208 protein-coding genes and 2 tRNA genes (2 of these 210 cut by a window edge) are annotated in these 230,686 nt (G+C 47.6%); 152 read left to right on the forward strand and 58 right to left on the reverse strand.

Annotated elements, in window-relative coordinates; all coding sequences use genetic code 11:
• The 11 genes from D0B88_RS11935 to D0B88_RS11985 form a co-directional block, all read left to right on the forward strand.
• On the forward strand, positions 1-2,075 hold the 3' portion of the coding sequence (locus tag D0B88_RS11935) for a 2-oxoglutarate dehydrogenase E1 component (protein WP_151057404.1). It extends 757 nt beyond the left edge of the window; the window shows 2,075 of its 2,832 coding nt (coding positions 758-2,832); the start codon falls outside the window, past its left edge; its stop codon occupies positions 2,073-2,075.
• 61 nt (positions 2,076-2,136) lie between these two features.
• A complete protein-coding gene (gene odhB, locus D0B88_RS11940; protein WP_151057406.1) occupies positions 2,137-3,327 on the forward strand; it encodes a 2-oxoglutarate dehydrogenase complex dihydrolipoyllysine-residue succinyltransferase in 1,191 nt (396 codons plus the stop codon).
• A gap of 104 nt (positions 3,328-3,431) precedes the next feature.
• Positions 3,432-4,871 carry a dihydrolipoyl dehydrogenase gene (lpdA, locus tag D0B88_RS11945; protein ID WP_151057408.1) on the forward strand — a complete coding sequence of 480 codons (1,440 nt, stop codon included), beginning with the start codon at positions 3,432-3,434 and terminating at the stop codon, positions 4,869-4,871.
• Between the two features lie 122 nt (positions 4,872-4,993).
• A complete protein-coding gene (gene sucC, locus D0B88_RS11950; RefSeq protein ID WP_151057411.1) occupies positions 4,994-6,160 on the forward strand; it encodes an ADP-forming succinate--CoA ligase subunit beta in 1,167 nt (388 codons plus the stop codon).
• 12 nt (positions 6,161-6,172) lie between these two features.
• Positions 6,173-7,045 carry a succinate--CoA ligase subunit alpha gene (gene sucD / locus D0B88_RS11955; RefSeq protein WP_133682474.1) on the forward strand — a complete coding sequence of 291 codons (873 nt, stop codon included), beginning with the start codon at positions 6,173-6,175 and terminating at the stop codon, positions 7,043-7,045.
• Positions 7,046-7,191: 146 nt separating this feature from the next.
• Complete coding sequence (locus tag D0B88_RS11960; protein ID WP_151057413.1) at positions 7,192-8,745, forward strand: FAD-binding domain-containing protein; 1,554 nt, start codon at positions 7,192-7,194, stop codon at positions 8,743-8,745.
• A gap of 163 nt (positions 8,746-8,908) precedes the next feature.
• Positions 8,909-10,555, forward strand: coding sequence for a pectate lyase (locus D0B88_RS11965; RefSeq protein WP_007640594.1), 1,647 nt, complete (start codon positions 8,909-8,911; stop codon positions 10,553-10,555).
• A gap of 181 nt (positions 10,556-10,736) precedes the next feature.
• Positions 10,737-12,656 (forward strand): biosynthetic arginine decarboxylase, encoded by a 1,920-nt coding sequence (gene speA, locus D0B88_RS11970; RefSeq protein WP_151057421.1) that lies wholly within the window; start codon positions 10,737-10,739, stop codon positions 12,654-12,656.
• A 69-nt stretch (positions 12,657-12,725) separates the two neighbouring features.
• Positions 12,726-13,925 (forward strand): saccharopine dehydrogenase family protein, encoded by a 1,200-nt coding sequence (locus D0B88_RS11975; protein WP_151057423.1) that lies wholly within the window; start codon positions 12,726-12,728, stop codon positions 13,923-13,925.
• Positions 13,926-13,928: 3 nt separating this feature from the next.
• A complete protein-coding gene (nspC, locus tag D0B88_RS11980; RefSeq protein WP_151057425.1) occupies positions 13,929-15,116 on the forward strand; it encodes a carboxynorspermidine decarboxylase in 1,188 nt (395 codons plus the stop codon).
• A gap of 26 nt (positions 15,117-15,142) precedes the next feature.
• A complete protein-coding gene (locus tag D0B88_RS11985; RefSeq protein WP_151057427.1) occupies positions 15,143-15,661 on the forward strand; it encodes an RNA methyltransferase in 519 nt (172 codons plus the stop codon).
• On the opposite strand, the gene D0B88_RS11990 is transcribed toward D0B88_RS11985, so the two are convergent.
• The 6 genes from D0B88_RS11990 to D0B88_RS12015 all read right to left on the reverse strand — a co-directional run bounded on the left by D0B88_RS11990 (position 15,651) and on the right by D0B88_RS12015 (position 19,114).
• Complete coding sequence (locus D0B88_RS11990) at positions 15,651-16,067, reverse strand: hypothetical protein (protein WP_151057429.1); 417 nt, start codon at positions 16,065-16,067, stop codon at positions 15,651-15,653. The genes D0B88_RS11985 and D0B88_RS11990 overlap by 11 nt on opposite strands.
• Before the next feature lie 34 nt (positions 16,068-16,101).
• The gene (locus tag D0B88_RS11995) at positions 16,102-16,863 is read right to left on the reverse strand and encodes a TSUP family transporter (protein ID WP_007640605.1); all 762 of its coding nucleotides are present in this window, start codon (positions 16,861-16,863) and stop codon (positions 16,102-16,104) included.
• Positions 16,864-16,904: 41 nt separating this feature from the next.
• On the reverse strand, positions 16,905-17,156 hold the full coding sequence (locus D0B88_RS19010) for a zf-HC2 domain-containing protein (RefSeq protein WP_191966426.1): 252 nt from the start codon (positions 17,154-17,156) through the stop codon (positions 16,905-16,907).
• Complete coding sequence (locus tag D0B88_RS12005) at positions 17,150-17,758, reverse strand: RNA polymerase sigma factor (protein WP_151057431.1); 609 nt, start codon at positions 17,756-17,758, stop codon at positions 17,150-17,152. The genes D0B88_RS19010 and D0B88_RS12005 overlap by 7 nt, the downstream gene beginning before the upstream one ends.
• Positions 17,759-17,845: 87 nt before the next feature.
• Entirely contained in the window at positions 17,846-18,496 is a 651-nt protein-coding gene (locus D0B88_RS12010; RefSeq protein ID WP_151057433.1) for a DoxX family protein, read from the reverse strand.
• 69 nt (positions 18,497-18,565) lie between these two features.
• Complete coding sequence (locus tag D0B88_RS12015; protein WP_151057435.1) at positions 18,566-19,114, reverse strand: hypothetical protein; 549 nt, start codon at positions 19,112-19,114, stop codon at positions 18,566-18,568.
• A gap of 321 nt (positions 19,115-19,435) precedes the next feature.
• Between D0B88_RS12015 and D0B88_RS12020 the strand changes: the two genes are divergently transcribed.
• From D0B88_RS12020 to D0B88_RS12030, 3 genes are all read left to right on the forward strand, one after another.
• Positions 19,436-19,633, forward strand: a complete 198-nt coding sequence (locus D0B88_RS12020; protein ID WP_007640614.1) for a DUF2788 domain-containing protein — start codon at positions 19,436-19,438, stop codon at positions 19,631-19,633.
• Positions 19,634-19,695: 62 nt separating this feature from the next.
• The gene (locus D0B88_RS12025) at positions 19,696-21,885 is read left to right on the forward strand and encodes a response regulator (protein WP_007640615.1); all 2,190 of its coding nucleotides are present in this window, start codon (positions 19,696-19,698) and stop codon (positions 21,883-21,885) included.
• A gap of 150 nt (positions 21,886-22,035) precedes the next feature.
• Entirely contained in the window at positions 22,036-25,551 is a 3,516-nt protein-coding gene (locus D0B88_RS12030) for a ThuA domain-containing protein (RefSeq protein WP_151057437.1), read from the forward strand.
• 173 nt (positions 25,552-25,724) lie between these two features.
• On the opposite strand, the gene D0B88_RS12035 is transcribed toward D0B88_RS12030, so the two are convergent.
• Entirely contained in the window at positions 25,725-27,101 is a 1,377-nt protein-coding gene (locus D0B88_RS12035; protein ID WP_225318349.1) for an aspartate ammonia-lyase, read from the reverse strand.
• Positions 27,102-27,194: 93 nt separating this feature from the next.
• Here D0B88_RS12035 and uvrB point away from each other — a divergent pair, with 93 nt between their 5' ends.
• From uvrB to D0B88_RS12050, 3 genes are all read left to right on the forward strand, one after another.
• Positions 27,195-29,207 carry an excinuclease ABC subunit UvrB gene (uvrB, locus tag D0B88_RS12040; RefSeq protein ID WP_151057441.1) on the forward strand — a complete coding sequence of 671 codons (2,013 nt, stop codon included), beginning with the start codon at positions 27,195-27,197 and terminating at the stop codon, positions 29,205-29,207.
• An 82-nt stretch (positions 29,208-29,289) separates the two neighbouring features.
• The gene (locus D0B88_RS12045) at positions 29,290-29,730 is read left to right on the forward strand and encodes a hypothetical protein (protein WP_151057443.1); all 441 of its coding nucleotides are present in this window, start codon (positions 29,290-29,292) and stop codon (positions 29,728-29,730) included.
• Positions 29,727-30,416, forward strand: coding sequence for an HTTM domain-containing protein (locus D0B88_RS12050; RefSeq protein ID WP_151057445.1), 690 nt, complete (start codon positions 29,727-29,729; stop codon positions 30,414-30,416). Before D0B88_RS12045 ends, D0B88_RS12050 begins: the two co-directional genes overlap by 4 nt.
• Before the next feature lie 51 nt (positions 30,417-30,467).
• On the opposite strand, the gene D0B88_RS12055 is transcribed toward D0B88_RS12050, so the two are convergent.
• Positions 30,468-31,553, reverse strand: a complete 1,086-nt coding sequence (locus tag D0B88_RS12055) for a Gfo/Idh/MocA family protein (protein WP_151057447.1) — start codon at positions 31,551-31,553, stop codon at positions 30,468-30,470.
• Between the two features lie 249 nt (positions 31,554-31,802).
• Between D0B88_RS12055 and D0B88_RS12060 the strand changes: the two genes are divergently transcribed.
• Positions 31,803-33,251 (forward strand): RsmB/NOP family class I SAM-dependent RNA methyltransferase, encoded by a 1,449-nt coding sequence (locus tag D0B88_RS12060; protein WP_151057449.1) that lies wholly within the window; start codon positions 31,803-31,805, stop codon positions 33,249-33,251.
• Between the two features lie 152 nt (positions 33,252-33,403).
• On the opposite strand, the gene D0B88_RS12065 is transcribed toward D0B88_RS12060, so the two are convergent.
• The 5 genes from D0B88_RS12065 to D0B88_RS12085 form a co-directional block, all read right to left on the reverse strand.
• Positions 33,404-35,725 carry a bifunctional serine/threonine-protein kinase/formylglycine-generating enzyme family protein gene (locus tag D0B88_RS12065; RefSeq protein WP_151057451.1) on the reverse strand — a complete coding sequence of 774 codons (2,322 nt, stop codon included), beginning with the start codon at positions 35,723-35,725 and terminating at the stop codon, positions 33,404-33,406.
• 68 nt (positions 35,726-35,793) lie between these two features.
• Positions 35,794-36,660, reverse strand: a complete 867-nt coding sequence (locus tag D0B88_RS12070; protein WP_151057453.1) for a PP2C family serine/threonine-protein phosphatase — start codon at positions 36,658-36,660, stop codon at positions 35,794-35,796.
• A gap of 141 nt (positions 36,661-36,801) precedes the next feature.
• Positions 36,802-39,720, reverse strand: a complete 2,919-nt coding sequence (locus D0B88_RS12075) for an insulinase family protein (RefSeq protein ID WP_151057455.1) — start codon at positions 39,718-39,720, stop codon at positions 36,802-36,804.
• A 136-nt stretch (positions 39,721-39,856) separates the two neighbouring features.
• Positions 39,857-40,483 carry a tRNA-uridine aminocarboxypropyltransferase gene (locus tag D0B88_RS12080; RefSeq protein ID WP_151057457.1) on the reverse strand — a complete coding sequence of 209 codons (627 nt, stop codon included), beginning with the start codon at positions 40,481-40,483 and terminating at the stop codon, positions 39,857-39,859.
• Positions 40,480-40,875: a GIY-YIG nuclease family protein gene (locus D0B88_RS12085; RefSeq protein ID WP_225318350.1), complete on the reverse strand. Its 396-nt coding sequence runs from the start codon at positions 40,873-40,875 to the stop codon at positions 40,480-40,482. Before D0B88_RS12085 ends, D0B88_RS12080 begins: the two co-directional genes overlap by 4 nt.
• On the opposite strand from D0B88_RS12085, the gene D0B88_RS12090 reads away from it, so the two are divergent.
• On the forward strand, positions 40,869-41,681 hold the full coding sequence (locus D0B88_RS12090) for a methyltransferase domain-containing protein (RefSeq protein WP_151057459.1): 813 nt from the start codon (positions 40,869-40,871) through the stop codon (positions 41,679-41,681). The two genes, D0B88_RS12085 and D0B88_RS12090, sit on opposite strands and share 7 nt — an antisense overlap.
• 29 nt (positions 41,682-41,710) lie before the next feature.
• Here D0B88_RS12090 and D0B88_RS12095 read toward each other — a convergent pair whose 3' ends face one another.
• Complete coding sequence (locus D0B88_RS12095) at positions 41,711-42,214, reverse strand: molecular chaperone DnaJ (protein ID WP_151057461.1); 504 nt, start codon at positions 42,212-42,214, stop codon at positions 41,711-41,713.
• Positions 42,215-42,401: 187 nt separating this feature from the next.
• Between D0B88_RS12095 and D0B88_RS12100 the strand changes: the two genes are divergently transcribed.
• From D0B88_RS12100 to D0B88_RS12140, 9 genes are all read left to right on the forward strand, one after another.
• Entirely contained in the window at positions 42,402-44,165 is a 1,764-nt protein-coding gene (locus D0B88_RS12100) for a hypothetical protein (protein ID WP_151057463.1), read from the forward strand.
• Between the two features lie 9 nt (positions 44,166-44,174).
• Positions 44,175-44,723, forward strand: coding sequence for a hypothetical protein (locus tag D0B88_RS12105; RefSeq protein WP_151057465.1), 549 nt, complete (start codon positions 44,175-44,177; stop codon positions 44,721-44,723).
• Between the two features lie 75 nt (positions 44,724-44,798).
• Positions 44,799-45,842, forward strand: coding sequence for an agmatine deiminase family protein (locus D0B88_RS12110; protein ID WP_151057467.1), 1,044 nt, complete (start codon positions 44,799-44,801; stop codon positions 45,840-45,842).
• On the forward strand, positions 45,842-46,741 hold the full coding sequence (locus D0B88_RS12115; protein WP_151057469.1) for a carbon-nitrogen hydrolase: 900 nt from the start codon (positions 45,842-45,844) through the stop codon (positions 46,739-46,741). The genes D0B88_RS12110 and D0B88_RS12115 overlap by 1 nt, the downstream gene beginning before the upstream one ends.
• 100 nt (positions 46,742-46,841) lie before the next feature.
• Positions 46,842-47,531, forward strand: coding sequence for a GGDEF domain-containing protein (locus tag D0B88_RS12120; RefSeq protein ID WP_040391618.1), 690 nt, complete (start codon positions 46,842-46,844; stop codon positions 47,529-47,531).
• Between the two features lie 107 nt (positions 47,532-47,638).
• A complete protein-coding gene (gene bcp, locus D0B88_RS12125) occupies positions 47,639-48,112 on the forward strand; it encodes a thioredoxin-dependent thiol peroxidase (RefSeq protein ID WP_151057471.1) in 474 nt (157 codons plus the stop codon).
• 216 nt (positions 48,113-48,328) lie between these two features.
• Positions 48,329-48,772: an AraC family transcriptional regulator gene (locus D0B88_RS12130; protein WP_040391620.1), complete on the forward strand. Its 444-nt coding sequence runs from the start codon at positions 48,329-48,331 to the stop codon at positions 48,770-48,772.
• Between the two features lie 102 nt (positions 48,773-48,874).
• The gene (yajC, locus tag D0B88_RS12135) at positions 48,875-49,219 is read left to right on the forward strand and encodes a preprotein translocase subunit YajC (protein WP_040391622.1); all 345 of its coding nucleotides are present in this window, start codon (positions 48,875-48,877) and stop codon (positions 49,217-49,219) included.
• Positions 49,220-49,284: 65 nt separating this feature from the next.
• Positions 49,285-50,634, forward strand: coding sequence for a sodium:alanine symporter family protein (locus tag D0B88_RS12140; RefSeq protein WP_151057473.1), 1,350 nt, complete (start codon positions 49,285-49,287; stop codon positions 50,632-50,634).
• A 7-nt stretch (positions 50,635-50,641) separates the two neighbouring features.
• On the opposite strand, the gene D0B88_RS12145 is transcribed toward D0B88_RS12140, so the two are convergent.
• The 7 genes from D0B88_RS12145 to rne form a co-directional block, all read right to left on the reverse strand.
• Positions 50,642-50,974, reverse strand: a complete 333-nt coding sequence (locus D0B88_RS12145) for a TusE/DsrC/DsvC family sulfur relay protein (RefSeq protein WP_007640647.1) — start codon at positions 50,972-50,974, stop codon at positions 50,642-50,644.
• Between the two features lie 3 nt (positions 50,975-50,977).
• On the reverse strand, positions 50,978-51,286 hold the full coding sequence (tusB, locus tag D0B88_RS12150) for a sulfurtransferase complex subunit TusB (protein WP_151057475.1): 309 nt from the start codon (positions 51,284-51,286) through the stop codon (positions 50,978-50,980).
• 1 nt (position 51,287) lies between these two features.
• On the reverse strand, positions 51,288-51,650 hold the full coding sequence (gene tusC, locus D0B88_RS12155; RefSeq protein ID WP_040391625.1) for a sulfurtransferase complex subunit TusC: 363 nt from the start codon (positions 51,648-51,650) through the stop codon (positions 51,288-51,290).
• A gap of 7 nt (positions 51,651-51,657) precedes the next feature.
• Positions 51,658-52,041 (reverse strand): sulfurtransferase complex subunit TusD, encoded by a 384-nt coding sequence (tusD, locus tag D0B88_RS12160; RefSeq protein WP_040391627.1) that lies wholly within the window; start codon positions 52,039-52,041, stop codon positions 51,658-51,660.
• Positions 52,042-52,106: 65 nt separating this feature from the next.
• Complete coding sequence (locus D0B88_RS12165; protein ID WP_151057477.1) at positions 52,107-52,790, reverse strand: Bax inhibitor-1/YccA family protein; 684 nt, start codon at positions 52,788-52,790, stop codon at positions 52,107-52,109.
• Positions 52,791-53,002: 212 nt separating this feature from the next.
• Positions 53,003-53,092 (reverse strand) — tRNA-Ser (locus D0B88_RS12170).
• A gap of 155 nt (positions 53,093-53,247) precedes the next feature.
• Positions 53,248-56,067: a ribonuclease E gene (rne, locus tag D0B88_RS12175; protein WP_151057479.1), complete on the reverse strand. Its 2,820-nt coding sequence runs from the start codon at positions 56,065-56,067 to the stop codon at positions 53,248-53,250.
• Between the two features lie 836 nt (positions 56,068-56,903).
• Here rne and rluC point away from each other — a divergent pair.
• On the forward strand, positions 56,904-57,905 hold the full coding sequence (rluC, locus tag D0B88_RS12180) for a 23S rRNA pseudouridine(955/2504/2580) synthase RluC (protein WP_370452437.1): 1,002 nt from the start codon (positions 56,904-56,906) through the stop codon (positions 57,903-57,905).
• 21 nt (positions 57,906-57,926) lie between these two features.
• Positions 57,927-58,574, forward strand: a complete 648-nt coding sequence (locus D0B88_RS12185) for an HAD-IA family hydrolase (RefSeq protein ID WP_151057481.1) — start codon at positions 57,927-57,929, stop codon at positions 58,572-58,574.
• On the opposite strand, the gene D0B88_RS12190 is transcribed toward D0B88_RS12185, so the two are convergent.
• Positions 58,541-59,158, reverse strand: a complete 618-nt coding sequence (locus tag D0B88_RS12190) for a nucleoside triphosphate pyrophosphatase (protein ID WP_151057484.1) — start codon at positions 59,156-59,158, stop codon at positions 58,541-58,543. The two genes, D0B88_RS12185 and D0B88_RS12190, sit on opposite strands and share 34 nt — an antisense overlap.
• A 130-nt stretch (positions 59,159-59,288) precedes the next feature.
• On the opposite strand from D0B88_RS12190, the gene D0B88_RS12195 reads away from it, so the two are divergent.
• The 13 genes from D0B88_RS12195 to D0B88_RS12255 all read left to right on the forward strand — a co-directional run bounded on the left by D0B88_RS12195 (position 59,289) and on the right by D0B88_RS12255 (position 70,658).
• Positions 59,289-59,822 (forward strand): YceD family protein, encoded by a 534-nt coding sequence (locus tag D0B88_RS12195; RefSeq protein WP_040391628.1) that lies wholly within the window; start codon positions 59,289-59,291, stop codon positions 59,820-59,822.
• A 40-nt stretch (positions 59,823-59,862) separates the two neighbouring features.
• Positions 59,863-60,045: a 50S ribosomal protein L32 gene (rpmF, locus tag D0B88_RS12200; RefSeq protein ID WP_040391629.1), complete on the forward strand. Its 183-nt coding sequence runs from the start codon at positions 59,863-59,865 to the stop codon at positions 60,043-60,045.
• A 24-nt stretch (positions 60,046-60,069) separates the two neighbouring features.
• On the forward strand, positions 60,070-61,074 hold the full coding sequence (plsX, locus tag D0B88_RS12205) for a phosphate acyltransferase PlsX (protein WP_151057485.1): 1,005 nt from the start codon (positions 60,070-60,072) through the stop codon (positions 61,072-61,074).
• 32 nt (positions 61,075-61,106) lie between these two features.
• On the forward strand, positions 61,107-62,048 hold the full coding sequence (fabD, locus tag D0B88_RS12210; RefSeq protein ID WP_151057487.1) for an ACP S-malonyltransferase: 942 nt from the start codon (positions 61,107-61,109) through the stop codon (positions 62,046-62,048).
• 45 nt (positions 62,049-62,093) lie between these two features.
• Positions 62,094-62,837, forward strand: coding sequence for a 3-oxoacyl-ACP reductase FabG (gene fabG / locus D0B88_RS12215; RefSeq protein WP_040391896.1), 744 nt, complete (start codon positions 62,094-62,096; stop codon positions 62,835-62,837).
• Between the two features lie 191 nt (positions 62,838-63,028).
• On the forward strand, positions 63,029-63,265 hold the full coding sequence (gene acpP, locus D0B88_RS12220; protein WP_007640684.1) for an acyl carrier protein: 237 nt from the start codon (positions 63,029-63,031) through the stop codon (positions 63,263-63,265).
• 212 nt (positions 63,266-63,477) lie between these two features.
• Complete coding sequence (gene fabF / locus D0B88_RS12225) at positions 63,478-64,719, forward strand: beta-ketoacyl-ACP synthase II (protein WP_007640686.1); 1,242 nt, start codon at positions 63,478-63,480, stop codon at positions 64,717-64,719.
• Positions 64,720-64,803: 84 nt separating this feature from the next.
• Positions 64,804-65,679, forward strand: a complete 876-nt coding sequence (gene pabC, locus D0B88_RS12230; RefSeq protein WP_151057489.1) for an aminodeoxychorismate lyase — start codon at positions 64,804-64,806, stop codon at positions 65,677-65,679.
• Positions 65,669-66,748 (forward strand): endolytic transglycosylase MltG, encoded by a 1,080-nt coding sequence (gene mltG, locus D0B88_RS12235; RefSeq protein ID WP_151057491.1) that lies wholly within the window; start codon positions 65,669-65,671, stop codon positions 66,746-66,748. The genes pabC and mltG overlap by 11 nt, the downstream gene beginning before the upstream one ends.
• Positions 66,749-66,913: 165 nt before the next feature.
• Positions 66,914-68,635, forward strand: a complete 1,722-nt coding sequence (locus D0B88_RS12240; RefSeq protein ID WP_151057493.1) for a glutamine--tRNA ligase/YqeY domain fusion protein — start codon at positions 66,914-66,916, stop codon at positions 68,633-68,635.
• 1 nt (position 68,636) lies between these two features.
• Positions 68,637-70,037 (forward strand): cysteine--tRNA ligase, encoded by a 1,401-nt coding sequence (cysS, locus tag D0B88_RS12245; RefSeq protein ID WP_151057495.1) that lies wholly within the window; start codon positions 68,637-68,639, stop codon positions 70,035-70,037.
• A 28-nt stretch (positions 70,038-70,065) separates the two neighbouring features.
• Entirely contained in the window at positions 70,066-70,266 is a 201-nt protein-coding gene (locus tag D0B88_RS12250) for a hypothetical protein (RefSeq protein ID WP_151057497.1), read from the forward strand.
• A 71-nt stretch (positions 70,267-70,337) separates the two neighbouring features.
• Positions 70,338-70,658, forward strand: coding sequence for a hypothetical protein (locus D0B88_RS12255; protein WP_151057500.1), 321 nt, complete (start codon positions 70,338-70,340; stop codon positions 70,656-70,658).
• Here D0B88_RS12255 and D0B88_RS12260 read toward each other — a convergent pair.
• Positions 70,639-71,439, reverse strand: coding sequence for an inner membrane protein YpjD (locus D0B88_RS12260; protein WP_151057502.1), 801 nt, complete (start codon positions 71,437-71,439; stop codon positions 70,639-70,641). The genes D0B88_RS12255 and D0B88_RS12260 overlap by 20 nt on opposite strands.
• 256 nt (positions 71,440-71,695) lie before the next feature.
• Here D0B88_RS12260 and ffh point away from each other — a divergent pair, with 256 nt between their 5' ends.
• Positions 71,696-73,084, forward strand: coding sequence for a signal recognition particle protein (ffh, locus tag D0B88_RS12265; protein WP_007640704.1), 1,389 nt, complete (start codon positions 71,696-71,698; stop codon positions 73,082-73,084).
• A 68-nt stretch (positions 73,085-73,152) separates the two neighbouring features.
• Here the strand turns inward: ffh and D0B88_RS12270 are convergent, their stop codons facing one another.
• The 3 genes from D0B88_RS12270 to D0B88_RS12280 are packed head-to-tail and all read right to left on the reverse strand — an operon-like array spanning position 73,153 to position 74,258.
• The gene (locus D0B88_RS12270) at positions 73,153-73,578 is read right to left on the reverse strand and encodes a secondary thiamine-phosphate synthase enzyme YjbQ (RefSeq protein WP_151057504.1); all 426 of its coding nucleotides are present in this window, start codon (positions 73,576-73,578) and stop codon (positions 73,153-73,155) included.
• Positions 73,579-73,600: 22 nt separating this feature from the next.
• A complete protein-coding gene (locus D0B88_RS12275; protein ID WP_081489661.1) occupies positions 73,601-73,897 on the reverse strand; it encodes a hypothetical protein in 297 nt (98 codons plus the stop codon).
• 16 nt (positions 73,898-73,913) lie between these two features.
• Positions 73,914-74,258 (reverse strand): HopJ type III effector protein, encoded by a 345-nt coding sequence (locus tag D0B88_RS12280; RefSeq protein ID WP_007640829.1) that lies wholly within the window; start codon positions 74,256-74,258, stop codon positions 73,914-73,916.
• Between the two features lie 151 nt (positions 74,259-74,409).
• Here D0B88_RS12280 and D0B88_RS12285 point away from each other — a divergent pair, with 151 nt between their 5' ends.
• From D0B88_RS12285 to D0B88_RS12315, 7 genes are all read left to right on the forward strand, one after another.
• A complete protein-coding gene (locus D0B88_RS12285; protein ID WP_151057506.1) occupies positions 74,410-76,107 on the forward strand; it encodes an NAD-dependent malic enzyme in 1,698 nt (565 codons plus the stop codon).
• A gap of 400 nt (positions 76,108-76,507) precedes the next feature.
• Positions 76,508-76,870 carry an MmcQ/YjbR family DNA-binding protein gene (locus tag D0B88_RS12290; protein WP_007640832.1) on the forward strand — a complete coding sequence of 121 codons (363 nt, stop codon included), beginning with the start codon at positions 76,508-76,510 and terminating at the stop codon, positions 76,868-76,870.
• A 95-nt stretch (positions 76,871-76,965) separates the two neighbouring features.
• Positions 76,966-77,490, forward strand: a complete 525-nt coding sequence (locus D0B88_RS19280) for a helix-turn-helix domain-containing protein (RefSeq protein ID WP_225318352.1) — start codon at positions 76,966-76,968, stop codon at positions 77,488-77,490.
• A gap of 114 nt (positions 77,491-77,604) precedes the next feature.
• A complete protein-coding gene (gene fadB, locus D0B88_RS12300) occupies positions 77,605-79,755 on the forward strand; it encodes a fatty acid oxidation complex subunit alpha FadB (RefSeq protein ID WP_191966582.1) in 2,151 nt (716 codons plus the stop codon).
• A gap of 12 nt (positions 79,756-79,767) precedes the next feature.
• Complete coding sequence (gene fadA, locus D0B88_RS12305) at positions 79,768-80,946, forward strand: acetyl-CoA C-acyltransferase FadA (protein ID WP_007640835.1); 1,179 nt, start codon at positions 79,768-79,770, stop codon at positions 80,944-80,946.
• 180 nt (positions 80,947-81,126) lie between these two features.
• Positions 81,127-82,545, forward strand: a complete 1,419-nt coding sequence (locus D0B88_RS12310) for a hypothetical protein (RefSeq protein ID WP_151057510.1) — start codon at positions 81,127-81,129, stop codon at positions 82,543-82,545.
• A gap of 102 nt (positions 82,546-82,647) precedes the next feature.
• Positions 82,648-82,914, forward strand: a complete 267-nt coding sequence (locus D0B88_RS12315) for a hypothetical protein (protein WP_007640837.1) — start codon at positions 82,648-82,650, stop codon at positions 82,912-82,914.
• Between the two features lie 47 nt (positions 82,915-82,961).
• Here D0B88_RS12315 and D0B88_RS12320 read toward each other — a convergent pair whose 3' ends face one another.
• The 4 genes from D0B88_RS12320 to D0B88_RS12335 form a co-directional block, all read right to left on the reverse strand.
• On the reverse strand, positions 82,962-83,369 hold the full coding sequence (locus D0B88_RS12320; protein ID WP_007640838.1) for a cell division inhibitor SulA: 408 nt from the start codon (positions 83,367-83,369) through the stop codon (positions 82,962-82,964).
• Positions 83,362-83,964: a transcriptional repressor LexA gene (gene lexA / locus D0B88_RS12325; protein WP_007640839.1), complete on the reverse strand. Its 603-nt coding sequence runs from the start codon at positions 83,962-83,964 to the stop codon at positions 83,362-83,364. Before lexA ends, D0B88_RS12320 begins: the two co-directional genes overlap by 8 nt.
• A gap of 85 nt (positions 83,965-84,049) precedes the next feature.
• Positions 84,050-84,406, reverse strand: a complete 357-nt coding sequence (locus tag D0B88_RS12330; protein ID WP_007640840.1) for a DUF2845 domain-containing protein — start codon at positions 84,404-84,406, stop codon at positions 84,050-84,052.
• Between the two features lie 59 nt (positions 84,407-84,465).
• A complete protein-coding gene (locus tag D0B88_RS12335) occupies positions 84,466-85,296 on the reverse strand; it encodes an SDR family oxidoreductase (RefSeq protein WP_151057512.1) in 831 nt (276 codons plus the stop codon).
• Between the two features lie 142 nt (positions 85,297-85,438).
• Here D0B88_RS12335 and fliS (D0B88_RS12340) point away from each other — a divergent pair, with 142 nt between their 5' ends.
• From fliS (D0B88_RS12340) to D0B88_RS12360, 5 genes are all read left to right on the forward strand, one after another.
• Positions 85,439-85,825 (forward strand): flagellar export chaperone FliS, encoded by a 387-nt coding sequence (gene fliS, locus D0B88_RS12340; RefSeq protein ID WP_040391661.1) that lies wholly within the window; start codon positions 85,439-85,441, stop codon positions 85,823-85,825.
• A 10-nt stretch (positions 85,826-85,835) separates the two neighbouring features.
• Positions 85,836-86,114, forward strand: coding sequence for a hypothetical protein (locus D0B88_RS12345; RefSeq protein ID WP_225318353.1), 279 nt, complete (start codon positions 85,836-85,838; stop codon positions 86,112-86,114).
• 143 nt (positions 86,115-86,257) lie between these two features.
• On the forward strand, positions 86,258-86,662 hold the full coding sequence (gene fliS, locus D0B88_RS12350; RefSeq protein WP_151057514.1) for a flagellar export chaperone FliS: 405 nt from the start codon (positions 86,258-86,260) through the stop codon (positions 86,660-86,662).
• 268 nt (positions 86,663-86,930) lie between these two features.
• Positions 86,931-88,388: a sigma-54 dependent transcriptional regulator gene (locus D0B88_RS12355; RefSeq protein WP_151057516.1), complete on the forward strand. Its 1,458-nt coding sequence runs from the start codon at positions 86,931-86,933 to the stop codon at positions 88,386-88,388.
• Between the two features lie 112 nt (positions 88,389-88,500).
• Positions 88,501-89,586 carry a DUF2235 domain-containing protein gene (locus D0B88_RS12360; RefSeq protein WP_151057518.1) on the forward strand — a complete coding sequence of 362 codons (1,086 nt, stop codon included), beginning with the start codon at positions 88,501-88,503 and terminating at the stop codon, positions 89,584-89,586.
• Between the two features lie 106 nt (positions 89,587-89,692).
• Here the strand turns inward: D0B88_RS12360 and rhlE are convergent, their stop codons facing one another.
• Entirely contained in the window at positions 89,693-91,078 is a 1,386-nt protein-coding gene (gene rhlE / locus D0B88_RS12365; RefSeq protein WP_040391665.1) for an ATP-dependent RNA helicase RhlE, read from the reverse strand.
• 239 nt (positions 91,079-91,317) lie between these two features.
• Positions 91,318-92,217, reverse strand: coding sequence for a peptidoglycan DD-metalloendopeptidase family protein (locus D0B88_RS12370; RefSeq protein ID WP_151057520.1), 900 nt, complete (start codon positions 92,215-92,217; stop codon positions 91,318-91,320).
• Between the two features lie 336 nt (positions 92,218-92,553).
• Between D0B88_RS12370 and D0B88_RS12375 the strand changes: the two genes are divergently transcribed.
• Positions 92,554-93,879 carry a PAS domain-containing sensor histidine kinase gene (locus tag D0B88_RS12375; protein WP_151057522.1) on the forward strand — a complete coding sequence of 442 codons (1,326 nt, stop codon included), beginning with the start codon at positions 92,554-92,556 and terminating at the stop codon, positions 93,877-93,879.
• Between the two features lie 2 nt (positions 93,880-93,881).
• Positions 93,882-95,441 carry a sigma-54 dependent transcriptional regulator gene (locus tag D0B88_RS12380; RefSeq protein WP_151057524.1) on the forward strand — a complete coding sequence of 520 codons (1,560 nt, stop codon included), beginning with the start codon at positions 93,882-93,884 and terminating at the stop codon, positions 95,439-95,441.
• Positions 95,442-95,529: 88 nt separating this feature from the next.
• Here the strand turns inward: D0B88_RS12380 and D0B88_RS12385 are convergent, their stop codons facing one another.
• A complete protein-coding gene (locus D0B88_RS12385; protein ID WP_151057526.1) occupies positions 95,530-95,730 on the reverse strand; it encodes a PA3496 family putative envelope integrity protein in 201 nt (66 codons plus the stop codon).
• 250 nt (positions 95,731-95,980) lie between these two features.
• Here D0B88_RS12385 and fliE point away from each other — a divergent pair, with 250 nt between their 5' ends.
• The 32 genes from fliE (at position 95,981) to D0B88_RS12545 (ending at position 127,912) form a co-directional block, all read left to right on the forward strand.
• The gene (gene fliE / locus D0B88_RS12390) at positions 95,981-96,355 is read left to right on the forward strand and encodes a flagellar hook-basal body complex protein FliE (protein WP_007640861.1); all 375 of its coding nucleotides are present in this window, start codon (positions 95,981-95,983) and stop codon (positions 96,353-96,355) included.
• An 83-nt stretch (positions 96,356-96,438) separates the two neighbouring features.
• Entirely contained in the window at positions 96,439-98,142 is a 1,704-nt protein-coding gene (gene fliF, locus D0B88_RS12395; protein ID WP_007640863.1) for a flagellar basal-body MS-ring/collar protein FliF, read from the forward strand.
• Positions 98,143-98,179: 37 nt separating this feature from the next.
• Positions 98,180-99,166 (forward strand): flagellar motor switch protein FliG, encoded by a 987-nt coding sequence (gene fliG / locus D0B88_RS12400; RefSeq protein WP_369728428.1) that lies wholly within the window; start codon positions 98,180-98,182, stop codon positions 99,164-99,166.
• Positions 99,167-99,247: 81 nt separating this feature from the next.
• Positions 99,248-100,123, forward strand: coding sequence for a flagellar assembly protein FliH (locus D0B88_RS12405; RefSeq protein ID WP_151057528.1), 876 nt, complete (start codon positions 99,248-99,250; stop codon positions 100,121-100,123).
• A gap of 5 nt (positions 100,124-100,128) precedes the next feature.
• Positions 100,129-101,514 (forward strand): flagellar protein export ATPase FliI, encoded by a 1,386-nt coding sequence (fliI, locus tag D0B88_RS12410; protein ID WP_007640869.1) that lies wholly within the window; start codon positions 100,129-100,131, stop codon positions 101,512-101,514.
• Positions 101,515-101,552: 38 nt separating this feature from the next.
• The gene (gene fliJ, locus D0B88_RS12415; protein WP_151057530.1) at positions 101,553-102,005 is read left to right on the forward strand and encodes a flagellar export protein FliJ; all 453 of its coding nucleotides are present in this window, start codon (positions 101,553-101,555) and stop codon (positions 102,003-102,005) included.
• Between the two features lie 189 nt (positions 102,006-102,194).
• Positions 102,195-102,500, forward strand: a complete 306-nt coding sequence (locus tag D0B88_RS12420; protein ID WP_007640872.1) for an STAS domain-containing protein — start codon at positions 102,195-102,197, stop codon at positions 102,498-102,500.
• 53 nt (positions 102,501-102,553) lie between these two features.
• A complete protein-coding gene (locus D0B88_RS12425) occupies positions 102,554-104,263 on the forward strand; it encodes a fused response regulator/phosphatase (protein ID WP_007640874.1) in 1,710 nt (569 codons plus the stop codon).
• A 24-nt stretch (positions 104,264-104,287) separates the two neighbouring features.
• The gene (locus D0B88_RS12430) at positions 104,288-104,620 is read left to right on the forward strand and encodes an Hpt domain-containing protein (protein WP_151057533.1); all 333 of its coding nucleotides are present in this window, start codon (positions 104,288-104,290) and stop codon (positions 104,618-104,620) included.
• Positions 104,621-104,715: 95 nt separating this feature from the next.
• Positions 104,716-106,167, forward strand: coding sequence for a flagellar hook-length control protein FliK (locus D0B88_RS12435; protein ID WP_151057535.1), 1,452 nt, complete (start codon positions 104,716-104,718; stop codon positions 106,165-106,167).
• Positions 106,168-106,402: 235 nt separating this feature from the next.
• Complete coding sequence (locus tag D0B88_RS12440) at positions 106,403-106,960, forward strand: flagellar basal body-associated FliL family protein (RefSeq protein ID WP_151057537.1); 558 nt, start codon at positions 106,403-106,405, stop codon at positions 106,958-106,960.
• A 10-nt stretch (positions 106,961-106,970) separates the two neighbouring features.
• Positions 106,971-108,026 (forward strand): flagellar motor switch protein FliM, encoded by a 1,056-nt coding sequence (fliM, locus tag D0B88_RS12445; protein WP_007640893.1) that lies wholly within the window; start codon positions 106,971-106,973, stop codon positions 108,024-108,026.
• Complete coding sequence (fliN, locus tag D0B88_RS12450; RefSeq protein ID WP_007640894.1) at positions 108,016-108,420, forward strand: flagellar motor switch protein FliN; 405 nt, start codon at positions 108,016-108,018, stop codon at positions 108,418-108,420. The genes fliM and fliN overlap by 11 nt, the downstream gene beginning before the upstream one ends.
• A gap of 8 nt (positions 108,421-108,428) precedes the next feature.
• Complete coding sequence (gene fliO / locus D0B88_RS12455; RefSeq protein ID WP_151057539.1) at positions 108,429-109,028, forward strand: flagellar biosynthetic protein FliO; 600 nt, start codon at positions 108,429-108,431, stop codon at positions 109,026-109,028.
• Between the two features lie 4 nt (positions 109,029-109,032).
• Positions 109,033-109,893, forward strand: a complete 861-nt coding sequence (fliP, locus tag D0B88_RS12460) for a flagellar type III secretion system pore protein FliP (protein ID WP_151057541.1) — start codon at positions 109,033-109,035, stop codon at positions 109,891-109,893.
• 10 nt (positions 109,894-109,903) lie between these two features.
• Positions 109,904-110,176, forward strand: a complete 273-nt coding sequence (fliQ, locus tag D0B88_RS12465; RefSeq protein WP_040391667.1) for a flagellar biosynthesis protein FliQ — start codon at positions 109,904-109,906, stop codon at positions 110,174-110,176.
• 32 nt (positions 110,177-110,208) lie between these two features.
• A complete protein-coding gene (fliR, locus tag D0B88_RS12470; RefSeq protein WP_007640904.1) occupies positions 110,209-110,994 on the forward strand; it encodes a flagellar biosynthetic protein FliR in 786 nt (261 codons plus the stop codon).
• 33 nt (positions 110,995-111,027) lie between these two features.
• Complete coding sequence (flhB, locus tag D0B88_RS12475) at positions 111,028-112,182, forward strand: flagellar biosynthesis protein FlhB (RefSeq protein ID WP_007640905.1); 1,155 nt, start codon at positions 111,028-111,030, stop codon at positions 112,180-112,182.
• A 124-nt stretch (positions 112,183-112,306) separates the two neighbouring features.
• The gene (flhA, locus tag D0B88_RS12480; protein ID WP_151057543.1) at positions 112,307-114,529 is read left to right on the forward strand and encodes a flagellar biosynthesis protein FlhA; all 2,223 of its coding nucleotides are present in this window, start codon (positions 112,307-112,309) and stop codon (positions 114,527-114,529) included.
• 56 nt (positions 114,530-114,585) lie between these two features.
• On the forward strand, positions 114,586-116,151 hold the full coding sequence (flhF, locus tag D0B88_RS12485; RefSeq protein WP_225318354.1) for a flagellar biosynthesis protein FlhF: 1,566 nt from the start codon (positions 114,586-114,588) through the stop codon (positions 116,149-116,151).
• A 173-nt stretch (positions 116,152-116,324) separates the two neighbouring features.
• Entirely contained in the window at positions 116,325-117,149 is an 825-nt protein-coding gene (locus tag D0B88_RS12490) for a MinD/ParA family protein (RefSeq protein ID WP_151057547.1), read from the forward strand.
• 124 nt (positions 117,150-117,273) lie between these two features.
• Positions 117,274-118,017 carry an RNA polymerase sigma factor FliA gene (locus D0B88_RS12495; RefSeq protein ID WP_007640910.1) on the forward strand — a complete coding sequence of 248 codons (744 nt, stop codon included), beginning with the start codon at positions 117,274-117,276 and terminating at the stop codon, positions 118,015-118,017.
• A 197-nt stretch (positions 118,018-118,214) separates the two neighbouring features.
• Positions 118,215-118,598 (forward strand): chemotaxis response regulator CheY, encoded by a 384-nt coding sequence (cheY, locus tag D0B88_RS12500; protein ID WP_040391671.1) that lies wholly within the window; start codon positions 118,215-118,217, stop codon positions 118,596-118,598.
• Positions 118,599-118,632: 34 nt separating this feature from the next.
• Entirely contained in the window at positions 118,633-119,436 is an 804-nt protein-coding gene (locus tag D0B88_RS12505; protein WP_151057549.1) for a protein phosphatase CheZ, read from the forward strand.
• A 26-nt stretch (positions 119,437-119,462) separates the two neighbouring features.
• Positions 119,463-121,745 carry a chemotaxis protein CheA gene (locus D0B88_RS12510; protein ID WP_151057551.1) on the forward strand — a complete coding sequence of 761 codons (2,283 nt, stop codon included), beginning with the start codon at positions 119,463-119,465 and terminating at the stop codon, positions 121,743-121,745.
• An 84-nt stretch (positions 121,746-121,829) separates the two neighbouring features.
• Positions 121,830-122,975, forward strand: coding sequence for a chemotaxis response regulator protein-glutamate methylesterase (locus tag D0B88_RS12515; RefSeq protein WP_151057553.1), 1,146 nt, complete (start codon positions 121,830-121,832; stop codon positions 122,973-122,975).
• Positions 122,975-123,724 carry a flagellar motor protein gene (locus D0B88_RS12520; protein ID WP_007640924.1) on the forward strand — a complete coding sequence of 250 codons (750 nt, stop codon included), beginning with the start codon at positions 122,975-122,977 and terminating at the stop codon, positions 123,722-123,724. Before D0B88_RS12515 ends, D0B88_RS12520 begins: the two co-directional genes overlap by 1 nt.
• A gap of 11 nt (positions 123,725-123,735) precedes the next feature.
• Entirely contained in the window at positions 123,736-124,617 is an 882-nt protein-coding gene (gene motD, locus D0B88_RS12525; protein WP_151057555.1) for a flagellar motor protein MotD, read from the forward strand.
• A gap of 315 nt (positions 124,618-124,932) precedes the next feature.
• The gene (locus D0B88_RS12530) at positions 124,933-125,769 is read left to right on the forward strand and encodes a ParA family protein (protein WP_151057557.1); all 837 of its coding nucleotides are present in this window, start codon (positions 124,933-124,935) and stop codon (positions 125,767-125,769) included.
• Positions 125,766-126,839 (forward strand): chemotaxis protein CheW, encoded by a 1,074-nt coding sequence (locus tag D0B88_RS12535; RefSeq protein WP_151057559.1) that lies wholly within the window; start codon positions 125,766-125,768, stop codon positions 126,837-126,839. The genes D0B88_RS12530 and D0B88_RS12535 overlap by 4 nt, the downstream gene beginning before the upstream one ends.
• A gap of 148 nt (positions 126,840-126,987) precedes the next feature.
• Complete coding sequence (locus D0B88_RS12540) at positions 126,988-127,473, forward strand: chemotaxis protein CheW (protein WP_007640933.1); 486 nt, start codon at positions 126,988-126,990, stop codon at positions 127,471-127,473.
• Between the two features lie 55 nt (positions 127,474-127,528).
• Positions 127,529-127,912 (forward strand): DUF2802 domain-containing protein, encoded by a 384-nt coding sequence (locus D0B88_RS12545; RefSeq protein WP_007640934.1) that lies wholly within the window; start codon positions 127,529-127,531, stop codon positions 127,910-127,912.
• 87 nt (positions 127,913-127,999) lie between these two features.
• On the opposite strand, the gene D0B88_RS12550 is transcribed toward D0B88_RS12545, so the two are convergent.
• From D0B88_RS12550 to D0B88_RS12565, 4 genes are all read right to left on the reverse strand, one after another.
• Positions 128,000-128,752 carry a YciK family oxidoreductase gene (locus D0B88_RS12550; RefSeq protein WP_151057561.1) on the reverse strand — a complete coding sequence of 251 codons (753 nt, stop codon included), beginning with the start codon at positions 128,750-128,752 and terminating at the stop codon, positions 128,000-128,002.
• Between the two features lie 48 nt (positions 128,753-128,800).
• Positions 128,801-129,469, reverse strand: coding sequence for an HAD family hydrolase (locus tag D0B88_RS12555; protein ID WP_007640940.1), 669 nt, complete (start codon positions 129,467-129,469; stop codon positions 128,801-128,803).
• On the reverse strand, positions 129,469-130,173 hold the full coding sequence (gene ubiG, locus D0B88_RS12560; RefSeq protein WP_151057563.1) for a bifunctional 2-polyprenyl-6-hydroxyphenol methylase/3-demethylubiquinol 3-O-methyltransferase UbiG: 705 nt from the start codon (positions 130,171-130,173) through the stop codon (positions 129,469-129,471). The genes D0B88_RS12555 and ubiG overlap by 1 nt, the downstream gene beginning before the upstream one ends.
• Positions 130,174-130,236: 63 nt before the next feature.
• A complete protein-coding gene (locus D0B88_RS12565) occupies positions 130,237-131,574 on the reverse strand; it encodes a TRZ/ATZ family hydrolase (protein WP_151057565.1) in 1,338 nt (445 codons plus the stop codon).
• 357 nt (positions 131,575-131,931) lie between these two features.
• Here D0B88_RS12565 and gyrA point away from each other — a divergent pair, with 357 nt between their 5' ends.
• The 12 genes from gyrA to ihfB all read left to right on the forward strand — a co-directional run bounded on the left by gyrA (position 131,932) and on the right by ihfB (position 146,078).
• Entirely contained in the window at positions 131,932-134,586 is a 2,655-nt protein-coding gene (gene gyrA / locus D0B88_RS12570; protein WP_151057567.1) for a DNA gyrase subunit A, read from the forward strand.
• A gap of 15 nt (positions 134,587-134,601) precedes the next feature.
• Positions 134,602-135,711 carry a prephenate dehydratase gene (gene pheA / locus D0B88_RS12575; RefSeq protein ID WP_151057569.1) on the forward strand — a complete coding sequence of 370 codons (1,110 nt, stop codon included), beginning with the start codon at positions 134,602-134,604 and terminating at the stop codon, positions 135,709-135,711.
• Between the two features lie 6 nt (positions 135,712-135,717).
• Entirely contained in the window at positions 135,718-136,632 is a 915-nt protein-coding gene (locus D0B88_RS12580) for a prephenate dehydrogenase/arogenate dehydrogenase family protein (RefSeq protein WP_151057571.1), read from the forward strand.
• Positions 136,633-136,770: 138 nt separating this feature from the next.
• A complete protein-coding gene (gene cysD / locus D0B88_RS12585) occupies positions 136,771-137,679 on the forward strand; it encodes a sulfate adenylyltransferase subunit CysD (protein ID WP_007640954.1) in 909 nt (302 codons plus the stop codon).
• Between the two features lie 70 nt (positions 137,680-137,749).
• The gene (cysN, locus tag D0B88_RS12590; protein ID WP_007640956.1) at positions 137,750-139,171 is read left to right on the forward strand and encodes a sulfate adenylyltransferase subunit CysN; all 1,422 of its coding nucleotides are present in this window, start codon (positions 137,750-137,752) and stop codon (positions 139,169-139,171) included.
• A gap of 208 nt (positions 139,172-139,379) precedes the next feature.
• A complete protein-coding gene (locus tag D0B88_RS19230) occupies positions 139,380-139,694 on the forward strand; it encodes a helix-hairpin-helix domain-containing protein (protein WP_151057573.1) in 315 nt (104 codons plus the stop codon).
• Positions 139,695-139,805: 111 nt separating this feature from the next.
• A complete protein-coding gene (gene pyrF / locus D0B88_RS12600; protein ID WP_151057574.1) occupies positions 139,806-140,513 on the forward strand; it encodes an orotidine-5'-phosphate decarboxylase in 708 nt (235 codons plus the stop codon).
• Between the two features lie 30 nt (positions 140,514-140,543).
• Positions 140,544-141,221 (forward strand): (d)CMP kinase, encoded by a 678-nt coding sequence (cmk, locus tag D0B88_RS12605; protein WP_191966427.1) that lies wholly within the window; start codon positions 140,544-140,546, stop codon positions 141,219-141,221.
• Between the two features lie 139 nt (positions 141,222-141,360).
• Positions 141,361-142,713 (forward strand): phosphomannomutase CpsG, encoded by a 1,353-nt coding sequence (locus tag D0B88_RS12610; protein ID WP_151057576.1) that lies wholly within the window; start codon positions 141,361-141,363, stop codon positions 142,711-142,713.
• Between the two features lie 25 nt (positions 142,714-142,738).
• Positions 142,739-143,632, forward strand: coding sequence for a UTP--glucose-1-phosphate uridylyltransferase GalU (galU, locus tag D0B88_RS12615; RefSeq protein ID WP_007640965.1), 894 nt, complete (start codon positions 142,739-142,741; stop codon positions 143,630-143,632).
• 351 nt (positions 143,633-143,983) lie between these two features.
• Positions 143,984-145,663: a 30S ribosomal protein S1 gene (rpsA, locus tag D0B88_RS12620; protein WP_151059428.1), complete on the forward strand. Its 1,680-nt coding sequence runs from the start codon at positions 143,984-143,986 to the stop codon at positions 145,661-145,663.
• A 124-nt stretch (positions 145,664-145,787) separates the two neighbouring features.
• Positions 145,788-146,078: an integration host factor subunit beta gene (gene ihfB / locus D0B88_RS12625; protein ID WP_007640967.1), complete on the forward strand. Its 291-nt coding sequence runs from the start codon at positions 145,788-145,790 to the stop codon at positions 146,076-146,078.
• Positions 146,079-146,267: 189 nt separating this feature from the next.
• On the opposite strand, the gene D0B88_RS12630 is transcribed toward ihfB, so the two are convergent.
• Positions 146,268-147,266: a glycosyltransferase family 4 protein gene (locus D0B88_RS12630; protein ID WP_151057578.1), complete on the reverse strand. Its 999-nt coding sequence runs from the start codon at positions 147,264-147,266 to the stop codon at positions 146,268-146,270.
• Positions 147,267-147,668: 402 nt separating this feature from the next.
• Between D0B88_RS12630 and D0B88_RS12635 the strand changes: the two genes are divergently transcribed.
• The gene (locus tag D0B88_RS12635) at positions 147,669-148,982 is read left to right on the forward strand and encodes an ammonium transporter (protein WP_151057580.1); all 1,314 of its coding nucleotides are present in this window, start codon (positions 147,669-147,671) and stop codon (positions 148,980-148,982) included.
• A gap of 55 nt (positions 148,983-149,037) precedes the next feature.
• On the opposite strand, the gene rlmB is transcribed toward D0B88_RS12635, so the two are convergent.
• The 6 genes from rlmB to D0B88_RS12665 all read right to left on the reverse strand — a co-directional run bounded on the left by rlmB (position 149,038) and on the right by D0B88_RS12665 (position 153,105).
• Complete coding sequence (gene rlmB, locus D0B88_RS12640) at positions 149,038-149,811, reverse strand: 23S rRNA (guanosine(2251)-2'-O)-methyltransferase RlmB (RefSeq protein WP_151057582.1); 774 nt, start codon at positions 149,809-149,811, stop codon at positions 149,038-149,040.
• A gap of 17 nt (positions 149,812-149,828) precedes the next feature.
• A complete protein-coding gene (locus D0B88_RS12645) occupies positions 149,829-150,602 on the reverse strand; it encodes a pyridoxine 5'-phosphate synthase (RefSeq protein WP_007640989.1) in 774 nt (257 codons plus the stop codon).
• Entirely contained in the window at positions 150,595-151,239 is a 645-nt protein-coding gene (locus D0B88_RS12650) for a peptidylprolyl isomerase (RefSeq protein WP_040391681.1), read from the reverse strand. Before D0B88_RS12650 ends, D0B88_RS12645 begins: the two co-directional genes overlap by 8 nt.
• A 13-nt stretch (positions 151,240-151,252) precedes the next feature.
• Positions 151,253-151,912, reverse strand: coding sequence for a TIGR04211 family SH3 domain-containing protein (locus tag D0B88_RS12655; RefSeq protein WP_225318355.1), 660 nt, complete (start codon positions 151,910-151,912; stop codon positions 151,253-151,255).
• Between the two features lie 27 nt (positions 151,913-151,939).
• Complete coding sequence (locus D0B88_RS12660; RefSeq protein ID WP_007640994.1) at positions 151,940-152,239, reverse strand: YciI family protein; 300 nt, start codon at positions 152,237-152,239, stop codon at positions 151,940-151,942.
• A gap of 95 nt (positions 152,240-152,334) precedes the next feature.
• On the reverse strand, positions 152,335-153,105 hold the full coding sequence (locus tag D0B88_RS12665) for a VC0807 family protein (protein ID WP_007640995.1): 771 nt from the start codon (positions 153,103-153,105) through the stop codon (positions 152,335-152,337).
• Positions 153,106-153,143: 38 nt separating this feature from the next.
• Here D0B88_RS12665 and D0B88_RS12670 point away from each other — a divergent pair, with 38 nt between their 5' ends.
• From D0B88_RS12670 to rluB, 5 genes are all read left to right on the forward strand, one after another.
• Entirely contained in the window at positions 153,144-153,989 is an 846-nt protein-coding gene (locus D0B88_RS12670; RefSeq protein ID WP_151057584.1) for a PHP domain-containing protein, read from the forward strand.
• A 71-nt stretch (positions 153,990-154,060) separates the two neighbouring features.
• On the forward strand, positions 154,061-154,687 hold the full coding sequence (locus D0B88_RS12675; RefSeq protein WP_040391684.1) for an L-threonylcarbamoyladenylate synthase: 627 nt from the start codon (positions 154,061-154,063) through the stop codon (positions 154,685-154,687).
• Positions 154,688-154,817: 130 nt separating this feature from the next.
• Positions 154,818-155,750, forward strand: a complete 933-nt coding sequence (locus D0B88_RS12680; RefSeq protein ID WP_007641008.1) for a ScpA family protein — start codon at positions 154,818-154,820, stop codon at positions 155,748-155,750.
• Positions 155,747-156,646, forward strand: coding sequence for an SMC-Scp complex subunit ScpB (gene scpB / locus D0B88_RS12685; RefSeq protein ID WP_151057586.1), 900 nt, complete (start codon positions 155,747-155,749; stop codon positions 156,644-156,646). Before D0B88_RS12680 ends, scpB begins: the two co-directional genes overlap by 4 nt.
• Before the next feature lie 306 nt (positions 156,647-156,952).
• Positions 156,953-157,813, forward strand: coding sequence for a 23S rRNA pseudouridine(2605) synthase RluB (rluB, locus tag D0B88_RS12690; protein ID WP_050977026.1), 861 nt, complete (start codon positions 156,953-156,955; stop codon positions 157,811-157,813).
• A gap of 75 nt (positions 157,814-157,888) precedes the next feature.
• Here the strand turns inward: rluB and D0B88_RS12695 are convergent, their stop codons facing one another.
• The 3 genes from D0B88_RS12695 to D0B88_RS12705 form a co-directional block, all read right to left on the reverse strand.
• Positions 157,889-158,821 (reverse strand): GGDEF domain-containing protein, encoded by a 933-nt coding sequence (locus tag D0B88_RS12695; protein WP_225318356.1) that lies wholly within the window; start codon positions 158,819-158,821, stop codon positions 157,889-157,891.
• A 286-nt stretch (positions 158,822-159,107) separates the two neighbouring features.
• Positions 159,108-160,505, reverse strand: a complete 1,398-nt coding sequence (locus D0B88_RS12700) for an ATP-binding protein (RefSeq protein ID WP_007641016.1) — start codon at positions 160,503-160,505, stop codon at positions 159,108-159,110.
• A complete protein-coding gene (locus tag D0B88_RS12705) occupies positions 160,505-161,212 on the reverse strand; it encodes a response regulator transcription factor (protein WP_007641018.1) in 708 nt (235 codons plus the stop codon). The genes D0B88_RS12700 and D0B88_RS12705 overlap by 1 nt, the downstream gene beginning before the upstream one ends.
• 188 nt (positions 161,213-161,400) lie before the next feature.
• On the opposite strand from D0B88_RS12705, the gene D0B88_RS12710 reads away from it, so the two are divergent.
• The 6 genes from D0B88_RS12710 (at position 161,401) to traF (ending at position 168,091) form a co-directional block, all read left to right on the forward strand.
• Positions 161,401-161,904 (forward strand): Spy/CpxP family protein refolding chaperone, encoded by a 504-nt coding sequence (locus D0B88_RS12710; RefSeq protein ID WP_151057590.1) that lies wholly within the window; start codon positions 161,401-161,403, stop codon positions 161,902-161,904.
• Between the two features lie 188 nt (positions 161,905-162,092).
• Positions 162,093-162,635: a flavodoxin gene (locus D0B88_RS12715; RefSeq protein WP_151059431.1), complete on the forward strand. Its 543-nt coding sequence runs from the start codon at positions 162,093-162,095 to the stop codon at positions 162,633-162,635.
• Between the two features lie 144 nt (positions 162,636-162,779).
• Positions 162,780-163,535 (forward strand): phytanoyl-CoA dioxygenase family protein, encoded by a 756-nt coding sequence (locus D0B88_RS12720; protein WP_151059432.1) that lies wholly within the window; start codon positions 162,780-162,782, stop codon positions 163,533-163,535.
• Between the two features lie 251 nt (positions 163,536-163,786).
• Complete coding sequence (locus D0B88_RS12725) at positions 163,787-165,934, forward strand: protein-disulfide reductase DsbD (RefSeq protein ID WP_151057592.1); 2,148 nt, start codon at positions 163,787-163,789, stop codon at positions 165,932-165,934.
• Between the two features lie 90 nt (positions 165,935-166,024).
• A complete protein-coding gene (locus D0B88_RS12730; protein WP_191966428.1) occupies positions 166,025-166,663 on the forward strand; it encodes a redoxin domain-containing protein in 639 nt (212 codons plus the stop codon).
• 276 nt (positions 166,664-166,939) lie between these two features.
• Positions 166,940-168,091: a conjugal transfer protein TraF gene (traF, locus tag D0B88_RS12735; protein ID WP_191966429.1), complete on the forward strand. Its 1,152-nt coding sequence runs from the start codon at positions 166,940-166,942 to the stop codon at positions 168,089-168,091.
• A gap of 52 nt (positions 168,092-168,143) precedes the next feature.
• On the opposite strand, the gene cmoB is transcribed toward traF, so the two are convergent.
• Both cmoB and cmoA read right to left on the reverse strand, forming a co-directional pair.
• Positions 168,144-169,112: a tRNA 5-methoxyuridine(34)/uridine 5-oxyacetic acid(34) synthase CmoB gene (gene cmoB, locus D0B88_RS12740; protein ID WP_191966584.1), complete on the reverse strand. Its 969-nt coding sequence runs from the start codon at positions 169,110-169,112 to the stop codon at positions 168,144-168,146.
• Between the two features lie 23 nt (positions 169,113-169,135).
• Entirely contained in the window at positions 169,136-169,891 is a 756-nt protein-coding gene (gene cmoA, locus D0B88_RS12745) for a carboxy-S-adenosyl-L-methionine synthase CmoA (RefSeq protein WP_151057597.1), read from the reverse strand.
• A 161-nt stretch (positions 169,892-170,052) separates the two neighbouring features.
• Between cmoA and D0B88_RS12750 the strand changes: the two genes are divergently transcribed.
• The 6 genes from D0B88_RS12750 to D0B88_RS12775 all read left to right on the forward strand — a co-directional run bounded on the left by D0B88_RS12750 (position 170,053) and on the right by D0B88_RS12775 (position 176,989).
• Positions 170,053-171,834 (forward strand): bifunctional diguanylate cyclase/phosphodiesterase, encoded by a 1,782-nt coding sequence (locus tag D0B88_RS12750; RefSeq protein WP_151057599.1) that lies wholly within the window; start codon positions 170,053-170,055, stop codon positions 171,832-171,834.
• Between the two features lie 86 nt (positions 171,835-171,920).
• On the forward strand, positions 171,921-173,567 hold the full coding sequence (locus D0B88_RS12755) for a tetratricopeptide repeat-containing response regulator (RefSeq protein WP_225318357.1): 1,647 nt from the start codon (positions 171,921-171,923) through the stop codon (positions 173,565-173,567).
• A gap of 2 nt (positions 173,568-173,569) precedes the next feature.
• Positions 173,570-174,292, forward strand: a complete 723-nt coding sequence (locus D0B88_RS12760) for a sensor histidine kinase KdpD (protein WP_225318358.1) — start codon at positions 173,570-173,572, stop codon at positions 174,290-174,292.
• A 106-nt stretch (positions 174,293-174,398) separates the two neighbouring features.
• Entirely contained in the window at positions 174,399-175,292 is an 894-nt protein-coding gene (locus D0B88_RS12765) for an FHA domain-containing protein (RefSeq protein WP_151057601.1), read from the forward strand.
• 71 nt (positions 175,293-175,363) lie between these two features.
• A complete protein-coding gene (locus tag D0B88_RS12770) occupies positions 175,364-176,680 on the forward strand; it encodes a DUF5610 domain-containing protein (RefSeq protein ID WP_151057603.1) in 1,317 nt (438 codons plus the stop codon).
• 60 nt (positions 176,681-176,740) lie between these two features.
• Positions 176,741-176,989 (forward strand): glutaredoxin family protein, encoded by a 249-nt coding sequence (locus D0B88_RS12775; RefSeq protein ID WP_151057605.1) that lies wholly within the window; start codon positions 176,741-176,743, stop codon positions 176,987-176,989.
• A 68-nt stretch (positions 176,990-177,057) separates the two neighbouring features.
• On the opposite strand, the gene D0B88_RS12780 is transcribed toward D0B88_RS12775, so the two are convergent.
• Positions 177,058-178,290 carry an EAL and HDOD domain-containing protein gene (locus tag D0B88_RS12780; RefSeq protein ID WP_151057607.1) on the reverse strand — a complete coding sequence of 411 codons (1,233 nt, stop codon included), beginning with the start codon at positions 178,288-178,290 and terminating at the stop codon, positions 177,058-177,060.
• A gap of 256 nt (positions 178,291-178,546) precedes the next feature.
• Between D0B88_RS12780 and D0B88_RS12785 the strand changes: the two genes are divergently transcribed.
• Positions 178,547-179,494, forward strand: a complete 948-nt coding sequence (locus D0B88_RS12785) for a chemotaxis protein CheV (RefSeq protein WP_007641051.1) — start codon at positions 178,547-178,549, stop codon at positions 179,492-179,494.
• 99 nt (positions 179,495-179,593) lie between these two features.
• Here the strand turns inward: D0B88_RS12785 and D0B88_RS12790 are convergent, their stop codons facing one another.
• The gene (locus tag D0B88_RS12790; protein WP_225318359.1) at positions 179,594-181,588 is read right to left on the reverse strand and encodes a transglycosylase SLT domain-containing protein; all 1,995 of its coding nucleotides are present in this window, start codon (positions 181,586-181,588) and stop codon (positions 179,594-179,596) included.
• Between the two features lie 176 nt (positions 181,589-181,764).
• Between D0B88_RS12790 and D0B88_RS12795 the strand changes: the two genes are divergently transcribed.
• Positions 181,765-183,687, forward strand: a complete 1,923-nt coding sequence (locus tag D0B88_RS12795) for an ATP-binding cassette domain-containing protein (RefSeq protein ID WP_151057609.1) — start codon at positions 181,765-181,767, stop codon at positions 183,685-183,687.
• 44 nt (positions 183,688-183,731) lie between these two features.
• Here the strand turns inward: D0B88_RS12795 and D0B88_RS12800 are convergent, their stop codons facing one another.
• Positions 183,732-184,190: a universal stress protein gene (locus D0B88_RS12800; RefSeq protein ID WP_151057611.1), complete on the reverse strand. Its 459-nt coding sequence runs from the start codon at positions 184,188-184,190 to the stop codon at positions 183,732-183,734.
• Positions 184,191-184,277: 87 nt separating this feature from the next.
• Between D0B88_RS12800 and D0B88_RS12805 the strand changes: the two genes are divergently transcribed.
• Complete coding sequence (locus D0B88_RS12805) at positions 184,278-184,781, forward strand: hypothetical protein (RefSeq protein WP_151057613.1); 504 nt, start codon at positions 184,278-184,280, stop codon at positions 184,779-184,781.
• On the opposite strand, the gene D0B88_RS12810 is transcribed toward D0B88_RS12805, so the two are convergent.
• Positions 184,771-185,481 carry a hypothetical protein gene (locus D0B88_RS12810; RefSeq protein WP_225318360.1) on the reverse strand — a complete coding sequence of 237 codons (711 nt, stop codon included), beginning with the start codon at positions 185,479-185,481 and terminating at the stop codon, positions 184,771-184,773. The two genes, D0B88_RS12805 and D0B88_RS12810, sit on opposite strands and share 11 nt — an antisense overlap.
• A 323-nt stretch (positions 185,482-185,804) precedes the next feature.
• On the opposite strand from D0B88_RS12810, the gene topA reads away from it, so the two are divergent.
• From topA to D0B88_RS12860, 10 genes are all read left to right on the forward strand, one after another.
• Positions 185,805-188,426: a type I DNA topoisomerase gene (topA, locus tag D0B88_RS12815; RefSeq protein ID WP_151057617.1), complete on the forward strand. Its 2,622-nt coding sequence runs from the start codon at positions 185,805-185,807 to the stop codon at positions 188,424-188,426.
• Positions 188,427-188,485: 59 nt separating this feature from the next.
• Positions 188,486-189,019, forward strand: coding sequence for a DUF6586 family protein (locus D0B88_RS12820; RefSeq protein WP_151057618.1), 534 nt, complete (start codon positions 188,486-188,488; stop codon positions 189,017-189,019).
• Positions 189,020-189,172: 153 nt separating this feature from the next.
• Positions 189,173-189,257, forward strand: a tRNA-Leu gene (locus tag D0B88_RS12825).
• Between the two features lie 67 nt (positions 189,258-189,324).
• On the forward strand, positions 189,325-190,638 hold the full coding sequence (tig, locus tag D0B88_RS12830; protein ID WP_151057620.1) for a trigger factor: 1,314 nt from the start codon (positions 189,325-189,327) through the stop codon (positions 190,636-190,638).
• 175 nt (positions 190,639-190,813) lie between these two features.
• The gene (clpP, locus tag D0B88_RS12835; protein ID WP_040391691.1) at positions 190,814-191,455 is read left to right on the forward strand and encodes an ATP-dependent Clp endopeptidase proteolytic subunit ClpP; all 642 of its coding nucleotides are present in this window, start codon (positions 190,814-190,816) and stop codon (positions 191,453-191,455) included.
• A 95-nt stretch (positions 191,456-191,550) separates the two neighbouring features.
• Positions 191,551-192,852 (forward strand): ATP-dependent Clp protease ATP-binding subunit ClpX, encoded by a 1,302-nt coding sequence (gene clpX / locus D0B88_RS12840; RefSeq protein ID WP_007641068.1) that lies wholly within the window; start codon positions 191,551-191,553, stop codon positions 192,850-192,852.
• 155 nt (positions 192,853-193,007) lie between these two features.
• Positions 193,008-195,428 carry an endopeptidase La gene (gene lon, locus D0B88_RS12845; protein WP_007641069.1) on the forward strand — a complete coding sequence of 807 codons (2,421 nt, stop codon included), beginning with the start codon at positions 193,008-193,010 and terminating at the stop codon, positions 195,426-195,428.
• A gap of 207 nt (positions 195,429-195,635) precedes the next feature.
• Positions 195,636-195,908 carry an HU family DNA-binding protein gene (locus D0B88_RS12850; RefSeq protein ID WP_040391956.1) on the forward strand — a complete coding sequence of 91 codons (273 nt, stop codon included), beginning with the start codon at positions 195,636-195,638 and terminating at the stop codon, positions 195,906-195,908.
• A 190-nt stretch (positions 195,909-196,098) separates the two neighbouring features.
• Positions 196,099-197,970, forward strand: a complete 1,872-nt coding sequence (locus D0B88_RS12855) for a SurA N-terminal domain-containing protein (protein ID WP_151057622.1) — start codon at positions 196,099-196,101, stop codon at positions 197,968-197,970.
• A gap of 317 nt (positions 197,971-198,287) precedes the next feature.
• On the forward strand, positions 198,288-199,295 hold the full coding sequence (locus tag D0B88_RS12860; RefSeq protein ID WP_151057624.1) for a glycosyl hydrolase 53 family protein: 1,008 nt from the start codon (positions 198,288-198,290) through the stop codon (positions 199,293-199,295).
• Positions 199,296-199,362: 67 nt separating this feature from the next.
• Here the strand turns inward: D0B88_RS12860 and D0B88_RS12865 are convergent, their stop codons facing one another.
• The 5 genes from D0B88_RS12865 to flgA all read right to left on the reverse strand — a co-directional run bounded on the left by D0B88_RS12865 (position 199,363) and on the right by flgA (position 204,989).
• Positions 199,363-201,711, reverse strand: coding sequence for a glycoside hydrolase family 2 TIM barrel-domain containing protein (locus D0B88_RS12865; protein ID WP_151057626.1), 2,349 nt, complete (start codon positions 201,709-201,711; stop codon positions 199,363-199,365).
• 55 nt (positions 201,712-201,766) lie between these two features.
• Positions 201,767-202,882: an arabinogalactan endo-1,4-beta-galactosidase gene (locus D0B88_RS12870; RefSeq protein WP_151057628.1), complete on the reverse strand. Its 1,116-nt coding sequence runs from the start codon at positions 202,880-202,882 to the stop codon at positions 201,767-201,769.
• Between the two features lie 241 nt (positions 202,883-203,123).
• Positions 203,124-203,600: a flagella synthesis protein FlgN gene (locus D0B88_RS12875; RefSeq protein WP_191966430.1), complete on the reverse strand. Its 477-nt coding sequence runs from the start codon at positions 203,598-203,600 to the stop codon at positions 203,124-203,126.
• A 95-nt stretch (positions 203,601-203,695) separates the two neighbouring features.
• Positions 203,696-204,016, reverse strand: a complete 321-nt coding sequence (gene flgM, locus D0B88_RS12880; RefSeq protein WP_151057630.1) for a flagellar biosynthesis anti-sigma factor FlgM — start codon at positions 204,014-204,016, stop codon at positions 203,696-203,698.
• A 178-nt stretch (positions 204,017-204,194) separates the two neighbouring features.
• The gene (gene flgA, locus D0B88_RS12885) at positions 204,195-204,989 is read right to left on the reverse strand and encodes a flagellar basal body P-ring formation chaperone FlgA (protein ID WP_151057632.1); all 795 of its coding nucleotides are present in this window, start codon (positions 204,987-204,989) and stop codon (positions 204,195-204,197) included.
• A gap of 180 nt (positions 204,990-205,169) precedes the next feature.
• Here flgA and D0B88_RS12890 point away from each other — a divergent pair, with 180 nt between their 5' ends.
• The 19 genes from D0B88_RS12890 to fliD all read left to right on the forward strand — a co-directional run.
• Positions 205,170-206,126 (forward strand): chemotaxis protein CheV, encoded by a 957-nt coding sequence (locus tag D0B88_RS12890; RefSeq protein ID WP_007641086.1) that lies wholly within the window; start codon positions 205,170-205,172, stop codon positions 206,124-206,126.
• Positions 206,127-206,178: 52 nt separating this feature from the next.
• Positions 206,179-207,054 carry a protein-glutamate O-methyltransferase CheR gene (locus D0B88_RS12895; RefSeq protein WP_007641088.1) on the forward strand — a complete coding sequence of 292 codons (876 nt, stop codon included), beginning with the start codon at positions 206,179-206,181 and terminating at the stop codon, positions 207,052-207,054.
• A 289-nt stretch (positions 207,055-207,343) separates the two neighbouring features.
• Positions 207,344-207,745 carry a flagellar basal body rod protein FlgB gene (gene flgB, locus D0B88_RS12900; RefSeq protein WP_007641097.1) on the forward strand — a complete coding sequence of 134 codons (402 nt, stop codon included), beginning with the start codon at positions 207,344-207,346 and terminating at the stop codon, positions 207,743-207,745.
• A 91-nt stretch (positions 207,746-207,836) separates the two neighbouring features.
• Positions 207,837-208,286 carry a flagellar basal body rod protein FlgC gene (flgC, locus tag D0B88_RS12905; protein ID WP_007641098.1) on the forward strand — a complete coding sequence of 150 codons (450 nt, stop codon included), beginning with the start codon at positions 207,837-207,839 and terminating at the stop codon, positions 208,284-208,286.
• Positions 208,287-208,297: 11 nt separating this feature from the next.
• A complete protein-coding gene (locus tag D0B88_RS12910) occupies positions 208,298-208,999 on the forward strand; it encodes a flagellar hook assembly protein FlgD (protein ID WP_151057634.1) in 702 nt (233 codons plus the stop codon).
• A 68-nt stretch (positions 209,000-209,067) separates the two neighbouring features.
• On the forward strand, positions 209,068-211,470 hold the full coding sequence (locus D0B88_RS12915) for a flagellar hook-basal body complex protein (protein WP_151057637.1): 2,403 nt from the start codon (positions 209,068-209,070) through the stop codon (positions 211,468-211,470).
• Positions 211,471-211,709: 239 nt separating this feature from the next.
• Positions 211,710-212,453, forward strand: coding sequence for a flagellar basal-body rod protein FlgF (flgF, locus tag D0B88_RS12920; RefSeq protein ID WP_007641103.1), 744 nt, complete (start codon positions 211,710-211,712; stop codon positions 212,451-212,453).
• Positions 212,454-212,521: 68 nt separating this feature from the next.
• Entirely contained in the window at positions 212,522-213,307 is a 786-nt protein-coding gene (gene flgG / locus D0B88_RS12925; RefSeq protein WP_007641104.1) for a flagellar basal-body rod protein FlgG, read from the forward strand.
• 13 nt (positions 213,308-213,320) lie between these two features.
• Positions 213,321-214,025 carry a flagellar basal body L-ring protein FlgH gene (gene flgH, locus D0B88_RS12930; RefSeq protein ID WP_151057639.1) on the forward strand — a complete coding sequence of 235 codons (705 nt, stop codon included), beginning with the start codon at positions 213,321-213,323 and terminating at the stop codon, positions 214,023-214,025.
• 123 nt (positions 214,026-214,148) lie between these two features.
• Entirely contained in the window at positions 214,149-215,219 is a 1,071-nt protein-coding gene (locus D0B88_RS12935; protein WP_050977029.1) for a flagellar basal body P-ring protein FlgI, read from the forward strand.
• Positions 215,220-216,440, forward strand: coding sequence for a flagellar assembly peptidoglycan hydrolase FlgJ (gene flgJ / locus D0B88_RS12940; protein ID WP_151057641.1), 1,221 nt, complete (start codon positions 215,220-215,222; stop codon positions 216,438-216,440).
• Positions 216,441-216,444: 4 nt separating this feature from the next.
• Positions 216,445-219,210 carry a flagellar hook-associated protein FlgK gene (gene flgK / locus D0B88_RS12945; protein ID WP_151057642.1) on the forward strand — a complete coding sequence of 922 codons (2,766 nt, stop codon included), beginning with the start codon at positions 216,445-216,447 and terminating at the stop codon, positions 219,208-219,210.
• Positions 219,211-219,313: 103 nt separating this feature from the next.
• Positions 219,314-220,891 (forward strand): flagellar hook-associated protein FlgL, encoded by a 1,578-nt coding sequence (gene flgL / locus D0B88_RS12950; RefSeq protein ID WP_151057644.1) that lies wholly within the window; start codon positions 219,314-219,316, stop codon positions 220,889-220,891.
• A 285-nt stretch (positions 220,892-221,176) separates the two neighbouring features.
• Positions 221,177-221,503 (forward strand): flagellar protein FliT, encoded by a 327-nt coding sequence (locus tag D0B88_RS12955; RefSeq protein WP_007641111.1) that lies wholly within the window; start codon positions 221,177-221,179, stop codon positions 221,501-221,503.
• Between the two features lie 216 nt (positions 221,504-221,719).
• On the forward strand, positions 221,720-223,483 hold the full coding sequence (locus tag D0B88_RS12960) for a flagellin (protein WP_151057646.1): 1,764 nt from the start codon (positions 221,720-221,722) through the stop codon (positions 223,481-223,483).
• A 65-nt stretch (positions 223,484-223,548) separates the two neighbouring features.
• On the forward strand, positions 223,549-223,941 hold the full coding sequence (locus D0B88_RS12965) for a flagellar protein FlaG (RefSeq protein WP_007641115.1): 393 nt from the start codon (positions 223,549-223,551) through the stop codon (positions 223,939-223,941).
• A 431-nt stretch (positions 223,942-224,372) separates the two neighbouring features.
• Positions 224,373-226,139: a flagellin gene (locus tag D0B88_RS12970; RefSeq protein ID WP_007641128.1), complete on the forward strand. Its 1,767-nt coding sequence runs from the start codon at positions 224,373-224,375 to the stop codon at positions 226,137-226,139.
• A 150-nt stretch (positions 226,140-226,289) separates the two neighbouring features.
• Complete coding sequence (locus D0B88_RS12975) at positions 226,290-228,941, forward strand: CHASE domain-containing protein (protein ID WP_151057648.1); 2,652 nt, start codon at positions 226,290-226,292, stop codon at positions 228,939-228,941.
• 150 nt (positions 228,942-229,091) lie between these two features.
• Positions 229,092-230,686: the 5' portion of a flagellar filament capping protein FliD gene (gene fliD, locus D0B88_RS12980; RefSeq protein WP_151057650.1), read on the forward strand. The gene runs 463 nt beyond the window's last position; only the first 1,595 of its 2,058 coding nucleotides appear in the window; its start codon is at positions 229,092-229,094; its stop codon lies beyond the right edge, outside the window.

Below are 230,686 nucleotides of genomic sequence, written 5' to 3' on the forward strand. Positions count from 1 at the left end.
CTGGTACCTACGGTGCGAAAGAAATCGTACTGGGTATGGCCCACCGTGGTCGTTTAAATACACTGGTCAATGTATTTGGCAAAAGCCCCGCAGAATTATTTGCCGAATTTGATGGTAAGCGTTCTCTGAAAACTTCCGGCGACGTTAAATATCACTCAGGTTTTTCATCCAATGTGATGACTCCTGGTGGTGAATTACACATGGCGATGGCGTTCAACCCATCGCACCTGGAAATTGTATCGCCTGTAGTTGAAGGCTCGGTACGTGCACGTCAGGATCGTCGTAGCGATAAAACTGGCGCAAAAGTGGTGCCTATTGTTGTGCATGGTGATGCCGCATTTGCTGGGCAGGGTGTAGTTATGGAGACATTCCAAATGTCCCAGACTCGCGCTTACGGCACTGGCGGTACACTGCATATCGTTATTAACAATCAGGTGGGTTTTACCACTAACAAACGTGAAGATGCGCGCTCAACCGAGTATTGCACTGACGTTGCCAAAATGATCGAGTGCCCGATTTTCCATGTGAATGGTGATGATCCTGAGGCGGTACTGTTTGTGGCGCAATTGGCCATGGATTACCGTTACGAATTTAAAAAGGATATAGTCATCGATTTGGTTTGCTATCGCCGTCGCGGTCACAACGAAACCGATGAGCCATCCGCAACCCAGCCGTTGATGTATCAAATCATCCGCAGTTTGAAAACGACTCGCACTTTATATGCCGATCAGTTGGTTGCACAAAATATATTGACGCAAACCGCTGCCGATGAGATGACAACCAATTATCGCGCAGCACTGGATCGCGGCGAACACGTGGCCAGTGGTTTGGTAAGCGAGCCGGATAGTAGTTTGTTTGTGGACTGGTCGCCCTATATTGGTCACGACTGGGAAACACCAGCCAATACAGGCTGTGACTTAAAAACTTTGCAGGCTGCCGCTAATAAAATGTGCGAAATTCCTGACGGAATTGTGCTGCAAAAGCAAGTCGAAAAAATTTACGAAGACCGCCGCAAAATGGCTGCTGGTGCCTTGGCGCTTAACTGGGGCATGGCTGAAACTCTAGCTTATGCAACTTTAGTGGAGCAAGGTTATCAGGTACGTATGACTGGCCAAGATGTTGGTCGCGGTACTTTCTCCCATCGCCACGCGGTAATCCACAGCCAAAAAGATGGTTCTGCTTACGTTCCATTGGCAAATATGGCGCCTAACCAACCATCTTTTGAACTGTTTGATTCTTATTTGTCGGAAGAGGCAGTGCTTGCGTTTGAATACGGCTATTCAACTACCTCGCCAACCGGCTTGGTGATTTGGGAAGCACAATTTGGCGACTTCGCTAACGGCGCACAAGTAGTAATTGACCAGTTTATTACCAGTGGTGAACACAAATGGGGTCGTTTGTGCGGCCTGACTATGTTGCTGCCACACGGTTATGAAGGTCAGGGCCCGGAGCACTCATCGGCGCGTCTTGAACGTTTTATGCAACTTTGTGCTGAGCACAATATTCAGGTGTGCGTACCTACCACGCCAGCGCAGGTATTCCACATGCTGCGTCGTCAGGCGATTCGCCCAATGCGTCGCCCGTTAGTAGTGATGAGCCCTAAATCGCTGTTGCGCCACAAACTGGCCACTTCAACGCTTGAAGAACTGGCAAATGGCAGCTTCCAAAACGTGATTACTGATAGCAGTGTTGATCCGACTAAAGTAGAGCGTGTTATTTTGTGTAGTGGCAAGGTGTATTACACCCTGCTGGAAGAGCGTACTGCACGTAAACAGGAAAATGTTGCGCTGATCCGCTTGGAGCAGTTGTACCCTTTCCCTGAGGAAGAATTGAAAGCGGCAATGGCGCCATTTAAAGCGATTAAAGATATCTTCTGGTGCCAGGAAGAGCCCATGAATCAGGGTGCTTGGTATAGCAGTCAACATCATATGCGCCACGTAGTACATGAGTTGTTTGGCAAGGCGATGTATCTGGATTATGTAGGCCGTGATCCTTCGGCTGCACCTGCAGGCGGTTATATGTCTGTGCATATTGAAGAAGAAAAACGTTTTGTGAATAAAGCGCTCACTGTGTGAGTGCTTTTACTAACTGATTAATTGATCAAATAATCCTAGCGCTACAGAGAGATGGAATAGCATGAGTATCGAAATCAAAGCCCCTACCTTCCCTGAATCCGTTGCCGATGGCACGGTAGCAACCTGGCACAAAAAACCAGGCGAAGCCGTCAAGCGCGATGAGTTGATCGTTGATATTGAAACCGACAAGGTTGTATTAGAAGTGGTTGCGCCCGCTGATGGTAGCATCGCTGAAATTATCAAAGGCGAAGGTGACACCGTACTGAGCAATGAAGTGATTGCTCGTTTTGTGGAAGGTGCTGTTGCCGCCGCCGCACCAGCCGCTGTTGCGCCCGTTGAAACAAAGCCTGCCGCCACTGCAGAGAAATTGGTAAACCCCGCTGCACGTAAAATGGCAGAGGAAAACAACGTAAATACTGCCGCTGTTGCTGGTAGCGGTAAAGATGGTCGTGTTACCAAAGAAGATGTTGCCAACCATTTAAAATCTTCTCCAGCGGTTAGCGCAGCTGCTGCGCCTGCACCGGTTGTTGCAATCGAAGCGGTAGGCGATCGTGTTGAGAAGCGTGTACCTATGACACGGTTGCGCAAGCGTATTGCTGAGCGCCTGCTTGAAGCATCTAGCACTACTGCAATGCTCACTACGTTCAATGAAGTGAACATGGCTCCGGTAATGGCGCTGCGTGCAAAATACAAAGACCAATTTGAAAAAGCGCATAACGGTTCACGTTTGGGCTTTATGAGTTTCTTTGTAAAAGCCGCTGCTGAAGCGTTGCGTCGTTTCCCTGTGGTAAATGCTTCTATCGACAATAACGATGTTGTATACCACGGCTATCAGGATATTGGTGTTGCGGTATCGACTGAAAAAGGTTTGGTCGTTCCAGTGTTGCGTAACGCTGAGAACATGAGCTTGGCAACTATCGAAAATACTATCCGTGATTTCGGTTTGCGCGCACGTGATGGCAAACTCGGTATTGAAGAGATGTCGGGCGGCACTTTCACTATTACCAACGGTGGTGTGTTTGGTTCGCTGCTGTCTACTCCAATTTTGAATCTGCCGCAGTCTGCAATTTTGGGTATGCACAAAATTCAAGAGCGCCCAATGGCCGTTAATGGCAAGGTAGAAATTTTACCGATGATGTATTTGGCGTTGTCCTACGACCATCGTTTGCTGGATGGTAAAGAGGCTGTGCAATTCCTCGTGACCATCAAAGATTTGTTGGAAGATCCAGCGCGCATTTTGTTGGAAATCTAATCCGCTTTTTTGAAACGCTCTTGGCAACCTAAGAGCGTTTTTTTATGTGAAGGGTTACTGCTCACAAGGTTGTAGCCGACTGTTAATAATTTAGGAACATTGTTATGTCTGAAAAATTTGATGTGATAGTTATCGGTTCTGGCCCCGCGGGCTATGTTGCCGCCATCCGTGCCGCGCAATTGGGTTTGAAAACTGCGTGTGTTGAGAAGTGGAAAAACGAAGAAGGCAAGGGCGTTAACGGCGGTACTTGCTTGAACGTAGGTTGCATCCCGTCTAAAGCATTACTCGATAGCTCTTACAAATACCACGAAGCAAAAGAGGATTTAGGCCTTCATGGTATTACCACTTCAGGCGTAGAGTTGAATGTTTCTTCGATGATTGCACGTAAAAATCAAATCATCAAAAATCTGACCGGCGGTATCGCAGGACTGTTCAAGTCTAACGGTGTTACCAGCTTGTTCGGTACTGGTAAATTGCTTGCTGGCAAAAAAGTTGAAGTGACTGACTTTGATGGCAAAGTAACGATATACGATGCTGAAAACGTGATTTTAGCCTCTGGTTCCAGTCCAATTAATATTCCCCCGGCACCTGTTGATAACGATGTGGTTGTTAACTCTACTGGCGCATTGGAATTTACTGAAGTACCAAAGCGTTTGGGCGTAATCGGCGCTGGTGTAATTGGTTTGGAACTGGGATCTGTTTGGAATCGTTGTGGCTCCAAAGTTACCGTGCTGGAAGCATTGGACAGTTTCCTCGCAATTATGGATCAACAAATTGCCAAAGAAACTCAAAAGATCCTCACCAAACAAGGTTTGGATATCCGTACCAGTTCACGCGTTACCGGTTCAAAAGTAAACGGCAAAGAAGTGACCGTTACCTATTTGGATAAAGAAGGTAAAGAGCAGCAAGAAACGTTTGATAAGTTAATTGTGTGCGTTGGTCGTCGTCCATTCACTGAGAACCTGTTGGCTGCTGATAGCGGTGTGAATCTGGATGAACGTGGTTTTATTTTTGTAAACGAACAATGCGAAACTAATGCACCAGGTGTTTGGGCAATTGGTGACGTAGTGCGTGGCCCGATGTTGGCTCACAAAGGTTCGGAAGAAGGTGTGATGGTTGCTGAGCGTATTGCAGGCCAAAAATCACAAATTAATTACGACATTATTCCTAACGTAATTTACACCCACCCGGAAGTTGCTTCAGTGGGTAAAACTGAAGAGCAAGTGAAAGCATCGGGTGAACCTTACAACGTCGGTACTTTCCCGTTTGCAGCGTCTGGCCGTGCTATGGCGGCTAATGAAACTCAAGGTTTGGTAAAGATTATTGCTCACGCTGAGACTGATCGTATCCTCGGTTGCCACATTGTTGGCCCAAGTGCTGCAGATCTGGTTCAACAAGTGGCAATTGCAATGGAGTTCGGTTCGAGTGCAGAAGATTTGGGCATGATGGTGTTTGGTCACCCAACCCTGTCTGAAGCAATCCACGAAGCAGCCTTGGCTGTGCATGGTCATGCCATCCACATAGCCAACAAGAAGAAGCGTTAAGAGAACCATAGAGTCCTCGTTTTTAGGCGGGGGCGAACTCATAAGGTTCGTCTCCATCGATAACCCAGTTGGCATGTCTATCGATAATTACATGTCCAACCATCGTCAAATGGAACTACACCATGAATTTGCACGAGTATCAGGGTAAGCAACTGTTTGCCCAATATGGTCTGCCTGTTTCTAAAGGCATTGCTGCTGCGACTGTTGAAGAGGCTGTTGCCGCTGCGGATCAAATCGGCGGCGATATGTTCGTCGTTAAAGCTCAGGTTCACGCTGGCGGCCGCGGTAAAGCGGGCGGCGTAAAGCTGGTTAAGAGCAAAGAGGATATCCGCGCTTTCGCTGAAAAGTGGTTGGGTAAGAATCTGGTGACTTATCAAACTGATGAGAAAGGCCAACCAGTAAGCCGCATTTTGGTTGAGACTTGCACCGACATCGCTAAAGAATTGTACTTGGGCGCTGTTGTTGACCGTTCCAGTCGTCGCATTGTGTTCATGGCCTCTACCGAAGGTGGTGTAGAGATTGAGAAAGTTGCTCATGACACTCCTGAAAAAATCCTTAAAGTTGCTGTTGATCCACTGGTAGGCGCACAGCCTTTCCAAGGTCGCGATCTGGCTTTCAAGCTCGGTTTGGAAGGCAAGCAAATTAACCAATTCGTTAACATTTTTCTCGGCTTGGCCAAACTCTTCAAAGAGAAAGATTTGGCGCTGTTGGAAGTTAACCCATTGGTAATCACTCCGGAAGGTAACTTGCATTGCCTGGATGCCAAATTGGTAATCGACGGCAACGCTCTGTACCGTCATCCAGAACTGAAAGCAATGCAAGACCCATCACAAGAAGATGCGCGTGAAGCTCATGCTGCTGCTTGGGAACTGAACTACGTTGCGCTCGGTGGTGATATCGGTTGTATGGTAAACGGCGCTGGTTTGGCGATGGGTACCATGGATATCGTTAAGCTGCACGGCGGCCAGCCTGCCAACTTCCTCGACGTAGGTGGTGGTGCGACCAAAGAGCGCGTAGTTGAAGCGTTCAAAATCATTTTGTCTGATGACGCGGTTAAAGCCGTATTCATCAACATCTTTGGCGGTATCGTACGTTGCGACATGATCGCAGAAGGCGTAATCGGTGCAGTTAAAGAAGTAGGCGTAAAAGTACCTGTTGTTGTTCGTCTGCAAGGTAACAATGCTGAATTGGGTGCAAAAGTGTTGGGCGAAAGCGGCCTTAACATTATTGCCGATACCGACTTGACTGGCGCTGCCAAGAAAGTTGTTGCAGCTGCTGCGAATCAATAAGGGGCCAAGAACATGAGCGTTTTAATTAACAAAGACACCAAAGTAATCTGCCAAGGCTTCACCGGCGCGCAAGGTACTTTCCACTCTGAACAAGCGATTGCTTACGGCACCAAAATGGTTGGTGGTGTAACTCCAGGTAAGGGTGGTCAAACTCACCTCGGCCTGCCAGTGTTCAACACTGTTGCTGAAGCAGTAGAAGCGACTGGCGCAACCGCATCAGTTATCTACGTTCCGGCTCCTTTCTGTAAAGACTCAATCCTTGAAGCGGCTAACGGTGGCATCAAGTTGATTGTATGTATTACTGAAGGTATCCCAACCCTCGATATGCTTGACGCAAAAGTGAAGTGTGACGAGTTGGGCGTGCGTTTGATTGGCCCTAACTGCCCAGGTGTTATCACTCCAGGTGAGTGCAAAATCGGCATCATGCCAGGCCACATCCACAAGCCAGGTAAAGTAGGTATCGTATCGCGTTCAGGTACTTTGACTTATGAAGCGGTTAAGCAAACTACCGATTACGGTTTCGGCCAATCTACTTGCGTAGGTATTGGTGGTGACCCAATTCCAGGCTCCAACTTCATCGATATCCTGAAGTTGTTCCAAGCTGACCCACAAACTGAAGCCATCGTAATGATTGGTGAGATCGGTGGTTCTGCGGAAGAAGAAGCGGCTGCTTACATCAAAGCTAACGTGACCAAGCCTGTTGTGTCTTACATCGCTGGTGTAACTGCACCTGCTGGTAAGCGCATGGGTCACGCTGGTGCGATTATTTCTGGCGGTAAAGGTACTGCTGACGAGAAATTTGCTGCACTGGAAGATGCGGGAGTTAAAACCGTTAAGAGCTTGGCCGATATCGGTAAAGCACTGAAAGAAATCACTGGCTGGTAATTTTTCTGCGCCAAGTTGTTTCAAAAAGGCGGTCTTCGGATCGCCTTTTTTATTGCCATTTTTTCGTCGCTTATTTTATCTATTTGCTCAGATCCAATCGTCAAGATTTAACGTATGCACAAAACCTTTCTTATTTTGGTTTTTGCATGCTCGCGCTCTGGTGGATAAAACGCGATTTTCGCCTTGATGATAATGCTGCGTTACATGCGGCATTGACTGAATGTGACCATGTTATTCCAGTTTTCTTTCTCGAGCCGGCTGTTTATCTTGCACAAGACGCCTCTGCATTTCATTTGCAGTCGCAGTTGACGGCACTGGCCGATTTGCAATTCTCGCTGCGATCCATCGGCGCTGAGCTACTGATTATCAACACAGATTTACCTGCTGGTTTTGTGCAATTAAAAGAGAGATTGGATTTTACTCATATCTACTCCCATGAAGAAACAGGTGCAGGTATTACTTATCAGCGCGATAAAGCAGTTGCGCGATGGTGTAAAAAAGAAAACGTTCTCTGGCAAGAACTGCCTCAATCTGGGGTTGTTCGTCGTTTAGGTTCACGCGATAAACGCACCAAAATTATTGCTGAACGTTTATTCGATTCAGAGCCCCTTGAATCACCCTCTACAATCCCTCAGCCAGCTCTTGAGCATTTAAATTTTTTTGCCATTCCTTTATTGCATGAACTTGCACCGCAGCTACTGGATAAACGTATCTCCTGGCCTAGTGTTCAGGTAGTGAGTGAGAGACGTGCGCAGCGTACGTTGGGTAGTTTTTTGCGGGAGCGTTCTTTGAGCTACCGCGGTGGAATTTCCTCACCCAATAAAGCCTTTTTTTGTGGCTCACGCTTATCGCCTCACATTGCCTGGGGGACGCTCAGTTTACGTCGTATTTTTTTCCGCCTTCATCAGCGGTTGTCAGAGTTAGATGAGCAGTTGGATGCAGGCGATGACAACAAACTTGCTCTGCGCTGGCAAAAAAGTTTGGAAAGTTTCAGTTCGCGTTTGTTTTGGCGCGATCATTTTGTCCAGCGTTTGGAGTCGGCGAGTTATATGGAGTTTCGCGCATTGAATCCGGCATACGAGGTTTTGGAATACTCGCAGGATACAAGTAGATTGGCGGCCTGGCTTAATGGCGAAACAGGGTTTCCTTTGGTGGATGCTTGTATGCGTTGTTTACAGGCCACCGGTTTTTTGAATTTTCGCATGCGGGCGATGGTGGTCAATTTTGCCTGCTTTGGATTGCATATCCACTGGCGGGATTTGCAGTATCCGCTCGCGCGTTTATTCACGGATTACGAGCCGGGCATTCATTTTTCCCAAGTGCAAATGCAAGCGGCAATTGTGGGCATCAATACTATTCGCGTTTACAGTCCACTAAAACAATTAATAGATCAAGACCCGGGATGCCAGTTTATCAAGCGTTGGATTCCTGAGCTACGCTGTTACAGCGCTGAGCAAATAGCCTGTCATGAGACTATGCCGCTGCCGGGCTACCCCCGCGCTATTGTGGATGCTGAACAGAATATCCGCGTGATGAAAGATCGCATTAGCCGTATTCGTAAAAGTGATGAGGGCAGGGAAGCCTCGCAACAAGTGTTGGTAAAACATGGCTCTCGCCTGAAACAAAAAAAGGCGAAAACGACACTCCATGCTGAATCCCACAGCGCCTGTGACAACCAAATTGACTTGTTTGGGCATTAGAGGTTGATGCAATTTAATGTTAAATTGACTATTAGTGCGTTCTAATTGCCTTATTATGGCTAAAAAGAATGTGATGGCAGCAAGCTCTTACATCATAAAAATTCTCTGAAACTATCGGCACAAATAGTTCGGTCGCTGTATCAATAACAATTAGAGAGAAACTATGCGACTAATCAACCCCGTTCCCGGGCGAACCCTGGTGTTCGCTATTTCATTTTTATGCATTTTATGGAGTGCATCCCTCTCGGCAAAGCCCAGTGTGACCGAGGTAAAGACCACCATGAAATTGGCCAGTCAGTTTATGCTCGACAAGGTCAGTTATCGCGGCGCGTTTGTGTGGTCTTATCTGCCTGATTTTTCGCGCCAGTGGGGTGAGTTGGAAGCGCGTCGCTCGATGATCTGGATGCAGCCTCCCGGCACCGCGACTGTCGGCCATTTATTTCTTGATGCCTATAACGCGACAGGTGACGAATACTATTACTCTGCCGCAGAGCGGGTAGCCGGTGCGATTATTTTTGCCCAGCACCCCAGTGGGGGCTGGAATTACCTGGCTGATTTTGCGGGCGAGGCGGCACTTAAGGACTGGTACGCGACTATCGGTAAACATGCATGGCGTCTTGAAGAATTCCAGCATTATTACGGTAACGCGACTTTCGATGATGCCGGTACGGCAGAGGCCGCGAAATTTTTACTGCGCTTATACAGTGCCAAACTGGATCCCAAATACCGACCAGCGCTGGATAAAGTTATCGACTTTGTGCTTAAAAGCCAGTACCCCGTGGGTGGGTGGCCCCAGCGTTTTCCGCTGATGCACGACCATCCCGGTAAAAATCAGCCTGACTACACCAGCTTTATCACCTTCAATGATGATGTGGCCGCCGAAAATATCGATTTCCTGCTCATGTGTTATCAGGTGCTGGGGGAGTCTCGAGTGCGCGAGCCGGTCATCCGCGCGATGAATGTATTCCTTACTACCCAGATGGGTGCGCCGCAGCCTGGGTGGTCGCTGCAATACACGCCGGAATTACAGCCAGCAGGCGCGCGCTCCTATGAGCCAAAGTCACTGCATGCGCCTACTACCGCGGATAATATCCGTATGTTGATTCAGTTCTATCGCATGACTGGTGAGACCAAATTTCTGGCGCGTATTCCCGAAGCAATTGAGTGGCTGGAAAGTTTAAAGTTACCGGTAAAGCCTGAATATGAGGGGCGCAGCCATGCATCATTTATCGAGTTAGGCACCAATCGCGCCTTATTTACCCATCGGCGCGGATCTAACATCACCAATGGTGAGTATTACGTGGATTATCAAGCCAAACATATGCTGGCTCACTACAAATCAGCCGCGCGGGTGGATACAGACCGTTTGCGCCGTGAGTACGCGCAAGCGCTTGCCCTAAGCCCCGAGCAAGCGGTGGTAGGCTCGCCCTTACATGCGATGGGTGAAATACGTCTGCCAGCCTTTTTTACGCTTGGTAAAGTGAGCGTATCGGATTTGAATTTTCGTGCGCAAAAGCCTGACCAATCTGCCGATATTAGCGCCCAAGCTCGTGCGTTGATTGAGGGGTTGAACCCACAGGGATATTGGCCAACACCGCTTTACTACACCACAAATCCCTATCGCGGCCCGGTTCCTGGTGAAAAGAAAAATATTCCACCAACAGAGGCGTTTGCTGCGACTATGGTGGGGGATGAGTGGGATACATCGCCTTACCCGGTAGAGACGCCGGTAATGGGCATCTCAACTGCTGCTTATATCAAAAATATGGGTGTGCTCATTCAGTATTTGCAACAGCAAGCATCGCAATAGAAATTGCTCCATTTATCTCGCATCCGCCCAATTCGGGCGGAGTGCTTTATTTTTCACGAAAAATGTGGACAATTGCGCGCCATTTTGCAGTTTTATGGCGCTGGTCGCTTTGAACCTGCACTCGAGAAGAAATTATTTCCATCCGGCGGGCTTGCCCGTTCCTTAGCAGGGTTGAATCATATTGAATACTTCTGAGCAAGCAGCAGTTTGGTCTTCACGTACTTCCGCCGAACTTTATGGCATAGATGAGTGGAGTAACGGTTATTTTGGCATTTCCCCGGAAGGGGAAGTTATTGTCCGCGCACCCAATGTTGATGGTGAGACTAGTGTTTCACTGATGAGTATTGTGGATGGTCTGCAGCAGCGTGGACTGCAAATGCCCGTATTGTTGCGTGTGGAAAATATCCTCGATTCACGCATCAGTATCCTTAACGATTCCTTTGCACAAGCTATTGAGGTGAGCGGCTACCAAGGCTGCTATCGCGGCGCGTTTCCTATTAAGGTGAATCAGCAAAGTAATGTGATTGCGGAAATCGCCCGTTTTGGTGAGCGCTACAATCATGGCCTTGAAGCGGGCAGTAAAGCTGAGTTAATGATTGCCCTTGCAACCTTGACGAATCGCGACAGTTTAATTATCTGCAACGGTTACAAAGACTCCGAATTTATTTCACTTGGTTTGCAAGCGCGTAAGCTTGGATTCAAATGTTTTTTTGTGCTGGAAACCTTGAGCGAATTGCAATCAGTCATTGAATGCAGTCGTAGTCTTGATGTAGAACCACTGATTGGTGTGCGGTTAAAACTGTCTACCAAAGTCGAAGGGCATTGGAGCGAAGACAGTGGTGATCGCAGTTTATTTGGTCTCAATACCAATGAGCTGGTGAGCGTGATTGACACGCTACGCGATGCAAATTTGCTGCATTGTTTCCAATTATTGCATTTTCATTTGGGTTCACAAATTCCCAATATTCGCAGTATTCGGGCGGGTGTGTTGGAAGCCTGCCGCTATTATATTGAACTGGTAGGCGAGGGCGCGCCGCTGGGGTATTTGGATTTGGGCGGCGGTTTGGCAATTGATTACGATGGTACTTGCAGCACCAATGGTCACAGCCGTAATTATTCGGTACAAGAATATTGTATCGATGTGGTGGAAGCGATTCAGGAAAGTCTGGATCAACACCAAATCCCGCATCCAACGATTGTTACAGAATCCGGGCGTGCCACGGTCGCGCATACATCTGTATTATTATTTAATATTCTTGATGTAACGCATTTTGAACCTACGGCCATGCCTGAGTCATTGCCTGCGGGTTGTCATGAAATGATTGCCAACCTCTGGCATACACTCTCGGTTATTCGGGTTGCAAATTTACAAGAATCCTATAACGACGTTATTTATTATCGCGACAAAATTCGCGATTTATTTCACTCGGGCGACATCAGTTTGCGCCACCGGGTATTGGGTGAAAATATTTATCTCGCCGCGCTGCAAAAAATCGCGGCCTTATTACCGCAAATGAAGCGCATTCCTGCGGAGCTGGAAAGTTTGCCGCAATTGTTGGCCGATATTTATTACGGCAATTTTAGTGTGTTTCAATCTTTGCCAGACTCTTGGGCGATTGGTCAGATCTTTCCGGTGATGCCGATTCATCGGCTAAATGAGGAGCCAACACGTCAAGCGATTATCGCTGACCTCACGTGTGATTGTGATGGCAAGTTACAAAAGTTTGCGACCTCGGCAGGTGAGTCCACCACTTTACCGCTGCATGCCATTAAGGCCGGCGACGAATATTACTTGGGGGTTTTTCTGGTGGGTGCCTATCAAGAAACCTTGGGTGATCTCCACAATTTATTTGGTGACACTAACGTGGCCAGTGTGCGTATCAATGCCGATAAGAGCATTGATTTCGTGCATGAATTACACGGCGATAGTATTGCTGATGTACTGAGTTACGTGGAGTACAAACCCAATTCACTTTATGAACAATTTCGCCAAACTGCTGAGCAAGCTGTGCGCGACGGTGTAATCAGTGTTGCTGATAGGCAACAAATGTTATCGGCTTATTCTGAAAGTTTGCGCGGTTATACCTATTTCGAAAAATAATCCTTACGACTCCTCGTGCTTAGCATGCGTTCTAGGCATGTCATTTTTTATTCTAATGGGAGGCCTTAGATGGCAAAAGTATTAATTATTGGTGCAGGTGGTGTTAGCGGAGTAGTAGTGCATAAATGTGCACAGCTGCCAGAGGTGTTTTCCGAGATTGTGCTTGCGAGCCGTACCGAATCAAAATGCAAGGCGATTGCCGCACAATTAACTCGTCCGATTAAAACCGCACAGGTGGACGCCGATAATGTACCGGAATTGGTGGCGCTAATTAATGCTGAAAAACCAGATTTAGTAATCAATGTGGCATTACCTTATCAAGACCTGACTATTATGGATGCCTGTTTGGAAACGGGTGTGGATTATCTGGATACCGCCAATTACGAACCGTTGGATACTGCCAAATTTGAATATTCATGGCAGTGGGCCTATCAGGACAAATTCAAACATGCCGGTTTAACGGCGTTATTGGGTTCCGGTTTTGATCCGGGTGTAACCAATGTTTACACCGCTTATTTGAAAAAACATTATTTCGATGAAATTCATTACTTGGATATTATTGATTGTAATGCGGGTGACCATGGCTTACCGTTTGCAACCAATTTCAATCCGGAAATTAATATTCGCGAAGTGACCGCCAATGGTCGCTATTGGGAAAATGGTACCTGGGTTGAAACGCCTCCATTGTCAGTCAATCAGGTGTTTGATTTTCCCGCCGAGATTGGTCCCAAAAACATCTACATGATGTACCACGAAGAACTTGAGTCTCTGGTAAAACATTTTCCTGAAATTAAACGCGCGCGTTTTTGGATGACCTTCTCGGATAATTATTTAAAACATCTGGAAGTGCTCGGCAATGTGGGCATGACGGGAATTGAGCCGGTCATGTTTGAAGGTCGCGAAATAGTGCCCCTGCAATTTTTAAAAGCTCTGCTTCCAGATCCCGCAAGCCTTGGCCCGCTAACCAAAGGAAAAACTTGCATCGGTTGTTTTGCGCAAGGTGTGAAAGATGGTAAACCGGTCGCCATGTTTGTATACAACGTGTGCGATCATCAGGAGTGCTACCGCGAGGTGAAATCCCAAGCAATTTCTTACACCACCGGTGTGCCTGCGATGATTGGTGCCAAAATGATTTTGGAAGGGAAATGGAAAAAACCGGGTGTATGGAATATGGAACAATACGATCCGGATCCGTTTATGGAAGACTTGAATAAATACGGTCTGCCCTGGCAGGTCGTCGAAGTTGACCCTAAAGCAATTGAAGGTTGATCGATGCAGAAACGCGAATATTTCACCCACTTTAATCCAGCTTTGGTTCCATCGCCTTGTTTTGTCATTGATAAATCGGCGGTGGAAGATAATTTAAAAATCCTTAACCGTGTGCAGCGAGAAAGTGGGGCGAAAGTACTGGCTGCATTAAAAGCGTTTTCTTGTTGGCGCTTGGCACCTTTGTTTCGCAAATATCTTTCCGGTAGTTGTGCGAGTGGTTTGCACGAGGCGCGTTTGGGGCGCGAAGAGTTTGGTGGTGAAGTCCATTGTTATTCGGCGGCTTACAAAGAGGCAGATTTAGTCGAGATTTTACAAGTCGCTGATCATGTGCTGTTTAATTCATTTTCACAGTGGTCTCGATTTAAATCGCTTGCCTTGGCGGCGCAACAAGCTCGCCCCGAGTTGCAGTTTGGGATTCGTATTAACCCCGAGCATTCCGAAGGGGAGGTCGAACTTTACGATCCGTGTGCGCCCTGTTCTAGGATGGGGGTTCCCATTGCGCAATTTGAGCAGGCCGTTGCAGATGATCCGTCACTATTGGATGGAATTAGTGGGCTGCATTTTCACACCCTTTGCCAACAGGATTTACCACCGCTGGTGCGCACCTTAACGGCGGTAGAGGAAAAGTTTGGAAAATATTTTTCGCGCATTCAATGGATTAATTTTGGTGGTGGTCATCATATCAGCCGCGAGGATTATCAGGTTGATGACTTAATCGCCGTGATTAAATCGTTTATGGCGCGTCATAAATTGCAGGTTTATTTGGAACCTGGCGAGGCGGTCGCGATTCGCAGCGGGGTATTGGTCGCGGAAGTGTTGGATATTACCTGGAACACTATGGCGCAGGCGATTCTCGATACCTCCGCTACTTGCCATATGCCTGATGTATTGGAAATGCCTTACCGTGCCGATATTCTTGGGGCGGGTATGCCCAATGAGTTTGCACATAATTATCGCTTGGGTGGTATGACCTGTTTAGCGGGTGATGTGATTGGGGATTATTCATTTGCGCAGCCGCTGCAAGTCGGTCAGCGTTTAATGTTTGATGATATGGCACATTACACCATGGTAAAGACCACTACATTTAACGGTATTAATTTGCCGGCAATTGCCCTGTGGGATTCGCGCACCAATGAGCTAAATATGGTGCGTGAGTTTGACTATGTCGATTTTAAACACCGTCTCTCGTAATACATTTTTAAATAGAGTTCATCACCATGCAAACACCAACAGCCTTTATCGGCTTGGTTAACCCCAAAAGTCCGGCGAATGTCGGCATGATTATGCGCGCGGCTGGTTGTTATGAGGCTAGCGGTGTTTTTTACACCGGTGAACGTTTTGATCGCGCGCGTAAATTTTCTGCCGATACTAAAAATGCCGCCAGTAAAATTTGTTTGCAGCATGTGGATCAGCTTGAAGATGCTGTGCAAACAGGTGCGTTGGCTGAGGGGGCTGTTTTGGTTGCTATTGAATTGATTGAAGGAGCAACACCCTTAATGGATTTTATTCACCCGGAAAATGCCTATTATATTTTTGGCCCGGAAGATGGTTCACTTAAAAAAGATATTATCGAGCAGTGCCAGCATGTTGTTTATATTCCCACCATTGGCTGTATGAATTTAGCAGCAACCGTCAATGTGCTTCTTTATGATCGCATGGCAAAGTCGGGCAGGGCGGTGGTTGATCAGCGCCCCATCGCCGCTAATCGCGATGTCAATAATAAAATCAGGATTTAACTCTTATTACTTCTTCCTGAATCAAATATTTTTCATCAATTTTATTTGGCTCTTGATGTGAAGGCTGTGCTTCTTGTTCAATTGTGTTGGGGCATTTTCCCTGACTTTCCGCCCAATAAAGTGTATTCCCCACCAGTGCAATAGAGCCTGAGACAATCGCGCTGGTAGTAGTGATCAGCGCCGACGATACTGCTGCGCCCATCAATTCCATTTTGCAGCTATGGGTAATACAGTCCACATCGTTGAATATTTGTACTTGCTCTGTGGTGAGTTTAATTTTTTGGGTGGAAACCATGCATTTTGTATCAAAGCTCGCCACTTTTTTAGGTGTGACCACACACGCACTTACAGACGTTGCGAGTAGTGCTATCACAAGGCGGGTGGATAAGGTCATATCGCTCTTCATGTAAATAAATTTCCTTATGCCAAAGCCAAATGCGTTATGCGGCGAGTTGTTTGTACCAATATTGCCCTAACATGAGCAAACAAATACTAACAATGAGGATTCGTAAAACTTTTGGGTTCACTTTAAATAAGTAGTGTGACCCCATCCAGGCACCGAGTATTTGCCCGACAATCATCGTCAAACCTGCGAGCCACATAATTTGCCCGGCAAAAATAAATACAATTAACGAGGCGATGTTAGTGGCAAAGTTGAGTGGTTTTGCAATGGCGGTAGCGTTAATTAATTCCAGTCCGCGCAAACTCACACCTGCAACAGCTAAAAAAGAACCAGTGCCTGGGCCAAACATACCGTCGTAAACACCTATCGTAGGCACTACCGTTTTTTGATACAGGCTGGCAGTCATTCTTGGTTCAGACGATTCGAGTTTTAAGTAGGGCGCTGCAATAAAATAAATCGCGATAATAACCAGTACTAGCGGGATCATAAACCCCAATACTTTGGTATCGATAAATTGCACTATTACTGTTCCCAGCACCGAACCCATAAAGGCGGCGATCATCATAGGTCGCAATTCTTGCCAGTGTATTTTTTTGCGTTTGAATAAGAGAAAACTCGACGTTCCTGAGCCAAAACAACTCTGCAATTTATTCGTACCTAGCGCGGCCAATGGTGGTACGCCAGATACAACCAGCGCGGGAATCGTAATGAGCCCGCCACCACCTGCCAAGGTGTCCATAAAACCGGCAATTGCGGCGGCGATAAATAAAAACATCAATGTTTCTACTGCAAAATCCAAATGCTACTCCTTGGGTAAGTTGAATTAGAATGGTAGCAATTTTAGTCCGCTGATGATCCCGCTTTAATCTGCGCCTTTACTTTTTGCAGAATTTTCTCCGCATCGGCTATGGCTTCAGTATTGGGTGTCTCAGCTACTAAGCCTGCGCTGACCTTACGTGTTATGTCCAGGTGTTTTACAAAGCGACGGCAATTTGCACACATAAGCAAATGCAAACGTATTTGCCATTTTAATGGAGTATTGTTTTCGAGATAGTCGCTGGCCAAACTGGCGACTTGTTTACAACTCAACATGTGCCGGTCTCCTGATAGCGATCAATAACTTGCATGAGAGTGAGGCGGGCGCGATGTACCAGTACCCGCGCGTTGGCAGCGCTTACATTGAGCAGGCTGCAAATATCTTCAAACGATTGCTGCTCTACATCGCGCAGAATAAACGCGGTTTTTTGTGCATGCGGTAGCAGCGTTAAGGTTTTGGCAATACAGCGCTGCAGTTGTTTTTCTTCCAGTAGTGCCTCGGGTGATTCATTGTTCCAACGCGGTGTCGGTTGCGCCCAATGGCCATTAGTTTGAAAGTGGCTGCCATCCAAATAACTGCCGGGTGTGTCGCCATCCAGTTGTTCCAGTGAAACCTGACGCGATTCTTTGCGCAAACGCGCTTTGGCTTGATTGCTCACAATTGTCATGAGCCAGGTTTTTAAAGAGGAGCGACGCTCAAAGCTGGCGATATTTTTATACACGGAAACCCAGGCTTCCTGAACTACTTCATCCGCAAACGCATCGCCGATAATAGCGCGGGCAATATTGAGCATCAGCGAATGGTGTTGGGCGATAAGCTGGCGAAATGCACTGTCTTCACCTGCAATCAGTTGCTTGATGAGCAGGCCTTCATCCATGAGTTTGCGTTCCTGATTCTTGCTTGTGGCATTGCACCATGGTGGATTTTCCGTAGATAAAAGTCGGTTCAAGCTTATCATTCGCTTTTATCTGGGCGCAGTATTTGTTGCCATTTTTTTAAAAAATAACCTTTTTAAAGACCAGTGGTACAGCCAATAATCCAAGCTGTGGTATTTGCCACCACCCATCGCCACTAATGCCAACAACATAAGTAGATAAGTAGTGGCAAATTCAATGCCGTTATTCAGAATGACAAACTTACCACTGGCAGTGAGCCATTCGTAATTGCCATGGGTTTGCAGAATTTGTTGCGCACGTTCCAGTTTTTCTGTTGCAGCAACTACTTGCTCGTTGGCAAACGGGGCTTGTGCATCGGCAATTGCTTGCCAGCCGTTGCCCCAGTGAACGGCAAAAATAGCAACCAACATAGTGGCTATGAGTGGAATGCTGATTAAGCGAGTAAATAAACCAAGCGTTAACAACGCGGCACCTGCCAGTTCTGTTGCGGTAGCGAGTGCAGCCATCAGCCAGGGTGAAGGAAGCCCAAGGCCCCAGTCGCTATTGCCAAACCAGGTGACGGTATCTTCAAATGCGCTGAGTTTATTCATACCTGCCATCCAAAATACCGGGGCGAGATACAGGCGCAAACCGAGTGAAGCAAGACTACTGCTGCCCTGAATCACAGGGGTTAGTGCGTAGTCAAAACAAGAATGTATTTTACTGAGAGATAAAAACATACAAGCACCTATAACTAATCCTGCGTTATAGATGCTTTAGCGTGATATTTGTTACAGGCCTGGATGCATTTAATTGGTTGCTGGTTGTTGCGCATCGGGTATTTGTTGGTTGATGGCATCATTAATAGTGCTGTCTATTTTATTTTTTTGTTCTTGTTTTACATTATCAATAGTTGAATCTAGTTTTTTATCCAGCGCTTCCCCCATAGCCTCAGCAGGAGCGTTCAGGGTTTTTTGAATCTCCTGTGCTTTACTGTAGGCATTTTGCAATTCTTGCGGAAACACCGGCGTAATCGCTTCTTTAGCACCAGCGATCTGCTCAGAAAAAATTTCTGATTTGCCATCTTTAATCAGCATTACTGCCATCTGGTTAGTTTGCGAATTCCACACCAGGCCGGCCTTATCCGTGACAGCTTGTACTTGGGAGGGCGCATAGCGCGAGGCAACATAAAATAATGCGCCTTCCTGTTGGATCTCCTGCGCGGTGCGTAGCAATTTCATGGTGGGTTCGTATTTATCACCAAGAATGGCAGTCATGCGGTCCTTGATAATAGGCGCTTCAAAAAAGTTGACTTCATTCGGGTCAAAACCCACTAAGGGTTTTAGAAATGACCACATAAGCTTGCTTTGCAATTGATTACCTATAAGCAATGAAGACACACAGGCTGATAAGCACAAACTAATAAGCAGGGCGGCAATAATTTTGGAGATGCGCATTAAAGTACCTAAATGAAGTTCAAGGAAATAGATAGGGTGCCTGACGGGGGCGATATAAAAGGGTGGCTATTGTGCGCCCGCGTCTATTTTCGGGCAAGTCGTGCCGGTTATCAGCGGTGATAAAGCGGCATTAGCGGCGATTAACGCTAAACTTGGCAGAGGCTTTTCGCTACAATGGCGCCCCTGCGAAATTCCGCTTACTAGACCCGGATTTAACCGATTATGACGCTTGAGCAACTTGAAACCTGGGGCATGTACCTCTGTGGTGGTGGGCTAATCCTGTTTATGTTTTTTATTGTGTGGGATCTGGCCAAAAAATCCAAAGCCGGTAAGTTTGGTACCTTTGTACTCTTTGGGGTGTTAGGTTTTGCCATCATGGTTTTTGTGATTAAAGAAGTGTTTGTTCATATTCTTGGCTAGAGGGTGATTTTCGCTTACCGCCGGAATATCCCCCAGTTCACGCACACCCAGTTGGATACACTATGTTTCATTTTTTTGTTCCCGCCACCAAGGTTCAGAAAGACCGCGCCATCATGCGCGAGACCGATGCGCGGGTGGCCAAATACAGCCGCCGTGGGCTTATCCTTAATTTCATTGTGTTTGTGTTGTGCCTGGCGTTTGGCAACTTTCAAGAAAAAGAACACAACCTGGCGATAGTGCTGGTGACCGGTTTGCTACTGGTGACGCTGGTGCGCAGTTACTACTTGTTCCGCTTTGATAGCCTCTATGCTCGCGCACCCGCACGCTGGCGTAACCAATATTTTTTCGCCTCCTGTCTGGGTGCTGCCTGGTGGAGTTTTATTCTGGTCACCCTGACCTGGGTGCAGGGCATGCGCGGTGAAACATTGGTGATGTGGCTTTATTCAGTGGTGTTCTATTCCAGTGTTGCCAATGTGTTTGCGCCTTACACCCGCTTTTTGAGTATCTACCTCGCCATCGGCCAAGTGCCAGCCGCGATTACCGCGATTATGTTGGGAACGGCGGAAGGTGTGCTTTACGGCTGTATCATGCTGACGTTTTACATCATGTTGGCGCATCAGGGGAAGGTTACATCCCTGGCTTACTGGGAGCGGCTTGAGGCGCACTTTTCATTACGTGAACGCGCCCAGGGCTTGGAAAACGAGAAGCGTAGCTCACAGGCGCAGATTGAATTAAAAAATGAATTTTTGGTAAATCTCGGGCAGGAAATTCGCTCCTCTATTAGCGATGTAATGAGTACCTTGTCTTTAATTGATGACAGCCAGTTATCCGAACATCATCGTGAGTTATTGATGATGGCCAATAAGGCAACAGGGCGACAAATCGATCTGGTAAATAATGTCGTCGACTTTTCAAAAATTACCACTAAAACTCTGGTGCTGGATGAAGTTGAGTTTGATTTGCGCCGGGTGCTGGAAAAATTTGTGCAGGATTTCGCGCTGGATGCACACCAACAAGGCGTAGAACTCTATTACAGCTTTGACCCAGCCATGCCACTGCGAGTGCGCGGCGATGCCGCACGCTTGAATCAAATTCTGGCGACGCTGCTTAATCACACACTCAAAGCCAGTCGCATTGAACATGTATTTATCGAAGCGCGTTTTCATCAGGATCAGGATGATCTGGGCGAATTACAAGTAGTGATTAGCGATAGCGAAAAGAATGTGAATGCAGATCAGGACGCTGAATCACGGGAAAGTAATTATCGCGGTATTGGTCTGTCCATTTGTAAGGGGCTGGCGGAATGTATGGGCGGCAGTATTCACCTGCGCGAAAATAAAAATCGCGGCAATCGCATTTTTATTAATGTTGCGTTGCAAGTGGTATCCCATGAGGATCGTCGTTTTGGTTCCGAGCAAAAACTGCGTGGCAAACGCGCGCTACTGGTGGATCTACCAGACCATAATGGCAATGTATTAGCCGATGAAATTAACGCGTGGGGCATGACGACAGCGATAGTCGCAGGTCAGGAGCAAGCAATTACCAAGTTGCGCGAGCAGGCTAATGCAGGAGCACCGTTTGATTTGGTGCTGATTTTTACCAAGCTCAATAATATGAATGGTTTGGCGCTCTCCCGTGAAATTACCCATCAACCGGATGTTGCGGGGGTTAAACAAATTATTGCAATGAGTATTTTGCAGAGCGATAGCCCGGAAATGAAACTCCATTTGCGCTCCAATCCACAAGTGAGTGTGATTGAAAAACCCATTATGCGCCGCCGCTTGCACGATGTTGCTGTGCAAAAACTATTGAACCCAGGCGGTGAAGATGAGCGGAAAACTTCTGCGCAAGAATCCGTTGGTTTAGCGGTAGTGCCCAGAGTATTGCTGGTGGAAGATCATCGCGTTGATCAAATGGTAATTAGTGCGATGCTGAAAAAATTAGGCTGCTACGTGCAAGTTGCCCAGAATGGCCTTGAGGCCGTTGAAATTGTTACCAAAGAGCGGTTCGATTTGATCCTTATGGATTACGACATGAAGGAACAGGACAGCATAACTGCCACCGAAAAGATTCGTCAGTATGAGCACAATACCCACAGCATGCATCATTTGCCCATTGTGGCCGTAACCTCCACCCAGACTGAAACGGATCAAGAGGTGTATTTGTCGGCGGGTATGGATGATCACATCACCAAACCGATTCGTTACGACGAGTTGGAGGAGCGGTTACAGCGCTGGCTGGAGAAATCTTGAGTGATTCGCTAAGAAGCGTTTACAAGCGTAAACCCCTACGCAATACCTAAAAGTCACTGTTACAATAAGTGGCTTTTTTTTTGCTCCTCAACAACGACACACCCACAAAACAGCCCCGATAAAAACGCATTTCTATAAATAGGCAGGTCTATGATTCGTTTATTTTCATCTATAAAGCATTTTCCATTAGTTGTGGCGCTCGGTTTGGCGTCCGCACTTTTCCTACAAGCCTGTAGCGATCAATCTTCTGCGCCCGACAAAAATACTGTGCAGCCACCTGCCGAGGTAACCAGCCTCACGGGCGCTCATGTGTTGGTGTTTAGCAAAACCAATGGCTGGCGCCACGATTCCATTCCCGCCGGCATTGAGGCATTAAAAAAACTGGCCAGTGAAAATAATTTCACTGTGCTGGCAACGGAAGATTCAGCATTGTTTAACGATGCGGAGCTGGCGAAGTTCAACGCGGTGGTATTTTTAAATACCACCAGCGATGTATTGAACGAGCAACAAGAGTTAGCTATGGAGCGCTACATTCAGGCGGGTGGCGGTTTCGTGGGAATCCATGCGGCGACCGATACTGAATCGGGTGGCGATTGGTTTTGGTATCGCAACCTGGTTGGCGCCGTGTTTAAAAATCACCCCAGCGTGCCGAGCAATGTGCAATTGGCGCGTGTTGATATCACCAATAAAAATCATGAATCCACCAAGGCATTACCTGATCACTTTGAGATAAATGACGAGTGGTACAACTTCCGCGACATGTACGAGTTTATTAATGTGCTCGCCAAGGTGGATGAATCTACTTATCAAGGCGGTGAGCATGGCCACGATCATCCCATTTCCTGGTATCACGAATATGACGGTGGTCGCTCGTTTTATACTGGCTTGGGGCATACCGCGGAAACTTTTTCTAATGCGCACTTTATACAGCATTTGTTAGGTGGCATTCGTTATTCGGTAGGGTTGAATTATCGTGAAGGCTCAGCACCGCAATTGGATTACAGTAAGTCGCGCCCGGAAAATAATCGCTTTGTTAAAAAGACCTTAATCGAAAATTTAAACGAGCCGGTCAAGTTTGATTTCTTCCCCAATGGCGATGCGCTTATCGCCTTGCGCCCCGGTATGTTTACCCGTGTTGATTATAAAACGGGTGCCGCACATGACGCGGGAACTATTGCGGTTGAGTACAACAAGATCCAGGAGTGGGGTTTAATCGGTGTAGCCATTGACCCGGATTTTTCGCGCACCAATTGGGTTTATGTCGCTTTTAATGTGAAAGACGAGCAAAACAATTTTTACCAAAAATTATCGCGTTTTGAGTGGCGCAATAATCAGGTAGATACCAGCACCGAACAGGAAATTTTGCGCTACGGCATAGACAACAACTGCTGTCATACCGGTGGCGATTTGCAGTTTGGCAATAACGGCGAATTATTCTTTTCTACCGGCGACAATACCAATCCCCATGATCAGGATGGTTATGCGCCGCTGGATTTTCGCCCGGACATGAAAAAGAACGATGGCTTACGCGCTCCCGGTAATACTCAGGATTTGCGCGGTAAAGTTTTGCGCATTAAGCCTAACGCAGACGGCACCTATGACATTCCCGCCGGTAATTTATTTACCGATGCCAGCCAAGGTCGCCCGGAAATTTATGTGATGGGCGCGCGCAACCCCTACAGTATTACCTTCGATAAAAAAACCAACACCTTGTTTTACGGCGATGTAGGCCCTGATGCAAACGTTGATTCGGATGAAAAAGGTCCCCGTGGTTACGATGAAGTTAATCGTGTAACTGCGGCGGGCAACTTTGGCTGGCCACTGGTGATTGGTCAAAATCGTCCTTACAAAATGTTTGATTACATTAGTCAAAAAGGCGGTGAAACGGCTGATGTCAATGTGCCGATGAATGTGTCTGCACTCAATACCGGTGCAAAACAATTGCCACCGGCACAGCCTGCGTTTATTGCTTACCCCTATGCCGCTTCAGAAATATTCCCTGAGTTGGGTGTGGGTGGGCGCACCGCGTTGGTTGCTGATGTTTACCGTTCAAATGATTATCCTGAGTCGGTAAATCGTTATCCGGCTTACTACGACAACAAATTGTTTATTGCGGATTTTATGCGCGCCTGGGTAAAGGCAGTGACTTTTGATGAGCAGGGGCGTATTCAAAAAATTGAGCCTTTTGCTCCGCAAATTAGTTATGCCTTGCCGATTGATACCCGTTTTTCGCCAGATGGTACGCTCTACGTATTGGAGTACGGCATGTCCTGGTTTACCGGTAACCCGGATGCACGCTTGGCGCGCATTGAATATGTGGGTGCTGGGAATCGTCCACCCTTAGCTGTGATTACTTTGAATAAAAACCAAGCTGGTTTACCCGCACACATTCAAGCATCCGCTGCTGAATCAACTGATTTGGATGGCGATGCAATTCGCTACCAGTGGACACTGACCTGTGCCAACGATGGTTGTGCGAGTAAGGATTTAGGTAATGCCCGTGACCTGGAGCTGCCGTTTTCCGAGGCGGGAACTTTTACGCTGAGTTTGCAGATCACTGATGTTCACGGTGCGACTGCAACCGCCAGCCAGCAATTGGAAATTGGTAATGAACCGGCCAGTATCGAATTGGTTTCTGCGCAAAATAAATCCTTCTTCTGGGGCGACACCAGTAGTTTTGCTTATCAATTAGAGATTAATGACTTGGAAGATGGTGCTATAAAAACCATCACTAACAATAATCCTAATGTGCAACTCCGTTATAGCGCTGCACAACAAGCGGGTGCACAAGGGCATCAACTGGCTAGCATTAGCGATCAAGCAAAAAATTTACTCGATGCGAATAATTGTTTAAGTTGCCACAAACTGGATGAAAAAGTTGTAGGCCCGGCATTGCGTGAAGTTGCCAAGAAATATCAGGACGATCCTAATGCTATGGCCTATTTGGTGAAAAAAATTGGCAATGGCGGCAGCGGTGTATGGGGCGAGATGAACATGCCTGCGTTCTCTGGCTTGGGCGAAGCAGACCTGAAAGTCTTGGCGACTTATATATTGTCACTCAATAAAGAAGAGGCGGCTGTAGCATCCTTACCCTTGGCAGGAAAGTTGTCGCTCAATGCGCACCAGGCAACTCAGCAGCGCTTATTGGATAACACACCTTTTGTGGCCCAAGGTGAAGCCTATTCATTGGCGGTGAGTTATAGCGATAAACCGGTGAACGGAATGTCTGCTATTGCGGTGAATAAAATCTTTTCACTTATCCCGCATCGGGTTGACCTTGACAGTGTGTTTGATGGCGCGCGCGCGAGTAAAGATGTTAAACGCCATACCTTCCGTGAAATTAAAACAATTCAAATGCCTGCGACCACTGACTGGTCTGGTTTTGCATTGGGCAGTTTTGATTTAACGCAGATTAAAACGCTACAAGTAGGCGCTTTTTTCTTTAAAGAAGCGGCTGCCTGGCAATTTGAATTGCGTCGTAATAACGCAGAGGGCGAGGTGATTGCTGCTGGTGTGCTGTCATCTGGCGCAGAACTCAAAACCTATCAGCGCAGCACTATTGCAGTAACGCCGACTTCGGGGTTTAGTGAATTGTATTTGCAACTCAAAGTGGAAAATAAAACCTCTGGCGAATTGTCGTTGCAGGATATTAGTTTTGAAAAATAATTCTTAACAAGAATTTATCACTACTCATTTTTTAAAGAGATCGCCCACGGAAGGGCTCCGTAATAGCCTCTGAGACACGCCGTAAACCCATCCATGGGGGCTTGTCGTCGACATCCTGTCTCCCACAGTCTCAGAGGCTATTACGAATCCCTTCCTTTGATTTAACCTTTCGATTACAACCCGCCACGTGTTAATTTTTCGGGGTTTAGCAATTGCTCTAATTGCTCCCGACTTAATCCACTCTGTTCCTGCGCAACATCAATAATCGCACGCCCTTCGGCATAAGCCTGTTTGGCGATAGCCGCTGCTTTCTCATAACCGATTAATGGATTTAAGGCCGTTACCAGAATCGGATTTTGTGCCAGCGCTTTTTCGATGCTAGTGTGATTAACCGTGAAAGTCGCAATCGTTTTATCGGCCAACTCATTGCAAGCGTTACTCAGCAATTCAATCGACTGCAATAGGTTGTAAGCAATCAGCGGCAACATCACATTCAATTGAAAGTTTCCCGATTGTCCGGCAATGCCAATACTCACGTCGTTGCCCATCACTTGTGCGCACACCATACACACGGCTTCAGGAATAACCGGGTTTACTTTGCCGGGCATAATCGATGAGCCAGGTTGCAGCGGTTTTAAATTAATTTCGCCAATGCCCGCGAGTGGGCCGGAGTTCATCCAACGTAAATCGTTGGCGATTTTCATCAGGCTCACGGCGAGGGTTTTTAACTGACCGGAGATGGCCACTGAGGTGTCTTGTGCACTCATCAAGGCAAAAAAATTATCGCCAGGCATAAAAATTAAACCCGTCGCTTCGGATAAATGCTCAGTCACTTTACTGGCAAATTCCGGGTGTGCATTAATGCCAGTACCTACTGCGGTGCCGCCTTGTGCCAAGCGCAACAACTGCGGCAGCGCCATTTGTAAACGCACATAATTGCTTTCAATTTGACTGGCCCAGCCTTCCAATTCCTGGCCAAAGGTCAGGGGCATGGCATCCATTAAATGGGTGCGGCCGGTTTTCACTACCTCGTGTAACGCTTCCGCTTTACCGAGCAGACTGGTGTGCAGTTCTTCCAACGCAGGGAAAAGTTGCTGTTTAAGGGCGAGGGCGGCGCTGACGTGAATGGCGCTGGGAATCACATCATTACTGCTTTGGCTCATGTTTACCTGGTCATTGGCGTGCACCTTCTGCCCGGCCAAATCGCTGGCGATATGGGCAATCACTTCATTTACATTCATGTTGGTGCTGGTGCCAGAGCCGGTTTGGAATACATCTACCGGGAACTGGTCTACGTAATGCCCCGCAAGGATACTGTCGCACGCTGCCGCAATTGCCCAGGCAAGGTCGCTATCGAGCAACCCGAGCTCCTGATTGGCCAGTGCCGCTGCTTTTTTGATGTGTACCATGGCGTGAATAAAGCGCGGGGGTAGGGTGAGGTTGCTAATAGCAAAATTATCCAGTGCGCGTTGGGTTTGGGCGCCATAGAGCGCGGTTTTAGGGACTTGAACCTCACCCATGCTGTCGTGCTCAGTGCGGAACTCGCTCATAGAAACCTCCTTCATTGGATTCATGACATAAATGAATCCTGATCCCGATCAGTTTTAGTTACAATCACTTTTTTAATTCATTATTGAGTTCTTATGTCCAAGCAATTTGTCGTTAATAGTGAATTCGCCCCCGCCGGGGATCAGCCCACCGCCATCGCCGGCTTGGTGCAGGGGATAGAGGCTGGGCTATCGCACCAGACCCTGCTGGGGGTTACCGGTTCCGGCAAAACCTTCACCATCGCCAATGTGATTGCGCAAGTGCAGCGCCCCACGCTGATTATGGCGCACAACAAAACCCTGGCCGCGCAGTTGTATGGGGAGTTCAAAGAATTCTTCCCCAACAATGCGGTGGAATATTTTGTTTCCTATTACGACTATTACCAACCCGAAGCCTATGTGCCGTCCTCCGATACCTTTATTGAAAAGGATTCAGCGGTAAACGAGCATATTGAGCAGATGCGCTTGTCAGCCACCAAAGCGCTGCTGGAGCGGAAGGACGCGATTATTATCGCTTCAGTATCGGCCATTTATGGCTTGGGCGACCCGGACGCTTACATGAAAATGTTGTTGCACGTGGTACGCGGCGACAAAATTGATCAGCGCCAAATTTTGCGCCGCCTTGCTGAATTGCAATACACTCGTAACGATATGGATTTTGCGCGTGCGACTTATCGTGTGCGCGGCGAAGTGATTGATATCTATCCTGCTGATTCTGATATTGAAGCCGTGCGCATTGAGTTATTTGATGATGAAGTCGAGCAAATTTCTATTTTTGATCCGCTCACCGGTGAGGTGCTGCAAAAAGTTCCGCGTTTTACTATTTATCCAAAATCTCACTACGTAACTCCGCGCGAGCAAATTTTGGAAGCGATTGAAAATATCAAAGAAGAATTGCGTACCCGTCTGGAATATCTGCGTGAAAATAATAAATTGGTAGAAGCGCAGCGCTTGGAACAGCGCACCCGTTACGATTTGGAAATGATGCAGGAATTAGGTTACTGCAACGGTATTGAAAACTATTCACGCTATTTGTCCGGCCGTAACTCCGGCGAAGCTCCTCCCACCTTGTTTGATTATTTACCGCAAGACGCGTTGCTTGTTATCGATGAAAGCCATGTGACCATTCCGCAAATTGGCGCCATGTACAAAGGCGACCGCTCGCGTAAAGAGACTCTGGTGGAATACGGTTTCCGTTTGCCCTCAGCACTGGATAACCGCCCCATGCGTTTTGATGAGTGGGAGCACATAGCCCCGCAAATGATTATGGTGTCGGCAACACCCGGAAAATACGAAGAAGAGAAGCAAGGGCAGGTCGTTGAACAGGTGGTTCGCCCCACCGGTTTGATCGACCCGGAAATTGAAATTCGCCCGGCCACAACACAAGTGGATGATGTGCTCTCTGAAATTCGCCTGCGCGTGGAAAAAGGTGATCGCGTATTAATTACGGTACTCACCAAGCGCATGGCGGAAGACTTAACTGAATACCTCGCTGAACACGGCGTACGCATTCGCTATTTACACTCAGATATTGATACGGTGGAGCGCGTAGAAATTATTCGGGATTTACGTTTGGGGCAATTCGATGTGCTGGTGGGTATCAACCTGTTACGTGAAGGTTTGGACATGCCAGAGGTGTCACTGGTAGCGATTTTAGATGCAGATAAAGAAGGCTTTTTGCGGTCGGATCGCTCTCTCATCCAAACCATTGGCCGCGCTGCGCGTAACGTCAATGGTAAGGCGATTCTCTACGCCGACCGCATTACTGGCTCCATGCAACGCGCGATTGAAGAAACCGATCGCCGTCGCGAAAAACAAGTGGCTCACAACCTTAAACACGGCATCACTCCCAAAGGTATCAATAAAAGCATCGCCGATATCATGGAAGGCTCGGTCGCCCCAGGTGCTGGTGGTCGCAGCGCGCGCAATAAAGCCATGGCAATTGCCGAGCGTAGCGGTAAATACACGGTGGATGTTAATCCAAAGGATATTTGGAAAACCATCGAGCTAATGGAAAAACAAATGTTCCAAGCCGCGAAAGATCTGGAGTTTGAAGTGGCCGCAAAACTGCGCGATGAGATTGAGAAGTTAAAACATAAAGCGGTTTGATTTTTTGTAATTATGCAGTATAGGGCGCAATTTATTGCGCCCTTTTCATTTGATTGTGTGACCTATAACAATCGAGATTCGGATGATAAAACTTTTATTCCCCATTCTTTTTCCCTCCTGGCGCTTCTTCAGCAGTATCGGCCCGTCGCCGCGTATTGATGTGGCATTTATCGCGGAAAAAAATGCTGAGCCACAAGCATGGTTGCCGTTTAGCTCTTTACCTGAGCAAGTGGGGTTTGCTGCGGGTGTGCGGCGCTTATTGCACAACCCGACATGGAATGAACGCTTGTATATCAACACTTGTGCAGAGCATTTGTTTGAAGGCCCTTCTGATTTTTATGCACAGGAAATTGGTGCGCGTTTGGTTAATACGGTATTTAATCGGGAAATGAATGTTGATGACGCATCGCAATATTTGGTGTTTCGTATTCGCGCTATAGAATTTGACGCGGGGCAGGTGCGTGATGAGGTTGTATTTATCTCCCAACCTTTTTTATTGCAAGCGCTGGGTGGTAAACAATGACATTGGAATTGGCCGTTCGGTTGGCGGAGATTATCTTGGGCTTCGCAATTTTTCAGCAAAGCCTGGAATTTATGCGCGGTTTAGCAGCGGAAAAAACACTTGGGTTAATTCGCGCGTGTTTGGCAATCTTATTGATGTTGGGTTTGCAGCCGTTACTGGTTGAATCGGCATTGCTGGTGACTGCGTTACTATTTGTCACGCGCTACCAAGGGCCTTACAACGGTGGCAGCGATACCATGACTTTGTTGGTACTGCTGTGTTTATGGTTGTCACACCTGGCGCCGACCCGTTATTGGCAAGAAATAGCACTAGGTTATTTAGCGTTGCAATTAATGCTTTCTTATTTTCAATCTGGTTGGGTCAAAGTTATTAATCCCCAGTGGCGTAGTGGTGCCGCCTTGCAGCAGGTCTTTGCGCTGAGTGCTTATCCGGTGAGTGACCGAGTGCGATTGTGGGCGCAGCGGCCGCAAGTGTTATGGGTTATGTCCTGGGGGATAATTATTTTTGAGCTGATTTTTCCGCTGGCCTTGCTGAATCAAACGATATTAATTATTGCGCTGGTGATTGCCGCCTTATTTCATTTGGCTAATGCGTGTTTGTTTGGTTTGAATCGTTTTTTCTGGATCTGGCCTGCCGCTTATCCGGTCATTATTTGGTTTCAGGCGCGCGTGGCAGAGGTGTTTTGATTTCAACTGAAAACACACTCCCGCATTAATCACGGGAGTGTGCATTTCGCGTTATAGCACAATGCGTTTGGCTTCTTTTGCTGCTTTAAAAATCGCTTCTACGATAATTATATCTTTCATGCCTTCTTCGCCGGGAACCAATACGGGTGAGTTGTTGATAATGGCGAGCGCGTCGTTATCCATTTGGCGCGCTTGTTGATTCTCAGGTGCAGGCGGCAGGATGATGCCATCGCTGGTGCTGCCTTTTACGCCGCTGTAGGATTGAAACGGTTTTAATTCGTACCAACCCTTTGCGCATTCCGCTCGTAATTGATTCATGCTTTGTGCGTAGCTGGTGGCACACACAGCGCGTGCACCGCTGGCAAATTCCAATTCAAAGCGCGTTGTTTCATCCACATTTTTATACACTTCGGTGGTGCTGCTCATAGTCGCGGAGGTAACGGCGATGGGTTCTTCACCGGCGGTGTAGCGTGCAGCATTGAGAGGGTATACACCCATGTCATACATGGCACCGCCACCCATTGCCGGGTCGGCGCGCCACGAATGGCTGGCACCTGTGCCGTTGTAACCCGCTTCCGCAATAATGGTTTTAATATCGCCGTAAGGTTTTTGTTTGGCGAGCTGAATAATGCGCTGCGTATTTGGCTCGTGTTGCATGCGATAGCCAATGGTCAACTGCACTTTATTTTTTTTGCAGACAGCAATCATGTCCTGGCATTCTTGTTCATTCATCGCCATGGGCTTTTCACACCACACGTGTTTGCCTGCATTCGCGGCGATTTCAGTAAATTTTTTGTGGGTGCCGGTGGGGGTTACAACGTAGACCACATCGATATCCGGGTTGTTGGCCAGTTGATGCATATTGTCGTAGTTGTAGACGTTGTAATCGGCAATGCGATAATTTTTTTGCCACTGCGGAATTTTTTCCGGTGAGCCGGTCACTATGCCCGCGAGATAACAGTGTTTAGTCATTTGCAGGGCTGGCGCGAGTAAATCGCGGCTGTAGTAGCCCAGCCCCACCAGCGCAACACCAATGCGCTTGCGCGCAAGATTGTTGCCAAAAACGTTGGGGGCGCCGGCGATAAGGCCCATCGCACCCAGGCTTTTTAAGAGTTGGCGACGCGAAACCTGATTCATTCTAATTACCTCAATTTTTTACGCACCGGCTCTGGCAGATGAGCCGCTATTCATCATGTAGTTGTAATCGCCATTGCCGCAGGGTGCAAACCGATAAACAAAAAATTACCTGCATTTACTTTGCTGACGGTTTTCAGCGCAGCAGCGCAAGGGCAGTGCAGTCAAAAAGCAGGCTAAATAGGACGTTGGCTGGTAGAATGGCGCTCTTTTTTCGATCTTTCCGATCCTGATCTTATCGCTGGCGCCCTTATGCAAAACTCTACTGAACACAACACCGTTTCCCCCCACAACTCCACCGTCACTGTGCAATACGAAGATTCTCGCCTGGTGCCGCTGTGGCGTGCATGGCTTGAAGTGGCGGGCACAATGCCGCTGGATAAGTGGATAAAAACCAGTGTGCGCCAGTTTGCCCACTCAGGCCCCACCTCAATGCCTGAGTACGATGAGATTAAAAAGCACAACAAATTTAAACCGACAAAAACCCAGGCTGACCATGCAAATGCAGAAGCAATTGATACGGCATCTTTAAGTTTGGCGATGTTTTCGGCGCTGCGTTTTCAACAAATGGCCTCGGGGTTGGAGTTTGCTTATCGTGCAAGTCTGCAAAACCCGGAACATGTGATGGATTGGAGCGAATGGGATGCTGGCTGGCAAGCCCGTGATTTACAGGGCATTGCCCCCGTCGCGTTCTGGTACTGGATTCAATTGCGTGTAAATGGTGATCAACCGAAAAAAAATCAAGCGCAATTGCGCGATGCCGAAGCGCGCCGCAGTTTTTTCAAGAAGGTAATGGCCGAGGCAACATTTGCCAATTTGCCAGTATTGTTGCTCTGGCAGGGGCTGCGCCCGCAGTGGAGTGAGTTGCTCAAGGCGCGCCAACAGGCAAGTGGTTGGAGCGATAAAACGCTGGAGGATTTTATTGCCCAGCAAATAAGCACGCCGCCACTCTGGTTGCGCGTGCAAAAAAATGCTTCCGCCGAAGCGGTTTATAACAGCCTGCAACAGCAGGGTGTGAAGGTGTCGCTCAGTGAGCAGGGCCTAGCCGCACAGGGTGGTGTGGGCATTCATACGACCGACGCCCACAAAAACGGCTTGGTGGAAATTCAGGATTTAGCCAGTCAACAAATTGCTGCTACAGTTGCCGCCAAGCCGGGGCAAAAAGTATGGGATGCTTGTGCGGGCGCCGGAGGAAAAACCCTCGCGATTGCCGCGCAAATGAATAACAAAGGCGCAGTATTTGCGACCGATTTACATGCCTACAAATTGGATGAATTAAAACGTCGCGCCAAACGGGCGGATGTATTTAATGTGCGTGTTTTCACCTGGGAGGGCAGTGAGCCATTGCGTTTGCCAAAAGAGGCGGCGCAGCAACAGGGTTTTGATTGGGTATTGATTGACGCACCCTGCAGCTCCGCCGGAACCTGGCGCCGCAACCCGGATGCCCGCTGGCGTTTTGATCCCGCCGATACCCGCGAGCTGGTGCATTTGCAGCAGCAATTGCTGACCAATGCGGCACCGGCGGTACGTGTGGGTGGGCGCTTGGTATACGCTACTTGCAGTTGGCAAGTGAGTGAAAATGAACAACAAGTAGAATGGTTTTTAGCGCAGCACCCGCAGTTTGCGCTGGAGTCGCAAAAAATACTGGGCGCACCGGCAATAGATTCCGACACTATGTTTGTGGCGGTATTGATTCGGTAGTCATAGCCCGGCACTCATCGTTCATATCACTAACGCTTGCGGTAGTTAAGCGTTAGTAAAAAAGCCCTTGGTGATTCATCATCAAGGGCTTTTTTGTGAAGAGTTTTTTTACGATTTTTACAATGTTATTTTTTAAGAGGGTTGCTGATTATTTATAAATCCATCACCACACGAAAGCCAAGGTGGGCATCAAAAATTTCTGCGTGATGATAATCGCGTTTGTGGTTGGCTAATTCATCGGCATTGTCTTTTGCCGAGCCGCCACGTACTACCCGCGCATCGCAACTTTTTACCAGCAAGGCCTGACCGTTTTTCGGGTGCAGGTTGTAGTTATCCGCAAAACAATCTTCCACCCACTCAGCGACATTACCGGCGGTGTCGTAAATACCAAAACCGTTGGCGGGGTAGGTGCCGACCGGCGCCGTTTTGGCACCAAATAAACCGGAAAATTTACTGTTACAGCCGCGGCGACAGTTGGCACGACCAGCGGCGTCTTTCGCGTCGTCGCCCCACCAAAATAAGGTGTTGGTTTCGGCGCGGGCAACGTATTCCCATTCCGCTTCGGTGGGCAGGCGATATTTTTTACCCGTGGTTTCACTGAGCCAGCGTGCATAAGCGCGTGCGTCTTCAAAACTGACATTAATCACCGGGCGATTGCCGCGCCCCCAGCGATTGTCATTCGGCAGTGCGCGATTGGTCGTCTGCGCAAATATATCGTAATCATCAAAAGTGATTTCGTATTTGCTCATCGCAATATTTTTGCCGATGGTAACTTTATGTACTGGCATCGCCAGAATATCGTCTTTATGGCCCATCAAAAAACTGCCCGTGGGGATGCGCACCATTTCCGGCCCCTGGCTTTTAATCGCGGCAACCAACTGGCTGCTCATGGCTTCGCCCGGTTTTAAACTTTCGCTGAGTGTATAGGCGGGCGATAAATCCTGATCGCTAATTTCAACCCAGTTGCGTTGCATGTCATAGCCGGGGTGGCTGACTTCAATGTGATAGGTGCCGGGCGGTAATTGCATGCCGGGTTCGTAACGCTCGGGAATATTCAGCACCCTGACTCGCGCTTGTGCGGGTACGGTTTTCACATTCAGTGCATAGGTGATGATCGGTGCACTGCTTGCCGCTTCACTGGTTGTCGCTGCATTAATATCGATAGCGGCCATCTGGCTGCCATCCGCGGTGTTTTCACTTACAACTACAGGTGCCGCGTTTGGCGTATTTACCACCGCGCTGTTAGTCGTGTTGTTAACAGGCAATACAGGATTTGTTGCTGCATCTTTTTGCAGCGTAAGCGTTTGTTCAGGGGCTTGTTCCTGCACGGTTTTATCGCCATCAGTAAACCAAAAGCCAAGACCGATAAGTGCAATTATCACCAGCGCGATACCGGTGACTTTTTTGTAGGTTTGTTGCTTGCCATCGACAGCGGCATGAACACGGGTAACCACTTCCGTGCGCTGTGAATGTATTGGCGCGTGACCTTCGTTGAAAAAAATCTCGGTAATTTTAGTGGATGGGCGCACATAAAAACCGCGCTCCGGGTTCCAGCGCAAGGCACGCACTTTATTCCAGCGCCAGCGCAACGCATTAAGGGTTGCACTAAGCAACGCGCCAGCCAGCGCGATGACGGTAAGATCAGTAGGATGCACATTACTGGTAAGTGGTGCGTGATGATTTTTTTCCAGCTCTTCAATAGCTTGAATTAAATCGCGCCCGCGTTGAAAGCGCTGCTCCGGGTCTTTGGCGAGCAGCTTGTCCAGAATTTTTTGGTAAGCTAAATATTGCAGCGGTAATTTTGGAATTGGCGCGCTGATATGTTTGAGCGCGATGGTGACTGCCTCTTCGCCCTGATAGGGCAGGCTACCAGTGAGCATTTCGTAAAACACCACGCCGAGGCTGTATAAATCCGAGCGACCATCGACGCTGTTACCTTTGGTTTGTTCCGGGCTCATGTAGTGAGGTGTACCCACCACTGTACCGACATGAGTCATGCGTGAATTTACTGCGAGACCCCGTGCCACACCAAAGTCCGACAATACGGCGGAGTTGTCGGTACGGAATAAAATATTTTCCGGTTTTATATCGCGGTGGACATAACCTTTTTCGTGCGCGTGATCCAGCGCGCTGGCTACTTCGCGGATAATGCGCAGTACTTCCTCGCCATTAAGGCCGGTTGTCATGCGATCGTGTACCGAGCCGTTGGGCAGGTAATCCATGGCGATGTAATTTAAATCTTCATGGCGACCTATATCGTAGATCGCCACGATATTTGGGTGCGACAGCTGACCAACAATAGTGGCTTCGCGCTGGAAGCGCTCGCTGAAGGCTGGGTCGCTATTGAGTTGCGGATTCATCACTTTTAACGCAACAACACGCCCCACGCTGATTTGAATCGCGAGGTAAACGGTGGACATGCCACCCTGATTTATTTTTCTTACCACCCGGTAACCGGGAATTTGCAGCGCCATAACAACAGGTATCTATAGACAAAGGTTGGGTTATCAAACAGTTCAATGGTCGGAATTTCTCTCCGCCATTAAGTTAATACAACATAGACCAGTAGCCCCAAGAGTGAGACAAGTGACGCGCCAAAAATCCAGGCATCCCGTTTTAGGTTGCCGGTCAAATGGGGCACAAACTGCCACAGCCCATTGCCCTGGTCAGCGGGCCGCAAGGGCGATTCAATAATTTGCAGGGTTATATTATCGCGCCCGCCGTTGGTAAGTGCTGCGTGCATCAGCTGATCCACCGCAGCAACGCAATCGCTGGCGTCACAGAGAATTTGTGCGATGGTTTTGTCATTTACCTCGTCGGTCAAGCCATCGCTGCACAGCAATATCCACTGGTTTTCCTGCCATTGATTTTCAAGGTGATCCACTTTCACCTGCGCTAATTCCTGCATGCCTAAACATTGGGTGATGATATTTTTTTCCGGGTGAAACTCTGCATCTTCGGCGCGAATTGCCCCGCTTTCTACCAGCATTTGCACGTAGGAGTGGTCTGTACTTAATTGCTCCAGACGCCCGCCCTCACGGCTTGGCGTCCAGAGGTAGGCACGGCTGTCGCCAACCCAGGCGATTTGATAGCGCTGATCCTGGCTTTTCAGCGCCACTACGGTTGAACCCATGCCCGGCGCACCTATGCCTTGCTTGGCCGAATTGATGATACTGAGATGGGCTTGTTGGATGGCATCGAGCAGGGAGAGGTGGGGATTATTGCGCGTGTTGCGCTCAATAGTGTCGCGCACCAGCGCGCTAGCAACTTCACCGGCTTCATGCCCTCCCATGCCATCGGCCACCAGCCATAGGCCCTGTTCCGGCTTGCTGAGAAAGCAGTCTTCGTTGTTGCTGCGCGTTAAGCCCGGGTGGGATGCGGCGCTGTAGTCAAGCGGCTTTATGGTCATAGGTTGGGGTCAGCGTCATGCCAGTTATTGTTCGAATTAGTGTCGACCAATACTAGATGAGTTTGTGCGCCAAGACTATCTGGCCGGGGCAAATCTATGCGCCCCGGCACACTTGGCTATTCCTCCTTGGGCGTGGTTGCCTTAACAGGTTTTGATACTCAGCCCAAGCTGCTCAACCAGTTCTTTTTGCCCGGCATGAGTCACTACGGCGATACTGGCTTTTTGCGCTTGCAAGTAAATGTTGGCGACCCGTTTGAGGTCATCCGCGGTTACCGCCAGAACACGGTTGCGGAATTGCTCCCGTTTTTCGCGCGTGCGCCCAAACAACTCGGCTTGATAGGTGGATTTGGCTTCGCCAGCAGGTGAGCCGGGTTTATCAATACTGCCAATTACACCCAGAATCGCCTCTTCAACCGCTTGCCATTGGTGATCGGTGGTTTGCAGCCATTCCAGTGATGCATCGAAATCGGCCAGGGTTTCAGTTAAACGCGGGTCGCGATAGGAATAAAAACGGAACGCCGCGCTGTTGCTGTCCTGACTCGCACCACCACCGTAAGCACCGCCTTGTTCGCGAATAGTGCGATGTAAAAAGCCGTTGCGTAAAAAGCCGCCCAACACAGTGAGTGCGGCTGCATCCGGGTGATCGCTCGGTACGGTGGGGTAGGCTTTGGCACAGAAGTTCACCTGGGTATTGGTGATCCACGCCTCGCGAATCGTTTCCTGAACCGGTGGCAGGGTGAAATGTTTGAAATCCTTAACTTGGGGTTCTATTGGCCAACGCGCTTGCAGATTGTCGCGGTAACTATCCAAGTGCTCTTGCTCGCCCACAATCAAAAATTGCTTGGGTGCTTGTAATACCAGGTTATGGATAGCCTGTAACTGCGCGGCAAACGCGGCGAGGTTTTGTGCATCGTCCAGTGAATTATCCAGTGCTTTTACTGCGGCAATGCCCTCAAGCCCGCCGAGTTGATGTGACACTTTTGCCGCCGGGCTCATGCCCGCACAGGCGGCCGTCATGGCGAGGCTGTGGCCATTACCGGTAATGCTCTGTTCGCGGCGTGCGCGATTTTGGGCGATCAGTTCGCGAATGCGGCTGTGCTCGTCAAAACGCACGTTTAAAAGGGTGGATTGCATCAAGTCATTGAGCGCCGCGCTGTTGCGGCTCAAAGCTTTGGCAGAGAGTGTGAGGTAGGCATCGATCGCCTGAACATCATCACTTGCGCCTCGAATGCTGCTGAACGCGTGAATGGAACCTACGACTTCAGCTTGCCAGCGCTGGGTGGCAAGGTAGTCTTTATCGCCCGCGCCCAATTCTGTTAAACAAATGCAGTAGTAAGGCAGGACTTTAAGCTGTGCCTCGGACAGCACGGGCAACTTGCAGGTGATTTGTTGATACACCAAACCATTGGTTCCTGCGGCATAGCGGCGCAGCGGGTAATGATTCAACAACTCGTGGCTGCCGGCGGTGTAATGCAGGTTAGCGGGGATATCAGTCAAATCCACTTTAGGCAGGATGCTCTCATCGTCCTGTTGTTGCTGACGTTCTTGCAGCGCATGCGCGCGCGCGATAATTTCCTGTTTCTGGGCATCGCTCAGCTGCGCTTTCATGGCGGCAAGGCGGGCAATTTCGGCGGCTTTAATGCGTTCGCCCATCTGTGCATCCGGGCGCAGGGTCAAGCGCACGCGGTGCGGGTTATCCAGTAACCATTTGCGCACGGCGGTTTGGATAAACGCCGGATCCTGGGTTTTGCGGCGCAAATTTTCCAGTGCGACATCGACATCCAGCAGCGCGATAGGGTCGCCGCGATGGGTGGCTGAGGTTAAGCCGGTCAGAATTAATTGCAAACCGTAAGGGTAGCCATCGCCACCCACTTCGCGCTGCGATAACTCCAACTGGTGCAGCGAAGCGGCGACTTGCTCTTGCGGAATTCCGGCTTCGGCTACTTTGCGCATGGTGTCCAGAATCATCGCTTCTACCTGCGGGGCATCTTCCAGCTTGCAACCTTCAAGGCCGCACACAAACGCCATTTCGCGCGATGAATCGTCCAGCCCACACAGTGGCGAGGGCGCTTGCCCTAGTTCGGTTGTCTCCAGTGCTTGTTGCAAGGGTGAGGCGCTGTTGTCGAGCAAAATGTTGGAAACCAATTGTGCTTCCAGTGACTCATCAAGATCCGTCGTTTTACCGAGTAACCAAGCGATGACGACATGGTGTTTTTCTTCCAGATTTTCCGCATCACTTTCATCAATTGGGTAGGCCTCTTCCACCGCAATCGGTGCGTGGTAGCGCTTTTCATCGCCCACGGCAATTACTTCATCCAAGGCTTCAAATTGGCTCAGCGCGCGAGTTTCAAATTTCTCTTGATGAACGGCGGCAGGAATGTCGCCGTAGGTCATAAATACCGCGTTACTGGGGTGATAGTGAGTGCGATAAAAATCTTTCAACTGCTGATAGGTGAGGTTGGGAATATCTTCCGGTTCTCCACCACTGTTGTAGTGATAGGTCGTGGTCGGATAAAGGTATTTACACAAGGTATGCCACAGCTGGGATGAGACCGAACTCATCGCACCTTTCATTTCATTAAATACCACGCCTTTAAACACCAAATCGGAATTGGGATTATCGGTTTCGGCAAACTCCACGCGGTGGCCTTCCTGCGCAAAATCCAGTTCATCCAAGCGCGAGAAAAACACCGCATCCAAATACACATCGAGTAAGTTATTAAAATCTTTTTGGTTCTGGCTGGCGAAAGGGTAGGCGGTCCAGTCGGAGCTGGTGAAGGCATTCATAAAGGTATTCAGCGAGCGGCGCACCATCATAAAAAATGGATCGCGTACCGGGTATTTTTGGCTGCCGCAGAGAGCGGTGTGCTCCAGAATGTGGGCAACTCCTGTGGAGTCGTGCGGTACGGTGCGCAGTGCTACCAGAAATACGTTTTCGTTATTGTCAGCTGCTAAATGTATGTGCTGGGCGCCGGTAACTTTGTGGCGATATTCTTCTACACGAATTTTCAAAGCATCGATGTTTTGGCTGCGCAATAATTCAAACGTCGGATAAGTCATAAGTCTGCGGTTCTCTTGGTTTTTAATTCTCGTTTTTTGATTCTTGTTTCTTGATGAAAGATAGAAAATATAAAACGATGGCTATTCAGATGCGCTCACAGCGGGAATTTAGGCCGGGCTGTTAATGCGTCGTTATTCAATCGGATTTAGGAATAAAAGCCGCCAGCTGTGCGACAAAATCGGCCATCGCCTGTAGCACGGGTTGATAGTTGACGCTGTGCTGTTCAAGTTGCTGTAGAGCGTAACAACTTGCCTCCAGTGTGGAAAGCTGATTTTCGCTATGGGCTTTGCGAATGCGGTAAATGGAGGCCGGTGTCTGGCTAAGGCTCAGCAGCGGTAACTGCTGCAATAGCGGGTTTAGGTAGAGCATTTTTCGGCTTTTACGCCAGGTGGCATCAATCACAATCAGGCGCAGTTGTTCGGCGGAATAATCGGCGAGCTCTGGTGTGGCGGGCGGAGGTGTAATGCCCAGTGAGTGGTAGTCGGCCAGCGGTGGGTAGAGCAGTAATGGTCGTCGCCCATTGGCATAAATGAGCTGCTGTAATTGCAATTCATCAAATCGTTCACCGGTATAAATCTGGCTGTTTTTTAAACTCAGTTGTAATAAAACTGCAGTATTTTTTGCATTGGGTGTTTCTTCTGGGTGCTGCAGTATTAATAACTCGACACGATTATTAACCTGATGAATAAACGCACAAAAACAGGTGCGCGTGGGGCGCTGGCAGAGGCTACAGTTTGCGCGTTGGTGTGACTCGTCATTCATGGGTTATCGGCGCTCGGGCTATGCGCGGCGAGGTGCTGCAGATCGTACTTGGCGATTAACACTGAACACTTGGTGTGTTGTTGATGGATAAGGGTACGTTTGGCTTTAGCGCTGAGTGTTTTTAGCGCATGTTCACGTTTACTCGCACTGGAACGGTCGTGGCCATCCTCCAGAAAACACAGCTGCATGGGCTTGCGACCGCGAAAATAGCGCGCACCGGCACGGCCGGATTCATGGGCCTGCCAGCGGCGGCGCATATCGGTGGTGATTCCGGTGTAAACTTGATCGTCGCTGGTGAGAATCATATAGACCAACCAGTTATTTGCGGGCGTTATGTCGTGCAAGAGTGCCGCACCAATAAGTGTAATGAGTGAACGGAAAGTATATGGCAAAAGAATCCAGCAGTCAGGATCGTAATTTTGATGATTTGGCCAAGCGTTTTAAAAAGAATATATACGGCGGGTTAAAGGGTGATATTCGCCTTGCGATATTAGAGCGCGATTTTAGTGATCATATTCCTGCTGTACCTTTTGGTGCAGACGCTCGCCCCTGGCGTGTGTTGGATGCGGGTGGAGGCCAAGGGCAATTCTCCTTACAAATGGCTAAAGCCGGGCATCAGGTGGTGATTTGCGATATCTCGGCCGAAATGCTGAAACTCGCTGAAGAGCAAGTAAGCGCAGCAGGCTTGCAAAACAATGTCACGCTAATTCACTGCGCAATTCAGGATTTACCCGCGCAGCTGGGCGCGCAAGAGCCGCAATTTGACTTGGTTATTTGTCACGCAGTAATGGAGTGGATGCAAGAGCCGCGCGAGTTGTTACCTTATCTACTTCAGCACCTCAAACCGGAGGGCTATTTATCCCTCACTTTTTACAACCTGCATTCATTGATCTATAAAAATTTACTGCGCACTAACTTTAAAAAAATTATCAATCAGGATTTTGGCGGTGCGAAAGGTAGCCTCACGCCCATCAATCCCCTGGACCCGCACGTGGTTATGGGGTGGATTAATGAGTTACCGCTCAATGTGCTGGTGCACAGTGGTATCAGAGTATTTCACGATTATATTTTTAACGAGGAGCATCGTGCCCGTGAGCCCGAACAGCTATTGGAAATGGAGCTAAGGTTTTCGCGTGAGGAGCCATATCGTTCATTGGGCCGTTATATTCATGTCCTAGCGAAGCATGCAAAACAATAATATGGCTCAGCTCTGTGATTAATTTGCGCTTATTTTGCGTTGAGTTTATTGATCAGTAGGTCGCGTGCTTGATTAATTTTGGCTGCCAGGTAGTCGTTGCCACCGCGATCCGGATGAAGTTTCTGAATCAAACGGCGGTGTGCATCCTGTACCATTTCCTGCGTAATCTCGCCTTTATTCAGGTCTCCGGTTAGCCCCAGAATTTCCTGAGCTTCCACAAGGTTCATCGCACCGCTTGAGGGCGGTGGTGTTGTTTGCTCCTGGGGTTTTTCCTGTTTGTGTTTTAGCCAGAGCGGTAGGGCCTGCATTAACAGATTAAAACCAACACGCAAAAAGGGTAAAAGCGCGCCGATTGCCGCACCTATCCAATGCATGCGTCCAGTTACCACCAACACGATCAGTAAACCGAGAAAAATCCCTGTCCCCAAGCGCCAGAGGGATTTGCGCTGTTGTGCGCTATCCATTCTCTTATAGCGAGCACTGATAATTACAATAGATGTCACTATCACCGCAAAAATCAGAATATTCAGCATAGGTTTTACAAGCTCAGGTTAATGGTTGCATCAGGTCGTATGGCGTGAGTGGCGAATAATTCAGCATTATCTTGATTGTGGTGCTGTTGCGCTAGTGACTAAATCGCTTAATCAGGGTTTTTGATTATACTTGCTTAGGTTGATCTTAAACTTCATTTGCATTTATACCCAGGTCGCGAGGTAATACATGAGGGGGTTCTATGCGCATACCCTGTTTCATTTAGTCAGGCGCGGTACCGGGTTAGTTGTGTTGCTAACGCTCACGTTGCTCGTCAGTGCCTGTGGGGGAGGCTCATCGGGTGGATCAACTCCAGCGACCAGCAGTGCTCAGGCTATATCCTCAACCGCTACTTCCGCGTCAAATGCAATAATTTCTTCATCGAATCAATCTCGCTCCTCGTCGAGTGCTTCGGTCTCTTCCAGCGCTGCGCTAGTCGTTATATCTGGCAGCCTCACTTACGATTACGTCCCTCATTTCACTGAGCGCAACGGGTTAAATTATGCCGGGACTGTAGAGTTGCCCATCCGCGGCTTGGTAGTTGAGTTGCTGGATGCTGGCAATCAAGTGCTAATGACGGACATAAGTACGCAAACCGGCACCTATTCGTTCACGGTGACACGTGATCAGCCTGTGCGGGTTCGAGTGAAGGCGCAACTGTTGCGCGAACAAAATGACAATAGTGCACGCTGGAATTTTAAAGTAACCGACAACACTGACAACAACAGCCTTTATGCCATGGTGGGTTCATTGTTGGTAGCTAATGACGCTAATGCTGTACGCGATCTTCATGCTGCATCCGGTTGGACGGGAAATGCCTATACCCAGCCACGGGTTGCAGCACCTTTTGCGATACTTGATTCGATTTATATCGGTGTACAACGACTCGTAGCGGTAGATGGATCAGTACAATTACCTGCCTTGGAGTTTCGCTGGAGTCCAAATAACATTACTGCTGATGGTGAATTGGAACTCGGTGAAATTGCGACCAGTTTTTATCGCAACGATTTGAGCGCGATATATTTGTTAGGGGGCGAAGATGATGACACTGATGAATATGATCGCCATGTTGTGTTACATGAATGGGGGCACTATTTAGAGGCAGAGCTTTCCCGTTCCGATAGTATCGGAGGTGATCACAGTGGCGATGATAAATTGGATTTTCGTGTCGCTATGTCCGAAGGTTTTGCGAATGCATTTTCTGCCATGATGCTGGATGATCCCATTTACCGCGATGCAAGCGGCACACAGCAGGCTGAGGGCTTTAAAATCGCTGTTAATAGTACTGAAAACCGTGAGCGCGGCTGGTACTCTGAGGCATCGGTACAGTCGGTTCTTTATAATTTTTATGTGAGTGAGAACAATAAAACTGCGCGCGATTTTGCCGATATATTTACTGTTATCACTCGCGATAATTACAGTACTAGTGATGCTTTCGTTTCCATTTATTTGTTTGCCGAACAGTTGCGCGAAGCATTGCCGGGTGTTACTGCAGGCTTTAATAGTTTGCTGTCTGGGCAAAATATTACAATTACAGATCGCTTTGGTGCTGGCGAGAGTAACTCGGGCGGCGCCACCATTAATTTACCTGTCTATAAAACGTTACCGCTGAATAACACCGCTGTTAATGTATGCAGCTCAAACGCTAATGGCTCTTACAACAAACTCGGTGTATCACAATTTTTAGTATTGAATATCCTGTCTGCAGGTAATTACCGCATTACGGCGACTGAGTTTGGAACCACTTCTGATGACTCTGATCCTGATATGTATCTATATCAACGCGGTATTCAGCTACAAGAAGCGATAAGTCCAACGGTCGGTACAGAGACTCTCACTCGCTCGCTGTCAGTAGGAACTTATGTCCTTGAACTTGTCGATGATAGAGCGGTGAGGGACGATTTTAATGGCGATGTATTGGCGTGTTTTGATGTTCGCGCGCTGCCCAATTAGGTGACCACTATGATGAAAAAATTAATAGCCGTATCGTCCATCTGGGTAGTGGGCTGTATGGTTCTAGCACTTTTGCAAGCGTGTTATTCCGGTAGCTCAGCGCAAACTCCTGAAAATGCCTCCCAGCCCAAAGCCGTTACCGTCAAACCTGGTGCAAGTGTAAGTATTCGCAATACGCAGCCTATAAAACTTGAGACTGTGGGAGAGCAAAATATTGTTGTTGTTTTGCATTCGTCGAGTTTCCCCGGCGAAATGAGCGTTAGTGTTGCGGCGAGCAAGGGGGTAAGTATTCTGTCTACCCCTAATCCTTTGGTATATCCATTAACCGAAAGTGGGGAGTATCGCGTCCCTTTGCACCTAAATGTTGAACACGAAGGCCGTCATTATGTGCGTATGAACGTGAGTATTAGTAGTGGCGGGCTGAGTGAAAAACGGGTTGTTTCCGCCATACTGCAGGTGGGGGAGGTTCGCGCCAAATCGCAGAAAGCCGTGCCTGCAGCTAGTTCGGATGCTGTCATTTCGCTTCCCGCGCAAGAGCGTGTATCGCCACGAGACTAATCGTTCATAGGTTGGCGCGGTTTGTTTATAATGGCCAGCAAATCTGGCCATTTTCTTTTGTAATGAGGTGTTTTTATGTCTACTCAACGATTGCCCGCAGAGTGGGAGCCACAGGATGCGGTCATGCTGACCTGGCCGCATAAAAATACCGGCTGGAACTGGATTCTGGAGGATGTCACCGAGCTTTATGAGGCTCTGGCAACGGTTATCGTAGATTATGCTGACGTAGTTATTGCAGTGCCTTCAGCTATGGTTGACGAGGTTTATACTCGCCTTGAAGCCATGGGCGCACCTATGGATTATATCTATTTGTATCCTTGTGAAAGTGACGACACATGGGCGCGCGATCATGGCCCACTTACAGTTGAAACTGCAGACGGATTTAAATTATTGGATTTTCAGTTCAACGGATGGGGAAATAAATTTCCTCACAAAAAAGACAATCAAATATCACAACAATTATTTTCTCAGAAAGCATTTCCCTACGCGACTATAGAGGTACAGGATTGGGTGCTTGAGGGCGGTTCAACAGAAACTGATGGTCAAGGTACTTTACTCACAACATCATCTTGTTTACTTAATAAAAATCGCAATCCTCATTTGACCAAAGAAGAGATTGAAACGCGTTTAAAAGCGGCGTTCGGGATTAGAAAAATTAATTGGCTCGATCATGGTTATCTTGCCGGCGACGACACAGATAGTCATATAGATACTTTGGCGCGCCTGTGCCCCAACAATACTATTGTTTACACGGCTTGCGATGATGAGCAGGATGAACACTATATTGAATTGAAAAAAATGGAAGACCAGTTAAAAACGTTTACTAATGCAGATGGCGAGCCCTATCGTTTATTGCCGCTGCCTTGGTCTGGCCCTGTGCTGGGGCGCGATAGCGACGAGCGGCTACCCTCTACTTATGCCAATTTTCTCATAATCAATGAAGCAGTATTGGTCCCCATATATGATTTGCCAATGGACGAAGATGCACTGGAAGTAATATCACAAGCATTTCCCGGGTTTGAAATTATGGGGATTCCGTGCAATGCCTTGATAGAGCAGGGCGGTAGTCTTCATTGCATTACCATGCAAATTCCCGAAGGTGTTTTGGAGCCACTCTAATGCGCAATCAAAGCATTAAAAGAAAGTTAAATATTGGTGTTGTCCAACAATCATGCACCGCAGATATTGCTGCTAATTTTGCTAAAACCTTAGAAAATATTCGCAAACTTGCCGCGCAAGGTGCGGAACTAGTAGTTTTGCAGGAGCTTCACCGTGGATTGTATTTTTGTCAGCAGGAAATCAGTGATCATTTTGATCAGGCCGAGACAATCCCTGGGCCTAGTACAGAAGCATTAGGTAATCTTGCGCGGGAATTAAATGTTGTTATCGTTGCGTCTTTATTTGAAAAGCGCGGTGTTGGTTTGCATCACAATACTGCGGTTGTCATTGAGCGCGACGGTTCTATTGCGGGAATGTATCGCAAGATGCATATCCCGGATGACCCGGGTTACTATGAAAAGTTTTATTTTACCCCCGGCGATTTGGGCTTTAACCCCATCCAAACATCAGTTGGAAAGCTAGGTATTTTAGTGTGTTGGGACCAATGGTTTCCTGAAGCAGCACGCCTAATGGCAATGGCGGGCGCTGATTTATTAATTTACCCAACAGCCATTGGTTGGACTCCAAGCGAAGACGAGGGCGAAAAAGATCGCCAACGCGAAGCGTGGATTACAGTTCAGCGCGCCCATGCAATTGCAAATGGTTTGCCCGTGGTTAGCGTTAATCGTATAGGGCATGAACCTGACCCCGCTGGCGGTTGTGGCTTGGATTTTTGGGGCAGTAGTTTCGTTACTGGACCGCAAGGTGAATTTTTGTGGGTAGCCCCTGTAGATCAAGAAGTAAATTCAGTGGTTGAAATCGATTTACAACGCAGTGAAGCGGTTCGTCGGATGTGGCCTTATTTGCGCGATCGCCGCATTGATCACTATGGGGACTTGTTGAAAATTTATCGCGATTAATATTCATATTGCGGTGATGATAATTTCAGCTGCTGGTAAGCGAATTCGTCTAGACTTTCTCGACGTTATTCATTGGGCAACTCTCAACTAGAAAGAGCATATGGACTCCTTATCTCAGTCAACAGGTGATTTGCCTTTATATTGCCCATCCTCAGGGCAGAGCTGTCAATTTAAGGATGAATTGCTAACCTTGCGTAACGAGGTTAATGACCTACGCCATCAGGTTCAAACAGACGCACTAACTGGTTTATACAATTTTCGTTTTTTTTCCAATATATTGCCCTTGGAAATGGAGCGAACCCGCCGTGCCACCCAGCCTTTATCATTGATTATTCTAGATATAGATCATTTTAAACAGTTTAATGATCGCTGGGGGCATGAGCTTGGCAACCAGGCGCTAATTCACGTTGCACAATTAATTGCTGTTGCAATTCGCAAACTGGATTTTGCTTGTCGGTTCGGTGGGGAAGAGTTTGCAATCGTGTTACCAAATACCGATTTGTATCAAGCGAATAATGTCGCTGAGCGCTTGCGCTTTTCAATTGCCAATAGTGTTCTTGAAGTTGGTAATAATTTAATTTATCTGACTGCAAGTTTGGGAGTTGATGAGTTTAAAGCCACTGATACAGACAGTCCCCAAGGATTTATTGAGCGAGTGGACGCCTGGTTGTATCAAGCAAAATATGCAGGTAGGAATTTAGTCAAGGGGCCAACTATTTTGCCTGTTGATACAACTACCAATGTTACTGCCGATGAAAAAGAAGCCTTGTTTGGTACTTTTCATGACTAAGAGAAATGATCCTCTGATCATTTAGTTGCGTATAAAATTTTAGTTTTTTAGTTTTTTAGTTTTTTAGTTTTTTAGTTTTTTAGTTTTTTTATCTAAGGTTTGTTTTTATGAGCTTCCCTAAAATCGGTAATTTAGCCCCGACGTTTTCATTGCAGAACCAAAATGGTGAAAAGGTTTCACTAAAAGACTTTAAAGGTAAAAAAAACATTGTTTTATATTTTTATCCTAAAGCATCAACACCTGGTTGTACTGTTCAAGCTTGTGGTATCAAGGAATCACGAAGTGAATTCGAAAAGCTAGATACTATTGTGTTGGGTGTAAGCCCTGACTCTCCTGCGAAGCTGACCAAATTTATTGATAAATATGATTTGAATTTTGATTTACTGGCGGATGAAGATCACTCTGTTGCTGAAACTTACGGCGTTTGGGCACTCAAGAAATTTATGGGTAAAGAGTTTATGGGGGTTGTTCGTACCAGCTTTATTATCAACAAAGAAGGGCGTATATCTCACGTGCTTGATAAGGTAAATACCAAGACTCATGATCAGGATGTACTCGCGATACTGCGAAATGGCATTTAAATTATCCTTTTATATTAAAATGTGATATAAAAAATATCTGTATGTGAAAATTGTACGCATTTCTCTTTGTTGTAAATGGATATAGACTATAATCGTCCATGTCGAGTGTGGCTTGATTGACAAAAGGATGATATCGATACTATTGGCTTTGGTTTGGCTGAGAAGTGACACTCCTTAATTCTATAACTGCCCTTAATTGGCAAAGGAGACGCCTGGATGATTCAATTACAGCGAATTTACCGAAACAACGAAGGTTCTTCAGAAAACTCCTTTATTGGATCTGATGTAAGATCCTACGAAGAGTATCTGTCTCTTGCCGAAATCCCTCGCTTTGAGGGGGTATCTGCCAGAGTTATTGACTCTTTGAAGCAGCGTGTTGGTCGAGAGGATTTATCAATTGACCGAATTGCAGAGGATTTAAAGTTATCAAAACGCACTTTGCAGCGGCGACTTCAAAACCAAAACGCTAACTTCGCTCAAATCAGAGACGCTTTGCGTTTTCATTATGCAATTAAGTATCTGATAGATGAGCATATGAGCGTTGACAATGTCTCAAAGGCGTTGGATTTTTCGGATAGAACTAGTTTTACCAATGCTTTTAAGCGTTGGACGGGGCTTTCTCCGAGCGTTTTCAGAAAGCTATTTCGCGATTACGCTTGATTCTTTCCATCCCTTCCTCTGCCTCTGATTTAGGGGGCGCTAATTGCCTGTATGTTTCAAAACAGGTAAAGTTAGCGCTCTTTATTCTTTGAGGTTAGTTTCATGAGTTTCTTTATAGCATCTGCGATGGCCCAAGCTGAAGCTGCTCCTGCCCCACAAGGTAATCCAATGATTACTTTGCTTATGTTCGGCGGCATGTTTTTATTTATGTATTTACTCATTATTCGCCCTCAGCGTAAGCGCCAAAAGGAGCATCAGAATCTCGTTGCTGCCTTGGCTAAAGGTGATGAGGTAATCATGACAAGTGGAATGTTGGGTAAAATTATCAAAGTCGATGAAAACTATGTTGTCCTTGAAACTGGCAATAATGTGGAGCTTAAGTTTCAGAAAGTTGCTGTGCATGCCGTGCTTCCAAAAGGTACCATCAAAACAATTGAAGCAGCGTAAATCCTGCGATTCTAAAAAGGGGCTTAGGCCCCTTTTTTTTTATGCTTTTTCTGGGGGTGATATTGATGGATTACATCCATAAGCTTGTGACGGAATTAAACAATTTGGTCTGGGGTGTGCCCATGTTGGTACTTATTCTCGGAACCGGTTTGTTTTTGATGGTGATGTTGAGGGGAATGCCTATCCGTCGAATCGTCTTGGGATTTTGTTTGATGTGGCAAGGACGCTCAAAGGATGTTGGGGCACAGGGCCATGTTAGTTCTTTTCAGGCACTCATGACTGGATTGTCTGCAACTGTAGGCACTGGAAATATTGCCGGTGTCGCAACCGCTATTTTTTTAGGGGGGCCGGGAGCCCTTTTCTGGATGTGGTGCACAGCTTTGGTTGGCATGGCAACCAAGTATTCGGAAATAGTACTTGCAGTTCATTACCGAGATGTCGATTCAAAAGGAGAGTGTAGTGGTGGCCCAATGTACGCCATTAAAAATGGGTTAGGTAAAAAATGGCATTGGTTGGGTTTTGTGTTTGCTGTGTTTGGTGGATTGGCAGGTTTTGGGATTGGCAATATGGTGCAGTCAAATAGTATGGCTGAGGTAATAAAAGTCACCTTTGGGATAGAGACGTGGGTAACAGGTTTGGTAACAACAGTGGTGGTTGCACTGGTTATTTTGGGTGGAATTAAGCGCATTGCAAAAGTGGCGGCATCATTAGTTCCTTTTATGTGTATTGGTTACATAATTATGTCGTTGGCTGTACTTATTTTGTATGCCTCTCAATTGCCTGCCGCGTTCTCTCTCATTTTTACACACGCTTTTACTCCTGTTGCTGCTACTGGCGGCTTTGCTGGTGCGGCAGTACTGATGGCTATACAGTACGGCGTTGCCAGGGGGATTTTCTCTAATGAGGCTGGGTTGGGAACGGCTGGTATCGCACAGGCAGCGGCGGCAACTGATAGCCCTGTGCGCTCTGGCCTGATTGGTATGACCGGGACATTCATAGATACAATTGTCATCTGTACCATGACTGGCCTGGTAATCATTTGCACCGGTGTATGGGATGGCGGAGCGCGGGGCGCAAGTCTGTCTTCCTCTGCCTTCGAGTCTGCATTACCCGGTATTGGTGGTTACTTATTGGCTTTTGCGCTCATTATATTTACGTTCACTACTATTCTAGGTTGGAGTTATTACGGCGAGCGTTGCTGGATGTATTTGGCCGGGAAGAAAGCCATATTTCCTTTCAGGATATTGTGGGTTCTCGCAGTTTTTGCAGGTGCAGTATTTCATTTGGATTTCGTATGGTTACTTGCTGATACACTCAATGCTCTGATGGCAATACCAAACTTGTTTTCTTTGCTTTTGCTGAGTCCGGTAGTAATTAAATTGACAGCAGATTACTTTGAGAGCAAAAAAGAATAATTGGTCTTTACAGGCAATTGGTTGGTCGAGGTAAGCCGGCAATTTTGCTTGCGATTTTTGCGGGGCTGGGCGGAAACAGACCAAGCAAATAAATGCTCTTGCCCTTGTCTATGCCCAGATTTTTTTCTGTATATTTTACAAGGGCTCTCATTGCGGGAGAGATTTGATACTCTTGATAAAAAGATTGCAGCAGAGTGATTATTTCCCAGTGTGCATCTGTGAGTGCAATTTTTTCTTGTAGTGCTAGCTGGATTGCAACAGCTGGAGTCCAGTCATTCAAACTGATTAGATAGCCATCTTTATCAAGCGCTATCTGGTTACCATCTACTGTTATGTGCATTGCTCAATACCAGCTCTGAACGCAGCGGTGTTCGATGGTTAGTTGAACAAAACTGTCGTAATCAATCAGTTCAACGGATGTCATCAGTTTTTCTGTTAATCCACGAGCTTTAACATCAGCGCTAATTGCAAATACGCGGACTCCCAAGAGAATTAACTCTTGTAGTTGTACGGAGTCTGGTGCTGATTTAATTGCGCCAAATACCCCATCCTCTAACAATAAAATTGCATCAGATGTTGAGCATACCTTTATGCAAGATGATAGGGAGCTATTTGAATAAGGGGATTTATTGATTGTGTGCAGCGTACTCATGCTAAAAACTCAGTAGATGATCTTGTTGGTCTAATAGGTTTTTTACATCTTCGCTTGTCAAGATTTTGATGTCATCCCAAATAAGTTCATTGATTTTAAGATCTCGATCTTCTAATGAATCCTTATGTGCATAAATATTATCAACACCGTAAAGTGATAAGGCGGAAAGTGTGGCCGAAAGATTTTTTTGAGTGATTTCTTCCGGGTTTTGATTTTTAATAAGTTGAAATACTCCATCATCCATAAACAACATGCCAATATCTTGATCATAAACGGATGCGGCGAGGGTCACATCAAGTGCCTCACGGGCCAGACTGGTGCCATAGGGTGCGCGACGACTGATAACCAGTAATTTTTTTTTCATAGGGTTTTTACCCAAAAGTAATAACGCGATCAGATGTTATTGTGGCGTCTACCAGTTGTCCTAATCCGCTAATTGAATAACTATTGTTTATGTTGTGTGCTGGCTTGTTATAACGCAAAGCTTCTTCGCTATTCAATATTCCTCGTTTTAGGGCGGCAGCTATACAAATAACCAAGTCATATTGTTGGGCGAGGTTGTGCCATGCTTGGTATAGGTCAAATTCATCCTGAGGTGGTGTTCCTAATGAAGATGCATTGTGCACACCATCGTGATAAAAGAAAATTCTGTGCAGTGTGTGGCCTTTGTGGAGAAGTGCTTTTGCAAACTCGTAGGCTGTATGACTGGCCTGCGATGAGTAAGGTGGGGCGTATACAGCTAGGGAAAAAATCATAAATTATTCATGCCATCAAAAAAATAGGGCTCCATTAAGGAGCCCCTAGCGAAATAGTTGGAGGTTTACTCGTCGCTAGATATACCGAGAAGATGTAATAAGCTGGTAAATAAGTTAATGATCGACAAGTACAGACTGGTTGTGGCGAGAATATAGTTGCTCTCTCCGCCATGAATAATTTCGCTTGTTTGATAAAGGATTAATGCTGACATTAAAAGAACAATGCCTGCTGAGAATGCCAAGTGTAGACCTGAAAACTGGTAGCCAAAAAATGAGGCTCCAATCAGGAATAGCATAATAACTAACATCAATATCATGCCAACGGCAACAAATCCGCCGAGGAAATTAAAGTTTTTACGTGTGGTCAATACATAGGCTGAAAGGCTAACAAATACAACTGCTGTGCCTCCGAGAGCTTGCATTATGATTGTCGAACCGTTGGTCATACTTAGGTATTTATTTAATATTGGGCCGAGACCGGCGCCTATCAATCCAGTAAAAGCAAATACCACCAGAAGACCTGTTGAGGAATTGGCTGTTCTTGGTAATACGAACCAAATTAGCCCCATTGCTACAAGGCTCATGATAAGTCCTGCGCCATGCCCAAGTCCTGCTGCCATTGAGATTGCAGCGGTAACCGCGCTAAAAGCCAATGTCATGCCAAGAAGCATGTAAGTATTGCGCAACACTTTACTTGATTCTACTTGGCTTACCGAGTGACTTGCTTTGGTGCTATAAACTTCTTGCATGTTTATCTCCGTTTAAGTGCATCAATTTTCGTTTACCTGATTTTGATAATACAAACTACCGGCTATAAAGCCAAGTATTCAAGATTAATTATCGAGGTTATGGCTGAGGCTTCAGTGGTTCCTCTTTGACTGCCAGGATGGCGAATGGTTTCGATTGACGGGACATACAAAATAAAAAAGGCGCTAGATCTCTCTAGCGCCTTTTTAATGTATGGCGGAAGGGCAGGGATTTGAACCCTGGGTAGGCTCGCACCTACGCCGGTTTTCAAGACCGGTGCATTAAACCACTCTGCCACCCTTCCGAGTGGCGCAAATTATACCTAGGTTTTACTTTTGGGCAAGAGAAAACTTTAAAATTTTATGGTTTGATATTAAATGTAATTATTTTTAATTTTTTAGTTGATCATAAAAAAGCCGAATTGTTTCCAATTCGGCTTTTCAGTTTTTGCGGCGAAAGTTATTGTTCCGAGTTGTTGCGTTTATTCAATCTTGGGTCATTTGAGGGTCTGTTTAGTGGTCGGGGATTATGATCCACGCTCGGGGGCAGGCTAGTGTCCAATGCACGTGAAATTGGTGCCTCAATTGTTTCGGTAATAATATTAACCTGAGCAACTGGTTTCGGTGCTTTTCTTGGGTCATTGCTTGCGCGAATTGGGGTTGCAGTATTTTCGGCTTGAGCTGCAATCTGTGTCTCTGCTTCGTTGGCATTTGTTTCGCCTTCGGGAGCAGTTTTTTGTTTGATTGCTGCGTCGGGAGTTTCTCCGGTTTCTTCAATATCAAGAGGTGCGCTATCAATTGTTGCTTGAGGTTTCTCAATTGTAGCTACTTCTTGCTCCGCAGTTTTAAGTGGAGCTGCAATAGTTGCCTCCTGATGTGTTGATGCTGGCAATTCAATGTTTGCATCGTCATCAGTTGTAGCCGCTGTTTGCCCTTCAGGCTCTTGGGGCTTCTGCTGTGCGTGTTCGGCGATAGCTGCGGATATCTGCTGTGCCAGTTGAGCTGATTCACTTAATACCTTCGGTTCGTTTGCTTGAGTTTGCTCTGCATCTGAACTGATTGGTGAGCTTTCGGTGTCATGGTTGCGTGAGCGCCGACGTTGCTGGGAGCGAGTTCGACGTCCAGCCGGACGCTTTGAGGGGCGCTGATCATCGCCTTCATCCAAGCCATCTTGAGTGTCTATAAGTACGGTCTCGCTTGCGGCTACAGCCTCCTCGCGAATCTGTGGGCGACGATTCTCCCGCTCCGGGCGCTGATTGCGGTTGCGTGGTTGGCGCTGCTCTTCATCACCAGCTTGTTGTTCACGTGCTGGATCGCGCTGTTGATCGCGATTATTGCGTGGGCGACGTTGTTCGCCATTTGACTCCCGAGTAATACCCTCACGCTTATCGGTGTCTTTGTTGTTGTCGCGCTTATCTTGCTCGCGCGCTGGTTTTATTTCGCCGGCGTTGCGGTGTTCCAGATTGTCCAAGATCTCGCGGTCTTCTTTGCGGTCTTTATCGCGGCGGTTGTTACGGCCATCGCGACGATTATTTCGGCTGGGGTTTCGACGGCCATCGCGCTTGTGCTCGCGCTTTCCTTTGCTTTCTTCATTTTTCTCGCCGCTAAAAATGTTGCCAATTGAGCTAAACAAACGTGACAAAAGGCCTGGTTTTTTGGCTGGCTCCGGTGCTGGCTGACTTGGGCTGCTCGGCTGTACTAAGGGTTTGGGCGCATTAATGGGTTTTGCCTTAAAGTCTTCTTCGTCGGCTTTTGCTTCGTCAGTGTGCGCAACTATTTTATAGCTTGTTTCCAAGGTTCCTTCGTCGTCGTCGCGCAGGCGTTGGACTTCAAAATGTGGTGTCATCAATTCAGCGCTTGGCACTATCACAACACGGGTATTGTTGCGCGCTTCAATACTGGAGATGGTTTTTCGTTTTTCATTCAATAGATATGTGGCAACTGATACAGGGCAGATAGCACGAATTTCTGCGCTACGTTCTTTTTGTGCTTCATCTTCCACTAAGCGAAGGATTGATAGCGCAAGTGAGCGGGTGCCGCGAATGCTGCCTACGCCATCACAGCGAGGGCAAATTTTTGAGTGAGTTTCGCCGAGTGATGGGCGCAGGCGTTGTCGAGACATTTCCATCAGGCCAAAGCGTGAAATGCGACCAATTTGTACGCGTGCTCTATCCATCATCAGGGCATCGCGTACACGGTTTTCAACTTCGCGCTGATTACGCACGGGTTGCATATCGATGAAGTCGATAACAATCAGGCCGCCCATGTCGCGTAAGCGCAACTGGCGTGCGATTTCATCTGCTGCTTCCAGATTGGTTTGCAGTGCGGTTTCTTCGATGTCGCCGCCTTTTGTGGCGCGCGAGGAGTTGATGTCGATGGCAACAAGCGCTTCTGTTGCATCGATAACAATCGAACCGCCAGATGGCAATTTAACTTCGCGTTGAAAGGCGGTCTCAATTTGAGATTCAATCTGGTAGCGATTGAATAGGGGGATATCATCTTTGTACAGCTTTACTTTGCTGCGATAATTCGGCATTACCTGTTGAATGAATCCTGCTGCAAGGTCAAATGCTTCTTGATTGTCGACAATTACTTCACCGACGTCCTGGCGTAAGTAATCGCGGATTGCGCGGATAATAACGTTACTTTCCTGAAACAAAAAAGCTGGGGCAGGGGAGGTTTTTGCGGCTGTTGCTATGGACTCCCACAATTGAAGCAGGTAATTGAGGTCCCACTGTAATTCTTCAGAGCTGCGGCCCACACCGGCGGTACGGATGATTACGCCCATGCCGTTAGGCACTTCTACTTCGCCAAGTGCATCTTTCAATTCGGCGCGATCTTCACCTTCAATACGGCGTGAAATACCACCAGCTCTTGGGTTGTTGGGCATCAATACCAGATAGCGGCCGGCGAGGCTGATAAAGGTGGTGAGGGCGGCGCCTTTATTGCCGCGCTCTTCTTTATCGATTTGCACAATAACTTCAGTGCCTTCTTTCAGCACATCTTTAATTTTGATGCGACCATCTGAGTCGCCGGGATTTTTGGTGAAATATTCGCGGGAGATTTCTTTTAGTGGCAGGAAACCATGGCGTTCCGCGCCGTAGTCAACAAAAGCTGCTTCGAGGCTTGGCTCTACGCGGGTGATGCGCCCTTTATAAATGTTGGATTTTTTTTGTTCGCGGTTGCGGTTTTCGATGTCCAGATCATAAAGCCATTGGCCATCTACCAGCGCTACGCGCAACTCTTCGGGTTGAGTTGCATTGATGAGCATTCTTTTCATGTGTTACCTAATTGTCTGTGAGCGTCTGACTGACGTGACAATCAAGGTCAACATAGGTGATGTTTTGCGCAACCTTGTGGACTAATGCGCTACCCGGTTGATAGGGCTCGCATTAGCGGTTGGTGGGTTTTACCTGTCGGCTTAAGCAGTGTTATCGCTTTGCAGCGACTGCAATAACAAGCCTTTACTAATCAGATGGCCCATTTGGCTCATTCATTCGCGCCGGGGGTTCCGGCGCTCCTACTTGTAGTGCTTATTGTGGTTGTCGGTCAGGTGAATCCATCCTGGGGTGACCGGGTTGTTCATTTATAATCTGGCTTGATTGAGTGTCAGTCGTAAAGATAATTGATCATTACATTGGTCTCTCAATCATGCGGTTAGCTTTAACAATTAAGCCACAGGATTAAATTTGCAACCTGCAAAATAGCATCGGACAATGTTTTGCGACGCGTGCGACGCTGTTATCCGGATCTTACAAATAGAGCTTTCTTGAGTTCAACAAAACAAAAACTGTGTTAACAATGAGTGCAACATTGGTTGACGCAATTGTTAGGGTAGTTAGCAAGCATGGCTTACATTCTACCGTTGTCAGTGTCTTCAAGAGCGGGAGCTTTAGGCTTTAGTGTGCGCATAAGCAGGCGCTCTTGCTGTCAGCGGTATTTCCTAGTGATGCGCCTGTCTTTTGCGCGCGATCCGGAAACCAGCCTGTATCAGCTGTCTGAATATAGCAGTTCTACCTATATGCGGCAATGAAATCAGTGATTTACATAAGTTTTTAGCTTTGCTTAGGGGACGCTGGGTTCGGTTATCTGATGGTATCGAGTATTATGGCGACTATGAAAATATCCACTGAAAATACTGTTCAAGCTGTAGAAAACTCTTCCTTCGCTCAGGTGATGATCATTTCTATCGATGAAGATCAGGCGGGCCAGCGGCTCGATAACTTCTTGATCGCGCGCCTTAAGGGGGTGCCTAAATCGAAAATTTACAATGTGATTCGCAAGGGTGAGGTGCGAGTTAATAAAGGAAGGATAAAGCCTGAGTATAAATTAATGGCGGGTGACTCGATCAGGGTTCCTCCGATCAGGACTGCTGAAGCTGGGACAGAGGCGAAAGCTAGCCATCAAATGATGTCGCTGTTATCCAGGTCAATTTTGTTTGAGGATGATGGCTTATTGGTTATTAATAAGCCGCCCGGCTTGGCGGTGCACGGCGGTAGCGGTATTACGCTCGGTTTGATTGAAACTCTGCGTCAAATGCGCCCTGAGGCGCGTCATCTGGAGTTAGTGCATCGCCTTGATCGCGATACATCAGGTTGCATTATGGTGGCTAAAAAGCGCAGCTATTTGCGTCATTTGCAAGCTGCCTTGCGTGAAAAGTCCGCGGGTGCTGGCGGTATTACCAAGGTGTATCAAGCGTTGGTGATTGGTGATTGGCCCAAGCGTGTCCATCAAGTTAATGCTCCTTTGTTAAAAACCGAAGTGGCGGGTGGTGAGCGGGTGGTGCGTATTCACTCTGAGGGTAAGCCCAGCTTGACTGAGTTTAAGCTGTTGCAGCGTTTTGATGGTTTTAGTTTGATTGAGGCGCGGCCGATTACTGGTCGGACCCATCAAATTCGGGTGCATGCACAGTATACGGGTTGTGCGCTGGTGGGGGATGAAAAGTATGGTAATGATGAGGTCAACGAAGCAATGCGCGGGCAGGGTATAAAGCGCTTATTTTTGCATGCTTCTTCGCTCTCATTTTATTTGCCTGAGTCTGACGTGATTACTCGCGTCGATGCTCCTTTGCCGCCTGATTTGGCCATCCCTTTGGGAAAATTGCCTGCTGCTAGCTAGCTTGTGTTTTGGAGAGAATAATTGCTGTTTATTTTTGATTGGGATGGCACCCTTAGTGATTCAAAAGCCAAAATTACCAAAGCTATGCAGCTTGCTGCGCAGGATATGGGGTGGGTGCCGCTAGCTGATCACCATATCCATAATATTATTGGGCTGGGATTGCCGGAAGCCATTCATCGCTTGTATCCCGAAGTTGATTTGCCTGGGCGTCAGCGTTTGCGCGATGCCTATGCGACCCATTTTTTATCACTTGATGAGGCTCGTCCATCCGATTTTTTCCCTGGGGTGATGGATACTCTGCATCGTCTTAAGGCTGATGGACATACATTGACTATTGCCACGGGAAAAAGCCGTAAGGGATTGGATCGCATCTTTGGTGTTCTGGGTGTGGCTGATTTTTTTCATGCTACCCGCTGCGCCGACGAGACAGCCTCCAAGCCTGATCCTTTAATGCTGGAAGAGCTGCTGAATGAGTTTGGTGTGGCAGCGGGCGCGGCGGTGATGATAGGTGATACTGAATACGATATGGAAATGGCGCGTCGCATTCATATGCCCCGTATTGCGGTCAGCTACGGTGCGCATCATATTGACCGCTTGCACAGCTATCAGCCTGAGCTGTGTTTAAATCGGTTTGATCAATTGCTTGCGTGGGAAAAACTGGTTGGCTGATTGAGTGGATCCACTCCTTCTTTGGCAAGCATTTGGGTGAGGGCAATCAGTGGCAGGCCTGTCAGTGTATTTGGGTCATCACCTGCAAGTTGTTCAAACAAGCAAATCCCTAATCCTTCCGATTTAAAACTGCCGGCGCAATCGTAGGGTTGCTCGCGCTGCAGGTAGTTTTCTATTTGCTCATCAGACAAGTTGCGAAACCGGACTTTATAGGTTTCAACACTAGTTTGGGTGCGGTTTGTTGTTGGGTTGAGTAGGCACAGGCCCGTCAAAAAGGTGACTTCGCGTTGGCGAAAATTTCTGAGTTGGATAACCGCATTTGAATGGGTATAGGGTTTGCCGAGGATGCGGTTGTCGATTGTTGCTACTTGATCCGATCCGATAATCAAGTGGTTTGGATAGGTGCTGGCAAGGTGGCGAGCTTTGGTTTCAGCGAGCCTGCACACTAGTTGCGCGGGGCTTTCTCCTGGTTGGTGGCTTTCATCTATATCCGGGCTTGCCCAGTCGAAGGTTAGCCTCAGTTTTTGTAATAACTGACGGCGATAGATGGAGCTTGATGCGAGCAGTATCTTTGGGTATGTCATGAAATGGCTGCACTTTAAGAGTGATGAAACGCTAAATAAGGGTGCAATTCTACTCTCAAGCCACTAAATAGCGCTATTTAACCAGTTTTTCTTTGACACTGCAGGGCGATATCCCTATTATGGCGCGCTTATGATTAAGACCCCTCCTAATAAAGTTCTGCCACGGCAGGGTGATCCTCGGAAATTCGCTCAACATGGCGTTGTTCTAGAGGGTTGCATTGCTGTTTCTGACCTGCCTCGCGTTACTGAGGCTACAGAAAGCACAGGTGGAGAGATTCAGGTAAAACTTGAATTTAAAATTAGCGAGGAGAAGAAAAAGGTTGTTGTTGGAACTGCGCATGCTGATTTATCGTTAATCTGTCAGCGTTGCTTGGAACCAGTAACAGTTCCTGTTCAAAGCGATATCTCACTCGGAATTGTATGGGACGAAGAAGGGGCAAATAAACTGCCACCACACTTTGAGCCTTGGATTGCGGCTGAGGGAATGGCAGATCTCTACGAGATGATCGAAGAGGAACTGCTGTTAAGTTTACCTGCCGTTGCTTATCACGAAGAACCTTGCATCGATAGCAAGCTTTATTCAAGTGGCAAACCGGTAGAGGTAAAAAGAGAGAAAAACCCATTTCAGGTGTTGGAACAATTAAAGAGCTCGCCGAAACCCTGAGGCGCCTCGGTTCCAACGAGTAAGTAAATAGGAGCAAACCATGGCAGTTCAACAAAACAAAAAATCTCGTTCAAAGCGCGACATGCGTCGTTCACACGATGCCTTGACTGGCCCAACCTTGTCAGTTGACGCTACCAGCGGTGAGAAACACCTGCGTCACCACGTGACTGCTGACGGTTTCTATCGCGGCCGTAAAGTGATTGATAAAGGCAACGACGAGTAGTTTTTTACTCAAGACGACTGTACCTTGTCGGCAAGAATTCGAATAGCGATTGACGCTATGAGCGGGGACTTAGGTCCCCGCGTTGCTATTTCTGCAGCACAACTTTTTGTGGCTCAGTACCCCGATGTAGATTTGTTGCTTGTCGGTAATGAATCACTGCTCCTTCCTTCTGTTTCAAAACATAAAAGCTATAGTGCTCGCTTATCGGTGCTTCATGCTGCCGAGGTTGTTGCTATGAGCGATGATCCCTTGTTTGCATTGCGCCATAAGAAAGGCTCATCAATGTGGCTATCTTTAGAGCAGTTGCGTGGCGGTAAGGTTGATGCCTGCGTCAGCGCAGGCAACACCGGTGCATTGCTGGCGATGAGTAAGTTTCTGGTAAAAACATTTCCTGGGGTGGATCGTCCAGCAATTTGTAAGCCTATGCCGGTTGATATGGGCTTAACCTATATGCTGGATCTCGGTGCCAATATTAATTGCACTGCGGGGCAGTTGCATCAGTTTGCGCAAATGGGAAATGTGTTATCCAAAGCGGGTGGTGTTGTGTCGCCACGTGTTGCATTGCTTAATATCGGTTCGGAAGAGCAGAAAGGTACTGAGGTATTGCAACTGGCGCGGCAGCTTATGATTAATGATTCGCGTATAAATTATTCAGGGTTTGTAGAGGCGAGTGCAATTTTTTCTGGTGTGGTCGATGTGATTGTTTGTGATGGCTTTCATGGCAATATCGCACTCAAAGCCAGTGAGGGAGTTGCGCGATTTGCCCAGGAAAAAATGTTTAAAATTGCACATAAAAATGCGCTGAATAAATTTTTATCGACTCTTGCGTGGCCGCTACTGCGCCAAATGCGACGAGAATTAGACCCCTCCTCATACAATGGTGCTAGTCTTTTGGGGTTGCAAAAGCCCGTAATAAAAAGTCACGGCAATGCAAATATAAATGCTTTTTTGCAGGCGTTAATTGTTGCTCGTGAACAGGTTGTCCGGCAAATTCCTCTATTAATTCAAAAAGAATTTCAACTCAATTAATTGTTAGTGATAAAAGAGAATCGTTAATTACTATGACTACTCAACATCTTGCTTTTGTTTTTCCTGGTCAAGGATCTCAAAAAATTGGCATGCTGGCTGAATTGGCTGCAGAGTTCCCAGTAGTGCAGAAAACGTTCGCTGAGGCTTCTGAGGTATTGGGATATGACTTGTGGGCATTGGTGCAAACTGGTGCACAAGAAGACATTAATTTAACTGAGCGTACGCAACCTTTATTGTTGGCAGCAAGTGTCGCTGTATATCGGGTTTGGCAACAAAAGAGCGGCGCTCAACCTGCATTTATGGCGGGACATAGTTTGGGTGAGTGGTCTGCACTGGTATGTGCCGGGGTAGTTGCATTTAAAGATGCGGTTAAGCTTGTGCAGCAGCGCGGTAAGTTTATGCAGGAAGCTGTTCCCGCGGGGCAAGGGGCTATGGCGGCCATTATCGGGCTGGATGATGCGCTCATTGTTGACGCTTGTAAAAAAGCAGAGCAGGGTGAAGTCGTTTCTGCGGTGAACTTTAACTCGCCGGGTCAGGTGGTTATTGCAGGCGCCGTTGCGGCTGTTGAGCGCGCGAGCATATTGTGTAAAGAGGCGGGTGCGAAGCGTGCTTTGCCTTTGCCTGTAAGTGCACCGTTTCATACGGAGTTGATGCGTCCTGCCGCGGAACGTTTGGCTGAACAAATTACTGCCACTAGTTTTACTATTCCAACTATTCCTGTTGTTCATAACGTTACAGCAGAGGTTGAAATGAATCCGGAAAAAATTAAAGCATTAATGATTGAGCAAATCTTTAGTCCTGTTCGTTGGGTGGAGTGCGTTAATACACTTGCATCCAAAGGGGTTTCGCTGACACTAGAGTGCGGCCCAGGCAGGGTATTATCTGGTCTAAATAAGCGTATCAATTCAGAGCTAAGCACGGTCTCCGTCGAAAAGCCTGAAGAATTGAGTGTCGCACTGGCGATGATTGAATAATTTTCACCGACAAATTGAACTGATTTTTTTCAGGAAGACATAATGATGAATCTAAATGATAAGGTTGCATTGGTGACTGGTGCCAGTCGCGGTATTGGAGCTGCTATTGCGGAGCAATTAGGCAAAGCGGGCGCTGTTGTGATTGGTACCGCGACAAGCGTTTCTGGCGCGGAAAAAATCACTGCGCGCTTTGCCGAATTGGGTGTTCGCGGTGCCGGTAAGGTATTGAACGTTACCGATGCGGACTCGGTTGCCGCATTGTTAAAAGAGGTGGGTGAGGAGTTCGGTGCACCAGCGATTTTGGTTAACAATGCAGGAATCACTAAAGACAATCTGTTGATGCGGATGAGTGATGAGGAATGGTTTGATGTTATCAATACCAATCTCAGCTCTATCTATCGCCTGAGTAAAGGCGTATTGCGTGGCATGATGAAAGCTCGCTGGGGTCGTATCATTAATATCAGTTCCGTAGTGGGAGCTATGGGTAACCCCGGGCAATCCAACTACGCAGCGACCAAAGCTGGTGTATCGGGTTTTGCTCGCTCTCTGGCAGCTGAGGTGGGCTCACGTAATATCACTGTTAATACTGTGGCGCCGGGTTTTATTGATACAGACATGACCAAAGTATTGCCTGAAGAGCAAAAACAACAGCTATTGTCACGCATTCCATTGGGGCGCCTTGGTGCTCCTGAGGAGATTGCTTCCGTGGTCGTTTTTCTGGCGAGTGACGCAGGTGGGTACATCAGCGGAGAGACAATTCATGTCAATGGCGGCATGTATATGTCGTAATTTTTTATTATAACCTTTTGTTTTTTAAAGGTTATTTTCTAATTTTTAAAGAAATTTAGCACTTGGCATTACAACAATCTTAAAATCGATGTAAAATGCGCGACGATTTTGAGCGGAACGCCAGACTTGATAAGTTTGGTTTGAATTGTCAGGTGTTTCGAATACATAACCACTAGGAGTTACATAACATCATGAGTAGCATTGAAGAACGCGTAAAAAAGATCGTTGCTGAGCAACTGGGTGTGAAAGAAGACGAAGTTAAAAATGAAGCTTCTTTCGTCGAAGATCTGGGCGCTGATTCTTTGGATACCGTAGAGTTGGTAATGGCTCTCGAAGAAGAATTCGAAACTGAAATCCCTGATGAAGAAGCCGAGAAAATCACTACCGTTCAATTGGCTATTGATTACATCAATGCCAACCTGGCGTAATTTGCCGGCTCGGTTTAATTTGGCGATTAGCTGATTTCTGGTTTAGAAAAGCCGTATTATTGCAAAATAGTACGGCTTTTTCTTTTTGTTATTCCGTGTTCATTTGCGTGATATAGCAAATGAATAATCAAGATTACTGACGGCAGCAGAGCGCAAAATTACCCTAACGCTGGTAATCATTGAGCGATGTGTCATGTAGGAGAACCGCGAAGGTGTCACGTAAAAGAGTTGTAGTCACTGGCTTGGGTATGATTAGTTCCCTGGGTAACACCGTTGCGGATACTTGGCATGGCATTGTTAATGGTAAGAGTGGTGTGGCAACTATCTCTCATTTTGATGCATCTGCTTTTACCACGCAGTTTAGTGCGTCCGTAAAAAATTTGGTGGTGGATGATTATTTCCCCGGCAAAGAAGCGCGCAAGATGGATCCATTCATCCAATACGGTATGGTTGCTGGTATTCAGGCGATTCGTGATTCCGGTCTGGAAATTAATGAGGCTAATGCGGGGCGTATTGGTGTTTCAATCGGTTCGGGTATTGGTGGCATAGGTACTATCGAAGAGGGCTCTGCAACTCTGGAGCACAAAGGCCCGCGTCGTATTTCTCCATTCTTTGTACCCAGCGCAATTATCAATATGATCTCCGGTAATTTATCGATTATGTATGGTTTGCGTGGGCCAAATATTGCCATTACTACCGCCTGTACCACAGGTACCCACAGTATTGGTTTTGCCGCACGTATGATTCAGTACGGTGATGCCGATGTGATGGTGGCTGGTGGTGCTGAAATGGCAACAACCCCATTAGGTTTGGGTGGTTTTGCTGCTGCACGTGCTTTGTCTACTCGCAATGATAATCCGCAGGCGGCCAGTCGTCCTTGGGATAAAGACCGTGATGGTTTTGTGTTGGGTGATGGCGCCGGGGTGTTGGTGCTCGAAGAGTATGAGCATGCAAAAAAACGCGGCGCAAAAATTTATGCTGAGTTGATTGGCTTTGGTATGAGCGGCGATGCTTATCACATGACTTCGCCACCGGAAGATGGCTCAGGCGCTGCAGCGTCTATGCGTAACGCGATTTTGGATGCAGGTATTTCCCCTGAGTTGATCAATTACATTAATGCGCACGGCACTTCTACGCCTGCTGGTGATAAGGCGGAATGTGCGGCGGTTAAGTCGGTGATGGGTGCAGCATCGGCGCAAGTGGCTGTTAGCTCCACCAAATCCATGATTGGTCATTTGTTGGGGGCTGCTGGCGCCGTTGAGGCGATATTCAGTGTGCTGGCGATTCGCGATCAGGTCGCGCCGCCAACCATCAACCTGGATAACCCGGAAGATTCCTGTGCGGATCTCAATCTGGTGCCACATACCGCACAAGAGCGCAAAATTGATGCAGTTCTGTCCAATTCCTTTGGTTTTGGTGGTACTAATGGTTCATTGATTTTCCGTAAGGTGTAAGTGCTTGGATTATTATCACTTGTGATGATGTAAAAAATGACGCCGGACTGGAGACAGTCCGGCGTTTTTGTATAGACTGCAACTATGTCACTAAAACTTCCCTTTGTTAGCGTTAACGGTGTCCTTGATGCGGCTATTTCGCCGCTGGACCGTGGTTTTGCCTATGGCGATGGTATTTTCGAAACCTGTCGTTATCACGCGGGTGAAATCCCGCTCTGGTTTTTTCATCGTGACCGTCTAGTGAGTAGTGCGCAACGGTTGCAAATCCCCCTGAATGAATCTGTGTTGATGACGCGGCTGACAAGTGTGCTCAATCTGCTGCACTCTGCTGCGATAATGGCTGCGGTTGTGAAAATTCAGGTTACCCGAGGGGCGGGTGGGCGAGGTTATCGAATTCCACTCGATCTGGAGCCGACCTATTGCATCAGCGTTTTTCCTGCTGAGCCCTTGCATTCCAGTAATTATCTGAATGGTGTGGATGTGCGAATCTGTGAGCAGCGCCTGTCGACCAACAAGTCTCTAGCAGGGATGAAACATCTGAATCGTTTGGAGCAGATACTCGCGCGTGCTGAGTGGCAGGATGAGTATGCCGAAGGTTTGGTGATGGACGATTCGGGTAATTTGATTGAGGCCACAGTCAGCAATTTATTTGCGGTAAAAAACAAGCAGCTATATACCCCTGATCTGACCTTCTGCGGTGTGGCAGGTATTATGCGCCGTACTATTTTAGAAAACTTGGCTCCCCAATTAGCGCTGAATGTTGAAGTGGGGGCGATGAGTCTGGATTTTGTGTGCAGCGCCGACGAATTATTCTTGTGCAATAGTGTTTATGGTATATGGCCGGTGAATCGGTTGGTTGATCAACGTACCGCGCCAGCAATTGTTGCCAATTTTGCACAACATTCCTTGACTCGCAAACTGCAAAATTCGGTCGAGCAATTCTTTTTGCGTGTTGATTGATGACTATCTGAATATGACCAAAAAAATCCCCCTCTCTGTAAAATTATTGGGCTTTGCCGCATTTATTTATCTTGCAGGATTAATGTCTGCGACATTTGCCTGGATGTTTGTTCAAAAGTGGCTCGCTACACCGCTTGCAATTTCTGAGCAGGGGTATAGGTACGAATTAAAGCCCGGCCAGTCATTGGGGCATCTTGCATATGCCTTGGGAAATGATCAGGTCATTCAATATCCTCGTTTGCTGCGTCTTTATGCGCGAGCCACTGATTTGAATAAGGTTCATGCTGGCGAATACTTTTTTCCGCAGGGAACTACGCCGAAAACGTTACTAGAAAAACTGTCCAAAGGTGACGTGGTACTTTATCAAGTCACTTTTGTGGAGGGGTGGACGTATAAGCAAGCACTGAATGCCCTGGCAAAGATTGATGCAGTTAAACAGCTTTTGCCTGGTAAATCTGAGCAAGAGCAGATTGAGTTATTAGATATCCCGGTAACCCAGTTAGAGGGATGGATTTTTCCCGACACTTACAGTTTTAGTCGCAATATCAGTGATGTTGAAATAGTGCAGGGTGCTTACCAAAAAATGTTGTCATTATTGAGTGCAGAGTGGGAGAAGCGCCCTCCTAATTTACCTTACAAATCGAGTTATGAAGCCTTAATTATGGCCTCCATTATTGAGCGTGAGACGGGGCATCATAGTGAGCGCGATCAGATTGCTGGTGTTTTTGTTCGCCGTTTACAACAGGGTATGAAATTGCAAACAGATCCTACGGTTATTTATGGCATGGGTGATCGCTACCAAGGGCGTATTCGGCGTGCAGATTTGCAGGAAGCGACTGATTACAATACCTATGTTATCCAAGGGCTTCCGCCAACACCTATAGCTCTACCCAGTGCTGCCTCTATACGCGCAGCGTTAAATCCGGCGGCGGGTAAGGCTTTGTATTTTGTAGCAAAAGGCGATGGTACCAGTGAGTTTTCTGAAACTCTGGCACAGCATAATGAGGCAGTAAGACGTTATCAGTTAAACCGGCGTAGTGATTATCGTGCCGCACCGCCTACGAAATAACCATTTTTCAGTGGTCCATTCAGCATTATAAGTGCGGTATGAAAAATACTGTTGAGCCAGTACAATGGGTTCAGCACTACATGCCGTCCGGTTTTCTCCGGCGGTGTGATTCCCAATTTTCATAATCCCTGATTCACGATACCACCCTAACGGATTTGTTATTCCATGAGCGAAAATCATTCAGCGGTCAATGTTAGTGACACGAGCAATACCGAAATCAAAACCAAACCTTTACATTTTATCCAACAAATAATTCGCAAAGATTTGGAGCAGGGTGTACACAATAAAATTGTTACTCGTTTTCCGCCGGAACCTAATGGTTATTTGCATATAGGCCATGCCAAATCTATCTGCCTGAATTTTGGGATGGCAGAGGAGTTCGGTGGTGCCTGCAATTTGCGTTTTGACGATACCAACCCCGAAAAAGAAAACGAAGAGTTCGTTAACTCCATCAAGCAGGATGTAGAGTGGTTAGGTTTTAAATGGGATGGCGCAGTGCGCTACACCTCGGATTATTTTGATCAGTTGCATGCATGGGCTATTCATTTAATTAACAGTGGATTGGCGTTTGTTTGCGATTTAACGGCAGAGCAAATGCGTGAGTATCGCGGCACATTGATTGAGCCGGGCAAGAACAGTCCATTCCGCGAGCGCAGTGTGGAAGAAAATCTTGCGCTGTTTGAAAAAATGCGCGCGGGCGCATTTGAAGAGGGCGCATGTTCATTGCGCGCAAAAATCGATATGTCATCGCCCAATATTAATTTGCGCGATCCTATTATCTATCGCATTAAAAAAGCCCATCACCATCAAACCGGTGACAAGTGGTGCATTTATCCGTCTTATGATTTTGCCCATGGACAAAGTGATGCAATTGAAGGAATTACCCACTCCATTTGCACCCTTGAATTTGAAGACCATAAACCGTTGTACGATTGGTTTATCCAACACTTGCCAGTGCCAGCGGTGCCGCGTCAATATGAATTTGCGCGCTTGAATATTAATTATTCGGTAACCAGTAAGCGTAAATTAAAACAATTGGTCGATGAAAACCATGTGGATGGTTGGAATGACCCGCGCATGCCGACTATATCCGGTATGCGTCGCCGTGGATTTACACCCGCTGCGTTGCGCGATTTTTGCGAGCGTATCGGCGTTACCCGCTCGGACGGTATTGTCGATGTTGGTGTGCTGGAATTTTGTGTGCGCGATGATTTGGATAAAAACGCGCCGCGCGCTATGTGTGTGTTGAAACCTTTGAAAGTGACGCTCACCAATTATCCTGCGGAACAAGTCGAAACCTTGGTTGTGCACAATCACCCCAATCGCGATGACTTGGGCGATCGCACCATTCCGTTTACGCACACGGTATTTATTGAGCAAGAAGATTTCCGCGAAGAAGCCAATAAAAAATACAAGCGTTTGGTTACCGGCAAGCGTGTACGTTTGCGTGGGGCATATGTAATTGAAGCTGATGAGGCGATCAAAGATTCTGCTGGCAATATTATTGAAGTACGTGCACGAATTATCGAGGGCACCTTGGGTAAAGATCCTGCGGATGGCGTAAAGCCTAAGGGCGTTATTCACTGGGTATCGGCAACCAACAATCTCGATTGCGAAGTGCGTTTGTATAACCGTTTGTTTACCGATGAAGCACCGGATGCAGGCGGTAAAAATTTCCTCGATTGCATCAATCCCGATAGCCTGGAAATTTTGCAGGGCTGTAAAGCAGAGATCAGTTTGGCCGGTGCAGTTGTTGGCAATAGCTACCAGTTTGAGCGCCAAGGTTATTTCTGTTTGGATAGCAAATACAGTTCCGCTGAAAAGCCGGTATTTAACCGTACCATCAGTTTAAAAGACAGCTTCGGCAAAACAGAAGATCAGGAATAACATGCTGCAGATATACAACACACTCACGCGCCAAAAAGAAATTTTTAAACCGATTCACCCCGGCAAGATTTCTATGTATGTCTGCGGTATCACCGTGTACGACTATTGCCATATTGGTCATGCACGCGTGCTGGTCGCTTTTGATGTTATTACCAAATTCCTGCGCAGCCAGGGTTGGGATGTTAGCTATGTGCGTAACATTACTGATATCGACGATAAGATCATCAAACGCGCCAATGAAAACGGTGAAGAGTTTTCATTGCTAACCAAGCGCTTTATCGACTACATGCATGAAGATGAAGCTCGTTTGGGAATCGCCCGCCCCGATATTGAGCCGCGTGCAACAGCCTATATTGATCAAATTGTCGATATGAACAAAACCTTGATCGACAAAGGATTTGCTTACGCGGCTAGTAACGGTGATGTGTATTACCGAGTAACGCGTTTTGCCGATTACGGCAAGCTCACTAACAAAAACGTTGATGAGTTGTTGGTTGGTGCGCGCATCGAAGTTGATGAGGTAAAAGAAGATCCGCGTGATTTTGTACTTTGGAAGGCGGCAAAAGTGGGTGAGCCTGCATGGAAATCACCTTGGGGTAATGGTCGCCCTGGTTGGCACATCGAATGCTCAGCGATGAGCAAAAATTGCTGCGGCGAGACCTTTGATATTCATGGCGGTGGACCCGATTTGCCATTCCCTCATCATGAAAATGAAATTGCCCAAAGCGAAGCGGCGAACGGATGCAAGTACGTAAATTATTGGATGCATGCTGGCGCAGTGCGTGTTGATGGCGAAAAAATGTCGAAATCACTCGGCAATTTTTTCACTATTCGCGATGTGCTGGAAAAGTATCACCCCGAAGTCGTGCGCTTTTTATTGGTTAGCAGCCATTATCGCAGCCCGATTAATTATGCAGAAGATAATTTAATTGAGGCACGTACTGGACTTGAGCGTTTCTACGGCGCTTTACGTGATTATGCTGATGTTTTGCCAACATCTTTGACTGCAATGACAGCAAGCCCTTACTACACCGCATTCGTTGAAGCCATGAACGATGACTTTAATACCCGTGTTGCTTTGGCGGGTATGTTTGATTTGGTGCGTGATTTAAACAACGCTAAAAGTAATCCTGATTTGGCCTGTGATCTCGCTGGTCAGTTGAAGGCATTGGGATTGATTTTGGGCGTGTTGCAGGAAAATCCTGAAGTGTTTTTGCAGGCTGGTGGTTCAGAGCAAATTGCAGCAGACGATGTCGAACGTTTGATTGCGGAACGTATCCAGGCCAAAAAAGATAAACAATATGCACGTGCAGATGAAATTCGCAAAGAGTTGCTTGCAGCGGGTGTGGTGCTAGAAGATGCCCGTGACGGTACTACGCAGTGGCGCCGTGAATCTACTTAATAGCTCGTTACTCTAAGGTTTTGTCCCTATGCCAGTTCAGCTTTTTAACGAATACGCCATTTTTTTTGCCTTGGGGTTTTTAGTAATTTATGTCCTGGCGCAGTTGCTTGTTTCAAAGCACCCTAGATTTCAAGCGCTTTCGGCAATACAAAAAAGTGTAACGGTTAAAGTCATTGCACTGTCAGGTTTTATTTTGGTGTATGTAATTTTGAATCTATTTGTTGAGTGATTTTAGACATTTTCTTCGTTGTGTTTTTTGTGTAAAACCGTTTTATTTGTTAATTACTTTGCAGGCTTTATATGGTCATTCGCAAACTACTTCGTAATCGCGGACTTGGCGTAAATCTTATAGCTGGTTTTAGTTTTATCTTACTGGCAGTTTACGCTTGGGGTTTGAGTTGGGCGGAGTTGGGCGCTTATCTTCTGGTTATTTTAGTTTTTTTACTGGGCTTGATTATCGCGGCTGCATTATGCGGCTGGATTCTGCGCAAACTAATGACTAAAAGCGAGTGGAATCCTGTAGAGCCTGATCAAAATGTAAAAATCGAAAAAAGCCAATCTGCTGAAAAGCTTGGATCTTCATCTCGCGATGAATCGGGCACTAAATCCGATGCAAAATAATCTCCAGTACTAATTTACTGCCAAAGTAAGCAAGCATGAGGCAAACAAAACCTGCCAATGTCCAGCGGATTGCGGTGTTTCCTCTCCAACCTAACTGGTGGCGTCCCCAGAGCAGCAGAGCATAAATCAGCCATGCGACCAGTGCAAAAATGGTTTTGTGTGCAAGATGTTGCGCAAACATATCTTCTAAAAAATAAAATCCTGAGGCTATAGCGAGGGTTAGCAATATCTCTCCTACCCATAAAAATTCAAACAGCAGTGCCTCCATGGTTTGTAATGGAGGCAGTAAGCGCGAACTGGTAGTGAGTTGTTTATTTTTCAATGCGTGGTTTTGGTAGGCCAGTAATAGGGCCTGTAGACTGGCAATAGTAAGTAGGCTGTATGCCAGTACCGACAATACAACGTGGATCGCAATGTGGTAGCTCAACGATTGCTGCCAATCGCTGTTACTACTGATGATCGATGTCAGCACAGAAATAGCAGAGAGTGGAAATAACAATAAAAATAGATTGTGTAAGGCTTTCTTTATACTGCTAAAAAGAACAATCGCATTGATCACCCAAAAAATCAGTGAAGATGCAGAAAAAAGGCTGACATTCAGGTTGTCGCCTTTGACGCTTAGACCATAGACCCCGATCCCGTGTGCGATTAACGCCAAGCCTGCTGTACCGATCAGGTATTTGGGTTGCAATGCCTGTTGGCGTATAAATTGGCTACCAAAGTAGGCGGCAGCAGCACTGTAGATTAATAGTGCGATCAGGTTGGCGCTGAGTGTGATCATCTTGGTAAGGCTAATCCGTAAAGGGCGGAAACACTGAGTTAAGGGGCAAGTGTGTCATAAGGTTTTTGTAAAGAGAAGGGTAAATGAGAAACATCCTTATCCAATTTAACCGGCTGACCTGATTGTTGATTGCGCCTTTGCTTGCCCCTTTATGCTGGCTTTGAGGTTATAATCGCCTCCACTTTTTATGGGCCGACCTTGGGCTAATCCAAGAGGTTTGGCCCGCCGCAAATCAACTGATTGTTTGAGATAGGCTATGTTTGAGAATCTAACCGACCGTTTATCCCACACGCTGCGCAGCATCACCGGCAAGGCGCGTCTCAGCGAAGACAATATCAAAGATGCCCTGCGCGATGTGCGCAAAGCGCTGCTCGAAGCAGACGTCGCACTGCCGGTAGTAAAGGCATTTATCGATCAGGTTCGCAGTCGGGCACTTGGCCAACAAATTAGCAAGGCACTTAATCCTGGACAGCAATTTATTAAGATTGTAGAGGCCGAGTTGATTGCTACCATGGGGCAGGCAAATGAATCCCTGAACCTCGCCCAGCAGCCACCCGCGGTCGTTTTGATGGCGGGTTTACAGGGGGCGGGTAAGACAACTTCGGTTGCCAAGCTGGCGCGCTTCCTGAAAGAGCGTGAAAAGAAAAAAGTATTAGTAGTGAGTGCTGACGTATATCGTCCCGCGGCTATCCAACAGTTACAGACATTGGCGGCAGAAGTGGGTGTCGAGTGTTACCCATCGACTGGGGAACAAAAGCCATTGGATATTGCACGCAATGCAATCGACCACGCGAAAAAGCAATTTTTTGATGTGTTGATTGTTGACACGGCCGGTCGTTTGCATATCGATGAAGACTTGATGACTGAAATCAAAGATCTTCACGCGGCTATCAACCCTATTGAAACACTGTTTGTTATCGATGCCATGATTGGCCAGGATGCGGTTAATACTGCAAAAGCGTTTAACGATGCGCTGCCTTTGACGGGTGTGATCCTGACCAAAGCCGACGGTGATGCTCGCGGCGGCGCAGCACTCTCTGTGCGCCACATTACCGGTAAACCCATTAAGTTTTTGGGCATGGGTGAAAAAGTTGATGCACTCGAACCATTTCATCCTGACCGTATTGCCTCGCGTATTTTAGGCATGGGTGATGTGCTCTCGCTCATTGAGCAAGCTGAGCGCACTATCGATAAAGAAAAGGCCGAAAAATTAATTAAGAAAGTTACCAAGGGTCAGAAATTTGATTTGGAGGATTTGCGCGATCAATTGCAGCAAATGCAAAACATGGGTGGTTTGACCTCCATGTTGGACAAGTTGCCGGGCTTAGGGAACGTAGCGCAAATGGCGCAGACCGCAAACATGGGCAAACAATTTAAAACCATGGAAGCCATTATTAACTCGATGACGCCGGAGGAGCGCCGCAACCCGGATGATTTAAGTGGTTCGCGCAAACGTCGCATTACCATGGGCTCCGGTACACAAATTCAGGACTTGAACCGTTTGTTAAAACAATACAAACAAATGGCGAAAATGATGGGCAAAATGAAAGGTGGTGGCATGCAGAAAATGATGCGTGGCATTGGCGGTATGATGCCAGGCGGGATGCCACCAGGCGGCGGCTTACCGCCAGGAATGCGCAAGTAATACCTATTTGCTGCACACGATTAGTTTTGAAAAGACCGCCGGTGGGCGGTTTTTTTATGGCAGATTGTTTAACGGGTTTCGCCGTGTAGTGTGAGTACCAGGTTGCGGTTGCCGCCATAATTGCGGTGCTCGCATAGGTAAACTCCCTGCCAAATTCCCATATTTAAGCGGCCATTAGTGATGGGAATATTCAAGCTCGCACCGAGCAAGCTGGCTTTGAGGTGAGCGGGCATGTCATCGCTACCCTCATCCCGGTGCAGATAATAGGGCTCATCTTCCGCTACAGCGCGATTAAAGAAGCTTTCGAAATCCTTACGCACCGTGGGGTCGGCATTTTCGTTAATGGTGAGCGATGCCGAAGTGTGTTTAATAAGAATATTCAACAGTCCAACCTTAACTTGTTTAAGCTCGGGTAACTGTTGAATGATTTCTTCCGTAATAAGATGAAATCCGCGCGCTCTCGCCTTGAGTTGATATTCTTTTTGCACCCACATGAGCTGATTTTTCTCTAATAAATTACGGGTTTGTTACTGGTTTGCATTCATCTGCGATGTAGCCTATGACAGCGGCATCTGCGCAGGCACTACAACCATTGCTGTAGGTTTTTTGTTCGCTTGAAGGGCAGGGTGTAGTAACACAGCGCACGCCGGTATCGCGAGTGGCACAAACTGGTCGATAGTCCATGGTGCATATCTGCGGACGTTGGTCGGGGCACTGAGTCAGTGTGTTGTGCGCTTCTGGTTTGGGCGTAGGTTGTTGGGAGCTGCAGGCGAAAAGTAAGCAGATGGCAATTAATACTGTGGCATTTTTCATCGTGCAGTCCTCGGTTTTATTTTGCGCTCAGCGCGGCCCCATCGAATTGAATACCTGACCACCCGGTTTGCATAAAATTACGGATATTCTGGTGGTCTGTCGCCTCGGGGTGTTGCAGTACATCTTTGCGATAGTAATCACCAAAACAGGCGAGTGTTTGGTTTTCTGAAAAATTGTGCATTTGGGCAAACGAGAAGATTTTACAAGAGCCTGAATTTTGACCCGCTTCATTCACCAGTTTGCCGTTGTTAAAACGCGTAGGTGTGAAGTGATAATGAGCGTCAATCGCAGCAATGGTTTCGCTAAACTCAATCGAATCCGGTGTGTTTTTAAGTGTTGCTAAAAATTGATCGAGGTTCATAACAATCTCTTATTTAACTAAGTTACTGGCGTAGTGAGGCCCGTATTCTACGCTGGCCTTCACCAAAATAATAATTGTTTGCCCCAGCTGGTTCTGGGGAATCAATTGCGCTATGGTTTGAAATATCTTTTCATAGGTTTTTGTGACTCTCATGACCAAGAAACGTCCTATTTATATTCCCTTTGCTGGCCCGGCTTTATTGGAAGCACCTTTGCTCAATAAAGGTAGTGCATTTACAGAACGTGAGCGTCAGCAATTCAATCTTGAAGGCTTGTTGCCTTATAACATCGAGACAATTGAGGAGCAGGAGGCGCGTGTTTATCAGCAGCTCTGCTCATTTGAGTCGCCTATCGATAAGCATATTTATTTGCGCAATATTCAGGACACCAATGAAACGGCTTATTTCCGTTTGGTGACCGATCATCTGACCGAAATAATGCCACTTATTTATACCCCGACGGTAGGCTTGGCCTGCCAGCAGTTTTCAAAAATTTATCGCCGGAAACGCGGATTGTTTATTTCGTACCCTGATCGCGCCCGTATTGATGACATGTTGCAAAACGCTACTAAGCAGAATGTAAAAGTGATCGTAGTGACTGATGGTGAGCGTATCTTGGGGCTAGGTGATCAGGGCATAGGAGGCATGGGTATTCCTATTGGTAAACTCGCCCTTTATACCGCCTGCGGCGGCATTAGTCCTGCTTATACATTACCTGTTACTTTGGATATTGGTACTAATAATGAAGCCCTGTTGAGCGACCCCATGTACATGGGGTGGCGCCATAAGCGCATCACGGGTGATGAGTATTACGAATTTGTTGATGAGTTTATTCAGGCCGTCAAAGTGCGTTGGCCAAATGTGCTACTGCAATTTGAGGATTTCGCGCAAGACCACGCCACACCCTTACTTAACCGTTATCGCGATCAACTCTGCTGCTTCAATGATGATATCCAAGGTACCGCTGCAGTTGCAGTTGGTACTTTGATGGCAGCTTGTCTGGCGAAAGGTGAACAGTTAAAAGATCAGCGAATTGTATTTGCGGGTGCTGGCTCCGCAGGTTGTGGTATCGCCGATCAAATAGTGAAACAAATGATGGCGGAAGGGGCAAGTCATGCAGAAGCCCGGAGTCGCATCTTCTTAATGAGTCGTGATGGGCTGTTGCAAACGAGTTCACCGGATTTGTTTGAATTCCAGCGCCCGTTCTGTACTCCTGACGAGGTAGTTGCTTCATGGCGTTCTGTGTCGTTAGGATCAGATGGGCGCTTAAGTTTGCTGGATGTTGTTACTAATGCGCGCCCGACAGTATTGATTGGTGTCTCAGGGCAGGCCGGTTTATTCACCAAAGCTATTGTGGAAGCAATGCAGGCTCACTGCGAGTATCCACTGATTTTGCCATTGTCTAATCCTACCTCCCAGGCGGAGGCACAACCGGTAGATTTACTGCGCTGGAGTGCGGGCAAGGCAATGGTTGCTACCGGTAGTCCTTTTGCTCCAGTTGACATGGGCGATAGGGTGATAGATATAGCCCAATGTAATAACAGCTATATATTCCCGGGTGTTGGTCTTGGAGTGATTGTCGCCAAAGCCACGCGAGTGACCGATAACATGATGATGGCGGCGAGTAGGGCGCTAGCCAGCGCATCACCACTGGCGAGCACTGGCACAGGTGCGCTACTACCTCTGCTAGATGATATTCGTGCCGTAAGTAAGTTAATTGCAAAGGCTGTGATTGTTCAGGCAATTGCTGATGGTGTAGCACTACCTATCCCAAGCGATTTAATTGATGAAAAAATCAATAAAAATTTCTGGGAGCCTGAGTATCGAGAGTATCGACGCACTTCATTCTAATGCGGCATTATGGTGCATTAGAGTTTTTTTCGAAGATCTGTTTCAACCACTTTTCGTATGAATAGCCTGATTTATTACATCTAATGGCAGAAGGACGCTAAAAAATGTTGAATTATGCGCCATATCGACTATCGTTTATTGAGCGCCTGATGCAAAATAGCCACAGGTGAAGGAGCGAGCCCTGATTTGGAGTGGTAATTGAAGTGTGATGTGCTTCACTTGTCTATAATCAACCTTAGTTGGGTGCGCGGATTTCTATGAAACCGTGCTTTGAATGTAACCGATGTAGGCGCAGGGCAGTATATATGAGCAGTCGCAAATAGCCGTAAGGCATCGAGTGCTCCTTAACCCAATTTATAGCTTTTAAATCGACCTGAGTTGTTCGATAAAGGACTAAAACATGGATTTTCTTTCTGCACAGAAGTATCTTTTAAACAAACACCAAGCCAAGGAAATGTTTCCCTCTGGCCCGGATATGGCCGTATATAAAGTCTGCCATAAAATGTTTGCGACCCTGACTGCTGAAGGTGGTGTACCACGTGTTAGTTTGAAGTGTGATCCCGATCTCGCCTTGCAACTGCGTGAGCAGTACCCTGCGGTTCGGCCTGGCTTCCAAATGAACAAAAAACATTGGAATACGGTGATTCTTGATGGCTCAGTACCGTCGGATCAAATCCAACGCATGATTGACCACTCTTATCAGTTAATTGTTGATAACCTACCTACACTTGAAAGAGAGCAACTGCTTGCTTCTAAAAAGTAGGTATCTAACGTGCGCCGGTTACTGACCGGTGCGGTAACTTGAGTTGCTTGACCTCTTTTTGCCTCTGCATCCCCTATTAGGACGAGTAGCCTGCTGTGAGCACTGATAGAAGTATTCCATCAGACGATTTTCAGGCATCACCCGATACGGGAGTGCGACTTAAATTATTGCGCGAGTTGGCTGGTATTTCGCAGCGCGAACTTGCCAAACGTGCGGGTATGACTAATAGCAGCATATCCACTATTGAGCAGGGACAGGTTAGCCCCAGTGTGCAGTCATTGGCTCGTATTCTGTCTGCTATCCCCATTACCCTTTCCGACTTTTTTTCCTTTTCGCACGAAAGTATCGCCTCTGAAACCTCCGGTACACAGATGCCTCGTGTTAAGCAACAAACCCTGGTATTACCCGCTCAGTCCAGTAGCGCCTTTTTGGTAGCTCCTGCAGAACTCTCCGGCGTTGTATTGAATGGTTCTCTCATGCTTATCTTGCCCCAAGGTAAACAAACCTTAATGCAGGGGCAGTCATTCTGTATTCCCGCCGGGCAACTCTTTCGTTTCAGCAATTTAACCCCAGAGGAACTGCGGTTCTATATCTGTTCGTTTTTTGAACTGTCAATTTAAAAAGATCTTCTTTTGTGCGTTTGTTGTCAGCCTTTTGCGCTGCTCTAGGGCAAGTCCCGTTCATGCTGCTACACTCAAACTCAGATTTTCCCTCCCTAGATAAAAGAGAGATTCATTATGTTTCAAGGAAAAGCCCTCAAGGTTTCCCTTTTGCCCGATGGCATTGCGGAATTGACCTTTGATCTGCAAGGCGAGTCAGTCAATAAATTTAATTTGCTCGCCGTTGCTGAACTTCAACAAGTGCTAGATCTGCTGGAAAAGGCCGTTGATGTTAAAGGCCTGCTGATAACCAGTGCCAAAGATGTCTTTATTGTTGGTGCGGATATCACCGAATTTGGCGCCGTGTTTGCGTCGGGGCCTGATCAGGTTATCGGTCATCTTGCAGCAAATAATCGCAATTTTTGCCGTTTGGAGGATTTACCCTTCCCAAGTGTTGTCGCAATCAATGGTTTTGCATTGGGGGGCGGGTTGGAGTTTTGTTTATCCTGTGATTACCGAATTGCCAATACCGCTGCCAAAGTAGGCTTGCCGGAAACCAAGCTGGGCATTATCCCTGGTTGGGGTGGCACGGTGCGTTTGCCACGTGTTGCAGGGTTGGATACCGCGGTTGAGTGGATCGCCGCGGGTAAAGAAAATGATGCGGCAACGGCCTTAACAGCAAGGGTGATTGATGCTGTGGTCGAGCCAGAAAAGTTGCGCGATGCGGCGCTCAATTGTCTGCAGCAATGCATGGCCGGTGTATTTGATTACAAAGCTCGCCGTACCCAGAAAAAGTCACCGCTGCAATTGAATTTTATTGAATCAATGATGGCTTTCGAGACCTCAAAAGCATTTGTTGGCGCACAAGCCGGGCGCAACTATCCTGCGCCGGTCACCGCGATTAAATGTATGCAAAAAGCTGCGGATAAAGGCCGCGATGAGGCATTGCAAATCGAGGCAGAAGGGTTTGCCAAAATGGCTTTAACCCCCGTAGCGCAATCCTTGGTGGGTATTTTTATCAATGAGCAGTTGCTCAGCAAGAAGGCCAAAAGCTGGGAGAAAAAAGCTGATAAAAAAATCGGCCGTGCAGCGGTTTTGGGGGCGGGGATTATGGGCGGTGGTATTGCCTACCAATCAGCGCTGAAAGGCGTGCCTATTAAAATGAAAGACATCGCCCAAAAGGGTATTGATCTTGGTTTGTCGGAGGCGAATAAATTACTGAGCAAGCGTGTGGAGCGTAAAAAGCTCACTGCTGCTGAAATGGGCGATGTGTTAAACCGCATTGAACCTGCATTAACCTATGACGGGTTTGATCAAATTGATATTGTGGTTGAGGCCGTTGTAGAAAACCCGAAAGTGAAAAAAGCAGTGTTAGCCGAAGCGGAAAGTAAAGTAGGGGTCGACACCGTTATTGCTTCTAATACCTCGACCATTTCCATTACCTACCTTGCTGAAGGTTTGGCGCGGCCGGAAAATTTCTGCGGTATGCATTTTTTCAACCCTGTGCACATGATGCCGCTGGTTGAAGTTATTCGCGGCGCGAAAACCTCCGACAACGCTATCGCGCGTACGGTTGCCTATGCCAATGCCATGGGTAAAAAGCCTATTGTGGTTAAAGATTGCCCCGGTTTTTTAGTTAATCGCGTGTTGTTCCCTTATCTGGCCGGTTTTGCGATGTTGGTGCGGGATGGTGTGGATTTTCAGCGCATCGACAAATTAATGGAAACCTGGGGTTGGCCGATGGGCCCTGCGTATTTGCTCGACGTTGTTGGAATAGATACTGCTGTTCACGCCGAAAAGGTAATGGCTGATGGTTTTCCTGACCGTATGCAGCGTGATTTTACCTCTTGCACTGATGCACTATTTGCAGCTGGTCGCCTCGGTCAAAAATCAGAAAAGGGTTTTTATAACTACGCGCTCGACAAAAAAGGTAAGCCGGCGAAAGTAGCTGCACCTGAAGTGTCGGATATTCTGAAGTCAGGTATTCAAAGTTCTATGGAGATTAGTGACGAAGATATTATCGCGCGCATGATGATTCCGATGGCAACTGAGCTTACCCGCTGCTTGGATGAAGGCATTGTGGAAACGGCGGCTGAGGCCGATATGGCGTTGGTTTATGGCACAGGTTTCCCGCCTTTCCGCGGTGGCGTATTCCGTTGGATTGATTCCATTGGCGCCCAGACATTCTGTGATATGGCGGCAAAATTCAGTGCGCTCGGTGCGCTTTATCAAGCACCGGATAGCCTTAAAGCCAAAGCGGCCAACAACCAAAAATTTTACGGCTAAGGAGTCAGAATAATGAGCTTACAACCACGCGATGCCGTTATCGTCGATTACGCACGTAGCGCTATGGGGCGCTCCAAAAATGGCTGCTTCCGCAATGTGCGCGCTGACGATATTTCCGCGGCAATCATTAAAGGGTTGCTTGCGCGCAACCCACAGCTGGACCCCAATACTATTGATGATTTGCTTTGGGGTTGTGTTATGCAGCGCGAAGAGCAAGCATTTAACGTAGCCCGCAATATTTTGTTATTGGCCGGATTGCCGCACACAATTCCAGCACAAACTATCAATCGCTTGTGCGGTTCTTCTATGTCAGCGTTGCACACCGCCACAGTCAATATCCGTGCTGGCCAAGGTGATGTGTATTTAATCGGTGGTGTTGAACACATGGGGCATTTGCCCATGTATGAATCGGTCAGTATTAACCCCTTATTGGGTTTGTCGGTTGCGAAAGCGGCGGGCAATATGGGGATGACAGCGGAATACCTGGCGTTGTTGCACGGCATCAACCGCCAGCAAATGGACGAATTTGGTGTGCGTTCCCATCTGTTGGCTGCTAAGGCCCGTGACCAAGGCAAATTTGATCGCGAGATTATTGCGGTTAACGGTCACAATGCCGATGGTTTTTTGATGGCGGTGAATCAGGATGAAACCATTCGCCCTGACACCACTTATGAAGCGCTAGCCAAATTACCGCCGGTTTTTGACCCTAAAAATGGTCAGGTCACAGCAGGTACATCTTCACAAATGAGTGATGGTGCATCAGTCATGCTGGTCATGTCTGCCGAGCGCGCCAAATCGCTCGGACTCAAACCTATCGCAAAAGTTGTCTCTATGGGGCTTGCCGGGGTTGATCCGTCAATTATGGGTTACGGCCCTGTACCATCCACCGAAAAGGCATTGAAAGCGGTCAATCTGACCATTGATGATATTGATGCAGTAGAGTTGAACGAGGCTTTTGCTGCCCAGGCATTGCCGGTGTTGAAGGATCTCAAGTTGCTCGACGCTATGAACGACAAGGTAAATTTACACGGTGGCGCGATTGCTTTGGGGCACCCCTTTGGTTGCTCCGGTACTCGTATCACCGGGTCATTGCTGACGGTAATGCAAGATCGTGATTTAACCATGGGTGTTTCTACCATGTGTATTGGTTTGGGGCAGGGCATTACTACGGTGTTGGAACGACTCAACTAATCACAGAGTCTGTATTCAGGTTGCTTTGGTGCCAAGGCAATCTTGATATCCAAAGGTTGGCTTAATGCCGGCCTTTTTTATATGTACACAAATGTAATCCCTATTGTTTTGCCAGCAAGAAATTACATCGCTCTGATAAACTAGATTCTATTTTTCGATTAACCCATCAAAGAGACAGGTTTGATTCTTCTTACTCTGGATAAAAATACAACACCGGACAGGTGTTTGGCCCAGCGCATAAAGTCGTGGCAGGACTCTGCAGATAAAACCAGCGTTGATGTATTTGCTGTGCGTTTTGTCCATCATGCAAATTACCTTGCCGGGCAACCGCAACAGGATTTGCTCGCGTTTATTTCGATCTCGTTGCCAAATCACCAGTCGGTTATTCCCGACGTCAGTATCAGTATCTTTCCTTGCTCCAGTGATCGTCTTCATGAAGTGGAATTGGTGCCTGCCAATGTTGAGTCAATGGTTCGTTATTGTCGCGAGCAGGGTTTCCCGCTAGTTCGGATCTCGTCCCCCCTATTATTGGAGCCGGTTTATATCCCCAAGCCTTGGGGGCAAGAAATTTGGTATACCGGTATTGAAACGCGCGGGCAGGCCCGAGTGATAGGGGATGGGGGGAGCTTACCTTTACCCTGGGTGATGGAGTTCTTGCGCGATCAACTGGCAATGACCGTTGCCGAGCAACTGATTCTTCTCAAAGTCCTCGATCCACTTGCGGATGAACGCTATGGCGATCTGTATTTTGAGTTGCACGAGCAGAAGCAGGAAGTTTACGTCGTTACTCATGTTGATAAGTGTGCATGGCCAGATGGGCGTGGCGCCATTCAACTTGGCTTTGATCCTGCCATGCGAGCGCAGTATCTGACATGGAGTGCATTTAAAGACGCATATCGTAAAGCGGTTAAGGACTATGAAAAAACACGGCGAGCAATTGATGCAGTACTCGATCAAAAAAAGCAGGAGCTGGGTATCGCATTGGATCAACCAGTTGCTGTAGATCAATTAAAGTTATGGGTTAAACAACTCTCGCAAGATGTTGAATATAAAGATTTAGTTGTTCGTGAGCAGGATTTGAAAGATGCGATGGATCGTTTTATTGCACATCTACCGCTCTCGATTGGCGATGTGGTTGCTGTACCAAGATTGGTACCGCATGCACTTCAGCACGGTGTGCGGGTCGTAGAATTCCAGACGCCGGTTTATGAGCGAAAGATTCTTAGTTTCGGCCAGAAGGTTCTCACTCAGCAGCATTGGGATACGGATGAGGCCTTGAGTCTGGTCGATATCAATGCTGAGCATTTGCTTCCGCCGGTCATAGTTTATGAGAGCGACGATATTCAGATTCAGCGCATCGTTAACTTCGATGAATTTGAAGTACGCCGGATTGCCTTGAATGGTATTCATCACTTTGATGTTGAGCGCTATTGCTTGTTAATGGTGTTGGAAGGAGAGGTAATTATTGGTGATGATGCCGCTGCTGCCACATTGGCTAGCGGTGATGTGGCACTAATTCCTGCTAATACCCATGCTGGCCACAGGCTTAAAAGTTCTGCCGGTTGCTTGTTATTGCAGGCAATCCCTCGCGTGGGTTGATATTTTTCAAGTGCAACGATTGATAAATAGCTGGTAAATAGGCTTCCATAACATTGGGTGTTAGAATGCGCGCCCTTTTCTTGCGTCAATAACGGGAATCCTATGTCTTCCTTTTATGAAATTGTTGAGCTGACGAATGGCGATGTTGCCTTGCAACGCGCAGATAGCGAAACTAATGAGCCCTTGGTAACAATTCGTTTTTCGCAGGAATCTCTGGCATTTCTGGGAGAGGAAAAGTTCATGGTCGCCAAAGCGATGATTGAAGCGGGAATGGATGTAGCAGGGGAAATTGCAGATCAGCAGGCAGAAGCCCAATTGGATGATAATTTTAGTGAATTATCCGAGCTGGAAAAAATGATGCTGCATTGATTAAGCGAGGTTGTTATCGTCCTTGATCTCCATTATTCAACTTGAATTTATCTAACACGTAGCAGCAGCCCCTGACATTGACCTTTTGCTGCTGCCGTCTCCAGCTGCGACAGCTCCTTATCACTTAATTTCCCAGGACTGGATATAACCGTGTGGCTGTTGCCAGCAGACAGTGCCTCCCAGGTTATCCATAACAGAGCTTGTGGATCTTGCGCATGAATAACGCGGATAAAGCGAGTATTTACGCCGTAGGATTCAAGCAAATCCCTACTGATATTGTGCGGTGCGATCCAGGTAATCCAGCGGTCACTGGCGCTATTGCTTAAAAACGCAATCATGGGCAAGAGCAGGGCGAGCTGTTCTGGCGAGTCGCTGGTTAATACCAGCTCGGTGACACCGCTGGCAGTTTTCTGGTTGGGGGTATGTTGGGGTATAACACGAGCGATATTAGTCACGGCGAATTACTCCTACGCTTAAACCTTCAATACTGAATTCCTGGTCGCGGGTATCAACCAGAATGACATCGAAATCGGGGTTCTCTGGCCATAACTCAACTTGTGCGCGGTTACCTGCACGCTTGAATCGTTTTACTGTGACTTCTTCACCAATACGGGCGACAACGATTTGGCCATTGCGTGCCTGATCAGTTTTATGTACTGCGAGTAAGTCACCATCAAGAATGCCGGCATCTTTCATGCTCATGCCATGCACTCGCAGAAAGAAGTCAGCGCTGGGCGAAAAGAAGCTGGTGGGAATGTTGCAGTAATCTTCAATATGTTCTTGTGCAAGGATCGGGTTGCCTGCAGCAACTCGTCCGATAATAGGAATGCCCGCTTGCAATTCAGGTAATTTAATACCGCGCGATGCGCCGGGGATAATTTCGATTGCCCCTTTGCGAGCAAGCGCTTTGATATGTTCTTCGGCAGCATTTGCTGACTTAAAACCTAAGATACGTGCGATTTCGGCGCGGGTAGGTGGATAACCGGTTTCATCCGCATAACTGCGGATCAATTGCAGTACCTGTTCCTGTCGGGGCGTTAAGTCAAACATAGTGCACTCCTGGGTCTGTTTATCTGTACAGTGTCTGTGATTATATACAGTAAATCAGCTTGTGCAATAGTTTTTCAAACTGCTGTTATTTCACCCTGTTGCCATAGCGAATGTTGCGCAATTCGCCCTGAGTAAAATACAGATGGGTCATAAATTTGCCTTTGCCTGGGTTGTAGGTCCAGATCTCGACTTCCGTGCAGGTTTGAATGGCGACATTGTTTTGAATGTTGTTGTTGCCGTTTTGAACACCTTGTGGAGTGGTGATTGCGGCGGAGGGCTCGCAGTAGCTATCGGTCATCAGTGGCTCACCACACAGTTCGATAATATCCGCTTTTGTATCGCCCGCACTGGCGAGTTGACCATTGCAGCGAAGGGAATCGGCATTCGCGGTGGTTGCTAGTAAAGCGGTGCATAAAATGAATGGAGCGGTATATTTGGCCATCGTTTTTCCCCCGTTATAGATATTGTTAATTTAATTCTCATGACTGAATCGAAAATGAATTAACTGCCTATTTTGAGCAGAAGTTTATCTAGCAAACGATTAGGTAGAATTCGCTTCATTACACCAACGAGGTAAGTGGGGAAGGTGACGTAATAACGTGCTTGTGGACGAGGTGACTCGAGGGCATGTTTAAGCCGTTTAATAACAGCCGCTGGTTCCAGGGTGAAGGGGGTGTTGGTTTCTGCTTTGCCCAGGCGATTGATTGCCTTTGCGTAAATATCCCGGTGGCGGCTTTGTTCGGTGTCGATGTTTTCCAGTAGTGCAGTGAGAGCATTTTTACGAAATTCGCTGCGTATCGGTCCCGGTTCAATCAGTGAAACAAATACCCCGGTGCCGGCTAATTCAAGGCGCAATGTATCGCTAATACCTTCAATTGCATATTTGCTCGCGTTATATGCCCCGCGTAACGGCATGGCGGAAATGCCCAGAATCGATGAGTTCTGAATGATTCGTCCATAACCCTGCTTGATCATGACCGGCAGTATTAAACGCGTTAACTCACACCAACCAAAAAAGTTGGTATCAAATTGTTTGCGTAATGCATCAATAGGTAAGTCCTCTATCGCTCCCGGCTGCCCATAGGCGCCGTTGTTAAAGAGTGCATAAATTTCTCCGTCGGTAAGTGCCATTAATTCTTTAAAGGCTGTTTGGATTGAACCTGAATCGCTCAAGTCCAACTGCAGGCATTCAAAGCCTTCAGCGGTGAGCCGTGCTACATCGGTAATCTTGCGGCAGCTGGCGATAACCCGGTAGCCCGCAATTCGTAGCGCCTGGGCGGCTTCATAACCTATACCCGTTGAGGCACCGGTGATCAGAATAGTTTTTTGCATGAGCGTCACTTTTTGTTAAAGGTTTTTGCGATATAGCCGCTAGCTTATAAGACCAGCGAATGTTCTGGTCGCGACTGTTCAGGCGCTGTTTAGGGCCGCAGCATTCCGCTCCTTGTTGAGCCGCAACAATCAATGGTGATGTATGAATTCCTATTCTGCCGTAAATAGCTATGCCAGCGTTAAAGTTCATTCCGGTGTTGAATCTGCTTCTCCCCATCGTCTCATCCAGATGTTATTTGAAGGTGCTCTGGAGCGTATTGCGCAAGCAAAAGGTGCTATTGCGCAAAAACAATTTGCGCGCAAAGGTGAGTTAATCAGCAAAGCGGCGGCAATAGTAGGGGGCTTGCAGGGCAGTTTGAATGACAATGAAGGCGGCGCGTTAGCGGCAAATTTAGATAGCCTTTACGATTACATTATCCGTCGGTTAACCCAGGCAAATTACGAAAACAGCATTGATCAACTGGATGAATGTGCGCGCTTGCTTGGGGAGATTAAATCTGCCTGGGATGCAATTGGCAAAGACGTTTAAGGAGTCTGCGATGACGCTACGATTAGTACCTGAGCCAGATTACACCGGTGAGGCCGGGATAATGGCCATGCGCTCACTGCAGCAGGCGTTAACTGTCGCCTTGCAGCAAGAAGATTGGGAGCGCATTCGTCATTTGGATCGTGTTTGCGTTGTATTAATAGACAGGGTGATTGCCGCTAATCGTAATGACAAATCAACATTGATTCGCGCCCTGAGTGAATTGAAAGGTGTTTATGCCGGTTTGATCGCTCAATGCCAGCAGGAAGTAACCTTGCTGCATGCGACTTAATCGCAAAGTCACGCAAACATTGCCCCATATGGCCACAAGTTCGCCGGAAATTAACACCGCAACCTGCTTTTTATGCGCAATACTCGCCAAAATCAGCCGACCCTGCTAGCCTAGGTTAATCCTATGGCTATCAGGTATATGCTGTGTCTAATTACAATCCGCAAGAAGCACTCAAACAATATCAGAAGCTCGGTATTGAGTCCGAAGTCAGTCATGCATCGCCCCATCGTTTAATTCAACTGTTATTTGAAGGCGCGTTAGGGCGTTTGGCGGCAGCGCAAGGTGCGATGGAGCGGGGCGATATTGCCGTTAAAGGTGAAATGCTTGGTAAAGCGATTGGCATTGTCGGCGGTTTGCGTAGCTCGTTAGATATGGAAGCCGGCGAAATATCCGAGCGTCTGGATCAGCTTTATGAATACATTAATCTTCGCCTGTTGGAAGCCTCTGCACAAAACGATATAGATAAAGTAGTTGAAGTCATTCAGCTGCTTAAAACAGTCAAGTCCGGTTGGGATGAAATTGGCCCGCAAGCCGCCAAGGCTCCCTGATCATTCCGATTGTTACAGTAAAAATTAAACCCGCACCTGACAAAAATAATAGTGACTTTTTCATTCTGATTTTTGTCAGGCATTTTTTTGGCGAATAAATATTCAAATTGTTGTCTTTCTGATAAAGCGCCAATAAAAATTCGTCATTAATTTGACTAACCTCACAGTCTCTACTAATACTTACTCCCATAAATCTTCTCGCCGTGTGTAGTTGTCAGCTAATTGGCAGCCATAAGTCATTGGCATGAAATGAAAAAGGTCTTGGGGTATGTGGCGCAACAACAAAGTTTTGGTTATTGACGATAATCCGTCACGTCGACACGATCTAAATGTGTTATTGGAATTTCTCAGTGAGCCTGCATTGGTCAGTGCCAGCGATAATTGGTTATCGGCGGTGGCTGATCAGAATCATGGCGAAGATTATGTCGCCGTTTTTATTGGTGATTATCGCGCCAGCAAACAAAATCTTACCCAACTGCTCAAAGATGTGCGCAACTGGAATGATGAATTAGCAATTGTGCTGGTGGGTGATGAAAATCAAAACGCTGATGCCAGTTTGGAGGATGCACTGCGTTTTATGGTGATTGCCAATCTCTCGGTTCCTCCTACCTACAGCAAGCTGGTTGATACCTTGCACCGCGCACAGTTGTATTGCGAAGCTCAATCCAGTTCCAAACGCCAACCGCAACGTCGCCCTGTACATTTATTCCGCAGTTTGGTGGGAACCAGCCGCGAAATTCAAAATGTGCGCGAAATGATGGCGCAAGTTGCTGATAAAGATGTGTCGGTATTGATTACCGGTGAATCGGGTACCGGCAAAGAAGTGGTTGCGCGCAATTTGCATTACAACTCCCCCCGTCGTGATAAACCTTTTGTACCGGTTAACTGCGGTGCCATTCCTGCAGAGCTGTTGGAAAGTGAATTGTTTGGTCATGAAAAAGGTGCATTTACCGGTGCAATCAATTCTCGCGCCGGGCGTTTTGAAATGGCCGAAGGTGGCACCTTATTTTTAGATGAAATTGGCGATATGCCACTTAACATGCAGGTAAAAATTCTGCGGGTATTGCAAGAGCGTTGTTTTGAGCGTGTAGGCAGCAATAAAACACAGCCGGTTGATGTTCGCATTATTGCGGCGACCCATCGCAACCTTGAACAAATGATTACCGACAATACTTTTCGCGAAGATTTGTTTTATCGCCTGAATGTTTTCCCTATTGAACTACCTTCACTAAAAGAGCGCGCAGAAGATATCCCTCTGCTGATTAATGAGTTGGTGTCGCGTATGGAAAGTGAGCAGCGCGGTTCAATTCGTTTTAATTCCGCCGCGATTATGTCGCTCTGCCAACATGAGTGGAGCGGTAATGTGCGCGAACTGGCGAATTTGGTTGAACGCATGGCGATCACTCACCCTTTTGGTGTTATTGGTGTACAGGATTTGCCTGCAAAATACCGTCACATTGACGTAGTTGAAGAAGATTTTGTGCAATCCTCCCAGCGTGTGGTTGGTGAAAACTCAGCGGGTGCTGGTTATGTGAGCATGAACGATACACCGCTGTTACCGGAGCAGGGAATTGATTTGCGTGAATACATTACCAATCTGGAAATGAGTTTGATTCAACAAGCGCTTAACGACTGCGGTGGTGTTGTTGCGCGCGCCGCCGATAAATTATGTGTGCGCCGTACGACACTGGTTGAAAAAATGCGCAAATACGATATGCAGCGCTAGTAAATTTAATTCTTTTAAAGGCGGCGCAAGCCGCTTTTTTTATGCATCAAATTTCTGGCTATTGGCCCTTATCAATTTAATTAGCAAATGAATAAGCGGAGGGAGCTTAAATATGGCAAATACTTGGGTAGTGTGCATTGATGGTACCTGGAATAGCCCCGGTCAAACCGACACAGATCCTGTCGATCATCAAGAATCTGTTACTAAAACCAATGTGCAAATTTCATGGGAGGCGCTCACCCAGTGCGACTTAAATAGTGCCAGCCCTTATGGTGCTATTGAGCCACTGGCCGGGCAGGCCGGAGCAGCGCTTTATTTAAATGGAGTGGGCAGTAGCGGCAGTGAAAAATGGCGCAATTTTGAGGGCTCCACCGGCACCGGCACTTCCGAGCGCATTATTGATGCGTACCAATTTTTAGCGCAGCGCTGGCAGCCGGGCGATGCAATTTTTGGTTTCGGTTTTAGCCGGGGTGCCTTTGCGGTGCGCAGTTTGATGGGGTTTATTCATTGTGTTGGTTTGCCTGAACATAGGCGCATTTTAGGCTCCACTGAATTGCTGTCGCTCTACGATAGCTATCGCAAAAATAAAGTTCCAGCAAATGTCCTAGGCATGCAGCCAGCGGGCATCCATTTTCTTGGTGTGTGGGATACGGTTGGTGCTTTGGCATTTGGCGATGGTTTTAACGATTACCATCAGTTGAGCCCTGGAAATGTTCAAATCTGTTGTCAGGCGCTGGCGTTGGATGAGCAACGCAAACAATTTTTGCCGGAATATTTTAAGGTGAGCAATGCCACCCAGCAGATTAATCAAGTCTGGTTTGCTGGTGTGCACTCGAATATTGGTGGTGGTTATGTCGATACAAATTTATCGGATATCACTTTATGTTGGCTGCTTAATAGCGCCAAGCAAGCGGGGCTGAAGCTGGATGTGAGCCAATTGTCTGGTTTTTATGCACAGAGCCCTGAGGGGGAGATTCGCCAGAGTTATCAGGAGTTTTGGAACACAATGCCGGATATAGGTAAGTGGGTAGAAAAATTTGGTTGGTTAAAAGTAGCGCGCACTATTGAACCGGACCAAAAAATTCACTGCAGTGTTATTCAGGCCATGCAACAGGGTTATAAACCTGCGGCAAAAACAGCAGAGGGCATTACGTTTAGTAGCCTTGAGTTGGAGCCTTGGGGATTTAACGATGTGTGAGCCATAAAAAAGCCCCGCATTCTATAAGCAATACGGGGCTTTTTTAGCATGCTTTTAGTCTGCAAATTTATCGCACAGACAAACTAAACATTTATTTGTTGAAACATCAATTTGCTGCTTGTGGGCGACGTGCACGTTGTGCAGGTTTTCCAGCGCTGTTGCCACTGCGATTTCCCGCGTGTTGCTGGCCTTGCGGTTTACGCTGCGCGCCATCTTTTGGCTGGGATTTACCATTACCATTTTTCGGTTTTTGGCCCAGTGCCGGTTTTTTCGCCGCTGAGCGGCCATTGCCATTACCTGCACCAATAGTCATACGGCGACCCAGTACAATCGGTTCGGCTTTCGCGTTCGGGTCTGGTTCAAAACCGCTGATAATTTCTTTATCAATGTTGCGTTTGATCAGCTTTTCAATATCGCGCAAGAATTTATCTTCATCGATACAGACCAGTGATACCGCAATACCTTCTGCATCGGCGCGACCAGTACGACCAATACGGTGTACGTAATCTTCCGGTACGTTCGGCAATTCAAAATTCACTACGTGCGGCAGTTGGTCGATATCAATACCGCGCGCGGCGATATCGGTGGCAACCAGTGCGCGAATCGCACCGCGTTTAAAATCTTCCAGTGCTTTGGTACGTGCGCCTTGGCTTTTATTGCCATGAATCGCTGCTGCACTAATGCCGTCGTCTTGCAATTGTTCGGTCAATTTATTCGCGCCGTGTTTGGTGCGGGTAAAAATCAACACTTGTTGCCACTCACCTTTGTTAATCAGATGTGACAGCAATTCACGTTTGCGATTGCGATCAACGGGGTAAACAACTTGCGTTACCCGCTCAGAGGCGGTGTTGCGGCGCGCGACTTCAATCAGCGTGGGCTGATTCAATAGTTTGTCGGCCAGCGCTTTGATTTCATCGGAAAAAGTTGCCGAGAACAGCAGGTTCTGGCGCTGTTTTGGCAGTAATGCCAATACTTTTTTGATGTCGTGAATAAAGCCCATATCGAGCATACGGTCGGCTTCGTCCAGTACCAAAACTTCAACCTGACGCAGGCTGACGGCATTTTGGTTGACTAAATCCAGCAAGCGGCCGGGAGTGGCAACCAGAATATCTACGCCACCGCGCAGTTTCATCATCTGCGGGTTAATGCTCACGCCGCCAAACACTACGGTAGAGCGCAATGGCAGATATTTACCGTAATCGCGCACGCTTTCAAACACTTGCGCAGCGAGTTCGCGCGTAGGAGTCAAAATTAATGCACGTACCGGGCGACGGCCAGCGGCTTGTTCGGCTGGCGCCTGGCTCAGTTTTTCCAGCAAGGGCAGGGTAAAACCAGCGGTTTTACCGGTACCGGTTTGTGCGCCTGCAAGGATATCGCCACCTTTTAATACGGCGGGGATCGCTTGCAACTGAATAGGAGTAGGAGTGCTGTAGCCCTGATCGGCAATAGCACGCAGAATATCGGCCCGCAGACCGAGAGTATCAAACGACATAAAGTTTTCCTGTTGCTCGGCCTCCCGCGTGGCGGGCAAGGTCTGGCGAGCTGAGATGTGGCAAACACACGAGGGTGTTTGGCAACAGAGGAGGGTGACACTGACCTTAAGGGTGTCGGCGCGCATGGTACGCAGTTGATGAATAATATGCCAGATACTTTTACGCTGGCCGATGAGCGGTTGTTTTTTGGGCGATTGGATGTTTGTGTGTTTTCAGTAATTGATGGGGATCATCATTGCTACATATCACACAACCGCTGCCCCGCCATGGGCACAAAGGTTTGCGAGGATTTGCTGGCGATAAATTTGAAGGGAACTGCGGTCATTTTCAGGCCGGTATTGCGGTGGATCACAAAATGCAGGTGCGGGCCGCTGGAGTAGCCGGAGCTGCCCGAGCGGGCGAGGGTGGTGCCTGCGGTGACTTTGTCCCCCTCACGGACGATGGCAGTGCCGAGCAGTATGTGGCCGTAAAGGGCAAAGGTGCCGTCGTTGTGGAGGATGCGCACGTAGTTGGCTTTATCCAGAAAAAACTTATCCACGCCGCCCATGTGGTAATCGTCTTTTACGGCGATGACGACGCCATCCCTCGCCGCTTTAATGGCGGTACCCATCGGGAGGGCGATGTCCACTGCATAGCGACTGCTGTCGCCATGGTGGGAGAATTTGCCGTTGAATCCCTGGGTAATACGATGACAGCCCAGCGCATCGGCGGGTAGCTGATATTCCTGCGTGCCAGGCGTAAGTTTGGGGTCACCGAGCTGCCATTTATAGGTGAAGGGCTCGATGGTACCTGCCGCGCTGAGCAGCGTTTTTTTACTCAACGCAGGAATTATTTTGGATTGGCGCTGCTTGGCTTGCGGGGAGCGCAGTTCTACCTGAATGGGGGCGTGAAAAGGATTTTGCACCACTAAGTAATTTTTGCGTTTAGTCTCGTTTTTATCCACATAAAACACCGGTTCAACTTTTTGTTTTTCCGCGCTTTTCAGGGTAAGTGTTTCGGCGGTCGGTTCCTTGGGCTTTTTATCGGTGAAGCGCCATTTGCCGTTAGCATCCTGGTATTTGTAAATCTCGGCGGCGTGCAAGGGCATTACCGCAAGTAATAAAGCCAGTGTGAAGGTCTGCTGTAATTGGCGGCACATAATAATCCCTGAGTCCTATTCGTATCCAATTTGATCGGGTATCCGGTTTGAGATGACGTCAAACTGTCGCAATTTATACGCTAATCCGGGTGAATTTTATATCGTCGGTTGTGTCGATTTGCATCACCCTCATTGCGATAGGCGATGTTCCGAGCGAGCCAATAGTTTGACTTGATCTAGTAGTTGATACTCGTAACTCATTGATAATAATAGCTAAATAATGTTGGCATCACGCTTGCAAATACCCTTGTATAGCAGCTTCATCGGCGCCTAATCCGTTAACTTATTGACGGTTTTCAGCAGGCGGTGAAGTGAAATTGGCGATCAGGGGTTTTTATGACACAAGCGCTTTTGAATACCGCGGATAAGGCAGGGTTAACCCTGGTGCCCTCGGGTGATGTGGCCAAGGTTGCTGCGGGTGCATTGCTTGCCAAGCCACTTATCAACGAAAAAGTGCTGACGGAAAAACGTCAGGGTTCAAAAACGGCGTTTACCTCCCTCGATCAACTCTCCGATCAATTAGCCGACTCCTACTATCTGCTGGAAAACCGCGTTGCTGAATTAAATGAAGAGCTAAGTAGCCTGAGCGATCGCCGGTTACAGGAATTAGCGGAAAAAGAAAAACTCGCTAATCGCTTGGAAAGCTTGCTCAATTTTTTACCCGGCGGAGTGGTGGTACTGGACTCCTCCGGTCGAGTGTCCGAATGCAATCCCGCCGCGCTGGATCTTTTGGGTGAGCCTCTGCAAGGTGAACTATGGCGTGAGGTGATTAAACGCAGTTTTGCGCCGCGTCAGGACGACGGTCACGAAGTCTCCTTGCACGATGGCCGTCGCATTAGCATTCAAACCCGCAATTTGGGTGAAGACGGGCAAATTATTTTGCTCACCGATCAAACCGAAACCCGCCGTTTGCAAAGTGAATTAAGTCGCCATGAGCGATTGTCGGCACTGGGCAAAATGATGGGTGCTTTGGCACATCAAATTCGTACGCCGCTGTCCTCCGCCATGTTGTATGCCGGTCATTTATGCAATGGCAAATTGGATGACGAACGTCGCCAACAATTCTCCGAAAAAATTCTGGGGCGTTTAAATAATATCGAACGCCAAATTCAAGACATGCTGTTTTACGTGAAAGGCGAGTTGCCGTTGAACGATGTGATCAGTGTGGCGCAGTTACAAACAGAATTGGCTGAGGCGATGGAAGTACCGCTCATGACCAGTGAATCTACCTGCGATTGGGTGATTAATTGCCGTGAAGAATATATTCAATGTAACCGCGATGCCTTGGTGGGCGCGGTATTGAATCTGGTCAACAACGCTATTCAAGCCGTGGAGCGCAAAGCGCATTTGCGCATTGAATTTAATAGTTATCCCAAAGCACTGAATACCGCAGTGCAACACAATTCTGCGTTGGATCAGGAAACGCCGCGCTTATGGATTCGGGTGTGCGATAAAGGCCCTGGCATGTCGCCGGAGTTGCTTAATTCTGTTGGCGATTTATTTGTAACTACCAAAGCCCAGGGCACGGGTTTGGGCTTGAGTGTTGTGCAGGCTGTTGCACGCGCGCATCACGGAAAATTTTTACTGCAATCGACGGTTGGTAAAGGCACTTGCGCAAGCTTGTTAATTCCTTTTGCAACCTTTCAAACCCAGGGGAACTAATCATGGCCTTAGCATTGCAACAAGCTGGCTTTGAAAATGCGATTAATGTATTGGTCGTGGAAGATGACAATAATCTGCGCGAAGCCTTAACCGATACGCTGCAGTTGGCGGATTACGTTGTGATTGCGGTGAACAGTGCGGAAGAGGCGCTGAAACAGCTTGCGCTCTACAGCGATATTCGCATGATTGTCTCCGACGTGAATATGGGTGGCATGAGCGGGCACGATTTACTGCGTTGCGTGAAGCAGGATTACCCGCAAATTCCCATGATGTTAATTACCGCCTACGCCAGCATCAGCGAATCGGTTGAGGCGATGAAGCAGGGCGCAGTGGATTATTTGGTAAAACCCTTTGCACCACAAACATTGGTAGAAACGGTAGCGCGGCATTTAGGTGTGGCGCAAATTTCCGGCGATGAACCGGTGGCGATAGCACCCTCCAGTCAGCAGCTATTGCGTTTGGCACAGCGTGTGGCGCAGTCGGATTCCACTGTGTTAGTGGTGGGTGAATCGGGTACGGGTAAAGAAGTTTTAGCGCGTTATATTCACGATCATTCACCGCGTCGCCATCAACCCTTTATTGCAATTAATTGCGCCGCGATCCCGGAAAATATGCTGGAAGCCATGTTGTTTGGCCATGAAAAAGGTGCTTATACCGGCGCGCACACCAGCAGCCCCGGTAAATTTGAGCAGGCCAATGGCGGCACTTTGCTGCTGGATGAAATTTCGGAAATGGATATAGGCTTGCAAGCAAAATTGCTGCGCGTATTGCAAGAGCGCGAAGTGGAGCGCTTGGGTGGCCGCAAAACAATTAAGTTGGATGTGCGCGTTATCGCCACCTCTAACCGCGATATGCGTAATGAAGTCGTCGCCGGAAAATTCCGCGAAGACTTGTATTACCGTTTAAGTGTATTGCCTTTGCAGTGGGCGCCGTTGCGCGATCGTATGGAAGATATTATTCCGTTGGCGGAAAAACTGTTGCAAAAACACGCACACAAACAAAATCGTCGCGGTGTTAATTTGTCGCCTTCCGCGCAGCAAATGTTGCTGGCTTACCCTTGGCCGGGCAATGTGCGTGAGTTGGATAACATTATGCAGCGCGCATTAATTTTGCAGCCGGGTAAAACTATTCAAGCGGAAGATTTAGGCTTGGGCGGTGAGGGCACTTATTCACAAAGCCCCACCAACTACAGCCAGAAACCGAATTTACTGCAAGCGGCGCAGGCGGTTAACCCAGTTATGGATGACGGAGGAGACAGGCAGCCATCTTTTGCGGCGCAGGCTTTTGCCAATGCCAGCTTCCGCGCCAGTCAATTTTCTGTCGGTGCGGTGAATAGCGAACACTTGGCGTTGGTAAGTAATCAACCGGTGCAGCATTCGTCATTAAATAATCCCGCCTTGGGTAATGACCTTAAACAGCGCGAATACGAAATTATTATGAATACCCTGCGTAACGAGCGCGGCAGTCGCAAAAATACTGCCGAGCGTTTAGGTATTAGTGCGCGCACCCTGCGTTATAAAATTGCGCGTTTGCGCGAAGAAGGTTACGAAATTACCGAGTGATCTTGTTTGCTCTGATCTACTAAAAACGCCCGCCGGTAATTAAACCAGCGGGCGTTTTTTGTTTGAGCTTATTTCGATGTGTATTTGGCTAGTGCATAAATTCAAATTCGTATTCACTGGTTTCCCTGCGCAGTTTCCGCTCTTCCCATTTCTCTTCCAGTTTGCGGCGACATTCCATGTTGCGGCGTATTTTTTGTTTCTTGCTTTTTGATACCACTACATCGGCAATAAAATTTGCCATGGCCTCATCAATCATTTCCAATTCGTTGTGCATAGTGAGCAGATTCATGCCTATCTCCTGTTAATGCGAATGGTCGAGTCCAGCACGGGCAAGCTTAGTGATGCTCAATGACAAAGCGATGAACAAAACGCGACAAATTGATTAATCCATACCCAATATTGGCGCGCAACAGGCAAGCGGTTGCCGAGCGGCAAATGTTGGCCTGCTTTGTGCAAAATCCCCTGCAGAGATGAAATTTACGGGTGAACTGCCAATTTATTGTCGCCCGGCATAAATAGAGCAACAGGGGATTTACATCATGACTGATCGCGTTGATATCAGCAGGCTATTGGGTGATATGCGTGCCATGAAAGCGCAAACCCAGGCATTCCAACGCCCGCAAGGGGTTGGTGATGTACCGAATGGAATGCGCAGCTTGGGCGCTTTGCCAGTAGAGGGAACCACCAAGGTTCCCAGCTTTGGCGATTTAATGACGCAAGCAGTCAATAAAGTTAACGATGTGCAAAAAACCTCTAGCGCTATGGCAGAAGCTTATGAGCGCGGTGTGGCAGGGGTGGACATTACCGATGTGATGATTGCCTCGCAGAAATCCTCGGTGGCGTTTCAAGCGACGGTGCAAGTGCGCAATAAGCTGATCGACGCTTACCGTGATGTCATGAATATGCCTATTTAATTGATCACTTTTATTGCGCATTTTTTATTGGTTAAGGTTTTACAGAATTACCGCAAGCACATTATCGATAAGGTATAAAAATTATGGCTACTCCCGCCACCACAGGTACAGAAAAATCTCCCGCCCAACCACGTTTGGGTGGCGATTTTTTAGAAGGCCTCAGTAATCTGAATTTGCTGCGCCAGATCGGATTGATGGTGACACTGGCGGCCAGCGTTGCCATTGGTTTTGCGATTGTGATGTGGATGCAGGGTGATGATTACCGCCCGCTCTACGGCCGCATGGATAATTTGGATGCCGCTAACGTGGTGGATGTGCTTGAACAAAATCAAATTAACTTCAAGGTGGATCAAAGCAGCGGTGCAATTCTGGTGGCAGCGGAAGATGTGCACATGGCCCGCCTTAAACTTGCTGAATTTGGTTTGCCTTCCAGCCCGACCCAGGGCTTTGAGTTGATGGATAAAGAGCAGCCCCTCGGCACTAGTCAATTTGTTGAAAATACTCGTTATCAGCGCAGTATTGAAGGCGAGTTGGCGCGCACCATTACCAGTATCAATAGTATTCGCAGCGCGCGCGTGCATTTAGCAATTCCGAAAAAAACCGTATTTGTGCGCGATACTGCCAACCCAACCGCATCGGTTTTTGTGGAGGTGTTTGCGGGCAGGTCAGTGGACGCTGCGCAAGTGAAGGCCATTATGAATTTGGTGGCATCCTCAGTGCCCGGCATGAATATGGCCGATGTGACAGTGGTAGATCAGCACGGTAATTTATTATCGACTGGTGAGGAAAGCGCGGATTTATTACTGGCGGCCAAACAGCATCAATACTCCAAAGAAGTTGAGACCAGTATCATCCGTCGCATCAATGGCATTTTGGAGCCTGTTGTTGGTGGTGGAAAATTCCGTGCAGAAGTTAGTGCGGATGTAGATTTCACGGCAGTAGAGCAGGCAGCAGAAACCTTTAACCCCGACTTGCCTGCTATTCGCTCCGAACAGGTGTTAAATGAAACGCGCCGTGCGGGTGATGTGGCCGCCGGTATTCCCGGCGCTTTAACGAATCAACCACCGGGAACTGCTGAGGCGCCCGAACAAATTGACCCGGCTACTGGGCAACCTGTTCCGCCAGCCACCCCCACCAATAATCGCGAACAAGCTACGCGCAATTACGAGTTGGATCGCACTGTTAGCTACACCAAACACCAGCAGGGCACACTCAAACGCCTGACGGTAGCAGTGGTGGTGGACGATAAAATTGTTAAAAACGCCGAGGGTGTAGAAAGCGCGGTACCATGGACAGAGGCTGAACTCGAACGTTTGTCTATACTGGTACGCGATGCCGTTGGTTTTAGCGCGGTACGCGGTGACAGTGTGAATGTATTGAATTCCCCCTTTGCCAACCGTGTACTTGATCCTGGCGCGAGCATGGAGCAAGTGCCTTGGTGGCAGGAATGGATTATTCCGAATATGAAATACATCGCCAGTGTGTTGGTGATTTTATTGATCGTATTTGGTTTGTTGCGCCCTATGTTCAAAAGCCTTGCCAAACAAGGTGGCGCGATTGCCGAAGAGGAAGAGGCGCGCCAATTGGCCGCGCTGGAAGCGGCGGGTGCGGCAGGTTTGGATGGCATGTCGGATGAAACAGTAACCCTGACTGGCGGCCATGCGCTGATGTTGCCCGGGCCAGAACAGGGCTACGAAGAACAACTCAATGCAATTAAAGGCTTGATTGCCGACGACCCGGGTCGTGTTGCCCAGGTGGTTAAACAGTGGATAAATCGCGATGACTGATGCCAACGATAAGGCGGTCGCTAAACCCAAGCTCAATATGCGCTATGTCGACCAAGCTGCCATTTTATTGATGTCGCTTGGCGAAGCCGATGCCGCCGAGATTCTCAAGCACATGGGGCCAAAAGAAGTGCAGCGCATTGGCGGTGCCATGACCCAGTTGCAGAATGTGCAGCAATCCCAGGTGCAGTTAGTGCTGGGGAATTTTCTGGATGAAGTGCGCACCCTGACCGGCCTTGGTGTGGGGGCGGATAACTACATCCGCAAGATGTTGGTGACGGCGCTGGGCGAGGACAAAGCCAATAGCTTGATCGACCGTATTTTAATCGGCGGCAATACCACCGGTTTGGATACCCTCAAGTGGATGGATGCGCGTTCGGTGTCCGATATGATCCGCAACGAACACCCCCAAATCCAGGCGATTGTAATCGCCTACCTTGAAGCGGATCAGTCCGCTGAAATCCTGACGTATTTCCCCGAGAAAGTGCGCCTGGACATTATGATGCGCGTCGCCTCGCTCGATACAGTACAGCCGAGCGCGCTGCAGGAATTGAACGATATTCTGGAAAAACAATTCTCCGGCAACGCGGCATCGCAAACCAAAGCCATGGGCGGTTACAAAGTGGCGGCGGAAATTATGAACAACCTCGACGGTTCTATCGAAGCCGAATTGATGGAAGGCATCAAGGAAATCGACGAGGACATGGGCAACCAGATCCAAGACCTTATGTTCGTGTTCGACAATCTCAAAGATGTGGACGATCGCGGCATTCAATCGCTGTTGCGCGAAGTGTCATCCGATGTGTTGGTGGTGGCGCTCAAAGGCGCCGACGACGAACTCAAGGAAAAAATCTTCAAAAATATGTCCAAACGCGCGGCCGAACTCTTGCGGGACGATCTGGAAACCAAACCGCCAATGCGCTTGGCAGACGTGGAAGCAGCGCAGAAAGAAATTCTTATTACCGCGCGCCGTATGGCCGATGCGGGCGAAATTATGCTGGGCGGTGGTGGCGATCAAATGGTGTAAACCATGAAAATATTGTTGTCATAAATATTGTTGTCATACCCGGGAGCGCGGGTATCTATTCAGCGTTAATGAGAGTCATCCATGTCGGAAAACAGCTTGCCCAATCGCATCGCCGCAGAGGATGCAGATAACGTTACTGCCTGGGTGCTGCCACCGGTGTCGGATAATGGGCGGGTGTTATCCTCCGCCGAAAAAGAAGCCCGTGAGCGCCGTGAGCGGTTATTGCGTCGCGAACAGGAAACGATTGAGACAGTAGAAATTCCGCAAGAAGCCCCACCGCAAGTGGGTATGACCGCCGAAGAAATGCAGGCAATTTTTGATAGCGCCGAAAAAGACGGTTTTGAGCAAGGCCACAAAGAAGGTTTTGCCAAAGGCAACAGCGAAGGTTTTGAAGCGGGGCGCCAGCAGGGCTTGATGGAAATGCGTGCGCAGTTGGTGGCGGAGCAACAGCGTTTTCAAAAGTTGGCCAACGCCTTACTGGAGCCGCTTTCAGCACAGGATGACGACGTAGAAAACCTGTTGCTGGATGTGATTTGTACCCTGACCCAAAGTGTGGTGCAGCGCGAGCTTTTAACCGACTCCTCCCATATCACTGCACTGGTAAAAAGTGCGGTGAATGCCTTACCCATCGGCAGTAAAAATATTCGTGTCTGCCTGAATCCCGATGACCTGGCGGCAGTTGAAACCTATGCCGCCGAACAACAACTCGACTGGCAATTTTTTGGCGATGGCGAATTACTGCCCGGTGGCTGCCGTATAGAAACGCCTGAGAGCCGGGTGGATTTTTCTGTGTCCACTCGCTTGCAAACCCTGCTGGAACAGTTTGTGAGTAAACAATTGGCATCGGGTGACGATGCAGATGAAGATGACGATTATCTTGATGCGCATTCCGCCGCTGAGTCGGCAGGTTCTTCGATAAAAGGTTCGGCACTTCCTGAACCGGGCAATGAGGCCTGATCGCCATGGCTGAGCGTTCGTCAATCAGTTCGCGCCTGCGCGGATATGCGCCGCGCAAAGTCACGCCTATAGAGCCACAGGCCGAAGGCCGGATTACGCGCTCGGTGGGTTTGACCCTGGAGGCGGTGGGTTTGAACGTATCCGTCGGTCGCCAATGTGAAATTATCAATAGTGATAACCGCCGTATCGAAGCCGAAGTGGTGGGCTTCGCGGGCGATAAAGTGTTTTTAATGCCCATCAAACGGGTGGAAGGTTTACAGCCGGGCGCACGGGTAGTACCTGTCGCCACCCAAATGGGTATGCGCATTGGTCCGCAGTTGTTAGGGCGTGTGGTGAACGGTATAGGCCAGCCACTCGACGGCAAAGGCCCTTTGATTGGCGATGAGTTCCTCGATTTTAATCCCCGCGAAATAAACCCCTTACAGCGTCACCCGATCAGCGAACCGCTGGATGTGGGTGTGCGTGCGATCAATGCCCTTATTACCGTCGGGCGCGGTCAGCGCTTGGGGCTGATGGCCGGTTCAGGCGTGGGTAAAAGTGTACTTATGGGCATGATGACCCGCTTTACCACCGCCGACGTGGTAGTGGTTGGGTTGATCGGGGAACGTGGTCGTGAGGTGAAAGAGTTTATCGACCATATCCTGGGCGAAGAGGGGTTGCGCCGTGCGGTAGTGGTGGCATCCCCCGCCGATGATGCGCCCCTAATGCGCCTGCGTGCGTCGCAGTTGTCCAGTCGTATCGCCGAGTATTACCGCGATCAAGGTTTGAATGTGTTGTTGCTAATGGACTCACTCACCCGTTTTGCCCAGGCGCAGCGTGAAATTGCACTGGCGATTGGCGAACCACCGGCCACGAAAGGTTATCCGCCTTCGGTGTTTGCCAAAATTCCCCAATTGGTTGAGCGCGCCGGTAACGCAGCGCAGGGCGAGGGTTCTATCACCGCGTTTTACACCGTATTGACTGAAGGCGATGACTTGCAAGACCCCATTGCCGACTCGGCGCGGGCGATTCTTGACGGTCACGTAGTGCTGTCACGGCGTTTGGCGGAGGAGGGGGTTTATCCTGCAATCGATGTAGAGGCCTCTATCAGCCGGGCGATGCAAAATATTGTGGACGATGAGCATTTAAAAATGATGCAGCGCTTCAAACAGTTGTTGTCGCGCTACCAACAAAATCGCGACTTGATTGCCATCGGTGCCTACACGCCGGGTGCTGACCCGGAAACCGATATGGCGATTGAGCGTTTCCCACACTTGCGCGCATTTATCCAGCAGGGAATTCGTCAGGGGGTGCATATGCCTGAGTCAATCGCCAACCTGAAAGCGCTGCTCAAACCACCTGCCAACTCCAAGGGTGCCAGCCCACTGGCGGCCCAGCATCGCAATAAATAGTGCCTCCTTTCCGGGCTGATAATCCAAGCGAATAACCTATGGCTGAATCACGCGCAAAACGCATGCAGGTGGTGGTATCCCTTGCCAAAAAACAAGAGGATGAAGCCGCCAACAAACTGAGCCAGTATCGTGAGCAGTTGGTGCTGGAGCAGCGGCAACTGGTTGAGCTGCGCGACTATGCCGCCCAATACCTGAATGCCCAAGGCGCGCTGCGCGAGGGAATTCTCGCCCATGAATTAATCAACTACAGCAGTTTTATCCATCGCTTGAATGAGGCCTGCACTGAGCAGGAAGCCAAGGTGGCGCGTATGACCAGGCTGTTGGAATCGCTACAGCAGCAGTGGCGCGTAAAGCATCAAAAGCGCAAGTCGATTGAAGAACTTATTGTTCGGTTGCAGCATGAGGACAACCTGATTGCCGACAAGCTGTTACAAAAAGAGCTGGATGACCTCAGCGCGCAACAGTTGCAGCGCCAGCGGGACAGCACCTGAAGGCACTAGCCTCTGAATAGGTTATGAATTGGACAAAGAATAGGCGCGCACAGGAATAAAAATGAATTTGGCCTTGGTGCGTGGTTTTATAGTCTATCCTTAGCAAATACAGCTCCCCTGGCTCCGTAACAACCGTCAAAAAGAGCTGTTGAATTGGAAATGTCCGGACGTTTTTTGAAGAGGTAAGACATGGCGATCACGTCAACAGTATCCCCTGATGGCAATCAAGTCACGATATACATCCAAGGTCGCTTCGACTTCAGTTCCCATCAGGAATTTCGCAGCGCGTATGAAAAATTAACCCAAACCCCCATTCACTACCGTGTTGACCTGCAGGGTACTTCCTACCTGGATAGTTCAGCGCTGGGCATGTTGTTGCTGTTACGCGACTACGCTGGTGGAGAGCAGTCCAATATCCAAATTGTGAATTGCGCTCCCGATGTGAAAAAGATTTTATTAATTTCTAACTTTGAACAACTGTTTGATATCCAGTAAAGGTTTTTTGCCTCTCTTGATCTGCGGTTTATGTGCTGTATGGATGCGATCCTATGAATGAAGTGCGCCGTCTTAAAATTCTGGTTGCTGACGATACAGATACAGACCGCCTGATTCTTGAAAGCATTGTGCGTAAGGAAGGGCATAGTGTGGTTTCTGCACGCAACGGTATTGAAGCTATCGCTGTTTACGCCGATGAAAAGCCCGACATAGTGTTATTGGACGCGCTGATGCCGGAGCTGGATGGCTTTGGTGCAGCGCGTAAAATCAAAGAGTTGGCGGGCGATGAATTAGTCCCGATTATTTTTCTCACCTCCCTGTCTGATACTGAATCGCTGGTGCAGTGCCTGGATGCCGGCGGCGACGATTTTCTCTCCAAACCCTACAATCGCGTCATTCTGCAAGCCAAGATCAAATCCTTTAACCGCATGCGCGAAATGCATAGCACTATGCTTACCCAGCGCGACCAAATTGTGCAGTACAACAATCGCTTGCTGCAGGAGCAAACGGTTGCCAAGCACGTGTTTGATAATGTCGCCCACAGTGGATGTTTGAATGCGGGCAACGTGCGTTACTTTTTGTCGTCGCTCGCGGTATTTAATGGTGATGTATTAGTGGCAGCCATGCGCCCCTCGGGCAGCATGATGGTTTTGCTCGGCGATTTCACCGGTCACGGATTGCCTGCTGCGATAGGCGCTATGCCCTTGGCGTCTACCTTTTACGGGATGGTGCCCAAAGGTTTTTCCATGACGGATATTTTGCGCGAGATAAACGCCAAGCTAAAAAATATCCTGCCCGTGGGCATATTCTGCTGCGCGACAATCATGGATATTAATTTCCGCAAAAAACACTTGAAAATTTGGAATGGCGGCTTGCCGGATTGTTTTATTTATCACCATAAAGACCGCCGGGTGAGTGTAGTTAAATCCACCCACTTGCCTTTGGGGGTGTTGTCTAACCGGGCGTTTAAAGATAACTGTGAATACTTTGATCTGGAAAAAGAGGATCGCATTTTTGCCTGGTCGGACGGCATTCACGAAGCGCGTAATACTGCGGGTGAAATGTTTGGTGAGGAGCGCTTACAAGCCGTGTTCACCAACAATCGCCAGCCGGAAAATTTGTTTAACGACATTATCGAAAGCGTGCAGCAATTTGTGGGCAGCAATGAAAAGGACGACGATCTTTCGCTGTTGGAAATCCGCATGGATGAACCGGCGCGGGTAAATAGTTTTGCGCAGGAAGCGAGCGATAAATTTGGCAATTCGGAAATTGAATGGGCGATGGGTTTTGAAGTAAAGCCCACCAGCTTTAAAGTATTTGACCCTCTGCCTATGTTGTTGAATGTATTGATGGAGGTGCCCAGCCTGCGAGCGTTTAGCAGCACGCTCTACACCATTCTCGCCGAGCTTTATACCAATGCTCTGGATCACGGGGTGTTAAAGCTGGACTCCAGCTTGAAATCCACCGCGGAAGGCTTTGCCGATTACTATCGCTTGCGCGAAGAGCGGATTAACACAGTGGCTGATGGTTTTGTGCGTATTCACATCACCCACAAAACCAACGAGAACGGTGGTTTGTTAAAGGTTCGTATTGAGGATAGTGGTGAAGGTTTTGATTACCGTGAGCGTGCTGTGAACACCTTATCAACCTTTGGCTACAGTGGCCGGGGTATCGCACTGGTGGAGAAACTTTGTGGTAGGGTTACTTATCTTGGCTCTGGCAACATTGTCGAGGTCGATTTTTCCTGGGTAAGTGATGATTAACCAATAAGTGCGAGCGGCCGAACCATGGAACATTTGGACTACGAAACCCTGAATACCTTGCGCCAAGTTATGGAAGACGATTTTGGCTTGTTGATCGACACCTTCATTCAGGATTCCAACGACCGCATTTTAATATTGCGTGAAGTGGTGAGCGGCACAGAGGCGGACCCTATACGCCGCGCCGCGCACAGTTTTAAAGGCAGTAGCAGCAACATTGGCGCGCTGCGCTTAATGACCCTGTGTTTGAGCCTTGAAAAGAAAGCCATGGCCAATAACTTTGAACAGCTTGAGCAGGATCTTGTAGAGATCGAACAAGAGTTCGCTCATGTGCAGGAGCTGTTACGCGCTCTTGATTAGCCAGTTTGGCACCTACCTTGCAATTCACCTCCTGAACCGAACTATTTAGTTGATCTTGCGGCAAACCCTTGCCGCGATCAGGTCAGGAGTAATTGATGAATAACGGCAACCTCTTGGATAGTCTGCTGGCCACAAGCAACGCCAGCACAGCACCCAAAAAAACGGCCAAGCCCCAACGCCAAACCTCATCCGCTGAGGGCTTTCAAAATACCCTGGAGCAGCTGCGGCCAAAAGTTGCCGCCCGCAAGCCTGAACCAACGGCAGCCCGTGCCGAACCTCATGCGCGCACCGATTCACATCGCCCTGACGTGCAAGAACCAAAGCCTGATATTCCTGCGCAAGCCCGCGCCCGTAGCGATAACCACCAGGAGCGTCCCACAGCAACAACGCCTGCCTCCGACAGCTCTCATTCAACCAGTAACGACCATCAGTCCCCTAACGCGAAAGTGTCTGCTACAGAGGGTGAGCAACTCACTGAAGAGGTATTAGTTGAGGAGGGGTTAGCATCTGGACTATCGACAGATACAGAAGCCGCGCTCCTAACGGAATTGGTTGATGACCAGCTAATCGTGACAAATACCGATGCTACCAGCCTGCCGCTGGAAGAAAATATAGAGGGTTTTCTGCTGAGCCTGGAACAACCGGGAGTTTCGCTTGCTGAAACTACGCCGGAATTGGTGTCTGAACTTCAGCTTGCGGGGGTGTTAAACCCGGCAGCTGATACTGAGGCGATATTGCCTCCAGCATTTGCTAATCAGTTGGCAGCTATGTCTGGTACGCCCCTCAGTGGTACTGCAGCGTCACCCCTAACATCGCTGGCTAATAATGGCGTATCTACAAACTTGCTAACCCCTGAGTTGATGGCGGAAGGGGAAATCTTGGCGCTTTCACAAGAGGGTGATTCGGAATTGTTAGTGGCTGATGGGGAGGTGTCAGATAACCCCGATTTGCTGTTACTGAACGCCAAAACCATTATGAACAAGCTGGCTGAAGCCAGTGCCAGCTCGCTGGATAAAGGCTCACCGGCAGGGGATTTGCCCAAGGCATTAACTGCTGCGGCTCCTGCCGTGGAGGCGCTCAGTCGCTTGAATGAAGCTCCGTCACCGGCGGCACGAAGTTTTGTGGTGCAAACCGGTGTGCCGGTCGCTCTTGGGCAACCGCAATGGGGTCAGGCGGTAGGTGAGCGGGTGTTATGGCTGGCGGCGCAAAATGTCAGTGCAGCAGAAATTCGCCTCGACCCACCCGAGCTGGGGCCGATGCAGGTGAGAGTCAGCGTTAATCAGGAGCAGGTAAACGTCAGCTTCACCAGTCCTCACCCTGCGGTGCGCGAAGTATTGGATCAACAATTAAACCGCTTGCGCGAGATGTTTTCGGAGCAGGGGTTAAATCTGGTGGATGTTGATGTCTCGGATAAATCGTTTGCCCAGCAAGATCAGGAGCGGGGTGAAGCGAGAAAAAATGGAACATCAGCTGCAGAGGATGAGGAGCTTGCGCCATTAACCAGTTCGATACTTGTCTCTAATCGCTTGGTGGATCATTACGCCTGATCCAAACTTTCTTTCTTAAACACTCAATCCTCCATTGCATAAGCATTCTGGCGTGTGCCCCTGATTCAGGGCACACGCTAGCGCATTGTTTTTTCTCGCTTTTATAGGCTATTTCCCGCGCTAAACTTCGCAAAGCCCGGTTCCACTGCTAAGCTTCCTAGGGCGATACTGGCATAAGTATTGCTCGACCTCTTTTAAGTCCGCTATTAGCCCAAGAAAGTGACGGAGTTTTGACATGGCTCAGGCCCCCAAAAAAGCAAACGATGCCGGCGCTGATGCCGATGCAACCAAGAAAAAGAAAAAACTCCTATTGATGATTGGTGTGGCTGTGGCACTGGTTACGCTTTCTGTGGGGGGGACTGTGATTGCGCTTAAAATGTTGTCACCACCCGCCGCCGAAACTCCAGCCGCTGATGAAGCACCTGCACCTACCTTAGCTCCGGCTATTTATTTTGAAATGACCCCCAATTTCACCATTAACTTTACCGTTAACGGTCGTCAGCGTTATCTACAGGCAGCGATTACACTTTTATACCGCGACCCGGCATTGGAAAGTTTATTAACCCTGCACATGCCCGCTATTCGCAACGGCTTGGTGATGTTGTTAAGCAGTAAAAATTTTGATGAGTTGCAAACGCCGGAAGGTAAAGAGCAACTTAAAGCCGACTCCTTGGTAGTTATTCAAGCACTGCTAAAAAAAGAACAGGATGCACTGGCTGCCAGCGACCCCGAGAAAGAAGTCCCGCTCGCGACGATTGAGCAAGTTCTGTTCACCAATTTTGTAATGCAATAAGGAAACCGCCGTGCAAGATTTACTCTCGCAAGACGAAATTGACGCGCTCCTTCATGGTGTCGATGACGGCGATATAGATACCGACTCGGACATAGAACCGGGTACGGTCAAAACCTATGACCTGACCAGTCAGGATCGTATTGTGCGTGGGCGTATGCCTACGCTGGAAATGATCAACGAACGTTTTGCGCGTTACACTCGCATCAGTATGTTCAACCTGTTGCGTCGCACCGCCGATGTTTCGGTTGGCGGCGTGCAAATTCAAAAGTTTGGCGAATACGTGCACACACTTTATGTGCCTACCAGTTTAAATATGGTGAAGTTTCGCCCGCTGCGCGGTACGGCATTAATTATTCTGGATGCGCGTTTGGTATTTAAATTAGTGGACAATTTTTTTGGTGGCGATGGCCGTCACGCAAAAATTGAAGGACGCGAATTTACGCCAACGGAATTGCGGGTGGTGCAAATGGTATTGAATCAGGCGTTTGTGGATTTAACCGAAGCCTGGAAAGCCGTTTTCCCCATCAATTTTGAATATGTGCACTCGGAAGTAAACCCATCACTCGCCAATATTGTTAGCCCGAGTGAAGTGGTGGTGGTCAGTACTTTCCATATCGAACTGGATGGGGGTGGGGGTGAAATGCACATTACTGTGCCTTACTCCATGATTGAACCCATTCGCGAAGTGTTGGATGCCGGTTTACAAAGCGATAGCGATGAGCATGATGAACGCTGGGAAAAAGCGCTGCGCGAAGATGTGCTCTCCGCCAAAGTAGATTTGGAATGCGACATAGTGCGCCGCGATATTACCTTGCGCGATATTGTGGATTTAAAAGAAGGCGACATTATTCCCGTAGAGTTCCCGGATTATCACGTACTCACGGCAAATGGTGTGCCCATGTTCAGAACGCAATTGGGGCAGTCCAACGGTTTTCTCTCGTTGAAAATTCGTGAATTTATTGATCGCAGTAGTGCTTACAATATTACGGGCACTAAGGCAGAACAAATCGCAACTATGAAAGGCGAAAGCCACGCGGCTTCTAAGGGTGAAAAAAATGGCAAGTGATGATATCGATCAGGATTCAATGGCGGACGATTGGGCTGCGGCGATGGCTGAACAGGCCGATGTGGATGAGGCCATGGCTAATGCGGTTACTTTTGACGAATTAAAAAACGAACCGCTCAAGCAAGCAGCGGGTAGCCCTGATCTGGATGTGATTTTGGATATTCCTGTTTCTATTTCCATGGAAGTAGGGCGCACCTCAATTACCATCCGCAATTTATTACAGCTCAATCAAGGTTCGGTGATTGAATTGGATCGCCTTGCTGGTGAGCCGTTAGATGTATTGGTCAACGGCACTTTGATCGCGCACGGTGAAGTAGTTGTGGTCAATGAAAAATTCGGTATTCGTATGACCGATGTGATTAGCCCCGCAGAGCGCATTAAAAAATTGCGTTAGGAAATACCATGAGCCCCGCATTGTTTATGAACTTAAAACGGTTGCTGTGTGCGGGGCTATGTTGCATAGCGCTGTACGCTTATGCCGATCCCGCAAGCGATGCACCGGTCGCTGCAACTGCATCGCCCATACAATCAAACGCAACATCCCCTACAACACCATCCGCTACAACATCAATCGCAACAACACCTGTTGCAACAAGCCCGGCGGCGATTAACGCTACACCTATTGGCGGTGGCCGCCATTTGGTAAGTGTGGTTATGGCGCTGTTTGGCATTATTGTGTTGATCTTTGCCATCTCCTGGTTTGTAAAACGTTTTGGTCAGGGCGGCTTTACCCAGAATCAACACATTAAAATTATCGCAACAATGCCTTTGGGGACTCGCGAGCGCATAGTGTTAATTGAAGCTGGCGGGCAACAGTTGCTCTTGGGCATAACTGCCGCGGCAATCAATACCTTGCATGTGTTTAATGAACCCGTGGTGTTGCCGGAAAGGGAGCCAGGTGCTTCAGATTTTAGTCGTAAATTAATGACAATTTTGCAGCAAAAATCTTCTGGTGCGACCGGCGGAAAAAATAATAACAGCGACGATTCGGCAACAAGGTAGTCTTATGAATGCTCAATGGCACAATCAATTCCGACAGGTATTAAATACAGTCGCAATATTATTTCTACTGTTGTTGGCGGGCACTGCATTGGCGCAAACCAATACGCCCAATGTGGCAGATCCAACAGCGGGTGGTTTACCCTTAACACAAGTATCGCCGAGTAATGTTGGCAGCCTACCTGCTATTCCTGGTTTGCCTGCACTGACGGTAAAAACCAATCCGAATGGCACGCAAGAGTACACAGTAACGCTGCAAATTCTCGCCATCATGACGGCGCTGACATTTTTGCCGGCATTATTGATGATGATGACTTCATTCACGCGCATTATTATCGTGTTTTCTATTTTGCGTCAGGCGCTGGGTTTGCAGCAGTCGCCGTCAAACCAAATTTTGATTGGTCTCGCGCTATTCTTAACCCTGTTTATCATGCAGCCGGTATTAAACAAAGTGAATCAGGATGCGCTCCAGCCCTACATCAATCAGCAAATTGGTGCACAGGAAGCGCTGGCAAAAACGGCCGCACCGTTTCACGCGTTTATGATTGCGCAAACCCGCGAGTCGGATATTTCGCTGTTTATGGGCATTGCAAAACACCCGCCTATCGCCACGCCAGAGGAAACACCGTTTAGCATTTTGGTACCGGCATTTATCATCAGCGAATTAAAAACCGCGTTTCAAATTGGTTTTATTATTTTCATTCCTTTTTTGGTGATCGACATAGTGGTGGCCAGTGTATTGATGGCCATGGGCATGATGATGTTGTCACCGCTGATTATTTCCCTGCCGTTTAAAATTATGCTGTTTGTGTTGGTGGATGGCTGGGCGATGATTGTGGGTACACTTGCTGCCAGTTACGGCGTGTGACGGAGGATTTATGCTAACGCCCGAAGTCGTCATGGATTTATTTGCCGAAGCCTTTTATCTCACTATTTTGATGTTATTAGTGATTATCGGCCCCGGTTTGATTGTGGGGTTGGTGGTGAGCATGTTTCAGGCGGCAACCCAAATTAACGAGCAGACACTGAGTTTTTTGCCGCGTTTGATCGTCACTATTATTACCCTGATGATTGCTGGTCCTTGGTTGCTTAATAAATTTATGGATTTATTTAACCGTTTGTTTTCCAGCGTGCCCAGCCTTATCGGTTAGCGCAAAACCACCTTCCGTAGCGATTTGCCCATATGCAAGAACTGATTATCAGCGAAGAACAACTTATGCAATTTATCGGTCAGTATATCTGGCCGTTACTGCGCATTAGTGCGTTTTACTTTGCGGTACCAGTTATTGGCGCACGTACAGTACCTGCGCGGGTGCGTATTATTTTGTCGCTGTTCACGGTAATCATTCTGGTGCCCGTATTACCACCAGCGCCCGTAGTGTCTTTTTTATCGGCACAGGGTTTTATGATGGTGATTCAAGAGGTGTTAATTGGCCTCGCCCTCGGGTTTTGTATGCAGGTGGTAATGCACGTATTTGTATTGGCCGGGCAGTTTATTGCAATGAAAATGGGTTTGGGTTTTGCGGCGATGAATGATCCCTCCAGTGGCGTGAGCGTGACTATTTTGTCGCAGTTTTATTTGCTCTTGTCCACGTTGCTATTTCTCAGTGTTAATGGCCATTTAGTCGTTTTGCAATTAATGGTGGATAGTTTTACTACGTTTCCTATCGGTGGTGCGGGTATAAATAGCGCGCACTTTGCGACCATTGTGGGTATGGGTTCCTGGTTATTCAGTGCGGCTCTGTTAATTACCTTGCCACTGTTTACCTCGCTATTAATTGTAAATATGTCATTTGGTGTGATGAGCCGCTCAGCACCACAGATGAACGTATTTACGGTGGGTTTTCCCATCACGCTTATTCTCGGTTTTATTTTAATGTGGTTTACCTTCGCCAACTTCCTGCCAGTGTATTTTGACATTATGGAAGAGGGCATAGGTGTGCTGCGTACTTTGGCACTAACTCCTTAGGGGCTGCCCCTTAGGGTTTTATAGGAGCAACCTATGGCCGAAGATGACGACAGCAGCCAGGAAAAAACGGAAGAGGCCAGTGCCCGAAAACTTGAGAAGGCGCGCGAAGAGGGGCAGGTTCCCCGTTCACGCGACCTTACTACTACGGCAGTGTTAATGGTGGCGGCCATAGGCCTGTATGTTTTTGCAGAATTTATGGGCAACAAACTGATTGGGATCAGCCGTGAAAGTTTTACCCTCACGCGCGCGGCTATTTACGACCCCAATGCCATGATCGCCCACCTTGCGGCGGCTATTTACGACGGCCTGTTTAGTATTGCGCCCTTAATGGTTTTATTACTTGTTGCGTCCATTGTTGGCCCTATCGCATTGGGTGGGTGGAATTACAGCACCAAAGCCATGGAGCCAAAACTCAACCGCATGGACCCTATCGCGGGTATCAAGCGGATGTTCTCGGTGAAATCCCTCATTGAATTATTAAAAGCGCTTGCCAAAGTACTGGTTATTTTGGGCGGCACTATTTTTATCCTGAAGTTTTTTGCGCAAGACATGTTTCGCTTGGTGGATGAAAGCACCAATGTCGCCATCATTCATTCATTGGAAATATCTATCCTCGCCACCATTGCACTCTGCGCGACTACCATTGCGATTGCGGCGATTGATGTGCCGATTCAGATTTTTGAATACAACAAAAAATTAAAAATGTCGCGGCAGGATCAAAAAGACGAATCCAAAGATACGGATGGTAAACCTGAAGTCAAAGGCCGTATTCGCCAATTGCAGCGCGAAATGGCGCAGCGCCGCATGATGTCCAATGTACCGCAAGCCGATGTGATCATCACCAACCCGGAACACTTTTCGGTCGCGTTAAAATACGACCCCGAAACCATGGAAACGCCACTGATGATTGCCAAAGGTGGCGATCACACCGCGCTAAAAATTCGCGAAATCGCTAAAGCGCACAATATTGAAATTATTCAGTCGCCGGTATTGGCGCGCGCGATTTTCTACACCACCGAAGTGGATCAGGAAATTCCCTCCGGCCTGTACCTCGCAGTTGCCCAGGTATTGGCCTACGTATTCCAGCTGCGCAATTACCGCAAAGGCAAGGGTGACAGGCCCGCTTATCCCCGCAATATCAACGTCCCGCGCGACTTGCGTTACAACGCCTCGGGTGAGGTGGATTAATCGCTGCACTTTTTATCGCTGTACTTTTTATTTATCGCCGTACTTTTTTAAGCGATTGCTATGAATCGGTACACTTCTTGCGATAAGCACAGGTAAATGATTTCACCGTCAAGAATCCGTGCTTATGGCCTTACCATCGTTTAACCAACTGAATAACTTCAACGGCAGAGCCGCGCTGGGTTCATTGCGCGGTATGGGGCGTGGCAATTTGGGAATTCCCATTTTGCTAATGATGCTGTTGGCGATGATTATTTTGCCGATTCCGCCGCTGCTATTGGATATGTTTTTTACCTTCAATATTGCCCTGGCGCTCGTTGTGTTGCTGGTGTCTGTGTATGCCATGCGCCCGCTGGATTTTGCCGCATTCCCCGCGATTCTTCTTATTGCCACCCTGTTGCGCCTCGGCTTGAACGTTGCCTCCACTCGCGTAGTTTTACTTGAAGGTCATAACGGAGGCGATGCAGCGGGGAAAGTAATTGAAGCTTTTGGTCATGTAGTTATTGGCGGAAATTTGGCGGTGGGTATTGTGGTGTTCATCATTTTGATGATCATCAACTTCGTGGTGGTAACCAAGGGTGCGGGCCGTATTTCCGAAGTGAGTGCGCGTTTTACCCTGGATGCAATGCCCGGCAAACAAATGGCGATTGATGCGGATTTGAACGCGGGTTTGATCGATCAGGATCAGGCGCGTACCCGTCGTCAGGAAGTCTCTTCCGAAGCGGATTTTTACGGCGCGATGGACGGTGCGAGCAAGTTTGTTCGCGGTGATGCGGTTGCAGGCATCATGATTATGTTTATCAATATTTTTGGTGGCTTGGCGATTGGTATGGCCCAGCATGATTTGCCATTTGGCGAAGCCTTTGAAAAATACACCATCCTCACTATTGGCGATGGTCTGGTTGCACAAATTCCCGGACTGTTGCTGTCGGTAGCCTCGGCGATTTTGGTGACTCGCGTTAACAGTGCCCATGAAATGGGGGCGCAGGTAGTCAGTCAGATGTTTGCGGCTCCTAAAGCCTTAGCTGTTTCGGGAATCATGCTGATCGTGATGGGGTTGATTCCCGGTATGCCGCACGTTGCCTTTTTGGGTTTGGGTTCTATTTGTGTCGGCCTTGCTTATTACATCCACTGGCGTAAACAGCAGCCTGCAGCCGTTGAGGACAATTCTTTTATTCCCGCAGGTACTCGCTTGGCTGGTGATGCACCAGGCGGTGGGCAGGGTGGGGCGACCATTGCGCCGCAGCGTATGACGCCCGCATTGCCAGCCGGCACTCCCGAGGCGCCCGAGTTGGGGTGGGACGATGTACAGCCTGTCGATGTGATCGGTTTGGAAGTTGGCTATCGCTTGATTCCGATGGTGGATAAAAACCAGGGTGGCGAATTACTGGGTCGCATCAAAGGTGTTCGCAAAAAACTGTCGCAGGAAATGGGCTTCCTTATTCCGTCGGTGCACATTCGCGACAATCTTGACCTTAACCCCACTGGTTATCGCATTAGCTTGATGGGTGTGTCCATGGCCGAGGCTGATGTCTACCCGGATCGTGAATTGGCGATTAATCCCGGGCAGGTTTTTGGTTCGCTGGAGGGGTTAAAAACCAAAGATCCCGCCTTTGGTTTGGATGCCATCTGGATCAACCCTAACCAACGCGAGCAGGCGCAAACTCTGGGTTATACCGTGGTTGACCCGAGTACGGTGGTGGCGACGCATCTCAATCAAATTCTGCAGCAGCATACCTTTGAGTTGCTCGGCCATGAGGACGTGCAAAAGCTGTTGGATATGCTGGCTAAATCATCGCCCAAATTGGTGGAGGAGTTGGTGCCCAACACGCTGAGCATCAACGCGTTGCTTAAGGTGTTGCAAAACCTGCTGCGCGAGCGGGTGCCGATTCGCGATATTCGCTCCATCGCCGAAGCCTTGGCGGGCAGTGGGATAAAGAGTCAAGATCCCGCCGCTTTGACGGCCATGGCAAGGGTGGCGCTGTGCCGTCAAATCGTCCAAAACATCATTGGCAACGAGCGCAACCTGCCTGTAATCACGCTTGAGCCTAGTTTGGAACAGTTATTGCTAAATACCGTTCAACAGGCACAAAAAGCTGGCGCTGATGACAGTGCGTTTATTGAGCCGGGCTTGGCAGACAGGTTGCAACAGTCGTTGATTAATGCAGCCCAGAAGCAGGAAATGGCAGGCAAACCGCTGGTTCTTTTGGTTGCCGCACCCTTGCGCCCCATGCTGTCCCGCTTTGTTCGTCACAGCGTTCCGGATATGCGGGTATTGGCTTATACCGAAGTGCCTGACAACAAACAGATCAGTATCGAGGCCAGTGTTGGCGCCGACAAAAACAACTGATGTGTTAAGTCAATTTAATCGTTAACCAGGTGGCCCACCCCGGGCGGGAGTTGAGTATGCAAGTCAAACGTTTCGTAGCGGCTGATATGCGTCGTGCGTTGGAATTGGTTCGCCAGGAATTGGGGCCAGATGCCATCATTCTCTCCAGCAACCGTATCCCGGAAGGGGTTGAGTTGCTCACCACCATGGGCTCTGACTACGAGCTAAAACAACTGCAAACGCGCCCCTTTGCCGAGTCGACCTTTGCGTCGAGCGAGCCGCTATTGAGTGATGGCGATATATCTCCCCGGATACTGGAGCGTCAACCGACTCGCAAAGTTGCCCCGGTGATCACCCAGATTCCCGATCACCCGAACGTTGGCAAAACCGGCGCCCAATTAGCGGACGACATAGAGCGTGCCCGTCTGCGTATGATTGCCGCGCGCAAAGCAGAAGAATCCGCCAAAGAGTTTATGGTGGGTAAGAATACGGTAGTGAACGCCGGTATTCCCCGTCATGCAACTGCGCCAGCAAGCCCCCCTAAAAAAGGCATGAGCGCCGCCGAGCGCTATCCGCTGGTTGATCCTGTGCCCGCAGTCAAAGAGCGTAATTTAACTCCCGAGGCAGCGTCATTTCGCGAAGCACTGCTCAGCAATACTCGCAATGCCCAGGATGCAAAAATCGATGCTTTGCTGACCAAAGAGAAAGCAGCACCTGTATCAATTACCCCAAATATTGATACCTTCGACCAAAATACCCAGCTTAATGACCTGCAGGCAGAAATTGCCGATATGCGTTTGTTGCTGGAACAGCAATTGGATCGCCTTAGTGGTAAACAATCCATTGCGAGCGATTCCCCGATTTTGGCCAGCATTGCCCGTCGCCTGGAGCGTTTGAGCTTGCCCAAAGACGTAGTTGCCAAGGTGATTAATGCCTGTACGAAAACCAAAACCCTGAGCGAAGCCTGGCCCGATGCCTTGGCAAACCTCGCGCATCAGCTACCCATCAATGGCCGCGACATTGTTGATCAAGGCGGGATCTTTGCGTTTGTAGGCCCCACCGGTTCGGGTAAAACCACCACTATTGGCAAACTGGCTGCACGTTATGTCATGCAGCATGGTTCAGACAAAGTGGCGATTATCACTACCGACACTTACCGTATTGCCGCGCACGACCAGCTGCGCTCACTGGCGCGTATTCTGCGCGTACCCGTGCGTGTTGTGGATGAAGCTAATCCGCTGGATACGGTATTGCGCAGCCTGCGTCACTGTTCCTTGGTGTTGATCGATACCGCTGGTTTCCGCCACGGCGACCCACATTTAAAAGCCCAGCTCAATGCTTTGGCCGACCAAGCACAGGTAAAAACCTATTTGGTGATGTCGTCCAACAGTCAGGCGCAAATGCTCAAAGCCTCGGTTCACGCCTATGGCGCGGCGCGCTTGCAGGGCTGTGTTCTCACCAAGTTGGACGAAACCGCCAGTATCGGTGAGGCTCTGGGTGTGGTGATGCAAAGCCGTTTGCCCGTTGCCTACACCACCGATGGCCAGGACATTCCTAAAAATTTGGAGGTGGCACGGGCGCATCAGTTGGTTGCCAGAGCGGTAGCATTGCTGAAAACCAGTTCGGAGACGGCGGTTTCTTAGCCAAAGAAAAGCTATAACCCTATGATTTTTACAGTGAAACTGAAATTAATCGGATCTTTTTCCAATCCCTATCTATACTCAGTTCACCATTAGAGTGCCAACAAACCGTACCGCCAGTTTTCTGGCGCCAACCCCGGCACACTTAAGAAGAATATGTTTGGAGTTACGTGTAGATGAGCCAAGTGCGACCAGTACAAGTTATCGCTGTGTCCGGCGGTAAAGGCGGAGTAGGTAAGAGCAATATTTCCGTCAACCTGAGTATTGCCCTGGCTGAATTGCGCCGTCGAGTTGTACTGCTCGATGCTGATTTAGGCCTCGCCAATGTGGATGTATTGCTCGGCATTCGCGCCACCCATACCCTTGCGGATGTTCTCGCCGGCACTCATTCGCTCAGCGATGTGTTGGTCACTGGCCCCGCCGGTGTAAAAATTGTTCCAGCATCCTCGGGTGTACAGCGTATGGCGGAGTTGAGCAGCGCCGAGCATGTGGGGCTTATCAATGCCTTCAATGAACTTTCCGATCAAGTGGATATTTTGGTGATAGACACGGCCGCGGGTATCTCGGATACCGTGGTTAGTTTTGTGCGCGCCGCCAACGAAGTCATTATTGTCGTGTGCGATGAACCTTCTTCCATCACCGATTCCTACGCCCTTATCAAATTATTAAACAAAGAATATGGAATGCAGCGCTTCCGTGTGGTCGCCAATATGACGCGCACCCAACAGGAAGGCATGAATATGTTCAACAAACTCAATACCGTTTGTGAGCGCTTTCTGGATGTCACACTCCAGTTTGTAGGCCAAATTCCCTTTGACGAAAATGTGCGTAAAGCCGTGCAAAAACAAAAAGCCTTGTTGGAGTTTGCCCCTGGCTCCAAGGCGGCAGTGGCAATACGTGCGTTGGCCCAAGCAGTCGATAAATGGCCGCTGCCATATTCTCCCACCGGGCGCCTGGAGTTTTTTGTCGAGCGCTTGTTGCAGGCCGCGAATGCGCGTTAGCAATATCCGCATACGCAGTTGCATAGACATTGGTGTGTGACTAGCGTTATGAATCGCTACTCACGAGAAAGTGAGGCAGGGTTGCCAATAATCACGGCAGTTTTTGCTAAACAAAAGGTGTTCGATGGCCGCAGTCAATGGTTTAGCCATGTACGATAAAAAGACCTTGCTCGATGCGCAAATCAATGTTGAAGACTTTGCTCCGCTGGTAAAGCGCATCGCTTACCACATGATGATGCGTATGCCTGCGTCCGTGCAGGTAGATGATCTGATTCAAGCGGGCATGATTGGCTTGATCGAAGCATCACAAAAATACGATGCATCCCGCGGTGCCAGTTTTGAAACCTATGCCGGTATTCGCATTCGCGGAGCAATTGTTGATGAAATGCGTCGTGGCGATTGGGTGCCCCGCTCAGTGCACCGCAATGCGCGCCGTGTTGCGCGTGCCGTTGCCGCCGTCGAGGCGCGTACCGGGCGCGATGCGACCGACGCCGAGGTCGCTGCTGAACTAGAGGTATCGCTGGAAGAATATTTTGAAATGCTGCAAGACTCCAACGGTAGCCGGTTATTCAGTTACGAAGAAACCTTCGGTGAAGAAGACAGCAATATCGACGCGTCCGAACACAGCAGTGCTTTTGTTAGCCCGTTTGAAGGGGTTCAGCGGGATGGGTTAAAAAAAGCCTTGGCCGAGGCGATTGCCTTGCTTCCCGAACGTGAGCGCATGGTGCTCGCCCTCTATTACGATCAGGAATTAAATCTCAAAGAAATTGGCTTGGTGCTTGGTGTTAGTGAATCCCGGGTTAGTCAGATTCACAGCCAGGCAGCCGCGCGTTTGCGCCACCGCCTTGGTGGTTGGCAGCCCGCGTAAACTGGGTGAAAAACAACCAAGGGCAGTGTGGTTTGCTCGCCGTTGCCAGCAGAATCGCAAATTAGTCTGTAAATACAACAATTTGCGCTATGATTTGCAGTAAAAGTTGAAGATTTACGCGCCGCCACTGGCCGAAGCTTTAACTCCTACTAGACTATGAATTAATAAAATTCCCTTCTGGGTAATTGGAGGTTGCGTTGGATAAGAACATGAAAATCCTGATTGTTGATGACTTTTCAACAATGCGGCGGATCATCAAAAACTTGCTGCGGGATTTGGGGTTTTCCAATACCCACGAAGCAGACGATGGCGTAACGGCATTGCCGATGCTCAAAAATGGCGATTTCCAGTTCCTGGTCACTGACTGGAATATGCCGGGCATGACCGGTATCGATCTGCTCAAAGCGGTACGTGCAGACGAAAAGTTGCGCACCTTGCCAGTATTAATGGTGACCGCAGAAGCTAAGCGCGATCAGATTATTGAGGCGGCTCAAGCTGGCGTAAACGGCTATGTCGTTAAGCCATTTACAGCGCAGGCGCTGAAGGAAAAAATTGAAAAGATCTTTGATCGGGTCGGTTAATCACCGTCGATTAAATAATAAATAAGGCTCTGCCATGGCATCTGAAACCCAAACATCGTTCAACAGTGAGTTTGTTGTCGAATTGAGAGAGTGCGCCAAATTGCTTGCGGAAAAACTGCAGGGCAATGAGATTGAAGAAGCATCGCTCTTGATACAAACCATTACCCAATCGCGTGATCGCCATATTTTTCAATCGGTAGGGCGCCTGACACGCGGTTTGCACAATGCAATTGTCAATTTCAATGTGGATGCCGACCTAACCAAAGAGCCGCCCAAGATTGCCAAGTCTGATATTCATGATGCGTCCAATCGGCTCAATTATGTGATTGAACTAACGCAAAAAGCGGCCGAAAAAACCATGGACGTTGTCGATGAGGCTGCGCCTATCGCCATGAATTTGGGGCAAGAGGCAAATAGTTTACGCAGTGAATGGGCGCGGTTAAAACGCCGTGAAATGAATGCCGATGAATTTCGCCAGTTGTACGAGCGCATGGATATTTTCCTCGGGCAAATGGTCACCGGTACTGAACAACTCAGTAAGAATTTGCAAGATATTGTGTTGGAGCAAGGCTTTCAGGATCTAACCGGTCAAGTATTAAAACGTGTTATCGGTTTGATCAATGATGTTGAAAAAGACCTTGTCAGCTTGGTGCGCATTGCTGGGCAGGTCGAAGAAATTGCCGGGCTTGCAGATGATCGCGAAGTTGTCGCACACGATATGGAAATTATGCACAAGCGTAAAACTGAAGCCGAAGGGCCACAAATTAACAAAGAGCGCGCAGATGTAGTATCCGGGCAAGATGACGTTGATGATTTGTTATCAAGTCTTGGTTTCTAAGCTGTAGGTCACTCGAGGAACGTTGAATGAGTTTTGGTGATGACGAGGATATCCTCCAGGATTTTCTGGTAGAGGCGGGTGAAATTCTCGAACGCCTCAGCCAGCAATTGGTTGACCTGGAGCAGCGCCCTGAAGATAAAGATCTGCTCAATGCAATCTTTCGCGGGTTCCATACCGTAAAAGGGGGGGCCGGTTTTCTGGCGCTCACTCCTATGGTGGAATGCTGCCATCTCACCGAAAACCTGTTTGATATTTTGCGTAACGGCAAACGTGCGGTTACCTCTGAATTAATGGACGTAGTGCTTGAAGCACTCGACATGGTTAATCAGCAATTTGAATTGGTATCCCAGCGCGAAGAACTACCACCGGTGGACCCTGCGTTAATTGCCTCGCTTGAGCGATTGGTTTCTTGCGAAGACCTCAACGAAAGTGCAGTAGCAGTACCTGTGGAAACAGCGGTTGCTAACCCGGAGACTACGGCAGTTGCCTCTGGGGACATTACGGACGCTGAATTTGAACAATTGCTGGATGCCATCGCCGGGGTTCCTGCCGCGACTGTGGCCTCTGCGCCTTTGGCTGAACCTGTCGCCACTGTATCCGGTGGTGGCGATGATATTTCTGAAGATGAATTTGAAGCGCTGCTCGATCAATTGCATGGCAGAGGCAAGGGGCCAGGTGTTCAGGCTGCTGCCCCGACACCAGCCCCGGCTCCTGTAGCATCCACAGCGGTCGGTGGTGGTGACGAAATCTCAGAAGACGAATTTGAAGCGCTGCTCGATCAACTGCATGGCAAAGGTAAAGGGCCGGGCGTTGTTGTCGATGCACCAGCACCAGCTGCTGCTGTTGCGCCCGAGCCTGCAAAAAGTTCGGGTGACTTGATCAGCGATGATGAGTTTGATGCACTACTGGATCAGCTGCACGGCAAGGGTAAAGGCCCTGGCACAGGAGCATCCACTGCGGCAACTCCCGCACCTGTCGCAACAAAACCAGCGCCTGCTCCTGAGGTTAAACCAGAGGCTGCTAAACCTGTTTCGCCAGCACCTGCAGTCAAGAAGGTAGAGCCGCCAAAACCAGCCGCAGCGACTGCTCCCGCTACGCCGGCAGCAGATAAAGAAGCGCCGCAAGTTGAAACTACCGTTCGTGTGGATACCCAGCGCCTTGATGACATTATGAATATGGTGGGTGAGCTGGTGTTGGTCCGCAATCGCTTGGTGCGGTTGGGTAACGGCTCTACCAATGAAGCCCTGGTAAAAGCAGTAGCAAATTTGGATGTAGTTACCGCCGATTTGCAGACCTCGGTCATGAAAACCCGCATGCAGCCAATCAAAAAAGTATTTGGCCGCTTTCCCCGTGTGGTGCGCGATTTGGCGCGTAGTTTGCGCAAAGAAATTAATTTGGAATTAGTCGGTGAAGAAACCGATCTGGACAAAAATCTGGTAGAGGCATTAGCCGATCCGCTGGTTCACTTGGTACGCAACTCGGTTGACCACGGCATTGAATTCCCTGATGTGCGCGAAGCGAATGGCAAGTCCCGCATTGGACAAGTTGTGCTTTCTGCAGAGCAGGAAGGCGATCATATTCTATTGTCGATTAGCGATGATGGTGCCGGCATGGACCCGGTTAAATTGCGTCGTATCGCGGTAGAAAAAGGGATGTTTGATGAAGATACCGCCAATCGTTTGTCTGACACTGAAGCCTACAATTTAATATTTGCACCAGGGTTTTCTACCAAAAAAGAAATTTCAGATGTGTCCGGTCGCGGTGTGGGAATGGATGTGGTGAAAACCAAAATCACCCAGCTTAACGGCACCGTCGAAATTAAATCCGAGTTGGGTAAAGGCACGCGCTTTATTATTAAAGTACCGCTGACGCTGGCGATTATGCCAACCCTCATGTTTATGCTCGGCCAACAAACTTTCGCTTTTCCGCTGGTGAGTGTGAATGAAATTTTCCACATGGATCTCACCAAGAGCCATATAGTGGATGGGCAGGATTGCGTCGCTATTCGTGATCAGGCAATTCCATTGTTTTATATGAAAGATTGGCTGGTTAAAAATGCGTTTGGTCATCGTCCTGACAACGCTCACGTGGTGATAGTTACCGTTGGTTCGCGCCGTGTTGGTTTCGTGGTGGATCAATTGATTGGTCAGGAAGAGGTGGTGATTAAACCTTTGGGCAAAATGTTGCAAGGTACCCCAGGCATGGCTGGGGCCACTATTACCGGCGACGGCACTATCGCGTTAATTTTGGATATTCCCAGCCTTTTGCGTCGCTACGCCAAGGGTTCCACCAGCTGGGGACACAGTTAATCTTCAGCGTGACCCTGCTGCGGTGAACGCTACACATGCCAGCAAAATGTCTGTTAAATATTTTTCCCTTGCGGAGTGTGATAGATGCCTTTCCGGGTATTAGTGGTTGATGATTCAAATTTCTTTCAGCATCGTTTGAAAGATATTATTAATGAGCACCCGGAATTAAAAGTTGTTGGTATCGCAAGCAATGGACGCGAGGCTATTGATAAAGCAGCTGAGTTAAAGCCTGACATTATCACTATGGATTTTGAAATGCCGGTGATGGATGGTGTGACTGCTATCAAGCACATCATGTCCAACCGTCGCGTCCCCATCTTGATGTTTTCATCGCTCACCTATGAAGGTGCCAAAATTACGCTGGATGCCTTGGCAGCCGGCGCACTCGATTTTATTCCCAAAGATTTTGCCGAGGTCTCGCGAAACTCCGAGGTGCTCAAGAAAAAATTACATGAGCGATTGATTACCCTCGCTGGCTCCGGCAATCGCTCAGTCCCACCGCCAGTTGCTACTACAGCGTCACCCGCGCCTGTGCCTGCGTCAGCGAGCAGTTCGTCATCTTTCAGACCCATTGCCGCACCGGCGCCTGCCGCTCGCCCTGTGTCGCCAGTCCAAGATGAGCCGGCAAGGCCATCTGGATCTGATAATTACCGTCTCAAAAATAAACCCAAACTTTTGGTCATTGGCGCGTCCACCGGCGGGCCAGTTGCTCTGGCCGAAGTGTTAATGGCGTTGCCCGCCAATTTTCCTTTGCCTATTGTGCTGGTGCAGCATATGCCGGAAAACTTCACTAAAGCATTTGCCGAGCGGCTCAACAAACAGTGCCACATCCGCGTGCGTGAGGCGGTGGATGGCGATCAACTGCAACCCGGTTTGGCGTTACTTGCACCGGGCGGAAAACAATTAATGCTCGACAAGCGCAACGGTGGTTCGGTGCGGGTATTGCCGGATGATGAGCGCGTCAATTACAAACCTTCGTTGGATATCACTTTTGGTTCTGCTGCCAATAACTATGCCGATAAAGTACTGGGCGTGGTATTAACCGGTATGGGGTCGGATGGTTGTAATGGTGCGCGTTTATTAAAGGATGCAGGCTCGTCACTTTGGTCACAAGATGAAGCGAGTTGTGTAATTTATGGTATGCCAATGGCGGTTGCACGCGCCGGGTTAACCGATAAAGTGCTAAGCCTGAAGGATATTGGGCCGCGTTTGGTGAGAGAGGTTATGTAATGGATCTCCTGAGTATTATCGGCGTCATTATCGCGTTTGCGGCAATTATCGGCGGTAACTTTTTGGAAGGCGGTGGCATTGGCACTTTGTTGAATGGGCCTGCCGCATTTATTGTGCTTGGCGGTACCTTGGGTGCAGCCATGTTGCAAACGTCAAAAATAAATTTGCGCCGTGCCCTAAGAATTGTGGTGTGGGTTTTTAAACCACCCTATGTTCCCTTTAAACAAGGTATTGCCAATATTGTGCGCTGGGCCGCAGCGGCGCGCAAAGACGGCCTGCTTGGGCTGGAAGAAATTTCCGAGCGTGAAAAAGATAAATTTGCGAAAAAAGGCTTGCAGCTATTGGTTGATGGCAATGAGCCAGAAGTTATCCGCCGTATTTTGGAAACGGATTTAATCGTAAACGAACAGCGCGATTTTGATGCAATTAAATTTTACGAATCTATGGGCGGCTATGCACCGACAATCGGCATCATCGGCGCGGTAATGGGCTTGATTCATGTGATGAATAATCTGGCCGATCCTGCGACCTTGGGGCCTGGTATTGCGATTGCATTTGTGGCGACCATTTACGGCGTCGCCTTGGCAAATCTGGTATTTATTCCTATCTCTAATAAATTGCGTATGTGTGTGAATGAAAATTCCCAATATCGTGAATTGATTATTGAGGGCATTATTGCGATTGCCGATGGTGAGAATCCCCGCTCAATTGAAATGAAATTAAACGGCTATTTGCATCCGCTTAACTGAGAAGCGCTCTTATGGTTCGCCGCAGAAGAGAAGATATTCACGTAAATCACGAGCGCTGGCTGATTTCTTACGCTGATTTCATTACGCTGCTGTTTGCATTTTTTGTGGTTATGTATTCCATCTCCCAAGTAAATGACAGCAAGTATCGCGTCTTGTCCGACACTTTTATTGAAGCCTTCCATAAACCAACGGATGCCCAATCCAATACTGAGCCAGCAGATCAGTCTGCGCCGGCAAATGATTTAATATCTCCCATCAATATGGATAACTCCGTGCGCGATGCGGAGCAGGTTGACGAGCAAGTGCCGACAATTGTGGATAACTCTCAAGGCGCCGCGAATGAAGTTGCTGAACAGCCTGATACTAAAATAAAAACCAGTGATGAATTAACGCAAATTTCTGATTTGGTATCTGAAAAATTTGCCCCCTTGATTACTGAGCAGCTTATTCAGGTGTCCAGCAATGAGTTGTGGTTGCAAATCGAATTAAAAGACAGCATTTTATTTTCGTCCGGCAGTGCGGATACCAGTGAACAGGCGCGCAAAATATTTGATGAAATTGCAGCGATCCTGGCGAGTTATTCTAACCCGGTGCAGGTTGAAGGCTTCACCGATAATATTCCTATTAATAGCGCCAAGTATCCCACCAACTGGGAGTTGTCTACCGCGCGGGCCAGCGCCATTGTTAAGCATTTGGCTGCAAATGGTGTTGCACCAGAGCGTTTGTCAGCGGTTGGTTATGGCGAGTATCAGCCCATTGCTCCCAATAGCTCTGAACAGGGTAGGGCGCAAAATCGCCGCGTTGCTATCATGATTGCCAAGCGCAAAATGGATCGTCCTAAAGTACAAGTCGAACCAGCAGCTACCTCGTCTAGCGCCTCTTCTCTAAATTAAACCCCATAAACAACCTGCTTTCGTCGTTATTCCCCCTATTGCGTTGAAACAAGCTGCCGCTATAGAGATGGCGGAGTCATTACTTCTACTTGAAGTTGTCGTCTACTGGGCAATACTTAACATCCACTGCTTGAAAATTGATCGCCCCATGGAGTGATTGCTGGTCGATGATTGGCATAAGTGTTGATAAAGGCGACAATGTTCTTTCTGAATTTGTGACTGTAGTCGAGAAACTTATCGCGATGGGCACAAACTTTGCTTTTGTCGCTGTATTAGACGATGTGACTGGCGTTTGACGCTGGCGAGGGTTGAATTGTGCGAGTTATAGCAATAGCGAACCAGAAAGGTGGTGTGGGCAAAACCACCACAACGGTATCCCTTGGTGGGCTTATTGCGGCCACTGGGAAGCGGGTGCTATTGCTGGATATAGATCCCCACGGCTCACTCTCTAGTTATTTCCGTCAGGATCCTGACACCCAGGTGCTAAGTAGCTATACCCTGTTTCAGGAGCGCAAAAGCTTAACCCGTGAATCGGTTAACCGTTTGATTCTGCCAACGGATTACCCCAACGTGAATTTGATCCCCTCGACCACCGCGCTGGCGACACTGGAGCGGCAGGCGATTGGTCAGGATGGCATGGGGCTGGTACTGAGCCGGGCACTTGCATTAATCGCTGATGATTACGATTACGTACTGATAGACACACCGCCCTTGCTGGGCGTGTTGATGGTGAATGCGCTTGCTGCTTGCCAATATTTGGTCATTCCGGTGCAAACCGAATTTCTTGCGCTCAAAGGCTTGGAGCGTATGGTGAATACACTGAGCATGATGTCACGCTCGCGCAAAAAAGCATTGGATTACACCATAGTGCCAGTAATGTTTGATCGCCGTACTCAGGCCTCGGTGACCAGTTTGCGCACTATTCGCAATACTTATCCCGCTCAGGCTTGGCCTGGGCATGTGCCGGTTGATACCCGTTTTCGGGATGCCAGCAAAGCCGGTGTCCCACCGCATTTGTTTGACCCAACAAGCCGTGGCGTGGAAGCTTACACTGCGCTTTGGCATTGGCTCGATAAAAAAATACGTGCCGATGAAGCGCAGGCTCAGTCAGCACCTATGGCAGTTATCAATAAGGCTGGTGTGGTGTCGTGAGCAATCGCAAAACGCCTGAGGGCGATATAGAGTCACCTGATGTGAGTTTGGGTCATTACTTTGATGACCTGCTTGGCATTGGTGATGCTATTGATGACGCATTTGCTGCGCTTGAATCCCGACCCATGTCTGTTGCCGCCAATTCCGGCTTGGCGCGTGTCGTCAGCTTACCGACTAAAAAGCACCACCCTGAAAAGTCTAAAAAAGTATCGGCTAACCTGCATACCAAACCCCGTTCATTAACCAAAACCGATAGCAAGCCCGCTGAGCTTGCCAGCCCCGAATTGTTGCAAACGCCGGAGCAAAAACGACAGCTGGAGAAGTTGTTGCAGTCGGCCAGTGCGCAATTATTGATTGAATCCCCGGTAGTTGAGGTTGTAGCGGTTGATGTGGCCGCAGAGCAGGTTGCCCAGCCTAAAACCCGGTTTGTCACCGATACTGATGAAATTCAAGAGTGGGATATTGGTACTCCAGCAGAAATCGTTGCGACCCCGCTTGTGGTATCACCTGTCGAAGTTCAGTCGACTGATGTTGAGGTGGTTGACGCGGAAGCCCAGTCCAGTCAATTCAAAATGGAAGGTCTGGATTGGTTGGAAAATGGTCGTCCGCAATGGGCGCAATCGCGTTTTGATGTGCTGCTGTTCAAAGTGGCCGGATTAACCCTGGCAGTGCCCTTAATTTCCCTGGGGCAGATTCAACCGCTAACGGATGAACTCACTCCTTTGTTCGGTCAGGCAGATTGGTTTATGGGGTTGCAACCCACACCCGCAGGTAAGATTCGCACGGTGAATACCGCGAAGTTTGTGATGCCAGAGCGATACGATGAGTCCTTTTTACAGACGGCCAAATATGTGATGTCAATTAACGGTGTGCCTTGGGGGTTGGCGGTGGATTCAGTAAATCAGCCCATCACCTTGCAACCGGACGATGTAAAGTGGCGTGGTGACAGAGGCAAGCGGCCTTGGCTGGCCGGCACAGTCAAGGATCATATGTGCGCACTTCTGGATATCCCGCGTATTGGTCAAATGTTGGTTGATGCCGATAAGAATTTTGTTCCGGCTCGCGCCTGATACCTACAGATTATTGATTGGAATCGGCTAGAACGTGCTTTTGTGGTTGCGACAAACAAAAGTGGCACAGGAAAAGTCATCGACTATAGTTATAGCGACATTTACACGATTTACTGCCTGACACTGGCAGCTCAGAGGAAAATTTAAGATGGCAACTGATGCAGCAAAAAATAAAAGCACTGATGATCCCGTATTGCAGTGGGTAACTTTTCGTCTGGACGGTGAAACCTACGGCATTAATGTAATGCAGGTACAGGAAGTGCTGCGCTATTCGGAGATCGCCCCGGTTCCCGGTGCACCTTCTTACGTACTGGGAATTATCAACCTGCGCGGCAATGTGGTAACAGTTATCGACACTCGTCATCGCTTTAATTTGTCCAGCGGCGAGATTACCGATAATACCCGTATAGTAATTATCGAGACCGACCGCCATGTAATTGGTATTTTGGTTGATAGCGTTGCCGAAGTGGTTTATTTGCGCCAATCGGAAATTGAAATGGCACCTAATGTTGGCAATGAAGAGAGCGCAAAGTTCATTCAGGGTGTGTGCCACAAAAACAACGAGCTATTGATTTTGATTGATTTGAATAAGCTGCTAACCAGTGAGGAATGGTCAGAACTCGAAGATGTTTGAGTGATTGATCAACTAAGGTGTTGCAAGTGATGGAATCGAGCGCAGAGAAATAGTCATGACGGTTTTGGAAATAGGTTTATCGGCGTCTGCGCTTGTCAGCGTGATTGCATTGCTGGTTGCATTAATCAGCTTGAAGCAGGTGCGCCGCCAGGCGGATGCCAATGAAAAACTGATTCAAAAATTAATGCGTGAGGTGGCTGCATCCAGCAGTGGTTCTGTAGGTATGGGGCAGCGGCTTCTGGCGATGGAAAAACGGTTGCAGTCTGAAGCTAAAAAGCCTGAAAAAATTGATTATTACAACGATGATGAATTCCAACCTTATTCACAAGCCGCACAAATGTTCAAAATGGGAATGGATTGTGATGAGGTGGCGCGACGTTGTGGTTTATCGCGCGCTGAAGCATCGCTGCTGGAAATGATGCAAAAATCGAGTCGGTAAAACACAGTTAGTGTGAAAAATGAAAAAAGGCGATCAGATGATCGCCTTTTTTTGTTGCCGAAGCTCCTCCCGTTATGCTTTACCCTATCAGAGTTGATATTGAAACGAGTTGCCGCTAACGCCAACTGAGTCGTCGCTTAGCAAATAAACATAGGCAGGCATAAGTGCTTCGGGGGTTTTTACTGTTTCCGGATTTTCGGCGGGATAAGCGGATGCGCGCATATCAGTGCGGGTTGCGCCAGGGTTAATACTATTGGTACGAATGCGTGTAGCACCTTCCAATTCATCGTGCAGTGTTTGCATCAGGTTTTCTGCTGCGGCTTTTGAGGCTGCGTAAGCGCCCCAAAATGCACGACCTTTAAATGCCACACTGGAGCTGGTAAATAAGATGCTCGCGTTTTCTGCCCGTTCCAATAAGGGTAATAGCGCCTGCGTCATTGCAAATGGTGCATTCACATTTACTTGCATGCAGCGCTGCCAAGCACTAACGGAATAGTTGCTGATGGGTGTGCGTTCACCTAAGTCGGCCGCGTTGTGTAATAAACCATCCAAACGTCCAAAGGTGTCTTCCAGCGCGTTACACATATCGTCGTAATCTTTCTCTACGGCGCTTTCAAGGTTAATTGGGTAAATGGCTGGCTGCGGGTGACCGGCTGCTTCAATTTCGTCATAAACTGCTTCTAGCTTACTCATAGTTCTGCCGCACAGCACAACGGTGGCACCACAAGCGGCAAAGGTTTTTGCGGCGCATTTTCCTATACCGGCACCTGCGCCAGTAACCAAAATAATTTTTCCCTGCAGAGCATTGGGTTTGATGGTGTAATCAGATGGGATTTGCATAAAAAATTTCTTCGCTAGTAAGCAAAACAAGTCCGTATCGACGGCTGTTTACAAGTACTTTTCAATAATAGGCCAAATTTCATCGGCGTGGTTTACGCAGTAGTCGGCGTTCCAGTTGGCAGGGCTATCCCCTTCATCCAAATAACCATAAGCCGCTGCGATAGTGATGCTCCCTGCGCCTTTACCGCAATCAATATCGCGCTTGTGATCACCGATATAAATAATTTCTTGCGGGCTGCAACCCAGTTGCTTGCTGGCAAGAAATAGCGATTCAGGGTCAGGTTTACTTCGTGCGACATGGTCGGGGCAGATGACACTAACAGGAGCGGGCTGTATATCCAATGCCGTCATTAAGGGCAGGGTATAAGCAGCCGGTTTGTTAGTGGCGATTCCCCACGCGATATGTTTATCCGCGAGCTTGTCCAGTAGTGATGAGATGCCAGGGAAAGGTTTGGTGTACACCGCAATATGCGCAAGATAAAGCTGCAGTAAACGCTGACGCAAATGTTCAAATTGCGGATCGCTTTCTTCTATATCAAAGGCCAATTTGATCAATGCTTTGGATCCGTTGGATACCCCGGCGCGAATAGTTTCCGGCGCTAATTCTTGACGGCCCTCTTCAAGGAGTAACTGGTTGACGACAACAATAAAATCCGGCGCTGTATCCAGCAGTGTGCCATCCAAATCAAACATCACCGCGCGAATTTTTTGACTCATTATTCGCTCACCTTTTTGGCATGCATTAAATAATTCACGCCGACGTCGTTCGGGTTGAGTTTGTAATGTTTGGTGATGGGGTTGTAGGTCATTCCGGTCATGGATTGCAATTCAAGTCCTGCTGCGCGCAACCATTGGGCAAGCTCGGAAGGGCGAATAAATTTGCTGTATTCATGAGTGCCTTTGGGCAGTAGTTTTAAAATATATTCAGCACCGACAATTGCAAAAGCATAGGATTTTGGATTGCGATTGATGGTTGAGAAATAAACATCACCACCTGCCTTAACGAGCTGCGCGCAAGCGCGCACAACCGACGCGGGATCAGGTACATGCTCTAACATTTCCATGCAGGTAACTACATCAAATGCGCCGGGCATTTGTGTGGCTTTATCTTCAGCAGTAATTTGTTCGTAAGTTAGTTCCACGCCGCTTTCCAATGCGTGCAACCGCGCAACCGCGAGTGGTGCTTCGCCCATATCGATACCTGTTACCTGCGCGCCTCGTTGGGCAAGTGATTCAGCCAAAATGCCGCCGCCGCAACCCACATCAATCACTGTGCGCTGTGCGACAGGCGAGCGCTCATCAATAAAGTTGGCGCGCAGCGGGTTTATATCGTGCAGCGGCTTGAACTCGCTGTTTTTATCCCACCAGCGGCTGGCAAGTGCTTCAAATTTCGCAATTTCAGCAGTATCGACGTTGGCCATAATCTATTCCGTCTGTTTAGTAGTGATAAGAAAGGGGGCGTATGTTTGGCAATAAGTGTTTGCTTAGTGCGAGGTGATTTGTTTGCGCCACCAATTGGCTTTTCCCAGAATTTCGCGCTCGTTTAGTGTTTGCAAAAGGCGATTGGCTAGCAGGCTTTTACCTTCCACCCATACGTGTGTGACAGCTTGCCCTGCATGGGTATAGACCAATTGTGATGCCGGGTTGTAAATAGGTTGCATGCCCAGATCGCCCAAGTCGACTGCGGTTATATCTGCGGCTTTTCCAACCTCAATACTGCCGATAACGTCTTCCATACCCAGCGCCTTGGCGCCGTTTAAGGTTGCCATGCGCAGTGCGGTATGAGCGTCCAGGGCGGCGGCATTACCAGAAACCGCTTTTGCCAATAGTGCTGCGGTTTTTAACTCGCTAAACAGGTTTAGGTCATTGTTACTGGCCGCGCCATCGGTGCCCAGTGCCACATTAATACTGGCGTTAAGGAGTTTATCAACCGGACAAAAACCACTGGCCAGTTTTAAGTTGGATTCAGGGCAGTGGATCACATGGGCGCCACTGTTTTGCAGCAATTTGATGTCGCTTTCATCAATTTGGGTCATGTGCACACATTGTGTGAGTGGCGATAGCAATCCCAAATCCATCAGGCGCTGGCTTGGGCGGCGTCCATATTGCGCTATTGAGTCATTTACTTCCTGCTCTGTTTCATGCAGGTGGATATGGATTGGCATGTCCATTTCCTGTGCAAGTACAGCGATTTTTTGCAGAGGGGCATCTGATACTGTGTAGGGTGCGTGAGGGCCAAAAGCAATATTGATCAGGTGATTGCCGCGAAAGTTGTCATGCAGGCTCAACCCTTTATTGAGGTAGTCATCCGGCCCCATGCCCCACGCGGTAGGGAAATCCAACACGGGAAAGGCGAGTTGGCAGCGTACTTGGGCATCCAGGCAGGCTTGTGCGGCCTGTTCAGGGTAAAAATACATATCCGCAAAACAGGTGGTCCCGCTTTTTATCATCTCTGCTAAGGCAAGCTCAGTACCGTCGCGCACAAAATCTTCGCTGACCCAGCGGCTTTCTGCCGGCCAGATATGGTCGTTCAGCCAGGTATGGAGTGGTTGGTCATCGGCATAGCCACGCAGCAGGCTCATGGCTGCATGCCCATGTGCGTTTACCAGGCCGGGAATCAATACATGGCTGCCAAGGTGCACCGTTTCTTTAGCGCTATAGCGACGATCAGCTTCTTCATGAGGGACAATGGCGATGATTTGGCCCTTATCAATTGCAATAGCGCAGTTCTCCAAAACCCGGTTGGCCGGTACCACGGGGATAATCCAGCGAGCTTTGATAATCAGATCGATGTTGTTGAGATTCACGGCAGAGGTCGACATAAAGAGTGTTTGGCTAGGTAATTACGACAAAAAAGGGGGCTCAGTATACTGCAAAGGCCGGTTGCATCTATGGCTCATTTAGCTGATCGCCTGCGCGCTGGCTGATTTGGATGCAACAGAGAAAAACTCGTGGAATTTCATAGGGAAAGGAAATGGCCAGAGTGCCTATCTGTTGGATTTTATGCTACTATCGCGCCCCTGAAACAAGCGTTAGGCGCATTTTTAGCCAGCCCGCTAGTAGGGTAGCTGTTTTTGCTTTTAACCGATTTAGCGCCGTAATAGAACCCATACGTCGAATTACCCGCTACCAGCAATCACCATAACCAAAGCTTTAATAAAAAGGAAAGCTGTCATCCCATGGTCGAATTCGCCAAAGAAATATCACCAGTAAGTATCGAAGACGAACTCAAACAGTCCTACCTTGATTACGCCATGAGTGTAATCGTGGGCCGCGCTTTGCCCGATGTGCGCGATGGTTTGAAGCCCGTGCATCGCCGCGTGCTGTTTGCGATGAGCGAACTTAACAATGATTGGAATAAGCCTTACAAAAAATCTGCCCGTGTGGTGGGTGACGTAATCGGTAAATATCACCCGCACGGTGATACCGCTGTATACGACACCATCGTCCGTATGGCTCAGCCTTTTTCTTTGCGTTACATGCTGGTTGATGGTCAGGGCAACTTCGGCTCGGTCGATGGCGACCGCGCAGCGGCCATGCGTTACACCGAAATCCGTATGGCAAAAATCGCCCATGATCTGCTGGCGGATCTGGACAAGGAAACCGTCGATTTTGTGCCTAACTACGACGGCACCGAGCAAATTCCGGCAGTAATGCCAACCCGTATTCCCAACCTGTTGGTTAATGGCTCCTCCGGTATCGCCGTAGGTATGGCGACCAATATCCCGCCGCACAATTTAAAAGAAGTTGTACAGGGCTGCCTCGAACTGATCAATAACCCGGATATTACTATCGATGAACTGATGGAATTTATCCCTGGGCCAGACTTCCCCACCGGCGCCATCATCAATGGCCGTGCAGGAATTGTGCAGGCTTATCGCACTGGCCGCGGCAGTATTATCGTGCGCGCCAAAGCAGAAATTGAGCGCGATGAAAAAACCGGCCGCGAAACCATCTTGATTCACGAAATTCCCTACCAATTAAACAAGGCGCGCTTGATTGAGCGTATCGCCGAGTTGGTAAAAGAAAAGAAAATCGAAGGCATCAGCGAGCTGCGCGATGAGTCTGACAAAGATGGCATGCGCATCGTTATCGAAGTGAAAAAGAGCGAAGCCGCTGACGTATTGCTCAATAATCTTTACTCGCAAACCCAATTGCAAACCACCTTCGGCGTCAACATTGTTGCGTTGGATGATGGCCAGCCAAAAATTCTCAACCTCAAACAATTGCTTGAAGCCTTTGTTAAGCATCGCCGTGAAGTGGTGACTCGCCGCACCGTATATTTGTTGCGCAAAGCGCGTGAGCGCGGCCATATCCTGGAAGGTTTGGCGGTTGCCATTTCCAATATTGATGAAGTTATTGCGCTGATTAAAAACTCGGCGTCGCCCGCCGAAGCAAAAGATAGTTTGATGGGGCGTGGCTGGAATGCCGCTGAGATGGCGCCTTACCTTGAGCGCGCCGGTGAAGACGCTTGCCGCCCGGAAGATTTGGGTCCCGAGTTCGGAATGCGCGATGGCCATTATTATTTGTCGGCTGCGCAAGCACAGGCCATTCTTGAGTTGCGCCTGCATCGTCTGACCGGTATGGAGCACGACAAGCTGCTCGCCGAATACGACGAAAAATTAATCCAGATAGCCGAGTTCCTCGAAATTCTAGGCAATGCCCTGCGCTTGATGGAAGTTATCCGTGAAGAATTAACGCAAGTTATTAATGACTATGGTGATAAGCGTCGTACCGAAATTGTTGCATCAACGCTCGATTTAACCACTGAAGATCTGATCAATGTGGAAGATCGCGTTGTGACAATTTCTCACGGTGGTTACGCGAAGAGCCAACCGCTTGATGATTACCAAGCGCAGCGCCGCGGCGGTATGGGTAAATCTGCAACTGCGGTAAAAGATGAAGATTATGTGCAGCACTTATTGATCGCCAGCACTCACGATACCGTGCTGTTGTTTACTAACGCCGGTAAAGTGTATTGGCTGAAGGTTTATATGATTCCTGTCGCTGGTCGCCAGTCACGTGGCCGTCCAGTTATCAACTTGTTGCCATCATTGGAAGAGGGCGAGCGCATTACCTCGATCTTGCCGGTGAAATCTTACGATGACGACAAGTTTATTTTCATGACCACGGCTAATGGTACCGTGAAGAAAACCGCGCTCACTCAATTCTCGCGTCAACGCAGCGTCGGTTTACGCGCGATTGAATTGGATGAAGGCGATACCTTGGTTGGCACTGCTATCACCAACGGTTCATGCGATGTAATCCTGTTCTCAAGCTCTGGTAAAGCGGCGCGCTTCCGCGAATCGCAAGTGCGTGCAATGGGCCGCACCTCCCGCGGCGTGCGTGGTATTCGTTTGGCCGAAGGTCAGCGCGTAGTTGGTATGGTTATCCCGATGGAAAACGGCCAGGTACTGACAGTCAGTGAAAACGGTTATGGCAAACGCACTGAAGTGGGCGAATTCCCGGCCAAAGGTCGCGGCTCGCAAGGTGTTATCGGTATGCAAACTACTGAGCGTAACGGCCAGTTGGTTGGTGCAGTGCAGGTGTTTGATGGCGAGGAAATTATGTTGATTTCTGACCAGGGTACCATGGTTCGCACCCGTGTTGATGAAGTCTCTGTGCTGAGCCGTAATACCCAAGGTGTGCGCCTGATTAAATTGAAAGAAGGCGAGCGCATGCAAGGCTTGGAGCGCATCGAAGAAAGTGCTGATGAAAATGCCAAGCGCGAGCTTGCCCGTGCAGAAGGTGACGATACCGAAGTATTGGCTGATGACGGCGTTGCTGATGAGGTGATTGATGACACCTCCACCGATGAATCAGCTGATGAATAATTGGCGAATTTAACTATGTCAATCGAACAAACCGAAGCTGAAAAATTATCCGCGTTGCGCATCAAGATTGATGCCATCGATGAAGAAATAGGTCGCCTTATTTCTGCGCGCGCAGAGTGCGCGCAGGAAGTTGCTGATGTTAAAAAGGCCAGTCTTCCTGCAGATGCGGATATTCTTTTTTATCGCCCGGAGCGTGAAGCACAGGTGTTACGCAAGGCAATGGAGCGCAATAACGGGCCGCTAAGTAATGAAGAAATGGCTCGTTTGTTCCGTGAAATTATGTCTGCCTGTTTGGCACTGGAAAACCCAATCAAAGTTGCATATTTGGGGCCTGAGGGCACATTCACCCAGCAGGCAGCGTTAAAACATTTTGGCCATTCAGCAGTGGCGATGCCTTTTTCCGCGATTGATGAAGTATTTCGTGAAGTGGAAGCAGGTGCAGTCAACTATGGTGTTGTGCCTGTAGAAAATTCGACCGAAGGCGTAGTTAATCACACCCTTGATAATTTTATGGGTTCTAACCTGAAAATTTGTGGTGAGGTAGAGTTGCGTATTCATCACAACTTAATGGTGTCTGACGTTACCAATACCAATAGTATTTCCAGGATCTATTCCCATTCACAATCATTAGCGCAATGCCGCAAGTGGTTGGATGCACACTATCCAAAAGCGGAACGTATTGCCGTTAATAGTAATGCCGAGGCCGCAAAACGCCTGAAGGGTGAATGGAACGCTGCTGCTATTGCTGGCTCTATGGCGGCTGAGTTATATGGCCTGAAAATGATTGCGGAAAAAATTGAGGATCAGCCCGATAACTCGACGCGTTTCCTTATTATCGGCAAGCAATCTGTACCGCAGAGTGGTGTAGATAAAACCTCCATAGTGGTTGCTATGCGCAATGAGCCTGGCGCACTGCATAACTTGTTGGAGCCATTTCACCGTCACAACATCGATCTGACTCGCGTAGAGACCCGGCCATCGCGTACTGGCGCATGGACTTATGTCTTTTTTATTGATTTTGTAGGTCATGTTGATGAGCCGCTTATTAGCGATGTGATGAAAGACGTTGCCAGCCGCTGCGCTGATTTGAAGTTGCTTGGCTCATATCCTAAAGCGGTTTTGTAATTCGTTATGTCACAGCCTCTGATCAATAAATTTGTTGTTGTTGGTATCGGTTTAATTGGCGGTAGCCTTGCGGCCGGTTTAAAGCAACGCGGTGCTTGTACAGAAGTTATTGGTATAGCTCGCAAGGCTGACACTTGTAGTCAAGCAGTTGCATGCGGCGTTGTTGATCGAGCCTATATGTCATTGGGTGATATAGCCGGTGAGTTGGGGGCAGGCGATATTATTTTTATCTCGGTACCTACTTTATCCGTTACTACAGTATTGCAAGAGATCAAGGAATTTATATCACCTGAGGTAACCATTACCGATGGTGCCAGTGTCAAAGGAAGCGTCCAGCGCGCAGCTGAGCAAGTCTTTGGCGTTTTGCCTTCCCAGTTTGTTCTGGGGCATCCCATTGCTGGCTCTGAAAAAAGTGGTGTTACCGCCGCAAACCCTAATCTTTATGAGAATCACCGAGTTATTCTCACGCCGTTTGCAAATACCAATGCTCAGGATTTGGCCTTGGTATCTGCTATGTGGCAAGCCGTGGGGGCAGAAGTATTAACCATGTCGGTGGAAGAGCATGATGAGGTTTTGGGCGCGACTAGTCATCTCCCTCATGTAATCGCTTACTCATTGGTTGACACCTTGGCACAGGATATTCATAACCCCAATATCTTTCGTTATGCCGCAGGCGGTTTTCGCGACTTCACCCGGATTGCCTCCAGTGATCCGGTTATGTGGCACGATATTATGCGCGCGAATAAAACGGCGATTTTGCAATCAATGGATTTGTTTATCGACAACCTCTCTCGGTTGCGCAGTAGTATTGAGCATGAGGATAGTGATTATTTACTGAAAGTATTTAGTCGCGCCAAAGAGGCTCGTGATGAATTTACTTTGATGCTTGCTCAGCGTCAGGCGCCAACTAAAAAGGACTAGTTTGCTGCTCCCAAACTATCAGGAATAACCTTAGAAACAATTAGTCATTAAATCTTGCGTTTCGGCTCTATATAATCGCTGCTGTTTTTCAAACACTCGTTTGATTGCCAACGCTGAACTCACTCTGGTAACTATTGAATGTCAAACTACAACTTGACTCACCTCAAGCAGCTTGAAGCTGAAAGTATTCATATCATCCGCGAAGTGGCTGCTGAATTTGATAAGCCGGTTATGCTGTATTCCGTGGGTAAAGATTCCGCGGTGATGATGCACCTAACGATGAAGGCATTCTTCCCTGGCAAGCCTCCATTCCCCATGCTACATGTGGATACCACTTGGAAATTCCGCGAAATGATTGAGTTTCGCGATCAGCGTATCAAGGAGTTGGGCTGGGACTTGATTGTCCACATCAATCAAGAAGGTGTTGATATGGGAGTTGGCCCCTTTACTCACGGTAGCGCCAAGCATACTGATGTGATGAAAACCCAAGGCTTAAAACAAGCGCTAAACAAATACGGTTTTGACGCCGCTTTTGGTGGTGCCCGGCGCGATGAAGAAAAGTCCCGTGCTAAAGAGCGCGTGTATTCGTTCCGCGATAAAAATCATCGCTGGGATCCCAAAAATCAGCGCCCAGAGTTGTGGAATATTTATAACGGCCGTGTAGATAAAGGTGAAAGTATCCGTGTGTTCCCTTTATCAAATTGGACTGAATTGGATATTTGGCAATACATTCATTTGGAGAATATCCCGATTGTGCCTTTGTACTTTGCCGCAAAGCGCCCAGTAGTTGAGCGCGATGGTACATTGATCATGGTTGATGACGACCGTATGCCGATTGGCCCGGATGATAAGGTTGAGGAAAAGATGGTACGTTTCCGCACATTGGGTTGCTACCCCTTAACAGGTGCTGTTGAGTCAGAGGCAACCACCTTGCCGGAAATTATTCAAGAGATGCTGTTAACAACAACCTCTGAGCGTCAGGGGCGAGTAATTGATCACGATAGTTCGGGGTCGATGGAAAAGAAAAAGCAGGAAGGTTATTTTTAATCTGCGTGTCATCCATATCGCATGAAAACTTTCTGAATTACTGAATTTTACTGATACGAAAGAGATTCCTATGAGTCATCAGTCTGACCTGATTGCACAAGATATTAATGCTTATCTTGCTCAACATGAACAAAAAGAATTACTGCGCTTTCTTACGTGCGGTAGCGTTGATGATGGTAAAAGTACACTGATTGGTCGCTTGCTCCACGACTCAAAAATGATTTACGAAGATCAACTAGAAGCTATACGCTCTGATAGTGTGAAGCATGGGACCACTGGCGAAAAAATCGACTTGGCGTTACTAGTTGATGGTTTGCAAGCCGAGCGCGAGCAGGGCATTACTATTGATGTGGCTTATCGCTATTTTTCCACTGCCAAACGTAAATTTATCATTGCCGATACGCCTGGTCATGAACAATACACGCGCAACATGGCAACGGGGGCGTCCACTTGTGATCTTGCTATTATTTTGATTGATGCACGTTATGGAGTGGTTACGCAAACTCGTCGTCACAGTTACATCGCTTCATTACTTGGCATCAAGCACATTGTTGTTGCCGTGAACAAAATGGATTTAATGAATTTTGATCAGGCTGTGTTTGAAAAAATTAAGCAGGATTATTTTGATTTCTCAGCCAAGTTGGGTATGAGCAATGTCATGTTTGTGCCTATCTCTGCATTGGATGGCGATAACGTAGTTAATCGCTCCGAAAGAGCCCCTTGGTACCAAGGGCAGACATTGATGGAAATTTTTGAAACGGTACCGATTGCCGGTGATAAAAATTATTCAGATTTCCGTTTTCCTGTGCAGTATGTTAACCGCCCCAATCTGGATTTTCGCGGCTTTTGTGGCAATGTTGCCTCTGGTGTTGTCAAAGTTGGCGATGAAATTCGTGTGTTGCCCTCAGGCAAAACAAGCTATGTAAAATCTATTGTGACCTATGATGGTGAGTTACAGGAAGCATTTACTGGTCAGGCTGTAACATTGACACTCACGACTGAGGTTGATGTAAGTCGGGGTGATATGTTGGTGTTGGCTAAGGATTTGGTACCTCAGTCAAACCATCTTAAAGCACATATTGTTTGGATGGCAGAAAAAACTGCGCAGGCAAACTCAGAATACCTGTTTAAATTTGCGAGCAAAATCGTGAGTGGTGTTATTGAGTCCATCGATTATCGAATTGATGTGAATACGCAGGAGCATTCACATATTGAGCAGTTGCAGCTCAATGATATTGCAGTTGTTGATCTGGTGCTAACCCAGCCTGTTGTTGCCGATAAATACAGCAATAACCGAGCGACAGGTGCTTTTATTGTTATTGATCGCTTAACAAATATCACTGTTGGGGCAGGTATGGTTGTTGAGCAGTTGACTGCTACAGCGCAGGCCACAGAATCCTACAGTGAATTTGAAATCGAATTGAATGCATTAATTCGCAAACACTTCCCTCATTGGGGGGCGGCGGATTTAAAATCATTAATCGGTAGATAATGTTTTAAGTGGAATCCGATCGCGGTCGATGAAAAGCCCCACCTGGTGGGGCTTTTTTTGCGATTAAGTTCCGCTTTTATAATTTTGTCGGCAATGTCTCACATCATTCTTGGTTGATATCTGCTGTTCAGTAAGCTTTTAATTATTTATCTTAGCTGCACGCATCAGTTGTGATGTGGTATGACAATTAACGTTAAAAGGAGTTTTCATGAAATACATTGTGTCTTTTCTGTCGGTTTTGATCTTGGGGTTGGCTTCCACATTTGCAGTTGCTGTTGAGTCTGCATCTACTCCTTCTCCAACTGCCAAAGCTGAAGTTGTTGCTAAGCAAGGTGTTATTAATATAAATACCGCTGATGTGCTTGAACTGACCAAGCTGAAGGGTATAGGTGTTAAAAAAGCAGAGGCTATTGTGGCTTGGCGTACAGCGAATGGCGATTTTAAAAGTGTTGACCAGTTATTAGAGGTAAAAGGTATAGGTGAAGCAACCTTGATGCAAAATCGTGAAAATATCCGTATATAAACTCAGCTTGTTCCCTGTATTACGGGGTAACCGATGAAGTTTGCGGTATTTTTTGTTTTAATAGGAGCCCAGCTTTCATGCTGGGCTTTTTATTGTCGACGAGGTTTATAAATGTTCGTTTTCGGTCCAAGAATTGTAGTTGCGATGGATTTTGATAATGCCGAACAGTGCATTGCTATGGCTAAGCGACTATCGCCAGGGGATTGCCGTTTAAAGGTTGGCAAGGAGCTATTCACAGCTTGTGGCCCTCACATCATTGAGCAGTTAATGTCGCTTGGATTTGAGGTGTTTCTTGATCTTAAATTTCACGATATCCCCAATACGACTGCAAAAGCGGTGAAGGCTGCGGCTGGATTGGGTGTGTGGATGGTGAATGTTCATGCATCAGGTGGCGAGCGAATGATGATGGCGGCGCGTGAAATTCTGGAGCAGGGTCCGGGTAAGCGTCCTTTACTGATTGCTGTGACTGTTTTGACCAGCATGGACGCCAGTGACTTGACCGGAATTGGAATCAACAGCTCACCAGAAGAGCATGTAATGAGGCTTGCAAAGCTGACTCAGCGTTGTGGTCTTGATGGTGTGGTTTGCTCCGCACAGGAATCCAGCCTAATGCGTGCCAATTTTGGTTCAGATTTTTGCTTGGTAACTCCCGGTATTCGTTTGGAATCTTCACCTGCTGATGATCAGCGCAGAACCTTAACTCCCTCAGCAGCTATCGCTTCCGGAAGCAGCTATTTGGTTATTGGTCGGCCCATTACCCAGTCCGTCGATCCGGTTGCCACCTGTCGATCAATCATTCAAACACTACATAATACTTAATTGTTCGTATTCACTATTACAGGCTTTCTAATGAGTGCATCTTTACCGGTTGTAATTACTATTGATGGTCCGAGCGGTGCGGGAAAAGGGACCCTGAGTCAAATGTTGGCTGCGCATACCGGCTACCACCTGTTGGACAGCGGTGCTCTTTATCGGCTCGTTGCTCTTGCTGCGCTGAATAGTGATGCTGATTTAAATGATGAGCAACAAATCGCACAAATAGCCTCAACGCTTGATGTTGTATTTCAAGTTGATAGTCATGGCACTCGTATTTTGTTAGCAGGTTTAGATGTTACCGCTGCGATTCGCCAAGAATCTGTAAGCATGTGCGCCTCCCAAATTGCTGCATATCCTGCCGTGCGTTCTGCATTACTTGAGCGCCAGCGGGAGTTTGCAACTCTTCCCGGGTTGATAGCTGATGGCAGAGATATGGGAACAACGGTCTTTCCTAAGGCACAAGCAAAGATTTTTCTCACTGCTAGTGCGGAGGCTAGGGCAGAGCGCCGCTACCAGCAGTTGATTGCCAAAGGGGAATCTGTCGATATGGACTCGTTGATCAAAGATATCAAAGAGCGTGACGAGCGCGATTCCAATCGCACCGTGTCACCACTTCGACCTGCTGTTGATGCTATTGTGATTGACAGTACATCAATGACGATTGATCAGGTTTTCGTCAAGATGCTGGCAGTTATTGGGCGGGACCTTTAATTGGTTGATCTTGTGTCAACAAACAGTAAGAATGCGCTATTAAATTAATGACAGCTCCTTGAAGAGTTAGTTTGTATAAAAGTATTTTCAAAACACAAGCAGTGGGCTCCTGAAATATTCTATTTAAGTGAGATTCAGAATGCCCCTAACTTGTTTCAAAGCTTATGATATCCGCGGAAAACTGGGTGATGAGCTCAATGAAGACATCGTCTATCGCATAGGTCGTGCTTACGCACAGTTTTTAAAGCCGCGCTCGGTGGTTGTTGGTGGTGATGTTAGGCGTACCAGCTCTGCATTGAAAGTTGCATTGAGTAATGGTTTACGCGACGAAGGTGTGGATGTTATCGACCTGGGTATGACGGGTACAGAAGAGGTCTATTTCGCGACTAGTCATTTACAGGTTGATGGCGGAATAGAAGTTACCGCCAGCCATAATCCCATTGATTACAACGGGATGAAGTTGGTTCGAGAAAACTCAATACCTATCAGTGGGGATACTGGTCTCAATAAGATCCAGCGTCTCGCGGAAGAAAATAGTTTTGCGTCTTCTGATTCTGTTGTGCGTGGTACTTTGTGTCACGCCAGTGTTTTGGATGATTACGTGCGACATCTTCTTGGGTATGTTGATGCTTCGCAATTAAAGCCCCTGCGTTTGGTGGTGAATGCAGGTAACGGTGTTGCTGGGCATGTGATTGATGCTTTGGAAGAATTCCTACCTTTCGAATTCATTAAAATTAATCACGAAGCAGACGGAACGTTTCCGAATGGAATTCCTAATCCGTTGCTGGTGGAGAATCGAGCCTCTACCGCTGAGGCTGTAATTGCTCATAAGGCGGATATGGGTATTGCGTGGGATGGTGATTTTGATCGTTGTTTTTTATTTGATGAAAAGGGGGTGTTTACTGAGGGGTACTATATCGTCGGGCTGCTTGCAGAGGCTTTTTTAACTAAGCATCCGGGTGCCAAGATTATCCATGATCCTCGCTTAACCTGGAACACTCAAGATATTGCGAAACAAAACTCAGGGCATGCTATTCAATCAAAAACGGGACATGCTTTTATTAAAGAGCGCATGCGCTCAGAAGATGCCATTTATGGTGGCGAGATGAGTGCGCATCATTATTTCAAAGATTTTTTCTATTGCGATAGCGGGATGATTCCTTGGTTGTTGGTTTGTGAACTTATATCACGCAAGGAGCAACCTTTGTCTCATATGCTTAGGGCTAGAATTGAAAAATTTCCGTCGCCGGGCGAAATAAATCGCAGCGTGAAAAACCCTCAAAAAGCAATTGAAAATGTTTATGAGCATTATAAGGAAGAGGTCCGTCATGTTGATAGGACAGATGGTATTAGTCTTGAGTTTGATAACTGGCGATTTAACTTACGCATGTCAAATACTGAGCCGGTAGTGCGCCTGAATCTGGAAAGCCGCTCCGATAAAAGTCTTCTCCAGAAAAAAACAACAGAAATACTTAATTTACTCAACAGTTAAAAATACACTTTTCAAGGATAATTCTATGCAAGTAAAAAAAGCGGTTATTCCTGTTGCGGGTCTTGGTACGCGAATGCTGCCTGCAACCAAGGCAATTCCTAAGGAAATGTTGCCGGTGGTAGACAAACCCCTCATACAGTATGTAATTGAAGAGGCAGCCGCTGCTGGGATTAAAGAGATTGTACTGGTAACGCATGCAAGTAAAAATGCAATTGAAAACCATTTTGACACCAGCTTTGAGTTGGAGGCTCAACTGGAAGCGCGCCTTAAGCGCTCATTGTTGGCCGAGGTTCGTTCTATAACGCCACCAGGATTAACTGTTATATCTGTTCGCCAGGCAGAAGCTAAAGGCTTGGGGCATGCCATACTTTGCGCTAAATCCGTGGTTGGTGATGAGCCGTTTGCTGTGCTTTTACCTGACGTACTTGTTGATAATGCGGAGTGCAACCTAAAACAAGATAACCTTGCCGGCATGACCCGTCGTTTTCAGGAGACTGGATTTAGCCAGATTTTGGTTGAGCAGGTTCCTCATGATCAGGTAGATAAATACGGCGTGGTTGATTGTTCTGGTGTGGATATTCCTGCCGGAAAGACGGCTGCAATACGTGCAATGGTTGAAAAGCCCCCCGTTGATGATGCTCCCTCGAATATGGCAATTGTTGGTCGCTATGTGCTTTCTCGAACCGTATGGGATTTGTTGGCTAAGACTATGCCGGGTGCAGGCGGAGAAATTCAACTTACCGATGCACTGGATACCTTGCTGGAACTTGAAACAGTTGAGGCTTATCAATTGATTGGCCGCAGCCATGATTGTGGAACCAAGCTGGGTTATTTAGCAGCAAATGTTATCTACGGTGAACGCCATATTGAAGTTGGCACCAAATTCAAAGCTTTCTTGTCTGATCGTTATAAAAAATAATTACCTCGATGTGTTTTTTTGCATGCAGCAGAGGCATAACTGAGCCTACTGCTGTATTGCAAACTATTTGCCAGTTCCCTCGTTTATTCCGTGCCAACAACCTTTTGCTGGCTCTGTCCTTCCTAAGCTGTTGATATATAAAGCGCATTCTGCTAGGCTCTTGCACCTGCTAAATTTACGGTTTGTTGATTTTGATCATCCATAGTTTTTCTTAGCAGCAGTGAAGGTTGTCAAGCCCAGCCTGAGGGGACTTTCACTTTACTTTAACTGACCCGCGTGACTGGCCGTGCGGAAAAGGTAGGGCGTGTTGTTAACGTCTGTACCTCTAAATCCATAGGTAATACGATGAGTATGAACGAAAGTTTTGCTGAATTATTTGAAGAGAGTTTAAAGACCGTTGATATGGTGCCAGGCACCATCGTTACCGGTGTAGTAATCGATATCGACAAAGATTGGGTTACCGTACACGCAGGCCTGAAGTCTGAAGGTGTTATCCCCGCAGAACAATTCCGTAACGAGCTGGGTGAGTTGAATCTCCAGATCGGTGACGAAGTACAAGTAGCGCTGGAAAGTGTTGAAGATGGTTTCGGTGAAACCAAGCTTTCACGCGAAAAAGCTAAACGCGCTGAAGCGTGGAAAATTCTTGAAGCGGCTCATGTTGCTGAAGAAGTTATTAAAGGTGTTATCAACGGTAAGGTTAAGGGTGGTTTCACTGTTGATGTTGCCGGTATTCGTGCCTTCCTTCCCGGTTCATTGGTGGATGTTCGCCCTGTACGCGAAACTACCCATCTCGAAGGCAAAGAGCTGGAATTCAAAGTTATCAAACTCGATCAAAAGCGCAACAACGTAGTTGTTTCTCGCCGTGCGGTGTTGGAGCAAGCTAATTCTGTTGAGCGTGACGAGCTGCTTGCTACATTACAAGAAGGTCAAGCTGTTAAAGGTATCGTTAAAAACCTTACCGACTACGGCGCATTCGTTGATTTGGGCGGTGTTGATGGTCTGTTGCACATCACCGATATGGCGTGGAAGCGTATCAAGCATCCAGGTGAGATCGTAAACGTTGGTGATGAAATCGACGTTAAAGTATTGAAGTTTGATCGTGAGCGTAACCGTGTATCGCTCGGCCTGAAGCAATTGGGTGAAGATCCGTGGATACAAATCACCAAGCGTTACCCTGAAGGCGCTCGTGTGAAAGCAAAAGTAACCAATTTGACTGATTACGGTTGCTTCGCAGAGTTGGAAGAGGGTGTTGAAGGTTTGATCCACGTTTCAGAAATGGACTGGACTAACAAGAACATTCATCCTTCAAAAGTTGTTCAATTGGGCGACGAAATCGAAGTTATGGTATTGGATATCGACGAAGAGCGTCGTCGTATCTCTCTCGGTCTGAAACAATGCCAAGAGAATCCATGGGATGCATTTGCTCGTACTTGCGCCAAAGGCGACAAGATCAGCGGCAAGATCAAGTCAATCACTGACTTCGGCATCTTCATCGGTTTGGATGGCGGTATTGATGGTTTGGTTCACTTGTCGGATATCTCCTGGCATGAAGCTGGTGAAGAAGCTGTTCGCAAGTACAAGAAAGGCGATGAGCTGGAAACCGTGGTATTGGCCATCGATCCAGAGCGCGAGCGCATTTCTTTGGGTATCAAACAACTTGAAACTGACCCATTCTCAGAATACGTTTCTGTAAATGATAAGGGTGCTGTTGTTAAAGGTACCGTTAAAGAAGTTGAAGCCAAAGCTGCAGTAATCACCTTGGCAGATGACGTTGAAGCTGTTCTTAAAGCTTCTGAATTGAGCCGCGAGAAAGTGGAAGATGCGCGTAACCTGCTCAAAGTGGGTGACGAAGTTGAAGCCAAGATTATTGCTGTAGATCGCAAAAATCGTAGCATCAGCTTGTCGGTGAAGTCTAAAGATGTTGAAGAAGAAAAGACTGCTATGAAAGAGCTTTCAAGCAAGCAATCTGATCAAGCTTCTCCAACTACCTTGGGTGATCTGATCAAAGCGCAAATGCAAAGCAAAGAATAATTTTTGCTTGTGAATAATGGCCAGCATTGCTGGCCATTATTTTTTGTTGGTGGTTTACATGAGCTCAGGCTCAGCTATGATTGGTTGTGTTGCTTGAACGTTGGCCAATAACAGAGAGCAGGTTATGACAAAGTCAGAATTGATTGAATACATTACCGAAAAGCAAAATCAGTTGACCATCAAAGATGTTGAAATGTCGGTAAAGTTATTGCTTGATTACATGTCAGATATTCTGGCATCGGGCGAGCGCATCGAAATCCGTGGTTTTGGCAGTTTTTCGCTCCATTATCGAGCCCCTAGAACAGGTCGTAATCCTAAAACTGGTGAGACTGTTGTGCTTGAGGGGAAGTATGTCCCTCATTTCAAGCCTGGCAAAGAAATGCGTGATCGCGTTAACGAGAGCATTAATAGATAGTTTTTCGTCGAATTTGGGTTTGGTTTAATTAATCTTTTATATTGACGGAAGATTGCGATAATCTCCTGCTTCCTGCTTCCTGCTTCCTGCTTCCTGCTTCCTGCTTCCTGCTTCCTGCTTCCTGCTTCCTGCTTCCTGCTTCCTGCTTCCTGCTTCCTGCTTCCTGCTTCCTGCTTCCTGCTTCCTGCTTTATTCTTCGGCTTTTCCTGCTCTTACTTTGTGCGCGGCATATATGGCTGGTAGGTATGCCAAACAGATTCCTGCAAAGGCATTGATATGTCCGAAAAGAACGACAAGCGCTAGTGGCAGGAGCCAGATTAAATTGAATGCCATGATAAGTAGTGTTGCTTTGGTGTGAGAGCTTAGTTTCATTGCTATTTTCTGATAAAAATGGGATCGATGCGGTAGGTAGAATTTCTGTCCAGTTGTTGCGCGTATGAATATTGTATAGCTAGCATCTGCAATAAAAGCAGCCAAAATAATTAACCAATAACAGATTGTTAAAAGGTTATCTTGTGCAGTCCAAACGATGAGTGTTGCCAATGTAATGCCGATAAAAAGGCTCCCTACATCACCCATAAAGAGTTTGGCTTTGGGGAAATTCCAGTATAAAAATCCCAAGTTTGCGCTACTAATAATAAGCATCAAGAGGATGATTTCGTTGTATGTGCCTTGCAAGTAAAAAAGAAGGCTTACGCTACTACAAACAAAGATTGCTTGCAGTCCTGCCAGTCCGTTAATTCCATCCATAAAGTTGTACAAATTTGTTAGCCAAACAATGCCAATGACTGATGCTATTCCCAGTAATACGAAGATGGGTGCGGAAAATAAGGTGTCGTCGAGGGTTATAAGGGTGATGACGCAGGCTGTTAGGGTTTGTGCGAAGAGTCGTATTCGAATGTTGAGAGTTATAAGGTCGTCGGTTATCCCAACAATTGCCATTAGCAATCCGGGGGCAAGTAAGTGGAGTGTTGTGTGATTAATTAGCCCCATGAAGTGTGCGGTTAAAGCTGCAATGAGTGTTGCTAAGGCTATGGCGATACCTCCGCCACGAGGTGTTGGGATGGTGTGGGAGCTGCGAGTGTTGGGAATGTCTAAGAGTCGGCGTCCAAACCAGTAAATAACAAGTTTTGAAAGCCCGAATGCAAGTGCTAGGGGTATCAGAAAGATAAGAATCAATAGTTCCATATTTTAGGTCTTGGCTAAATTTTGTGTGCGCGATTGTATCTTATCTTTTTTGATCTCTTTATTGGTTTGTTTGTTTTGCACCAATATCGAGCCATAATATTTTTGTGTGTTCGTTGGTGGTGCTTTTAAGTTTTGTTTGCGTGCACCTTTAATTTATATCTATTTGAAATAATTATAAATTTAAATTATGGATCGTTTTTTGCTTTTGCGCAGAACCTTTGACGTTTAGGTGAAAATCCATTAATTGGTGCTCTTTGGTTGTGCATTTGGCGGTTATTGGGTTGTGCTACGTGACAGGTAATACGCAAAAAGTGTACTAACTGTCTCATTATGAAGCGTTTACATTGCAGCTCATGTTGTCGCTTTTAATTGATGTCTGACAATAATCATTATGGGGTAAGTATGAAAAAACTAGATTCCGCTCTTCCATTAATTTTTGCCGCTGGTTTGGCGGTCTTGGCCTCGCCAGGGGCATTTGCTGAGGATGCTATTAATCAAGCCAATACCGCCTGGATTCTTACTTCCACGGCGCTTGTTTTATTTATGACGCTACCCGGTTTGGCGCTGTTTTATGGTGGTTTGGTTCGTGTAAAAAATATACTTTCTGTGCTTATGCAATGTTTTGCTATTGCATGCATGGTTTCTCTGTTGTGGCTAATTGCTGGCTATAGTCTTGCGTTTGGTGAGGGTAACGCCTGGATTGGTGATTTAAGTATGGTGTTTTTTGATGGTGTAACAGAGGGGGCGGTTACGAGTGGAATCCCTCTTAGTTTACATGCAATGTTTCAAATGACTTTCGCAATAATTACACCTGCTTTGATTGTTGGTGCTTTTGCTGAGCGTGTTAAGTTTTCCTCCATGCTTTTGTTTTCTGGATTATGGTTGTTCGCTGTTTACATTCCGGTGTGTCACTGGGTATGGGCTGGCTCTGGCTGGTTATTCCAGAAGGGGCTTCTTGATTTCGCCGGTGGCACTGTTGTGCACATTACTGCGGGTGTTGCTGCGTTAGTGGCTGCGATTGTTGTAGGTAAGCGTAATGGTTTCCCTAGCACAGCTATGCCACCTCATAACATGACAATGACTGTTACTGGTGCAGGCATGCTGTGGGTTGGTTGGTTTGGCTTTAATGCGGGTAGCGCCTTGGCTGCTGATGGGAATGCTGCTATGGCTATGTTGGTGACCCATATTTCTGCAGCAGCTGGTGCGTTGTCTTGGATGGCGGTTGAGTGGATGCGTTTTAGAAAACCAAGTGCTTTGGGTATTGTGACGGGTATGGTTGCTGGTCTCGGTACTATTACCCCTGCCTCTGGTTATGTCGGCCCTGGTGGTGCGTTAATAATCGGCTTGAGTGCTGGTGTTGTTTGTTTTTATATGACCCAGTTGGTCAAGCGTGTGTGGAAAATCGATGATTCTTTGGATGTTTTTCCTGTGCACGGTGTGGGTGGCATTTTAGGGACCATTCTTGCTGGCGTATTTGCTTCAACTGAACTGGGTGTATTTAGCGGTCAGGGATTTGCTGCGGGGATCAACTCTATGGGGGAGCAGTTAGGTATTCAATTCCTTGGGGTGGTTGTAACCTTTGTTTATACCGCTGTTGTAACTTATATACTGCTGAAGCTGACGGGTCTATTCACTTCTGGTTTGCGTGTGAGCAAAGAGGATGAAACCTTGGGGCTCGACTTGGCGTTACATGAAGAAGATGGCTATAAGCTGTAATCTTGAGTGAAAAAAGAGGAGCTCCGGCTCCTCTTTTTTGTTTTGAGCTGTTGGTTTATCGAAATGCAATTAGTGCTGCAGTTACGGCAACGTTGAGGGACTCAACCCCGTTATTCATTGGGATTTTCACGTTTTCATTGCACAGCTGCTGAACTGCCGGGGATACTCCTTCTGTTTCGTTCCCCAATACATAAATACAGGGGGCGTTAGGTGTAAACTTTTTTAGTTCTGTGGCCGCATACGATGAAAGTGCGCAGACTAACGCTCCCTCTTTTTTGAAATCTAGTAACGCTTCAGTGAGATCTTTGCAGCGAAGAAGCGGTGCGCGAAAAACGGTTCCTGCGCTTGCCTTGATTACCAGTGGGTCGATTTGAGCATTGCCTTTTTGTGGAAGTAAAATTCCATCAATATTTCCTGCGCTGGCTGAGCGAATTATCATGCCAAGATTTTGCGGGTTGTTAACGCCATCGAGTGCAAGCAATGTGTAGTTTTTTTTGCTGTTCTCGCGCAAAAAATCGTCATAGTGCTGATAACCGCGAAGCTGTAGATCAGCTGCAACACCTTGGTCTTGTGTTGCATTTTTGGATATACGCGATAGGGTTTGCCGTTCGTGATAAATAATTTCAGCGCCCTTGTGTTGGGCAAGCGTAATGATCTCATCCAGAATTTCTGCTGATTTGTTACTTTTCGCCAAGTGCAATCGATAAATGTATGTCGATGAGTCTTGCAGAGCTTCAAGTACGGTTTTGCGCCCGTATACAGTCATGAGCGAGTCAAAGAAACGTTTTTTTTGTAGATAGGCTTGGCTATCTTCGCGGGCGTTGTTCATGCTGGAATTCTTGTGAGTTAATTGCTGGTACAAATTGTTTTGTAGGCTTTTACGGCTGCGGGAAGGCCCATTGCTATGGCATCAACCGTCAATGCATGACCGATTGACACCTCGAGCAAAGCAGGGATTTGGCGAAAGTGCGCGAGGTTATCGAGATTTAAGTCATGTCCGGCATTGATGCCAATATCAATTGCTTGAGCATGACGTGCTGCAGCCAGGTAGCGTTGGAATAGTTGATCAAATGACGGGCCAGATGTTTTGAATGCTTCAGCGTAGGGGCCTGTGTATAGCTCGATACGATCAGCGCCAATCTCTTTGGCTAGGCTTATTTGATCAATATCCGGATCCATGAATAAACATACACGAATGCCTAAATCCTTTAATTCTTTGATCAATGGCTTTAATTTTTTCCCCGCTACTTTTAAGTCAAAGCCATGATCTGACGTAAGTTGATGATTTGTGTCAGGTACAAGTGTGCATTGATCGGGTACTACATCGCAGACTAATTTTATAAACCCCGGAAAGTTTCCGATTGACTCAGCGTAAGGGTTGCCCTCGATGTTAAATTCAACTGCGTGATAAATTTTTACTAATTCACTGAGTTCATAAACATCGTGAGGTCTAATGTGACGTTGGTCGGGTCTTGGATGAACAGTAATTCCATCGGCGCCGGCATCAATACAGGTCTTGCCGTGAGCGGCGACATTAGGATAATTGCCGGGGCGGGAATTTCGGATCAGTGCAATCTTGTTCAGGTTTACACTGAGTGCGGTGTTGTTACTGTTATTCATCAACTGGTACCACTGCATCTTTAATGCTTGACGGTTTGGTTGCGCGTTGTTTTTCAATTATGGATTGTGCTTCAGCTGAATTTATCCTTGTTGCACTCAGCACTCGTACTGCATAGTTCGGCGCTTCCGGGTAAGCTTTAAACATGCCCAGCGGCTCTTGTGAAATTTTTTCGATAACTTCCATTCCCGCAACTACTTTCCCAAAAACGGTATAACCGGGTTTGGTTTCTGTGGCATTGAGGCCGGAGTTATTTTTGAGGTTGATATAAAACTGCGCCGTAGCGCTATCGGGATCGGATTGCCGGGCCATGGCTACACTGCGATAATCATTTGGCAGGCCATTCATTGATTCGTTGATTACAGGTTTCGCAGTTGGTTTTTCGGTAAAGTCAAAAGTCATTCCTCCACCTTGCACAACAAAGCCAGGTACCACTCTGTGAAAAATTGTCCCTTCGTAAAATTTACTGTCGACATAGTGTAAAAAGTTTTTCACTGTCTCTGGTGCTGACTTGGGGTAGACTTCAATTACAAAAGTACCTAAGTCTGTTTTCATGGCAACAAGATTATTATCTGCAAATGTGTTTGCTGAAAGTAGCAATACTAAACTTGCAAAAAGTGTTGTGAGTTTGTCGGTCATAATTTTTATCACCTTATCGCCATTCTGATTTGCGTTTGCGACGGCCAAGCCCCTGCAAAATAAACGAAAGCAGCACGCCGCCAATAATCAGCCCGCCACCATACAACCAATGATTAAAACGATCGGCATCTTTTAATTTTTCATTCTCTGCTTTTAATACATCTGCATGTGTTTGCAAAAGTTGATTTTCGGTCAGCATGCGTTGATGTTCTTCTTCCAGGTTTAGTGCTGTGGTCGCAGCTTGGCGCATATCTTCGGTGTCGTTGAGTAATTGCTGATGCTCTTGCTGCAACTTCTCTAGCTGGGTTTTGAGTTCGGTGTTTTCAGTTTGCAAGCTGAGAAGGTTGCGGGAGGAATCTGAGAGGGCTGCTAATTTTAACGCTGCAGTTGGTTTGTCACTGATGTTCTGACTGCGGATCCAGCCCTCAGTGCCTTCTGGCGTTACTACAAGTGACCAGAGGCTATTATCCGCACCTATTTCTTCGTGCAGAAAGTTTAGTTTGGTGCCGCTGGGAACACCTTGTTGCAAGATTCCGGCTTGAGGATTTTTATCACTCCGCACTGGTACATAGATAACATCGGATACATATTTTTCAACAGCGAATACGGGAATACTTATAAATGGTAAGGCTAAGAGCGAAAGTCCGGCGCCCAGAATAGTTAAATGTTTCACGTTGACTCCAATCTTGAAATTTGAAAATTAAGGCAGCACTTTCTTGAAAGGTTTGACTATAACGCTAGCGTAAATTCCTGCTGCGACATAAGGGTCTTCATTGGCCCAAGCCTGTGCATCTTGCAGGGAATTAAATTCCGCTACAACGAGGCTGCCGGTGAATCCTGCATCACCGGGGTTGTCATTGTCGATGGCTGGATGTGGGCCGGCAATCAATAGACGTCCCTCGTCAGTAAGTTGCTGTAAGCGTGCAAGGTGCGCGGGGCGAGCTACTTTTCGTTTGTCGAGGCTGTTGGCTATATCTTCACTAATGATGGCGTAATACATAATGCAATCTCTAATAATTTTCCTGCAAGCTTTTAAAAAGTTGCCTTGGATTCCTGATGTTGAAGTGTATGAAGATTTAATGCTACGCGTTGTTATTATTCGTTGGAACCGTCATTAATAACATCTTCAAGTGTAAGATGGGTTAGCAGGCGAATACTGCGAAATACATAAAAAAGAGTGCCCATCATAATAATTAACATTGGCAATGCAATCACAGGGTAGCTTAGTGCCGTCATTTTACCCAGTTCTGCATTAAATTCAGCGGTGCCCGGTTGGCTAACCAAAATTATTTTTGCCAGAACATAATTTAAAATCGACGATAAAAAAAACGATGCGGCGATCATCAGTGAGGCATTGCTTAGTGTTCGCTCAAAATGCTTTTTGGTTTGATGTTGCTCGAGTGCGCTATCTACCTTTTGTATTTTTAGGACTTTATCGTTGTAGATAAATACTTTTACCAATGGGTAGCGAGTTTTAATAGAGATGAGTGTAACTATGCCAAGAATGCCGGGGATGGCTGCCTCTTTGATCGCAAAATATTCAGGGTCGAGTTGCAATAAACTGAGGCCGCCGGTTAATAGCACGCTCACAATGCCAAGTGCTGAAAATACGTTGATTTTTTTGTTGGCAACAAAATCCCGTAATCCGTAGCTGAGTGGAAAGGCGAGTGCAATGATCAGTGCCCAGGTTGGGCCAAGATATTCCGCGTCACTGAGTTTGGTCAGTATTAGCGTTGGAATAACGATGTTCATTAACAAGTTAGCAAAAAAGCTTTCTTTTTTTTGCTTTGGTTGGGGATTTGTCGTTTCCAGAGGGGGTTTATCAGCTAACATGGTGGATGATTTTTCCGCATTGTTGTCAGTCATGATCAATCCTGTTGATCTCTTCTATAAATGGTATCTGAGTGATTTTTGATCTGCATAGTCATACGCATTTTTCTGACGGTATGCTAAGCCCTGAAGCCTTGATTGCGCGTGCGCAAGAGCGCGGTGTTTCTGTGCTTGCCATTACGGATCACGATACCATAGCTGGCGTTCGGATTGCACAAAAAGCCGCACAGGAAGCAGGGATCCAAATAATTCCGGGCATAGAGTTTTCAAGTCAATGGGGGCGCGGTGGTGTTCATATTGTTGGCTTGGGAGTGGATATTAACTCTGCGGTGTTAACCGAGGCCGTCACACAGCAGGAAAGTGCACGTGAGGCTCGATCAATTGCCATCGCGGAGCGCCTGGCAAAAGCAGGCTTCCCTGATGCTCTGGCGGGAGCCCACGCGCTGGCCGGTGGGGTAAGTGTGGGGCGACCGCATTTTGCCCAGTATCTGGTGGCATGTGGTGCAGTGAAGAATATCAACGCCGCCTTCAAAAAGTATCTGGGTGCAGGTAAACCGGCTGATGTGAAATATCAGTGGCCCTTAATGGATCAGGTTATCAAGTGGATTCACGATGCGGGTGGAGTAGCGGTACTGGCGCACCCGGCAAAATACGAACTGACGCGCACGAAAATGTGCGCGCTGGTCGATTCTTTTGTGGCCGCGGGGGGCGATGCCATTGAGGTTATTAGTGGTCTGCAACCTGTGGCAATGACTGAGGATTTATTGCGCATTGCTGCCAGCCGTAATCTATACGCATCTTGTGGTTCGGATTTTCATATCCCCGATCAGCCTTGGCAGGATTTGGGGGGCTTTGGTCGCTTACCGCCCCAAGCCAAACCTGTATGGGAATTATTGGGCTATAACAATATTAATGGGTAAGCCCTGCGGGTTTTACCACCTTTTTGCTTGATGCTGTCTGCAATCGGGCGAAGCCGTAAGGAGTGTCCATCATGGCGCAATTTTTTCAGATTCACCCAGATAACCCCCAGCACCGTTTAATTGTGCAGGCAGCGGATATCATCCGTAAGGGTGGGGTGGTAGCTTATCCAACGGATTCCGCTTACGCGCTCGGCTGTCATATCGGCGATAAAGATGCCTTGGAGCGTATTCGCACCTTGCGTAAGCTTGATAAAAATCACAATTTTACCTTGATGTGTCGCGATCTTTCCGAGCTTGCAACCTATGCACGAGTCGACAATCAGGTGTTTCGTCTACTGAAAAACCACACACCTGGTGCCTATACGTTCATTCTTGAGGCGACAGCTGATGTGCCGCGCCGTTTGATGCATCCCAAACGCAAAACCATAGGGTTGCGGGTGCCGGATAATGCAATTGCTTTGGCATTGCTCGAAGAGCTGGGTGAGCCTTTGATGACCAGCAGCTTACTCTTGCCGGGCGAAGAGTTTCCAATGACCGACCCATATGATATTCGCGACACGCTTGAGCATTTTGTCGAATTGGTTATTGATGGTGGTTATTGTGGTTTAGAGCCTACCACGGTAATTGATCTCACTCAGGATGTGCCAGAGTTGGTGCGTCAGGGCAAGGGCGACTTTGCGCCGTTTGATTCCAACTAATTGATTTTTATGGATAATTAATGCTTTTTCGGGTTGCTGTCCGGCGCCCGCTTAAGTCGCTATAATGCCCGTCCTGAATATGGTTACCCGCTGCGGTGCCCTGTGCCTATTTGACTAATGAGTTTGCTGAGTGACTGAAATTATTGAGCCTGTATCGCTAGCAAATCCGGACTCTGCAACAGATTCGGCGCAGGTTGCTGCGGCTAATATTTCTGAATCTGATCGCTCAACGGCTGAATCCCTTTCACCTGACGCGGCAGCCGCTCAGGTGAAAGCTCCACAGCAAGGCGAAATGCCGTTTGCTATGGTTCACGGCAAAGCCTACACCCAGTTGCCGCAGGATTTGTATATTCCGCCAGATGCACTTGAAGTGTTTCTTGAGGCATTTGAAGGCCCGCTGGATTTGCTGCTCTATCTGATTCGCCGGCAAAATATTGATATTCTTGAAATTAATGTCTCTGAGATTACTTCCCAGTACATGGCCTATGTCAATCTCATGGAGTCTCATCAATTTGAGTTGGCAGCCGAATACTTGGTGATGGCGGCTATGTTGGCCGAGATCAAGTCGCGTATGTTGTTACCTCGCTCCAGTGAAGAGCATGAAGAGGAAGAGGATCCGCGTGCCTCTTTAATTCGTCGCCTGCAAGAGTATGAGCGTTTCAAGCAAGCGGCTGAGGACATAGATAAGCTTCCGCGTGTTTCGCGCGATGTTTTCCCGGTAACGGTTGCGGGGCCCGATCGCAGTTTGACCCGTCTTGATCCAGATGTGGAATTGCAAGAGCTGTTGTTGGCACTGTCAGAGGTATTGCGACGCGCTGATATGTTTGAAAGTCACCATGTGTCCAAAGAGCGATTGTCCACCCGTGAGCGCATGGCGCAGGTGTTGGATACTCTTGCCCATCAACATTTTGTGCCTTTTGTCAGTTTGTTCAAAGCCGAAGAAGGGCGCTTGGGCGTGGTGGTAACTTTCCTTGCCGTAATGGAATTGATTAAGGAATCGCTCGTCGAGATTGTCCAAAGCGAATCCTTTGCTCCTATTCATGTAAAAGCCAGAACACAATGACCGAAACAATAATCACTGAAGAATTCGATGATGAGTTGGGTGCCCCAGAAGCAGCTGACTTAATTGCTGATGATACTCTTGCTGAGGAGTTGGCGACGGTTCCTGTAACCCAAATGCCGGTTGATGCCGGGCGTTTGCGTCAGGTTATCGAAGGTGCCATTTTGGCGGCAGGCCAGCCTATGACACTTGTGCGCATGCTGGATTTGTTTGATGCAGAAGTGGCGCCGACCAAAGATGAAATACATGCTGCACTGCTGGATATACAGGCTACCTGCGAAGGGCGCGGTTTTGAATTAAAGGAAGTTGCTTCGGGGTGGCGCTTTCAAGTGCGCGATGATTTAGCTCCTTGGGTTAATCGCCTGTGGGAAGAAAAACCGCAGAAGTATTCACGCGCGCTACTCGAAACCTTGTCGTTAATTGCTTATCGCCAACCGATCACTCGCGGTGACATTGAAGAGATTCGCGGTGTTGCTGTTAGCTCTCATATCATGAAAACCTTGCTAGAGCGCGACTGGGTAAAAGTGATTGGTCATCGCGATGTACCCGGCCGTCCATCACTTTATGCCACTACCCGTCAATTTTTGGATTACTTTAATTTAAAAAGCCTGGATGAGTTGCCGTCACTCAGTGAAATCCGTGATTTGGATGAGTTAAATCCAGTGTTAGATTTGGGCGAGGCAGGCTTAGGCGAAAAAGATACTGATGCCCCGATTCCTGATGATCAGCCAATTGCGACATTGGATGAGCTGGAAGCTGAGCCGGTGGATACCAAAACAGCACTCTATGAAGATGGCTTTGTAGATGGTGAAGAGGCTTTTGTTGAGATTGAGGAGTATGCAGCTATTGATGCTTCACAATTATCGACGCCAGCCAATAATGAGGAAACTGGTCACTAATCAAGTGACCCATGAATTATGGTGAAGAAAATCAACCCAGATAAACCTGAAAAACCTACCAAGGCTGTGAAGCCAGTAGTTGCCGCTAAAACGTCCAAGACCAAATCCATGGCTGGCGGAAAAAATACACCGGCAGAAAAATCATATGGCTTTAAAAAAGCCAGTGGTCCCAGCGCTAAAAAGCATCAGGATTCTGAAAAGCCCGCAGGTAAATCTACCCAGAAACCCGCATCTACTGCGCGCACTAAAACTGCTTTTGCCGCAGAGCCACAAGCTCCTGTCGTCAGCAGCCCTACAGATGAAAAATTGCAGAAAGTACTGGCTCGTGCCGGCATCGGCTCGCGCCGTGAAATGGAGCGAGCGATAGAGCAGGGGCAAGTCAAGGTTAATGATCGCATTGCCAAGTTAGGTGATAGAGTCAGCGCACAAGATAAAATTTTTGTGAACGGCCAGCGCGTAGTGTTGCGTAGCGAATTAACTCGTCGCCGGGTAATTTTATATAACAAACCTGAGGGCGAAATTTGCTCCCGCTCCGATCCAGAGGGTCGTCCTACCGTCTATGACCATCTGCCACCATTGAAAGGTGAGCGGTGGATTTCAGTAGGGCGACTCGACTTTAACACCAGTGGTTTATTGCTGTTTACCAATGACGGTGAATTGGCTAATAAATTAATGCATCCATCATCGGTGATTGACCGTGAATATCTTGTGCGGATTCAGGGCGAGGTTACCGATGAGATGCGTCAGGTACTTTTGCGAGGTGTAGTGCTGGATGACGGCATTGCGCGCTTCACCGATATAGTTGACGGTGCAGGTGAAGGTAAAAATCGCTGGTTCTACTGTGTGGTAATGGAAGGGCGTAATCGCGAAGTGCGGCGTTTGTGGGAGTCGCAGGGCGTTAAAGTGAGTCGTTTGAAACGTGTTCGCTACGCCAATATTTTTATTCCTTCTCATGTGCGAGTAGGGCAGTGGATTGATTTAACTGACCGCGAAATTGAAGATTTATGCATGACGGCAGGATTCGACAGTTCTACCTATACTCGCATGAAAGTGCCCACTCGCGATGAGCAGGCACAGCGTGAGCGTCATGACAAAAAGTTACGGTCTGCTTCTGCTGCACCACGCAGGGTGAAAGCTCCGCCGCGTAAGCGTCCTCCAGTTGTATAGTGAGGAGTCAAGCATAAAAAAACCGCGCAAATTTGCGCGGTTTTTTATGGGGCATGGTCCACTCAGCGTAACTGATTATCGAGCTTGTGCATTCGCCGTGCTATTGATGGTGCAGTTTCTGCCTGATTGCTTGGCGCTGTAAAGTGCTTTATCTGCACGCTCAAATAGCTCCTCTATGCCTTCATTCTGATCGCCATTGTGCGTTGCTACTCCAATACTGACTGTCGTGTTTATAGCCATAGTATTGTGAAGGATTTCTGTTTCTGAAATACGTTCGCGAATACGCTCGGCAATTATTTCTGCACCAATTGCATTGGTATTACTCAGCAGCACAACGAATTCTTCGCCGCCATAACGAAAAATACTATCGGTGCTACGGCACACAGATTGGATGGTTTTCGCAATCTCACACAGAATTAAATCGCCGCGGTGATGCCCGTAATCATCGTTGATTTTTTTAAAGTGATCGACGTCTATCATTAATAATGAAAGTTGCTGTTGCTGACGATTAGCAAGCTGCAGTTCGCGTTTTAAATTGTTGTTTAAGGCTGCGCGATTTCCTACCAGAGTTAATGGATCAAGTAGCGCCAGGCGCATCGCTGTTTGGTAGCGAACTGCATTGCGTAGTGGGTAAACCAATGCGCTGAGTAGCTGTTCGATTTTTATAAGCTCAGTTTCAATAAATCGTTTGCTGCGACTAAAAATGACCTCACCTAAATAGCCCTCATCGGTAGTGAGGCGATAGTCACAATGATGCAGCGATTCCCGTCCAACTCGGGAGTCGTCTTTGGTGGTGGAGGATTTGAAAATCACCCCGGATATTTGCACCAGTGGTTGTATTTGGTGGAAAAAAAGCGAAATTATTTCCGTCGGGTCCAGGCTCATTTGCAAGGCCTGCGTCAGCCGAACTCGCACGGCGAGCTCCTGGTCTTGCGTTGGTATACCAAGGGGGATGCTTCCTGCGCCGTTTGCCTTATGGGCATTGGTCACCATAGTCATGTCCCGCATATAAAGTACCTGTCACATTGATGGGGTTGTTATCTGCCCAGAGTCGCCGCTCTGTGGAATAGGGCTTTGTGAGGTACACAGCGAAAATCATGCCATGTGAATTTTTTTATAAAAAATCCTTTTTAATCAATGGGATGGATTTTTTTTACGGCATGCATTGGCACTGAATGCCAAAAAAAAGGCGGTGTTGGTGGGATGTTTCAACAGGGCAATGGCCGCTAGTCAAAAAAATGTCACCCCACTCAATTGTTAATCGGGTGGGGGGATGCGGATGAGGTTTGCTGGATTAGGTGTTGATCTGGGGCAGTAAAATACCCAGAGTTAGACCACCGGTAGGGCGGTTTTCTGCCCATATTTTGCCTTTGTGCAGAGCAATACTGCGATGTGCAATAGCGAGCCCCAGTCCATAGCCGCCACTCTCGCGTGCACGGGCCTGGTCGGTGCGGAAGAAGGGTTGGAAAATATCCTCCAAGGCATCCTCCGGTACACCGGGGCCCTGATCCATAATTTGGATGCGGTAGTGTTCGCCATCGCCGGTTTCGTTAAGTTGAATACAAATTTCTGAATTTGGGGGCGTGTAGAGCAGGGCATTACGCAGGGTATTTTCAAAGACTCCCACCAGCATGTTCCCGTGAGTGGCCACCAGCGCTTCATCGAGGTTGGATTTAAATTCAATACGAATATTTTTTTCGCGTGCATCCAACTGATAGTTTTCAATGAGAGTTTGTACCAGCGATACCAGATCAAGCACATCATCTAGTACCCAGCCATCCTGGCCTTGAATGGGAAGGGTTAGAATCTCCGTAATAATGTCATTTAGATAATCGGCCGCTTGTTTAATGCGACCCAGTTCGTGATCAATTACCCCGCCACTTTTTTGCTGCGCTAATGCCAACGCGATTTGCAATCTGGCGAGTGGTGTACGCAATTCATGGGATACATCTTTAATTAATCGCTTCTGTTCTTGCATGGCCTTTTCAAGCCGTTCGGTCATGTTGTCGAAGTCGCGCCCGAGTGCGGCAATTTCATCGTTGCGACCGCGAAATTGCTCGCTGATACGAACACTCAAATCGCCGCGGGCAATTTGATGTGTGGCTTTTTGCAGGGTGTTGATGCTACGGGTGAAATGACGCGCGAGGAAAAAACAGGCAGAGCCACTGACCAGAATCGAAACCAATAGCAGCGGCCAGATATTGTCGATAAACAATTCCCAGATGATGTCGCGGTCTTGCCCTTCGTCGCGGCCTGCTGAAATGGTGATTAACTTAACGCTATTGCCATCATTCAAGGTGATGTAGCGACCAAACAGTTTGCGATTGCGATCTTGCACCTTGTCAAAAGGGTGCTTGCTGGTTAAGCGGGGGGCAAGGAACATTACGCCGGGCGGAAGCGGTCGGTCGAGCAAATCGCGATTGCGTTTATCTACCACATAAACAAAACGCGTCGACCAGCTCGGCATTGCGCGCAGGTCTTGGGTTAATTGAGTGGTATTGCGGTTAATTGCACTGCCGACCATTTGAAATAGTAAGCGTTTTGCAGGGTCTTCATCGGTAGCGGTGCTGCTGTGCTGCAGTTTGCCATCCGGTGTTATATCAAACCAATGCACGACTAAATTGGTGCCGATAATAATCGCCACCGTAATCAACCAAAACGTGAAAAATATTTTTAGGTAGAGGCGTGTCATCAAGTGCCGGATTCATCATCGTTCATAGTGAGCATGTAACCCGCACCGCGTACGTTGATAATTAAATCTTTGGATGAGCCTGCTGCGGTGATTTTTTTACGAATATTGCTGACATGCACATCAATACTGCGATCGTAAGGGGTTAGTTTTCGATTCAGTGCCTGCTCGGTCATATCGTCTTTGCTAATTACTTGACCAGCGCGGCGCACCAGAATTTCAAGCACGCTGAACTCGGTGCCGGTGAGTGGAACTTCATTGCCGTCCCAGGTTGTGGTGCGGGTACCCAAATGCAGGGACAATTTACCCGAGGACAAGCGTTCAACGCTGTTGGTCGAGACTTCTTTTTGATTGGCGCGACGTAAAATCGCACGAATCCGTGCGACCAATTCACGAGGGTCGCAGGGTTTTGCCAGGTAATCATCAGCACCGATTTCAAGACCGATCACGCGATCAACCGTATCGCCTTTGGCAGTTAACATAATCACCGGTGTTTGGTTGTGCTGGCGCAAGTTTTTCAGCACATCAAAGCCATTGCGAACGGGCAGCATCACATCCAGCACTATCGCCGAATAGGGGTTCTTCAGCGCAAGTTCCAGCGCTGTTTGACCGTCGTAGGCGGTATCTATAGTGAACCCTTCAGTGTGCAGATATTCACTCAGTAATTGGCTGAGTTCTTTATCGTCGTCGATGAGGAGAACCTTGAGCATAGCGATTACATACCCTTGTTATATAAGGCGTTATTTGAGGCGCTGAGTGTGCACCAGGCCTTGGTGAGAGTCATGATTCTTTGGGAATTGTTAACTAATCTTAACATGATGGCGCCCATAATGACTTCACTGGCGCTGTTCACGCAATCCGGCGCTTCAGTCAACCTAATCTATCCGAGGATCTTGATATGAAAGCGATCAAATTATTAGCAACAGGTGCATTGCTTCTAGGTGCTGCCGGTATGGTTGTTCCCAGTATCGCCGCCGACGCCAAACCTTGTGACAGTGGGACTTACCACACTGGGAAAGATGGTCACTATGGCGGAAAGCATGCCGGTCATTTTGGCCGTATGGAGCGCGCTTTGGATTTAAGTGATGCGCAAAAAGAAACGCTCAAGTCCCAGCGCGAAGCAAATAAAGCGGCCCGTGCTGCTTTGCATGATCAACTTAAAGAAGCGCGCACAGCTTTGAATACTGCCACTGAGGCAGGCGCAAATGATGCCGAGTTAAATGCGTTGGCAGAAACGCTGGGACGTTTGCAGGCACAGCAGGCGCTGGCGGGGGCAAAAAATCATCAAGCCTTTTTGGCGGTACTTACCGATGAGCAAAAACAGACCCTCGCTGAAATGAAGTCCAAGCGTATGGAGCGCAAGGGGAGTCGTAAAAACGACAGCGAGAGTAAAAGTAGCTAATTTCTGCACTGCATCCTAAACGCTAGTTCACTGACCCCGGCTTGCCGGGGTTATTTATTGTGAGGGGGACGTTAATAGGCTTGCTTGCGCTGCCCAATCTTGGGAAAATCCGCGCCGATTTCTTTGCCTCCGGTGTGATTATTCCCCCGGTGTCAGCAACTTCATTTTCCCAGCATTTCGAGGTTATTGTGGCCCAGATTGGTCTGTTTTTTGGCAGTGACGAAGGTAATACCGAACGCGTTGCCTACCGTATTCAAAAGCGTTTTGGTGAAGATGTAGTTGATGTGCGCGATATCGCTGATGTTACCCAGTTGGATTTTGCCCAATACGACAAAGTGATTCTTGGTATTCCCACCTGGGATTTCGGTCAAATCCAATCCGACTGGGAAGAGTTTTGGGATGATATTGCTGCCGTAGATTTCTCTGGCAAACAAGTCGCGCTCTTTGGCTTGGGCGATCAATTTGGCTACGGCGATTACTTTTTGGATGCTATGGGCATGCTGCACGATGTAATTATCCAGAGCGGTCCCGAAATCGTTGGTCATTGGCCTACCGAAGGCTATGAATTCGAAGCATCCAAAGCGGAAATTCCCGGCGCCGGTATGTTTGTAGGTTTGGCACTCGATGAAGATCAGCAGGAAAACCTCAGTGCTGATCGACTCAACCGCTGGTGTGCGCAAATCCATGTAGAGTTTGGTTTGGATACCCCGCTGGAAATGCTGCAAGACTAAATTTGGTCGATTCCGCGAGTCCGGCAGATCCATTTTCTATTTTTAGTCGTTACTTCATTTTTAGCCGTTAATAGTTGGGTTACTGTTAACGGCGCTTTTGTTAACTGCACTTTCCTCACTTTCTTCTACGAGTCATCTATTGTGATGCTGACGTCTGCACAAATGCTTGCTTTCCAGCGCGATGGTTATGTTGTTGTGCCGGCTTTTTCGAGTCCGGCTCTGTGTGAACAGATTGTGGCTTTCGCCAAAGACGAGCTTGCCAAGCAAGCAATACCCATCGAGTTTGAGGCGGATACTCGTTACCCGGGAGCACCTGAATCACGCACAGCCGAAGGAGGGGCAACGGCGCGTCGCTTGTTGATGGCCACCGAGCGCAGCCCGCAATTGTTAGCGTGGGCGACGGGTGAGCCGCTGAAAAGCCTGTTGATTCAATTGCTCGGGGAGGGCGTAACCCTGTCCCAAGCCCATCACAATTGCATCATGACCAAACAGCCAGCATTTTCGAGCACAACTGGTTGGCATCGCGATAGTCGTTACTGGCATTTTGCGCGCCCTGAGTTGGTGTCAGCTTGGTTGGCGCTGGGCAATGAACAGCCCGAAAACGGTTGTCTTTGGGTGATTCCCGGTTCACATCGGGTTGTTATCGATGTTAATCAGCTGGATCAATACCAGTTTCTCCGCACTGATTTAGCCGTGAACGAAGGACTGTTGAGCGCAGCCTTACCCGTACCCTTGGTGCAGGGCGATTTGTTGCTCTTCCACAGTAATTTATTTCATGCGGCTGGTCGCAACACGACTGGCATGACCAAGTTCTCCATGGTCTTTACTTACCGCTCTGCCGACAACCCGCCAAAAGCAGGCACTCGTTCCGCGCTGAAGCCAGAAATCCCCCTGGCGTAACTCTTTTTCATACCACCAACATTCATCACCAGTTGTGATTTCTTGATCGCAGCGATATGTAATTTATCGTCAAGCTGGCTTCACCGTGTGATCGCTAGAGCTTCAAGAAAAGTAAATTATTCCCATTTAAGAAACTTCAGTGTTAAAACCTCAATCGAAACCTAGCGGGTTTAAGTTGCTCTATTCGTTACTGAGCTGGATGAAGGGGCATCGGGTAATAATAAAGAGGGTGATAATGAACCAGGTGATACATGAATAGCTTTTTGTGGCGGTTAGCGCATTGTCTGCTGCTGATGGTTTTTACGAATGCAGCGCATGCACAGTCTGATCGCGCTGCTACCGAGCAAGTGGCGGCGCAATTGGTGGCTTCGGTGGCAGCAGTGCAACCGGGAAGCGATTTTTATCTTGGCCTCAACCAACAAATTATTCCTCACTGGCATACCTATTGGGTGAACCCGGGCGATTCAGGTAATGCCACTACTATCGAATGGTCTTTACCTGAAGGCGCTACAGCGGGCGATATCCTTTGGCCTTCACCAAGCCGCTTTTCGTTAGGTCCCGTCACCAATTACGGCTACGAATCCAACGTCACTTTACTTACCAAAATAACGGCGCCTGCGAATTTGCAACCGGGTGATACTTTTACCGCTGCCGCGGTAGTGGATTGGTTGGTCTGTGAAGAGGAATGTATTCCCCAGCAAGTGGAGCTTTCGCTCACGCTGCCAGTTGTTGGCGATTCAGCGTCAGTCGGGCAGGGCAGTCCTTACATTGAACAGGCGCTGACGCAATTGCCGGTTGCCAGCCCTTACACGCTTACTACGACACAAACCCCCGCTAATACGACCACGGGGCGTGCGCAGCTCAGCCTGACGCTCGCATTGCCCGCCGCACAAATTTCTCAGGTAAAAGAGCTTTGGTTTTATCCCTACGATTGGGGGCGAATTCAACAAAGCAGCCCGCAGTTAATGAAGGCTACAGCGCAAGGTCTAGAACTAACCATTGAAACAGGTGAGGCACCGTTGACGGCAGGCCAGTCCTTGAAGGGCGTTCTCGTTATTAAAGAGCGGGATTCTCTGAGTGAATCAGAACCGTCGTTAATAACTCGCGGTCTTGAGGTTGATGTCCCGCTAACCATCGCGAGTACCAATACGCCTGCTACCGCAGAAGTGTCGGGTGTGATTAATGCGCTACTGTTGGCTCTGATCGGTGGGGTGATTCTCAACCTAATGCCCTGTGTATTTCCCGTGTTATCGATAAAAGCGCTGTCACTGATTAGTCACGCCAACCAATCGCCTACGCAGATACGTTTACACGGTGTCGCTTACACTCTGGGCGTTTTGGCAAGTTTTGCACTGTTGGCGTTGATACTCATTTTATTAAAAGCGGGTGGTGCGCAAATTGGTTGGGGTTTTCAGTTTCAATCGCCGTTATTTGTAGTCGCGGTTGCCTATTTGATGTTTGCGGTGGGTTTGAGTTTGTCAGGTGTTTTTTATATCGGCGGTTCGGCGGTGGGTGTGGGCTCTTCGCTGGCAGAAAAGCCCGGTTACGGCGGTAGCTTTTTTACCGGTGTATTGGCGACGATTGTTGCAACACCCTGTACTGCACCGTTTATGGCGGCAGCACTGGGTTATGCCTTGGCGCAACCCGCGTTAATCATCATGGCAGTATTTTTAAGTTTGGGGTTGGGTTTGGCCTTGCCCTATTTATTGCTCACCTGTTGGCCCAGATTACAGCGCTGGTTGCCGCGCCCCGGTGCCTGGATGGAGCGCATGAAACAGCTGCTGGCATTTCCCATGTATGCCGCTGCGATTTGGCTGGTGTGGGTGCTGGTGCAACAAGCGGGAATTAATTCGCTCATCATTGCATTGGGGGGGATGTTGCTCATCGCACTTGCAGCATGGATTTACAACGGCACTCGCTATGCCTCCACCCGCTGGAATTATGTGGGTAGTTTTGGAGCGTTGGTATTAATTGCGAGTGTAGTGGCAATCACTGTTGTGAGTATCAATACCTCGCGCGCGCAAGCGACTGCAGAAAATGCCCCCTCAACCCAACACTGGGAGGCATTTAGTGAAGCCCGGTTAAATGCATTGCTCGCCGAGGGCAAACCTGTCTTTGTTAATTTCACCGCTGCCTGGTGCATTAGTTGTTTGGTTAACGAAAGAGTCGCGCTGAGTGATGCAAATGTCATTGCTGCATTTGCGCGTGGTGACATTACTTATTTGAAAGGCGACTGGACTAATCGCGATCCGGAAATTACGGCATTTCTAAAACGATTTAATCGCAGCGGTGTTCCGCTTTATCTTTTTTATCCAGCTGCCGCGTCAACGCCGCAAGTATTGCCGCAAATATTAACGCCGGACATGGTGGTTAATGTGTTGGAAAAAACAGATTTTTAAAACTGTAAAAACGAGTGTGAGTTAGTTATTGCTAAGTAGTTGATTGCAAATGTTGGTAAGTAAATTAACTGAAATTAATAGGAGTTTTTTATGTTAACTATTCAAAGTGCAAAAACATTACTGACAAAAATGGTAGCGGCCAGTGTATTGTTTACTGTGGCGGCGGTGCCAGTCTGGGCGGAAGCTATTATCGATAAACCGGCACCGGCTTTTTCTGGCGCCGCCGCCGATGGTTCAACCATTAATCTTGCGGATTTAAAAGGCAAAACTGTGGTGCTGGAGTGGACCAATAACGAATGCCCCTATGTGAAAAAACACTATGATTTAAGTGGCAATATCCCGGCCTTACAAAAGGCGGCGACTGCAGATGGCGTTGTGTGGTTGCAAATTATTTCTTCTGCACCGGGCAAACAAGGCCATGTGGATGCAGCAACTGCGTTGAGTTTAAATGAGCAGCGTGGCGCGGTGCCGAGCAATGTAATTTTTGATGCCGATGGCACTATCGGCAAACTCTATAACGCGCAGACTACACCCCATATGTTTGTGATTGATGCGGAGGGCACACTGGTTTACAAAGGTGGAATCGACAGCATCAAATCCAATAAAGCGGAAGATATTCCCAAAGCTGTACCCTATGTGAAAGAAGCATTGGAAGCGGTAAAAGCGGGCAGCAAAGTACCTAATCCTAGCACTGCACCTTATGGTTGCTCTATTAAATACGCGAGTTAATTCGTTCAGGTTTGTATAAAACCTTTTCTCTGCTACTCACTAGGGTCTTATTTCCCTAATGAGTAGCAGAGTATTTCTACCCAGCCCGTTTCAGGGTTATTCCTTGCCCCTCAATACTTCTCTGCTATCCTTTCCAATAACTGTGACATAAGTCATGGTTTGGCGATTTTTTGCGCAAGTTTTCCCGCTGGCTTGCAGGCGTTGTAAATGGATCAACTTGATCCCTTGGGGTTTACTGCGCTGTTTAAAATTTATACTTATCTAAGGAATATCCTAATGAAAAAAACGCTCTTGAGTATTGCATTGGTAAGCGCTTCATTGCCTTCAATTGCAGGTGAATTCCACGGCAGCTTTTCAGGTATGTCTGGTGCTGCCTATGCAACCGGTAACTACTCGGAAGGCGTATTGCTGAATCCAAGTTTGGGCGCCTCTTATAATCCAGAGAAGGATGATTTCGCGCTGTTGTTCAGCGTCGGAGCCTTAGGTTCAGATAAAGATGATTTGATTGATCAGGCTGATGAATTGGTTGATGTCATTGATAATCTGCAAAACGTCAGTGAATTAAGTGAGGCGCAAGCCGAAGATTTAAAGCGTCGCTTGGAAGACATTGATGGTGATTCTGCTCGTGTAGCGGCAGGTGCAAACTTGGTGGTGTCAATTCCCAATGAGCTGGTGTCCTTGGCATTTATTGTTAATGCGCGTGGTTATGTGTCGCTTGCTCCAGATGTGTCAGACGCCGACTTGGATTTGATTGATCGCTATTTGGAACAAAATCTTAATCCCTCTGATCTTGATGCTGAATTGGAATCAGAGATCACGGGGCATGGTGCCATTGTGACCGATATAGGTGTTTCTTTTTCGAAAGCATTTTCTCTAGCTAATGGCAATCACTTATTAGTTGGATTCAAACCGAAAAAAGTTGAAGTAGAAAGTATTATTTACACTTCGAATGTAGCCGACTTCGATGAAGACGATTTTGATGCTGACGATTACACGCTTAAAGAAGACGCAATGAATTATGACCTTGGCTTGACCTATATGGCTGGCAAGATGCGTTACGGTTTGGTAGTTAATAATTTGCAAGACAAAACTTACAAAACCATTGACCCGGAAGAAACTATTTCCATTGAGCGTCAAATGACCGGTGCTGTGGGTTATGTGAATGGAAACTTCAAAGCAGAAGTAGCGGCAGATTTAAACTCGGTACCGGCAATTGGTTTGGGTGGCGAGGTGCAGTTGATGCGTGTTGGCCTTGAATACAGTGCGTGGGATTGGTTACGTTTGCGCACTGGTATTGAGCAGGATTCCAAAAACACGTTGGATGATACTTATTCATTTGGTGTAGGTGTAGGCGCACTTAACCTGGCTTATATTACCGGCTCGGAAGAAACTGAAGGTGCTGCGTTAAGTTTGGGTTTGCGTTTCTAATTTTCTTGGTGCAATAAAAAATCCCCGGCAAGATTGCTTGTCGGGGTTTTTTTTAGGCTTCTGCAACAAACACTGCTCTGATGGGCGCCGGGTGGCCTTCAACCGTTAGTGCGGAATTGTCAGGGTGCAAAAATTCGGGCAGTGAGTGAAAGCGCATCCATTCCGTTGCGCGCTGTTCTTCGGTGGTGGTGGGGCAAATATCTACCACGCGCGGGTTGTGGTAACCCATTTTGCGCAACCAGGAAAGCATGGTGTCGCAGCTTGGTAAAAACCATACATTATTCATCATGCCGTAACGGCCTTCCGGCACCAGTACATCCCCCAAGCCACCTTCAATGACCAAGGTTTCCAGCACCAGTTGTCCGCCTGGGCGCAGGGTATTTTTTAATTCCAATAAGTGATCCATTGGCGAGCGGCGATGATAAAAAACGCCCATGGAAAACACCGTATCAAACGCGTGCAATTTTTCCGGTAGTTCTTCAATTCCCAGTGGCAATACATCAACCGGATGATGAGCACCGGCAAAATGTTTGATCATATGAAATTGCACAATAAAGCGTGGTGATGGGTCTATGCCGATTACCCGCTTTGCGCCCGCACCCAGCATGCGCCAGCAGTGATAACCATTGCCACAACCTACGTCGAGAATCAGGCGATCTTTGAGCGGTGCCAAATGCGGTAATACGCGATCCCATTTCCAATCGGAGCGCCATTCGGTATCGATATGGATATCGTGTACAAAGTAAGGGCCTTTGCGCCAGGGAATTAATTCCTGCAAAACTGATTTAATCGTTGCACGCGTGGTTTCGTCACAATCATCGCTCGCACCAATGCGCACCGCATCCATTAATTCAATGTGCTCGCTGGGTACGGTGGGTAATTTAGTCAATGAGGCTTTCCAGCCAGCCAAATCACCGTAGCGTTTTTCACTGAGACCGGCGGCAATTTGCTCCGGTAGTATTTTGGCCCAATCAGCGAGCGCGGTATCTTCCAGTGCGTGAAGTAAATAGTCGTAATTAATCTGGGTCACTACAAAGCCTTGAGTTATTTAATCGCAATCAGCGACGCAAAATTAAAACATTGAAACCAAACATCCACACTGGAAAATCCCGCCGAGCGCAAACGCTGACGATGTGCATCCAGTGTTTCCGGAATTAAATAATTTTCAATCGCCGCACGTTTTTGCGCAATTTCCAAATCGCTATAACCGTTGGCACGTTTGAAATTATGGTGTAGTTCAGTCATCAGTTGTTGATGCGGTTCATCATCAAATGCGACTTTTTCCGAGAGGATTAATACGCCGCCCGGGTTTAGCCCGGAACAAATTGCGCTGAGGGTCTGCAATCGCTCTTCCACCGCAATAAATTGCAACGTGAAATTCAGTACTGCCATGGAGGCGTTGGTGATTTTTACATCGCCAATTGAAGCTTCAATCAACTCTACGGGTACTTCGCCACTATCAGCCGCAATTACCTGTTGGCAGCGCGCAATCATTGCGGCTGAATTATCAACGCCAATAATTTTGCAATTAGCCGCTTGAATGCGATGGCGCATGGCGAGGGTGGCCGCACCTAAGGAGCAGCCCAGATCGTAGCAATGGCTATCGGCTTGTGCGTAGCGTTCAGCGAGATTGCCAATCATGTTAATGATGGTGGCGTAACCGGGAACCGAACGTTTGATCATGTCGGGAAAGACATCCACTACGCGCTCATCAAATGCAAAACGGCTGACTTCGGCCAGCGGGTTGGCGTAAATCGTATCTGGATTGGTCTTGGGCGAGTGGTCGCTGTTGTGTGTCATATCAACTGCTTGACGAAGAAATGGGCAGGTTGCTGCCGGGGCGGGCATTGTAGCGCTCAACGTCGGGGACAACAAATTTGACGATTCATAAAACTGTCATCTTTTGGCGCGATTATTCTGGTTAGTACCCCTACCTTCGTCCGCTGTAAAGTTGTCGCCCTATGCATCTGCAGAACTCTGTTGTTAATTCATCCTTTCTGCACAAGGAATTGCGTCGCTTGATTGAGTTCAAGCTGCTAACCCCTGTATTCCAGCCAATTATGGCGGTGGAAAACCCGCGCATTATTGGTTATGAGGCGCTGATTCGCGGCCCGGAAGACAGCCCCCTGCACAAGCCCGATAGCCTGTTTGCCGTAGCGCGCGAGTCGCGTTTACTCGCGGTACTTGAATTCGCCTGCCGTGAGGTTTCCTGTGAGCGTTTTGCGGAGCTGAATCTACCCGGCAAGCTGTTTTTGAATATGAGCCCAATCAGCTTTACCGATAGCCAGTATCGGGATGGTGTGACCCGGGAAATTTTGCAAAGGGTAGGGCTCAGCGCCGAGCGCTTGGTGTTTGAGTTAACCGAAAGCCAGCCGCTGGATGAGTTGGATTTACTCTGCGCCGCATCAGATCACTTTCAGCGGCAGGGTTTTGCAGTCGCGCTGGACGATTTGGGCGCGGGCTATGCCGGTCTGCGGGTGTGGAGTGAGTTGTGCCCCGACTATGTGAAAATTGATCGCCATTTTATTTCAGGCATTGATAAAGACCCGGTAAAGCGCGAATTTGTGCGCGCTATTCTCGATATCGCTCACCGCATGGGGCACAAAGCGATTGCTGAAGGCATAGAAACCGCGGCGGAATTCACCACCCTGATTACTATGGGTGTGGACTACGCCCAAGGTTATTTTATTGCCTACCCCTTGGCCGAACCGGCAGTGGAATTGCCCCTGCAATTGGTGCAGTTGTCGGGCGCCTCGGCGCATCGCTATCAAGATCATTTCACCCGTCGCGTCAGCGAAATTGTGGTGAATTGCACTGCGGTAGCTCCTTCAATGACTGCGGAAACACTGGTGAAAATGTTTCGTGCTGATGTGCGTTTAACCTGTGTGCCGGTAGTAGACCAAGGGCGACCATTGGGTATGGTCAGTCGCGCGGAAATTTTAAATGTATTCTCGCGGCGTTTTGCCCATGAATTGTATGCGCATAAACCGATCAGTGAATTTATCAGCCCACTGTCAATTATGGTGGATATCACTACTGATTTAAAAACCGTTGGCCAGTTAATCAGCGAAGATCCGCAACAAAATTTAAGTGTCGATTTTATCGTCAGTGAAAATAATCAATACATGGGTGTCGGTAAGGTGCGCGATTTGCTGCGCTCGATTACCGAAGAAAAACTGCGCGCGGCGCGGCATAGCAATCCACTCACCCAGTTGCCCGGCAATGTCCCCCTGTATGAATGGGTGGATCATTTGCTGCTGCACAAAAAAACTTTTGTGGTGGCCTATTGCGACATCAACCATTTCAAACCGTTTAATGATGCCTTTGGTTACAGTGCGGGCGACGAAGTTATTGTCAACCTCGGGCGGATTCTTTGTGCGGCAGTGGACAATCAGCAGGATTTTGTCGGACATGTTGGTGGCGATGATTTTATTTTGGTGTTTTGCGGCTCCAATTGGCAGCAGCGCTGCGAGCAGATATTGGCAAATTTTAGCCAGATGAGTGCAGCATTAATGCCGCCCGAAACAACAGATTATTGGAGTACCGATCGCCAGGGGCGCCGGCAAAAATTCGGTGCCTTGACCTTGGCGATTGGTGCGGTAGAGCCGGATCTGGATTACTGCAAAACCCATCACCACATATCGCAGCTGCTGGCGGATGCCAAACAAAGTGCAAAGCAAGAGGGCGGTAACAACTTGTTTTTATCGCGCCGCCGCCAACCATCACTGGTTCATAATGTGTAAATTCAGTGATTGAATAGCCATTTATGTCCTAGCGGTAGGGGAATCCTGAGCTATCCTTAGCTTGATTTCTTTGCGGAGGTGGACTAATGGCCGATCTTGGCTTTTACAAGATGCATGCCCTGATTATCGATGATTTTGAGAATTTTCGTGGCACGCTGTACAAAATGTTGATGGATTTAGGCATAGGGAATGTGGACTCGGCTGCATCCGGTGAAGAGGCGCTGCGTTATTGCAAGGCACGTAATTACGATTTAATTCTCTGTGATAACAATCTGGGCAAGGGAAAAAGTGGTCAGCAAGTTTTGGAAGAGCTGCGCTCGACCGATAACCCTTGTGCAGAAAGTTTGTTTATTCTGGTATCGGCTGAATCCAGCAAAAGCATCATTATGGCGGCTTACGATTACGAGCCTGACGCCTACCTTGCCAAGCCCATCACTCCCAAGGCACTCGACCAACGGTTAAATCGCTTGTTTGAGCAGCGCAGTGAGCTAAAAGAAGTTCTGGCCGCCCAAAAAGCCGGCGATGATGCCCTTGCAATAAAGCTATGTAACGATTTGGTCGCCCAAGGCAGCCGTTACACAAACAGTTGTCAGAAAATTTTAGGCCAGCTTTATCTCAAACAAAATAATCTTCCTGCCGCTGAAGAGTTGTATCGAACCGTATTGGATAATCGCGAATTGGAGTGGGCGCAGCTGGGTATGGTAAAAACCCGCTTGGCGCAAAAGGATCTGCTCGGTGCGCAGCAGTGGTTGGAAAATATTTTGCAATCCAACCCTCTGTGTATGAAGGCATACGATTTAAAAGCTGAATTATTCAAGTTGCAAAATAATACTGAAGGGTTGCAAGAGGTGTTGCAGAAAGCAACAGACCTATCACCTCTGTCTATTTTGCGCCAGCAAGAGCTCGGCGCTGTCGCCCAGCAAAATAATGATTTACTCACTGCCGCCAATGCGCTCAAGCGAGCGGTAAAACTGGGTGAACATTCCTGTTTCGATAAAGCAGATGTACATTCCCTGTTCGCCCAAGCCACTATCGATTTATTTTCTATCGACAAAGAGCTGGCCAAACCGCTGGTTCGGGATGCAGTTGCTTGCGCGGTTAATATGGAAGATAAATTTGGCAAAAATAATCTGCGTAAAGCGGAATCCTTGTTGTTGGAGAGTCAGCTACAAGTTTGTGCCGGTGATCAACGCCGCGCACAGGATGCTCTGGTAAGCGCACAATCGGCATTAGGCAGTAGTAAAGATGAAAGTGCCTTGCCAGTGCAAATAGAAATGGTGCGTGCGCTGCGGTTGCTAGGGCGTACCAATGAGGCACAAGAGTGTCTTGCCGAGCTGTTGCACCGCTATGCGGCTAATGAACAGCAGCTACAAAAACTGGATGTCTTGTTGGATGAGCCGCGCAGTGAAAAAAATAAACTGATGGTGGCTGAAATCAACAAAAAAGGTATCGCACACTATAACGCTAAAGATTTTTCTGCAGCAGCAGATGCGTTTAAAACAGCGCTGCAAAAATTACCCAACCATGTTGGGTTGCGTTTAAATTATGTGCAGGCATTAATCGATAAATTAAAAACCGGTTTTGATGTTTCACTGAGCGAAAAAATTCAGCAAACTTTTACCAAAACCACGGCAATTATTTCCCAGCAGCATCCGCAATTTCAACGCTACAGACAGTTGAATGATGTTTACAACAGCCTTGTTCGGGCCCACGAAAAACAGCAGCGAGGTTGAGTATGGAGCCTAGATCAACACCACAGCATTCGGATCAAGATTACGATCAGATGCCCATTGATTTTTCATTCGTACTCGCATCCAGTGTGCATGATATGAAAAATTCATTGGGAATGTTGTTAAACACGCTCTCTGCGATGGTGGAGGCTTCGCCGCCTAAGGATGCACAGCAAGCTAAATTATTTTCCACTCTGGAGTATGAGGCGGCGCGTATTAACGGCGAGTTAGTGCAGCTTTTGTCACTGTATAAAATGGACGAAAAAACCCTCGCGATCTTAATTGACGAGCATCATGTGATCGATATCATCGAAGAACAAATCGCGCGCAATTATGCGCTATTAACCTCGCGTGATATCAGTGTTGAAGTCGATTGCGACAGCGACCTGGCGTGGTACTTTGACAGTGAATTGTTAGGCGGCGTGTTGAATAATCTGGTGGTTAATTGTGCGCGTTATTGCCGTGAGCGCTTGCTGATTAGTGCGAGTGAAGATAATGGTTATTTGTGTATCAGTGTGGCGGATGACGGCCAGGGATACCCGGAGACTATGTTGTTAGGGCCTGCTCCCCAGGGATCGGTGTCTTTCAATTCCGGCAATACCCGTTTAGGTTTGTTATTTGCGCGTAAAGTATTATCGCTGCACAAATCCAAGCGCGGGCAGGGCTATATGACGATTGAAAACGGCGGGCCACTCGGTGGCGGTGTACTGAAACTGCACCTTCCTTAATCTTCTTTTTTATTCATTTGCTACTGCAGTTGTTGAACGGTTGAAATCAATATAAGCCTGCTGCATTATCAATACCCATTCCGGTCTTGTTTTCAGGTTAATTTTTATGCTCAAAATCCGCTTTAAAGACAATAAATACAATGCGGTATGGTTGGTAGAACCCAAAATTACAATCGGTCGCTCGGCGACCAACGCGCTGGTAATTGATGACCCGCTGGTTAGTGACGTACATATGGAAGTGTTGGTAGACAACGAGCACCTTACGTTGCGCAACCTCGTTCCTACTCATGCGGTGATTGTGAATGGACAAAAAATCACTGGTGCATGTGAGTTGAAGCCTGGCGACAACATCAGTATTGGTGCTGTCGAGCTTGTTGTAATAGATCCCAAACGCGAGGCTCGTTTGTCTACAGAGGCGCCTGTTGCTAGTGTTCAAGCAGTGTTGACCAAAACAACGGGTTGGTCATTAAAGGCAAACCACACCGCACTGGCCAATCGTGTGTTTCCACTGAAGGATGTCACAACTATCGGCCGCTCCAATGAGTGTGATATCAGCTTGCCCGCGGCACATTTGTCGCGCCGTCATGCCCAGTTACAGGTTATTGATGGCATGCTGTTCGTAAAAGATTTGGATTCTGCCAATGGGACATTCCTCAACGGCAAACGCGTAGCCGAAGCAAGAGTCAAGCGTGGCGATGAATTGCGGTTTGATGCCTTGAGCTTTGGGGTCATGGGGCCAGCCGATGATATGGCCAAAACCACGGTGCGAAAGGCTGTGCCACTTGAGCCAACAAATTCACCCGCCGCCAGCACTGCGCGTAAGTCGTCCCCTGCTGCGCGACCTGCGGTCGCAACCCGTGCTTCCTCGGTGAGTCGCTCGGCAGCCGCCGCGCCTGCCAAACCTGTTGCAGAAGAGGGTAACAAAGGTAAGTTCGGGCTAATTTTGCTGGCTGTTTTGGCGATTGTGGTTATAACAACCTTGATCTTAACGCGTAAATAAGTCTTTAAGTTTTGCAGATGCAGGTCGATAACCTGTGATGCTACAGACCGATGCAGCACATAGGTGAATTTATGACTATCTCCTCGCTCAACAACACTTCATTAAATGGCACCTTGCCCAATACCCTTTCTGGTAGTGGAACCAATGCCAAGCCAGCCAACATTAGTTCTGTGAATCCGCAGAACCTGGATACACTCCCGGCTGCAGATGCCAAAGTAATGACGCTGGAGGAAAAGCGCCAGACTGCGCTGCAGGTGGTCAACAAAACCCTATCGATGGCCTATGAAAAACTGGCTTCGCGCGGGCAGGTGGTAAGTGATGAGTACGCCGCCTTCGAACCGCTAACAGCCGAAAAAGTGGCCAACAATATTCTCGGTTTTATCGAACGTCGGTTGCAGATGGATGCAGCCGATGGCGCCACACAAGAACAGCTGCAAGCGCGTTTGGAAGCCGGACTGTCGGGCTTCAAAAAGGGCTTCGCAGAAGCCAGTGAAAAACTGGAAGCGTTGAGCCTCTTATCCCCCGAAATTAAAACTGATATAGATAAAACCTACGATTTGGTGCTGGAAGGTATTGATGAGTTGCGAGCTAAATTCATAGAGGCGGCCACAGCTCCATCAGCCGAGCCTGAAAAATCCACCTCTGGTGCCAAAGAGCAGCTTACTTCAGCCGCTACTGGCAAGGCGCCAGTCACCCTGGATGTACCCGAATTTGTTCCCGCACCTGGCTCGTACCTTGGTTATGCCAACTATGAATATGGTCGCGCACGGGAGTTCAGCTTTGAGTTAACCACCAAAGAGGGTGATAAAGTCACTATCACGGCTGCCTCCAGCGAGGGTTTGGCGATAGAGGCAGGGCGGGCTGGTCGTAGTAACTCATCGGTAACTGCCATCAACGCCAGTTACAGCGCAAGTCAGTCATTTTCACTGAGTATTGAAGGCGACTTGAGTGAAGCGGAACTGGTGGCAATCAATGATTTGCTTGGGCGGGTAAATGATTTGGCTGGTCAATTCTTTGCCGGTGATTTGGATGGCGCTTTTACTCAAGCAATGAACCTGGGATATGACTCTGAACAAATCGGTAGTTTTGCGCTGAACCTTGCTCAGGCTGAAATCCAACAGATCACCAAAGCATACGAAGTATTTGAGCCTGCGCGCGCTTCTGATAATGGCAATAAATTGGGCCTAAATCGCGAATCCTTGTTGCCCCTTGGCAACTTTATCCGCGATTTACTCGATAGCCTGGATCGTGCATCAGTATTCCCCGAGCCTGCGGGACTACTGACCAATATGGCTGAAAAGATAACCGGTGAAACTGAGCAGGATCAGGTTCAGGGGCGTCGGTTTAGTGAGTTTATGAAAGAAATTTTGGCCCTGGAGTTGCGTTAATTCAGCAGGCATTTGCAAGTGAGACGCTGGTAAACTGCACTTTTTGTGCGGATGCCAGCTATGAAGCCTATCTATCTTTACTCCACCCCCGGTTGTCACCTCTGTGAGTTGGCGCGGGAGGTGGTTGAACCTCTGTTAAATAACTACTCACTGGTGCTCGAAGAGATTGATATCGCCCAGTCTGATGAACTCATTGAGCGTTACGGTGTAAAAATTCCTGTCTTAAAATCCCCCTCTCATATCGATGAGCTCTGTTGGCCGTTCGATACAGCCCAGGCCGCCGCCTTTCTGGTTCGCAATAGTATTTAATGGCAGGGTGTTCGAAAAATTATTGCAGTTGCGTATGTAGCTGAATTTGTGAATTGGATTCGTTATTTTTAATTGGCACTTATACCAAGTGTATTCATTGTTTCCGCTACCCAGCGCAATGCATCGATATAAATTTCCGCCAGAATTTCCGGATTAATCCCCATTTCATCCAGTTGATCCCAATCGATATCTTGCCAGCGCCCTTGTTCATGCATTTGCACTATGGCTAGAACCTTACCTTCGGGGCCTGAGTGTTTGAGCATCGCTTGGTTCAGTTGTTCGCTCAGGGATAAATTGCGCAATAACTCTTCCAACGGTGCATCTAAAAATGCGTCTAGCGTTGAAAGCAAGCCCACGGTGAAATAAGAGTCCGGGCGCGAGCGCTGATTAATTTTGGTTGCGATCATTTCGCACATACGTGCACGGGTGAGGGCGGTAATACTCAATTCATGTGGTTTGCCGCTCAGGTTTGAGAGCGCCAGTAAATTAACCCAATTCCTGAGTTTATTGAGCCCCAAGAGCATAATTGCCTGACGCAGTGATTCCACATTACGCGATAAACCAAAAGCGGCGGAATTCACCAGGCGCAGTAGTTTAAAACTTAAGAGCGTGTCGCGCGCGATCATCCGCTCTATTTTATCGATTGGTGCATTGGGGTCGTGCAGTGCTGATAACAATTGCAATACGGATTGTTTATTTTCAGAAATTTTTCGTCCGGTGATAACACGGGGTTTTGCTAAAAAATATCCTTGAAAAAGGTCAAACCCCAATGCTTTGCACTTTTCATACATCTCGTAGGTTTCGACCTTTTCCGCGATTAAGGTGATGCCTAGGGATTTCAAGTGGCTGACATGAGCCAAGAGTTTTTCCGCTGACAACGCAAGTACATCCAGTTTGATTATATCTGCATAGGGAACCAGCCCCTCAGTGTCACTGCTTAACTCAAAGTCATCCAGGGCAATAGTGTAACCCTGCTCGCGCAATTGTTTCAGTGAGAACAGCATTGCCGCATCGACCTGCTGTCCTTCTAATACTTCGATAACTAATTTTTGCCGGCTAAAGGGCGGGGGGGAGTTGAGTAGTGCGCGTGTGAAATTAACAAATGCTTTGTGCGTACCGACCACTTCATCAATCGATAGCTCAGTGAATGCATTTAACAGCACTTGTGAGCTGGCCGCATCGCCATCGCTGGTGGCAATAAATTTTAAATCACTATTGCGACACAATAATTCATAGGCAACAACTTTCATGTTGCCATCAAAAATTGGTTGGCGCGCAAGCAGCGGTATGGTTTCGGTCATAGTATGAAGTGACTGGATGCTAGTTGTTGTTAAAGTGAGGCTTCCGAACGTCCTGTTTGCTTCGTATTGAAGTGTAACTTGAAAAGAATATCTTACAATATGTGTTTGTTATAGCGCTTTCTTGCGGCATTCGGTTATTTCGGGTCTGACAGGTATTTTTGGCTATACTGCAAAGGTATTCGCACTTAAAAATACGCAGTGTATTTACTGCAGCCGTATTCTCGCGGCTCAACTGGTTTGGTTATAGGGTAGCAACATGTCTAAGTTACTGGATTCCATCGATCAGCGTACTCGTTTGGTGGGCGAGAATCGTTTGGAATTGTTAATGTTTCGCTTGGGCGGGCGTCAACTTTTTGCTATCAACGTGTTTAAGGTGCAGGAGGTTGTCAAAATTCCCAAGTTGCGCCCCGTGCCTCACAGTCATCCCCATATTCGCGGTGTTGCGCATTTGCGAGGGCAGGCGGTGCCTGTAATTGATTTACGGGCGGCGATTGGCATGAGTCCGCTTAAAGATTTGGAAAACGCCAACTTAATTGTTGCGGAATATAATCGTTCCGTGCAGGCTTTTTTGATTGGTGAAGTTGATCGTATTGTTAACCTGAATTGGGAGTTGATATTGCCGCCCCCCAAAGGCACAGGGCGCGGTCATTTTTTAACGGCAATCACACGCATTGAAGATCAGTTAGTTGAAATACTGGATGTTGAACGTGTACTTGCCGACATTATTCCCTACAACACCCGGGTTTCAGCGGACATATTGGATTCGGATTTAGCGCAAGAGGCTCGTAAGCGTAAATTGAAAGTACTCTTGGCCGAAGATTCACCCACCGCCGTAAAACAAGTTGTGGAGACCTTGGGAAATATTGGTATTGAAGTGCTTTCGGTACAAGATGGTTTGCAGGCGTTGAACTTATTGCGGCAGTGGGCAGCGGCCGGGCGCAAGGTAACAGATGAAATTCTTATGTTAGTGACCGATGCAGAAATGCCCGAAATGGATGGTTACAGGCTAACGGCTGAAGTGCGAAAAGACCCAGCGCTACGCGATTTGTATGTGGTGCTACACACGTCGCTTAGCGGTAGTTTTAATAAAGCAATGGTTGAAAAAGTGGGCTGCAATGACTTTTTATCCAAATTTCAGCCGGATGAACTTGCTGCCGTAGTGCAAAAGCGATTGCGCGTATTTTTAAGTCAAGCGTCACATTAATTTTTTTTGATTTAATAAAAAAGCCGCCGGCTAAGTTAATTGGCGGCTTTCTTTTTGCGCGTATATATTTTCAAGTGAAAGTCGTTTCTCTCACAGCACCTAGAGTGTGCGATTGGCTTCTTCCGCTGTTACAAACTTTGTTTCTTGCCCAAGACGGTACGCATATATCACTGAAAACGACAGAATATTTTGCACATAGCCACGTGTTTCCTTAAAAGGAATAGTTTCAATCCATACGTCATAGGGTAATTGCGCATTTTTTTCTTTGTTCATCCACTGGCGCACGCGTGAAGGCCCTGCGTTATAGGCTGCTGCTGCAAGAATGCGATTGCCATCAAATACGCCCAGTAAATAATCGAGATAGCGACTGCCCAAGGCGATATTTTTATCTGGTTTTATTAAATCTTGCGCATTAAAACTCATTCCACTTTTCTGCGCTGTTTGTTTTGCCGTGGACGGCAGTAATTGCATGAGTCCAACTGCACCAGCGGGTGATTTAGCATCGTGCATAAATGCACTTTCCTGGCGGGCGACAGCAAAAATCAGCAATGGATTGACCGAGGTTTGTTTGGCAGCTTTAGTGACATGATCCTGATAGACAATCGGGAAGCGTACTTGTAATTCATCCCAGAGTTGCGCCTCGGCCATAACTTGAATGCCGTGACGGTGCCAACCCCAACGCTCTGCCAGGCGCCCTGCAATTGCTGCTTGTTCCGGCTTCATGCGTCGCGCGCTGTAAAAAAATTCGCGCGTTGCGGCTGATAGGTTCCCTCGCTCTAAAAATTCACGAGCGCGCAACATGCCCTGGCTATTTTCGACGGCGCGTACTTGTTCGTCGCTAACCACAACCGGGCGGTCAAGGAGGTGGTAGTTAATGCCGGTTTTATCTGCTGCCAGGAACCCATAAAAACTGCGTGCCGGTGCCACGGTATTGTAAATCGCCATGGGTGTTTCACCGTTAATTTCCTTAATCCCTAACTCTTCCATAGTGCGAGCCTGCCAGTAGCGCCAGCGTTCGGTAGCGCGTGCGTCTTCAGGAAGGCGCGTTAACCATTCATTTACTTGCTCCCAATTTTGCTTACGCAAAGATTCGCGCAATAACCATTCGAGCAAATCGATACTGTTTAAATTAGGTGTGGAGGCAACTAATTTTTCAGCTTCTGCGTCATGATCCTGATAGAGCAAGCGCAGTGCAATCTGGTATTTGATTGCGTTGCGGTCGTCGTCGCTGAACAATTGTTGTGCATCATAAATTCGCCACAAACTGAGCGCCTCTTTGGCATTAGTGCGCGCCAGTTTTTCTAAACCGTGCAGGATTACGGTTTTCATTTGCGGTGATTGTTTGGCAAATTTGGATGTTTGTTTTAACAAGCGTGGGTTTGTGTTGACTTGTTGCAACAGTAATGCAAGCGGTTTTTCGGTGGCGGGTAACAAGTTGCTCAAATAACTGGCCATGCCATTGTTGCCAGCCTTGAGCACCTTGAGGTGACGCTGCCAGATTAGCTCTGGCGTCATGCGTCCTGCTTTGCGCCATTCAGCAAAGACTGGATCGCAGGCTTTGGATTGGGCTTTTTCAATATTCCAAAGTGCGCCAACTTCATCCAGTGCAGTTTTATCACCGGTTGCCAAGCGCGCGCGTAGATTGAGACAGGCGAGTTCCGGGTCGGTCAAACGCGCGTCGTAAAATTGGCGATAGTCCGTCCAGCGCTCGCGTTGTGCCAGTGTTCGCAGCCAGCGATGCGTCAGACGTTCGGCCAAAAATGAATCCGGGTAGCGGTTAAAAAATCTTTCCACTTCTGTTTTCGGGAGAGTGATCAGGCGCTCGCTTAGGTCCTGGTATTCAAGGTAGGGAACCAGTGGATAATTCTGCAGCTTTTTAACCAGTTGCCGATACTCGGCCATGCTTTTGGAATTCAGTGCTTTTTGCGCGCGATCGTATTGCTGGCGTTCGACTAGGCGGGCATCGGATTTACCGGTTTGTTTGGTTGTGGCAGGAGTGGCGGCGGATGCGGTGCTGGCGATGCTCAGGGTCATACTGCCGATCAATACGCTGGCACTCAATGACAGCGGCCAAAGTATTTTCGAAAACCTCATGGGGAACCTCAAATTTTTGTCTTGCCAATTATTCTCGTGCGACGGTCCGCGAGTGCAGGTGGCGGGTTGGTAATGTGTGCCTGCTGGGATATGATGCGGCTCCTTTGAGAATAACAGCCCACCGGTGCTTCTGCCAGTATCATTTTTGTTATAAAACTACCTGAATTATTCCTTCTATGTCTTTGATTAAAATTGAAAAAGCGGGGCTAAGTTATGGCCTGCAAGTATTGCTTGATGGTGTTGATCTGACCATCGAACGCGGCCAGCGTTTGTGTCTGATTGGGCGCAACGGCACTGGTAAATCCAGTCTCTTGAAAGTGATTGCCGGCGAGGTGGATCTGGACAAGGGAGAGGTTGTCAGGCAAACCGGAATTCGTGTTGCGCGCCTGGAGCAGGATCTGCCCGAGGCGGATGATCGCTTGGTGTTTGACGCTGTTGCGGCGGGTGCTCAAGGCGTTGGTGAGTTGCTGGCGGAATACCGCTTTATTTCCCACTCAGTCGAGATTAGCGATGCGCAACTGGAGCGCATGACTCAATTACAGCAAAAAATTGAAGCCAATGACGGGTGGTTGCTACAGCAGAAAGTCGAGGAAATTATCTCTCGCTTGGACTTGCCAGCTGATCGTTATATGCGTGAGCTATCGGGTGGTTGGCGTCGCCGTGTCGCGTTGGCGCGTGCGCTAGTGTTGGATCCGGATGTACTTTTGCTGGATGAACCCACTAACCATCTGGATATTGCTGCAATTGAATGGCTGGAAAAACAATTACTGAATTTTAATGGTGCGCTGGTTTTTATCACCCATGACCGCTCGCTTTTACAGGCTTTGGCAACGCACATTGCTGAATTGGATCGCGGTCACTTGCGCTATTGGGAAGGTGATTACACCAGCTTTTTGGTGTATCGCGAACAGGCGTTGGCCGATGAAGCCCGTCATAATGAATTGTTTGATAAAAAATTGGCGCAGGAAGAGGTGTGGATTCGTCAGGGTATTAAAGCGCGCCGCACCCGCAACGAAGGCCGTGTTCGAGCCTTGAAAGCATTGCGTGAAACTAGGTCGGAGCGCCGTGAAGTTGTCGGTAAAGCCAACTTTACTCTCGCCAGCAGTGGTGACTCAGGCAAGTTGGTCGCAGACTTGGTGGATGTTTCCTATTCCTACGGTGACAAAGTCATAGTAAAAAACTTCTCCACTCGTATTATGCGCGGCGACCGTATCGGTTTAGTGGGAGCCAACGGGGCGGGTAAAAGTACCTTGCTCAAGCTGATTTTGGGTGAGTTGGAGCCGCAATCCGGTAGCGTTAAGTTGGGCACGAATCTGCAAATTGCCTATTTTGACCAGCTGCGCGATCAACTTGATCTCAATAAAAATGCCGTTGATAACATTGCTCAAGGGCGTGAATTTATCGATATCGATGGCAAGTCCAAACATATTTTCTCCTACCTGAGTGACTTCTTATTCAGCGGTGAACGCGCACGCACGCCGCTGCGTGCACTCTCCGGTGGTGAGCGCAACCGGGTATTGCTGGCTAAATTGTTTAGCAAATCGGCAAACTTGTTGGTATTGGATGAACCGACCAATGATCTCGATGTAGAAACGTTGGAATTGTTGGAGGATATCCTCACCGAATACCCTGGCACCTTATTGTTGGTCAGCCATGACCGGGCATTTTTGAACAATATTGTGAGCAGTGTCATTGCATTTGAAGGGCGCGGGAATGTGCTCGAATACATTGGCGGTTATGACGATTGGATACGTCAGGGTGGAAAATGGACGCAAGCTGATGAATTGCCGGCCGCAGAGTCGCCAGCTCCCGCGATAGTCGAGCAGAAGCCTGCCGTATCGAGTGAAGTGGTGAAGGCACCTGCGAAAATAAAAAAGCTCAGCTACAAATTTCAAAAAGAATTTGATGAGTTGCCACAAAAAATCGAACACTTGGAAAGCAGTGTGGAAGCCTTGGCTGCGATTACCAGTGCATCAGATTTCTATAGCCAACCTGCTGCAGTGGTTGAACAGAAGTTGCAAGAACTGGCAACGGCACAGAAGCAGTTGGATGATTGTTTTGAGCGCTGGGCAGAGCTTGAAGATATGCAGCAAGAGTAGGATTGCTCTCGCTGCATTGTTTTCGTTCCAGGTAATAGTGTTATTTAGGAATCGCTGGTTTGTTTTTTGACGAGCACGGCCAACACGTCGCAGGTCGCACCGTGTAAAACACTATTAGGGGTAGAACCAAGTAAGAGTGAAAACCCTTTGCGGCCGTGACTGCCCACCACAATTAAGTCAGCTGATTCCTGTTCCGCTAAATAATGTAGCTCGGCAGCAGGTTGGCCGACTAACACATGGCGCTGCTGGATAGGGTAGGGGCTGGATGCGGCCAATTGCGCTAAATCAGCCTCCGCTTTCTGTACTTGTTGTTCTTGCACGCCGCTTAAATCGACCGGCATATCACCGCCGTAAGCAAATGCAATAGGCTCAAGCACATGGGCAATAGTCAGTTTTGCATTACAGGTGTTGGCTATCCCCGCTGCGCGTCGAATCACGGCGGGGCAATCTTCGGAAAGATCGACACCGATAATAATATGCTTGTAGCTAATTGTTTCTGTCATGATTCCTGCCCCCTATGAATACTGTCACTGTTAAGAGTTTAGTTCGCCCTGGCGAAAATTGCGCCCTTTGATCGCACAAGGATTTATATGAACCTCTGGTTTTTCGTTTTGTTGGTTGTAACTATTGCGCTGGTGCTGGGGCCAATTTCCATGTTGCGTCCGAGTCCGGCGCAAAAACGCAAAGAGCAGCTACGGATGCAAGCAAGCGCTCAAGGTGTACGGTTTGGTATGCGGCGTTTGCCCGCACGCAAAACAGACATGGAGCAACCCCCGGTACTCCCCGTTTATTTTTTACCGCCGCCAACTACCATGCAGTCAATGGATGATTGGGTCTTGATGCGCACCGAATACGAGCATGAAGGGAATTTCTATAAAGAGTGGGATTGGCAAGGCAATGCTCGCCCGATACCGCAAGTAAGTGAGCAATTAACATCAATATTGTCGACGTTGCCGCATTCGGTGCCAGCTATAGCTCAGGGAAAATCAGGAACCTGTATTTTTTGGCGGGAAACAGAGGGTGAGGAGGTTTTGATTGCTGTGATAGCAGTATTGCGTAACCTGGATGCGCTGATTCGCGAGGCTAAATCATAACGCTTGATTTTGTCGGGTCGCGCAAATCCTTGCTAAGACTGTCGCGGCCGCCATCGACCAATTCCCCCAACTCTTTGATCATCTTTAAGCGGCGTGGATCCTGGTGCATGGATTCCATCAGTAAATATTGTGCCTTGCGGTAAAACGCCTGCGCAGAAAAACGGTCACTAATCGCCATGGATTTATCCCCTTGTCCTATGTAGGACATCACCGCGACCATCAAGTGTGCCCAGCGCAACTCCCCCAGATATGTGCTTAGTTCAGCTTCATTAATTACCCCTTGGGCGGCAAGTTGGGTGATCAATTGCATTGCGTCGTTTAAGTGGAGCTGGGTTTTGGCAATTTGTGCATCACTTTCGCGTTGATAGCTAATTGATTGGCGGTTAGTGCCACTCAGTAACTCTTCCGAGTGCGCCTCTGTTTTTTGAATTGCAAGTTCCAGAAGCTCGGGGTTTTTCTCTTCCAACGCCAGCATTTGCTGTTGCAAGCTCGCGATCATGTCGTTGATGTGTTTGGTGATCATGCGGTTGGGAAGTGTTTCTGCTAGGCAGTTAACCACTTCGGTCAACTCTTCAGCGCGGATGCGCAATCGGCGTTGTTGTAGCCTCCGTTCCCGTTGCCGAAGTTGGATGCGGTTGACCGCGCTGACCGCTACAAGCGCCAGAATCATCAAAACAAAAAGAACTGCGATTAAAGTCATGCGGATATCTGCGGTATAAAAGTCAGGGATTGTATTGGCTGTTATGGTTATGCAATAACAAAAAATAAAACATTTTAAAAACAATAAGTTAACTGTATTTATAGAACTTTTTTTCAGCGCAGGGTAGGGTTTCCTATGTAGCGGTAAAAGTACATCGCCTAATGTCACTCACGGAAATTATAACTTGACCCCTTGCGGCGCAGGTCTTATATATGCGCACCTTCAAGCTAATTTAGCTGTCCCGATCGGCGATACTGCAATCTTTTGGCACATAATTCAACTGTTTGCACAGCCTTCCTTTAATAGAGAATTTTCTGACCATTATGGGCAAATCCTTAGTTATCGTTGAGTCGCCAGCAAAGGCGAAAACCATTAATAAGTATCTGGGTAACGATTTTATTGTTAAGTCCAGTATTGGTCATATTCGCGATTTGCCTACCAGCGGCGGCGCCAAACCCGTTGATGCCAAAGAGCGTGCAAAACAGGCCGCAGCAACACGCAAAATGTCTGCTGAAGATAAGGCAACCTATCAAGCCAAAAAAAGCAAAAGCCAGCTTATCAATCGAATGGGCATTGACCCGGAGAATAACTGGGAAGCTACCTACGAGATTCTGCCCGGCAAAGAAAAAGTAGTGGAGGAGCTGAAAAAGCTCGCCGAAAAAGCCGACATGGTCTACCTCGCAACCGACTTGGATAGAGAGGGGGAGGCCATCGCCTGGCATTTGCGTGAGGCAATTGGTGGTGATGAATCACGCTATCGCCGCGTAGTATTTAATGAAATTACAAAAACCGCGATTCAAAATGCTTTTAAAACCCCAGGGCCAATTGATCAAAATCGGGTGGATGCCCAGCAGGCCCGCCGGTTTTTAGATCGCGTAGTGGGATATATGGTTTCCCCTCTGCTGTGGGAAAAGGTTGCCCGCGGGTTGTCGGCAGGGCGCGTGCAGTCGGTTGCTGTGCGTTTGGTTGTTGAGCGCGAGCGCGAGATTCGTGCATTTATTCCAGAGGAATACTGGACGCTGTTTGCCGATCTACAGGCCGATAAAAACCAACAAGCCAGCTTCGAAGTCAAAAAATTTGGCGATGACGCGTTCAAACCTGTGAATGAACTTCAGGCAATGACGGCTGTTGCCGCCCTGCAAGGTGCTAGTTACAAGGTACTCAGCCGCGAGGACAAACCGACACAATCCAAGCCCTCCGCACCGTTTATCACCTCCACACTCCAGCAAGCGGCCAGTACCCGCTTGGGCTTTGGGGTGAAAAAAACCATGATGATGGCCCAGCGTTTGTACGAGGCAGGCTATATCACTTATATGCGTACTGACTCTACCAATCTGAGTAAAGAAGCGGTTGAGTCCTGCCGCGAATACATTCTTGAAAATTTTGGCAAACGTTATTTACCTGAAGCGCCGGTGCTCTACTCAAGTAAAGACGGTGCACAGGAAGCGCATGAGGCGATTCGTCCTTCCAGTGTTGGTGTTATGCCAAATCAGTTGAGTGGTATGGAGCGCGACGCAGAGCGCTTGTATGGCTTGATTTGGCAGCAATTTGTTGCCTGTCAAATGACCCCGGCGGAGTACACCAGTACGAGTGTGGTAGTCGCGGCAGGTGAATATGAGTTGCGTACTCGCGGACGGGTAATTCGCTTTGATGGGTATACCAAGGTGAGCCCACAAGTTGCCAAAAAAGATGAGGATGTTGTCTTACCTGATATGAAAGTCGGTCAGGTATTACCGTTGATCAAGTTGAACCCCCAGCAGCACTTTACCAAGCCTGCGGCGCGTTATACCGAAGCCAGTTTGGTAAAAGAGTTGGAAAAGCGCGCTATTGGTCGTCCATCAACTTACGCGTCAATCATTTCTACTATTCAAGAGCGCGGTTATGTGCGCCAGGAAAATCGTCGCTTTTACGCCGAAAAAATGGGCGATATAGTCACGGAACGATTGGTCGAAAGCTTTGATGATCTTATGGATTACGGTTTTACCGCTAACATGGAAGACTCTCTCGATGTAGTGGCGCAAGGTGGCAAAAACTGGCGCCAATTACTTAATGAGTTTTATGCTGGGTTTAGTAAAAAACTTGCGCTGGCATCCGGTGCCGATAAAGGTATGCGCGCTAATGATCCTACTGAAACCGACATTCCGTGCAGTCTCTGTGGTCGCCATATGCAGATTCGTACCGGTAGCACGGGTGTATTCCTTGGTTGCTCTGGTTATGCGTTACCACCCAAAGAGCGCTGCAAAAACACCATGAATTTGGTGTCTGGTGATGAAGTTATTGATGCCGATGCGGATGAAGAGGCCGAATCTCGTCAGTTGCGCGCCAAGCATCGCTGCAAGTTGTGTAATTCGGCGATGGACTCCTATCTACTGGATGAACATCGCAAGTTACATATTTGCGGCAATAACCCGGATTGTGCGGGTTACGAAGTGGAGCAAGGTAGCTATCGACTGAAGGGGTATGAAGGCCCTACGCTTGAATGCGACAAGTGCGGTAGCGAAATGCAGCTGAAGACTGGGCGTTTTGGCAAGTACTTCGGCTGTACTAATGGCGAGTGCAAAAATACTCGCAAGTTATTGAAAAGTGGGGAAGCAGCACCACCAAAAGTGGATCCGATAGTCATGCCTGAGTTGCGCTGCGAGAAAGTTGATGATCACTATGTGCTGCGTGACGGTGCTGCTGGCTTATTTTTGGCGGCGAGCCAGTTCCCCAAAAACCGTGAAACACGTGCGCCCTTGGTTGAGGAGCTTCTCCCTTATAAGGATCGCATAGATCCCAAGTATCATTTCTTGTTATCAGCTCCAGTTGCTGATCCTGATGGCAATAAGGCAATTATTCGTTTTAGCCGCAAAACTAAAGAACAATATGTACAAACTGAAGTAAATGGAAAGGCAACAGGCTGGAAGGCATTTTTTGCCAATGGCAAATGGCAAGTTCAGAAGTGAGTCAGGGCTTGTGGTAATTGAAGGTAGTTGCCTTTTACTACCAGTAAAGCAGTGTATCTATGGCTATCAGTAATTTCTCTCTGGTTAATCAAAAATTGGCGTTTGCCAAGTCGCTCTGCGACTTGGCCAGAGGTATTGCACCTCCTGCAACCAGTGCAGAGCGTTTGCGTCAAGATGCTGTGCTAAGTAGCGGCGTGTATCAGCTTTCACTGGCCTTTCATTTCTATCTGCGCGAAATTGCCGATAGATGTTTTCTGAAAAATAGTGGCGCCATTAACTCTCTCGCTGAATTGCAGTTGGCGTTGGCCCAGAATGATAAGTTTCTTTCTGAGGTCTCTGAGTTGGATGAGCTTGCAGCGCGTTCTGGCTCTTGGCTTGAACAACTACAGCGGTACGCACAAAATTCGCTGGAGTCTCCACGCAAAGAAAAAGAAAGGAAATCGTTTCAGCAAGATAACCTGATCATTGCTGTAGGGATAACCGCTGAAGAAGAGGTGCAAGCAGTGTGCTTGACTGTCGAACTTCTGGAGTCATGGCAGGATTCATTTCGGGCGCTGGTTTTGCGTCAACGCGATACAAGTGCGGAGTTTTGATAAAAAGTTGAACCTGCAGAATCTCTGTGGCACAATCAGCACCCTTCGCGCCTCAGGGCGATTGGTTTTTATAAAAAACATTAAAAATCAATCAGTTAGGGTGCAGTGAAAATTAGTCAGTGCCTGCATTTATCCTAAATGAGGCAACCAAAAGCGGACGTGGTGAAATTGGTAGACACACCAGGTTTAGGTTCTGGCGCCGCAAGGTGTGAGAGTTCGAGTCTCTCCGTCCGCACCATTTTCCGAGTACGCCTAAGTGTGCTCGATCTAATGCCAAACATTATCAGTTATTTCACGAGGCACATATGCAGGTTTCACTTGAAACGACTTCTGGATTGGAACGCCGCTTGACCGTTGGTGTACCCGCTGAGCAAGTAGAAAACGAAGTTGAAAATCGCTTAAAGCAGGCTGCGCGTAACGTAAGCATCAAAGGTTTTCGCAAGGGTAAGGTGCCTCTTTCCGTTGTGAAGCAACGCTTTGGTGCTGGTATTCGTCAGGAAGTGGTTGGCGACGTGATTAGTCGCTCTTTCTATGCTGCTGTGCAAAAAGAAAATGTAAAGCCAGCCGGTCAGCCCTCTATTCAGCCAAAACAGTTGGCTGCAGGTAAAGACCTGGAATATATCGCTACCTTTGAGGTGTATCCAAGTGTTGAACTGAGTGATCTTTCTGCTTATGAGATCACTAAATACAACGCTGAAGTCACCGAGGCTGACGTAGACAACATGATCGAAGTTTTGCGTAAGCATCAGGCGACTTGGTCAGTGGTTGACCGCGCTGCCGCAGATGGTGATCAAGTTAATATCAATTTTGTTGGTACTAAAGACGGCGTTGAATTCGCTGGCGGCAAGGCTGATAACCACGCGTTACTGCTTGGATCCAAATCTATGATTCCTGGTTTTGAAGAGGGTATTGTAGGTATGAAAGCGGGTGAGCAAAAAACTGTCGCCTTGACTTTCCCGGAAGACTATCAAGCGGAGGAGTTAAAAGGTGCTGCAGTGGAGTTTGTGATCACTGTTAATACTGTTTCTGAAGCTCAATTGCCTGAACTCAAGAAAGAATTTTTCCAAAAATTTGGTGTAGAGAAGGGTGGCGAGAAGCAATTCCGCAAAGAGGTAAAAGCTAATATGGATCGTGAGTTAGCTAATGCTCTTAAAGCAAAAGTTAAAGTGCAGGTTATGGATGCCCTGATTGCGTCACACACTACTGATGTGCCAAAAGCGTTGGTTGCCAATGAGATCCAAGTGCTGCGGAATCAAATGATGCAGCGCTTTGGTGGACAGCAACAAAATTTTGATATCAAGTCCTTGCTTCCCGATACTATGTTTCAGGATGAAGCGTCGCGTCGCGTCACTCTCGGCTTGATTGTTGGGGAGATTGTTAAGTCTGCCAAGTTGAAGCCGGATGCCAAGCGTGTACGTGCAATGATTGAAGAAATTGCTTCTACCTATCAAGAGCCTAAAGAGGTAATTGAATACTACAGTTCCAATCAAGAGTTAATGGCTGGTGTTGAGTCGGCAGTGCTTGAAGATCAGGTGGTTGATCATATTATTTCTCAGGCCAAGGTTTCAGAAGTTGAAACCAACTATGATGAAATTATCAAATCCAACGCTCAACGTTAACTGTTTAAAAAAGCCGCAAAGCGCCTGCTTTGCGGCTTCCTCCTTCTCAAATCCCGCCCAAAACACCTCTTTTGACTGGCATATAATGCCATCACGAGTTAAGCTCTCTGGTAACAAAAATCTATAGTTTTCAATACTAGCGACACTAAAAGTTCGCTTAAGGATAAAACGCAAGATGTCATACGAATCTATGAAATCCCAGTCTTCTGTCATTAATAGCGGTTTGGTGCCAATGGTAATCGAGCAAACCGCCAGAGGAGAGCGCTCATTTGATATATATTCACGCCTGCTTAAGGAGCGTGTGATCTTTCTAGTTGGTCCAGTTGAAGATTATATGGCCAACTTGGTTGTTGCTCAGTTGCTGTTTTTGGAGGCAGAGAATCCCGACAAAGATATTCATTTATATATCAATTCTCCCGGCGGCTCCGTGACCGCAGGAATGTCAATTTATGACACAATGCAATTTATCAAGCCTGATGTTAGTACTATGTGTATTGGCCAAGCGTGCAGTATGGGAGCCTTTTTATTAAATGCTGGCACCAAAGGTAAGCGCTTTTGTCTGCCAAACTCACGCGTTATGATTCACCAGCCAAGTGGTGGTGCTCAGGGGCAGGCTTCAGATATTCATATTCAGGCACAAGAAATTTTAAAAATTCGTTCGCGTTTGAATGAATTGATGGCTTTTCATTCTGGCCAGCCTATTGAAAAAATAGAGTTGGATACAGAGCGCGATAACTTTATGTCTGCCCAGCAAGCAAAAGACTATGGCTTAATTGACTCTGTTATTGAGCGACGTGTTCAGCCTGCAGCTAAATAGCTTGTACAGGCTATTGGCTTGGCATTAAGTAATTTATTTTCAGCTGATGTGTTCTGTCTAACAGCTGTTTTAAAATTTTGATGGAGTGGGTTCCAATGACCGATCACACCAGCGACACAGGTGACAAAAACGGAAAGTTATTGTATTGCTCTTTTTGTGGCAAGAGCCAGCATGAGGTTCGCAAGTTAATTGCTGGTCCATCTGTTTTTATATGTGATGAATGTGTTGACCTTTGTAACGATATTATTCGCGAAGAAATTCAAGAAAGTGCAACTGAGGGCGTTTCAGAGAAGTTACCTAAACCTCATGAAATATCAGCAATTCTTGATCAATATGTAATCGGCCAAAAGCGCGCCAAAAAGGTATTGGCTGTTGCTGTTTATAATCATTACAAGCGTCTGCGTTTTGGCGACAAGGCCGGTAAAGATAAAGAGCCTATCGAATTAGGCAAGAGTAATATTTTATTGGTTGGCCCGACGGGCAGTGGCAAGACCTTGCTTGCTGAAACACTGGCTCGATTGTTGGATGTGCCATTTACTATTGCAGATGCAACTACGCTCACTGAAGCTGGTTATGTCGGTGAGGACGTTGAAAATATCATTCAAAAACTGCTACAGAAATGTGACTACGACGTAGAAAAAGCTCAGCAGGGAATAGTCTATATAGATGAGATCGACAAGATCTCCCGCAAATCGGATAACCCATCAATCACCCGCGATGTGTCAGGTGAAGGTGTTCAGCAGGCGCTATTGAAGCTAATCGAAGGTACTGTTGCTTCTGTTCCACCCCAAGGAGGTCGCAAGCATCCTCAACAAGAATTTTTGCAGGTTGATACCTCTAATATTCTTTTTATTTGTGGTGGAGCATTTGCCGGTTTGGATAAGGTTATCCGCGACAGATCCGAGAAAAGTGGCATCGGCTTCGGTGCTGAAGTTAAAAGTAAAGATGAAAAACGCAACTTTGGTGAGACGCTGCACTCTCTAGAGCCTGAGGATTTGGTTCGCTACGGCCTTATTCCGGAATTTGTTGGTCGCCTCCCTGTAATTGCTACCTTGGATGAGTTGGATAAAGCTGCGTTAATTCAGATTCTGACCGAGCCGAGGAACGCTCTAACTAAGCAGTATGCAAGGTTGTTTGAGATGGAGGGTGTTCAGATTGACTTCCGTCAAGACGCTTTGGATGCAGTGGCGGAACGTGCGCTTGAGCGTAAAACAGGTGCTCGCGGTTTGCGGTCAATAATGGAAAATGTACTGCTTGACACTATGTATAAGATTCCCTCTGAGGACAATGTAGTTAAGGTAGTTGTAGATGAGTCCGTTATTAAGGGTGAGTCCGAGCCGCTATTGGTGTATGAAACAGCTGAGGTGCCTCCCAAGGTTGCCTCTGACGATAAATAGTTATTGTTCAAGCAATAATCTGGTCTGATGAAAAAGAGCGCATTTATGCGCTCTTTTTGTTTTTTCTTTAGGAGTAACTTGTAATTAGTGCTTTTTGACCCCAATCTTGGGTCATGGCAAGGTATTTGTTGCCTTCTTGAAATAGAGAGGAACCAATGGTCGCTGAAACTCTTATAGATACCCATATTACTGACATTCCCTTATTGCCGTTGCGCGATGTTGTTGTTTATCCGCACATGGTTACCCCTCTGTTTGTTGGTAGAGGAAAGTCCATCGAAGCCTTGGAGCGGGCGATGGCCAATGATAAGCAGGTGCTTTTAGTTGCGCAAAAGAACCCGCAGCAGGATGAGCCGCAGGGCGAGGATTTATACACGGTTGGTACTATAGCCTCGATTTTACAGCTGCTTAAGTTGCCCGATGGGACGGTTAAAGTGCTAATTGAGGGGCGTGAACGGGCAAACATAGAGTCCATAGAGGACGTCGGTAGTCATTTTAGGGCTAATGTTAGCCTTATATTTAGCCCAGAAGTCGAATCTGCGGAATCTCGTGCATTGGTGGCTTCTGCAATCGGCCAATTCGAGCAATACGTTAATCTAAGCAAAAAAGTCCCCGTAGAAGTTATAACCTCACTTTCAGGTATAGATGAGCCGGGGCGTCTCGCTGACACTATTGCCGCCCACATGTCCCTTGAATTACCCAAAAAGCAATCGGTACTAGAGATAGCAGACATTCGCGAACGTATCGAGCACTTGTTGGATTTGATGGACGCTGAAGTCGATCTTTTTCATGTTGAAAAAAAGATTCGTGGTCGCGTTAAAAAACAAATGGAGAAAAGCCAGCGCGAATACTATTTGAATGAGCAAATCAAGGCTATTCAAAAAGAGCTTGGTGAGTTGGGTGAAGAAGTCAGTGAAGCTGATGAACTTGAAAACAAAATAATTGCAGCTGCTATGCCTAAAGAGGCACTAGAAAAAGCTCGTGCTGAATTGAATAAGTTAAAAATGATGTCGCCAATGTCTGCTGAGGCATCGGTACTTCGTGCCTATATTGATTGGATGATCAAGGTGCCATGGAGTAAAAAAAGTAAGGTTCGTAATGATCTCGCTCGTGCAGAAGAAGTCTTGAATAAGGATCATTTTGGTCTTGAAGAAGTTAAAGAGCGCATTCTCGAATATTTAGCAGTCCAGCAACGAGTAAAAAAAGTAAAAGGTCCAATTCTTTGCCTTGTTGGTCCTCCGGGTGTGGGGAAAACATCTTTGGGAGAATCAATTGCACGCGCCACTAACCGTGAGTTTGTGCGCATGGCTTTGGGTGGTGTGCGTGACGAAGCGGAAATTCGTGGTCACAGACGAACTTACATCGGCTCTTTGCCTGGAAAGCTAATTCAGAAAATGGCCAAAGTCGGTGTCAAAAACCCATTATTCTTACTCGATGAAATCGATAAGATGGGAATGGATAATCGTGGTGATCCTGCGTCTGCCCTCTTGGAGGTTTTGGATCCGGAACAAAACAGCCACTTTAACGACCATTACCTTGAAGTTGATTACGACTTGTCTGACGTGATGTTTGTGTGTACCTCCAATTCAATGAATATTCCAGGGCCACTACTTGACCGAATGGAAGTAATTAGAATTCCCGGGTACACAGAGGATGAAAAGTTAAATATTGCTCAGCGTTATCTAATACCCAAGCAAATCAAGGCAAATGGCCTAAAAGATTCTGAAATTAGCGTAACTGCAGACGCGATCAAAGATGTTATTCGCTATTACACCCGCGAAGCTGGCGTCCGCGGTTTAGAGCGTGAAGTGGCTAAGATCTGCCGTAAAGTTGTAGCTCGCCATGTAAAAGGGCGATTGATCAGCGCTGATGTGATCGACTCTGCAGCGTTGGAAGATCTCTTGGGAGTTCGGAAATTTGATTTTGGCAAGGCGGAGAGTAAAGACCAGATTGGTCAGGTAACAGGCTTGGCTTGGACACAGGTTGGTGGTGAGCTACTCACTATCGAGGCATCTGCTGTAGTGGGGAAAGGGCGTATCATTAAGACTGGGTCGCTTGGTGATGTTATGCAGGAATCGATACAAGCGGCCTTGACCGTCGTTCGTTCCAGAGGGCAAGCGCTGGGTATCGCTCCGGATCATCATGAAAAGGTCGATATCCATATCCATGTTCCCGAAGGAGCAACACCAAAAGATGGCCCTAGTGCCGGCATCGCGATGTGTACAGCTCTGGTTTCAGTTCAAACAGGAATTCCTGTAAAAGCCGATGTAGCAATGACAGGTGAAATTACCCTTCGTGGTGAGGTTTTGCGGATAGGTGGTTTAAAAGAAAAGCTGCTTGCTGCTCATCGAGGAGGAATCAAAACGGTTATTATTCCAGCGGATAATGAGCGTGATCTCAAAGAAATTCCCGTGAACATCAAAGAGGATCTATGTATTAAGCCGGTTAAATGGATTGATGAGGTTCTCGAGCTTGCTTTACAGTACAACCCTAAACCGCTCAGTGATGAGGAATATCGTGCTCTTGAAAAGGCAGCACAAAAAACAGGAGATAGCGATAACCGTCTCAGTACTCACTGACGGTGATTTGGGGCGAGTACGTTGATTTAACTGATTGTTTTGTGATCAGAATTTTAGGGCTTTTGTGTAAAGCTGTAAGCTTTCCTTGACCCCCTGATACTCTGTTGGTATAAATCGCAATTCATTTGCTGCACAGATTATGCGAATTAAATGCATCATTGAATTTGTACTGTGTTTTTAGAAACAAATAATCAAAAGGGGTTAAGTGTGAACAAAACTGAGCTGATTGAAGCCATCGCCGCGTCTGCGGATATTCCAAAAGCGGCTGCTGGGCGTGCGCTGGATGCAGTGGTTGAGAGTATTACCGGTGCCCTCAAAAATGGCGACTCTGTTGTTTTGGTAGGCTTTGGCACCTTTGCCGTTAAAGAGCGTGCTGCTCGTACTGGTCGTAACCCTCAAACCGGCGCGGAAATTAAAATTGCTGCTGCCAAGGTTCCAGGATTCAAACCAGGTAAATCTTTGAAAGATGCTGTTAACTAATTTGTATTTACTGGGTTAGTGCTGAATTAAAAGCACGTAAAAAAGCGCATCTAGGTGCGCTTTTTTTTTAACGGCGTAGCTTTTGTTAATCAAGTTGCAAGTCCTTTTCAACATCGAATAATTAAGTAATTAGTGTCTGTTTGTGCTGCCTCGTTGGCGCAAGACATCCTCATCATGCTAGGAGTTTAAAATGTTACAACACCTCAGAGATAATTCCCGAGGAGTAATCTCTTTCATCTTAATCGGATTTTTGGTGATCATTTTTGCCCTGACCGGTGTTGAAGCGCTTTTCAATTGGGATACCTCTGCAAATCAAGCAGCGAAAGTGAATGGAGAAACCATCACTGAAATGGATGTGGCTCGAGCTGTTGGTATGCAAAAACAACAGATGCTAAATGCTTACGGTGATCAAGTGCCCGCTCAGTTTTTGAGTGATGAGTATTTGCGTAAACCAGCGGTTGATAACTTGGTCCAACGCCTTATTCTCTCCCAGGCAGCTAAAAATGCAGGCATGGCAATAGGGGATGATTATCTCGCGCAAGAAATTGCTGCTGCGCCACAGTTTAAAAATGATGCTGGTGTTTTTGATAATAATGTTTATCAAAGTTTGTTGCGTAATATGGGTTACACGCATAGTACCTATACGAAAATTTTATCTGAGGAGTTATTGATCAATCAGTTGCAGGCTGGTGTTGCTGTAAGTGCCTTTTCGACTCCCACACAGCTCGATGAATTAGTAGCGCTCAGTTTTCAATCGCGCGATATCCAATACGTTATTTTACCTTCTGGAAAAGTACGTGATTCAATTGAATTGCAGGACTCAGAGATTCAATCTTACTATGATGCAAATCAATCAATGTTTGTCAGTGAGGAGCAAATTGCGGTCGATTACATCAGTTTGAGTGTTCAGGATTTGATGAGCAGTGTTTCTATCTCTGAGGCTCAGGTGCGCGATCAATACGAACAAAACGTGGCGTCATTTGTAGCTGCGCCAGAACGTCAGGCTGCGCATATTCTTATAGAGTCTAACGATGCAGATAAAGTTAAATTGGTGGGAGAAAAGCTCTCTGGTGGCGCTGATTTTTCTGCACTTGCAAAAGAGTTTTCTGATGATTTAGGGAGCAAAGACCAAGGTGGTGATTTGGGATTCACCTCTGGCGATGCATTCCCTCAGGAATTTGAAACAGCGCTTGCTGCGCTTAAAGTTGGAGAAGTTTCTGCGCCTGTAAAAACAGAAGCTGGCACTCACTTTATCAAGTTGTTAGCTGAAAAAAATTCCACACCGCCTTCATTTGAGGAGCAAAAAGCAACAATTGAAGAGCAATTAAAGCGTGCGGAAGCCGAAGTGAGTTTTGTTGCTCAGCTCGAGAAGTTGCGCGACATTTCTTATAACGCTGAAAGTCTGGCAGAAGTTGCTGAGGAGCTTGGTCTTAAAGTCGAAAATTCTGGGCTTTACGAACGTAGTAAAGGAAAGGGAATCCTCGCAAACCCTAAAGTCACAGAAGCAGCATTCTCTGATGAGGTTTTGCGTGAAGGGAATAGTAGTGATGTTATCGAGATAGATTCAAGTAATGTGCTGGTGCTAAAGATGACAGAGCATAAGCCAAGCCAAGTTAAAGCATTGGCAGATGTTAAAGAACAAATTGCAAATACTTTGAAAGATCAAAAAGCTCGTATACTGCTGACTGAACAATCAAATAAATTTATTGCAGATTTAAATACAGGTGTATCTCTTGCTGAATTAAGCACGGTGGCAGGTTTGGAAAGCAAAGAGTTTAAAGAGGCAACCCGTAATACTGCTGAGGTGGATAGTGATGTTCTCCGTCATGCTTTTTCGATGCCTAAGCCTGCTGCGGGCAAGCCATCTGTTGGTAATCTCATGACATCAAGTGGTGACATGGCTATTGTTGTTGTGCAGTCAGTAAGCCTTGGTTCGGTTGAAAAAGTGACCCCGGAACAAAAGGAAACTATAGGTGCACAATTGGCCTCTATCTATGGCAGAAATGATTTCTCCGGGTTTCAGAAGTTTCTGAAAGATTCTGCTGATATTGTTCAAAAGTAATAATCCTCAAAGTCTTCTGGTAGTTTGAAAAAACCGCGCATAAGCGCGGTTTTTTTTATTTTAGGCCGTTTTTATTCCTGGTGCCTTTTTCGCGCAAAGCGGATTTATCTTTTGGGCAAATTCCATTCTTATATTTCCGTTTTCAGAAAGGTGACCTCTCCGCGCTGGGTGAATTTGCTTGTCAAAAGATAATATATGTAATATAAATATTCTTATTGAGCGGAGCTCTATGATGTATCGCTAGTTTGGTTGTCCAGCGTGAAGGGATGCAAAACACTCAATAACAATAATGCTCGAACATTAATGGAAATATCCCTATGAAACTCAATAAAAATTTTCTCTCTTTTTGTATTGGTACCGCGTTAAGCCTATCGATTGCCCCTTGCTTGGCTGCACCGGTTAAAGGTGCAGATGTTAGCTGGATGTCAGAGATCGAGGCTAACGGTATCAGCTTTTATAATCGTAGCGGTGTTAAGAAAGATATTTTGGCGATTATGAAAGAGCAGGGAATGACTGCAGTGCGTTTGCGTGTGTGGGTTAATCCTGCAGATGGTTGGTATAACTCGACTCAAGATGTTGTGGCTAAAGCCAAGCGTGCCAAGGCGGCGGGAATGAAAGTAATGATAGATTTTCATTACAGTGATAGCTGGGCAGATCCGGGACAGCAAACTAAACCTGCAGCATGGGGTGGTTATAGTTTTCAACAATTGATGGATGCGGTTTGGAATTCCACACGGTTTACATTACAGGCAGTTAAAGACGCTGGTGTTACTGTAGATTGGGTGCAAGTAGGCAATGAAACAAACAACGGAATGTTATGGAATGAGGGTAAAGCGTCTGTGAGCATGAAAAATTATGCATGGCTAACCAATACGGGCTATAACGCTGCAAAAAGTATTTACCCAAGTACAAAGGTAGTGGTGCACTTAGCCAATTGTCACGACAATGCAAATTTTCGCTGGATATTTGATGGCCTTAAAGCTAACGGCGCAAAGTTTGATGTGATTGGTGCATCGTCATACCCTACAAATGCAACTGGCTATTCGTGGCAATCTGCCAATACCGCGTGCTTAAATAATTTAAATGACATGGTTGCGCGTTACGCTGTTCCAGTGATGGTTTCTGAAATAGGTGTACCTTGGGATCATGCACAGGCACAAACAATAGTGAAAGATATGATTACAAAGGTTGGACAAGTGTCTGGTGGTAAGGGTGCAGCTATATTTTATTGGGAGCCGCAAGCACGCCCTGGTTGGAAGGGTTATACCCTTGGGGCAATGGATAATAGCGGTAGGGCAACAGCTGTATGGGATGCTTTTAAGTAATTAAACAATAATTATTGTTTATTCAAAAAATGCCCTGTGAATTATCACAGGGCATTTTTTTAGGCCATTATTTTATTGTCATGCTGGCGGGAGCGAGGTTGGGAGCTTCTGCAGTCACGATAATATTGTCCAGTGAATCTCCAATCTCAATCAGCGCACTAGCTATTCCTGCAGCAGTATTTGTTTCCACTGGGCTAACTAGCTTCGCTGAGCCAGTTAAGGTGAATTTTACAGAAACATTATTGCTGTGCACTCGGTTCCCATTGCTGTCCTGCAATTGGGCATAAACAAAAATAGTATCTTTGACGCCTATTTGTGGCGATTTGCCACTGGTGTCAAGTGTCAGTGCTATTCCTGTTGCCGTGTTTGGAGTTATTACTTTGTGTTCAGCAACCGCTTTACCTGCGCGATAAGCAATAGCTTTGAGTTCACCTGCTTCAAATTTATCAATAACAAAAGTAAATGGCGGATGTTTTAAGTTGGTTGTATTCGCATTTTTATCTGGAGCTTGTTTTGCAATAAGCTTACCGTTTAGCTGCAGCTCAACTTCATCAGTATTACTGAAAATTCGGAGGTTAAGCGAAGAGCTTTCCGTCCATTCGCTGGCAATAAATACCATTGGACCTGAGGTAAATTTATCGGAAAATTCATCAGGATCACGCTGGCTTTGATAGAAGTAATAGCTGTATTTTGGAAGGCGATCGATGCTCATAATTCCTGAACTTTCCAGATCGGGGGCGTAGCCACGGTTGTAATCAAACATTACCCAGTAGCCATCGGCAAATGCTGGTGTATTGAAATTATCGTTGTGCGCTTCCTGAATATTGGCGGCTTGTTGTAGTAGGCGGGTTTCGCCATCACTTAATAACTGACGACTTGAGCGATCTGCCTGCAATAAATTTGCCCATGCACTTTGGTTTAACCCGGCGTTCATTGCGTAGTATTCCCAATCACCATATTCGCTGACGACATAAGGTTTGGTTGGCATTTTATAATGTTCCAAGCGATGTTGACGTGCTTGCAAATAAATGTCGTAGCCATATTCCTGCCAACCTGCTGATAGGGCGCCGGGGTATTCTTGTTGGATAATAGTTGTGAGTGAATCAATAAAAGGCTCTGTCATCCAGGATTCATTCAGCGAACATTCCCATGCCATGACGGATGCGTGGTTGCGGTCGCGGCGAATTAAGTCGCGACAAGTTTGCTGGATTTGCGCTTGAAACGCAGGGTCTTCAGAGAAATATTGCCAACCTAAAATTGCATCTAATAATACCAAGCCCAATTCATCTGCCGCCGCCATAAAAGCAGGGGAGTGTGGGTAATGGGAAAGGCGCACATAATCAAATCCGGCAGATTTTATTTTTACCGCATCGCGATAATCTGCAGCATCCGAAGTTGCATAGCCAATATAGGGATATTCTTGATGGCGGTTTACGCCGCGTAAAAATGTTTTCTCCCCATTGATATAAAGTTGACCCTCAATCCATTTGAATTCACGAATGCCTATACGTGTAGTTTGTTCATCGACCAATGCGTCTCCCTCATAAACCCGCGTGACCAGGTTGTAGAGATTTGGTGTTTTTGGTGACCATAGGCGAGGGTTGTTAACGGTAAATTCAATCTGATTTTCGATATCTCCATTGCCGTTAATGGTTTGTGGCTCACTGGATTGTTCGATAATTTTTTTTTCGCCATCTACCAGTTGTTGCACTACACGGAATTGTTTCGGTTGCGGGCTTTTATTAATTAAATGGGTTTGTATGCTAACTGTTGCTTCTGTAGCGCTAACCTTTGGGTAGCGAACAAATATTCCACCACTAGCCGTTTTTCCGGCGGCTACAGGGTCGCTAATGTGTAAGTCGTTATCGAGCTGCAAATATACATGGCGATAAATACCACCGTAGGTATTGAAATCCAGATCGTGTAGCGGTTTTGGGCCGGTAATCGGATTGTCACGATTGTCCAGGCGTACCAGTAGTTCGTTGGGTGCATCCCAGAGTAATTTTTCCGTTAAGTTAACGGTGAAAGGAAGGTAGCCTCCAACATGGGTTGTAAGTTTTTCACCGTTGAGCCATACCTCTGCAACGTTCATGGCGGCTTCAAATTTCAAACTGATTTGTTTCCCTTTCCAGTCAGCTTCGGTGGTAATGGTTTTTTTATACCAAGCGTCACCTTGGAATTGGTCGTTTACTACCAAGGGCTCAATCTTTGGTGTGTGGGGAATGGCGATATTTTCCCAATCGGTTTGTTGTTGTGCGGTGGCAAGGTCAAGCACTTTTTCGCTACGGAAAAATTGCCAATCTTTATCGTAGTTGATATCACTTATTACGCTGGTTTGCTGTGTGGGTGGGGGCGAACAGGCAGCGAGAACACCGCACAGCGCCAGTGCGCTAATTTGTTGTAGTGTTTTTTTCATTGTTCCTCTCTCTCTCTTTTCAATGTTATTCAAAATAGTGTATGCAATTACTTTGTTAATTTTTAGATTGGTATTTGTTTGAGAAAAATAAAAATGCGGGCAGGGTCTTGTTACCTTCTGCTGCATTAAAGAAGGTTGCATTTTCCCAATGCGAACCTTTACCCCATAGCGTTGTACACTTTGTGCTTACCCATGCAGGCTCCCAATAAATCACACCGATACCACCGGCGGCTTTTACCAAGTTGCGCAGTGTGAGCAAATAACTTGCCTGGCCTTTAGGTGTTGCGGGAAACTCCGGTTGAATGGCATTTTTCCCGAGGACATTGTCAGCTTTATCAAAATTTTCCAATGTATAGGGATAGGCGGTTTCTACAATAAGAACATCTTTTTTGTAGGTGTTTTTTAATGTTGTAATGGCACCAGGTAACTGCGGCAATTTATATGTGGACCACTGTGGGTAGTAAGAAAGGCCAATTATGTCGTAATCCAATACGGCATGCTCGCTAGCTTGCTTAAACCACCAAAGCGCATTTTCTGGTTGTGCAATGTGCAGCACTATTCCAATAGGTTTGTTAACTTTTTTACTGTAATCGCGTACAGCTTTGATGCCGCTATTTAATAGCGTTGCGTTGCGCGGCCAATTTGGAATGCCGTGTACTAATGTTTTCTCCGGTTGAAGAATTTCGATATTGGTTTCATTGCCCACCTGAACCATATCGGGCAACAGGTTTTTTGCATCAAGTGCTGCGAGTATTTCTGTTGTGTAGTTGTAAAGTGTTTTGGCCAATTCATCTGTATCACTAATGTGTGCCCATGCCTGCGGGACAAATTGTTTTTCTGGATCAGTCCAGGTATCTGAATAATGAAAATCCAGCAGGGTTTTCATGCCGTTGTTTTTGGCGCGTTGTAGTGTTTTGGTGGCATCCTCCAGATTTGAGTAGGCTGTCCACTGCGGGTTATGCCAGAGGCGAACCCGGATTAAATTGGCCCCTTTGTCGGCAAATAATTTGAATGGGTCTTGCCGTTTATTCTTGTCATAGTATTTGGCTCCACAATCCTCCATTTCATTTACGTAGGAGAGGTCAGCTCCCAGATAAAATTGTTTTTCTATGCTGGCGGCGGATAGGAGTTGGCTGGCGAAACTGAGCAATGCGATGAAACAATACTTCATTGTTTTTATGCCTTTTTTGATAAGCAGGGGGCTTCGTTAAGCTGACGGTTTGTGCGGTTTGATCGATTGGTGGTTACTGAATTAAAGGATGTGTAACATAATCACGCATATAAATCATATATATAATCTAATATTAGCGTTTTACAGCGACATGTCAACACAAAGCGTTTACGTCGCTGTGAAGGGAGAGGAACAGGAGGAGAGGGGATTGCCCGTGGTTTACCCACGGGCTAATGGAGAGCTAGGCTTTGGCGACTGTGAAAGAGGATGTCTGCTCGCTTTTCAAGCCCTGAGCGGTGTAAAGCGAGGCTGTTGCGACTTTGCCGCGTATCAGGTTCAGCATGTGGTTCAGGGTCTGTTGCGAGCGGGCGATCAATTTACCGTTAATGCCATTCATGGTTTGGCATTCTTCAAAGTTGCGAACGAGTTGCTGCCAATCTTCCCGCAGGGGCATAGTGAGGGTGTTGTGTTGTAGAAATAAGTCCCAGCCTTGCGCGTTAGCGGGAAGGTTAAGGGCGCTAAGAACCTTCATGCGCTGTTTGCTATTGTGGCTGAGCTGCTCAACAAGGCTGGTTTTTTGTTCTGCGATGATGGCAAGGCGATCTTGTTTGCGCTGGGCAAGTTGTTCGCGTTCTTCCAGTAATAGCTGTTTAAGCTGTTCAATTGCAGATGAGTCCTGCGCAAGCATCTGCCGCAGTAGAGTGGTATCAAGAGACATAGCAACCTCTTTATATGGCCCTGAATGGGCGGATAGTGTCTCAATGTAAAACACTAAACAACGCAGGGGAGGCGTGTTGAGTGGTTACACCGGGTTTAGCCAAGTAAGTCGTTTTGGTTGAGCATGTTCTCCGCAATGCGTTCGGGGTTTATTTCAAAACGCCCTTCCGCGATAGCGCGGCGAATCTCCGCAACCTTTTCCAGATTGACGTCCGGGGCACTGTCGATTTTGCTTTGGAGGCGACCAAGTGTCTGCGCCTCTTGGCTCAATACCACTTGATCGCCAGGGGCCTTGGCAGTTGCAGCCTGTGGCGCCTTGGTGTCATTGGATTTCGCATCTGCGGCGGGGGTCGCGGCAGGCTTGCTGCGGGCACCCTTGGCATTGACTGAGTCAAGTGAGTTGTTGGTATTAATCATGTTTTTCCCCTTTAAGCTGCTAAGCATTAAGCCTAACGGCTGGTAATCTACAAAAGTCGCGGTTGCTATGTCGTGACATATGGAGCGCCGGTTTCTGGTTCTCCTGATATGGCTATCGGCCAAGTGCCGATTTACTTTAGCAACATTTTTAAAAACTTTATTCTTAAAAGGTCGGGTCTCATAGTGTCTGGACAAGCCCTTGGTTCAGCACAATACCAGTGACTATCCGTTCGGATGAGCTATTGCGAACTCTGATTTTCTGGCCGACGCGCCCATCTGCGAGGGCGACACCGGAGCTTAGAACCTTTATTGATCCCGCTTGAGCTTGCAAGGTAACGCTTTCACCCCGTTTTATGGCTGTGGGTGCATCAAGACTATTGGATTTAAAAGGCTCGCCTTGCCCTATGTTTCGTTTTGCTTCTTTGCCAACAATGTCTTCATCTGTCAGTGCATAACCTTGCCGGATGCTACTGATGTTGACCAAATTGTCAGCAAGATGGCTTGCGTTAAGTTGTTCGCCGCGTTGGACGGCGCGGGCAGCGACCGGAATATAGCGATAAACCATTATTTGGGCGGGTACATGCACTGACCATCCCTGAGGGCCAGGGCAGCGCGCTTGTACGCTAATGCTGCCGCCAAGGCCTGTTGGGTCTTGTAGGTTGAAGGCGAGCGCTTCTGTGCACCGCTCCAGTCTGAGCCGGCTATCCAGATTGCCTACCTTTATATCCAAGCGTTCATGTTCCACTTGTTGGTAGTGGCTCGCCAAAAAATTGGCAACATCTTGTTTTAGAGCCAGCGTCGAATAGGTCTGTGCGGTAGCAGTACTGCTGAGCAAAATAAGGAAGCTTGCGCCAAATAGAGTTTTACAGTTATTTGCAGTGGCGTAGGCGAGTTTTTGCACGAACGCCCTATTTACGGGGCCGCCCGTTAAAAAATTACTGAAGAAATTACTGCAAAAACTAGGAAGTTCCATATTTTGGCCTATCCTCAAGGGTAAGAACCGAGTGCCACTCGCGCTATTTTACTAACGACTAAAGTCTGACACTTTTTTGCCGCTAAGCTGAATACGTTGAATAAAGCAAATACTGTGCCGCTCGCGGCAGTTAGAGTAAGTGGCGTTTAGGCTGACTATTACAATCAATGAGGTAATTGCATGGCTGGGGTAATGGATAGTGTCAATCAGCGCACACAACTGGTTGGCCAAAACCGTCTTGAACTATTGCTGTTTCGCTTGGGTGGGCAGCAGTTGTACGGCATTAACGTGTTCAAGGTGAAAGAAGTGCTTCAGTGTCCGCAATTGAATGCAATTCCTGGCCGCAGTTCTGTGGTTCGTGGGGTTGCGCATATCCGCGGCGGTACCTTGCCGATTATGGATATGAACCTCGCCATTGGGCGTCGCGAATTGCCTGATATAGAAAGCTGCTTTGTCATCATCACCGAATACAACCGCACGGCCCAAGGTTTCCTTGTTCGTTCGGTTGAACGCATTGTGAATATGAACTGGGGTGATATTCATCCACCGCCAAAAGGCGCGGGTAAGGAGCATTACCTGACTGCAGTTACTCAGGTTGATGGCCAGCTGGTTGAAATTATCGATGTGGAAAAAATTCTCGCTGAAGTATCGCCTGCGCGTGAAGAAGTTAGCGCCGGTGTAATCGAAGATGGTATTGCCGACCGTGTAGTGCAAAAACACGTGTTAATCATTGATGACTCAACCATCGCGCGCAAACAAATACAGCGTGTGGTTGAGGGTATGGGCATTAAAACTACCGTTAAAAAAGATGGGGCAGAGGGCTTTAATTACCTGCTGGATTTAATTAAAGAGGGGAAAGACCCCTACGCAGAGTTGATTATGATTATCTGCGACATCGAAATGCCCGAGATGGATGGCTATACCTTTACTGCAGAAGTGCGCAATCATCCGCAACTCAAAAATTTGCATATTATTCTGCATACCTCATTGAGTGGGGTATTTAATGAGGCTATGGTGCGCAAAGTGGGTGCTGATGACTTCCTTGCCAAGTTCCACCCGGATGAACTGGCTAAACGCGTAAATGACCGGGTATTGTCGATTACCGGTGAAAGTTTGTTGCCGCCCGAACAGGCATAAGTTGTAATTGCCGTTGCAATTGTGCGGCGGCAAGCGTTTTTATTGAGAGTCTATGAGTAATAAGCCTACCCCTTTTTCCAAGCCGCTCGGTGGCGATAATCTCAACCAAGCTGAGTTTGACCAATTCCGTCAGTTTCTTGAGGATGCCTGTGGCATTTCGTTAGGGGATAACAAGCAGTATTTGGTGACCAATCGTATCCGGCGCATCTTGGAGGAGAATAAAATCGCCTCTTTTGGTGAGCTGGTAAAAAATCTAAAGCATGGATTGAACCGAAAACTGAAAGATCAGGTTATAGACTCCATGACCACCAACGAGACTTTTTGGTTTCGTGATAATTACCCCTACGACCATCTCAGAAGCACCTTATTACCCCAGTTAATGGGCGGTAATAACCGCATGTTTGGCCCGGTGCGTATTTGGTCGGCGGCCTGCTCTTCAGGTCAAGAACCTTATTCCATCAGCATGATGGTGGAAGAGTATAAACGCCAAAATATGGGTAACTTGGCGCGCCCGGTGCAAATAGTAGCAACTGATTTGTCGTCCACCGTGCTGGATCAGGCACGCAGTGGCGAGTATGACAAGCTCTCGGTAATGCGCGGTTTGTCGTCGGAGCGGCTCGATAGGTACTTCGATAATCCCACGCCGACTATGTGGAGAGTTAAACCTTTCGTAAAAGAGCGCATTGATTTTCGCTCGCTTAACTTGATGGACTCCTACGCCGGTTTGGGTAAGTTCGACATAGTGTTTTGCCGCAATGTACTGATTTACTTTAATGGCGATTTAAAACGTCAGATCCTGCAGAAAATTCACGCCTCGCTTAAACCACAAGGCATTCTATTCCTGGGCTCTTCGGAAGGGCTTGCGGGAGTGGCCGATTTGTTTGAAATGGTTCGCTGTGAGCCAGGAATTCTTTATCGCGCTATCTAATCGTTTCACCCATGACAGTTAAATGAACCATCTAACGGCCGGGCTTTTGCCCGGCTTTTTTATGTGTTGCCGGTTCCTCTTCTGCCTGCGGAAAAGCTTTGCCGCTTTGTGTTTGCCGCTTCTGTATTACACGCTTCTATAATTTAAAAAGTCTTTTAAAAACAATGTGGTATAGCTATTTTATGGGCTTGGCATAGGCATTGCTTTATCGTCACTAACAGTGGCAATAACACTTGTGGTTGCCGGCCGCGATGCTAGTACAGGCGCGATTTTTTAAGGTGAAAGCACTATGTCCATCTCCTTCGATAAAGCATTGGGTATTCATGAATCGGCATTGCGTTTCCGTTCTGAGCGCGCGGCAGTGCTGGCCAACAATCTGGCGAATGTGGATACCCCCAATTTCAAAGCCAAGGATATCGACTTCAAACAAGCCCTGAGTCAGAAGATGACTGGTAACAGCGGGTTTAATCTCGCCACTACCCAATCAGGGCATATTGATGGCAGCGCCTTTGCCACCAATGAAGCCGACACCCTGTACCGCACGCCGCAACAGCCATCCATCGACGGTAACACCGTAGAAGATCAGATTGAGCACGCGGAATACATGAAAAATGCGCTGGCATTTCAATCCAGCTTCCAGTTTTTGAATAGCAAATTTACCGGCCTGCGCAGTGCCATTCGTGGTGAGTAACCTCGATTAACCCTTAAGGCTAATGGCTGGACCCAACCGGTAAACCCTTATCTCCTGCGGGGATAACGCAAGCAAATGAACAGGTGAAGATATGGCACTCGGAAATATTTTTGATATCGCAGGTACCGGTATGAATGCGCAAAGTTTGCGCTTGAATACTACTGCCAGCAACTTGGCTAACGCGCAATCGGCAAGCTCCAGTGTCGATGAAGTGTACCGTAGCCGCCAGCCTGTTTTTGCTGCTATTCAACAGGAAGCGATGCGTGCAAGTGTCACCGAGGGTGCCTATAGCGACAACGAAGTGGATGCTGCCGCCGGTGTGCAAGTGATGGGGATTGTTGAGAGCGATGCGCCATTGCAGCGTCGTTATGAGCCGGGTCATCCCAAAGCAGATGCTGAGGGTTATGTGTTTTATCCCAATGTAAATCCGGTTGAAGAAATGGCCAATATGATTGCTGCTTCGCGTTCATTTCAAATGAATGTTGAAGTGATGAATTCAGCCAAACAAATGGTTCAACGTGTATTAACACTCGGTCAATAAGGAGCTGAATCATGTCGGTATCCGGTGCAGCAGCAACAAGTAGTGTGACTGATAACCTCAGCATCACCAAAAAACAAAGCACAAACACAACTACCAATGAGTTGGGGCAGGCGGCGTTTTTGGAATTGATGATCACGCAAATGAATAATCAAAATCCACTGAGCCCGCAAGACAACACCGAGTTTGTTGCGCAATTGGCCCAATTTAGTTCAGTGGAAGGGCTGGAGCGTTTGAATAAAAGTTTTAACAGTTTTATGTCGAATAATGCACTGCAGGCTTCTTCTCTTGTGGGGCGCAGTGTGAGTGTGGAATCTGATAAAAGCACTTTGGTTACCGGTGGAATAGTGGCGGGCAGCACAGAGCTCACTTATCCAGCAAAAGACATGACCATGAGAATTTACGATAGTGCCGGTGCATTGGTGCAAACAATTCCGATTGGCGAAGTCCCTGCCGGTGAGACGGTTTTCCGTTGGGATGGGCAGAACCTGGAAGTGAATGGAAAGTTATTGGATTGGGAGGCGGGCGATGATGCCGCCACCACCGGTCAATACAAATTTGAAGTGACTGCTAGTCAAAATGGTAAGGCGGAAACATTAAATACATCGCTCAGTGCGAACGTAAATAGTGTGACTATCGGTGAGAATGGCAAGTTGATTCTGAACCTTGCCGGTATTGGTGCAGTAGAGGCCGATCAAGTAAAACAATTTAACTAAAAGTTTTTGATGTGAGCCAAACACTTGGCACAGTATCAAAAATTAATTAACCCCGGGCGAGGTGTACCATGTCTTTTAATACAGCATTAAGCGGAATTCGCGCAGCTAATACCGATTTGCAGGTGACCGGCAATAATATTGCCAACGCCAGTACCGTTGGTTTTAAATCCTCGCGCGCTGAATTTGGTGACGTGTACACCAGTACGCTATTGGGGGGTGGTTCCAACACGGCAGGCAGTGGTGTAACCATTCAAAATATTCGCCAGCAATTTACCCAAGGCAATTTAAAATTCACCCAAAATGAATTGGATTTATCAGTAAATGGCGAAGGTTTTTTTGTCGTTGAAAAAAATGGTGAGCGTCTCTACACCCGCGCGGGTACTTTTGGTTTGGATAAAGACGGTTATATCGTTAACGGTACCGGTTCGCTATTGCAAGGTTTTGCTGCCGATGCAGATGGCAATGTGAGCGGCGTACTGGGCGACTTGCGGGTTGATGTGAGTTCACAGGCTCCGCGTCAAACCACTGGTGTGAACGCCTCTTTTAATTTGGATGCCAATGAAACCGTATTGGAAACAACTGGCCAGCGTTTTGCCACCAATGGCACCGGGGTCAATGAAGCCCAGACTGGCGCTAAAACTGCGACCACAACCGTGTTGAATTTGGGCGCAATTGCAACGCCGATTACTTTTTCGGGAACCAATACTACTGCATTTACTATTTCCCGCACCGACCCAATTACATTGGCGACTGACGATGTGGATTTGGTATTGAATTCCGGTTCTGCGTCGTCACCTGCGGCTTTAGCTAACTTGATCAACTCGGCAAACTTTGATTCCGCAAACCCTGTGAATGTGGAAGCATTTGCTGACCCTGTTACCGGTCAAATTGGTTTTCGCGACCTCGCAACTGGCGTTGCCTCTACCGTTGCTGTGACTATTGATGCGGCCAACTCCGATGCAAACGCATTAACGACGGCTATCAATGGCGTGAGCACGGCGGCCGGTACTCCGCACCCGACTGCACATACTGCTGGTATTCCCGAAGTTACCAACAACTATGGCTCTCATACTTTGGTAATTCGTGGTCCTAACGGTACAGATGTCACTTACATCAGCGAATACGGTGCCAGTGCCGATGAAACCGCTTCTGAGTTGAATTCACTTGCCGGTGTATCGGCAACAGCAAGTACCGAAGCGACACTCTTGGCCTCGACCTTCAGCAACAATGGCTCCTTCCGTATTAATGGTGTGAATTTGACCTCCACCGGTTTACCGGATATGACTGCGCTGCGTGATGAAATTAATGCCCTTAGTTCGTCAACGCTTTTTGGTATCAGTGCGAGCATTGATGATGCCGGTAATTTGCTGGTTGAGTCGGCCACGGGTCGGGATCTTGAATTTACGTTTGATACCGCTGGCGGCAATGCTGAAATCCAGGGCAGCCAAGGTATACCGCAAGTCGTTAACGATGCGGTCAATGGGGTGAAAATTGGCGGGGAGGTCACCATCACCTTGCAAGAAGGTTACTCCATTGTTAGCAGTGAGCCGACTGTGCCAGTGTTTGGTGGCAGCTTGTTTGGTTCAACCAATGTGCCTAACTTTTTCACCGATATACCGATTAATGCTTTTAATCCGATCGATCAAAAAACCTTTAACCATGCAACAAATACTGTGGTTTACGACAGCTTGGGTAATTCGCATGTGATGCGTCAGTATTTTGTAAAAGAACCCTATGATCCTGCTGACCCCACTACATCACCCAACCACTGGACTATGTATGTACAAATTGATGGCCAGAACGTAGGTGACCCCGATCCAACTTTACCGTCACCACAGAATACCCAGCCAACTATGGCGTCGTTTAACATTCATTTCACTCCGGACGGTAATATCGACCCGTTCAGAACCGATGCAATGCTTATCTCCAACTGGACTCCAATTGGGGAGGATGGCCAACCACTTGGTGGTCTTGGGCCTTTGAACGTATTGCAAGGCGGAACTATCCCAGTGGCTGAGCCGCCAGCAAGCTCGAATTTTCAAATCGATTTGTCAGGCTCGACTCAATTTGGCAGCGTATTTGCGGTGGAGGAATTGGATCAAAACGGTTACGCCACTGGTCGTTTGGCGGGGCTGGATATCAGCAATACCGGGATTGTGTTCGCGCGCTTCACTAACGGTGAAGCCCAGGTCTTGGGGCAGGTTGCACTGGCGAACTTCAGTAGCGTAGAGGGCTTGAAGCCAGTGGGTGACACCATGTGGGCACAAACCTTTGAAACTGGTGAGGCGATTATTGGTGCGCCGGGTTCTGCGCAGTTGGGGAATATCACCGCTGGTGCAGTGGAGGAATCCAACGTGGACTTGTCAGAGCAATTGGTGAATTTGATTATCGCCCAGCGTAACTATCAGGCGAACGCAAAAACCATTGAAACGGCCAATGCGACCACCCAAACCATTATCAACCTGAGATAACCCTAACCCTTTACAATCAGCCACACCCCGGCGGCAAAGAGCGGAAGTTCTTTGCCGCTTCTTTTGTGGCAAGTTTTTTTTCCGCTGTTTTACAGCTCCGTATTTCTGTGTTTTTCCCTTTCATATCAAAGGCTTGCTAAGTATCACCAACTTGGCACCGCTCTTGCAAAACTCCTGATAACAACAAAACCGCCAAAAAACCAACGTTTGGTTTTTGGCCGTGAATTCAGGAGTAACCTGTGGACAGAGCCCTTTTTATCGCCATGACTGGTGCCAAGCACAACATGCTGGCCCAGGCTAATCGCGCCAATAATCTGGCAAACGTCAGCACCACCGGTTTTCGTGCGGATTTCGAACAGTCGCGCAGTATGGGTGTGTATTACGGTGATGGTCATCCCACGCGCGCCTATGCCATGACGGAATCCCCCCGTGCGGATTTCACCTCTGGCCCCATGATCGAAACCAATAACCCACTGGATGCCGCGATTCAAGGCGATGGTTTTTTTGCCGTGCAGGCCCCCGATGGTACCGAAGCCTATACCCGCGCCGGTAATTTTGCGGTGGACGCAGCGGGCGTATTGCGCACCGCAAATGGTTTGACGGTATTGGGCGATGGGGGCCCCATCAATATTCCTGAAAATGAAAAAGTACAAATAGGCGCAGATGGCACGATTTCGATTGTTGGCCAAGGGCAAGGCCCGGAAGCCATGGTGGAAGTAGGGCGCATTCGTTTGGTGAATCCCGATATTCAACAACTGGAAAAAGGCGATGACGGTTTGTTTCGTCAGCGCGATGGTTTAAATGCTTTACCTGCGGCAGAAGTGACGCTGCGCAGCGGCATGCTCGAAGGCAGTAACGTCAATGCAATTGATGAATTCACCCAAATCATGAGCTTGGCGCGCCAGTACGAAATGCAAGTGAAATTAATGAAAACCGCCGATGAAAACTCGGCCGCGTCCACCCAACTGTTACAGATGTCCTAATTGTTTTTAGGTCGACATAGTAAGCGCGCTGTTATTTATTTTGCTGCGCTTCAAATGAGGAAAAGATTATGCACGCCGCCCTCTATGTAAGTAAAACTGGTTTGTCAGCACAAGATCGCCAGTTAACTACCATCTCCAACAACCTTGCTAATACCAGCACCATTGGTTTTAAACGTGATCGCGCCGTATTTGAAGATCTGCTGTATCAAAACCAACGCCAACCCGGCGCACAGCAAACTCAGGAAACGGAACTGCCATCGGGTTTGCAGTTGGGGGCGGGGGTGCGTGTCGTCGCCACACAAAAAGAATTTACCCAGGGTACCTTGCAAGTGACAGAGCAGTCGCTCGATGTTGCGATTGATGGTCACGGATTTTTACAGGTGTTACAACCTGACGGCACTATTGCTTATACCCGCAATGGCCAACTGCAAATTAATGGCGAAGGCCAATTAGTAAATGCCGACGGTTATTTATTAGAGCCCGCCATTATTGTGCCTGAGGGCGCTACCAAAATTACAATCGGCACGACCGGTACAGTAAATGCCTACACGCCCGGTGAGGTGGAGCCACAACAATTGGGCGACATTACCTTGGTGGATTTTATTAACCACTCCGGCTTGCAACCAATTGGCGGCAATTTATTTGTTGAGACTGTGGCCAGTGGTGCACCCGTGCAGGGAACGCCGGGTGAAAACGGTTTGGGTGTACTTAAACAAGGCATGTTGGAAAATTCCAACGTGGATATTGTGGAAGAAATGGTCAACATGATTACCACCCAGCGCGCCTATGAAATGAATTCAAAAGTCGTCTCTACCGCTGATCAAATGTTGCAATACATTACGCAAAATCTTTGATGAGTAATTAATCATGGCTGCGCAAATAAACAAGTCATATCGCTCACTCAAACTGGTGTTGGCCGCCAGCACAGTATTGACATTGACCGGATGCTTCACTAACAAAAAACCTATGCCGGATGATCCGGCCTATGCGCCTACTATTGCCGCGAATATGCCGGTGCCCCAGCGCACGGAAGGCTCGCTCTATCAAGATGCTTATGGCCTGAATTTGTTTGATGATCGCAAAGCGCATTTTGTGGGTGACGTAATTACGGTAACGCTGAGCGAACGAACTGTTTCGCGTAAATCTTCCGGTGTAAATACCAGTAAAAATAGTGGTGTAGATTTTAATGCCGGTCCGCTTCTGGGGGTAAACCCAACCATTAAGGGGAATGAGTTAACAACCAACCTTGAACAGGGCAGAACATTTGATGGCAGTGCCGATGCAGATCAGAGCAATAGTTTACAAGGCAATATCACCGTGACAGTTGCAGAAATATTACCCAACGGCAATTTAATTGTGCGCGGCGAAAAATGGATAACGCTTAATCGTGGCGACGAATTTATTCGCATTAGCGGCATAGTGCGCCCCGATGATATAGCGCCGGATAACACCGTGTTATCAACCCGCCTGGCCAATGCAAAAATTTCATACAGTGGCACCGGCGCACTGGCAAGCACGCAATCTATGGGGTGGTTATCGCGTTTTTTTAACAGCGAGTTATGGCCATTGTAATTTCTGCCCCTTACCAGCAGGGCTTATGTAATCCAGTTTTATCGAGGTATTTTTATGCCCAGTTTTTTTGTTTCCAGCATCAAAAAAATTCCGCAGTATTTGGGATTTTCGGCGCTGACGTTGATGTTAGTGTTTAGTGCATCCAGCTATGCCGAACGAATTAAAGATATCGCCAGTGTTGCCGGTGTGCGCGCTAACCAATTAGTCGGTTATGGCTTGGTGGTTGGTTTGGATGGCACGGGGGATCAAACAACACAATCACCTTTTACTACCCAATCCTTCAATAGCATGCTGAAGCAATTTGGTATTACCGTGCCTGAAGGCGCGCGTATGCAAATGAAAAATGTTGCTGCGGTGATGATCCAGGCGGAATTACCTGCGTTTGCAAAACCAGGTCAAACAATTGACGTTACAGTTTCCTCTATCAGTAACGCAAAAAGTTTGCGTGGCGGTAGTTTATTAATGACTCCATTAAAAGGGTTGGATGGAAAAGTTTACGCCATTGCACAGGGTAATTTGGTGGTTGGTGGTTTGAGTGCATCAGGTAATGACGGCTCAAAAATTACCGTGAACGTTCCCAGTGCCGGGCGTATTCCCAGTGGGGGAATGGTGGAGCGTATGGTGGAAACTAATTTTGCCGGCGGTCAACCAATTGTATTTAATTTGCATCGAGCCGATTTCACCACCGCCAATGCGTTGGCAAAAAGTATTAATGACATGTTGGGGCCAGATGTAGCACGCCCGCTCGATGCGGTGTCAATTATGGTGAATTCACCCGTGAATCCGGCGCAGCGTGTCGATTTTATTGCGATGCTGGAAAATTTAAACGTCACCATGGGCGAAGAAGTAGCGAAGGTGATTATTAATTCGCGCACCGGCACTATTGTGGTTGGCAAAAATGTCCGTGTATCGCCTGTTGCGGTTACTCACGGCAGCCTCACTGTGTCTATTGCGGAAAGTTTAACCGTGAGCCAACCCAATGCCTTGGCCGGTGGAACTACTGTAGTTGTTCCTAGCAGCAATGTGCAGGCTGATGAAGAAACAAACCCCATGTTCAAGTTCGCGCCAGGCGCCAACCTGGATGACATAGTGCGGTCAGTCAACAATGTGGGTGCATCTCCCAGCGATTTAATGGCGATTCTGGAAGCCTTAAAACAATCCGGCGCACTCAAAGCGGAATTAGTGGTGATCTAAATGTTACCCATCGATACCGGCATTAAAGTCCCGCAGGTGCAAGATAATTATCTTGACCCCAACTCGTTGAATTCCATCAAAGCGATGGGACGCGACCGGGACCCTCAGGCAATTAAAGAAGTTGCCAAAAAGTTTGAGGGTTTGCTGGTACAACAAATGCTGAAATCCATGCGCGAAGCGAATGATGTTTTTAGTGAAGGTAATTTTTTAGACAGCCAAACCACACGTTTTCATCGCGACATGCTCGACCAACAAATGGTGATCAATTTAACCAGCGGTTCTGGTATTGGTGTGGCGGATCATTTTTATCGCCAAATGATGCAAAACTACGGCAGTGCCATGCGCCCCGAAGCGGATGTGCAAAACAACACGCTAACAAGCTTGGACGCGCTGACTCCGCGTGCAGCGAATAGCGCTGACACTGATGCTGTTAATTCATCCAATACTGATCTGTCTGCGGGTGCACCAGCAACGTCACTGGACGATTGGATTCAAGATTTTATGCGCATGAGTGACAACGTGCAGATGAAAGCACTGGGCGCTGCAGAAGAGCAGCAACCTGTCATCCCTGCGATTAACTACGGACTTATTCCACAGTTATTGAATAAACCACAAGCGGCCACCCTGCGTGGCGGCCAAAAAGCCAGTATTAGTGCCACCCAGGAAAATTTTGTGCTGATGCTTAAACCTCACGCCGAAAAAGCGGCAGCAGAATTACAAATTAATCCGGATGTGTTGATTGCACAGGTTGCGCTGGAAACCGGGTGGGGCAAACACGTTATTCACGATCGTGCGGGCGAAAACAGTTTTAATCTATTCAATATTAAAGCGGGCAGTCAGTGGCAGGGCGATAAAGTCAATGTAAACACCCTGGAGTATCGCAATGGTATTGCTGCGCAAGAAAAATCAGATTTCCGTAAATACAATGATTACGCGGAGAGCTTTTCAGATTATGTGCGCCTAATGAAAAATAATCCGCGCTACGAAAAAGTATTGGCAACGGGCACAAATTCATCGGCTTATGCTGAGGCGTTACAGTCCGCCGGTTATGCGACCGACCCTTATTACGCGAAAAAAATTAAAAGTTTATTGAATAGTGATGCTATTAAATCACTGGATATTTCTGCTGCTGCAAAAGACCTACAAGCCGGTGTTTTGCAAACGAGCGCCCAGTCAGTTCTCTCTCTGGCGGCTACTACCGCCCGCCACTTAGCGGAGTAATGCTATGTCCGGTATTCTTTCCAATGCCATTTCCGGGCTGCAGGCCAGTCAAAATGCTTTGCGTACCGCAGGCCATAATATTTCCAATGCCAATACCCAAGGGTACTCGCGGCAGGAAGTGAATTATGTGACGCGCCCTGAGCAAATTGCAGGTGGCGCAGGTTACATCGGCTCTGGCGTTACCACAGCATCCATTGAGCGCGTGGTGAACGAATTTGTCACAACACAATTGCGTTCCGATACTTCTACTTATAATCAGTTAAATAAATACAGTTTAAATATTAGCAAAGTCGATAAATTGTTTGCCGAGGCAAGCACTGGTCTGTCTGGTTCATTGCAGAGTTTTTTTGCTGCATTACAGAACGGCGCTAATGACCCGGCATCTACGCCGGCGCGGCAGTTAATTATTACCGAGGCACAAAGCCTGAGTAGCCGTTTTAATAATCTTTATCAGCGAATGGCGGATATTGAAAAGAGTGTGAATGGTGAAGTTCGCACCGTTACCTCGCAGATCAATTCATTGGCAACGTCTATTGCTGAATTAAACCAATCCATTGGTGAAGCGGTGGCGTCTGGTGGTGGCAATCAACCCAATGATTTATTGGACAAGCGCGATGAAACTTTGCGCCAACTTGCAGAATTGGTGTCTATTCAGGTGGTAAAAGAATCCACCGGTGATTTAAATGTGTTTATCGGTAATGGCCAGCCATTGGTTCTGGGGGCTAGCTCAAGCTCATTCAGTGTGACCAATGACGGTCAGATACAATTGCGGGCTAACAGCGCGGTCATTGATATTACCGAGCAGGTTTCGGGTGGCCAAATTGGTGGCCTATTAAGTTTTCGCGATGAAGTATTGTCCCCGTCCATGAATGAACTGGGGCGAATTGCGATTTCAATGTCAGAAGAATTTAATAATTTGCAACAACAAGGTCTTGATCTGGATAACGATTACGGCCAAAAAATGTTTGTCGATATTAATGACCCCGTGAATGCGGTTAACCGGGTAAAACACAGCAGCGGCAATCAGCAGCCCTATGATCGGCAATTAAATGTAACTATCACCGATACTAATCAGTTAACCGCCAGTGATTATCGTTTTGATATTGTGCCTGGTACGACCAATTATGTTGTTACTCGTCTTGCGGATGATCAGGTGGTCAAACAAGGTGGTTTATCTGGCGCTTATCCATTTAGCATTGAGTTTGATGGCGTAAGCCTCAATTTAACCAGTGGCTCATTTCAAGGTGGCGATTCTTTTTTAGTGCAGCCAACCCGTAACGGTTCGCAGGATATAAAAGCATTATTGCAGCGCCCAGAGGATTTAGCCTTTGCGTCGCCTATTCGCACCGGTAGCGCCAGTAGCAACACCGGTAGCGGCATTGTTAGCAGCGGTCAGGTATTAAGTGTTGTCGATACAAACGGCAATATTTTGCCTGCCTTTGCCAACCCCGGCCAATTATCGCCGCCAATTATTATTCGCTTCACGTCGGACACCACTTACGATGTATTGGATAACTCTGACCCTGCAAATCCAAAACATTTGAATCCGGCCATGCAGGATCAAGTGTTTGTACCCGGCACAACCAACAATATATTTTCGAGTGATCCGGGCGAAACCAGAATTGTAGGTGCTGGTGATCGCCTTGGTTTACCGGCAGATCGCAGCCCGCAAACTGTTGCAATAGGTGCTCCCGCACAAGGCAATGGTTATTTAGCGGAGCGGTTGAATTTTACGTTTACTGATCCACAAACCGGTTCCGTGACAGCGCGCAGTATAATTACCCAGTCGGGTGCATCAGCTATGCAGACGGCGGCGCAATTAAGCGCTTTACCCGGCGTCACTGCAAATGCTTACACCACGGCGACAATTACCGGTATTAATGTTGCACCCGGTGATTTTGCAGTACCTATGCAGTTGCGTATTAATGGTGAAGCGATAATTCAAGATGATGGCGCATTACCAACGCCCGCATTTTTAAGTACCGTGCCTGATCCGAATCTCAGTGAAGCGGATTTCAATGATTACCTTGCCGAGCAAATTAACGCCAATCCCAATTTAAATGCGCTGGGAATTCGCGCGCAAAGTTCTACCAATCCGCTAACTGGCGCACCTGAGCTGAGGTTGTTTGCGGCGTCCGGTGTGGATCTGGATATTCGTTTTTCAGCGGCAAGCGCAACCAGTAGCATTCAGGTTAATGACAGTTCGGGCAATCCTAATCAGACATTAACCAGTGCCGGTGTAGGGCAGGAGAGTGCAATTACTGTGGGTGGCAGAATTGATGTCACGCTTGCGTCTGGCATTGAAATGTCCCCTTCTATTTCAAGTAGTCCTTTGTTTGGTGACAGTAGCTCTGCCACATTTGTACAGTCATCGTTCCTGGGTTATCAAGTGACGCTTACCGGGCAACCTAAAGCTGGCGATGTTTTTACTGTGGGTTTTAACACCGACGGTAAAAATGATAACCGCAACGCGTTGGCGATGGTGGCAATGGAAACAAAATCCACTATGCAAAACGGTAGCCTTAGTTTCGCGGAAGGTTATGGCAAATTAGTGGAGGAGGTCGGCACCAAAAGCAGTCTTGCTAAAATTAACACCGAAGCCAGCATTAGTTTGTTAGAACAAAGCCAAACGATGCGCGATAGTATTTCCGGTGTAAACCTGGATGAAGAAGCTGCGGATTTAATTCGGTTTCAACAACTTTATGGTGCGAATGCGCAGGTAATTTCGGTCGCTCGCGAGTTGTTTGATACCTTGTTGAATGCCCTTTAAAAAAAGGGCCCTGTGAATGCAGGTATTCACAAAAGCAAAAAGTTGGATTGATTTGTGCATTGCCAATGATAAGCGGCAAAAATTGTAAGCACAGGGTATTGGTATGCGTATATCTACTTCGCAAATTTACAACATAGCAACACTCGGCATGGGACAGGCGCAATCGGCTGTCACTAAAACCCAGGAGCAAATGGCTACGGGTAAACGAGTGTTGTCTCCTGCGGATGATCCGGTAGCGGCGACTACTATTCTAAAATTAAATCAGGAATTGGCGCGTACCGAACAATACAAAAAAAATATCGACGTGGCCGATAATAGTTTGAGCTTGGAAGATTCAACCTTGCAAACAGTTGTAGAACTAATGCAACAAATGAATGTGCTGGCGGTTAAAGCCGGTAACACGGCGGTATTGACCGCTGCCGATTACAAATCCATTGCGGCCGAAGTGGACACGCGAATTAGTGAGTTAATGAACTTGCAAAATACGCGCAATGCTTCTGGTCAGTACATTTTTGCGGGCTATCAAGGCGATACTCAACCCTTCATTAATAAAGGCGGCGGCAATTTTGAATACCTGGGCGATGAAGGCCAGTTATTTCTGCAGGCCTCTGCTTCTGTCAGTGTGGCAGTGAGTGACTCGGGCAAAAAAGTATTTGTAGATATTCCCAGTGATCACAATACGGTAAACACTTCTGCCAGTAGCAGCAATCGCGCACTGCCTGCATCAGTAGTCAGTGTGGGTCAAATTGTCGATCAGGAATTGTTTGACAGTTTTTATCCCGAAGACATGGTTATTGCATTTAATGCCAACTCTGCGGTTGTTCCTAATGGTCCTAATTACACCGTTACTGAACGCAGCACTGGCAAAGTGCTGGTGGCGAATGCGCCTTACGTTTCCGGCGAAGAAATTAATGTGATGGGTGTGAGCCTCAGTATTTCCGGTTCACCAGTTGCTCCTACACCCGCCAGCTTGCCATTTAACTTTGATGCGGCTGCAGCGCCAATCGATTTTTCTGCCAACCCTACAACCTTAAAGATTTCTGTCGGTGGCAGGTCAGAAACTCTGGAATTTAACAGCTTGCCCGTCGTAAATAATGCGGCAGATTTTGCCGCTATGTTAAATGCAGCGCCCAATGCCGCTAAATTGGCGAACCTTGGTTTAACGGCCAGTGCGACAGGGTTCGTGTCGGCTAATGGTATGAACATTAGTGTGCAAGGTGGTAATCCTGCACTGCAAAGTGCGACAGGCCTGACAACCATGGCGGGCGTGGTTTCAACCAACGGTAAAGCGGGCGATTCTTTTCTTGTTGAATCTACCGATAAGCAAGGTTTGCTTACAACGCTTTCACGTTTCAGTGAGGCTATGAAAAGTGTAAAAGACACGCCCGAAAGCAAAGCATTGCTGAGTGATTTGGTTGCCAAAACCTTGAGTAACCTGACTAACTCTATTACCAATGTTGTTTCAGTGCAGGGTGAAGTGGGGGCTCGTCAGAACACCCTGGAAAGTTCGCGTGATTTGAATTTGGATGTAAATTTGTTTGTTCAGCAAGAACTAAAAAGTGTACAGGATCTGGATTACGCAGAAGCCTCAATTCGTTTATCGATGGAAACTCTGGTGCTTAATGCTTCGCAGCAGAGTTTTACCAAAATTAGCCAGCTGAGTTTGTTTAATTACCTGTAGCGCAAGTGTTATGGTTTTATGCGGTTTTTAAACATTTGTCGGAAGTCGCTGCGCTCTTCCAACCTACAAACATTTCAAATACGTGGGTTGGAAGAGCGCAGCGACTTCCGACACACGAATCATCCGTTTTCCGACACACCAATCATCTGCTTTCCAGCACCCATCTCAATCATCCCTCTTTAATGTTTTCCAACCACCCATTTAAATTTTGCTAATCTTTGTAGATGGCGTTAGGCTTCGCTTATTAAACCAACTTATTGTATTCCCTAGGTAAAGAGCTGTTTTATGGATATTGAGACCTTGTTAGATCCTCTCTCTCGCGCACTCAGCCAGTCCCAAGCACTGCTGTCATTGGCAGAGGCGGGCGATTGGGATTCCTTTGAGACATTGGTGCAGCAGCGCCAGCAGGGTTTGTTATCAATTAATGATGCTGAATACTTGCAGTCGCTGGCGCAGGCGGATTTGGAACCTCAAGCCGCACGCATGATTGAAGAAATCCAGACTATTAATAAGCGTTTATCCGAGCTGGCTGAAATTAGTCGTGAGCAAGTGGCGTCAGAATTGCGTCAAACTAATCGCGCCATGAAGGCAATCGATGCTTATGGTCGTTAATTTGACGTTTTTCTGCTTTTATATAACCTTCCGCAATAAATTCTGTTAATTACCGCTGTAAATATTTTGTTTAAGCCATAAAAAAAGATTAAAGCAACTCCAGGATGTGTCGATAACCTTGTTAGAAGTGCTGATTAGTAAGTTTGTCTCAGGCTTCATCAACAGACTTGTTATCGCAGTGATACTGCACACAGACATTAATCCAGGAGATTAATCATGGCTTTAGTAATTAACAGCAATATCGCCTCCATCAATGCGCAACGTCAATTGATGAACTCAGGCAACGCACTTGATCGCGCTACCGAACGTTTGTCCTCTGGTAACCGTATCAACTCCGCAAAAGACGACGCCGCTGGTTTGGCGATCGGTAACCGTATGACCTCTCAGGTTCGTGGTCTGGACCAAGCCATCCGTAACGCTAACGATGGTGTATCCATGATTCAAACCGCAGAAGGTGCTCTGCAAGAATCTACCAACATCCTGCAACGTATGCGTGAGCTGTCGGTTCAGTCTGCGAACGGTATTTACAACGATGCTGACCGTCAAACCCTGAACGCCGAAGCACAACAATTGAAGTCAGAATTGGATCGTATCGCCGATACCACTTCGTTCAACGGTAAAGCTCTGCTGGATGGTTCTTTGGGTAGCACCAGTTTGCAAGTAGGTGCATTATCTAACCAAACTATCGACGTAAAAATTGGTACCTTCAACACCAACTCACTGGGCGGTAGTGCTGGTGATGTAGTGGGTGAATCTGCAACTGGCCTGGCTGCATTGTCAGCGTTTACCGGCGCAGATGCCGATACCACTTTATATGTCAATGATGTTGCCCTGAGCAGTTTGGCTGACGCCGCTGCAGGTTCTACATTGAACGAAAAAATTGCCAGTATTAATGCTGACTTGGAAGGAAAAGGTGCTGTGGCGTCGGCACTTGTTTCTTCAGAAGGTAATGATATTGGTGATGGTGTGCTGGTTGCTGGCACCGATACTTTGACCCTTACTGTAGTGGATGGCGACGGTAATAACCAAGCTTATATCCTGACTGGCACTACTAACATGGATGAGCTGGTTGCAAAAATTAATAGCGATACTGGTGTTAGTGCAAGTTTGACCGATGATGGCAATTTGGTGCTGAGCCAAGAGGGTGTTGTTTCCATTACGGTTACTGGTACAGGTAATGGTCTTGCTGCAGCCGGTTTTGATGGCGCTGAGACTGATGAAAACTTCCGTTTGGTATTCACTGACACTAGCGTTGGTGGTACTGGGGTAAAAATTGAAGGAGCTGACGATGCTGCTGCATCAGCGGCGATGATGACCAACGTTGCTGCACTGGGTCTGGATATCTCTGATGACTTGGGTAACCTGCAAGGCGCCACTATTACAAACTTTGCCTCTAGCTTGAATGCCGGTGATTTGATTATTAACGGTGTTGAAATTGGTGAAGTAGATGCAGGTGCTGATGCCACTGAGAAACGTGACAATTTGATTGAGGCTATTAACAAAGTCAGCAGCGAGACAGGTGTGGTTGCTTTTGCCGGTGATGCCACAGACTCGATCGCATTGGCATCAACCAGCGGTGAAGTAAGTGTTAAGTATGGTGATAATGCCGCCGCTACCATGTATGCCCAAACTGGTATTCAAGAGCGTAATGCCGCTGAAGGTGCTGGTTCTGTAGCTAGCGTTGATATTTCAACCCAAGCTGGTGCTCAGAAAGCAATTGGTATTATCGACAAAGCGATTGACCAAGTAAGTAGTACCCGTGCAGACCTCGGTGCGATTAACAACCGTTTGGACTTCACCGTATCAAACCTGGCGAACATCTCTGAGAAAACTTCTGCTGCTCGTTCACGTATCAACGATGCTGACTTTGCCGCAGAAACTGCAAACCTCAGCCGTTCACAAGTATTGCAACAAGCGGCGACTGCGATGTTGGCTCAGTCTAATGCACGTCCACAACAAGTACTGTCACTGTTGAGATAAGGTGGTAGCTTCCTTCAAAGTTAGCCCTCTGGCTAACTTTGAAGGTGTGTTCTAGTGAGGACTTTATGATGAATGAAATCACTAAAATCGCAGCGGGACCGGCACCGGTGAAACCAGTGCCGGCTTCGTCGTTGGCGGGCACTGTGCAAGGTCAAAAAACCGGCAATGATTTGCCGCCGGTTGCCGAAGCGGCAAAACCTGTAACCACTGAAACCGTCAATTCCCAAGCGGTACAAGAGAAAGTGCAGGCCGCCGTTGCGCAGATGAACGAGTATATTCAGTCCACCCAACGTGACTTGAATTTTACTTACGACCCTGGTTCAGGTGAAACGGTTGTGAAAGTATTGGACAGGAGTACGCAAGAAGTTATTCGTCAAATTCCCGATGAAATATTTCTGCGTTTGGCACAGCAACTCACACCCGATGAGCCAGTTAGCCTGATTAGCGCGCAGGCTTAAAAACGCTTTTAAATCATTGATTTATGGCTTTTTAAGCGATTTTGGAAATATTGTGTTTTAAAAAAAGAGCAGCATTCGCTGCTCTTTTTTTTTGAGGTTTTTTTTGAATATTTTTTCCGCAATTATTATTTTTTAGTCGTTTTTTTATCCAGCACACTACCTAAAAAATGTTGTTTCCCTCGCTTGAATAATTGTTCCCGCCGAGGCTGTTTTTTATGGCCTAAAGCGCTTGATTTTTTTCTTGGCATAGTCTGTGCAAAAGCCCACTTAGGCGACCCGTATAGAAATCCTGTTGGTATCCATTTCTTACCAGTCTTGCCACGAAGTTCTCACAAACTGAGCAATTTATTTGCCGCTGTTTCTGGGCTTCATCAGTCGGCTTGTCACAGCACACGCAACTGTGAACAGGAACAATCATTAGGAGATTTATTATGCCTTTAGTCATTAACACCAATGTCGCTTCCTTGAATTCACAGCGTCAATTGATGAACTCTGGAAACGCTCTTGATCGCGCTACCGAACGCTTGTCCTCTGGTCAGCGTGTTAACTCCGCCAAAGATGACGCTGCGGGTCTCGCCATTTCCAACCGTATGACCTCGCAAATCCGTGGTTTGGATCAAGCTATCCGTAACGCAAATGACGGTGTGTCTCTGGTTCAAACCGCAGAAGGTGCTTTGCAAGAAGTAACCAATATTCTGCAGCGCATCCGCGAACTTTCAATCCAGTCTGCGAACGGTATCTATAACGATGACGACCGCAAAACATTGGATGCGGAAGTGCAACAGTTAAAGCTGGAAATGGACCGTATTTCAGAGACTACATCATTCAATGGCCAGAAGCTGTTGGATGGAACCTTGGGTGAAACCTTCTTGCAGGTGGGCTCTCAGGCAAATGAAACAATGGAAATTGCCATTGGTTCATTTAATACCTATGCGCTGGGCGGCTCGTCTGGCGATATCGTGGGTGAGCCTGCAACACCTAACGGTGCTCCACCGGCCAACCACTTGGCGGAGATCGATGCGCTGACAGATCTGACGGCAGGTGATTTACTGATTAATGGCACTGCTATTGACCCGGTCACTACCGCCACTAATTTGAATGAAGCATTGGCAAGCATCAACTCGGATTTGGAAGGTAAGGGCGCTGAAGTTGCGTCTCTGGTTCAAGTCACTGCCGATACTGCCGGTTCAGGTGTGTTGCGTGCGCCAGACGAAACTCTTGAACTGACTTTGGTCGATGGCAATGGTTTGTCGCAGGTTTATACCATTACCGGCACCAACAGCATGAAAGAGTTGGTGAATAAAATTAATGCTGAAACTGCTATCGAAGCGACTGTGGATGCTAGCGGTAAGTTAATTCTCACCGCACCGGGTGCGTCATCAATTACTGTGGATGAAACTGCAACAACTGGTAATCCCTCAGGCTTGGCTGATGGCCATACTAACTTCTCCTTGGTGTTCAATGACACTAGCGCCGATCGTTTAGGCGTGACCATTGAGTTGGGGGCAACTGCTGGTGCTGATGCGCGAGTGTCTGCATTAGGCGTGGATGTACAGGATGCTAACGGCAACTTGTTAGGTGCTGCAGTCACCGCTGCTGGTGGCGCTCCAGTGTTGCAAGAAGGCGATTTAATTATCAATGATATCCCGATTGGTAAGATTACAGCCGGGACGTTGGTGGCCGACACGATTGCGGAAACTATTCGTGTTATCAACTTATCGTCCGATCAAACGGGTGTTGTGGCGTTTGCTGGCGGTACTAACCAAATTTCTCTGCGCTCTGCCAATGGCGAAGAAATCGCTATCAAGTACGGTGATACAGCGACCGCAGTAGATGTAGTTGCTATCACTGGTTTTAAAGAGCGTAACGATACCGCCGGTGTGGGCAGCGTTGCCAGCATCAAGATTGACACTTACGAAGGCGCCCAACGTGCAATCAGTATTGTCGATAAAGCGTTGGAACAGGTGAACGCCACCCGTGCAGATCTGGGTGCGGTGAATAACCGTCTGGATTTCACCATGTCTAACCTGGCTAACGTATCAGAGAAAACCTCTGCCTCCCGTTCGCGGATCATCGATGCAGACTTCGCTGCAGAGACCGCCGCCCTGAGCCGTGCTCAGGTATTGCAGCAGGCGGCCACGGCGATGTTGGCTCAGTCCAACGCGCGACCAGAACAGGTGTTATCACTGCTCAGATAATAATTTTTCTGGTAGTTTTTCTGCCCGTATAACAAAAACCGCAGCTTGCTGCGGTTTTTGTATTTCTACAGGGCGTAAATAGCCTGAATAAACCGATTATAGGCAAATAATCAGCTAGCATTAACGCAGGTATCCTTCCGGTTTTTAAACATGGCTTTATCTTCCCCTCATAAGCTTGTCTCTCTGATTTTGCGTATCGTTTTACTGACGCTGGTGTATTTGGCCAGCGGTTGGCTTTCATTGTTGCTGGCTATTCCCCCGGGTTTTGTGAGTGGCATATTTTTGCCCTTGGGGATCTCTTTGGCGGCTTTGCTTATTTGGGGGAATCCGCTGGTTATTGGTGTGTTACTTGGTTCGACCTTGCTGAATATTGGTGTCGCTTTGGCAGATGGACAAACCCTAACCAGTGGGGTTGTTGGGGTTGGTTTTTTTATCGCGTGTGGCAGCAGTATCGCTTGTTTGGTTGGGGCCTGGCTTATTCGTCGTTTTGTTGGTTTTCCTAATCATTTAACAGACGAACGGGATATTTTTTTGGTGTTTATCCTTGGCGGGCCAGTAGCGGCCGCCATTAGCGCGAGTATCGGTACGCTGGTTCTGTTTGCTTATGACATTATTTCGATAAATCAAATTATTTTTAGTTGGGGAACCTGGTGGATTGGTGATGCTATAGGGGTGCTTATTGCGGTGCCCTTGATGTGTGTATTTTTTGCTGAGCCCCGCTATTTTTGGCGAAATCGGCGCGCCACTGTGGGTATCCCTTTGGTTGTTAGTAGCTTGGTTGTAGTGATAATTTTTATCACTGCCAGTAACAACGAACAAAAAAAAATGGAGGTGCAATTTCGGCAGGAGGCGAGTTTGATTGCTGCTGCCGTAGAAACCACACTGGGTTCGGTGGAGCAGATCCTCGCGACCTTGGGAGGGTTATTTATTGCGTCACAAGATATTACTCGCGAAGAGTTTATCGCTTATGTGGATCAGGTTATTTTAAAAAAGCACGGTGTATCGGGCTTTTCCTGGAATCGTTTGCTTGCACACGATGAACGCAGTGAGTTTGAATCCAATATGCGCGGGCAGGGCTTTGATAATTTTGTCATTCGTGAAGCCTCTTCTGATGGCAGTTTTACTACCGCACCGGAGCGTGATAGCTACGTTGTTATCACTTATATAGAACCATGGGAGCAGGGGCGGGTTATTCACGGTGTGAATGTTGCGGCAGACCCTGAACGCTTTGACGCAATTGAGCGCGCCGCGAAGACCGGCGAGTTGGCTATGACCAAGCCTTTGCAGCTGTTGCAGGACAAAACCTATTCGCCGGCGATAATTGCGTTCTATCCGGTGTTCAGTTTGGCTTATTTGAAACCCGAAGTAGCTGCAAATAAACCGATGCTTATGGGGTATGCGACGGCCATTGTGCGCGCTAACGATTTAATTACCGCTACTTTATTGCCCTTTGCGTCGGCGAATTACAACCTGATTATTACTGACATCACCCAAGCGACAGACCCCTTACGGTTTTACACCAAGGGGCAGGTGGCCACACCTGCCTATGCTGATAATTTAATCCTTGAGGATGAAGTCACATTAGGTGGGCGGCGCCTGCAAATTCGTATCGCACCTACACAGTTTTTTTTGACGAGCAAACAGGGTTTGGAGTCGTGGTTTGTATTGGTAGGTGGTTTGCTGTTCTGCAGTTTATTGGGTGGTTTTTTGTTGCTGATATCAGGGCGTACCCAACATATTCACAATCTCGTTGAGCAGCGCACGCAAGAACTCGCCGCTATTTTGGAAAGTGCCGCTGAAGCAATTTTAGTAGTGGACAGCAGTGGTGTAATTGAAAAGGCCAACCCGGCTGCTGCGATACTGTTTAACTATTCGTTAGAAAACCTTGAGCAATTACAGATCGCAGATTTAATCCCCTCTCTGTCTGATTTGTCGGGTGCTGCGCTTTTTTCTTCAGCTGTGGAAGGCGAAAAAGAGCGTGTTGCGCGGCGCAGTGACGGAGTGAGTCTGAATGTTGAACTCAGTATTAGCCCGGTGGATATTAAAGAGCGATTATTTTTTACTTTTATCATTCACGATGTCACCGAGCGTAAAAAGGTTGAACAACTTAAAGCAGAATTTATCTCCACCGTCAGCCATGAATTGCGCACTCCATTAACGTCTATCAAAGGTGCATTGAGCGTGGCGCTGAATGGTGGTGTTGGTGTTTTGGATGAAAAGCTGGCACAGCTCTTGTCTATTGCGGCAACCAATGCGGATCGCCTGTCGCGTTTGGTTAATGACATTCTGGATATCGATAAACTGGAATTTGGTAGTGCCAATTTAACCATTGATGTGCATGAGGTGTATCCACTCTTAAAGCAGGCTGTGGAGCAACATCTTGCTTATGCGGAGCGTTACGCTGTGCATTTGCAGCTCGATCTGCCCGATGAATCCTTAATAGGGCTCAAAGCAAAATTAGATGGTGATCGTTTTTTGCAGGTCATGTCCAACCTGATTTCCAATGCGATCAAATTTTCTTATCAGCATAATCCTGTGCAGATCCGCATGACCAAAGAAGCGCATCGCATTCACATTGAGGTAATTGATAAGGGGCAGGGAATACCTGCGTCTTTCCATCAGCGTGTATTTACCCGTTTTGCCCAGGTGGATTCATCGGATACCCGTAAGCGGGATGGCTCAGGCCTTGGGTTGAGTATTACCAAGGCGTTGGTTGATCGTATGGGTGGTACAATTGACTATGTGTCCGAGGTAGGAAAAGGCACTACTTTTTATATCACTTTGCCCATTTATAACGATTGATTTAATGGGCCTATTGTTCGTGCTGGCCTGTTTTATGCTTTGTTATTAAAAATCAGGTTTTTTGATAAATAGCGGCAAAACCGGCTAAAGTTTACCCATTCATTGCCGCTAACCTATGCGAAGCGGTAATTTTTTGGTGTGGAGGTATCTATGGTGACCAGTACATCCAGTACGACAAACAACAACGGATCAATAGGTTCTAGCATTGTCAGTGCGTTAGGGTCTGGCTCTGGTATCGATAGTAATAAGCTTGCTGACCAGCTTACCGAAGCGAACAAGATGGTTCAGGCACAGCGCTTGACCAGTCAAAAGACACTTCTGCAAACACAAATTTCAGATTATGGCCTGTTGCGCAGCTCGCTTGCGAAGCTGGAAACCGCTGCCGCCGCGCTTGGTAGCGCCGATACATTTAATGCCAAAGCCCTGTCCGTTCCAGATACCAGTTTGATTGGCATTACCAAGCTGGATTCAAAGGCTGTGGCGGGTAGCTATCAGTTAAAAGTCGAGCAAGTTGCTCAGGCTCAATCCCTCAGCTCTGCCAGTTTTGCGGCTATGACGAGTCCGGTTGGCAAAGGCACTTTGACCATTCGTTTGGGGGATTGGAATGCAGGAAACACCGCATTCACCGTGGATTCCACCAAAACCGGTGGAACCATCACCATTGATGATTCCAATAACTCGCTGACTGGTCTGCGTGATGCGATCAACGCTGCCGATATTGGTGTATCGGCAAGTATTGTTAGTGATGGCGGTTCTTACAGGCTGTTGATGACTGCCAGTACTGGTGCTAAAAACGAAATCGAAGTTGTTGCAACAGAAGATCCGGCTGCCGTTGGGCTTGCCGCATTTAACTTTAACGAGACCACTAAAAACCTGACTCAGCAACAAGAGGGGCTGGATGCACAAATTCGTGTAAATGGGTTATTGGTAAGCCGCGAATCCAACCAGGTGAAAGATGTCATCGATGGTTTGGAGTTTGATTTGTTCACCAGCTCAGCCACTGAAACCATTAGTTTGGTCATCTCTGAAGACAAATCGGTCGCCGAACAAACCATCCGTGATTTTGTTCAGGCATACAATACCTTCAAGGCTGAAGTTGATGTACTTGTCGGTTTTGATGCTGAATTGGATGATTTTGGCAGTTTAAAAAGTGATCCTCTCGCTAAAAATTTGATGCAAAGTATCCGCAATGTATTAACGAATGCGGTTCCTGGAATCGGTGAGGGGTTCAGTACACTGTCAAATTTAGGTATTCGTACCGAACTGGATGGCACTCTCAAAATATATGAAGACGACAGCACCGGGTTCCGCGCGGCCATAGACGATAACTTTGAGTTTGTGCGCGACTTATTTGTGCCTAAAGCTTCTTCGTCGGTTTCAAATATCGATGTCACTAAATTCTCGGCAAGAAGCCAGCCGGGTTCTTATGAGGTAGTGATTACCCAACAACCATCAAAGGGTACCTTAACTACAACTGATCCCGTTGATCTGGTTGGCATTGGTAGCGGCACTAAAGACTACAGTTTTACTTTTCAATTAAATGGTATTACGTCCAACGCCATTAGTTTGCCGGCGGGTAAGCAATATGGATCGGGCGCTGAATTGGCGGCTGATTTACAAAGTTTGATTAACCTTGACGCTAACGTTAAAGCGGCCAATGCAAGCGTGGCAGTAACTTTTGAAGGCGGTAAGTTAGTCTTTACGTCGGCCTCTTATGGCGCGTCCAGTACTGTGAACTTTAGTGC

This window comes from Cellvibrio sp. KY-YJ-3 (assembly GCF_008806955.1).
In the GTDB taxonomy this organism is placed as follows: Bacteria; Pseudomonadota; Gammaproteobacteria; order Pseudomonadales; family Cellvibrionaceae; genus Cellvibrio.

Bases quoted from the DNA above. Each gene is read 5' to 3' on its own strand.
- odhB (WP_151057406.1), top strand. From the start codon at position 2,137: ATGAGTATCGAAATCAAAGCCCCTACCTTCCCTGAATCCGTTGCCGAT.
- lpdA (WP_151057408.1), top strand. From the start codon at position 3,432: ATGTCTGAAAAATTTGATGTGATAGTTATCGGTTCTGGCCCCGCGGGC.
- sucC (WP_151057411.1), top strand. From the start codon at position 4,994: ATGAATTTGCACGAGTATCAGGGTAAGCAACTGTTTGCCCAATATGGT.
- sucD (WP_133682474.1), top strand. From the start codon at position 6,173: ATGAGCGTTTTAATTAACAAAGACACCAAAGTAATCTGCCAAGGCTTC.
- D0B88_RS11960 (WP_151057413.1), top strand. From the start codon at position 7,192: ATGCTCGCGCTCTGGTGGATAAAACGCGATTTTCGCCTTGATGATAAT.
- D0B88_RS11965 (WP_007640594.1), top strand. From the start codon at position 8,909: ATGCGACTAATCAACCCCGTTCCCGGGCGAACCCTGGTGTTCGCTATT.
- D0B88_RS11975 (WP_151057423.1), top strand. From the start codon at position 12,726: ATGGCAAAAGTATTAATTATTGGTGCAGGTGGTGTTAGCGGAGTAGTA.
- nspC (WP_151057425.1), top strand. From the start codon at position 13,929: ATGCAGAAACGCGAATATTTCACCCACTTTAATCCAGCTTTGGTTCCA.
- D0B88_RS11985 (WP_151057427.1), top strand. From the start codon at position 15,143: ATGCAAACACCAACAGCCTTTATCGGCTTGGTTAACCCCAAAAGTCCG.
- D0B88_RS11990 (WP_151057429.1), bottom strand. From the start codon at position 16,067: ATGAAGAGCGATATGACCTTATCCACCCGCCTTGTGATAGCACTACTC.
- D0B88_RS19010 (WP_191966426.1), bottom strand. From the start codon at position 17,156: ATGTTGAGTTGTAAACAAGTCGCCAGTTTGGCCAGCGACTATCTCGAA.
- D0B88_RS12005 (WP_151057431.1), bottom strand. From the start codon at position 17,758: ATGGATGAAGGCCTGCTCATCAAGCAACTGATTGCAGGTGAAGACAGT.
- D0B88_RS12010 (WP_151057433.1), bottom strand. From the start codon at position 18,496: ATGTTTTTATCTCTCAGTAAAATACATTCTTGTTTTGACTACGCACTA.
- D0B88_RS12015 (WP_151057435.1), bottom strand. From the start codon at position 19,114: ATGTGGTCATTTCTAAAACCCTTAGTGGGTTTTGACCCGAATGAAGTC.
- D0B88_RS12020 (WP_007640614.1), top strand. From the start codon at position 19,436: ATGACGCTTGAGCAACTTGAAACCTGGGGCATGTACCTCTGTGGTGGT.
- D0B88_RS12025 (WP_007640615.1), top strand. From the start codon at position 19,696: ATGTTTCATTTTTTTGTTCCCGCCACCAAGGTTCAGAAAGACCGCGCC.
- D0B88_RS12030 (WP_151057437.1), top strand. From the start codon at position 22,036: ATGATTCGTTTATTTTCATCTATAAAGCATTTTCCATTAGTTGTGGCG.
- D0B88_RS12035 (WP_225318349.1), bottom strand. From the start codon at position 27,101: ATGAGCGAGTTCCGCACTGAGCACGACAGCATGGGTGAGGTTCAAGTC.
- uvrB (WP_151057441.1), top strand. From the start codon at position 27,195: ATGTCCAAGCAATTTGTCGTTAATAGTGAATTCGCCCCCGCCGGGGAT.
- D0B88_RS12045 (WP_151057443.1), top strand. From the start codon at position 29,290: ATGATAAAACTTTTATTCCCCATTCTTTTTCCCTCCTGGCGCTTCTTC.
- D0B88_RS12050 (WP_151057445.1), top strand. From the start codon at position 29,727: ATGACATTGGAATTGGCCGTTCGGTTGGCGGAGATTATCTTGGGCTTC.
- D0B88_RS12055 (WP_151057447.1), bottom strand. From the start codon at position 31,553: ATGAATCAGGTTTCGCGTCGCCAACTCTTAAAAAGCCTGGGTGCGATG.
- D0B88_RS12060 (WP_151057449.1), top strand. From the start codon at position 31,803: ATGCAAAACTCTACTGAACACAACACCGTTTCCCCCCACAACTCCACC.
- D0B88_RS12065 (WP_151057451.1), bottom strand. From the start codon at position 35,725: ATGGCGCTGCAAATTCCCGGTTACCGGGTGGTAAGAAAAATAAATCAG.
- D0B88_RS12070 (WP_151057453.1), bottom strand. From the start codon at position 36,660: ATGACCATAAAGCCGCTTGACTACAGCGCCGCATCCCACCCGGGCTTA.
- D0B88_RS12075 (WP_151057455.1), bottom strand. From the start codon at position 39,720: ATGACTTATCCGACGTTTGAATTATTGCGCAGCCAAAACATCGATGCT.
- D0B88_RS12080 (WP_151057457.1), bottom strand. From the start codon at position 40,483: ATGAATGACGAGTCACACCAACGCGCAAACTGTAGCCTCTGCCAGCGC.
- D0B88_RS12090 (WP_151057459.1), top strand. From the start codon at position 40,869: ATGGCAAAAGAATCCAGCAGTCAGGATCGTAATTTTGATGATTTGGCC.
- D0B88_RS12095 (WP_151057461.1), bottom strand. From the start codon at position 42,214: ATGCTGAATATTCTGATTTTTGCGGTGATAGTGACATCTATTGTAATT.
- D0B88_RS12100 (WP_151057463.1), top strand. From the start codon at position 42,402: ATGAGGGGGTTCTATGCGCATACCCTGTTTCATTTAGTCAGGCGCGGT.
- D0B88_RS12105 (WP_151057465.1), top strand. From the start codon at position 44,175: ATGATGAAAAAATTAATAGCCGTATCGTCCATCTGGGTAGTGGGCTGT.
- D0B88_RS12110 (WP_151057467.1), top strand. From the start codon at position 44,799: ATGTCTACTCAACGATTGCCCGCAGAGTGGGAGCCACAGGATGCGGTC.
- D0B88_RS12115 (WP_151057469.1), top strand. From the start codon at position 45,842: ATGCGCAATCAAAGCATTAAAAGAAAGTTAAATATTGGTGTTGTCCAA.
- D0B88_RS12120 (WP_040391618.1), top strand. From the start codon at position 46,842: ATGGACTCCTTATCTCAGTCAACAGGTGATTTGCCTTTATATTGCCCA.
- bcp (WP_151057471.1), top strand. From the start codon at position 47,639: ATGAGCTTCCCTAAAATCGGTAATTTAGCCCCGACGTTTTCATTGCAG.
- D0B88_RS12130 (WP_040391620.1), top strand. From the start codon at position 48,329: ATGATTCAATTACAGCGAATTTACCGAAACAACGAAGGTTCTTCAGAA.
- yajC (WP_040391622.1), top strand. From the start codon at position 48,875: ATGAGTTTCTTTATAGCATCTGCGATGGCCCAAGCTGAAGCTGCTCCT.
- D0B88_RS12140 (WP_151057473.1), top strand. From the start codon at position 49,285: ATGGATTACATCCATAAGCTTGTGACGGAATTAAACAATTTGGTCTGG.
- D0B88_RS12145 (WP_007640647.1), bottom strand. From the start codon at position 50,974: ATGCACATAACAGTAGATGGTAACCAGATAGCGCTTGATAAAGATGGC.
- tusB (WP_151057475.1), bottom strand. From the start codon at position 51,286: ATGAGTACGCTGCACACAATCAATAAATCCCCTTATTCAAATAGCTCC.
- tusC (WP_040391625.1), bottom strand. From the start codon at position 51,650: ATGAAAAAAAAATTACTGGTTATCAGTCGTCGCGCACCCTATGGCACC.
- tusD (WP_040391627.1), bottom strand. From the start codon at position 52,041: ATGATTTTTTCCCTAGCTGTATACGCCCCACCTTACTCATCGCAGGCC.
- D0B88_RS12165 (WP_151057477.1), bottom strand. From the start codon at position 52,790: ATGCAAGAAGTTTATAGCACCAAAGCAAGTCACTCGGTAAGCCAAGTA.
- rne (WP_151057479.1), bottom strand. From the start codon at position 56,067: ATGAAAAGAATGCTCATCAATGCAACTCAACCCGAAGAGTTGCGCGTA.
- rluC (WP_370452437.1), top strand. From the start codon at position 56,904: ATGAAAATATCCACTGAAAATACTGTTCAAGCTGTAGAAAACTCTTCC.
- D0B88_RS12190 (WP_151057484.1), bottom strand. From the start codon at position 59,158: ATGACATACCCAAAGATACTGCTCGCATCAAGCTCCATCTATCGCCGT.
- D0B88_RS12195 (WP_040391628.1), top strand. From the start codon at position 59,289: ATGATTAAGACCCCTCCTAATAAAGTTCTGCCACGGCAGGGTGATCCT.
- rpmF (WP_040391629.1), top strand. From the start codon at position 59,863: ATGGCAGTTCAACAAAACAAAAAATCTCGTTCAAAGCGCGACATGCGT.
- fabD (WP_151057487.1), top strand. From the start codon at position 61,107: ATGACTACTCAACATCTTGCTTTTGTTTTTCCTGGTCAAGGATCTCAA.
- fabG (WP_040391896.1), top strand. From the start codon at position 62,094: ATGAATCTAAATGATAAGGTTGCATTGGTGACTGGTGCCAGTCGCGGT.
- acpP (WP_007640684.1), top strand. From the start codon at position 63,029: ATGAGTAGCATTGAAGAACGCGTAAAAAAGATCGTTGCTGAGCAACTG.
- pabC (WP_151057489.1), top strand. From the start codon at position 64,804: ATGTCACTAAAACTTCCCTTTGTTAGCGTTAACGGTGTCCTTGATGCG.
- D0B88_RS12240 (WP_151057493.1), top strand. From the start codon at position 66,914: ATGAGCGAAAATCATTCAGCGGTCAATGTTAGTGACACGAGCAATACC.
- cysS (WP_151057495.1), top strand. From the start codon at position 68,637: ATGCTGCAGATATACAACACACTCACGCGCCAAAAAGAAATTTTTAAA.
- D0B88_RS12250 (WP_151057497.1), top strand. From the start codon at position 70,066: ATGCCAGTTCAGCTTTTTAACGAATACGCCATTTTTTTTGCCTTGGGG.
- D0B88_RS12255 (WP_151057500.1), top strand. From the start codon at position 70,338: ATGGTCATTCGCAAACTACTTCGTAATCGCGGACTTGGCGTAAATCTT.
- D0B88_RS12260 (WP_151057502.1), bottom strand. From the start codon at position 71,439: ATGATCACACTCAGCGCCAACCTGATCGCACTATTAATCTACAGTGCT.
- ffh (WP_007640704.1), top strand. From the start codon at position 71,696: ATGTTTGAGAATCTAACCGACCGTTTATCCCACACGCTGCGCAGCATC.
- D0B88_RS12270 (WP_151057504.1), bottom strand. From the start codon at position 73,578: ATGTGGGTGCAAAAAGAATATCAACTCAAGGCGAGAGCGCGCGGATTT.
- D0B88_RS12275 (WP_081489661.1), bottom strand. From the start codon at position 73,897: ATGAAAAATGCCACAGTATTAATTGCCATCTGCTTACTTTTCGCCTGC.
- D0B88_RS12280 (WP_007640829.1), bottom strand. From the start codon at position 74,258: ATGAACCTCGATCAATTTTTAGCAACACTTAAAAACACACCGGATTCG.
- D0B88_RS12285 (WP_151057506.1), top strand. From the start codon at position 74,410: ATGACCAAGAAACGTCCTATTTATATTCCCTTTGCTGGCCCGGCTTTA.
- D0B88_RS12290 (WP_007640832.1), top strand. From the start codon at position 76,508: ATGGATTTTCTTTCTGCACAGAAGTATCTTTTAAACAAACACCAAGCC.
- fadA (WP_007640835.1), top strand. From the start codon at position 79,768: ATGAGCTTACAACCACGCGATGCCGTTATCGTCGATTACGCACGTAGC.
- D0B88_RS12315 (WP_007640837.1), top strand. From the start codon at position 82,648: ATGTCTTCCTTTTATGAAATTGTTGAGCTGACGAATGGCGATGTTGCC.
- lexA (WP_007640839.1), bottom strand. From the start codon at position 83,964: ATGTTTGACTTAACGCCCCGACAGGAACAGGTACTGCAATTGATCCGC.
- D0B88_RS12330 (WP_007640840.1), bottom strand. From the start codon at position 84,406: ATGGCCAAATATACCGCTCCATTCATTTTATGCACCGCTTTACTAGCA.
- D0B88_RS12335 (WP_151057512.1), bottom strand. From the start codon at position 85,296: ATGCAAAAAACTATTCTGATCACCGGTGCCTCAACGGGTATAGGTTAT.
- fliS (WP_040391661.1), top strand. From the start codon at position 85,439: ATGAATTCCTATTCTGCCGTAAATAGCTATGCCAGCGTTAAAGTTCAT.
- D0B88_RS12345 (WP_225318353.1), top strand. From the start codon at position 85,836: ATGACGCTACGATTAGTACCTGAGCCAGATTACACCGGTGAGGCCGGG.
- D0B88_RS12355 (WP_151057516.1), top strand. From the start codon at position 86,931: ATGTGGCGCAACAACAAAGTTTTGGTTATTGACGATAATCCGTCACGT.
- D0B88_RS12360 (WP_151057518.1), top strand. From the start codon at position 88,501: ATGGCAAATACTTGGGTAGTGTGCATTGATGGTACCTGGAATAGCCCC.
- rhlE (WP_040391665.1), bottom strand. From the start codon at position 91,078: ATGTCGTTTGATACTCTCGGTCTGCGGGCCGATATTCTGCGTGCTATT.
- D0B88_RS12370 (WP_151057520.1), bottom strand. From the start codon at position 92,217: ATGTGCCGCCAATTACAGCAGACCTTCACACTGGCTTTATTACTTGCG.
- D0B88_RS12375 (WP_151057522.1), top strand. From the start codon at position 92,554: ATGACACAAGCGCTTTTGAATACCGCGGATAAGGCAGGGTTAACCCTG.
- D0B88_RS12380 (WP_151057524.1), top strand. From the start codon at position 93,882: ATGGCCTTAGCATTGCAACAAGCTGGCTTTGAAAATGCGATTAATGTA.
- D0B88_RS12385 (WP_151057526.1), bottom strand. From the start codon at position 95,730: ATGAATCTGCTCACTATGCACAACGAATTGGAAATGATTGATGAGGCC.
- fliE (WP_007640861.1), top strand. From the start codon at position 95,981: ATGACTGATCGCGTTGATATCAGCAGGCTATTGGGTGATATGCGTGCC.
- fliF (WP_007640863.1), top strand. From the start codon at position 96,439: ATGGCTACTCCCGCCACCACAGGTACAGAAAAATCTCCCGCCCAACCA.
- fliG (WP_369728428.1), top strand. From the start codon at position 98,180: ATGCGCTATGTCGACCAAGCTGCCATTTTATTGATGTCGCTTGGCGAA.
- D0B88_RS12405 (WP_151057528.1), top strand. From the start codon at position 99,248: ATGTCGGAAAACAGCTTGCCCAATCGCATCGCCGCAGAGGATGCAGAT.
- fliI (WP_007640869.1), top strand. From the start codon at position 100,129: ATGGCTGAGCGTTCGTCAATCAGTTCGCGCCTGCGCGGATATGCGCCG.
- fliJ (WP_151057530.1), top strand. From the start codon at position 101,553: ATGGCTGAATCACGCGCAAAACGCATGCAGGTGGTGGTATCCCTTGCC.
- D0B88_RS12420 (WP_007640872.1), top strand. From the start codon at position 102,195: ATGGCGATCACGTCAACAGTATCCCCTGATGGCAATCAAGTCACGATA.
- D0B88_RS12425 (WP_007640874.1), top strand. From the start codon at position 102,554: ATGAATGAAGTGCGCCGTCTTAAAATTCTGGTTGCTGACGATACAGAT.
- D0B88_RS12430 (WP_151057533.1), top strand. From the start codon at position 104,288: ATGGAACATTTGGACTACGAAACCCTGAATACCTTGCGCCAAGTTATG.
- D0B88_RS12435 (WP_151057535.1), top strand. From the start codon at position 104,716: ATGAATAACGGCAACCTCTTGGATAGTCTGCTGGCCACAAGCAACGCC.
- D0B88_RS12440 (WP_151057537.1), top strand. From the start codon at position 106,403: ATGGCTCAGGCCCCCAAAAAAGCAAACGATGCCGGCGCTGATGCCGAT.
- fliN (WP_007640894.1), top strand. From the start codon at position 108,016: ATGGCAAGTGATGATATCGATCAGGATTCAATGGCGGACGATTGGGCT.
- fliO (WP_151057539.1), top strand. From the start codon at position 108,429: ATGAGCCCCGCATTGTTTATGAACTTAAAACGGTTGCTGTGTGCGGGG.
- fliP (WP_151057541.1), top strand. From the start codon at position 109,033: ATGAATGCTCAATGGCACAATCAATTCCGACAGGTATTAAATACAGTC.
- fliQ (WP_040391667.1), top strand. From the start codon at position 109,904: ATGCTAACGCCCGAAGTCGTCATGGATTTATTTGCCGAAGCCTTTTAT.
- fliR (WP_007640904.1), top strand. From the start codon at position 110,209: ATGCAAGAACTGATTATCAGCGAAGAACAACTTATGCAATTTATCGGT.
- flhB (WP_007640905.1), top strand. From the start codon at position 111,028: ATGGCCGAAGATGACGACAGCAGCCAGGAAAAAACGGAAGAGGCCAGT.
- flhA (WP_151057543.1), top strand. From the start codon at position 112,307: ATGGCCTTACCATCGTTTAACCAACTGAATAACTTCAACGGCAGAGCC.
- flhF (WP_225318354.1), top strand. From the start codon at position 114,586: ATGCAAGTCAAACGTTTCGTAGCGGCTGATATGCGTCGTGCGTTGGAA.
- D0B88_RS12490 (WP_151057547.1), top strand. From the start codon at position 116,325: ATGAGCCAAGTGCGACCAGTACAAGTTATCGCTGTGTCCGGCGGTAAA.
- D0B88_RS12495 (WP_007640910.1), top strand. From the start codon at position 117,274: ATGGCCGCAGTCAATGGTTTAGCCATGTACGATAAAAAGACCTTGCTC.
- D0B88_RS12505 (WP_151057549.1), top strand. From the start codon at position 118,633: ATGGCATCTGAAACCCAAACATCGTTCAACAGTGAGTTTGTTGTCGAA.
- D0B88_RS12510 (WP_151057551.1), top strand. From the start codon at position 119,463: ATGAGTTTTGGTGATGACGAGGATATCCTCCAGGATTTTCTGGTAGAG.
- D0B88_RS12515 (WP_151057553.1), top strand. From the start codon at position 121,830: ATGCCTTTCCGGGTATTAGTGGTTGATGATTCAAATTTCTTTCAGCAT.
- D0B88_RS12520 (WP_007640924.1), top strand. From the start codon at position 122,975: ATGGATCTCCTGAGTATTATCGGCGTCATTATCGCGTTTGCGGCAATT.
- motD (WP_151057555.1), top strand. From the start codon at position 123,736: ATGGTTCGCCGCAGAAGAGAAGATATTCACGTAAATCACGAGCGCTGG.
- D0B88_RS12540 (WP_007640933.1), top strand. From the start codon at position 126,988: ATGGCAACTGATGCAGCAAAAAATAAAAGCACTGATGATCCCGTATTG.
- D0B88_RS12545 (WP_007640934.1), top strand. From the start codon at position 127,529: ATGACGGTTTTGGAAATAGGTTTATCGGCGTCTGCGCTTGTCAGCGTG.
- D0B88_RS12550 (WP_151057561.1), bottom strand. From the start codon at position 128,752: ATGCAAATCCCATCTGATTACACCATCAAACCCAATGCTCTGCAGGGA.
- D0B88_RS12555 (WP_007640940.1), bottom strand. From the start codon at position 129,469: ATGAGTCAAAAAATTCGCGCGGTGATGTTTGATTTGGATGGCACACTG.
- ubiG (WP_151057563.1), bottom strand. From the start codon at position 130,173: ATGGCCAACGTCGATACTGCTGAAATTGCGAAATTTGAAGCACTTGCC.
- D0B88_RS12565 (WP_151057565.1), bottom strand. From the start codon at position 131,574: ATGTCGACCTCTGCCGTGAATCTCAACAACATCGATCTGATTATCAAA.
- gyrA (WP_151057567.1), top strand. From the start codon at position 131,932: ATGGTCGAATTCGCCAAAGAAATATCACCAGTAAGTATCGAAGACGAA.
- pheA (WP_151057569.1), top strand. From the start codon at position 134,602: ATGTCAATCGAACAAACCGAAGCTGAAAAATTATCCGCGTTGCGCATC.
- D0B88_RS12580 (WP_151057571.1), top strand. From the start codon at position 135,718: ATGTCACAGCCTCTGATCAATAAATTTGTTGTTGTTGGTATCGGTTTA.
- cysD (WP_007640954.1), top strand. From the start codon at position 136,771: ATGTCAAACTACAACTTGACTCACCTCAAGCAGCTTGAAGCTGAAAGT.
- cysN (WP_007640956.1), top strand. From the start codon at position 137,750: ATGAGTCATCAGTCTGACCTGATTGCACAAGATATTAATGCTTATCTT.
- D0B88_RS19230 (WP_151057573.1), top strand. From the start codon at position 139,380: ATGAAATACATTGTGTCTTTTCTGTCGGTTTTGATCTTGGGGTTGGCT.
- pyrF (WP_151057574.1), top strand. From the start codon at position 139,806: ATGTTCGTTTTCGGTCCAAGAATTGTAGTTGCGATGGATTTTGATAAT.
- cmk (WP_191966427.1), top strand. From the start codon at position 140,544: ATGAGTGCATCTTTACCGGTTGTAATTACTATTGATGGTCCGAGCGGT.
- D0B88_RS12610 (WP_151057576.1), top strand. From the start codon at position 141,361: ATGCCCCTAACTTGTTTCAAAGCTTATGATATCCGCGGAAAACTGGGT.
- galU (WP_007640965.1), top strand. From the start codon at position 142,739: ATGCAAGTAAAAAAAGCGGTTATTCCTGTTGCGGGTCTTGGTACGCGA.
- rpsA (WP_151059428.1), top strand. From the start codon at position 143,984: ATGAACGAAAGTTTTGCTGAATTATTTGAAGAGAGTTTAAAGACCGTT.
- ihfB (WP_007640967.1), top strand. From the start codon at position 145,788: ATGACAAAGTCAGAATTGATTGAATACATTACCGAAAAGCAAAATCAG.
- D0B88_RS12630 (WP_151057578.1), bottom strand. From the start codon at position 147,266: ATGGAACTATTGATTCTTATCTTTCTGATACCCCTAGCACTTGCATTC.
- D0B88_RS12635 (WP_151057580.1), top strand. From the start codon at position 147,669: ATGAAAAAACTAGATTCCGCTCTTCCATTAATTTTTGCCGCTGGTTTG.
- rlmB (WP_151057582.1), bottom strand. From the start codon at position 149,811: ATGAACAACGCCCGCGAAGATAGCCAAGCCTATCTACAAAAAAAACGT.
- D0B88_RS12645 (WP_007640989.1), bottom strand. From the start codon at position 150,602: ATGAATAACAGTAACAACACCGCACTCAGTGTAAACCTGAACAAGATT.
- D0B88_RS12650 (WP_040391681.1), bottom strand. From the start codon at position 151,239: ATGACCGACAAACTCACAACACTTTTTGCAAGTTTAGTATTGCTACTT.
- D0B88_RS12660 (WP_007640994.1), bottom strand. From the start codon at position 152,239: ATGTATTACGCCATCATTAGTGAAGATATAGCCAACAGCCTCGACAAA.
- D0B88_RS12665 (WP_007640995.1), bottom strand. From the start codon at position 153,105: ATGACTGACAACAATGCGGAAAAATCATCCACCATGTTAGCTGATAAA.
- D0B88_RS12675 (WP_040391684.1), top strand. From the start codon at position 154,061: ATGGCGCAATTTTTTCAGATTCACCCAGATAACCCCCAGCACCGTTTA.
- scpB (WP_151057586.1), top strand. From the start codon at position 155,747: ATGACCGAAACAATAATCACTGAAGAATTCGATGATGAGTTGGGTGCC.
- D0B88_RS12695 (WP_225318356.1), bottom strand. From the start codon at position 158,821: ATGCGGGACATGACTATGGTGACCAATGCCCATAAGGCAAACGGCGCA.
- D0B88_RS12700 (WP_007641016.1), bottom strand. From the start codon at position 160,505: ATGACACGCCTCTACCTAAAAATATTTTTCACGTTTTGGTTGATTACG.
- D0B88_RS12705 (WP_007641018.1), bottom strand. From the start codon at position 161,212: ATGCTCAAGGTTCTCCTCATCGACGACGATAAAGAACTCAGCCAATTA.
- D0B88_RS12710 (WP_151057590.1), top strand. From the start codon at position 161,401: ATGAAAGCGATCAAATTATTAGCAACAGGTGCATTGCTTCTAGGTGCT.
- D0B88_RS12720 (WP_151059432.1), top strand. From the start codon at position 162,780: ATGCTGACGTCTGCACAAATGCTTGCTTTCCAGCGCGATGGTTATGTT.
- D0B88_RS12725 (WP_151057592.1), top strand. From the start codon at position 163,787: ATGAATAGCTTTTTGTGGCGGTTAGCGCATTGTCTGCTGCTGATGGTT.
- D0B88_RS12730 (WP_191966428.1), top strand. From the start codon at position 166,025: ATGTTAACTATTCAAAGTGCAAAAACATTACTGACAAAAATGGTAGCG.
- traF (WP_191966429.1), top strand. From the start codon at position 166,940: ATGAAAAAAACGCTCTTGAGTATTGCATTGGTAAGCGCTTCATTGCCT.
- cmoA (WP_151057597.1), bottom strand. From the start codon at position 169,891: ATGACACACAACAGCGACCACTCGCCCAAGACCAATCCAGATACGATT.
- D0B88_RS12750 (WP_151057599.1), top strand. From the start codon at position 170,053: ATGCATCTGCAGAACTCTGTTGTTAATTCATCCTTTCTGCACAAGGAA.
- D0B88_RS12755 (WP_225318357.1), top strand. From the start codon at position 171,921: ATGGCCGATCTTGGCTTTTACAAGATGCATGCCCTGATTATCGATGAT.
- D0B88_RS12760 (WP_225318358.1), top strand. From the start codon at position 173,570: ATGGAGCCTAGATCAACACCACAGCATTCGGATCAAGATTACGATCAG.
- D0B88_RS12765 (WP_151057601.1), top strand. From the start codon at position 174,399: ATGCTCAAAATCCGCTTTAAAGACAATAAATACAATGCGGTATGGTTG.
- D0B88_RS12770 (WP_151057603.1), top strand. From the start codon at position 175,364: ATGACTATCTCCTCGCTCAACAACACTTCATTAAATGGCACCTTGCCC.
- D0B88_RS12775 (WP_151057605.1), top strand. From the start codon at position 176,741: ATGAAGCCTATCTATCTTTACTCCACCCCCGGTTGTCACCTCTGTGAG.
- D0B88_RS12780 (WP_151057607.1), bottom strand. From the start codon at position 178,290: ATGACCGAAACCATACCGCTGCTTGCGCGCCAACCAATTTTTGATGGC.
- D0B88_RS12785 (WP_007641051.1), top strand. From the start codon at position 178,547: ATGTCTAAGTTACTGGATTCCATCGATCAGCGTACTCGTTTGGTGGGC.
- D0B88_RS12790 (WP_225318359.1), bottom strand. From the start codon at position 181,588: ATGAGGTTTTCGAAAATACTTTGGCCGCTGTCATTGAGTGCCAGCGTA.
- D0B88_RS12795 (WP_151057609.1), top strand. From the start codon at position 181,765: ATGTCTTTGATTAAAATTGAAAAAGCGGGGCTAAGTTATGGCCTGCAA.
- D0B88_RS12800 (WP_151057611.1), bottom strand. From the start codon at position 184,190: ATGACAGAAACAATTAGCTACAAGCATATTATTATCGGTGTCGATCTT.
- D0B88_RS12805 (WP_151057613.1), top strand. From the start codon at position 184,278: ATGAACCTCTGGTTTTTCGTTTTGTTGGTTGTAACTATTGCGCTGGTG.
- D0B88_RS12810 (WP_225318360.1), bottom strand. From the start codon at position 185,481: ATGACTTTAATCGCAGTTCTTTTTGTTTTGATGATTCTGGCGCTTGTA.
- topA (WP_151057617.1), top strand. From the start codon at position 185,805: ATGGGCAAATCCTTAGTTATCGTTGAGTCGCCAGCAAAGGCGAAAACC.
- D0B88_RS12820 (WP_151057618.1), top strand. From the start codon at position 188,486: ATGGCTATCAGTAATTTCTCTCTGGTTAATCAAAAATTGGCGTTTGCC.
- tig (WP_151057620.1), top strand. From the start codon at position 189,325: ATGCAGGTTTCACTTGAAACGACTTCTGGATTGGAACGCCGCTTGACC.
- clpP (WP_040391691.1), top strand. From the start codon at position 190,814: ATGTCATACGAATCTATGAAATCCCAGTCTTCTGTCATTAATAGCGGT.
- clpX (WP_007641068.1), top strand. From the start codon at position 191,551: ATGACCGATCACACCAGCGACACAGGTGACAAAAACGGAAAGTTATTG.
- lon (WP_007641069.1), top strand. From the start codon at position 193,008: ATGGTCGCTGAAACTCTTATAGATACCCATATTACTGACATTCCCTTA.
- D0B88_RS12855 (WP_151057622.1), top strand. From the start codon at position 196,099: ATGTTACAACACCTCAGAGATAATTCCCGAGGAGTAATCTCTTTCATC.
- D0B88_RS12860 (WP_151057624.1), top strand. From the start codon at position 198,288: ATGAAACTCAATAAAAATTTTCTCTCTTTTTGTATTGGTACCGCGTTA.
- D0B88_RS12865 (WP_151057626.1), bottom strand. From the start codon at position 201,711: ATGAAAAAAACACTACAACAAATTAGCGCACTGGCGCTGTGCGGTGTT.
- D0B88_RS12870 (WP_151057628.1), bottom strand. From the start codon at position 202,882: ATGAAGTATTGTTTCATCGCATTGCTCAGTTTCGCCAGCCAACTCCTA.
- D0B88_RS12875 (WP_191966430.1), bottom strand. From the start codon at position 203,600: ATGTCTCTTGATACCACTCTACTGCGGCAGATGCTTGCGCAGGACTCA.
- flgM (WP_151057630.1), bottom strand. From the start codon at position 204,016: ATGATTAATACCAACAACTCACTTGACTCAGTCAATGCCAAGGGTGCC.
- flgA (WP_151057632.1), bottom strand. From the start codon at position 204,989: ATGGAACTTCCTAGTTTTTGCAGTAATTTCTTCAGTAATTTTTTAACG.
- D0B88_RS12890 (WP_007641086.1), top strand. From the start codon at position 205,170: ATGGCTGGGGTAATGGATAGTGTCAATCAGCGCACACAACTGGTTGGC.
- D0B88_RS12895 (WP_007641088.1), top strand. From the start codon at position 206,179: ATGAGTAATAAGCCTACCCCTTTTTCCAAGCCGCTCGGTGGCGATAAT.
- flgB (WP_007641097.1), top strand. From the start codon at position 207,344: ATGTCCATCTCCTTCGATAAAGCATTGGGTATTCATGAATCGGCATTG.
- flgC (WP_007641098.1), top strand. From the start codon at position 207,837: ATGGCACTCGGAAATATTTTTGATATCGCAGGTACCGGTATGAATGCG.
- D0B88_RS12910 (WP_151057634.1), top strand. From the start codon at position 208,298: ATGTCGGTATCCGGTGCAGCAGCAACAAGTAGTGTGACTGATAACCTC.
- D0B88_RS12915 (WP_151057637.1), top strand. From the start codon at position 209,068: ATGTCTTTTAATACAGCATTAAGCGGAATTCGCGCAGCTAATACCGAT.
- flgG (WP_007641104.1), top strand. From the start codon at position 212,522: ATGCACGCCGCCCTCTATGTAAGTAAAACTGGTTTGTCAGCACAAGAT.
- flgH (WP_151057639.1), top strand. From the start codon at position 213,321: ATGGCTGCGCAAATAAACAAGTCATATCGCTCACTCAAACTGGTGTTG.
- D0B88_RS12935 (WP_050977029.1), top strand. From the start codon at position 214,149: ATGTTAGTGTTTAGTGCATCCAGCTATGCCGAACGAATTAAAGATATC.
- flgJ (WP_151057641.1), top strand. From the start codon at position 215,220: ATGTTACCCATCGATACCGGCATTAAAGTCCCGCAGGTGCAAGATAAT.
- flgK (WP_151057642.1), top strand. From the start codon at position 216,445: ATGTCCGGTATTCTTTCCAATGCCATTTCCGGGCTGCAGGCCAGTCAA.
- flgL (WP_151057644.1), top strand. From the start codon at position 219,314: ATGCGTATATCTACTTCGCAAATTTACAACATAGCAACACTCGGCATG.
- D0B88_RS12955 (WP_007641111.1), top strand. From the start codon at position 221,177: ATGGATATTGAGACCTTGTTAGATCCTCTCTCTCGCGCACTCAGCCAG.
- D0B88_RS12960 (WP_151057646.1), top strand. From the start codon at position 221,720: ATGGCTTTAGTAATTAACAGCAATATCGCCTCCATCAATGCGCAACGT.
- D0B88_RS12965 (WP_007641115.1), top strand. From the start codon at position 223,549: ATGATGAATGAAATCACTAAAATCGCAGCGGGACCGGCACCGGTGAAA.
- D0B88_RS12970 (WP_007641128.1), top strand. From the start codon at position 224,373: ATGCCTTTAGTCATTAACACCAATGTCGCTTCCTTGAATTCACAGCGT.
- D0B88_RS12975 (WP_151057648.1), top strand. From the start codon at position 226,290: ATGGCTTTATCTTCCCCTCATAAGCTTGTCTCTCTGATTTTGCGTATC.